Origin of the sequence: Oceanobacillus chungangensis, assembly GCF_003369565.1 — a bacterium.
Taxonomy (GTDB): Bacteria; Bacillota; Bacilli; order Bacillales; family Amphibacillaceae; genus Oceanobacillus; species Oceanobacillus chungangensis.
The window spans coordinates 1-230,686 of record NZ_PIOD01000005.1 but is presented as its reverse complement, the minus strand read 5'-3'; the positions used below and the strand labels follow the sequence as shown (position 1 = coordinate 230,686).

The 230,686-nt window shown below is 37.3% G+C and carries 209 protein-coding genes and 1 riboswitch (1 of these 210 cut by a window edge); of the genes, 38 read left to right on the top strand and 171 right to left on the bottom strand.

Annotated elements, in window-relative coordinates; all coding sequences use genetic code 11:
• Nucleotides 1-1,829: the 5' end (the start) of a choice-of-anchor I family protein gene (locus tag CWR45_RS04950; protein ID WP_115748694.1), read on the bottom strand. Its footprint begins 2,419 nt before the window's first position; 1,829 of the gene's 4,248 nt are visible here — the first part of the coding sequence; its start codon is at nt 1,827-1,829; its stop codon lies off the left edge, out of view.
• A gap of 165 nt (nt 1,830-1,994) precedes the next feature.
• Entirely contained in the window at nt 1,995-3,077 is a 1,083-nt protein-coding gene (locus tag CWR45_RS04945) for a glycosyltransferase family 4 protein (RefSeq protein WP_115748693.1), read from the bottom strand.
• Nucleotides 3,078-3,298: 221 nt separating this feature from the next.
• Here CWR45_RS04945 and CWR45_RS04940 point away from each other — a divergent pair, with 221 nt between their 5' ends.
• The 4 genes from CWR45_RS04940 (at nt 3,299) to zwf (ending at nt 6,700) form a co-directional block, all read left to right on the top strand.
• On the top strand, nt 3,299-3,703 hold the full coding sequence (locus tag CWR45_RS04940; RefSeq protein WP_115748692.1) for a hypothetical protein: 405 nt from the start codon (nt 3,299-3,301) through the stop codon (nt 3,701-3,703).
• Nucleotides 3,704-3,840: 137 nt separating this feature from the next.
• On the top strand, nt 3,841-4,584 hold the full coding sequence (locus CWR45_RS04935) for a threonine/serine exporter family protein (RefSeq protein WP_115748691.1): 744 nt from the start codon (nt 3,841-3,843) through the stop codon (nt 4,582-4,584).
• 15 nt (nt 4,585-4,599) lie between these two features.
• Nucleotides 4,600-5,040: a threonine/serine exporter family protein gene (locus CWR45_RS04930; protein ID WP_115748690.1), complete on the top strand. Its 441-nt coding sequence runs from the start codon at nt 4,600-4,602 to the stop codon at nt 5,038-5,040.
• A gap of 184 nt (nt 5,041-5,224) precedes the next feature.
• Complete coding sequence (gene zwf, locus CWR45_RS04925; RefSeq protein WP_115748689.1) at nt 5,225-6,700, top strand: glucose-6-phosphate dehydrogenase; 1,476 nt, start codon at nt 5,225-5,227, stop codon at nt 6,698-6,700.
• Nucleotides 6,701-7,244: 544 nt separating this feature from the next.
• Here zwf and CWR45_RS04920 read toward each other — a convergent pair.
• Entirely contained in the window at nt 7,245-7,547 is a 303-nt protein-coding gene (locus CWR45_RS04920; RefSeq protein WP_115748688.1) for a hypothetical protein, read from the bottom strand.
• 78 nt (nt 7,548-7,625) lie between these two features.
• A complete protein-coding gene (locus CWR45_RS04915) occupies nt 7,626-8,117 on the bottom strand; it encodes a competence protein ComK (protein WP_115748687.1) in 492 nt (163 codons plus the stop codon).
• Nucleotides 8,118-8,303: 186 nt separating this feature from the next.
• Between CWR45_RS04915 and CWR45_RS04910 the strand changes: the two genes are divergently transcribed.
• Nucleotides 8,304-8,492, top strand: a complete 189-nt coding sequence (locus tag CWR45_RS04910) for a YjfB family protein (RefSeq protein WP_115748686.1) — start codon at nt 8,304-8,306, stop codon at nt 8,490-8,492.
• Nucleotides 8,493-8,725: 233 nt separating this feature from the next.
• Here CWR45_RS04910 and CWR45_RS04905 read toward each other — a convergent pair whose 3' ends face one another.
• The 11 genes from CWR45_RS04905 to CWR45_RS04855 form a co-directional block, all read right to left on the bottom strand.
• Nucleotides 8,726-8,956, bottom strand: coding sequence for a hypothetical protein (locus CWR45_RS04905; protein ID WP_115748685.1), 231 nt, complete (start codon nt 8,954-8,956; stop codon nt 8,726-8,728).
• Between the two features lie 103 nt (nt 8,957-9,059).
• Nucleotides 9,060-9,482: a 3-hydroxyacyl-ACP dehydratase FabZ gene (gene fabZ, locus CWR45_RS04900; RefSeq protein WP_115748684.1), complete on the bottom strand. Its 423-nt coding sequence runs from the start codon at nt 9,480-9,482 to the stop codon at nt 9,060-9,062.
• 408 nt (nt 9,483-9,890) lie between these two features.
• Nucleotides 9,891-10,244, bottom strand: coding sequence for a DNA-directed RNA polymerase subunit beta (locus CWR45_RS04895; RefSeq protein WP_115748683.1), 354 nt, complete (start codon nt 10,242-10,244; stop codon nt 9,891-9,893).
• A gap of 205 nt (nt 10,245-10,449) precedes the next feature.
• Complete coding sequence (locus CWR45_RS04890; RefSeq protein WP_115748682.1) at nt 10,450-11,283, bottom strand: flagellar hook-basal body protein; 834 nt, start codon at nt 11,281-11,283, stop codon at nt 10,450-10,452.
• A 270-nt stretch (nt 11,284-11,553) separates the two neighbouring features.
• Complete coding sequence (locus tag CWR45_RS04885) at nt 11,554-12,357, bottom strand: flagellar hook-basal body protein (protein WP_115748681.1); 804 nt, start codon at nt 12,355-12,357, stop codon at nt 11,554-11,556.
• A gap of 40 nt (nt 12,358-12,397) precedes the next feature.
• Complete coding sequence (gene mreB / locus CWR45_RS04880) at nt 12,398-13,399, bottom strand: rod shape-determining protein (RefSeq protein WP_115748680.1); 1,002 nt, start codon at nt 13,397-13,399, stop codon at nt 12,398-12,400.
• A 342-nt stretch (nt 13,400-13,741) separates the two neighbouring features.
• Nucleotides 13,742-14,023 (bottom strand): sporulation transcriptional regulator SpoIIID, encoded by a 282-nt coding sequence (spoIIID, locus tag CWR45_RS04875; RefSeq protein ID WP_115748679.1) that lies wholly within the window; start codon nt 14,021-14,023, stop codon nt 13,742-13,744.
• A gap of 602 nt (nt 14,024-14,625) precedes the next feature.
• Entirely contained in the window at nt 14,626-15,642 is a 1,017-nt protein-coding gene (locus CWR45_RS04870) for an AimR family lysis-lysogeny pheromone receptor (RefSeq protein ID WP_147294823.1), read from the bottom strand.
• A 430-nt stretch (nt 15,643-16,072) separates the two neighbouring features.
• Nucleotides 16,073-16,999 carry a stage II sporulation protein SpoIIQ gene (gene spoIIQ / locus CWR45_RS04865; protein ID WP_115748677.1) on the bottom strand — a complete coding sequence of 309 codons (927 nt, stop codon included), beginning with the start codon at nt 16,997-16,999 and terminating at the stop codon, nt 16,073-16,075.
• 241 nt (nt 17,000-17,240) lie between these two features.
• Nucleotides 17,241-18,425 (bottom strand): stage II sporulation protein D, encoded by a 1,185-nt coding sequence (gene spoIID / locus CWR45_RS04860; protein ID WP_245975337.1) that lies wholly within the window; start codon nt 18,423-18,425, stop codon nt 17,241-17,243.
• A 661-nt stretch (nt 18,426-19,086) separates the two neighbouring features.
• Nucleotides 19,087-20,091, bottom strand: a complete 1,005-nt coding sequence (locus tag CWR45_RS04855) for an ABC transporter ATP-binding protein (RefSeq protein WP_115748676.1) — start codon at nt 20,089-20,091, stop codon at nt 19,087-19,089.
• A 388-nt stretch (nt 20,092-20,479) separates the two neighbouring features.
• On the opposite strand from CWR45_RS04855, the gene CWR45_RS20280 reads away from it, so the two are divergent.
• Nucleotides 20,480-20,611 (top strand): hypothetical protein, encoded by a 132-nt coding sequence (locus CWR45_RS20280; RefSeq protein ID WP_281271829.1) that lies wholly within the window; start codon nt 20,480-20,482, stop codon nt 20,609-20,611.
• Nucleotides 20,612-20,764: 153 nt separating this feature from the next.
• Here CWR45_RS20280 and CWR45_RS04845 read toward each other — a convergent pair whose 3' ends face one another.
• The 51 genes from CWR45_RS04845 to CWR45_RS04600 form a co-directional block, all read right to left on the bottom strand.
• On the bottom strand, nt 20,765-21,679 hold the full coding sequence (locus CWR45_RS04845) for a S66 peptidase family protein (protein WP_115748674.1): 915 nt from the start codon (nt 21,677-21,679) through the stop codon (nt 20,765-20,767).
• Nucleotides 21,680-21,763: 84 nt separating this feature from the next.
• Nucleotides 21,764-23,437 (bottom strand): peptide ABC transporter substrate-binding protein, encoded by a 1,674-nt coding sequence (locus CWR45_RS04840; protein ID WP_115748673.1) that lies wholly within the window; start codon nt 23,435-23,437, stop codon nt 21,764-21,766.
• A gap of 18 nt (nt 23,438-23,455) precedes the next feature.
• Nucleotides 23,456-24,448 (bottom strand): ABC transporter ATP-binding protein, encoded by a 993-nt coding sequence (locus CWR45_RS04835; RefSeq protein WP_115748672.1) that lies wholly within the window; start codon nt 24,446-24,448, stop codon nt 23,456-23,458.
• An 8-nt stretch (nt 24,449-24,456) separates the two neighbouring features.
• Entirely contained in the window at nt 24,457-25,395 is a 939-nt protein-coding gene (locus CWR45_RS04830) for an ABC transporter permease (RefSeq protein WP_170138801.1), read from the bottom strand.
• 18 nt (nt 25,396-25,413) lie between these two features.
• The gene (locus tag CWR45_RS04825; RefSeq protein WP_115748670.1) at nt 25,414-26,346 is read right to left on the bottom strand and encodes an ABC transporter permease; all 933 of its coding nucleotides are present in this window, start codon (nt 26,344-26,346) and stop codon (nt 25,414-25,416) included.
• Nucleotides 26,347-26,622: 276 nt separating this feature from the next.
• Complete coding sequence (locus tag CWR45_RS04820) at nt 26,623-27,426, bottom strand: serine hydrolase (protein ID WP_115748669.1); 804 nt, start codon at nt 27,424-27,426, stop codon at nt 26,623-26,625.
• Nucleotides 27,427-28,072: 646 nt separating this feature from the next.
• Nucleotides 28,073-29,404, bottom strand: coding sequence for a UDP-N-acetylglucosamine 1-carboxyvinyltransferase (gene murA / locus CWR45_RS04815; protein WP_115748668.1), 1,332 nt, complete (start codon nt 29,402-29,404; stop codon nt 28,073-28,075).
• A gap of 34 nt (nt 29,405-29,438) precedes the next feature.
• The gene (locus CWR45_RS04810; RefSeq protein WP_115748667.1) at nt 29,439-30,152 is read right to left on the bottom strand and encodes a YwmB family TATA-box binding protein; all 714 of its coding nucleotides are present in this window, start codon (nt 30,150-30,152) and stop codon (nt 29,439-29,441) included.
• Between the two features lie 113 nt (nt 30,153-30,265).
• Nucleotides 30,266-30,496 carry a DUF1146 family protein gene (locus CWR45_RS04805; protein ID WP_115748666.1) on the bottom strand — a complete coding sequence of 77 codons (231 nt, stop codon included), beginning with the start codon at nt 30,494-30,496 and terminating at the stop codon, nt 30,266-30,268.
• A 403-nt stretch (nt 30,497-30,899) separates the two neighbouring features.
• Nucleotides 30,900-31,301 carry a F0F1 ATP synthase subunit epsilon gene (locus tag CWR45_RS04800; protein ID WP_115748665.1) on the bottom strand — a complete coding sequence of 134 codons (402 nt, stop codon included), beginning with the start codon at nt 31,299-31,301 and terminating at the stop codon, nt 30,900-30,902.
• Nucleotides 31,302-31,381: 80 nt separating this feature from the next.
• On the bottom strand, nt 31,382-32,785 hold the full coding sequence (gene atpD, locus CWR45_RS04795; protein ID WP_115748664.1) for a F0F1 ATP synthase subunit beta: 1,404 nt from the start codon (nt 32,783-32,785) through the stop codon (nt 31,382-31,384).
• Between the two features lie 309 nt (nt 32,786-33,094).
• Nucleotides 33,095-33,955, bottom strand: coding sequence for an ATP synthase F1 subunit gamma (gene atpG / locus CWR45_RS04790; RefSeq protein WP_115748663.1), 861 nt, complete (start codon nt 33,953-33,955; stop codon nt 33,095-33,097).
• A gap of 377 nt (nt 33,956-34,332) precedes the next feature.
• Nucleotides 34,333-35,844, bottom strand: coding sequence for a F0F1 ATP synthase subunit alpha (gene atpA, locus CWR45_RS04785; RefSeq protein WP_115748662.1), 1,512 nt, complete (start codon nt 35,842-35,844; stop codon nt 34,333-34,335).
• 21 nt (nt 35,845-35,865) lie between these two features.
• On the bottom strand, nt 35,866-36,408 hold the full coding sequence (locus CWR45_RS04780; RefSeq protein WP_115748661.1) for a F0F1 ATP synthase subunit delta: 543 nt from the start codon (nt 36,406-36,408) through the stop codon (nt 35,866-35,868).
• Nucleotides 36,405-36,929: a F0F1 ATP synthase subunit B gene (atpF, locus tag CWR45_RS04775; protein WP_115748660.1), complete on the bottom strand. Its 525-nt coding sequence runs from the start codon at nt 36,927-36,929 to the stop codon at nt 36,405-36,407. The genes CWR45_RS04780 and atpF overlap by 4 nt, the downstream gene beginning before the upstream one ends.
• Before the next feature lie 158 nt (nt 36,930-37,087).
• Complete coding sequence (gene atpE, locus CWR45_RS04770; RefSeq protein ID WP_114917911.1) at nt 37,088-37,300, bottom strand: F0F1 ATP synthase subunit C; 213 nt, start codon at nt 37,298-37,300, stop codon at nt 37,088-37,090.
• 46 nt (nt 37,301-37,346) lie between these two features.
• Entirely contained in the window at nt 37,347-38,069 is a 723-nt protein-coding gene (gene atpB, locus CWR45_RS04765) for a F0F1 ATP synthase subunit A (RefSeq protein WP_115748659.1), read from the bottom strand.
• A gap of 60 nt (nt 38,070-38,129) precedes the next feature.
• The gene (locus CWR45_RS04760; RefSeq protein WP_425453594.1) at nt 38,130-38,525 is read right to left on the bottom strand and encodes an ATP synthase subunit I; all 396 of its coding nucleotides are present in this window, start codon (nt 38,523-38,525) and stop codon (nt 38,130-38,132) included.
• A 674-nt stretch (nt 38,526-39,199) separates the two neighbouring features.
• Complete coding sequence (locus tag CWR45_RS04755; RefSeq protein ID WP_115748658.1) at nt 39,200-41,383, bottom strand: S8 family serine peptidase; 2,184 nt, start codon at nt 41,381-41,383, stop codon at nt 39,200-39,202.
• A gap of 116 nt (nt 41,384-41,499) precedes the next feature.
• On the bottom strand, nt 41,500-41,655 hold the full coding sequence (locus CWR45_RS19725; RefSeq protein WP_170138791.1) for a hypothetical protein: 156 nt from the start codon (nt 41,653-41,655) through the stop codon (nt 41,500-41,502).
• Nucleotides 41,656-41,768: 113 nt separating this feature from the next.
• On the bottom strand, nt 41,769-42,884 hold the full coding sequence (wecB, locus tag CWR45_RS04750) for a non-hydrolyzing UDP-N-acetylglucosamine 2-epimerase (RefSeq protein WP_115748657.1): 1,116 nt from the start codon (nt 42,882-42,884) through the stop codon (nt 41,769-41,771).
• A gap of 98 nt (nt 42,885-42,982) precedes the next feature.
• A complete protein-coding gene (gene upp, locus CWR45_RS04745) occupies nt 42,983-43,612 on the bottom strand; it encodes a uracil phosphoribosyltransferase (protein WP_115748656.1) in 630 nt (209 codons plus the stop codon).
• Between the two features lie 253 nt (nt 43,613-43,865).
• Nucleotides 43,866-45,110 (bottom strand): serine hydroxymethyltransferase, encoded by a 1,245-nt coding sequence (locus CWR45_RS04740; protein ID WP_115748655.1) that lies wholly within the window; start codon nt 45,108-45,110, stop codon nt 43,866-43,868.
• Between the two features lie 121 nt (nt 45,111-45,231).
• On the bottom strand, nt 45,232-45,801 hold the full coding sequence (locus tag CWR45_RS04735; RefSeq protein WP_115748654.1) for a TIGR01440 family protein: 570 nt from the start codon (nt 45,799-45,801) through the stop codon (nt 45,232-45,234).
• Nucleotides 45,802-45,864: 63 nt separating this feature from the next.
• Nucleotides 45,865-46,302: a ribose 5-phosphate isomerase B gene (gene rpiB, locus CWR45_RS04730; RefSeq protein WP_115748653.1), complete on the bottom strand. Its 438-nt coding sequence runs from the start codon at nt 46,300-46,302 to the stop codon at nt 45,865-45,867.
• A 54-nt stretch (nt 46,303-46,356) separates the two neighbouring features.
• Nucleotides 46,357-47,649, bottom strand: a complete 1,293-nt coding sequence (locus CWR45_RS04725) for a methyl-accepting chemotaxis protein (RefSeq protein WP_115748652.1) — start codon at nt 47,647-47,649, stop codon at nt 46,357-46,359.
• Nucleotides 47,650-47,668: 19 nt separating this feature from the next.
• Nucleotides 47,669-48,268: a low molecular weight protein arginine phosphatase gene (locus tag CWR45_RS04720; protein ID WP_115748651.1), complete on the bottom strand. Its 600-nt coding sequence runs from the start codon at nt 48,266-48,268 to the stop codon at nt 47,669-47,671.
• A 128-nt stretch (nt 48,269-48,396) separates the two neighbouring features.
• Complete coding sequence (locus CWR45_RS04715) at nt 48,397-48,951, bottom strand: manganese efflux pump MntP (RefSeq protein WP_115748650.1); 555 nt, start codon at nt 48,949-48,951, stop codon at nt 48,397-48,399.
• Between the two features lie 114 nt (nt 48,952-49,065).
• Entirely contained in the window at nt 49,066-50,094 is a 1,029-nt protein-coding gene (locus tag CWR45_RS04710) for an L-threonylcarbamoyladenylate synthase (RefSeq protein WP_115748649.1), read from the bottom strand.
• A 524-nt stretch (nt 50,095-50,618) separates the two neighbouring features.
• Nucleotides 50,619-51,020: a GNAT family N-acetyltransferase gene (locus CWR45_RS04705; protein WP_115748648.1), complete on the bottom strand. Its 402-nt coding sequence runs from the start codon at nt 51,018-51,020 to the stop codon at nt 50,619-50,621.
• A 286-nt stretch (nt 51,021-51,306) separates the two neighbouring features.
• Nucleotides 51,307-51,927: a stage II sporulation protein R gene (spoIIR, locus tag CWR45_RS04700; protein WP_115748647.1), complete on the bottom strand. Its 621-nt coding sequence runs from the start codon at nt 51,925-51,927 to the stop codon at nt 51,307-51,309.
• Between the two features lie 504 nt (nt 51,928-52,431).
• The gene (gene prmC, locus CWR45_RS04695) at nt 52,432-53,283 is read right to left on the bottom strand and encodes a peptide chain release factor N(5)-glutamine methyltransferase (protein WP_115748646.1); all 852 of its coding nucleotides are present in this window, start codon (nt 53,281-53,283) and stop codon (nt 52,432-52,434) included.
• A gap of 1 nt (nt 53,284) precedes the next feature.
• Entirely contained in the window at nt 53,285-54,355 is a 1,071-nt protein-coding gene (gene prfA, locus CWR45_RS04690) for a peptide chain release factor 1 (protein ID WP_115748645.1), read from the bottom strand.
• A gap of 140 nt (nt 54,356-54,495) precedes the next feature.
• Nucleotides 54,496-55,116: a thymidine kinase gene (locus tag CWR45_RS04685; protein WP_115748644.1), complete on the bottom strand. Its 621-nt coding sequence runs from the start codon at nt 55,114-55,116 to the stop codon at nt 54,496-54,498.
• Between the two features lie 211 nt (nt 55,117-55,327).
• Nucleotides 55,328-55,573, bottom strand: a complete 246-nt coding sequence (locus tag CWR45_RS04680; RefSeq protein WP_114917929.1) for a type B 50S ribosomal protein L31 — start codon at nt 55,571-55,573, stop codon at nt 55,328-55,330.
• A 168-nt stretch (nt 55,574-55,741) separates the two neighbouring features.
• Complete coding sequence (rho, locus tag CWR45_RS04675; protein WP_115748643.1) at nt 55,742-57,022, bottom strand: transcription termination factor Rho; 1,281 nt, start codon at nt 57,020-57,022, stop codon at nt 55,742-55,744.
• A 1,071-nt stretch (nt 57,023-58,093) separates the two neighbouring features.
• Nucleotides 58,094-59,062, bottom strand: a complete 969-nt coding sequence (glpX, locus tag CWR45_RS04670; RefSeq protein ID WP_115748642.1) for a class II fructose-bisphosphatase — start codon at nt 59,060-59,062, stop codon at nt 58,094-58,096.
• A 106-nt stretch (nt 59,063-59,168) separates the two neighbouring features.
• Nucleotides 59,169-60,455 (bottom strand): UDP-N-acetylglucosamine 1-carboxyvinyltransferase, encoded by a 1,287-nt coding sequence (locus CWR45_RS04665; protein ID WP_115748641.1) that lies wholly within the window; start codon nt 60,453-60,455, stop codon nt 59,169-59,171.
• 437 nt (nt 60,456-60,892) lie between these two features.
• A complete protein-coding gene (gene fsa, locus CWR45_RS04660) occupies nt 60,893-61,537 on the bottom strand; it encodes a fructose-6-phosphate aldolase (protein WP_115748640.1) in 645 nt (214 codons plus the stop codon).
• Between the two features lie 151 nt (nt 61,538-61,688).
• Nucleotides 61,689-62,543 carry a class II fructose-1,6-bisphosphate aldolase gene (gene fba, locus CWR45_RS04655; RefSeq protein WP_115748639.1) on the bottom strand — a complete coding sequence of 285 codons (855 nt, stop codon included), beginning with the start codon at nt 62,541-62,543 and terminating at the stop codon, nt 61,689-61,691.
• A 122-nt stretch (nt 62,544-62,665) separates the two neighbouring features.
• On the bottom strand, nt 62,666-63,016 hold the full coding sequence (locus CWR45_RS04650) for a response regulator (protein ID WP_281271835.1): 351 nt from the start codon (nt 63,014-63,016) through the stop codon (nt 62,666-62,668).
• A 683-nt stretch (nt 63,017-63,699) separates the two neighbouring features.
• Entirely contained in the window at nt 63,700-65,307 is a 1,608-nt protein-coding gene (locus CWR45_RS04645; RefSeq protein ID WP_115748637.1) for a CTP synthase, read from the bottom strand.
• Nucleotides 65,308-65,623: 316 nt separating this feature from the next.
• A complete protein-coding gene (gene rpoE, locus CWR45_RS04640; RefSeq protein ID WP_115748636.1) occupies nt 65,624-66,118 on the bottom strand; it encodes a DNA-directed RNA polymerase subunit delta in 495 nt (164 codons plus the stop codon).
• A gap of 481 nt (nt 66,119-66,599) precedes the next feature.
• Nucleotides 66,600-69,875 carry a fused isobutyryl-CoA mutase/GTPase IcmF gene (gene icmF / locus CWR45_RS04635; RefSeq protein WP_115748635.1) on the bottom strand — a complete coding sequence of 1,092 codons (3,276 nt, stop codon included), beginning with the start codon at nt 69,873-69,875 and terminating at the stop codon, nt 66,600-66,602.
• 353 nt (nt 69,876-70,228) lie between these two features.
• Nucleotides 70,229-71,368 (bottom strand): acyl-CoA dehydrogenase, encoded by a 1,140-nt coding sequence (locus tag CWR45_RS04630; RefSeq protein ID WP_115748634.1) that lies wholly within the window; start codon nt 71,366-71,368, stop codon nt 70,229-70,231.
• A 41-nt stretch (nt 71,369-71,409) separates the two neighbouring features.
• Nucleotides 71,410-72,552 carry an acyl-CoA dehydrogenase gene (locus tag CWR45_RS04625; RefSeq protein ID WP_115748633.1) on the bottom strand — a complete coding sequence of 381 codons (1,143 nt, stop codon included), beginning with the start codon at nt 72,550-72,552 and terminating at the stop codon, nt 71,410-71,412.
• A gap of 32 nt (nt 72,553-72,584) precedes the next feature.
• Entirely contained in the window at nt 72,585-73,436 is an 852-nt protein-coding gene (locus CWR45_RS04620) for a 3-hydroxybutyryl-CoA dehydrogenase (protein ID WP_115748632.1), read from the bottom strand.
• A 233-nt stretch (nt 73,437-73,669) separates the two neighbouring features.
• Nucleotides 73,670-74,857, bottom strand: a complete 1,188-nt coding sequence (locus CWR45_RS04615) for an acetyl-CoA C-acetyltransferase (RefSeq protein ID WP_115748631.1) — start codon at nt 74,855-74,857, stop codon at nt 73,670-73,672.
• A gap of 141 nt (nt 74,858-74,998) precedes the next feature.
• Nucleotides 74,999-77,101: a (Fe-S)-binding protein gene (locus CWR45_RS04610; RefSeq protein WP_115748630.1), complete on the bottom strand. Its 2,103-nt coding sequence runs from the start codon at nt 77,099-77,101 to the stop codon at nt 74,999-75,001.
• Nucleotides 77,102-77,746: 645 nt separating this feature from the next.
• Complete coding sequence (argS, locus tag CWR45_RS04605) at nt 77,747-79,417, bottom strand: arginine--tRNA ligase (RefSeq protein ID WP_115748629.1); 1,671 nt, start codon at nt 79,415-79,417, stop codon at nt 77,747-77,749.
• Nucleotides 79,414-79,854 (bottom strand): YwiB family protein, encoded by a 441-nt coding sequence (locus CWR45_RS04600; protein ID WP_115748628.1) that lies wholly within the window; start codon nt 79,852-79,854, stop codon nt 79,414-79,416. Before CWR45_RS04600 ends, argS begins: the two co-directional genes overlap by 4 nt.
• Before the next feature lie 360 nt (nt 79,855-80,214).
• On the opposite strand from CWR45_RS04600, the gene CWR45_RS04595 reads away from it, so the two are divergent.
• Complete coding sequence (locus CWR45_RS04595; protein WP_115748627.1) at nt 80,215-82,257, top strand: transglycosylase domain-containing protein; 2,043 nt, start codon at nt 80,215-80,217, stop codon at nt 82,255-82,257.
• Between the two features lie 946 nt (nt 82,258-83,203).
• Here CWR45_RS04595 and CWR45_RS04590 read toward each other — a convergent pair.
• From CWR45_RS04590 to CWR45_RS04580, 3 genes are all read right to left on the bottom strand, one after another.
• Nucleotides 83,204-83,725 (bottom strand): YwhD family protein, encoded by a 522-nt coding sequence (locus tag CWR45_RS04590; protein ID WP_115748626.1) that lies wholly within the window; start codon nt 83,723-83,725, stop codon nt 83,204-83,206.
• Nucleotides 83,726-83,808: 83 nt separating this feature from the next.
• Entirely contained in the window at nt 83,809-84,306 is a 498-nt protein-coding gene (locus tag CWR45_RS04585; protein ID WP_115748625.1) for a YwgA family protein, read from the bottom strand.
• A gap of 13 nt (nt 84,307-84,319) precedes the next feature.
• On the bottom strand, nt 84,320-85,615 hold the full coding sequence (locus tag CWR45_RS04580; RefSeq protein ID WP_115748624.1) for an HD domain-containing protein: 1,296 nt from the start codon (nt 85,613-85,615) through the stop codon (nt 84,320-84,322).
• A 234-nt stretch (nt 85,616-85,849) separates the two neighbouring features.
• On the opposite strand from CWR45_RS04580, the gene CWR45_RS04575 reads away from it, so the two are divergent.
• The gene (locus tag CWR45_RS04575) at nt 85,850-86,698 is read left to right on the top strand and encodes a lipoate--protein ligase family protein (protein WP_115748623.1); all 849 of its coding nucleotides are present in this window, start codon (nt 85,850-85,852) and stop codon (nt 86,696-86,698) included.
• Nucleotides 86,699-87,163: 465 nt separating this feature from the next.
• On the opposite strand, the gene pta is transcribed toward CWR45_RS04575, so the two are convergent.
• Entirely contained in the window at nt 87,164-88,144 is a 981-nt protein-coding gene (gene pta, locus CWR45_RS04570; RefSeq protein WP_115748622.1) for a phosphate acetyltransferase, read from the bottom strand.
• A gap of 224 nt (nt 88,145-88,368) precedes the next feature.
• Between pta and hemQ the strand changes: the two genes are divergently transcribed.
• Nucleotides 88,369-89,118: a hydrogen peroxide-dependent heme synthase gene (hemQ, locus tag CWR45_RS04565; protein WP_115748621.1), complete on the top strand. Its 750-nt coding sequence runs from the start codon at nt 88,369-88,371 to the stop codon at nt 89,116-89,118.
• Nucleotides 89,119-89,265: 147 nt separating this feature from the next.
• The gene (gerQ, locus tag CWR45_RS04560) at nt 89,266-89,742 is read left to right on the top strand and encodes a spore coat protein GerQ (RefSeq protein WP_115748620.1); all 477 of its coding nucleotides are present in this window, start codon (nt 89,266-89,268) and stop codon (nt 89,740-89,742) included.
• Nucleotides 89,743-90,078: 336 nt separating this feature from the next.
• On the opposite strand, the gene CWR45_RS04550 is transcribed toward gerQ, so the two are convergent.
• From CWR45_RS04550 to CWR45_RS04495, 12 genes are all read right to left on the bottom strand, one after another.
• Nucleotides 90,079-90,447, bottom strand: a complete 369-nt coding sequence (locus tag CWR45_RS04550) for a DUF423 domain-containing protein (protein WP_115748618.1) — start codon at nt 90,445-90,447, stop codon at nt 90,079-90,081.
• Between the two features lie 19 nt (nt 90,448-90,466).
• A complete protein-coding gene (locus CWR45_RS04545; protein WP_115748617.1) occupies nt 90,467-90,757 on the bottom strand; it encodes a YwdI family protein in 291 nt (96 codons plus the stop codon).
• A gap of 273 nt (nt 90,758-91,030) precedes the next feature.
• Complete coding sequence (locus CWR45_RS04540) at nt 91,031-91,462, bottom strand: GNAT family N-acetyltransferase (protein WP_245975335.1); 432 nt, start codon at nt 91,460-91,462, stop codon at nt 91,031-91,033.
• A gap of 46 nt (nt 91,463-91,508) precedes the next feature.
• Nucleotides 91,509-92,738, bottom strand: coding sequence for an erythromycin esterase family protein (locus CWR45_RS04535; protein WP_115748616.1), 1,230 nt, complete (start codon nt 92,736-92,738; stop codon nt 91,509-91,511).
• Nucleotides 92,739-92,868: 130 nt separating this feature from the next.
• Entirely contained in the window at nt 92,869-93,354 is a 486-nt protein-coding gene (locus CWR45_RS04530; protein WP_115748615.1) for a tetratricopeptide repeat protein, read from the bottom strand.
• Between the two features lie 82 nt (nt 93,355-93,436).
• On the bottom strand, nt 93,437-93,655 hold the full coding sequence (locus CWR45_RS04525) for a helix-turn-helix domain-containing protein (RefSeq protein ID WP_115748614.1): 219 nt from the start codon (nt 93,653-93,655) through the stop codon (nt 93,437-93,439).
• A 9-nt stretch (nt 93,656-93,664) separates the two neighbouring features.
• Complete coding sequence (locus tag CWR45_RS04520) at nt 93,665-94,141, bottom strand: DUF2975 domain-containing protein (RefSeq protein ID WP_115748613.1); 477 nt, start codon at nt 94,139-94,141, stop codon at nt 93,665-93,667.
• Between the two features lie 547 nt (nt 94,142-94,688).
• Nucleotides 94,689-95,192, bottom strand: a complete 504-nt coding sequence (locus tag CWR45_RS04510; RefSeq protein WP_342770082.1) for a GNAT family N-acetyltransferase — start codon at nt 95,190-95,192, stop codon at nt 94,689-94,691.
• Between the two features lie 56 nt (nt 95,193-95,248).
• Nucleotides 95,249-95,917 (bottom strand): phosphatase PAP2 family protein, encoded by a 669-nt coding sequence (locus CWR45_RS04505; RefSeq protein ID WP_115748612.1) that lies wholly within the window; start codon nt 95,915-95,917, stop codon nt 95,249-95,251.
• Between the two features lie 179 nt (nt 95,918-96,096).
• Nucleotides 96,097-96,243 carry a hypothetical protein gene (locus tag CWR45_RS19720; RefSeq protein WP_170138790.1) on the bottom strand — a complete coding sequence of 49 codons (147 nt, stop codon included), beginning with the start codon at nt 96,241-96,243 and terminating at the stop codon, nt 96,097-96,099.
• 229 nt (nt 96,244-96,472) lie between these two features.
• Nucleotides 96,473-96,781 carry a phasin family protein gene (locus tag CWR45_RS04500; protein WP_115748611.1) on the bottom strand — a complete coding sequence of 103 codons (309 nt, stop codon included), beginning with the start codon at nt 96,779-96,781 and terminating at the stop codon, nt 96,473-96,475.
• Nucleotides 96,782-96,795: 14 nt separating this feature from the next.
• On the bottom strand, nt 96,796-98,436 hold the full coding sequence (locus CWR45_RS04495; protein WP_115748610.1) for an ABC1 kinase family protein: 1,641 nt from the start codon (nt 98,434-98,436) through the stop codon (nt 96,796-96,798).
• Nucleotides 98,437-99,042: 606 nt separating this feature from the next.
• Here CWR45_RS04495 and CWR45_RS04490 point away from each other — a divergent pair.
• A complete protein-coding gene (locus CWR45_RS04490) occupies nt 99,043-100,386 on the top strand; it encodes a YjiH family protein (protein ID WP_115748966.1) in 1,344 nt (447 codons plus the stop codon).
• A gap of 34 nt (nt 100,387-100,420) precedes the next feature.
• Here CWR45_RS04490 and CWR45_RS04485 read toward each other — a convergent pair whose 3' ends face one another.
• A complete protein-coding gene (locus CWR45_RS04485) occupies nt 100,421-101,413 on the bottom strand; it encodes an acyltransferase family protein (RefSeq protein WP_115748609.1) in 993 nt (330 codons plus the stop codon).
• A 412-nt stretch (nt 101,414-101,825) separates the two neighbouring features.
• Here CWR45_RS04485 and CWR45_RS04480 point away from each other — a divergent pair, with 412 nt between their 5' ends.
• The 3 genes from CWR45_RS04480 (at nt 101,826) to CWR45_RS04470 (ending at nt 104,057) form a co-directional block, all read left to right on the top strand.
• Nucleotides 101,826-102,695, top strand: coding sequence for a protein-glutamine gamma-glutamyltransferase (locus CWR45_RS04480; RefSeq protein WP_115748608.1), 870 nt, complete (start codon nt 101,826-101,828; stop codon nt 102,693-102,695).
• A gap of 330 nt (nt 102,696-103,025) precedes the next feature.
• The gene (locus tag CWR45_RS04475; protein ID WP_115748607.1) at nt 103,026-103,262 is read left to right on the top strand and encodes a hypothetical protein; all 237 of its coding nucleotides are present in this window, start codon (nt 103,026-103,028) and stop codon (nt 103,260-103,262) included.
• Between the two features lie 507 nt (nt 103,263-103,769).
• Nucleotides 103,770-104,057, top strand: coding sequence for a hypothetical protein (locus CWR45_RS04470; RefSeq protein WP_115748606.1), 288 nt, complete (start codon nt 103,770-103,772; stop codon nt 104,055-104,057).
• A gap of 407 nt (nt 104,058-104,464) precedes the next feature.
• On the opposite strand, the gene CWR45_RS04465 is transcribed toward CWR45_RS04470, so the two are convergent.
• The 6 genes from CWR45_RS04465 to CWR45_RS04440 form a co-directional block, all read right to left on the bottom strand.
• Nucleotides 104,465-105,859, bottom strand: a complete 1,395-nt coding sequence (locus tag CWR45_RS04465) for an L-cystine transporter (protein WP_115748605.1) — start codon at nt 105,857-105,859, stop codon at nt 104,465-104,467.
• A gap of 246 nt (nt 105,860-106,105) precedes the next feature.
• Nucleotides 106,106-106,546, bottom strand: coding sequence for an OsmC family protein (locus CWR45_RS04460; protein ID WP_115748604.1), 441 nt, complete (start codon nt 106,544-106,546; stop codon nt 106,106-106,108).
• Nucleotides 106,547-106,583: 37 nt separating this feature from the next.
• Nucleotides 106,584-107,762: a chromate efflux transporter gene (chrA, locus tag CWR45_RS04455; protein ID WP_115748603.1), complete on the bottom strand. Its 1,179-nt coding sequence runs from the start codon at nt 107,760-107,762 to the stop codon at nt 106,584-106,586.
• 330 nt (nt 107,763-108,092) lie between these two features.
• Nucleotides 108,093-108,881 (bottom strand): TerC family protein, encoded by a 789-nt coding sequence (locus CWR45_RS04450; RefSeq protein WP_115748602.1) that lies wholly within the window; start codon nt 108,879-108,881, stop codon nt 108,093-108,095.
• Nucleotides 108,882-109,266: 385 nt separating this feature from the next.
• Nucleotides 109,267-110,055, bottom strand: a complete 789-nt coding sequence (locus tag CWR45_RS04445; protein WP_115748601.1) for a TerC family protein — start codon at nt 110,053-110,055, stop codon at nt 109,267-109,269.
• Nucleotides 110,056-110,362: 307 nt separating this feature from the next.
• A complete protein-coding gene (locus tag CWR45_RS04440; protein WP_115748600.1) occupies nt 110,363-112,099 on the bottom strand; it encodes a phospho-sugar mutase in 1,737 nt (578 codons plus the stop codon).
• A 188-nt stretch (nt 112,100-112,287) separates the two neighbouring features.
• Between CWR45_RS04440 and CWR45_RS04435 the strand changes: the two genes are divergently transcribed.
• Nucleotides 112,288-113,382 (top strand): AI-2E family transporter, encoded by a 1,095-nt coding sequence (locus CWR45_RS04435; RefSeq protein ID WP_115748599.1) that lies wholly within the window; start codon nt 112,288-112,290, stop codon nt 113,380-113,382.
• 49 nt (nt 113,383-113,431) lie between these two features.
• Here CWR45_RS04435 and CWR45_RS04430 read toward each other — a convergent pair whose 3' ends face one another.
• Nucleotides 113,432-114,277, bottom strand: coding sequence for a GNAT family N-acetyltransferase (locus CWR45_RS04430; RefSeq protein WP_115748598.1), 846 nt, complete (start codon nt 114,275-114,277; stop codon nt 113,432-113,434).
• Between the two features lie 95 nt (nt 114,278-114,372).
• Here CWR45_RS04430 and CWR45_RS04425 point away from each other — a divergent pair, with 95 nt between their 5' ends.
• On the top strand, nt 114,373-114,552 hold the full coding sequence (locus CWR45_RS04425; protein ID WP_115748965.1) for an SE1832 family protein: 180 nt from the start codon (nt 114,373-114,375) through the stop codon (nt 114,550-114,552).
• Between the two features lie 334 nt (nt 114,553-114,886).
• Here the strand turns inward: CWR45_RS04425 and CWR45_RS04420 are convergent, their stop codons facing one another.
• Nucleotides 114,887-116,749, bottom strand: coding sequence for a cation:proton antiporter (locus CWR45_RS04420; protein WP_115748597.1), 1,863 nt, complete (start codon nt 116,747-116,749; stop codon nt 114,887-114,889).
• Nucleotides 116,750-116,996: 247 nt separating this feature from the next.
• On the bottom strand, nt 116,997-118,013 hold the full coding sequence (locus CWR45_RS04415; RefSeq protein WP_115748596.1) for a DUF1646 family protein: 1,017 nt from the start codon (nt 118,011-118,013) through the stop codon (nt 116,997-116,999).
• A 521-nt stretch (nt 118,014-118,534) separates the two neighbouring features.
• Between CWR45_RS04415 and recQ the strand changes: the two genes are divergently transcribed.
• The gene (gene recQ, locus CWR45_RS04410) at nt 118,535-120,679 is read left to right on the top strand and encodes a DNA helicase RecQ (protein ID WP_115748595.1); all 2,145 of its coding nucleotides are present in this window, start codon (nt 118,535-118,537) and stop codon (nt 120,677-120,679) included.
• 169 nt (nt 120,680-120,848) lie between these two features.
• Here recQ and CWR45_RS04405 read toward each other — a convergent pair whose 3' ends face one another.
• From CWR45_RS04405 to CWR45_RS04390, 4 genes are all read right to left on the bottom strand, one after another.
• Nucleotides 120,849-122,084 carry an erythromycin esterase family protein gene (locus CWR45_RS04405; RefSeq protein WP_115748594.1) on the bottom strand — a complete coding sequence of 412 codons (1,236 nt, stop codon included), beginning with the start codon at nt 122,082-122,084 and terminating at the stop codon, nt 120,849-120,851.
• Between the two features lie 51 nt (nt 122,085-122,135).
• Nucleotides 122,136-123,173, bottom strand: a complete 1,038-nt coding sequence (locus CWR45_RS04400; protein ID WP_115748593.1) for a beta-carotene 15,15'-monooxygenase — start codon at nt 123,171-123,173, stop codon at nt 122,136-122,138.
• Nucleotides 123,170-123,613, bottom strand: a complete 444-nt coding sequence (locus tag CWR45_RS04395; RefSeq protein WP_115748592.1) for a MarR family winged helix-turn-helix transcriptional regulator — start codon at nt 123,611-123,613, stop codon at nt 123,170-123,172. Before CWR45_RS04395 ends, CWR45_RS04400 begins: the two co-directional genes overlap by 4 nt.
• A 314-nt stretch (nt 123,614-123,927) precedes the next feature.
• Nucleotides 123,928-125,169: an aminopeptidase gene (locus CWR45_RS04390; protein WP_115748591.1), complete on the bottom strand. Its 1,242-nt coding sequence runs from the start codon at nt 125,167-125,169 to the stop codon at nt 123,928-123,930.
• 222 nt (nt 125,170-125,391) lie between these two features.
• Between CWR45_RS04390 and CWR45_RS04385 the strand changes: the two genes are divergently transcribed.
• Nucleotides 125,392-125,727 carry a winged helix-turn-helix transcriptional regulator gene (locus tag CWR45_RS04385; protein WP_115748590.1) on the top strand — a complete coding sequence of 112 codons (336 nt, stop codon included), beginning with the start codon at nt 125,392-125,394 and terminating at the stop codon, nt 125,725-125,727.
• Nucleotides 125,728-125,844: 117 nt separating this feature from the next.
• Here the strand turns inward: CWR45_RS04385 and CWR45_RS04380 are convergent, their stop codons facing one another.
• A complete protein-coding gene (locus CWR45_RS04380) occupies nt 125,845-126,369 on the bottom strand; it encodes an acyl-CoA thioesterase (RefSeq protein ID WP_115748589.1) in 525 nt (174 codons plus the stop codon).
• A 426-nt stretch (nt 126,370-126,795) separates the two neighbouring features.
• Nucleotides 126,796-128,238, bottom strand: a complete 1,443-nt coding sequence (gene cls / locus CWR45_RS04375) for a cardiolipin synthase (protein ID WP_115748588.1) — start codon at nt 128,236-128,238, stop codon at nt 126,796-126,798.
• 224 nt (nt 128,239-128,462) lie between these two features.
• Here cls and rarD point away from each other — a divergent pair, with 224 nt between their 5' ends.
• The 4 genes from rarD (at nt 128,463) to CWR45_RS04355 (ending at nt 133,338) form a co-directional block, all read left to right on the top strand.
• Nucleotides 128,463-129,359 (top strand): EamA family transporter RarD, encoded by an 897-nt coding sequence (gene rarD / locus CWR45_RS04370; RefSeq protein ID WP_115748587.1) that lies wholly within the window; start codon nt 128,463-128,465, stop codon nt 129,357-129,359.
• A 75-nt stretch (nt 129,360-129,434) separates the two neighbouring features.
• Nucleotides 129,435-129,553, top strand: a riboswitch (SAM riboswitch).
• A gap of 103 nt (nt 129,554-129,656) precedes the next feature.
• Complete coding sequence (locus tag CWR45_RS04365) at nt 129,657-131,372, top strand: PLP-dependent aspartate aminotransferase family protein (RefSeq protein ID WP_115748586.1); 1,716 nt, start codon at nt 129,657-129,659, stop codon at nt 131,370-131,372.
• Nucleotides 131,373-131,828: 456 nt separating this feature from the next.
• Nucleotides 131,829-132,752 (top strand): SGNH/GDSL hydrolase family protein, encoded by a 924-nt coding sequence (locus CWR45_RS04360; protein WP_115748585.1) that lies wholly within the window; start codon nt 131,829-131,831, stop codon nt 132,750-132,752.
• Nucleotides 132,715-133,338 (top strand): YpmS family protein, encoded by a 624-nt coding sequence (locus tag CWR45_RS04355; RefSeq protein WP_115748584.1) that lies wholly within the window; start codon nt 132,715-132,717, stop codon nt 133,336-133,338. The genes CWR45_RS04360 and CWR45_RS04355 overlap by 38 nt, the downstream gene beginning before the upstream one ends.
• Before the next feature lie 560 nt (nt 133,339-133,898).
• Here CWR45_RS04355 and CWR45_RS04350 read toward each other — a convergent pair.
• On the bottom strand, nt 133,899-134,528 hold the full coding sequence (locus CWR45_RS04350) for a hypothetical protein (protein ID WP_115748583.1): 630 nt from the start codon (nt 134,526-134,528) through the stop codon (nt 133,899-133,901).
• A 230-nt stretch (nt 134,529-134,758) separates the two neighbouring features.
• Here CWR45_RS04350 and CWR45_RS04345 point away from each other — a divergent pair, with 230 nt between their 5' ends.
• Complete coding sequence (locus CWR45_RS04345) at nt 134,759-136,384, top strand: ABC-F family ATP-binding cassette domain-containing protein (protein WP_115748582.1); 1,626 nt, start codon at nt 134,759-134,761, stop codon at nt 136,382-136,384.
• 279 nt (nt 136,385-136,663) lie between these two features.
• Here CWR45_RS04345 and CWR45_RS04340 read toward each other — a convergent pair whose 3' ends face one another.
• Together CWR45_RS04340 and CWR45_RS04335 are read right to left on the bottom strand one after the other, a co-directional pair.
• Nucleotides 136,664-137,620: an L-threonine 3-dehydrogenase gene (locus tag CWR45_RS04340; protein ID WP_115748581.1), complete on the bottom strand. Its 957-nt coding sequence runs from the start codon at nt 137,618-137,620 to the stop codon at nt 136,664-136,666.
• Nucleotides 137,621-137,651: 31 nt separating this feature from the next.
• A complete protein-coding gene (locus CWR45_RS04335) occupies nt 137,652-138,842 on the bottom strand; it encodes a glycine C-acetyltransferase (protein WP_115748580.1) in 1,191 nt (396 codons plus the stop codon).
• Nucleotides 138,843-139,091: 249 nt separating this feature from the next.
• On the opposite strand from CWR45_RS04335, the gene CWR45_RS19715 reads away from it, so the two are divergent.
• Nucleotides 139,092-139,238 (top strand): hypothetical protein, encoded by a 147-nt coding sequence (locus tag CWR45_RS19715; RefSeq protein WP_170138789.1) that lies wholly within the window; start codon nt 139,092-139,094, stop codon nt 139,236-139,238.
• A gap of 67 nt (nt 139,239-139,305) precedes the next feature.
• Here the strand turns inward: CWR45_RS19715 and CWR45_RS04330 are convergent, their stop codons facing one another.
• The 8 genes from CWR45_RS04330 to CWR45_RS19710 all read right to left on the bottom strand — a co-directional run bounded on the left by CWR45_RS04330 (nt 139,306) and on the right by CWR45_RS19710 (nt 148,249).
• Nucleotides 139,306-140,094 (bottom strand): LysM peptidoglycan-binding and 3D domain-containing protein, encoded by a 789-nt coding sequence (locus CWR45_RS04330; RefSeq protein ID WP_115748579.1) that lies wholly within the window; start codon nt 140,092-140,094, stop codon nt 139,306-139,308.
• A gap of 219 nt (nt 140,095-140,313) precedes the next feature.
• Entirely contained in the window at nt 140,314-141,345 is a 1,032-nt protein-coding gene (locus CWR45_RS04325) for an ABC transporter ATP-binding protein (protein WP_170138788.1), read from the bottom strand.
• A complete protein-coding gene (locus CWR45_RS04320) occupies nt 141,335-142,366 on the bottom strand; it encodes an ABC transporter ATP-binding protein (RefSeq protein WP_115748577.1) in 1,032 nt (343 codons plus the stop codon). The genes CWR45_RS04325 and CWR45_RS04320 overlap by 11 nt, the downstream gene beginning before the upstream one ends.
• Before the next feature lie 19 nt (nt 142,367-142,385).
• On the bottom strand, nt 142,386-143,306 hold the full coding sequence (locus tag CWR45_RS04315) for an ABC transporter permease (protein WP_115748576.1): 921 nt from the start codon (nt 143,304-143,306) through the stop codon (nt 142,386-142,388).
• Nucleotides 143,306-144,241: an ABC transporter permease gene (locus tag CWR45_RS04310; RefSeq protein WP_115748575.1), complete on the bottom strand. Its 936-nt coding sequence runs from the start codon at nt 144,239-144,241 to the stop codon at nt 143,306-143,308. The genes CWR45_RS04315 and CWR45_RS04310 overlap by 1 nt, the downstream gene beginning before the upstream one ends.
• Nucleotides 144,242-144,396: 155 nt before the next feature.
• A complete protein-coding gene (locus tag CWR45_RS04305) occupies nt 144,397-146,115 on the bottom strand; it encodes a peptide ABC transporter substrate-binding protein (protein WP_115748574.1) in 1,719 nt (572 codons plus the stop codon).
• Between the two features lie 879 nt (nt 146,116-146,994).
• Nucleotides 146,995-147,921, bottom strand: a complete 927-nt coding sequence (locus CWR45_RS04300) for a DUF1002 domain-containing protein (RefSeq protein ID WP_115748964.1) — start codon at nt 147,919-147,921, stop codon at nt 146,995-146,997.
• A 145-nt stretch (nt 147,922-148,066) separates the two neighbouring features.
• Nucleotides 148,067-148,249, bottom strand: coding sequence for a hypothetical protein (locus tag CWR45_RS19710; protein WP_170138783.1), 183 nt, complete (start codon nt 148,247-148,249; stop codon nt 148,067-148,069).
• On the opposite strand from CWR45_RS19710, the gene CWR45_RS04295 reads away from it, so the two are divergent.
• A complete protein-coding gene (locus tag CWR45_RS04295; protein WP_115748573.1) occupies nt 148,203-149,444 on the top strand; it encodes an MFS transporter in 1,242 nt (413 codons plus the stop codon). The genes CWR45_RS19710 and CWR45_RS04295 overlap by 47 nt on opposite strands.
• Before the next feature lie 60 nt (nt 149,445-149,504).
• Here CWR45_RS04295 and CWR45_RS04290 read toward each other — a convergent pair whose 3' ends face one another.
• The 11 genes from CWR45_RS04290 to CWR45_RS04240 form a co-directional block, all read right to left on the bottom strand.
• A complete protein-coding gene (locus tag CWR45_RS04290) occupies nt 149,505-150,677 on the bottom strand; it encodes an iron-containing alcohol dehydrogenase (protein ID WP_115748572.1) in 1,173 nt (390 codons plus the stop codon).
• Nucleotides 150,678-150,690: 13 nt separating this feature from the next.
• On the bottom strand, nt 150,691-151,068 hold the full coding sequence (locus CWR45_RS04285; protein WP_115748571.1) for a RidA family protein: 378 nt from the start codon (nt 151,066-151,068) through the stop codon (nt 150,691-150,693).
• A 41-nt stretch (nt 151,069-151,109) separates the two neighbouring features.
• Nucleotides 151,110-151,742, bottom strand: a complete 633-nt coding sequence (locus CWR45_RS04280) for a lysozyme family protein (protein WP_115748570.1) — start codon at nt 151,740-151,742, stop codon at nt 151,110-151,112.
• Nucleotides 151,743-152,144: 402 nt separating this feature from the next.
• Nucleotides 152,145-154,151, bottom strand: coding sequence for a TRAP transporter permease (locus CWR45_RS04275; RefSeq protein WP_115748569.1), 2,007 nt, complete (start codon nt 154,149-154,151; stop codon nt 152,145-152,147).
• The gene (locus CWR45_RS04270) at nt 154,144-154,671 is read right to left on the bottom strand and encodes a DUF1850 domain-containing protein (protein WP_115748568.1); all 528 of its coding nucleotides are present in this window, start codon (nt 154,669-154,671) and stop codon (nt 154,144-154,146) included. The genes CWR45_RS04275 and CWR45_RS04270 overlap by 8 nt, the downstream gene beginning before the upstream one ends.
• 179 nt (nt 154,672-154,850) lie before the next feature.
• Nucleotides 154,851-155,837 (bottom strand): TAXI family TRAP transporter solute-binding subunit, encoded by a 987-nt coding sequence (locus tag CWR45_RS04265; RefSeq protein ID WP_115748567.1) that lies wholly within the window; start codon nt 155,835-155,837, stop codon nt 154,851-154,853.
• Between the two features lie 172 nt (nt 155,838-156,009).
• Nucleotides 156,010-156,945 (bottom strand): ABC transporter ATP-binding protein, encoded by a 936-nt coding sequence (locus CWR45_RS04260; protein ID WP_115748566.1) that lies wholly within the window; start codon nt 156,943-156,945, stop codon nt 156,010-156,012.
• Nucleotides 156,945-157,988, bottom strand: a complete 1,044-nt coding sequence (locus CWR45_RS04255) for an ABC transporter ATP-binding protein (RefSeq protein ID WP_115748565.1) — start codon at nt 157,986-157,988, stop codon at nt 156,945-156,947. The genes CWR45_RS04260 and CWR45_RS04255 overlap by 1 nt, the downstream gene beginning before the upstream one ends.
• An 18-nt stretch (nt 157,989-158,006) precedes the next feature.
• Nucleotides 158,007-159,161 (bottom strand): oligopeptide ABC transporter permease, encoded by a 1,155-nt coding sequence (gene opp3C, locus CWR45_RS04250; protein WP_115748564.1) that lies wholly within the window; start codon nt 159,159-159,161, stop codon nt 158,007-158,009.
• Between the two features lies 1 nt (nt 159,162).
• Entirely contained in the window at nt 159,163-160,092 is a 930-nt protein-coding gene (gene opp3b, locus CWR45_RS04245; RefSeq protein ID WP_115748563.1) for an oligopeptide ABC transporter permease, read from the bottom strand.
• A gap of 162 nt (nt 160,093-160,254) precedes the next feature.
• Nucleotides 160,255-161,952, bottom strand: coding sequence for a peptide ABC transporter substrate-binding protein (locus tag CWR45_RS04240; protein ID WP_115748562.1), 1,698 nt, complete (start codon nt 161,950-161,952; stop codon nt 160,255-160,257).
• A 309-nt stretch (nt 161,953-162,261) separates the two neighbouring features.
• Here CWR45_RS04240 and CWR45_RS04235 point away from each other — a divergent pair, with 309 nt between their 5' ends.
• Both CWR45_RS04235 and CWR45_RS04230 read left to right on the top strand, forming a co-directional pair.
• The gene (locus CWR45_RS04235) at nt 162,262-162,633 is read left to right on the top strand and encodes a DUF3899 domain-containing protein (RefSeq protein WP_115748561.1); all 372 of its coding nucleotides are present in this window, start codon (nt 162,262-162,264) and stop codon (nt 162,631-162,633) included.
• A gap of 512 nt (nt 162,634-163,145) precedes the next feature.
• Nucleotides 163,146-164,429 (top strand): hypothetical protein, encoded by a 1,284-nt coding sequence (locus CWR45_RS04230; RefSeq protein WP_115748560.1) that lies wholly within the window; start codon nt 163,146-163,148, stop codon nt 164,427-164,429.
• Here CWR45_RS04230 and CWR45_RS19705 read toward each other — a convergent pair.
• The 6 genes from CWR45_RS19705 to CWR45_RS04210 form a co-directional block, all read right to left on the bottom strand.
• Nucleotides 164,423-164,572 carry a hypothetical protein gene (locus tag CWR45_RS19705; protein ID WP_170138787.1) on the bottom strand — a complete coding sequence of 50 codons (150 nt, stop codon included), beginning with the start codon at nt 164,570-164,572 and terminating at the stop codon, nt 164,423-164,425. The genes CWR45_RS04230 and CWR45_RS19705 overlap by 7 nt on opposite strands.
• Before the next feature lie 325 nt (nt 164,573-164,897).
• Nucleotides 164,898-168,074 carry a DEAD/DEAH box helicase gene (locus CWR45_RS04225; RefSeq protein ID WP_115748559.1) on the bottom strand — a complete coding sequence of 1,059 codons (3,177 nt, stop codon included), beginning with the start codon at nt 168,072-168,074 and terminating at the stop codon, nt 164,898-164,900.
• Between the two features lie 847 nt (nt 168,075-168,921).
• A complete protein-coding gene (locus tag CWR45_RS04220; protein WP_115748558.1) occupies nt 168,922-170,109 on the bottom strand; it encodes an MFS transporter in 1,188 nt (395 codons plus the stop codon).
• Nucleotides 170,110-170,416: 307 nt separating this feature from the next.
• Nucleotides 170,417-170,503, bottom strand: coding sequence for a putative holin-like toxin (locus CWR45_RS20050; protein WP_245975351.1), 87 nt, complete (start codon nt 170,501-170,503; stop codon nt 170,417-170,419).
• A 127-nt stretch (nt 170,504-170,630) separates the two neighbouring features.
• Nucleotides 170,631-171,245: a superoxide dismutase family protein gene (locus CWR45_RS04215; protein WP_115748557.1), complete on the bottom strand. Its 615-nt coding sequence runs from the start codon at nt 171,243-171,245 to the stop codon at nt 170,631-170,633.
• A 207-nt stretch (nt 171,246-171,452) separates the two neighbouring features.
• A complete protein-coding gene (locus CWR45_RS04210; RefSeq protein ID WP_115748556.1) occupies nt 171,453-171,968 on the bottom strand; it encodes a DoxX family protein in 516 nt (171 codons plus the stop codon).
• Between the two features lie 423 nt (nt 171,969-172,391).
• On the opposite strand from CWR45_RS04210, the gene CWR45_RS04205 reads away from it, so the two are divergent.
• The 6 genes from CWR45_RS04205 to CWR45_RS04180 all read left to right on the top strand — a co-directional run bounded on the left by CWR45_RS04205 (nt 172,392) and on the right by CWR45_RS04180 (nt 178,036).
• A complete protein-coding gene (locus CWR45_RS04205; protein ID WP_115748555.1) occupies nt 172,392-173,114 on the top strand; it encodes a hypothetical protein in 723 nt (240 codons plus the stop codon).
• Nucleotides 173,115-173,144: 30 nt separating this feature from the next.
• Nucleotides 173,145-173,537 carry a GntR family transcriptional regulator gene (locus tag CWR45_RS04200; RefSeq protein WP_115748554.1) on the top strand — a complete coding sequence of 131 codons (393 nt, stop codon included), beginning with the start codon at nt 173,145-173,147 and terminating at the stop codon, nt 173,535-173,537.
• A 3-nt stretch (nt 173,538-173,540) separates the two neighbouring features.
• Complete coding sequence (locus tag CWR45_RS04195; RefSeq protein ID WP_115748553.1) at nt 173,541-174,392, top strand: ATP-binding cassette domain-containing protein; 852 nt, start codon at nt 173,541-173,543, stop codon at nt 174,390-174,392.
• A gap of 45 nt (nt 174,393-174,437) precedes the next feature.
• Nucleotides 174,438-175,370 (top strand): ABC transporter ATP-binding protein, encoded by a 933-nt coding sequence (locus CWR45_RS04190; protein WP_115748552.1) that lies wholly within the window; start codon nt 174,438-174,440, stop codon nt 175,368-175,370.
• Nucleotides 175,363-176,604, top strand: a complete 1,242-nt coding sequence (locus CWR45_RS04185) for an ABC transporter permease (protein ID WP_115748551.1) — start codon at nt 175,363-175,365, stop codon at nt 176,602-176,604. Before CWR45_RS04190 ends, CWR45_RS04185 begins: the two co-directional genes overlap by 8 nt.
• Before the next feature lie 541 nt (nt 176,605-177,145).
• Nucleotides 177,146-178,036: a DMT family transporter gene (locus CWR45_RS04180; RefSeq protein ID WP_425453597.1), complete on the top strand. Its 891-nt coding sequence runs from the start codon at nt 177,146-177,148 to the stop codon at nt 178,034-178,036.
• Between the two features lie 159 nt (nt 178,037-178,195).
• Here CWR45_RS04180 and CWR45_RS04175 read toward each other — a convergent pair whose 3' ends face one another.
• Entirely contained in the window at nt 178,196-179,017 is an 822-nt protein-coding gene (locus CWR45_RS04175) for a multinuclear nonheme iron-dependent oxidase (RefSeq protein ID WP_115748549.1), read from the bottom strand.
• A gap of 635 nt (nt 179,018-179,652) precedes the next feature.
• Here CWR45_RS04175 and CWR45_RS04170 point away from each other — a divergent pair.
• On the top strand, nt 179,653-180,192 hold the full coding sequence (locus CWR45_RS04170) for a flavodoxin family protein (RefSeq protein ID WP_115748548.1): 540 nt from the start codon (nt 179,653-179,655) through the stop codon (nt 180,190-180,192).
• Nucleotides 180,193-180,384: 192 nt separating this feature from the next.
• Nucleotides 180,385-181,509, top strand: a complete 1,125-nt coding sequence (locus tag CWR45_RS04165) for an N-acetylmuramoyl-L-alanine amidase family protein (protein WP_115748547.1) — start codon at nt 180,385-180,387, stop codon at nt 181,507-181,509.
• Nucleotides 181,510-181,581: 72 nt separating this feature from the next.
• Here the strand turns inward: CWR45_RS04165 and CWR45_RS19700 are convergent, their stop codons facing one another.
• The 6 genes from CWR45_RS19700 to gltC form a co-directional block, all read right to left on the bottom strand.
• Nucleotides 181,582-181,758 carry a hypothetical protein gene (locus CWR45_RS19700; protein ID WP_170138786.1) on the bottom strand — a complete coding sequence of 59 codons (177 nt, stop codon included), beginning with the start codon at nt 181,756-181,758 and terminating at the stop codon, nt 181,582-181,584.
• Between the two features lie 52 nt (nt 181,759-181,810).
• Complete coding sequence (locus CWR45_RS04160; protein ID WP_115748546.1) at nt 181,811-182,854, bottom strand: MerR family transcriptional regulator; 1,044 nt, start codon at nt 182,852-182,854, stop codon at nt 181,811-181,813.
• Nucleotides 182,855-183,357: 503 nt separating this feature from the next.
• Nucleotides 183,358-184,401 carry a ribonucleotide-diphosphate reductase subunit beta gene (locus CWR45_RS04155; protein ID WP_115748545.1) on the bottom strand — a complete coding sequence of 348 codons (1,044 nt, stop codon included), beginning with the start codon at nt 184,399-184,401 and terminating at the stop codon, nt 183,358-183,360.
• Entirely contained in the window at nt 184,382-184,816 is a 435-nt protein-coding gene (locus CWR45_RS04150) for a flavodoxin (protein ID WP_245975333.1), read from the bottom strand. Before CWR45_RS04150 ends, CWR45_RS04155 begins: the two co-directional genes overlap by 20 nt.
• Entirely contained in the window at nt 184,813-187,044 is a 2,232-nt protein-coding gene (locus tag CWR45_RS04145; protein WP_115748544.1) for a ribonucleoside-diphosphate reductase subunit alpha, read from the bottom strand. Before CWR45_RS04145 ends, CWR45_RS04150 begins: the two co-directional genes overlap by 4 nt.
• 206 nt (nt 187,045-187,250) lie before the next feature.
• Nucleotides 187,251-188,156 (bottom strand): glutamate biosynthesis transcriptional regulator GltC, encoded by a 906-nt coding sequence (gene gltC, locus CWR45_RS04140; protein WP_115748543.1) that lies wholly within the window; start codon nt 188,154-188,156, stop codon nt 187,251-187,253.
• Between the two features lie 137 nt (nt 188,157-188,293).
• Between gltC and gdhA the strand changes: the two genes are divergently transcribed.
• On the top strand, nt 188,294-189,679 hold the full coding sequence (gene gdhA, locus CWR45_RS04135; protein ID WP_211315931.1) for an NADP-specific glutamate dehydrogenase: 1,386 nt from the start codon (nt 188,294-188,296) through the stop codon (nt 189,677-189,679).
• Nucleotides 189,680-190,106: 427 nt separating this feature from the next.
• Here the strand turns inward: gdhA and CWR45_RS04130 are convergent, their stop codons facing one another.
• From CWR45_RS04130 to CWR45_RS03955, 37 genes are all read right to left on the bottom strand, one after another.
• Complete coding sequence (locus tag CWR45_RS04130) at nt 190,107-190,901, bottom strand: ABC transporter ATP-binding protein (RefSeq protein ID WP_115748542.1); 795 nt, start codon at nt 190,899-190,901, stop codon at nt 190,107-190,109.
• Nucleotides 190,894-191,886 (bottom strand): ABC transporter permease, encoded by a 993-nt coding sequence (locus CWR45_RS04125; protein WP_115748541.1) that lies wholly within the window; start codon nt 191,884-191,886, stop codon nt 190,894-190,896. The genes CWR45_RS04130 and CWR45_RS04125 overlap by 8 nt, the downstream gene beginning before the upstream one ends.
• Before the next feature lie 72 nt (nt 191,887-191,958).
• The gene (locus tag CWR45_RS04120) at nt 191,959-192,957 is read right to left on the bottom strand and encodes an ABC transporter substrate-binding protein (protein ID WP_115748540.1); all 999 of its coding nucleotides are present in this window, start codon (nt 192,955-192,957) and stop codon (nt 191,959-191,961) included.
• Between the two features lie 377 nt (nt 192,958-193,334).
• The gene (locus CWR45_RS04115; RefSeq protein ID WP_115748539.1) at nt 193,335-193,859 is read right to left on the bottom strand and encodes a hypothetical protein; all 525 of its coding nucleotides are present in this window, start codon (nt 193,857-193,859) and stop codon (nt 193,335-193,337) included.
• Nucleotides 193,860-193,871: 12 nt separating this feature from the next.
• Complete coding sequence (locus CWR45_RS04110) at nt 193,872-195,050, bottom strand: ParM/StbA family protein (RefSeq protein WP_115748538.1); 1,179 nt, start codon at nt 195,048-195,050, stop codon at nt 193,872-193,874.
• A gap of 393 nt (nt 195,051-195,443) precedes the next feature.
• Nucleotides 195,444-196,511, bottom strand: coding sequence for a dual-specificity RNA methyltransferase RlmN (rlmN, locus tag CWR45_RS04105; RefSeq protein WP_115748537.1), 1,068 nt, complete (start codon nt 196,509-196,511; stop codon nt 195,444-195,446).
• A gap of 847 nt (nt 196,512-197,358) precedes the next feature.
• On the bottom strand, nt 197,359-197,484 hold the full coding sequence (locus CWR45_RS20275; RefSeq protein WP_281271828.1) for a hypothetical protein: 126 nt from the start codon (nt 197,482-197,484) through the stop codon (nt 197,359-197,361).
• A 32-nt stretch (nt 197,485-197,516) separates the two neighbouring features.
• Nucleotides 197,517-198,533, bottom strand: coding sequence for a metallophosphoesterase (locus CWR45_RS04100; RefSeq protein WP_115748536.1), 1,017 nt, complete (start codon nt 198,531-198,533; stop codon nt 197,517-197,519).
• Nucleotides 198,490-199,206 carry a hypothetical protein gene (locus tag CWR45_RS04095; protein ID WP_115748535.1) on the bottom strand — a complete coding sequence of 239 codons (717 nt, stop codon included), beginning with the start codon at nt 199,204-199,206 and terminating at the stop codon, nt 198,490-198,492. Before CWR45_RS04095 ends, CWR45_RS04100 begins: the two co-directional genes overlap by 44 nt.
• A gap of 107 nt (nt 199,207-199,313) precedes the next feature.
• The gene (locus tag CWR45_RS04090; protein ID WP_115748534.1) at nt 199,314-201,110 is read right to left on the bottom strand and encodes an ABC transporter ATP-binding protein; all 1,797 of its coding nucleotides are present in this window, start codon (nt 201,108-201,110) and stop codon (nt 199,314-199,316) included.
• Nucleotides 201,111-201,122: 12 nt separating this feature from the next.
• Nucleotides 201,123-202,304 carry a nucleotidyltransferase domain-containing protein gene (locus tag CWR45_RS04085; protein ID WP_115748533.1) on the bottom strand — a complete coding sequence of 394 codons (1,182 nt, stop codon included), beginning with the start codon at nt 202,302-202,304 and terminating at the stop codon, nt 201,123-201,125.
• A gap of 26 nt (nt 202,305-202,330) precedes the next feature.
• Complete coding sequence (locus CWR45_RS04080; RefSeq protein WP_115748532.1) at nt 202,331-202,783, bottom strand: lasso peptide biosynthesis B2 protein; 453 nt, start codon at nt 202,781-202,783, stop codon at nt 202,331-202,333.
• Nucleotides 202,784-202,789: 6 nt separating this feature from the next.
• A complete protein-coding gene (locus CWR45_RS04075) occupies nt 202,790-203,089 on the bottom strand; it encodes a lasso peptide biosynthesis PqqD family chaperone (protein ID WP_115748531.1) in 300 nt (99 codons plus the stop codon).
• Nucleotides 203,086-204,021, bottom strand: a complete 936-nt coding sequence (locus tag CWR45_RS04070; RefSeq protein WP_115748530.1) for a phosphoenolpyruvate carboxykinase (ATP) — start codon at nt 204,019-204,021, stop codon at nt 203,086-203,088. Before CWR45_RS04070 ends, CWR45_RS04075 begins: the two co-directional genes overlap by 4 nt.
• A gap of 277 nt (nt 204,022-204,298) precedes the next feature.
• Entirely contained in the window at nt 204,299-204,430 is a 132-nt protein-coding gene (locus CWR45_RS04065; protein ID WP_115748529.1) for a paeninodin family lasso peptide, read from the bottom strand.
• Between the two features lie 14 nt (nt 204,431-204,444).
• Entirely contained in the window at nt 204,445-206,373 is a 1,929-nt protein-coding gene (locus tag CWR45_RS04060; protein WP_115748528.1) for a lasso peptide isopeptide bond-forming cyclase, read from the bottom strand.
• A gap of 469 nt (nt 206,374-206,842) precedes the next feature.
• A complete protein-coding gene (locus CWR45_RS04055) occupies nt 206,843-208,369 on the bottom strand; it encodes a lipopolysaccharide biosynthesis protein (RefSeq protein WP_115748527.1) in 1,527 nt (508 codons plus the stop codon).
• Between the two features lie 15 nt (nt 208,370-208,384).
• Nucleotides 208,385-209,650: a peptidase gene (locus tag CWR45_RS04050; protein WP_115748526.1), complete on the bottom strand. Its 1,266-nt coding sequence runs from the start codon at nt 209,648-209,650 to the stop codon at nt 208,385-208,387.
• Entirely contained in the window at nt 209,647-210,657 is a 1,011-nt protein-coding gene (locus tag CWR45_RS04045; protein WP_115748525.1) for a polysaccharide pyruvyl transferase family protein, read from the bottom strand. Before CWR45_RS04045 ends, CWR45_RS04050 begins: the two co-directional genes overlap by 4 nt.
• A gap of 226 nt (nt 210,658-210,883) precedes the next feature.
• Nucleotides 210,884-212,074, bottom strand: coding sequence for a glycosyltransferase (locus CWR45_RS04040; protein WP_115748524.1), 1,191 nt, complete (start codon nt 212,072-212,074; stop codon nt 210,884-210,886).
• Between the two features lie 21 nt (nt 212,075-212,095).
• A complete protein-coding gene (locus CWR45_RS04035; RefSeq protein WP_115748523.1) occupies nt 212,096-212,836 on the bottom strand; it encodes a glycosyltransferase family 32 protein in 741 nt (246 codons plus the stop codon).
• A gap of 45 nt (nt 212,837-212,881) precedes the next feature.
• On the bottom strand, nt 212,882-213,229 hold the full coding sequence (locus CWR45_RS04030) for a helix-turn-helix domain-containing protein (protein WP_115748522.1): 348 nt from the start codon (nt 213,227-213,229) through the stop codon (nt 212,882-212,884).
• Nucleotides 213,230-213,232: 3 nt separating this feature from the next.
• Complete coding sequence (locus tag CWR45_RS04025) at nt 213,233-214,387, bottom strand: DegT/DnrJ/EryC1/StrS family aminotransferase (protein WP_115748961.1); 1,155 nt, start codon at nt 214,385-214,387, stop codon at nt 213,233-213,235.
• A gap of 41 nt (nt 214,388-214,428) precedes the next feature.
• On the bottom strand, nt 214,429-215,142 hold the full coding sequence (locus CWR45_RS04020) for an HAD family hydrolase (RefSeq protein ID WP_115748521.1): 714 nt from the start codon (nt 215,140-215,142) through the stop codon (nt 214,429-214,431).
• Nucleotides 215,139-216,119 carry an ATP-grasp domain-containing protein gene (locus tag CWR45_RS04015; RefSeq protein ID WP_245975332.1) on the bottom strand — a complete coding sequence of 327 codons (981 nt, stop codon included), beginning with the start codon at nt 216,117-216,119 and terminating at the stop codon, nt 215,139-215,141. The genes CWR45_RS04020 and CWR45_RS04015 overlap by 4 nt, the downstream gene beginning before the upstream one ends.
• Nucleotides 216,109-216,711, bottom strand: coding sequence for a sugar transferase (locus CWR45_RS04010; protein WP_115748519.1), 603 nt, complete (start codon nt 216,709-216,711; stop codon nt 216,109-216,111). The genes CWR45_RS04015 and CWR45_RS04010 overlap by 11 nt, the downstream gene beginning before the upstream one ends.
• 18 nt (nt 216,712-216,729) lie before the next feature.
• The gene (gene galE, locus CWR45_RS04005; protein ID WP_115748518.1) at nt 216,730-217,806 is read right to left on the bottom strand and encodes a UDP-glucose 4-epimerase GalE; all 1,077 of its coding nucleotides are present in this window, start codon (nt 217,804-217,806) and stop codon (nt 216,730-216,732) included.
• A gap of 21 nt (nt 217,807-217,827) precedes the next feature.
• Nucleotides 217,828-218,904, bottom strand: coding sequence for an EpsG family protein (locus CWR45_RS04000; protein ID WP_115748517.1), 1,077 nt, complete (start codon nt 218,902-218,904; stop codon nt 217,828-217,830).
• 72 nt (nt 218,905-218,976) lie between these two features.
• The gene (locus tag CWR45_RS03995; RefSeq protein ID WP_115748516.1) at nt 218,977-219,867 is read right to left on the bottom strand and encodes a glycosyltransferase family 2 protein; all 891 of its coding nucleotides are present in this window, start codon (nt 219,865-219,867) and stop codon (nt 218,977-218,979) included.
• Nucleotides 219,864-220,982 carry a glycosyltransferase family 1 protein gene (locus CWR45_RS03990; protein WP_115748515.1) on the bottom strand — a complete coding sequence of 373 codons (1,119 nt, stop codon included), beginning with the start codon at nt 220,980-220,982 and terminating at the stop codon, nt 219,864-219,866. The genes CWR45_RS03995 and CWR45_RS03990 overlap by 4 nt, the downstream gene beginning before the upstream one ends.
• Nucleotides 220,967-222,121, bottom strand: coding sequence for a glycosyltransferase family 4 protein (locus tag CWR45_RS03985; RefSeq protein ID WP_115748514.1), 1,155 nt, complete (start codon nt 222,119-222,121; stop codon nt 220,967-220,969). Before CWR45_RS03985 ends, CWR45_RS03990 begins: the two co-directional genes overlap by 16 nt.
• A 27-nt stretch (nt 222,122-222,148) precedes the next feature.
• A complete protein-coding gene (gene galU / locus CWR45_RS03980; RefSeq protein WP_115748513.1) occupies nt 222,149-223,027 on the bottom strand; it encodes a UTP--glucose-1-phosphate uridylyltransferase GalU in 879 nt (292 codons plus the stop codon).
• Between the two features lie 17 nt (nt 223,028-223,044).
• Complete coding sequence (locus tag CWR45_RS03975) at nt 223,045-224,871, bottom strand: polysaccharide biosynthesis protein (protein WP_115748512.1); 1,827 nt, start codon at nt 224,869-224,871, stop codon at nt 223,045-223,047.
• 353 nt (nt 224,872-225,224) lie between these two features.
• Entirely contained in the window at nt 225,225-225,881 is a 657-nt protein-coding gene (locus CWR45_RS03970; RefSeq protein ID WP_115748511.1) for a CpsD/CapB family tyrosine-protein kinase, read from the bottom strand.
• Nucleotides 225,871-226,599: a YveK family protein gene (locus CWR45_RS03965; RefSeq protein WP_115748510.1), complete on the bottom strand. Its 729-nt coding sequence runs from the start codon at nt 226,597-226,599 to the stop codon at nt 225,871-225,873. The genes CWR45_RS03970 and CWR45_RS03965 overlap by 11 nt, the downstream gene beginning before the upstream one ends.
• Nucleotides 226,600-226,763: 164 nt before the next feature.
• Nucleotides 226,764-227,330, bottom strand: coding sequence for a GNAT family N-acetyltransferase (locus tag CWR45_RS03960; RefSeq protein WP_170138785.1), 567 nt, complete (start codon nt 227,328-227,330; stop codon nt 226,764-226,766).
• A gap of 93 nt (nt 227,331-227,423) precedes the next feature.
• A complete protein-coding gene (locus CWR45_RS03955) occupies nt 227,424-227,561 on the bottom strand; it encodes a paeninodin family lasso peptide (RefSeq protein WP_115748508.1) in 138 nt (45 codons plus the stop codon).
• A 303-nt stretch (nt 227,562-227,864) separates the two neighbouring features.
• Here CWR45_RS03955 and CWR45_RS03950 point away from each other — a divergent pair, with 303 nt between their 5' ends.
• Nucleotides 227,865-228,881 carry an LLM class flavin-dependent oxidoreductase gene (locus CWR45_RS03950; protein WP_115748507.1) on the top strand — a complete coding sequence of 339 codons (1,017 nt, stop codon included), beginning with the start codon at nt 227,865-227,867 and terminating at the stop codon, nt 228,879-228,881.
• Nucleotides 228,882-229,112: 231 nt separating this feature from the next.
• The gene (locus CWR45_RS20445; RefSeq protein WP_170138784.1) at nt 229,113-229,583 is read left to right on the top strand and encodes a nuclease-related domain-containing protein; all 471 of its coding nucleotides are present in this window, start codon (nt 229,113-229,115) and stop codon (nt 229,581-229,583) included.
• A 749-nt stretch (nt 229,584-230,332) separates the two neighbouring features.
• On the opposite strand, the gene CWR45_RS03935 is transcribed toward CWR45_RS20445, so the two are convergent.
• On the bottom strand, nt 230,333-230,686 hold a 354-nt coding region (locus CWR45_RS03935; protein ID WP_211315928.1), incomplete at its 5' end, for a hypothetical protein.

The following is a 230,686-nucleotide window of genomic DNA, read 5'->3' as shown; positions in this document are numbered from 1 at the left end:
ACTTCAATCGCTGTATCGTATCGGCTATATCCTTGGATACGTTCTATTTCATCAGCAACATCAGGTTTTGGTGATTCTACTGGGTCTTGCTCTGGAGTTGGAGCTGGTTCAAATGTTTCAGGTATTTGCTCTAGTTCATAAACAGCAACTGTCCCTGAAACTTCATGTGTTGCAGCAAGCAACGCTTTACCTGTCGGGCTATCTTCAGCCGGAATAAACTGTAAGCCTTCTGGTGATACGTCACCTTTTATGTCTTCACTAAAATCACGGCTTGAAATTAAATCAACAAATTGCGGTTCTTCTGGATTTGATACATCATAAATCATAATTCCACTGAATCGTTCTAATGCAATAAATGCATACGTATTGTCACCAATCACTCCAGTTACCGCTGTTTCTGGTTCTACACCCTTCGCATTGCTGCGTCCATCAAATTTAAGCTCATCATTGTTTGTATTGAAGTGCTTTGGTGCTGCTTTTGCAATAATTTGTTCAAATTCACTGCCACTGTCATAAACTTGTTCCATTGATTCTGCATCAAAGATTGAAAAGCTGCGTCCGCCATACCCGTAAATAGCTTCATATTTACCAGTCTTTTCATTTAATCCATTTTCAATAGTAAGTTTATAATCAGCTAAACTATTAAGATCAAATTTATTTAATTCTGCTTGTGTATAGTTAGCATAATTCGATGCTTTTAAACTGACTTTGTCTTTTTCAAGTAATTTCTTTAATTTTTTCTCTTCCGTATATCCTTCGCCATCATCATTGTACTCACCATAAGAGAAGTTACCATCTTCGTATGCACGTGCATCGCCTTCATTTGGTGTGATGATGTATGTTTTACCGCCTACAGTGAAAGTGTCAATTGCATCAGGCATATGGAATGTAAGAATTGGTTGTTTTTCGATTTCAATCTTTCCATTTGGAATTGCATCCATTTCATTTCCAGGTTCTGAATGATCGATTACACCAAGACCTTTAACACTAACAATCTTATTAGCTGTTAAATCGATTGTCGCAATTGCATTGTTTTCCTGTAAAGAAACATATGCTGTTTTGCCGTCATCCGAAACTGTAATATATTCAGGTTCTAATTGCTGCAATGGTGTACCATTAGAATTTAAGCGTATATCGTCACCTAACTCAAGACCTTCAAATGTCAATGTTTGCGCCGTCAGATTAGCAGCATCAATAACTGAAATTGAACCATCTGAATCAAGTGTTGTCACTTCTTTAGTGTCTTCATTAATCGTTGCACGCGGCTCACCTTCATTTGCAACAAGTACCTTTTTACCGTCTGGTGTAAATGTCACCATGTCAGGTAATGAACCTACTTCTACACTTTTAACGAATGATCCATCTTTTTTAGCAAATATGATATGACCAGGGTCTGATTCTAATTTACTTGAAGCTGAAATTGCAATTAGGTCGTCCGTTGGGCTTACTGCGATACTTGTAATACTTGCATAATCATCAGGATTCAGACCTAAATCTTTAAGTAAAAATCGCTTCGATTTAATTTGTTGAAACTCACCAGATTTCAAATCGGCAAATGAAATAATATCAAAACCAGTTACTGCTCCATTAGTGACAAATGCTGTTTTTGTTTTTGCATCAAATGCCAATATTTCCGTACCTGCTTCTCCCACTCCACTATCATATTGCGCAATTTGAGAAATCTTAAGTTGTTCCTGTAAGTATTGGTGAAGCGGTGGTTGTTCTGCCTGCCCTTTTGCTTCATCGGCAAATACATTGTAAGGCACAACGCTTGTTAACAATAACGATGCAGCTGCTGCTCCAGTTATTAGTTTCTTCTTAAATCCCATTATGTAATACCCTCCCTAATTTATCTAGCTATAGGTAATTTTACATATCTTATATTAATTAAGTACAAAGTTAATGTAAATTTTAGATTAATTTTGTTACTTTTTGACGATATTTCTAAATCTTTTACATAAAAAAAGACTTCCATTTATTAATTGAAAGTCTTTTTATCTATTCCGTATCTTTCGCATCCTTCGAAGCATCTTCCGCAAATAGTCAACAATCGGCCTTTTCCCTCCCATTACAACCCCTGCTAATTCTGCCAGGATCTGAATTAGAAATAGGACAATGATTGTAATGATTAATGAGGTTGTTGTACTTGCTTCAGAAAATAGGATTGCCATCATACCAAACAAAGCGCTGAATGCATAAAGAATTAATACGGTTTTCCTGTGACTATAACCCGATTCAATCAGTTGATAATGAACATGCTTATTATCAGCTCTCATAATATTTTCCTTATTAAATGCCCTGCGAACAATAGCATAAAGTGTATCAAAGATCGGGACTGCAAGCACAATGATTGGAATAATAAAGCTAAAGAAAGCGACATTTTTAAATAATCCAAGCATCGAAACAACTGCAATCATATAACCTAAGAAATTAGACCCAGTATCGCCCATATATATTTTCGCCGGATAAAAATTATGATAGAGGAAACCAAGATTTGCTCCAACCAGTACAATCGTTAAAAAAGCAACCAATATTTGCGAATCTATAATAGCCATCACGAATATGCTTATCAGGGCAATCGTAGAAACACCAGTTGCAAGACCATCTAAGCCATCAATGAGATTAATCGCATTCGTAATCCCTATTATCCAAATGATCGTAATAAAGACACTAAAAAAGCCTAGATCAAAGATACCGATAATCGGTAAGGTTATCCTTTCGATTATTATTCCCGAAAAAACAAGTAATGAAGCTGCAATTATTTGTCCAGTTAGTTTAACTATTGGTGAAAGAGAAAATCGATCATCAAGAATACCTGTAATAATGATGACAGTCGCACCCATAAAGATTGCTGGGAGGTGCTCACTAGTAGGACTTAGATAAAGGATACCTAGCAACGAACCAAGGAATATTGAAATTCCACCTAACCTCGGTGTCACTTTCTTATGAATTTTTCTATGATTTGGGTGATCAACCGCTCCAATATTGACGGCAAACTTTTTCACTGGATAAGTTAATAGGAAGGAGGAAATAAGCGAAATTAGAAATGCAATAATTAAATCGAGCGCGTTAATCATAATATTCTCCTTGTTGTTCATGTTGAATGATAGATATGAAACAAAACCATCATGAATTAAATTATAGCGAATGATACATTCAGTTAGCAAATCTAATCTCGAACAAGAAGCAATAGATACTTATTAGAACTTGCAGCTGAAAAACGTGATTTTCCTCCTAACCATAGTATGTTATTCTATTTACAATACTATTCTAATAATCAGAAAGAAAGGAGATTTCTATGGGCATTTATATTTTTGCCGTGGCAGCAGTTTTAGCAGCTATTTCAATTTCAGTGCTTTTTAAGATAAATATTGGAAAAATCAAAGAGCAGCCGGAGCAAGCAAGTAAAGTACAGACAAACTTTTTTATCGGTGTTGCCATCAGTGAAGCAATTCCACTAATATTATTAATTATCGGAATAATGAATGTAGAAGCTGTTTCATCAATTGAGCTTATATACATACCTGCAATTATTATTATTTTAACCATTGTATGCGCTAGTTTCTTTCTATTCTTACAGAGTAAAGTAGATGTTGTTGAAGATAATAAGTCTAGTGTGACAAGCTTTACTGCAATCGGCATTGCGATGGTAAATGCGATACCGATTATTGCACTCGTCTTTTTATTTACACTCACACCATAATCCAAACCAGTGGGAAAGTGGGAATTACTTTATACAATTATTAATTCAATTCACACTTTTTCCCTTTCCCTTTCTTTCAATTACATCAACCTTTATAATGTAACATACATAGAGTTATGAGAGTGGCAGGTGGTATTATGGAAAAAAAGGTTTCCATTGAGCAGGTATGCGTATTAGCTGGGAAAATTATGCTTCAAAGTGGTGCAGAAACATATCGAGTAGAGGATACAATGAACCGAATTGCTACTGCATTTGGTGTAAAAAATCCGCAGAGTTATGCTACCCCTACCGGAATTAATTTTGCTGTTGATGTCGCGGAGGAAACATACTTTTTAAGAATTACTACGCGGTCAACGGATCTACATAAAGTAGCCGAAGTCAATACGATTTCCCGAAGCATTACTGCAGGAGAACTCAATTTGAGAGAAGCGTTCTCCTCATTAATTGAGGTTGATAATGATGGACTTTTATATCACGCATGGATTCGAATTATTGTCGCTGCATTTGTAAGTGGCTGTTTTACCATTATGTTTGGCGGCGTATGGAATGACTTTATTCCTGCACTCGTGGCTGGAGGTTTTGGTTATGCCGGAATGCTTGGTGTTGACCGTCTACTTGAAATCCGCTTCGTCTCTGAATTTCTCGGTGCAGTCATTATTGGTTTCATTACGGTTATCTGTATTTATACTGGTATTGGGAAAGAGATGGATAAGATTATCATCGGAGGCGTCATGCCCTTAGTTCCAGGTTTACTTATCACAAATGCAGTTCGTGATTTGATATCTGGACACTTGGTTTCTGGTCTATCAAAAGGAATAGAAGCATCAATTACTGCATTTGCGATTGGTGCTGGGATTGCAGCTATTATTGCTTTTGCTTAAATGGAGGAATGCTACATGGATATTACTGCTCAACTAGTCACAAGTTTTATTGCAGCTGCAGGATTTGGCATCCTTTTTAATGCACCAAAAAATGCTCTCATTCAATGCGGACTTATCGGCATGATTGGTTGGATTCTATATTATCTGCTTTCTGCAAATGGATTAGATGTAGTTCCATCCACCATACTTGCTGCGATGCTCGTCGCAATCTTAAGTTATGTTTGTTCAAAAATTTATCGTATGCCAATTATTATTTTTCATGTATCTGGAATCATCCCTCTTGTCCCAGGAGGAAGCGCATATGACGCAATGCGTCATTTCGTTATCAACGATTACTATACGGCAGTCCAATTGTCGTCAAAAGTGATGCTTCTCTCAGGAGGAATCGCGATTGGATTAATGTTTTCTGAGGTAATCAGCCAGATTGTACGGAAGTTTGCTGCTACAAAGCGGTAGAGAATATTTTAAAACATGATATCTAAGCGTTCACGCCATGTGCAAGAGCGCTAAATTCGTTTATATTATTTTTTACAATATTATGAATAATCTTTTAATATTTTGTCAATATGCATTATTTGATTAATTTTCTTTTTCCTATAATATAAATTATATATTTCCACATAAAGTGAGGGAGCTTATTATGGATCAACCATTACAACCAAAAGTAGTTATCGTAATATTCGGCGCAACAGGAGATTTGGCTAAACGCAAATTGTTCCCTTCTATATATCGTCTTTATCAGCACGGGAAAATCAGTAAGAACTTTGCTGTCATCGGGCTTGCTCGTCGGGAATGGACAGATGAGGTTCTGCGTGAAAATGTTGTAGAGTCGATTGAGGAAGCAGTTTCTCCAAATGAGAATTTAGAAGAATTTATCTCTCATTTCTATTATCATCCATTTGACGTTACAGACGATTCCTCTTACCAGGGATTGCATAGTCTAATAAAGAATCTAGAAGGGGAATACGACACAGAAGGAAATCGAATCTTTTATCTAGCAATGGCCCCTAATTTCTTCGGAACTATTGCAAACAAGTTAAAAGCTTACGGATTAGAAAACTCTGAGGGATGGTCACGTCTTGTGATTGAAAAGCCTTTCGGACATAACTTGGAATCTGCAAAGGGATTAAATAATCAGATTCGTTCTGCTTTTAATGAAGATCAAATTTATCGGATTGATCATTATTTAGGCAAACAGATGGTACAAAATATTGAGGTTATTCGTTTTGCCAATGGAATATTTGAGCATCTTTGGAATAACCGTTTTATCTCTAATATTCAAATTACCTCGAGTGAGGTGCTCGGTGTAGAAGAACGTGCTCGGTACTATGATCATTCTGGGGCAACCCGTGATATGGTGCAAAACCATATTCTTCAAATGGTTGCACTACTCTTAATGGAGCCACCGATTAAATTGACGACAGATGAAATTCGGTCAGAAAAAATAAAAGTACTACGCGCTCTTCGGCCACTTGATAAAAACGAAATTAGCGAATCGTTTGTACGTGGTCAGTATGGATCAGGGGAAATAAATGGTGAAGCTGTTCCTAGCTATCGCGAGGAGGACGAGGAATTAACAGAATCGAATACTGAAACCTTCGTTGCCGGTAAGCTTTTAATTGATAATTATCGCTGGGCAGGTGTTCCGATTTACATTCGTACCGGGAAAAGAATGACAGAAAAGTCAACTAAAATTATCATTGAATTCAAGGATATCCCGATGAATTTATATTATAAAAAGGATAATGACCGCAACCCCAATTTACTTAGCATCAATATCCAACCAAACGAAGGGATTACACTTGGTCTAAATGCTAGAAAATCAAGTGAAGGAGCACTAGCTGAACCAATTCAGCTTGCTTATAATTTAGATGAATCTTCTGGAATCAATACACCAGAAGCATACGAAAAATTACTTTATGATTGCATGATTGGCGATGCAACTAACTTTACACACTGGGATGAAGTAGCACTATCTTGGAAATTCGTTGATACTATTTTAGATGTTTGGTCTAAAGAAAAGGCTGATTTTCCGAATTATAAATCAGGATCAATGGGACCTAAAACAGCGGATGAACTTTTAGCAAGAGATGGATTCCACTGGTGGGAAGTATAACAGCTCATAATTTAAAAGGATCATGCTCCAGTCTAAATGAAGCATGATCCTTTTTTCTTTTCTGTAATTATTAAATGGCGGCTATACAGCCAACTAGTAAGTGATAAATTAATATGATGTTTGCGTCCTTGGCCGTCGCTCCAGAAATACACTACGCTTTCCGCGGGGAGCTGTTGAGCCTTCTTGCGCTTCGCACTTCGGAGTCTCACCTAGGCTCTTCTTCCCGCTGGACAAGGAAAGCTTCGGCAGCGTTACATCGCACGAAGAAAATAACTCTTTATTTTCGAGGAGTCTTCGTGTATTTCTTCCGCTGAAGATAGAGAAAATCTAGAGAATAAACAGAATGACAAACCCACTATCTATCAAAGTTTATTGTAGCAATATTCACGAGAATCATGTGTATATCGCTAAGACTTTCTAAGTTCAAAGACACAATTATCACTTTTTCACAGTTTATATCGATAAACATTAATATTATTTCTGTGAAGATTAGAAAACAGCCTAAGTTGGTCCGCACTTTATCTAAACAGTGATACATTGAGAATTAATAATACTCTTTACGGTCTGGAATAAGAGCAGTAATTGCTAGCACTATTGCAGTAAGTATATGCATGATCATTCCAAGCACTGGTATAACCCCGATAATAGAAGTAATAATTCCTAAAATACTACCCGCAGAAGCCCCTCTGTCCCTATTAGTTATTATTAATGTAATAATATGGAGAATTAGCATTACAAAAAGCGGTGTCCATCCATTTGCAATAATAAAAGCTCCTCCGACAAAAGGGATTCCTAATAGACCTTCAAAGATTGCTGTTATCCATTTTAATATCTTTGACCCTGACAAAATATCACCTCCGAATCACGTATTGAATATTTTCCAACCTATCGTATCATATTATTCCAGCTTAATAATAGTTCGACACTAATCTTCACCTTGCCACAATCGAATTTGCCCATTACCAAACAGGATCGACCGATTTAGTTGGACAATGACCTGACTCGTCCGTTTATATTGACTATCAATCGTGCTGAGCGATACATTCACATAAATTCCCGTTCCATCATGAAAAGCTATGTAGGTTCTATTATCATGTAGAAAATATTCTTTAATATGACTAAAGGCTAACCAAACACAATCTTTATTCTTTGTTGAAGCAGTAGGAAACATGTAAATTCCTTTCATAGGTGCTATTGGAACCGGCAGTTTACTCATTGACTTTAATATCTCCTTCACAGCACCACGCCTGCCTTCCAATGTCGATCCATGGATAAGGCAACTATTATCAATGATTTGCTCCGGTTTATACTTCGAATATTGTTCACTATTCCCTTCAATCACCACCGTTCGATAATAAGAAGAATCATCTGTCAAAAATGCTTTTGTTTTCTGCGATATGAGATAGACATTCTGCATGATAAGCCCCCATAACATTTATTACTTTAATTACTGCTAGTATACCGTTTTATTCAGACTATTTCTACAATAATTGACCTTATCTTTCATTATAAATTGATTATTCAGTAGGGAGAAGAAGATAATGGTAGCATTTTATCAATTTATGATATACTTTTTGTAGATATTGAGAAGGAGGGATTTCAGATGGATATTGCAGCCCTTTCAGTCGCAATGACTCAAAGTCAGTTACAAACAGAAGCAGGGTTCGCTTTAATGGATAAGGTAATGAATTTGTCCGAGCAACAGAGCGTCCAACTAAACGACATGTTAGGTCAATCAGTAATACATTTAACTCATCCTTCATTAGGTACTCAGTTGGACTTGAGAATTTAATTAAGACGAAGAAGCAGCACCTAAGAACTTCAAGGCGCTGCTTCTCGATTAAGTATCTTTTATAAAACTAAGGTTTGACCAATCCTTAGGGGAAGTTCGGTTAAAAACTAGGGCGTCCTGGGACTTACTCGTCCCATCGAAAACCTTAGTCACTACAACGAACTGACTATATTCTGTAGGCCTCACCTATGCAGTAAGAAAGGAATTATATTTTCTTACTACCAAACCATTACTTATCGTTTCTCGTCTTCTTTGTGCTGTCGGTTCATTTCATCCTGTGGAATATTTCCATCGTTTAGATTATCTTCAACCGGAGCATTATTGTTTCTTTCTTCATTTAACGGTGCTTCGTTTCTTGGCGCTTCTTCCTTCACTGGGGCTTTATTCGTTCCCATTCCACATGCAGTTATCATTGATAATGCAATAATCGATGCGCCAAGCTTAAACAATAGTTTGTCTTTCACATTAGGTTCCTCCTTTTGATGTAAGTTATCGTCATTAGGATAACCATATCTACAAAAGTAATACCCATATTTAGACATTTTTTTTAAGCTAGCATATAAAAAGCTACTTTATCGCAAATGTAATCTCCGCTTCACAGGCTAACTCACCGTTTACAGTCGCAATTCCTTTCCCTTTGCCAATTGGCCCCTTCACTCTTGTGATCTCTACTTCTAATTGTAATTGATCACCAGGTCTCACTTGGCGCTTAAATCGGCATTTATCAACACCTGCTAAAAAGCCTAGTTTCCCTTTGTTTTCTTCTTTTCCTAATACAGCAATTGCCCCAACCTGTGCCAACGCCTCAATAATTAGTACACCAGGCATTACAGCGTACTCAGGAAAATGCCCTTGGAAAAATGGCTCATTAATCGTTACGTTTTTTATACCTGCAACACGTTTCCCCTCTTCCATTTCCGTTACTCTATCTACTAATAGGAATGGATAGCGATGTGGTATAATCTCTTTTATTTGCTCTATATCTAACATATTTATAGCTCCTTTATAAAATATATATTTCCGCTATTATATCAAAAATTAAGGGATTTAGTAGAAAAACGAAGCGAAGACAACAAAAGCGCAAGTCCCAGTTTAGAGAAGAACGAACGCGGCTCACACGCCCTGGGGCAGTACAACGTTGCAACTTGAGATTGCGACTTTAGTTAAACTTCTTCATAGCCTCTTTAGATAAAAGAAACTCTTTGGGAGCAATCACCAATCATAATTAATTTATCATTCGGAGTTGAGCGAACTCTTACTTGGAGTATGAGTGCTGAAGTTAGACGTAGCTTATCCTGCTACGAAATCTATTATTTTTCTATTTAGATATTATAAAACAGCATGTCATCTTTTTAATAGGTAACATGCTTTTTGAAAAATATTTTACTGCTTCGTAAACTATTCTACTTTCGTTACAATATCAATAATATGCTGCCATGTTTCTTTTTTCAATACATCCGTTGGAACTCCATCACCGAGAATACCATAACCAATCATTAAGCCAAGAACTAGTGCGGCTGCAGCTAGAGTTAGAACAATAATAATCCGAAGCCAAATTGGGAACATCCGTAATCTTGGCCGTTTATTATTTCCATTTTCTCTCTTCTTTACCTGCTTTTGCTGTTTCCTCGATTGTTTTTCCGTCATCTGTGAACTCGGCTCTTTCTTTTTTGACGAGTCATTTTTCTTCGTTTGTTTATATTCTTTTCTTGACTGTTTATTAGCAACGGTTCGGTCAGATTGATTAGACATAGATAGTAACTCCTTAATCCCTGGCTATTGAAATAATGCTTGTATATTATTAATTCAAAGTTAATCAGCTTGCTTGATGATTCAAGGTTCCAACGACTAACGAAATATCGATAACCTTCGTATTTTCGTTAAATAAGTTTTCTCTTTTAACTAAGTTTATCATAGAAATTCAGTTAATATCTATAGCTCAATTATCCTTCTACCTCTATGAACGAAGCTGATTCACTAATCCCATCATTTGGTCACCCATCGAAATTGTTCTTGCATTGAACTGGTAAGAACGCTGCGCCATTATAAGATCTGACATTTGCTCTGCAACATCAACATTTGACTGTTCGAGTGTTCCGCTTTGCAAAACATTTTCGTTCGGGGCAGTGTCTTGAATTATCTCATCAAAATTAAGCCCGAGTTCCGCGACATTTGGCAGTCGAAACAAATTCTGGCCTGTTGATTCTAGTAATCTTGGACGAACCACTTCAACTACTGCAATCGAACCTGCAATCTCTTCTTGACCCCCGCGCTGAACGACAATTTGTCCATTCTCACGGATCGTTATTGCATCAAATCCTTCAGGAATAATAATCGGTCCATTGTTGCCAAGTACAGGATTACCGTCGCTCGACACAAGCATGACATCTTGATTATTATTAATTGGATTTAAATAAAATGAGCCATCTCTTGTGTAACGTGTTTCCGTATTCCCATTTTCTGTTACTTGAATTTGAAAGAACTGATTCTCTCCAACTAATGCCGTATCTAGCTCACGATTTGTTGTAACTAATGATCCGTGATCTAGGTTAATATTCGTCGCACCAAGTCTAGCACCAGAACCAATTCGGATACCATCCGGTGTTAATCGCCCGTCCGCATTTTGCGGGCTATTTAAATTATTGATTTGCTGGAATAATAACGACGAAAACTCTGCTTGACGTGCTTTATATCCTGTTGTTTGACTGTTTGCCATATTATTACCAATCAAATCGAGCTTGTTTTGTAATTGGTTCATCGTTACTGCTGCTTGAATCATCATCCGTGACAATGTATTTCCTCCAATCTTTTTAGAACATAGCACAAGCCCCGTTCAGTGACGTACGGACTGCCCTTGCAGTAAGGGACGGTTCGACATGTCAAATATTCCTTATTAATAGATAAAGGAAACGCTTTGGGAACTTAGCGAATGGATGTTGTTTTCATTAAGTGAGGGAAGTCTCGCAAGGAGCACGAGCGCTGGAGCTGTACGTGGGCAACACTGGCAATGAAATAATGTAAAGTATTTTTTTAGTTTCTAAAACTATATAGCCATTAGTTTCTAGCCAATTCTACCTATTTCACTTACAGCCTTACCCATACTTTCATCGTACGCTCGCAGTACCCGCTGATTCGTTTCAAACAAGCGATAAGATTCCATCATCTGTGTCATCGTTTGTAATGAATCAACGTTTGATTGCTCTAATGCTCCCTGTTGAACTTGATATGTAGCCGCCCCAGGAACAGCCACTGCTTCTCCAGAGAATAGATTATCTCCTTCTTTTACGAGCTGGTTCACATCTACTACATAGGAGAGTCCAAGCCGAGTATTCTGATCCATCGTTTGCAGCATTCCATCTTGTGTTACGGTAAATTCAATTCCACCAGTTTGTATTGGATTTCCTGCTTCATCTAAAACATAATAACCTTGATTTGTCACAAGGTTTCCCGCTCCATCCACGGTGAAATTACCATTCGTCGTATAACGTACTTCACCTGCAGCATTTTGTACGGTGAAGAATATGCTTCCCGCTTCATCAGGAACTTGTCCATTAATTAATGCCAAATCAGTAGAAATTCCGGTCTGACGAATATCACCTTGCGTAAAATTTGGAACAGTTTCTTGTAAATATACACCGGTATTAATTGAACCGATAGGATTTTGTATCGGCAAATGAACATTATGCGTTACCGGAATCTGCTTTGACCCCATTTCCTGAATCAACATTTCTGGAAACGCACGAATCGCTGTATGATCCGCTTTATATCCAGGTGTATTTATGTTTGCAATATTATTTGCTAAGGCTTCCTGCTGACGTTGCTGCGAAATCATTCCAGAAGCTGCTGTATAGAACCCTCTTAACAAGTCACTCTCCTCCTTCGTTTAGGGATATCGAATCAACTAATTAGATAACTTTATTACGTTCTACTTTATCGATATTTTCAAGCATAATACCTGTTCCTTTTGCAACACAGCTCATTGGATCCTCTGCGATAAATACAGGAACCTTTAATTCTTCTGCAAGTAATTCATCTATTCCATGAATTAATGCTCCTCCGCCTGTTAAGATAACGCCACGATCGATAATATCCGCTGATAATTCAGGTGGTGTGTGTTCAAGTACAGACTTCGCTGCTTGTACAATTAAATATGCTGATTCTCGAAGCGCTTCTTCAATTTCTGCAGAACGAATTGTTATCGTTTCTGGCAACCCACTTACCATATCACGCCCACGAATTTCCATTTCTTCATTTCGTGAATCTTTAAACACAGTTGCAACATTGATCTTAATATCCTCAGCTGTACGCTCTCCAATTAGAAGCTTATACGTTTTCTTTATGTATTGAAGAATTTCAACATCAAAGTTATCACCGGCCATCTTGATTGATTCTGAAGTAACAATCCCGCCCATTGATAAGACTGCAACATCCGTTGTACCCCCGCCGATGTCAACAACCATATTTCCACTTGGTTGATAAATTTCCATCCCAGCACCAATTGCAGCAACTTTCGGCTCTTCTTCAAGATAGATTTTCTTTCCACCAGATTTCTCAGCTGCTTCTTTTATTGCCTTTTGTTCAACCTTTGTTATATTTGTAGGACAGCAAATAAGCATTCTTGGCTTAGATAGAAATCCCTTTACATTTATTTTATTAATAAAATGTTTTAACATTGCTTCTGTAACGTCAAAATCAGCAATTACACCATTCTTCAATGGGCGAATTGCTTCAATATTTCCTGGTGTACGTCCAACCATACGTCTTGCGGCTTCACCGACTTCAAGCACTTTACCAGTATTCTTATCCATCGCAACTACGGAAGGCTCATTTAGGACAATTCCTTTACCTTTCACATGAATTAAAACATTGGCAGTTCCAAGGTCAATTCCAATATCTCTAGAAAACATGAATCCAGATCCTCCTAGTATTTCTTATCTTGCACTGTCCGAAAACACAATGCTACTCATTATTATATTTTACCACAAACTTCAACAATTAACTGTACATTGTGAAATAATTTTCGAGGTTTTTTCTTTACAATTATTTTTCTCTATATTTATTGATTTAAGTGGTAATCATAATGCGCCCAATTGAGGGTTTTGAGGAACAAAAGCTGCCACCTTGCAGAATATTTTCCGACAAGGTGGCATTTCTTTGCTAGTATTCTCCGTGTTTAACAAATGAGGACTTAATGGAGAATGAGATATCTAAAATATTGTCACGAAAATTAACTAACCTTCATCTAAATCTTACACAACAGGATTTACTTCCTCTTCCTTGCTTGAGTCAAGTTTATACTTTTTCCTTGTAGCTTCGCCTCCACGAAGGTGACGGATTGCTTTATGATATTCCAAGATGTCTTTCACCTGGTTTGCTAAGTCAGGGTTTATCTCTGGTAATCTTTCAGTTAAATCTTTATGAACCGTGCTTTTAGATACACCGAATTCCTTTGCAATCGTTCGAACAGTTTTTCTCGTTTCAACCACATGGTTTCCAATTTTGATTGCTCTATCTTTGATGTAATCGTGCACACCATTCGCCTCCCTAAGTTGATTACTTCCGAGGTGTGAATCGAGACAAGGTGTTCATGGTGCTCAGGCGGCTTATTCATATACGGAAAAGAGATCGTAATGGATATGTAAGGTTGGGTTTGGATATGATACAATAACAATAATTGGTGGAATTTTCTGTATTTAATTTACAAAAAAATAAAAAGAGAGCATCCTATTGATCTAATCATCGTATCCACACAAGCTCTCACCTCAGATGATACTGAATGCTTGGTTTCTAACATTTTATTACGTGCCTGCAATCTTTATGATTAAAATTGTATATTTACCAAAGGAGGACAAGTAGTATTTTTTAAAACAAAAGGTAAAGTGAATATTTAGGATCATAAGTCAGACAGAATGAACGGACTACCCCTATAAATATTCAATCTAGAGAGAACACTTCAAGTAGTTTGGTTGGAGTAGTAATTGATATACCTGAAATCTTATTCGTAACTGAGGAGCTAGGGCTTGGAATATGATTGTAGTTTAGTGTTGGAGAATGTTGGAGAAACTTTTCCCTTCTTATCTATCAAAAGGGGGAAATGGCTTTCACACCACATTACGCCCCTTTCATTTTCCTTTTAAGAATTTAATTGTTTTAATTCATAAAGTGGCAGCTTAGAGAAAAAGTGATCGCCTTGCTTTTCAATGAAATACAAATAAGATTTAATTAGTAATTGTTTATCCTGCTTTGCTTTACCAAGGTAATAAATTTGAAATGGCGTGTTAAGTGGCAATTCGTTAAGTATTTCAATCGCCTTTCCGTTATTTCCTTTAGCAATTTCGATATGTGCTTGTTCACTTTTATCTTGAGTTGATATATTTTCCACTTGGTTGAAATGAGCCAATAGAAATGGAATATTTCGTTGTTCTATAAGATTAACTGCTTTATCAAACTGATACTCTTTGGAAATACGCAATGCTTCCGAAAGATGATACATTCCTTGTTCCAAAGATTCAAATGTATAAGATAATCCTAATTTTATATGGATATCCGCATGGATAAAAGGATTTAACATTTCATTAAGAATCTGGTATCCAAACTTTCTAGCAGTAATCATTTCATTTCTCTTCAAAAAGTATATAATTGATATCTGCCGAATTCGAGTTCTAAAATAAGATACTAATAATCTGTCATCAATAGCTGAAAATAATTGTTGATAGGTTGCTAATATATACCCTAATTTGTCCACTCGATTCATGTAATAATAACAAGAGGCTTTTGCCAATTCTATCAAGCATACCAATTCTGGATCACTGGTTTTCAACTGATTTAATCTTGGTAGGATTGTAAATGCAAGCTCTCTATTTTTCTTCAAGTCCATCATTATTTGGTAAATGTCTGCCCATTGGTTATTAGAGAAATGCTCTGACTCCTTGTTTTTCTTAATCAATACCTTTAAATCATCAAAATAACCATGAATATATAAAAATTCCATCCCTTTTTTCTGGATATCCTGAGAAGATGACTGAAGGCAAAATCTCCTCGTTAATTCTGTAATCGATTCCGAACTATCCTCCAGTAAAAAAAATTCCTGCAGTTGTTCCAAGGTTAATACGTATTTCGTTGATAATATACTGCCATAAACCTCCAACAATATCCTCTCCCCATTGAAAACTAGCATTCCGCCAAGCCTTTACATTATTATTTACAATGATTGGATTTGAGTTTTTGTATTCCCTTTACAAAGTAATCCATTCATATGAATGATCAATCACTCAATTAATCTTAATTAAAATAAATTTAATTAATCAACTATTTCCACAATATATTTTAACATGATTCTAAAAGAGAAATCGTATTTTCGTTCGACACTTTTCGCATTGATTGATTCCAAGTATTATTCGAATCTAGTATGGGTTTTGCTGATTTTTCACTTGATAATATTGATATTCCTTTTAAAAAAACAAATGCAATTGTAATAGGCTTTTTCTCATCTATTATGATCAAATCTTATTAGCGATAATGTTTAACTTACTACATAAAAAATACTCTAGCAGTATTGCTAGAGTATTTCATAAACTAAATTATGCACCAGATGTATTTGCTGAATCGTCTGATTCTTCATCCGTATTTTCATCTTCTACGTCGTCATCTGCTGCTGGATCTTCAGCTGAATCCTCTTCAGGTTTTTCTTCTGAGTCAATTGGTTCATCTGTTTCATCAGTAGCTTCTTGGTCCTCATCTGCTTCCGGGCTTTCAGTAGCTTCAGGATCTTCAACCGCTTCCGGGCTTTCAGCTGCCTCTTCCGTTACCGGATCATTTAGGCTGCTTACCGATTGATTGAAAAAGCTTTCAGGATTCACTTCTTTACCATCTTTTCTTAACTCAAAATGGACATGTGTTCCATTGTCTTTTCCAAAAATATTCTTCCCTGCAGTACCAATTTCGTCACCTTGCTTCACTTCATCGCCAGCTGTAACAACTACATTTTCTAGGCTTGCATAGTATGTCGTAACATCATTTTCATGTGACATGATTACTACATTACCTAGAAGTGGGTCCTCTTTCACCTCTGTTACCGTACCACTTAATGATGCTACGACATTAAAGGTTTCTGCGTCAGCAGATGCAATATCGACACCTGTACTTTGATAGAACCGATTATTATGGAGAATCAAAGCATTTTCTCTATCTTCCTGTTCTGCATTGTAATCAAAAAATTTAGTTACGATTTCTGCTTGTTCTTGATCAGCTACAGGCATTTTAATTACTTCTTGTTGTTCTAAAACAGGCTCTGCCTCATCTTCATTCGGTGTTGGCTGGTAGTTATCCGAATCTTGCTCATTTTGGATGTCTGTCGCATCTGGTACTTGATTTTCCAGATTTTGATACCATACCACAGCAGATAGAAGTAGTGCGGCAATTGTTAAATACAAAGCTGGGAAAAACCATTTCTTACGGAAAATACGACTCCATTTATTTTTTGGAGTACCTTTGTTTTCTTCATTCATTAGATCATCACCTCAACAACCATTCTGTTCAGAAAATGAAAAATATATACATACTAGTAAAAAAATTATCTGATTTTATGAATATTATTGTTGAATTAGGAGAAATTAAACTTTTCTATGCTGGTAAAGCTGGTTGGCGATACGATATTTAGTAGTTTAATTGAGAGGTTAAATCTATAGTAGAAGGATATTTAGTCTGAATCTCTATAAATGCAGTATGGAACCAAATAAATACCCTCGTTTATTTTGAAACGAGGGTTGGTGCTGTATCTGTAACGGTATTTATTTCAACACCTTGATAGTAATATTTAATTATCTCTTGATATGTCTTACCTTCCTTTGCCATTCCATTTGCACCATATTGACTCATGCCAACTCCATGCCCATTTCCCTTTGTTGTGAAAACTAGATGATCATTATTTTGGTCTATTTTGAAGTCATTTGATCGTAATTTAAGTTTATCGCGAATTTCCCTGCCTGAAAATGTATGTCCTTCAATCGCTAGTTCTTTGACACGCCCACTTTTCGTACGCGTTATTTCTAGATTCAATGCAGCATCTTTTGGAAGTTCAATTTGCAGTGCGGCCGCGACCTCACCAATTGAAAACGTTCCTTGATCGAGGAATTTCGGTGATTCCTTATCCCAAGGGCTCTCTACACTGCGTAAATACGGGAGCTCATTTTCCCAATAATCCTCTGAATTCTCCGTAAAACCATTACTTGTAGAGAAGAATTGCGCAGTTATTGGTGCATCTTGATACGTAATAATTTCACCTTTCGTTGCATTTACCGCTTCTTTAATTTTATTCATGTTCGCTGAAAAACTGCTTCCCCATTGTTTTTGCAAATCAAGCTCATTTTTATAAACCTGATGTGTGACAGTGTCTGTAAGATCGTATTCCGATTCCTTATTTCCGTGCAGCAAGTGATTCACCGTAAAAGTTCTTGCTGCAAGGGCCTGCGCTTTCAATGCCTCGAGTTCAAATTCGACTGGCATCTCTGCTGCTATCACACCAGCAACATAGGTTTCTAATGGCAAATCTTCTATTGTTTCCGTTGCATGTCGCATTACTTCAACAGATAAAGACGACTGCTCATCTATTTCGAGTTCCTTATTTTGCTCCATATCGATACTGCTTGCCTCCTGCTTATTCTCATTTGCAAATGGTGTTACAACCAATGTTGGTATTACGAGAATTATCATCATTAAGCTGGCAAGAATGATGATTGTAGGCGCTCTCCATACCTTACTTCCCCTGTTAAAATGGATTGTGCTTCGATGCGTAAAGGGAATTATTTGCCGTTTAACCGGTTTGGCTTTATTCCGATTTATACTTGAATCCTGTTTACGTTTTTTGTGTAATTCCATGATGCGAGCGACATTTTTCTGATTTGATTTATAAGGTTTATTACTACTATTTTTCAAATTCTCCCCCCTTTACATTTGTGTAATGGTCTAATTTGCTCTACCATCCACACTATTAATCTATACAAAAAAGAGTAGAATTAGACCAAAAAAATTATATCAACATGTCCTTATTGCTTTTTATTAGGAAAGCCAAGGAGATTAATTATTTAGTTGATATAAACTGCGAACTATGAGCTACGTTGATCTCCGTTGCGGACAGTCGTGCATCCGGAGGGCAACGCGGTCTGCTCCTTCCCGAAGAAGACCACTTCCGATGGATCTTCAGCTGTTGCTATTCCTGCAGGAGAATCCTATCCTCTGCTACAATCAACGGCCATGAGAGAGGAATTGCTCTCTCGTCTTATACCATAGATAGAAAGATGAACACAATTGCACAATCCCAGCGGAGGAAATACACGAAGACTCCTCGAAAATAAAGTTCGATTTGTCTGATTGCGATGTAACGCTGCCGAAGCCTTCCTTGTCCTGCGGGAGGGAAGGCCTCGGTGAGACTCCGAAGTGCGACAGCACAAGGAGGTTCACCAGCCGCCCAAGGTGCGCGAAGTGTATTTCCGGAGCGACTGGCCAGAGAGTAATTGCTCACCTACGTTAGTTCGCAGTTTATTTAAATAGCGACAGACATTCCTGTATAAGTCTTTGATGATCGATTTAATCATGCTTATGAAATCGTCAGCTTAATCGTCGAATCTTTTCCATTGGCGGATTCTTTATATAAATGACAAGCAACAAAGTGGCTTGGTTCGGCCTCTTGCCATTTGGGCTTTTCTAGTGCACAGACATCCATCGCCATTGGACATCGAGTTCGAAATACACAGCCACTTGGAGGGTTGATTGGGCTCGGTAAGTCTCCCTTAAGAATAATACGTTCCCTGCTTTCTTCAATATCAGGGTCTGGGATTGGGATTGCAGATAGCAATGCTTTAGTATAAGGATGCAAAGCATTACCATAAAGCTGATCACTACTTGTAAGCTCTACCATATTCCCTAAATACATGACACCAATTCGATCTGAAAATTGCCTCACCATCGCTAAATCATGAGCAATAAATAAAAAGGTTAAACCTTTTTCAGCTTGGAGCCTTTTGAGCAGGTTAACAACTTGAGCCTGCACCGACACGTCTAATGCAGAAATAGGCTCATCGGCAATAATAAATTCTGGACCTAAGGCCAGTGCACGAGCGATACCAATCCGCTGCCGCTGGCCGCCACTAAATTCATGTGGATAACGATTGATATGATCTCGACTTAACCCTACTTCTTCTAAAAGCTCATAAACACGTTCTAGTTGTTCCCGCTTATTTTTAAAGACCTCATGGATTTCCATCGGTTCAGAAATAACCTCACGAATGGTCGAACGGGGATTTAACGATGCATATGGATCTTGAAAAATCATCTGCATTTTTCGATGAAAAGCAAACTTATTTCGCTCTTTTAATTCATGTACATTCTCACCTGCAAATATTACATCCCCAGCTGTTTTGTCGTACAGTCCCATAATAGTTCTGCCAATAGTTGATTTCCCACATCCGGATTCACCAACTAGTCCGAATGTTTCTCCTTTATTAATGGAGAAACTAACATCATCGACGGCTTGTAAGATTTGCCCCTTGCCAACTGAAAAGTGTTTCTTTAAGTTCTTCACTTCCAGTACCTTTTCTCCCATCTCTCTTCCCCCTCTGTCTTTTGTAGCACAGTCTTTTATTATTTTAGTGCGTATCATTTATATAAATTGTAAAGTAGGCGTAAAGTTGATTTCCGCTACGGACAGTCGCGCATCCGGAGGGCAACGCGGTCTGCTCCTTCGGAAGAAGACCATTTCCGATGGATCTTCAGCCGTTGCTTTTCCCGCAGGACAAGGAAAACTTCGGCAGCTTTACATCGCAATCAGACAAATCGTTCTTTATTTTCGAGGAGTCTTCTGTCCTCCGCTCCAATCAACAGCCATGAGAGAGGAAAATGCGGTTCTAACTAATATAGAGATATAATTTTTTTTACTAGCACATCCCCAGCGGAGAAAATACACGAAGACTCCTGCGGGAGGAAGGGCCTAGGTGAGACTTCGAAATACGCTAGCACAAGAAGGCTCACCAGCCCCCCGTAGAAAGCTTAGTGTATTTTCGGAGCGACTGGCCCAAGAGCATTTTGACATTTATGTTAGTTCACAGTTTTATATCAGTTGTTAATTATCATCCATCACTGATAAAAGAAATAATACCTAAACTTCGTAAGATAACCATATAACCGTTGATAATTCCTAGTATTATTGGGCTTAAAGATTAGGTCAAACGTTTGTTTGAACTCAATTAATCTGTTGTTCTACTCTTACTATCGATTTATTACGCTACACCAGGTTGAATAACCAGTGTCTTATCAATAGTTGATAGCTTTGCTATTGCCCCTAGTGGAACAGAGAAATGGGGCAGGCAATGCCCTATCTTGAATCCACTTATAACTGGAATTGTTAGTTCTGCAAAGTAATGAAGTAAAACCTGTCCAAGTGTCAACGAATTTGGCAATTTTGATTCTGCATCTGCAAAATCTCCGACAATGATTCCTGCTGCATCATCTAGTTTTCCTGCTAGCTTCAACTGATTGAGCATCCCGTCTATCTTATACGGTTCCTCAGCGATATCTTCTATTAATAGTAGTTTATCTTTTACATCCAGTTCAAATGGTGTGCCAATCGAACTTGAGATTAATGATAGGTTACCACCTACTAGCGGGCCTTCTGCTTCCCCGTCTGTGATAACTTGCAGGGGAGAAATTGTTTCTGAATAGGTCAAGATAGTTGGTTCAAATAACTGTTTGAATAACGTTCCTGATAATGAATCGAAATTATTTCTACTAATATCAGACAACATTGGTCCATGGAAGGTAATTAATCCTGTTTCTTGGCGAATAGCGGTATGTAAATACGTAATGTCACTATAGCCCCAAATAATTTTAGGGTTCTGCTTAATTAACTCAAAATTAAGATATGGCGTGATTCTTGCTGTTCCATAACCGCCACGCGCGCAAAATACCGCTTTGATACTCCGATCAGCAATCATTTCATGAAAGTCTATTAAGCGTTCCTCATCCGTTCCAGCTAAATAGCCATGTGTCCTGTTAAGATGCTTACCAAACTTAACTTGCAGTCCCATTGCCTCAAAAAATGAGATGGATTTGCTCGTTTTTTCTAAATCTGGTGGACCTGCTGGTGCAATCACACCAATTCTATCTCCTTTTTCTAAATGCATTGGATAGAGCATAACTAAAACCTCCACTACGAAACATTTTATAGGATGACCCATCGATTAGATGGACCACCCTATCCTAATTTTACCACTTCTCATTTATTGTTTATCAGCATATTTTAAATCAAAGTAGCCAACTGGATGACGGAGTATCCCAGATATATTATCCGCTTCCAGTACTACCGTATTATAATAACGAATCGGCATAATAATCATTTCTTCTGCAAGCAATTTTTCCGCTTCATACAAATGCTCCCAGCGCTTTTCTTCATCTTTCTCTGTTTTCCCTTTTTCAATCAATTCATCATACGCTGCATTAGACCAGCCAGTACGGTTCATATAAGAATCGGTAATGAAGCTTTCAAGAAAATTCACTGGATCATTATAGTCATTTAGAAATGAACTGCGTGAAAATTGAAGCTCAAGATTTTTCTGTGCTTCCGAGAATACATTCCATTCTTGGTTTTCTAAAGTTACATCTACTCCTAAGTTTTCACTGAACATGTTTTGCAATGTTTCTGCTATAGCTTTATTCGTGTCTGTTGTATTATATGACAGGACAATCGATGGTAATTTTTCGTATCCTTCTTCTGCCATCCCTTCCTCCAGAAGCTGCTTCGCCTGTTCAGGGTCATATGGTACAAGTTCGCCATTTACATCACGGAAATCCTCTCCTGATGGAGTAGTGAAACCTGGAGATACAAAAGCGAATGCAGGCTCTACCCCATTTTTTACTACAAATTCCGCAATGTCCTGTCGATTAGCAGCTAAGGCAAATGCCTGTCTAATTTTTTTATTTTGAAATGGCTCTTCATTAACATTAAAGCGATAGAATTCAAGTCCACCAGTATTGCCAATATAAACATTGTCTCCATCAATCAGCTGATCTGACAGTTCTGCAGGTATGGTCGCCGTATCAAGCTCACCACTTTGAAACATTTGATACTGGGTATTATTATCATTGACCATTGCGAAATGGACCTTATCCAGTTTCACTGTATTTGCATCCCAATATTCCGGGTTTTTAGCAAAGACCATTTCACTATTATGTTCCCATGATTCCAGCTTGAAAGGACCATTTGCTACGAATGACTCTGCCTCCGCATGCCATGTTGGATTTTCTTCCGCTACCTTATGGTTAATCGGAAAAAATGCTGGATTCGTCAGCAAATCCAGGAAAAATCCTGTTGGTGCTGCAAGGACAACCTCCAATGTTTTTTCGTCTACAGCGGTAATCGCAACATCATCTGCTGTTCCTTCTCCATTATTGAAGCTTTCCGCACCTTCAATGAAATAAGCTAAGAATGCTGCTGGAGATGGAGGGATTGTCGCCGGATCAAGCATAAGTTTCCATGCATAGACAAAATCTTCAGCAACAACTGGATCCCCATTTGACCAATTAGCATCTTCACGTAGATGGAAAGTATAAGTTAATCCATCCTCGGAGATATCCCAATCCTCAGCTGCCCCGGCTGCCGCTTTTGAGTCTTGATCCAAACGGGTCAATCCTTCCATCAAATTATTTAAAGGATCCCAAGAAACTGCATCAAACCCGATAGATGGGTTTAATGAAGTCGGTTCGATGGTATTATTAATGTGGAGTACCTTCTCCCCTGCTTCATCATCTGCATCTGGTCCTTCTTCCGTTTCTGTCCCTTCATCGGTTGCTGGTTCTTCTTCTTCTGGGTCTTCTCCTGCATTCTCATTTGCTGTACATGCTGCTAGTACAAGTACTGCAAAAGCCATAAGTAAAAACACGAGAAACTTTTTCATCTTTCTGCCCCCTTACTATTATTTAGCAGCAATAAGCCGCTTCGCCCGTTCATCCTGTAACCAACAATCCACCTTATGTGTGCCGGTCAACTCGGATTCTTGGGGATAAACTTTATCACACACCTCCATGGCGAATGGACATCTTGCAGTGAATGCACAGCCCTCTGGAGGCGAGAATAAATCTGGTGGGGTTCCATTTATCGGGATTAACTCACCTTTTACATCCAATCGTGGCACTGAGTGCAATAATCCCTTTGTATATGGGTGCTCTGGGCGATAAAAAATATCCCGTTTCGTACCGGTCTCTACTATTTTTCCTGCATACATGACTGCAATTCGATCGGCAATTTTTGCAACTACACCTAAATCATGGGTAATTAATATGATAGAAATCCCTGTCACCACTTGGATTTTTCCAAATAACTCCAATATTTGCGCCTGGATTGTCACATCAAGTGCTGTCGTTGGTTCGTCGGCAATCAGTAATTCCGGCTCACATATGAGGGCAATCGCAATTACTATTCGTTGACGCATCCCACCACTAAATTGATGCGGATATTGCTTCAATCTCTCTTCTGGATTCGGTATACCAACTAAGTTCATCATCTCTAGTGCCTTCTTTTTTGCCTCTTGTGCAGATATTTTGTGATGATCACGTAATCCTTCCATTAATTGGGTGCCTATTGTTAATGTTGGGTTTAATGCAGTCATCGGATCTTGGAATATCATTGAAATATCTACTCCACGAATCGAACGCATCTTTTTCTCACTGAATTTGGTTAAATCCTTCCCTTTAAAATGGATTTTTCCTTTCGTAATTTTTCCAGGTGGGTCGGGAATCAAACGCATAATCGCATTTGATGTGACACTTTTCCCACAGCCAGATTCACCAACAATTGCCAAGGTTTCTCCTTTATTTAAATAAAAGTCTACTCCCCTTACAGCTTTTACCGTTCCACCATAGGTAGAAAATGTAACGTGTAAGTTTTCTACTTCGAGAATTTTTTCCAATTTGACACCTACTTCCTAAGCTTGGGATCAAGTGCATCTTGAAGTCCATCACCTAATACGTTAAATGCAAACATTGTAAACGAAATAAAAAATGCCGGGAAAAATAATGTCCACCAATACCCCGATGTAATGGCACCCAATGCATCGTTTGCCATTACACCCCAGCTTGCAAATGGAGCCTGAATTCCCAGACCAATAAAGCTTAAGAAAGCTTCCGCAAAGATTGCTGTTGGTACAGATAATGTCATTTGCACGATTATCGGTCCCATCGTATTGGGCAATAAGTTTTTCCGAATAATTCGTGAATCCTTTGCACCAAATGATTTCGAGGCAAGTACATATTCATAATTCTTAATTTGCATTACTTGCCCCCTGACAATTCTGGCCATCCCAACCCAGCCGGTAATGGTGAGTGCGATAATAATCGTGAGCAGGCTTGGACCAAGAACGACAAGCAATAGAATCGTAACAAGTAAGCTTGGGATTCCGTATAAGATTTCAATAACCCGCATCATTACCGTATCGGTTCGCCCACCTTTATATCCGGAAATCCCACCCCAAATAATGCCAATCGTTACATCAATTAGTGCTGCAACTAAACCGACAAATAATGAAATTCTTGCGCCATACCATGTTCTTGTGAAAACATCTCTTCCAGCATTATCCGTTCCAAACCAATGCTCTATGGACGGTGACTGATACTGTTCTGGTAAGTTCTGTACATTCACTGCATATGGAGAAACAATTGGTCCAATAGTAGCCATAATTGCGAGCAAAATGAGAAAGACTAATCCCAACATTGCCATCTTATTCTTTACAAGCCTTCTCCATGCATCTTGCCAGTAAGAAAGGGACGGCCGTGAAACACTCTCAGCTGTATCGGTATCTTTTATTTTATTTGTAAACCATTCATCTGGTATTTCAGTTGGAGAGTGAGTAGAATTCATTTCCTCTGCAGTTTTCAATTACTCCCCTCCTCGTTTATGGACTTTTATCCTTGGATCGAGAATCCCATAAGCAATATCAACGAGAAATAGCATAAAAATGAGAAAGGCACTATAGAAAACGGTCGTCCCCATTATCACGGGATAATCCCGTTGATTTATACTTTCAACAAAATATTTTCCCATTCCTGGAATCGCAAAAATCTTCTCAATTACAAAAGTTCCAGTTAATATACCTGCAAGAAGAGTTCCCATAATCGTTACAATTGGCATTAACGCATTCCTGAGTGCATGCTTAATAATAATTTTCCATGGCGATAATCCCTTGGCCCTTGCCATTTTTATGTAGTCCTGTGTCAAAACTTCAAGCATGGTCGATCTCGTAAGCCTCGCAATGATTGCCATAGGCCCTGTAGCTAACGCTAAAATGGGTAAAATCATATGTGCTGGGCTTGACCATGTCGCAACAGGCAATAAATCCCAGTCTACAGCTACTTTCTGAATAAGTAATGTTGCCAAAATAAAGTTTGGAACAGAAATGCCTAAAACTGCTAGTCCCATTGCTACATAATCAATAACGCCATTATGTCGTAATGCAGCAAAGATACCGAGAGTTATCCCAGAAATGACTGCTACAGCTATGGTAAGAATCCCAAGTTCGAATGAAATAGGAAATCCCCTTCCTAACAAATCATTTACCGTCTGATCGGGTTGTTTAATCGAGGGACCCAGTTCGAGGGTGACGATTGATTTTAAATAGAGTAAGTACTGAATATAGTATGGCTCATCAAGGTGATAATGCTTTTCTAAATTCGCTTGTACGGTTGCATTGGAAGATCCCTCACTATTAAATGGTGAGCCAGGAATACTAATCATTAAAACGAAAGTAACAGTAATGATAATCCATAAAGTTGCAATCATAATGAGTAATCTCTTTAAAATGTAGCGAAGCAAAACACCCACCCCCACAGCATTTTATGATAACGTTTTCATATTTCAGGAATATAAATCTAACTTACAGTCTATTACTATAATTATTAATTTTCTTTTAATTTTAGCATATAATTGACAAATTGCAATATTTTTATAATTTTCTGGTATGATAGGTAATGGGTGGTTTGTTAGCGAATATATATGCTGAAGCGAGGGCTTAGGCATCGTTCAATGGGCAGTTTAAAGCTCTCAAACGGCACATATCAAATATATTAATATAGCGACACTCCTGTGCATTTATCTCTTCAAATAATGATAAATCTCTAATCCTACTTTTGCAATTGCATCTTTTGAGTGATTATCATCAAGACCCTTTGATAGAACAGTAGTGACCATTACTCGATCTCCTACATAAAAAATGCCGATATCATGGCGCATACCCGAAACGAATCCTGTTTTATTTGCTAGCTGCCATTCTGGTATATTTCCAATAATAGTAGAATCCGCTTGTCGTAATTTAGCTGGTAAGCAGTCTGTAAGCTGCTGTTTTTTCATAATTGCTAACATCCGTTCACAAGCATGCCTGGATATGATTTTACCGGTTGCAATTTTCTTTAACATCATCGTTACTTCTTGTGCTGTGATTTCATTATAACCTTGTAGTGTTGCTGGTACGGTCATAAGTTTATTATAAAATTTACTCTTCTGCATGCCAATATCCTTCATTGTCTGTTGAATATTTTTCTTTTCTATTAGATTAATTAACATATTGGTTGCAGTATTATCACTTTGTATAATCATTAATGTGATAAGGTCATTTATCGTTAGTTTTATTCCTGGCGACAAATGCTGGAGTACTCCTGATCCACCGACCATTTCCTCTACTTTAAGCTCAAGTGTATCGCTCAAGTAAAGCTTTTCTTTTTCATAAGCAGTAAACACAGCAATCATAATTGGTATTTTAATAATACTTACTGCATAGAATAATTCTTCTTCATTTAAACTCCAGCTATTATTCGTGTCTAATTCTTCAATTGAAATGCCCCATTTCCCCCCTGCTTGTTCAATAATTCGTTCTATACTTTGACTAAGTTGTTCCATAAAATCTCCCACTTTTTTAGTTACTAATTAGATTAAATACAGTCTCAAGTGGTCTCTATTTAACTTTCTCACTAATGTAGCATAGTTCATCACTAATTGAAAAGTGAGACTATAATTTAGAACGTTATGCTTCCTTATTTTAAAGACTGTTCTCTTTGTTTTTTAGTGATAAACAGTTGATATAAAGTGCGACGTAATGATAATTTTGATTTCAGATCTAGACAGTAGTCGCTGTTCATACCTGAGTTTCCATTCTTTCACCTCAATCAACGTCGACTGTCAGTAGTAAGTTTTTCTTTTATTTGTGTTACATAAAACCCCAGCGGAAGAAATACACGGAGACTCCTCGAAAATAAAGAACCATTTTCTTCGTGCGATGTAACGCTGTCGAAGCTTTCCTTGTCCTGCGGGAAGAAGAGCCTGGGTGAGACTTCGAAGTGCACAAGCACAAGATGGCTCACCAGCTCCCCTTAGGTGCGCGTAGTGTATTTCTGGAGCGATTGGCCCGACAGCCCATAGCACATTAAACTAGTCCGTAGTTTATATAACAAGCAGCTAACTGTTGAAAGAGCCATTATTAAAGACAACAAAAAAACAGATAACTATCGCCATCTGCCTTTTTGTTTCATATTATATGTTGGTAAATTTAAAATAATTTCGATGCTAGTTCTTCTTTATCCTGTGCAACTGGTTCAGTAATATCGTCTGTTTCATTTACACGTTCGATATCTGCGCCCAGAGCGGCAAGCTTGCCAGCTAAATTAACATAGCCGCGATCAAGATGCTTCAACTCTGTAACACGTGTCACTCCATCAGCGGCTAAACCTGCCAAGATAAGTGCTGCTGCTGCACGTAAATCCGTTGCTGCAACTTCTGCTCCTTGTAAATCAGAAGCTCCTTCGATGATGACGCTACGGCCTTCAATTTTCATTTGAGCATTCATTCTTCTAAATTCTTCTACATGCATGAATCTGTTCTCGAACACTGTCTCTGTAAGCACACTTGTGCCCTCGGCCCGCAACATTAATGCCATTAATTGTGATTGCATATCTGTAGGGAATCCAGGGTATGGCAATGTCTTAATGTCTGTAGATTTTAACTCTCCTGATTCTGGTCCAATAACACGAACTCCATTACCTTCTTCTTTTACCGTTACATTCATCTCTTCTAATTTTGAAATAACTGAACGAAGATGCTCAGTAACAGCATTCTCAATCAAGACATTACCGCCTGTAATTGCCGCTGCAACCATAAATGTTCCAGCCTCTACACGATCTGGAATGATACTATGCTCTGCACCACGAAGTTTATCTACACCTTCTATACGAATTGTTTCCGTACCAGCACCAATAATATTCGCTCCCATTTGGTTTAAATAGTTTGCAAGATCAACGATTTCAGGCTCTTTTGCTCCATTTTCGATAATCGTTTTTCCTTCTGCTAATGCTGCAGCCATCATAATATTTTCCGTTGCACCTACGCTTGGCATATCAAGATAAATTTTTGCACCTTTAAGGCGCCCGTTTACTTTTGCTTCCACGAAGCCATTTCCAACGTGGATTTCAGCTCCCATTGCTTCAAAGCCTTTTAAGTGCAAATCAATTGGACGTGATCCAATTGCACATCCACCTGGCATTGCAACATTTGCATGTCCATACCGGGCCAAAAGTGGTCCCATAACCAACACGGATGCACGCATTTTACGTACAAATTCGAATGGAGCTTCTGTTTTTAATTCATTACTTGCATCAATTACTACTGTATTGTTTTCAGCGTTAAACACAACTTCGGCATTCATATTTCTAATTACTTCGTTAATTGTGTAGACGTCTGCTAGGACAGGGACATCTGTGATTACGCTCTTCCCTTCACTTGCGAGCAAGCTTGCAGCTAATACTGGTAACACTGCATTCTTTGCACCCTCTACCTTAACGGTGCCATTTAATTGGTGTCCGCCTCTTACGATGATTTTTTCCATGTTTCAAATCTCCTTCAGATCCAATTTCACTATATTAATATTCATGTATTAGGATAGGTGTTCCGATTATATACTCAGTATTCCCTTTTTCGTCTTCTGTAATAGCGACTTGTACATTTTGTGCAATATTATTTATGATAATTCTATTACCCCATAATGGTGTATACCCATATATGAATTTTTTAATGACATTGTTTTTATTTTCTATATTATCGAATTGTGTTTCTACTTCTTGAAGATTAAAATAGTTGATAATTTCTTCTTCAAATGTACCATCTTCTATTATATCATCTTGATTGATTTTGAGCCATGAGAACATACTTTCATTTTCAGAAAAATAGTGTCTTTTTAATGAATCTATTGTTTCCTGATATATTCCCTCTACAAACTCATCCCAAAAATAGCCATCAAGGATTACGACCAATTCTGGGTGGCTTAGGTTATCTTTAGGTAAGAGAACTCGGTAGGATACAATAAATGTATTCTCTATTCGAGTGGCCTCAGTTTGATATTGTATAATATTTTCATCTTCGCTCATAGTGACTTTATAACTATTTTCGAGTTCACGAACGATATTCATTGCAGTATGCTTTTCTAGCTGCTCTTTTATAATGACTTGCCATTCATCAATAGTCAACTTATTATTTGTGGCAAAATTTGTTAGATCGATTAATTCATCTGTTGCAGGTTTTGCCATCGTATTGGCTGGAAACAATAAAATTAGAACAATAAAAAGTATTCTCCACATGATTAGTTCCCCCTATTTACTATGTATTTATAGTATGAACAGAGAAAACTATTAATATACTAAACAACTCTCAATAAGAATTCAGGCCACTTGAGAGATTAATAGAACATTGTTTAAAACAGAAATACTAATTGTCCTGACCATTGTAAAATATCTAGGAAAAATTTACTTACACCCGTTCCAATTACAATTGAAAGAAACAACAAAAAGATTCTCCCCTCTGTTGTATGTCCTTTTCTAATAATTGGATCGAAATTCATGACGATTACTAAACGCCAAGTAATATAGATAAATATTAGGTGTGAGAATATGCTCATCAATGCTGTTTGCCCAATAGAAAACATGCGTACCACCCTAAAATAATTATTTAATATAATATTTGTCATGCACTGACACACAAGTTAATTCTGCCAAGTTTTCTAAAGAAAAATGTAGATTGTATAACTCATTTCCCGGGGAATATCGACATTGTCATTGGGGAATGTTGGATGATGTAATTTGTTAAGAGTGAATCCAATCACAAAGTTCTACTTTGTACTTTATTGTCATGATACGTTTTTCTTAACAAATATGCTTGATGTTTTTTACTTAACAAAAGCGTTACAACTAGCTGTTGCAACGCTTTTGTTTCTGTAAAATCAGTTGTTTAGAAAACTTGGAAATCACCAAGTCGTAGATGCACTTTTTGTTAAGGAAGTGATTTAGTCTTTCTTAACTAAAAATCAATCCTTTTGAATAACGGTAGCTCTACTTGTCTCCGCTAACTTCTAATCGATTAATTGCTCGTTTGAGTGCTAGTTCAGCCCGTACGTAGTCAACATTGTCCTGTTTAGACTGTAAACGGCGTTCTGCACGTGCTTTTGCTTCCTGTGCACGCGCGACATCTATTGAAGCTGGTTTTTCCGCAGATTGTGCAAGGATTGTTACCTTATTCGCACTAACCTCCATTATTCCACCACTAACTGCAATGTGTCTTTCTTCACCATTGCGCTTCAAACGAACCGCAGAGATAGAAAGTGGAGCGACTAAGGGAATATGATCAGGTAAAATACCAATTTCGCCATTTTCTGCTTTACAGACTACCATTTCAAAATCGTCTTCCAAAACTGGACCACTAGGAGTAACAACACTCACTGTTAGAGTTTTCAGGTGTAACCCCTCCTATGAGACTCCCGAAAAAACGAGGCATGATCTTTTTAATCGATGCACTCATTTCCTCGATATGCCTTTTATTCCATACCTTTTGCTTTTTCGATTACTTCTTCAATGCGTCCTACTAAACGGAATGCGTCCTCTGGAAGGTCATCATACTTACCTTCTAGAATTTCTTTAAATCCTTGTACAGTTTCTTGTACCGGTACATATGAACCCTTTTGTCCAGTAAACTGTTCAGCAACGTGGAAGTTTTGTGATAGGAAGAATTGAATTCGGCGAGCACGAGCTACAACAAGCTTGTCTTCATCTCCTAATTCATCCATACCTAAGATAGCGATAATATCTTGTAATTCACGGTAACGTTGAAGTGTTTGTTGTACTTCTGTAGCTACACGATAATGTTCCTCACCAACAATTTCCGGATCAAGTGCACGTGAAGTAGATGCTAGTGGATCCACGGCAGGATAAATACCTTGCTCTGAAAGCTTACGATCCAAGTTTGTTGTTGCATCTAAGTGTGCGAAAGTTGTCGCTGGTGCCGGGTCAGTATAGTCATCTGCAGGTACATAAATTGCTTGAATAGATGTTACTGAACCTTTGTCAGTTGATGTAATTCGCTCTTGTAATTGTCCCATTTCCGTAGCAAGTGTTGGCTGGTAACCAACCGCAGATGGCATACGACCTAGTAATGCGGACACCTCTGAACCTGCTTGTGTAAAGCGGAAGATGTTATCGATAAAGAGTAGTACGTCTTGTCCTTGTTCATCACGGAAGTATTCTGCCATTGTAAGACCTGTTAATGCAACACGCATACGTGCGCCAGGTGGCTCATTCATCTGACCGAATACCATCGCTGTTTTTGTAATTACTCCAGAGTCCTTCATTTCATAATAAAGGTCATTTCCCTCACGTGTTCGCTCACCTACACCAGCAAACACCGAGATACCACCATGCTCTTGAGCAATATTATTAATTAATTCTTGGATTAGTACGGTTTTACCAACACCTGCACCACCAAATAAACCGATTTTACCACCTTTAATATATGGTGCTAATAAATCAACAACTTTAATCCCTGTTTCAAGAATTTCCGTATTTGTTGATAGATTTTCGAATTTTGGTGCTTCACGGTGAATTGGATCTAGACGTACTCCTTCAGGAAGTGGTGCATCTAGGTCAATTTTTTCACCTAAAACGTTAAATACTCGCCCTAATGTCACGTCCCCAACTGGAACGGAGATTGGTCTGCCTAAGTTCTCTACAACTGCACCACGCTTTAGACCATCCGTAGATGACATGGCGATTGTACGAACATTTCCATCGCCTAAATGTAATGCTACTTCTAAAGTAAGTTGTGAACTTGCTGTTTCTGTTTCAATTTGTACGGTTAGCGCATTATAAATTTCTGGCAAAAAGTTATCGTCAAATCGAACGTCAACTACAGGTCCCATTACTTGTGTTACATGTCCCTTACTCATCGATTTCCCTCCTAGCTCTAATCTTTATGAAGATAAGAAAGTGTAAAAAACGCCTATACTCTTCCTAATGATAGGAAAACCACGTCCAGCTCCAGCTTTAACGCTGTAGCAAGACTCCCCTCACCTCCGAATGATAAATTAACATTGATTGGCTTTTGCTCCCAAAAAGTTTTCTTTATCTAAAGGGTCTAAGAAGAAGTTCGACTAATGTCATAACCTCGTGTTGCAATGTCGGCCACTACATCGTGTACGATGTAAGTCCATACGTCGCTAAACAGGCGCTTACACTATTGTTCTTGGCGGTAGATGCTATTCAAGCGCAGCTACTCCACCACTTATTTCTGTTATTTCCTGTGTAATTGCAGCTTGACGTGCACGGTTATAGGTCAATGATAAGTCGTCGATAAGTTCTCCCGCATTATCAGTTGCACTACGCATCGCCGTCATACTTGCTGCATGTTCACTTGCCTTACCATCCAATAATGCACCGAAGATTAGACTTTCTGCATACTGTGGTAATAATACTTGCAAAATTTCATCACGACTTGGTTCAAATTCATAATCACTTGTCATACTACCATGTTCATGCAAGTTCTCAATTGGCAACAATTTCTTCATTGTTGGTAGTTGGGAAATCGCACTTATGTAATGATTATAGACAATGTTAAGCTCATCGATTTCTTCATCGATAAACATTTGTACCGTTTCTTGTGCAATGTCTTTAATATCAGCAAATACTGGTTGATCAGCTATACCTAAAATACTTTTAGATACAGGTAACTCCCGCTTTTTACAGTACTCAAATCCTTTTCGGCCCATCACTATGATCGTATATTCATCCTTAGACTGATGGCGTTCCAAAATCGCTTGATTCAATTTCTTTAAAATATGGCTATTATATCCGCCGACTAATCCTTTATCAGAAGTGATAACAAGATATCCTGTCTTTTTAACTTCGCGCTTTCTCAACATAGGGTGAGATACGTCAGTACTAGAATTAGCAATATTCGCGACAACTTCCTGGATTTTTTCACTATATGGCACATAGCCTTTAGCATTCCGTTCGGCCTTACTCATTTTTGATGCAGATACAAGTTCCATTGCCCCCGTAATTTGCTTCGTTTTTTTCGTTGAGTCGATTCGCGTTTTAATATCTCTTAGTGATGCCAAGCTTTTTCACCACACTTTCTATTAGTATAGGAAAGTATATAATTTTCTCCATTTAATTCCTATGACAGGATAGGCCACGTCCAGCTCCAGCGCCCAGCGACTAGCGAGACTTCCCTCACCTTCGTACGATAAGTCAACATCGACTTCCTACGGTCGCCGTGTTTCCTTTATCTCCTACGGCTCAGTCCAGTCCGTACGTCGCAAAACGTGCGCTTGCGCTATTGTTCTAGGTTAGAGGTCAGAAATGGGGAATTTCCGCAATGATCAAATCACTTACGTTCCATTATTCTACCCTTTTCTGATTTCCTCTTTGTCCTTTATGTCCATCTATTTACTGAAGGCAACTCCCCAGAATTTCGGGTGCCTACAATTTTGAATTAATTGCTTGTTGGTAAAAATGTATGTTTAAATGATTCGATTGCATCCTTCATATCGCTATCCTCAGGTAATTTCCCTGTATCGCGGATAGATGCCAATAATTCTGGGCGATTTGAATCTAACCATGTATTCATTTCGCTTTCGAAACGTAGGATATCTTCTACAGCAATATCGTCTAGGAATCCTTTTGTTAATGCGTAAATGATCATAACTTGTTTTTCAACAACTAATGGTTTATGCAATCCTTGTTTTAAAACTTCTACCGTACGTTCACCACGGTTTAACTTTGCTTGCGTTGCTTTATCAAGGTCAGAACCAAATTGTGAGAATGACTCTAGTTCACGATAAGAAGCTAGGTCAAGACGTAATGTACCTGCAACCTTCTTCATCGCTTTAATTTGTGCCGATCCACCTACACGTGAAACGGAAAGTCCTGCGTTAATTGCTGGACGTACACCTGAGAAGAATAAATCAGATTGCAAGAAAATTTGTCCATCTGTAATTGAAATTACGTTCGTTGGAATATATGCTGCAATGTCGCCTGCTTGTGTTTCAACGAATGGCAATGCAGTTAATGAACCACCGCCCAATGCATCACTCAATTTAGCTGCACGTTCCAATAAACGTGAATGTAAGTAGAATACATCCCCTGGGAATGCTTCACGACCTGGAGGACGACGTAATAGTAAAGAAAGTTCGCGGTATGCAGTTGCTTGTTTTGATAAGTCATCATATACAACAAGAACATGCTTGCCGTTATACATGAATTCCTCACCCATCGCCACACCTGCGTATGGAGCAAGGTATAATAATGGTGCAGGATCTGAAGCACCAGCAGTTACAACGATTGTATAATCCAATGCGCCGTATCTACGTAATGTCTCAACTGTTCCTCTTACTGTTGATTCCTTTTGACCGATTGCTACATAAATACAAATCATGTCCTGATCTTTTTGGTTAATGATTGTATCCACAGCAACCGTTGTTTTACCTGTTTGACGGTCACCAATGATAAGCTCACGTTGCCCTCTACCAATTGGTACTAGAGCGTCAATTGCTTTAATCCCTGTTTGTAATGGCTCATCAACAGATTTACGGTCCATTACACCAGGTGCTTGTGCTTCGATTGGGCGTGATTTTGTAGTTTCAATTGGTCCTCTGCCATCGATTGGTTGTCCAAGTGGGTTTACAACACGTCCTAGAAGCTCCTCACCAACAGGTACTTGCATGATTCGTCCAGTACGACGAACTTCATCGCCTTCTCTAATTTCAGTGTATGGTCCTAAAATTACGATACCAACGTTATTTTCTTCAAGGTTTTGTGCAAGACCCATTACACCATTGGAGAATTCTAATAGTTCACCAGCCATTGCATTATCAAGGCCATGTGCACGTGCAATACCATCCCCAACAGTTATAACTGTCCCAACATCACTTACTTCTATATCTGAATCATAGGATTCAATTTGCTTTTTTATAAGTGTACTGATTTCTTCAGCATTAATGCTCATACCATTTCACCCCTTACATCATTAGTTCGCAGTCATTAGCTTTCGTTCGATGTTTTTTAATTTCCCACTAATGGTTCCATCATAAATCGTATTACCCACACGAATTTTAATGCCGCCTATTAATGATGAATCAATTTTATTATCAAACGTAACTGCTGTTTTATTTAGTCGTTTTGCGAAAGATAACTCTAATTCACGCTTTTCATTTTCGGATAATGCTCTTGTCGAGTACACCGTTGCTTCAACTATTCCTTTTGCATTGTTTACCAATTGTATAAATTGATCAATTATAGCTGGAATAATCACTGTACGATGACGATCTATAAGTAATTTCAATGTATTAACGACATCTTTCTGCAGGTTCGTAAAAGATCCAGCAATAAGCTCTTTCTTCTTCTCACTGCTAACTGCAGGATGCAACAGAAATAAATTCAATTCCTTATTATCTTGAAATACGTCACGAACCGTTGTGAATTCTGTTACAAGCTCGTCCAAGTTATTCTTTTCGATACCAAGTTGAAAAAGTGCTTCTGCATAACGTTTTGCAACAACAGTTTCACTCATCGCTCTTCTCCTACCTCTTTAATATACTCATTGATTAAGTTTTCTTGATCCTCAGCAGTAATTTCTTTTTCAATTACTTTACTTGCAATCAATACAGATAATGAGGCAACCTGAGCTTGTAGTGCTTGAATTGCTTGCTCTTTTTCGTTTTGAATATCTTTTTGTGCTTGTTCCTTGATACGTCCAGCTTCAAGACGTGCAGCTTCAATAATATCTTGTTCCTGCTTAAGGCCTGCGTTTTTCGCATCTTCAATCATTTTTTGCGCTTCTTGTCTTACTTGATTTAACTGTTCTGCTGCTTGTTTTGAAGCGGCTTCAGCTTCCAAACGGCTCTTCTCAGCAGATTCTATTTCACTTGCGACATATTCCTCACGTTTTTGCATCGTGTTCATGAGGGGACCCCAAGCGAATTTCTTTAACAACGCTAGTAATATAAGGAAGAAGAATAATTGAGCTGCCATATCTCCAAATCTAAATCCTCCAACTGCGCCAAGTGTTAAAAAGTCAACGTATGAATGCACAGACTCCACTCCTTTCATAGGTACTCATGTTCAACTGTTATGTCATGTCAGTCATTAATTACAAGATGTAGTTCTACACGCATTACATGTTTACATAAAGCAATGGCGAAGATTCGCCTAAGATGAACCTCGCCACTTTATTTTTTACTGTTCTTGTTTTATTGGAATACAACCATAAATGCGATAACTGCTGCGATAATTGGAATCGCCTCTACTAGTGCTACCCCAATAAACATTGTTGTTTGAAGTGAACCTTTCAATTCTGGTTGACGTGCTATACCTTCCACTGTTTTACTAACGATCATCCCGTTACCTAGACCTGCACCTAATGCTGCTAGTCCAATTGCGATTGCTGCTGCTAAAGCTCCCATTTAATAATTCCTCCTTTTATTGTTAAAACCTTTATATATGTTTTTATTAATGGTCTTTGCTCACTTTATGAGACATGTACACCATTGTTAACATCGTAAATACAAATGCCTGAATCCCACCGATAAACAAGCTGAATCCTTGCCATGCCAGCATTGGAAGTGCTGCGCCAAAGAATCCAAATATACTAGATGTTGCAAGACCTACGAGGAGACTCAAAAGAATTTCCCCCGCATAAATATTCCCAAATAATCGAAGACCCAATGTTAATGTGTTGGTAAATTCTTCAATTATTTTGAAAGGTAACATCAATGGAACTGGACTGACAAATGTTTTAAAATAGTTCTTTGCTCCATTGACCTTAATACCGTAAAAATGTGTTAACATGACAACCATCGCTGATAAAGTTAATGTAAGTGTTGCATCAGCGGTTGGTGATTTCCACCATAAATCATGGCCAACGACTCCGACTGTGATAACTCCTACAATGTTACTAACAAATATGTAGAACATCAATGTTAATCCAAGAGGCAAGAATACTTTCCCCGTCTTCCAATCCATCGTATCGCCGATGATTCCTTTTACGAATTCAACTATCCATTCCATAAAATTCTGCATTCCTGTTGGCTTCATTTGTAACTTTCTGCTTGCCCATGTACATAAAACAAAAATAATTAAAGAAACAATAGCCATCATGAATACGTTGGATAGGTTGAAATCAAGCCATGAAATTCCTAGCACATCTTCAACTATTGGAGATGTATGATCCAATTTTTCTCACCCCTTTACACAAGTATTCTTTAGAACTCACTCCCACTTTTCTTGTCAGCACTAGTTACCTGATTGATTGCTTCTGCCCATAGTCATGCGCAACAGAATATCTAGTCCCATTATTATGTAGGAAGAGACAATCCCGATAACTACTGCAATGAAATGAAAGTTCTCTTCAAAGCGAAGGGCAATTAGAACAGTTAGTGCAACTGCAGCAAGCCTGGAGAAGGTGCCTAGACCTCCACGTACTGACCTGTTTTCTGCAACTGCTTCCCCTAACGCTTTCGTTTTGTGCTGCAATAACCATAAATTATAAAAACTTACGATACTACCCAATAGCAGACCTTGGAAAATGCGAGAATAGGGTGTAAAAGCAGCACCAAGAACTAGAATTGCAAGAAGATAGAGCATCCACTTTCGTTGCCTTGTTACGATACTTCTATATTCGTACATCATTCACTCTACTCTCCTATATTCAGAACTTAGACGGTGGTTCTAAGTTCATTGGAAAACTTGGTTGTTACAAGTCATTATGTAACAGCCATCATTACTTATGCAATGAGAAGTTTTTATACTTTCTCATATGCTGATAAAATCTGCTGTTTCTCGTTTTGATTAGTAAGCATTCTTTTTTATCACTAGTAAAAATAGCACTATAGATATATCCACTTCAAGAGCAAGAGAATAATACAACGTATGGAGATGAAAAAATTGTAAAACTGACCCCTAAACTTATGTATAATAACTACTTTCTTATTATTACAATCGTCTGAAATTTCATATGAAAACCTTATCATCTCACACTAAATTAGTTTACATTAGCATACCCTTATTGTCAATGGATAATGGGGGTTAAATCCTATTAATTTAACTTCCAATTTTCGTTAATTACCCATTTTTCTTTTTATACAATTGTACATATTTAATTGGGAGTCTCTCTATGATTTTTTTACTATCTTCTTACATTTTCCCTTGGTTTGATAGCCATCACTGCCTTATCGTTTTTAAACACAATAATCAGTCAGTAAATAGTGCTCGCGTCGTTATTTACTGACTGATTAGCTTTTCAATCAATCTCAACGAGTATTTTTTGTCTAAAATGTGACATTTTATAGACTTACCTTTTTGTGTTATTCAATAGTTAATGGTACTTCATGACTTTCATAACTACCATCTTCTAATACCGTAGTAATGATTGCCACATAATGGCCAGGTTTCCCGATGTCGCCCTTCTTGATTTCTCCCGTATTCATCCCTATTTGTAAGTTATCCACTTCTAACAAACTTCGATTAAATAGCAGGGTATCTGGCGTGTATAAATCAACCTCTATGCGCTCAACCTGTTCTGTTAGGTACAAATTGTATTGATAAGAATCCTCAGAAAATGGTTTTAATGAAAACTCGAAGCCCATTGCTTTCGGATTGTCGGCAGTTTGATTAATGAATAAATAAGGCAGCAAGTACACATCATCGTCTTGATTTAATGTTAACCACCCTTGATGAATCCCTTCAGCCAATTGAGGGGTTGTGATTTTCAACTCAATTGGAATGGTTTTTGATTCATGTTTATTTACCGTAAAACGCTGCGGTAATTTCCATGTTAATCCTTTGCCCTTTTTCGGGATATCAAAGGTATATGCTTGTTGTTCATTTGTCGTATTTTCAATTTCAATCTCGAGTGTTTTTGATTCGTAATAGCCCTCGATTTTTCCAAAAGCTAATTGCGAATGATGAATGATTAGTGGTGTGTTTATTGCGTCAAGTGGTCTTATGCTGCCCATCCCTTGTTCAATTGGATCAAGTAACTTTCCTTCTTTAGTAATAGGTATGGCGGTCGTTCGGATTGCGTCAAATATTTGCCCGACGGTCCAGTTTGGGTGCGCTTCTTTTATTAATGCAATTACCCCAGTAACATGTGGCGCTGCCATACTTGTCCCTTGAAGTGCTTGGTAGCCTCCTGGAACTGTACTCAATATGTTAGTGCCTGGTGCAAGTATATCTGGTTTAATATCCCAGTTAATCGTAACGGGTCCACGAGAGCTGAAAGGGGCAATCGTGCTTTCTGTTTCTTTATATACGGTCTCATAGTAGTGATTCTTTCCTTCTAACTGCTGCATCAACCATTCACCGTCTCTTTTCGATATTGCAGCAACCGGAATAGTAATCGCTCCCTCTCTACTTTCAATTGAACCTTGAAAGACCTCATCTTTATTATTATAAATTATTGCCGCAACAGCTCCCTTTTCTTCTGCACTCTTTGCGATTTGAAAAAAGGGTATTTTTCCCCGCTTAAAGACTGCGATTTTACCACGTATTTCCGCAGTCTCCAGCTGACCATCGACAATTGGATATGACTTCTCAAGATTCCAGGGTTTGGATTCGATCATTTCTGTTAGGGGAATTTCCTTATTTGAAATTGTTTCAAAAAGAAAGGGTAACTGCTGCGGGTTTGCTAATGCACCGACAGATAGAGCTCTCTCGGCAGTGGCTGGCGCACCAACTGTCCAGTTATTTGGCCCACTATTACCATTGGCAATGACGACCGGTATCCCGAGCTCAACTGCTCTATTTACAGCAGTACTCGTTGGATAATCTGGACCATTAACAGAATTACCGAGCGATAGGTTAATAACGTCCACCCCATCCTTAACCGCCTGTTCCATTGCCGCAATAACTTGGACAGAGGTACCTGCACCACCTGGACCTAATGCACGGTACGCATAAATCTCTGCCTCTGGCGCTACTCCCTTAAGACTCCCGTTAGCAGCAATAATCCCTGCAACGTGAGAGCCGTGCAGTGTTGGGATGCCTTCGCTCGGATTTGTTTCCATTGGATCGGTATCAAGGTCAACTAAATCGTATCCTGATTGATAATTGTTTCGTAAGTCAGCGTGATTATAGTCGATGCCTGTATCAATAACACCAACCTTTACTCCCTTCCCTGTATACGCTGTCGTATTTAAATCGGAAGGGCGAACAAGGTTTTTTAACGATTCATTAGGACTTCGGAGTATTTCAGGCTCCTGCGTTGTATAAGTTTGCACTGGATGGATTTCTTTAATAAAGGTCAAAGATTCCATTCTAGCTAATTTATCTGCTGTTCCTTTTAATGCAAGTCCTTGAAATAATTTTTCATACGTTGCAATCACTTGTACATATGGATGATACTGTTCGATGTAATCCTTATGTTCTTCCGGGTCACCTTCTACTTCGATGATTATCGACTCTAGGGGCCTGGATGCCAGAGATGAAACAGGAAAATAAATGAAGATTATTGCAAGACATACTGTGAGTAAAAAGATGAGTTTGCGCATAATGCATTTGCCCCTTTTTACTGCTTAGTTTTCGGTAGTGCGGAGAAAATATACACCTTATTTTAGTAGAATAATCGAGTCGGTTTATCGATAGAGCCCGGGAAGAAAAACACTCTTCAATTTTCTGTTTTGACATTTGAATCTTGTTGCTGCATTTCGTAATAATGATAATGGGCAGAAACTCCTAGACCTCCTTCATTTATCATGTTAGCTATTCTTTCATCGTATTCAATCGAATCATAATCGATTTCTTTCACTTGATTTGTTGACATCATATCTCCCCCTCTTGCTTTTACTATTACCATATTCAACTGCTAGATGGATGATGTGTAAGTAAAAGAATGCAAAAGAGCTGTTACCCCTCGGATAACAGCTTCTCCTGCAATTATTTATTAAAATACTCGGTAATCGCATCCGCAATTCTTCGCGATGCTTCACCATCACCGTATGGATTCGACGCTTTTGCCATTTTATCATGTGCCGCTTTGTCTGAAAGTAGTTCATTTGCAACATTGAAGATTGTTTCCTCGTCAGTTCCAACTAATTTCAGTGTTCCAGCTTCAATTCCTTCTGGTCGTTCCGTAGTATCACGAAGTACAAGCACCGGAACTCCTAGGGATGGAGCTTCTTCTTGAACACCACCAGAATCCGTTAAAATTAAGTACGCATGTGCAGCAAAATTATGGAAATCAACCACATCTAATGGATCGATTAATTGAATACGATCATCATTTCCTAAAATTTCATTTGCTGTTTCTTGGACAACTGGATTTAAGTGGACAGGATAGACAACTTGAATGTCATCATGTGTTTCCACCAGTCGTTTAATCGCACGAAACATTTGCTGCATATTGCTGCCGAGATTTTCACGGCGATGTGCAGTCATTAATACGAGTCGCTTATCACCAAGCTCATCAATTATTGGGCTTGAATAATCTTTATTAACCGTCGTTTTCAGCGCATCAATTGCCGTATTACCAGTAACATAAATGCGGTCTGCTGGTTTATTTTCATCTAACAGATTTTGTTTTGATTTCTCTGTTGGCGAAAAGTGTAAGTCAGCCATAACACCTGTAAGCTGGCGATTCATTTCTTCAGGAAACGGAGAGTATTTATTCCACGTCCTAAGCCCTGCCTCAACATGACCAACTGCGATTTGATTATAATACGCTGCCAGTGAGCCTGCGAAAGTTGTACTCGTATCACCATGCACAAGCACGATATCTGGTTGAACCTTTTTCATTACTTCATCAAGACCCTCTAAAGCGCGAGTCGTTATTTGAGCTAATGTTTGTTGCTTCTTCATAATATTTAAGTCATAATCGGGTGTGATACCAAAGATATCAAGTACTTGGTCAAGCATTTCCCGATGCTGTGCTGTTACCGTAACAATTGACTCAAATTCATCTGATCGTTTGTTTAATTCTAAAACAAGTGGCGCCATTTTAATCGCTTCTGGTCTTGTTCCAAAGATAGTCATTACCTTAATACGTTTCGCCATTATAATTTCTCACTCCAAGTTCCTCATTAGTGGAGCCCTTCGCAAAAATACTCCTCAAGCTTTCGATAAAATTTGAGAAGTAACAGGCACCCTATAGCTTATTTTGTTCCGAACAAACGGTCTCCAGCGTCTCCTAGTCCTGGAACGATATAACCTTCTTCATTAAGTTTCTCGTCCATTGCTGCTAAATAGATATCAACATCTGGATGTTCTTTCTTAATTACTTCCACACCTTCTGGAGCAGCAACTAGACACATGAGACGAATATGTTGTGCACCGCGCTTCTTAAGTGAATGGATTGCATCATTTGCAGAACCACCAGTAGCGAGCATAGGATCGATAACAATTAATTCACGTTCAGAAATATCAGATGGTAATTTAATATAATACTCCACTGGTTTTAAAGTTTCTGGATCACGATACAGACCAACATGTCCAACTTTTGCAGCTGGAATTAGCTTACGTACGCCATCAACCATGCCAAGCCCTGCACGTAAAATTGGAACTAAGCCAATCTTCTTACCTGCTAAAACCTTTGTATTTGTACTTGTTACTGGAGTATCGATTACTGCCTCTTTTACTGGTAAATCTCTCGTAATCTCAAATGCCATTAACATCGCTACTTCGTCTACTAGTTCACGAAATTCTTTGGTTCCTGTGTTTTTATCTCTAATAAACGTTAATTTATGCTGAATTAACGGATGATCTAATACAAAAACGTTTCCCATTCACCGTTCACTCCTTTAAATTATTATATCCTTAAAAGTGTACTGAAAAAAAGAGTAGCTTTCAAGTAGTATGGGAAAAATGTCGAAAAGAATTTTTATAAGGGACATCCCAGTGGAAATGTCCCTTAGTTTTTTAAGCTACGAAGGATAAAATTCCTCTTACCAATTCTCTCACCGAAAGGGCACCCCAGCTCCAGCGCCCGCACTGCCAGTGAGACTTCCATAACTTCCTTACGCGCTTGAGTCTTTGATCTTATGCTAATTGTCCGTATAAAACAAATTTACTTGTCAATGCTCGTACACGTTTCTTAGCTTCACTTTGGATTGTCTCATCTTCAGTGTTTTTCAGTGAAAGGGCAATAATAGATGCAATCTCCTTCATCTCTTCCTCGCCAAATCCTCGTGTTGTTACAGCCGCTGTTCCAATTCGAATGCCACTTGTAATAAACGGACTTTCCGTGTCGAATGGGATTGTATTTTTATTTGTTGTAATGCCGATATCATCCAATACCTTCTCTGCTACCTTACCTGTTAATCCTAATGTTGTTACGTCAACAAGCAATAGGTGATTATCCGTTCCACCCGAAACAATTCTTAATCCCTCTTCAGTTAAAGCATCACTTAGCATCTTCGCATTATCTATAATATTTTTTGCGTATGTCTTGAATTCCGGTGATAACACTTCTTTAAACGCTACTGCCTTTGCTGCAATGATATGCATCAATGGACCACCTTGTATTCCCGGGAATACAGATTTATCAATTTGCTTTGCGTATTTTTCTTTACATAGAATGATTCCACCACGAGGGCCTCTTAATGTTTTATGTGTAGTCGTTGTAACAAAATCTGCATACTCCACTGGGTTTTGATGGTAGCCAGCCGCTACTAGTCCAGCGATATGTGCCATGTCTACCATGAAGAGCGCATCAACCTCATCTGCAATTTCCTTTAATTTAGCAAAATCAATTGCCCGAGAGTATGCAGATGCACCTGCAACAATTAGTTTTGGCTTCACTTCTTTTGCCTTTTCTAATACAACATTATAATCAATCTGTTCTGTTTCTTTATCTACACCATAATCTACAAAGTTATATTGTTTTCCACTGAAGTTTACTGGACTTCCATGAGTCAAGTGTCCACCGTGATTTAGGTTCATACCTAAAACCGTATCGCCTTGCTCTAAAACCGTAAAATAAACCGCCATATTTGCTTGTGCACCTGAATGTGGTTGGACGTTTACATGTTCTGCACCAAATATTTGCTTCGCACGGTCCCTAGCTAAGTTCTCTACAATATCGACATGATCACAACCGCCATAATATCTTCTTCCAGGATACCCTTCCGCATACTTATTCGTCAGTACAGATCCCATCGCTTCCATAACAGCTTCAGAAACAAAGTTTTCCGACGCGATTAATTCAATGTTATCCTGTTGACGTTTTTTTTCTGCTTGGATTGCTTCAAATATTTCTGGATCTGAGTGCTTGACATATTCCATTTGAATTCCCCCTTGTAGATAATAGAATAACTATAGATTCATTGTAGCGTTTTCCACTTTAAATTGAAACTCAAATGACAGATTATTCAAAGAAATACTTATAAACAATGAAAACACATTATTATTTGCAGTCTTCTCTCGTATTATCGTAGTTCGCTCGTTTTCCACCTATTAATTTCGGTCTACTATATGCCCCGGTAATTCTCGCTTCCCCAATAGTCCTCTGCGCAAAGCGTAATGGTACTGCAACATGCTTTATATGCATTCCAATCATTGTTTCCCCGATATCAATTCCAGCATTAGCTTGAATATGTTCAACAACAACAGGATCCTTCATTTGTTTATATGCGAAAGATGCCATAGAGCCACCTGCTGATGGTACTGGAACGGCGGATACTTCCTCAAGGCGATAGTGCTGCATTGTTTCTCTCTCTACGACGAGAGCACGATTTAAATGTTCACAACATTGGAATGCAAGCTGAACATTTGTTGTCTGTTTAAGCTTTTGCATCGCAGCAAAGATACGAATTGCCACTTCTTCACTACCTGAGGTCCCAATATGCTTACCTATAACTTCACTTGTTGAACAGCCAATAACAAACACTTCACCATCATGCAGATAGTTGCTCTCTAGCCATTCATTAATTACTTCTTCAAGATCTTGCTGTACTTTTTGATTTAAATCATCCATTATTTACACCCCACCATGTTTAAATGACCAAGTCACAATTACAGACTTGGTCATTCATTCTTATTATCCTTCGTAGTTCGTAATTTTTTCAAGTCGATTTGCATGGCGACCAGCTTCGAATTCCGTTTCTAGCCATGTTTTTGCAATTTCTCTTGCTAATCCGGGTCCAATTACACGCTCACCCATCGTAATGATATTTGTATTATTGTGCTGCCGAGTTAACTTTGCACTATAGATATCATGTACAACCGTTGCTCGGATTCCATTCACTTTATTGGCAGCGATTGACATGCCGATACCAGTTCCACAAATAAAAATGCCACGATCAAATTCACCCTTCGCCACACGTTCCGCAGCTGGCAGAGCGTAATCAGGATAATCGACAGAGGTTTCACAGCTACAGCCAGTATCCTCATATTCAATGCCCATTTCTTCCAATAAATCCCTTAATTCATTTCTTAATGTCATCCCTGCATGGTCTCCAGTAAGAATTACTTTCATGTTTCTTCCTCCTCTTTTGCTGTAAATTAAATACTGTACATTTCCAAAGTCACATTAACTCATGGTAAATTTATTGATTTGTTGATTTAGTTTCTCTGCTTGTTTTTCAATTTCTAATGCTAATTCATCAACTTGTTCAATTGTTGAAATTTGCTCCTGAATCGAGGCATTTACTTCTTCCGCACCTGCAGAAGTTTCTTCAGCAATCGCTGCAACTTCTTGAGACTGCCTTACTGTATCTTGGATTGATTCTATTTGCTGATTCACTAACATCGTAATACTGTCGATTTCTGTTGCAACATCGATTACAGATCCTGACATTTTTTCAAAGGCAAGATTTGTTTCCTTACCATTTTCAGATTCATTCCTTGCGTATACAACGTTTTCGTTAATTTTCACAACGACACGTTTGACATCTTCTTGAATCGATTTTATTAAATCACCAATTCGTTGCACAGCCTGTGCACTCTGATCCGCTAATTTACGAATTTCTTCAGCTACAACAGCGAATCCTCTACCATGCTCACCAGCTCTTGCAGCTTCAATTGACGCATTTAATGCAAGCAGATTCGTTTGCTCTGCAATCTCTCCGACCATCGTAATAATGGATTCGACCTGCAATGTATTTTGTTTCAAGTGTTCCACATCTTGTAGGGAATGCTCTTGTTCTTCAGCTAATTTCTGAATGCCCTCGACTAATTGACTAACTACTTGTCTACTTGTGTTTAATGTATCTAGCATTTGTGTGGACTTATCCTTTGATTGTCCAGCTTTCTCTTGAACTTTGATTGCAAGTCCAGTTGCCACTTCCACCGCTTCTGCAGTATGTTGGATAGCTTCTGATGAACTTTCTGCACCACGGGAAATTTCATCAATGGACGTACCAATAACATGAGAATGTTGTGTTGCTTTATGTGAAGCCGCCTTCATCTTAATCGCAGCTTCATTTGTACTGGAAAAATGATTATCAATATTATGTACTATCGTATTCAGATTTTTTAACATCATATCAAAAGCAATTGTCAACGCTCTAATTTCATCTTCAGACTTCGGTATATCCACAACTTGATTCAAATTACCCTTCGCTGCATCTGATGCCACTTTTTCTAGCTTCGTTAGCGGCTTTGTAATTACACTTGAAGCAAAATAAGAAAGTATTCCCGACCAAATAATACCTAAAACTAAGACAATGACTGTATACCACTCAAAAGGGATATTCACAAATTCCTGGATATACTCAAAAATTAAGTAAAGAAAAAGTGCGCTTGTACCATATGTAATAATCGCTAATATTGTAGTAAAACAAACTAGCTTTAACCGTAAACTAAAACGATAGCCATCCTTCATCTTTAAACCTCCATACTACTTATATTTTCTTTATAAGCAACTCAATATACGCATCCAACTCCTTGAAAGTTTCTTCATAAGTTACTAGATTTCCACCAAAGGGGTCCGGTATATCATAATTAATAAGAGTAGATTCAAGCCTGCGAATATGCCCAATATCTTCTCCCAAATGGTCCTCAAGTAAATCGTCCAACTGAACATAATTGTATTTCAATTGATTCTCTTGAATAAATAAAGAACGTTTTTCCTCTAAGTCGGCATAGGATTTTTTCAGCTCCTGCCACACTCTCTTATCCGCTTCAGAAATGAATTCTTTTAGCGTATAATATTTTTCTTGAAAATTGGGGAAATCGATAATCAATGATTGTTTATGCCGTGTTGTCATCGTTAAGACAACATCCGCCCAGTCTAACAACCGTTCTGTCACAGGCTGTGATTGATGACTAATTTCGATCCCGTGTCGCTCTAATATCTGGATTGTATTGGGATTCGCTTGTTGATTTTCACCTGCAAAAATCCCAGCAGATTGTACTTCAGCTCCGGGCATTCTATCCTTCAGAATCGCCTCTGCCATTGGGCTTCGACATGTATTTCCCGTGCAAACAAATAGTATTTTCATAACGAGCCTCCAAAGGAAATTTATACATTAAATATACCATATTACCTAGATGAAAGACAGATATAATTGCGCGAGATGAGGAGTGATGAGAGGCGTTAAAGCGTTGTTAATAGGGGTATCAAAGGTATTTAACCAAACAGTAGCATTAGACCGAAGCCGAATAAAATACTGCCACCTAAGATTTCGCTATATCTTCCTAAAAAACCATGGACCTTTCTTCCTAGAATCATGCCTATCCAGCAGAGAATCGTACTCGATGCGCCAAATAAAATTAGGACTAAAAACGTTTTTGCTCCTGATAAACCAAGACTTAGCCCAATTGAAAAACTATCCAAACTAACCGTAAAAGCAACAATAATAAGCCCAAACCCATATGGCTGGATTAGTTTCTTCGCTTGGTGATTAAAGGCAGAAAAAATCATCTGTGCACCAATAGCCACTAATAAAAGGCTTGCCGCTATAGTGGTCATATCCCCAATTTGTCCCGAGATTACTTTTCCTAATAGGATGCCGATAAAGGGCATCAAAATATGAAAAATACCAATAGTAAAACCAATAAGCGCAACTCTTTTTAGGCGCAATTCTTGCATCCCCATAGCTAGACTCAAAGAAAATGCATCCATCCCCAATGCAATGGCCATAAATATCAATGCGATAAGTTCTCGAATAAAATACTCTGACATAGATTTTCCCCCTAGGACATGCTTATTTACTATATGCATGTCCTAGGGGAAATATGAAAGATAGGTTATTGCCAGTTATTTCGTTTTTAACAGTATTCGTCACTCGTTTAAAGATTAGTTCACTAAATACTTAGATGCAGCTTTCTTCAAACGATTCATTACCGCTTGGCCGATTCCAAACTCTTGGAATGCTTCGCAGACGATTAGATCGACATCACTTGATTTGTATTTGCGTAATGCATCATATAAGTGTGTTGCAATATCATTGATATTATCCCCAAGGATAAAAATTTCTTCCGTGTGCAATAGTTTCGCAGTACCAGCGCTTGCTAAAACGGCTATACGAGCTCCATTCCTCTGCTCCCTTTCAATCACTTGCTGTATTTCTAGTGCTGTTCCTTGAACAAGCCATAATGGAACTTCTGGCGAATAATGCCTGTATTTCATTCCAGGTGCTTTCGGACGTTCCGTAGAACTGACTAAAGCGGGATCGACATTAACGTCGCCAACTACTGCCTGAAGCTGCTCCACGGTAATACCACCTGGTCTGAGGATTGTCGGAATTGCTTCAGTGCAATCAATAACCGTTGATTCGACACCAACACCTGTTGCTCCACCATCAAGAATTCCTGCTATTTTTCCTTGCAAGTCTTCAAAAACATGGTAAGCTGTTGTTGGACTCGGTTTTCCTGAAATATTCGCGCTAGGCGCAGCAATCGGGATATCACATTTTCTTAGTAAAGCTTGTGCAACGGGATGATCAGGAATTCGTACTCCAATTGTTGGTAAGCCTGCTGTAACATTTGCCGCACATGTTCCATTGCTCGGTAATACGTAGGTGATCGGTCCAGGTGAAAATGTATCAATTAATGTTTTTACGTAAGGCGGGATGTTATCCACAAGCTTTATTAACTGTTCCATTGTCGCAACATGGGCAATTAGTGGATTATCCTGTGGACGACCTTTAGCCTCAAAGATTTTTGAAACTGCCTCTGGATTAGTCGCATCTGCACCAAGTCCATATACTGTTTCTGTAGGAAATGCTACTGTCTGCCCTTGTTTCAATAATGCTGCAGCTTGATTTATTGCTTGACTATTATATTTTCCATCATCTTGTATGTTCCATTTTAATGTGTCTACCATCTTCGTTCCCTCTTTTCTCATTACTATTTTAGAGGATAACAGTGATTTACGCAAAATGTGGATAACTAGAACAATAAGGAAGCACCCGCTTAGCACTGTGTGGAAGTTCAGCGTGCGACATGATGTAGCATTTAATATGAACTTTCTTTCGAATCGATAATGGCTTTTCACCACAAGAATACGTGCGCTAAGCCCCATATATAACCAATCGGTAAGTCTTATTTCATACTGAAGTGAGGAAAATTTGCTTGCAGTACGGGTGTTGGAACTCGACGCAGTATCTTCAGGTACAGAAATCGAAAAAGCAGATATTTTATCCTTTCCCATTCCATGAAATGAAAAAAATCCTCTGAATGGTTATCCACAGGATTTTTCCTATCATAAAAGGGAATTTTTAAAGAAGATGATTATTATGCACAAAATCAGTGACATACTCACAGTTTTTTCACAAGTTATCAACATGCACCTGTTGATAATGTGCATAAGTTAACGTTTTCAGTAGTTCAACATTTCAGTGTTCTTTATTAAGAAACGTGATACGACCACCAATTCCCCTTGGTAATTGGGTGGTTATCCACAAATGACGTATTGTTTTGTCGATTGAATTGCAGTGCATCTAACAAAATATCCACTACTGGTTGATGACTGTGTACATAAACACTTTTCGCACGTTTTTCTTTTGCCATTACTAAGATTGCTTCAAGAAGGAATGGTAATTTATTCGCTGCTGATTTTGTAATATAAAGCTGTTTTAACCAATAAACATCAGGCTCCACTAAATCTAACGCAAAGCAGCCTTCAATCTCAGAATCACCTTCAACAACATAACCTGATTTTAATAATGTCTCACTATCTAAGCTATCGTTCTGCTCGAAAAACATCACCAACTTCGTTTCATCTGCTTGAAGTGCCGGAATAATATTCATCTTACACACCTCTCTTCATATTGTTATTAGAATGATAGATACTTCCTTTTTTCTTTGGCTCTAATAAATAGTTGCTTATCAAGTGATAAGCATAAAATAAGTAGTTGAGATAAACTATAGACTAAGGATCTTCAGCCGTTGCAGTTGCTATTCCCACAGGACAAGGAAAGCTTCGGCAGCATTACATCTTCGTTAGAAAATCGCACTTTCGCACTTTATATAAATAACCGCAAACAATAAGAATTTTGCTTCACCTTTCTACCATCTTATGCAAATACTAGAGAAACTATGACCAACCAAACCATTCAAATAGGAAGAATTTCACTTCTGGCTCCTCTTCTTCCGTTACTTCTTCAATTTCCTCTTCTTGCTCTAAACTCTCTGCATCTGCTGCTGATGCGACATTAGCGCCAAATGAGAAATCAAGAAAGCACAGTGGCGGGAATAATACACACCACCAATTGGCACCATTTCCCTCACCTATTGTGATTAATATTGCCTCATATTCACCTGCAGGATATAAATAAGTTCCATATAATTTCGTTGGAAAGGCTACGTTTTCACCGTATTCAACTGTAAATTCATTTTCGGTTCCTTCTTCTTTAATTACATTTGCGACAATTTCATTTATTTCCGGTAGCTTGAATTCGATTAAAGCTCGGGCCTTATCAATGTCTGTCATATCCTTTACCCAATCGCTAATTTCCCGATTCACTCGGTCTCGCACATGTCGTTTGACCTCTTGATCACGCTCATTATCACTATTTGCTAAGATTCGAAGTCGAATTGCTTCGTCTGGAATCTGTTGATATTCATATTCTAAAGTTGTATCTTGACTCACACCTTTTGTAGGAAACATTGTAAATATTAAGATAAAAATAAATGCAAAAAATACTAGTTTCTTCATCGTTTATTCCCCTTTCCTCTGATAGTTTCAGTATGGACAGTGAAAATCGATTCTAAACTAGTATTCTAGTAATTTTATTTTTTGCTTATTTTCACGATATAAGTGCAATGTTGATTTCCGCTGCAGACAGTCGCTTTTCGCGGACAAGTCTGAAACTCCAGCGAAAGAAAAACCACTTCCAATGGAATCTCAGCCTTTGTTTTCGCAGGAGTCTTCTGGCATACACTACAATCAACGGCCATATGGTGGATGATAAGATTCTTTCTCATTTATAGTTAGAAAATTAATTACGCCCGCACAATCCCAGCGGAGGAAAAACACGGAGACTCCTGCGGGAGGAAAGGCCTCGGTGAGCCTCCGAAGTGCGACAGCACAAGGAGGCTCACCAGCCGCCCGCGGAAAGCGTAGTGTATTTCCGCAGCGGAAGCCTATAATTCAGTCATCATCCCAGCTCATTTTATTGTGATTTCGTGAAAAAGGTAATAGACAACAAATGTAAGCTACCTACAATCTTGCTGCAATAATTCTATCCTTCCCGTTGATATCCTGGATTGTTTGAACTTCACTCGTTGGAAAGGTATGTTCAATTATTGAGCTTACTGCATCTGCTTGTGTATAGCCGATTTCGAATGCTAGTGCTGTATTCTGCTTTGCGACTTTTTGTGCTTGATTAATAATCTGTTTATATGCGGCTAATCCATCTTCATCGGCAAATAATGCTAGTGCTGGGTCAAAATCTTTTACAGTATCTGCAAGCATTTCTGTTTTTGCGATATAAGGGGGATTCGAAACGATGATATCTGCTTGAATGCCCCCATCAATAAATGGCTCCAAAAAGTTACCTTCTAGAAAATGAATCTTCGCCTGCAATCGAGCTGCATTCTCCTTTGCAACATGGAGTGCATCTGTTGATATATCTGTTGCATACACAGTAGCATTTGGGAGCTCTAAGGCGAGTGAAATCGCAATCGCCCCGCTACCTGTACCTACATCAACAATCGTAAGGGCTTGTCCATCATAATCTTGCGCTGCGTCATTTATCACATATTGGACAAGCTCCTCCGTTTCCGGTCTTGGGATGAGCACATTCTGATTGACTAGAAACTCTCTACCATAAAAACTCTCTACGCCTGTAAGATGTTGGACGGGTATACCAGTTTCAGCATGTTTCATAATGTCTTCTTTAAACTTTTCAATAATAGGGGCAGCAACCGGATCCTGCATCTTCATATAAAACGTTGATCTCGTAACATTTAAATAATGCTGGAGCAGAATTTCTGCAACTCTCGGTTCACGATTATGCTTCTCTAAAAAAAGAGAAGCCCATTTTAGGACTTCATATTGTTTATTTCCCATATTATTCACCAATGTGCTCTAGCTTTTCCATTTGTTCTGCAGATTGCAATGCTTCGATAAATTCATCTAACTTACCTTGAAGAATTTGGTCAAGCTTCTGAATTGTTAAGCCAATTCGGTGATCGGTAACCCGATTTTGCGGGAAATTATACGTACGAATTCGTTCCGAGCGATCTCCAGTACCAACTGCAGATTTACGAGTTTCATCTAATTCCGCTTGTGCTTCTTGTTGGAATTTATCATAAATTCTTGCACGAAGAACTTTCATTGCTTTTTCTTTATTTTTGATTTGGGATTTTTCGTCTTGAATCGAGACTACAATTCCCGTTGGTTCATGTGTTAAACGGACAGCAGACATAGTCGTGTTAACACTTTGCCCACCAGGTCCACTAGATGCAAAGGTATCGACACGAATGTCCTTTTCATGCACTTCCACTTCTACATCCTCTGCTTCAGGTAAAACAGCTACTGTTGCCGTAGAAGTATGAATACGACCGCCAGATTCTGTTTCTGGTACACGTTGTACTCGATGTGCTCCATTTTCATATTTCAGCTTCGAGTATGCACCATTTCCGTTGATCATAAAGATTATTTCTTTATAGCCACCAACACCAGTTGTATGAGCCTCCATTATTTCCGTTTTCCAGCCCTGATTCTCTGCATAACGAGAATACATTCTGTAGAGATCCCCAGCAAATAATGCAGCTTCATCTCCACCTGCTGCGCCACGAATTTCCATAAATACGTTTTTATCGTCATTTGGATCTTTTGGCAGAAGTAAGATCTTCATCTTTTCTTCTAAATCCGTTTTTGACTGGGTTAACTCAGCTATTTCTGCTTTTACCATTTCTTGCATATCAGCATCTTGCTCATCCTCAAGCATTTCCTTTGCATCCGTTAACTGGGAACCAACATCTTTATATTCACGAAAGGCTTGAACAGCATCTGCCAATCCTGATTGTTCCTTTGAATATTCACGTAGTTTATTTGTATTACTTATTACTTCTGGATCACTTAATAATTCATTTAATTTATTATAACGATCTTCTAATGATTGTAAACGGTCTAACATCACGAACACCTCTTTCTGATTAACAGTATCATTATATTATACTCAATGGATACGGTCAAAATTTATTCTTTCAATATACGCATGAACTGCAGATTAAAAAAGCAATAGCGACATACCAAAAAGAGCACCAATCAGGCACTCTAATCAGATACTTTGGATAGCTTTTGTAAAAGTTGAATTCTCGGTTTGTTAGGTACTTCGTGGTGATGGCGACATCTCGGCTCGTAGGATTCCGATGCACCTACCAGAATAACCGAATCATCATAGGATGCTGGCTTTCCGTTAATTAACCGCTGAGTTCGATTAGCTGGAGCGCCGCAAACCGGGCAAATCGCACTTAGTTTTGTTACAGATTCGCTGATTGCCATTAGCTTCGGTACTGGTCCAAATGGCTCGCCACGGAAATCCATATCAAGGCCTGCGACAACAACGCGAATACCTCGATTCGCTAGTTCATCGGCTATGTCAACAATATTCTCGTCAAAAAACTGCACTTCATCTATCGCGACGAAATCCACTGTTTTATCAATATGCTTCAGTACTTCTTCCGAGCTGTTTATCGGAATCGCTATCGTTGATGTTCCATTATGAGAAACGACAGCCTTTTCTTCATAACGATTGTCAATTGCTGGTTTAAATACACGCATCGTTAGATTTGCATAAGCAGCACGGCGAACTCGACGAATCAATTCCTCTGATTTCCCAGAAAACATACTACCACAAATCACTTCAACCCAGCCGCTTTGCTTCATTACATACATTTACAAGAATCCCTCACTTTGGCATTGTATAAAAAAAGTTATGTATGTTGTCTAGTTTACCACTAAATTCAACATAATAACTCATAATTCGTCAGATTTTAAAGTAAAAAAACAGGCAAAATATAGACATTTTGCCTGTTCTCTTAGTAAAATATGTCGGATACTTTACTTTTATTATGCAGCTACAACTATTAAAAGTTGTTTCAGCTTTTTATTTAAGATTATATTTCTTCTTGAATCGGTCAACACGGCCGCCGACTTTATCAGCTTTTTGTTTACCAGTGTAGAACGGATGAGAATCAGAGCTAATTTCAACTCGGATTAATGGGTATGTGTTACCATCTTCCCACTCAATTGTTTCACTAGATCCTCTAGTTGATCCACTCAAAAATTTGAAGTCTGAACTAGTATCAAGAAATACTACTTTTTGGTATTCTGGATGAATATCCTTTTTCATCATCTTCCACTCCTCTTTGCCCTGAGTCCTTTGGAAACAGAGTTATTCTAAGAGCCGTCATAGGTTTAAAACCTTATCAAAACTCACATAAAATGATTATACCAGTGTCGAAGGGTGATTGCAATAGCTAGTAAAAAATTAATATAGCGTTATATGGTATAAAACTTACTATTTCTTAATTCCTTTTCGTTTCATTTCCTCGTCCATTTGTTCAAAAAATTCCTCATTGTTCTTCGAAGATTTTAACTTTCTCAGGAATCGTTCTAAGAAGTTTTGTGAATCCTGCATCGTCTTACGGATTGCCCACATCTTATCAAGCTGCCCCTTAGAAACGAGCAATTCTTCTTTACGCGTTCCAGAACGTAGAATATCAATAGCAGGGAAAATTCTACGATCCGATAAATTACGGTCTAAGTGCAACTCCATGTTTCCTGTACCTTTAAATTCTTCATAAATGACGTCATCCATACGCGAACCAGTATCAACTAAAGCTGTTGCTAATATCGTAAAACTTCCGCCCTCTTCAATGTTTCTCGCAGCACCAAAGAATCGTTTCGGACGGTGGAATGCTGCCGGGTCAATCCCCCCTGAAAGAGTACGACCACTTGGTGGAATAACCAGGTTATAGGCACGTGCAAGTCTTGTAATACTATCCATCAAAATAATGACATCACGTTTATGCTCTACTAATCGCATCGCACGTTCTAACACGAGCTCAGACACTTTAATATGATTTTCTGGAACCTCATCAAAGGTAGAACTAACAACATCTACATCCTTTGCAACTGAACGTTCGATATCGGTTACCTCTTCAGGACGCTCATCAACAAGTAAAATAATCAATTTTGCTTCTGGGTGATTTACACTAATACTGTTAGCAATTTCTTTAATTAGTGTTGTTTTCCCAGCTTTCGGCGGTGCAACAATTAAACCACGTTGCCCAAATCCAACCGGTGTCATTAAATCAATAATTCGTGTTGAAATCTTGCTCGTCTCGGTTTCTAATTTCATAAAACGATTTGGATATAACGCTGTTAATCCAGGGAAATGGACGCGCTCTTTCGATGTCTCTGGGTCTTCACTATTTACTGCATCCACATGCAACAAACCAAAGTAACGCTCGTTTTCTTTTGGTGGGCGCACTTTTCCAGATACCTTATCACCGTTTCTTAGATCAAAGCGGCGAATTTGTGAAGCAGAAATATAAATATCCTCGGCGCTTGGGGAGTAATTAATTGGTCTTAAGAAACCAAATCCTTCTGAAGGGATAATTTCTAATACACCATCCATAAATAAGAAGCCGTCTTTTTCTGCCTGTGCTTTTAAAATCGCAAATATAAGTTCTTTCTTCGTAAGTTTTGCGTAATAAGAGACTTTATATTCTTTCGCAAGCGTATAAAGCTCTTTTAATGTTAATACCTCTAATTGAGAGATTGTTAATGCGGACATTCTATCACCACGCCTATTCATATTAATATCTTAACATTTAATATTGGAAAGATTTTACTCTTGCTCAAGATGTGCCTGTTCTTCATGTATTAAAGCCTATTATTGTGATTGAAACTTCCTTGTGTGGAGTGTTCTCTTCCCCGCTGAGGTTGGATTGCTTTTCGGAATGAGTTTTGGAATCGGTCTTTCACTATATCATTTGCAGTACTCATTTTTCGAGGGGGATACCTTAATATAAAAAACTAGGGTTAGCCATACTTACTCATTAAGTAAGTAGTGATACTTTCTTATCTAGATAGGAAAGTTTCATATTAACTGAAGTAATTCTTATGCCGGAACAGCCATGTCCAGCTCCAACGCTTAAGCTTTAGCGGGACTTCCCTCACCTCATGACAATCTAAGGGACTTGCCGATTGGTTACACATGAGACTTAGTCGCACTTATACCCTTTGTGGTGAAAGTCAATATTGAAACACCCCACGTCCTTGAAAAAGAAAACACATTTTCTGTGCGATGTTTCTCAAGGAAGCCTTCCTTATCCTTTAGGGCGCAGTCCGTACTTCGCTAAACTAGCTATAAGCTTTTGTACTCTGCTAAAATAATAGCATTATCATTAAATTAAATTAATCGTTCTACTTCTTTTATGGAAGATGTCCTTTGAGAGATGTAGAATTTATGCAGAAGCTTAAGTCAGAAGTATTAAAAATAACTTAGCTGAATTATTCTCTAAGCGTAAATATGGTAGCGGTTTTATTCAAGTATAAATATACTTACCAAGAAGGCTCTATCTTAAACATTTATTATAATACGCTTTTCATCAGTATTATTCAATACTATTTATAGAAATTCTACTAATTGTGTAAAATTTCCTTTGTAATTTATTAGAAAGAGTAAGAAACTTTTTTCTTCCAAGATAATAACTTCTCATTCGCCGCAATCTGTACATTAGTTATACGTATGCTCTATCTATCTAGCCCTTGCTAGATAAATAGAGTTGAAAAACAATCGCATGGATGAAAGGAAAGGAAGCCTCTCTTATTTGGCTTCCTTTCATTATTTGTGCAAGTCTTTTTATGGCTGCATAACAAGATTAGGTTTTTTCTGCAAGCTATGTTTTCCATCAATAAAGCGAACTGTTCCACTTTTTGCTCGCATAACAACGGTCGATGTTGTTGCATTAGAGCCTTTAAATTGTACACCCTTCAGCAATTCACCATCTGTAACTCCCGTTGCAGCAAAAATTACATCATCACCACTACAGAAATCATCCATGTAAAATACTTTATCAAGATCGGTAATGCCCATTTCATGACAACGAGCTATTTCCTCGTTATTAGAAGGAAGAAGCTTGCCTTGAATTTCTCCACCTAAGCACTTTAATGCTGCTGCCGCAAGTACCCCTTCAGGAGCTCCACCACTTCCTAATAAAATATCAACACCGGTATCGTCAAAGGCTGTATTAATTGCTGCAGCAACATCGCCTGCTGGAATTAGTTTTATTCTAGCTCCAGAATTACGAATATCTTCAATCAATTGTGCATGTCGCGGACGATCTAATACAGTTGCAACAATATCCTCTATATCTTTATTCTTTGCTTTTGCAACTGCTTTTAAATTATCAATGACGGGTGCATTAATATCAATCTTCCCAACTGCTTCTGGTCCGACAGCAATCTTATCCATATACATATCTGGTGCATGTAACAACGAACCTTTATCAGCTATCGCGATAACAGATAGAGCATTCCAAGATCCCTGGGAAACAATGTCGGTTCCTTCTAATGGATCAACAGCAACGTCAACCCCAGGACCTTCTCCTGTTCCAAGCTTCTCACCAATGTACAACATTGGCGCTTCATCCATTTCTCCTTCGCCAATCACAACCGTTCCTTGCATCGGAATTGTATCAAAGACAGAGCGCATTGCAGTTGTCGCGGCATCATCTGCTTCATCTTTTACGCCTCTTCCCATCCAACGTGCGGATGATAATGCAGCAGCCTCTGTAACACGAACAATCTCCATTGATAAACTTCTTTCCATAGTATACCTCTCCCTTTTTAATAAAATATTCTCATCCCAAAAGAATTACTTTATTAAATAAGGTTTACAAAGGGATATTCCCCAAGGATAATAATGAAGCTTCACATCATGAGTTCTGGAATTGAATAACTTCCTTTTCCGTCATCTCTTCTCTCCATACTCTTGCACCGAGACCAGTAAGTTTCTCTGTAATATTCTCATAGCCTCTATCAATATGTTCTAAGCCTGTTATCTCTGTGATACCATTCGCCATAAGTCCTGCTACGATTAATGATGCCCCTGCACGTAAATCACTTGCCTTTACTTTTGCACCTTCCAATTGAACAGGACCTGCGACAATTACCGATCCACCCTCAACTTTTATCATTGCATTCATTCTTCTTAATTCATCTATATGCTTTAATCGGGCAGAGTAAATAGTGTCTGTCACGACTCCAGTACCAGTTGATCTCGTCAGCAACGAAGTAAAAGGTTGCTGAAGATCTGTAGGAAACCCCGGATAAACCAAAGTTTTGATATCCACGCTTTTCAATATTCTTTGTGGTCTGATTAGCAATTGTTCATCGCTTTCTTCAATCGAAACACCCATTTCTCTAAGCTTTGCAAGTAAGGGTTCGATATGCCTTGTAATTACATTATCGATAATTACTTCTTTACCTTGAGCCGCTGCTGCAATAGCAAATGTTCCAGCTTCAATTCGATCTGGAATAATCGTATGCTTACAACCATGCAGTGTTGGTACACCCTCGATTCGTATAACATCTGTACCTACACCTTTAATTTTCGCACCCATATTCGTTAACAATGTAGCGACATCAATAATCTCTGGTTCCTTTGCAGCATTTTCAATAATTGTTTTTCCCTTAGCTTTAACTGCTGCAAGCATTATATTAATTGTTGCTCCAACGCTAACAACATCTAAATAAATTCTTGCACCTCTTAGTTCCTTCGCTCGCAAATAAATTGCACCTTGTTCATTCGTAACTTCAGCACCAAGAGCTTCGAAACCTTTAATATGTTGATCAATCGGACGTGGTCCTAAATAACAACCTCCAGGAAGGCCAATTACTGCCTTGTTAAATTTTCCAAGCATTGCTCCCATGAAATAGTAAGAGGCACGGAGCTTCTTTACTTTTCCATTGGGCAATGGCATTGCAACCATATTCTCTGGATTAATCGTCATTGCTTGTCCATTCCAAGATACTTGACCACCAATTTCCTCAAGCAAATCTCCTAATGTGTGAACATCGGAAATTTCTGGAAGTCCCTCCAGGGTAACTGGTGAATCCGCTAATATGGATGCAGGCAACAAAGCAACTGCACTATTCTTGGCTCCACTTATCCGGACCATACCATTTAATGAATGGCCACCTTCAATTAACATCTTTTGCATATAAATAACCCCGCTTTTAGAGGTTGTTCAAATCAGATTTGAACACACGTCATTTCTTTTTTTTGCTTATTTTGGAAAATATAGACTTAGCCAATCGTTATACAAATACTACTTGTATAAAATGAAATTGATTTCATCTGTATGATTGATGAAATCGCACGAACGTCTGTAAATAGTTGAGGAGAAAATTAGGATGATTAGTTGGAGATATAAACAACGAGTTGAAAGCACAGAAAATACCCTGCCCGATTTTCTCGTTTATGTAATTCTTATGATGTATGATCCATCTAACATCCTTAGCACTTTTTTGCATTATGAAATTCCAAAATTTGTCTTATCTTCGTGATAAGTAATCTCCCTATTCAGCAAAGTAATAAGTTGCTAAATTGGGAATCTCCGCTTAGTTCTAGTTTTTACAAATTAGAGATATTCATACCTTAATTTTGTTTATTCCAGTCTGCTAAAAATTTCTCAATTCCTTGGTCTGTTAATGGATGTTTAATAAGTTGACTTAATACATTGTAAGGAATTGTTGCAATATGTGCGCCATTTAATGCAGCATCGATAACATGTAATGGATGACGAATCGAAGCAGCGATGATCTCTGTCTTAATATCATGACGATCAAAAATTTCCGCAATCGTAGCAATTAAGTCCATTCCATTATGTCCAATATCATCTAGACGACCTAGAAATGGAGATACATAGCTGGCCCCTGCACGTGCAGCTAGAAGTGCTTGGTTAGCATTGAAGATTAATGTTACGTTTGTTTTAATATTAAGATCGTGGAAAGCTTTTACCGCTTTAAGTCCTTCTAAAGTCATGGGAACTTTTACTGTAATATTAGGTGCAATTGCCGCTAATTCTTTCCCCTCGCTAATCATACCTTCTGCGTCTTCAGAAATAACTTCTGCACTGACAGATCCAGATACTTCTTCTGTAATTTCACTTAGACGATCATGGAATGATACGCCTGCCTCTTTTGCAACAAGACTTGGATTCGTAGTTACACCTGCAAGTACTCCTAATGCATTTGCTGAACGGATTTCATCAATATTTGCTGTGTCAATAAAGAATTTCATTTGTATTCCCCCATTATAATTTAATATGAAAAACAAAATGATAATAATCTTCACGGAATATTTTGAAATATATATGTAACAAGACACCAGCTGGAGTGAAATCTCACTCCGTTGCTGATGTTAAATTTAATAAAACTGTGAATATCCTTTATTAAGCTTGTTGTGATGAACCGAATTCGCGCATCTTACCTTTAACTGTTTCTTTAATTGCTTCTGTGCCTGGTCCTAAGTATTTACGTGGATCGTAAATGTCAGGTTTAGCTGCAAGTGTTTCACGAACAGCATTTGTTTGTGCAATTTGGTTTTCAGTGTTTACGTTAATTTTTGCAGTACCTAAAGAAACTGCTTTTTGGATATCTTTTGTAGGGATTCCAGTTCCGCCGTGTAGTACCAATGGAACGTTAACAAGATTTAAAATTTCTTCCATTTCTTTAAATCCTAGATTTGGTTCACCTTGGTATGGTCCATGTACAGAACCTAGTGCCGGAGCTAAGCAATCAACGCCTGCTTCTGATACTAGACGTTCACATTCCGCTGGATCTGCATATTGAATTCCGCCGATTATGCCGTCTTCTTCTCCACCAACAGTACCTACTTCTGCCTCAACAGAAACACCATGGATATGAGCTAACTCAACAACTTGTTTAGTTATTGCAATGTTTTCTTCGATTGGTGAATGTGATGCATCAATCATTACAGATGTGAATCCAGCATGAATTGCTTGTGCAACTTTTTCAAAGCTTGTTCCATGATCTAAATGAATTGCAACTGGAACAGTTGTACCATATGATTCCATTAAAGATTTTACCATTGCTACTACTACATTGAAACCGCCCATATATTTTCCAGCACCTTCAGAAACACCAAGAATTACTGGTGACTTCTCTTCTTCGGCTGCTTGCAAAATAGCTTGGATATACTCCAAGTTATTGATATTGAACTGTCCTACTGCATAGCCATTTTCTTTCCCTTTTTCTAGCATTTCTTTCATTGATACTAATGGCATTACATTTCCTCCTTTAGATAAGTACGCTTCATCTACCTAAATTTTTATACACTCTAAGAATACCAAGTACTAGAGACAGGTGCAACAATTTAGCTATAACTTAAAGATTCTGAAAAACAATTTTAATCAGTTTCTGTTAAAACTGAATGGACTTGCAAACGAAAATCACTGATATTAAAAGGTTTTGCAATTACCTTCCTTACTAGTTTACTTTGCTCTACTTTATCCATAATTTTCTCAACTAGACCACTTATAACAATAGTTGCGACTTCTTTATTCTCTTTTTCTAGTGTCTCTAATAGCTTTTCTCCATCAATAATAGGTATATTATAATCTAAAATGATGAGGTCAAATGTGTTCGAGTAAATTTTATCTAGCGCCTCTTTTCCTGTTGCCGCAGTCATTATTTGATATCCTTCGCTGCTTAGGATGTCTGTCAACAATAATCTGATACCTGGTTGATCGTCTACTATTAAAATCTTTTTGATATGAATTCTAATCGCCCCCTACAGCATAGATTCATCCTCTTACACTATGGTTCGATATTTTACCCTATTATTCCTGCAAAAATGGTAATAATTGTATTGCCATTTTTTTACAATTACAGAAAAGTGCACTATTAGTTGCTGCTACGTAAACAACTTCCTATCGTATAGCTACTTGCGACTATAGGCTTCCGTAAACTATAATTTAAGGTTAAATTTATATAAACTGCGGACTAACTTTGGATGATATTTGCTTCCTTGGATGTCGCTCCAGAAATACACTTCGCTTTCCGCGGGCGGCTGGTGAGCCTCTTTGTGCTGACGCACTTCTGAGTCTCACCTAGACCATTCCTCCCGCAGGAGTCTTCGTGTATTTCTTCCGCTGGGGATAGTACAGAATTTAACGACAAAAGATTGGCAAGCCCGCTAACTATCGAAGTTGTTCTAGTAGATTCTGGCGACTCGTATATAAATAGCAACTGCTAACCAGATCTAAAATTACAAATGTAATTAGTTCTCTTATTATCAACTACTCATTTATGCTCCATTACTTGTAAATAGCAACAGATTTATTTGTTGGGACGTGGAGTCGCAGTCCAATTCTATTATAGTATTGTTATCAATAAAAAAACCTCAAGTAAGGGGTAATATCCCTTACTCGAGGTTTAGCTTTAGTTGCTATTGTATTGTACTGATGCTTCAATAAAGCCTTTGAATAGGCCTTGTGCTCTGGTTGGTCGTGATGTGAATTCTGGATGGAATTGACATGCAACGAACCATGGATGGTCTTGTATCTCAATAGTTTCCACTAGTCTACCATCTGGGCTTGTTCCCGAGAAGATAAATCCTTTTTCTTCCATTTGTTCACGATAAACATTATTAAATTCATAACGATGGCGATGGCGTTCTTCGACAGAATCTGCTCCATCATATGCTGCTTTCGTCTTTGTACCATCCTTCAATTTACATTCATACGCACCAAGTCGTAACGTTCCGCCAAGGTCAGAGATATCTTTTTGCTCTGGTAATAAATCAATAACTGGATGTGGTGTACTTGGATTGATTTCCGCAGAATGCGCTCCTTCTAAGCCAACAACATTACGTGCAAACTCAACAGACGCTAACTGCATGCCAAGGCAAATTCCAAAGAAAGGAATTTGATTCTCACGAGCATAACGAATCGCTTCTATTTTGCCGTCGATACCTCTATTTCCAAATCCGCCTGGTACGATAATTCCATCAACATTCGCTAATTCCTTTTCAATTGCTTGCTTATCTAATTGCTCCGAATTAATCCAATGAATGTTAATATCAGCATCATATACATAACCTGCGTGCTTCAATGATTCTACAACAGATAGGTATGCATCTGGTAATTCTACATACTTACCAACTAAACCAATATCAATGGTTTTCGATAGATTTCTAACTTTATTAACAAGTTCAGTCCACTCTGTCATCTCAGCAGGCCCACAATCTAAACCAAAATGATCACAAACTAATTGATCAAGCTGTTGATCTTGTAGAGTTAAAGGAATTTGATAAAGTGTGTCTGCATCTGGCATTTCGATTACAGCATTTACATCAATATCACAGAATAAAGAGATCTTTTCCTTCATTTCCTTGCTTACTTCATATTCCGTACGTAAAACAACGACATTTGGTTGAATTCCTAATGATCGTAATTCTTTTACACTATGTTGAGTTGGTTTTGTTTTCATTTCACCAGCAGCTTTAATGTACGGGATAAGAGTACAATGCACGTACATTACACTGTCACGACCAACTTCTTTCTTAACTTGACGAATTGCTTCAAGAAATGGCAATGATTCGATATCACCAACGGTTCCACCAATTTCCGTAATTACGACATCAGCGTTTGTAGCTTCTCCAGCACGATAGACCTGGTCTTTTATTTCATTTGTAATATGCGGAATTACTTGGACAGTACCGCCAAGATAGTCTCCGCGTCGTTCTTTGCGAATAACATTGGAATATACTTTCCCTGTTGTAATATTGCTATATTTATTTAAATTATTATCAATAAATCGTTCATAATGTCCTAAATCAAGATCTGTTTCCGCACCATCTTGTGTTACAAATACTTCCCCATGCTGATATGGACTCATTGTTCCTGGGTCAACATTTATATATGGATCAAATTTTTGGAGCGTTACCTTTAACCCTCGATTTTTCAATAAACGTCCTAATGATGCAGCGGTTATTCCTTTTCCCAAGGAAGAAACTACGCCACCTGTAACAAAAATATACTTCGTCACGATGAATCCCTCTTTCCTCACTATGATATTGAATTTTATTCGTTTATAATTCGCAAACCTGGATGTCACTAACTCTTAGTAACAACCATAGCTGCCTTTTAGTTTAAGAAGCTGGTACTTCATTAATTACCTAAAAAGATACAATTATAAGTCCCTAAAATCACTAGGAAGCTATACTAACACGATACGTATTCCCTTAAATTAAAAAACAAAAGCGCCCCCCCGTCCTTCGGGGAAACGCATTAAAATTTAAATTATAGAGCCCAAGTAAAATTTTACTCATTGAGCTATAAAAAGTCAAGCAGCCATGGAAAAATTAATCTTCTTCGTCTACTTCCATCTCTTCATCATCGAAATCTTCAATGAAATTATCTAGATCTTCATCTTCAACATCTAAATCCTCATCATCTATAACTTCGTCTAAATCTAAATCGTCCTCATCATCCAATTCTCCAAGCTCGTCATCGAATGCAGCATCTTTCTCAATTGGTGTTTTCTTTTTCTTCGCAACTGTCTTCTTCTTTTTCACTGGAGCATGTACTTCTTCATCTTGTTGTTCTACAGGATACCAGCTTCTTAATCCCCACATATTTGAACCCGTTGTCGTAAAACGACCATCAATATTCATATCTGTGTAGAATTGAGCAATTTTCTTTTCCTTCTCTTTATTCGTGAATTCTCTAAACTCGGAAATTCTATCGAAAATTTCATTAAAATGGAGGGCTTTTTTTTCTTCTTTTAAAATCATCCCGGTTAATTCTATTAATGACATTCCTTTTATTTCCTCGTGGCTAAGATCTTTTAAGCTCACGGTCATGCACTCCCTTTACTTATATATTGCTAGCTTTATCACATAGTTATTTAACAATGAATTCAATTTTATCCATACTATACTATAACATTTTTCATATAAAATAAACATACATACATTATAATCATATTTATTATGATTATGCTATAATTCGAGAACAAAAAAGTTGGAAGCTTGCATTGCTTCTCAACTTTTGAAGATAAACACAATTAGAAGTGGCAGTCGCCTTCACCTTTCTTTTGCTAGTATCGCGTGGGGCTAGCGACTATGGTCATAGTCAATGGACACTCCGAGTGGGTAAACCACCACTCTACGGCCCCTTGTCTCTGTCCTCCGTCGCTGGTCAAGCCCGCTATACTTTTCTTTGGCCAGTTCAGGCTCCTAAAAGCTACCGACATAAGCAATTGACACTACAAGACCGCGTGCTTTTCGGTCCCTTGCTTATGCGTCCGCTTTAGGACAGTCGCCTTCACCTTTCTTATTACATATTCCTTCTATACTGTCCTCCTACTTCATATAGTGCGTTAGTAATTTGGCCGAGACTTGCTACTTTGACTGTCTCCATTAATGCTTTGAAAATATTTCCCCCATCAGCTGCAACTGCTTTTAATTGGTTCAGCGCTTCGTCAACGTATTCTTTATTTTTTTGCTTAAATTTATTTAACTCCGTTATTTGGTGTTCCTTTTCCTCTTTCGATGAACGTGCAAGCTCCATCGAATCTATTTCCTCTGCTGAAGGTGGATTTGGATTTAGGTATGTGTTTACACCGATAATTGGTAATTCACCGGAATGCTTTTTCCTCTCATAATAAAAGGATTCTTCTTGAATTTTCCCACGTTGATACTGACGTTCCATCGCACCCAGTACACCACCACGATCATTCATTTTCTCAAATTCCTGGAGCACCGCTTCCTCAACGAGGTCTGTTAGTTCATCAATAATGAAGGAACCTTGTAATGCATTTTCATTTTTTCCGAGCCCATATTCTTTGTTAATAATCATTTGAATCGCCATTGCCCGTCTAACTGATTCCTCAGTCGGGGTTGTAATTGCTTCATCATAAGCATTCGTATGCAGGGAATTTGTATTATCCTGAATTGCAAGTAATGCTTGGAGTGTCGTCCGAATATCATTGAAATTAATTTCCTGTGCATGCAAGGATCTTCCAGATGTTTGCACATGATATTTTAATTTTTGACTACGTTCATTTGCACCGTATTTGTCACGCATCGTAATTGCCCAAATTCTGCGTGCCACTCTTCCAATCACCGTATATTCTGGATCCAATCCATTAGAGAAAAAGAACGAGAGGTTATGTGCAAATTTATTAATATCCATTCCTCTGCTTAAATAATATTCAACGTACGTAAAGCCATTCGCCAGGGTAAATGCAAGCTGTGTGATTGGGTTTGCACCAGCTTCAGCAATGTGATATCCAGAAATAGATACTGAATAATAATTTCGGACTTGATGATCAATAAAATACTGTTGAATGTCTCCCATCATCCGCAGGGCAAATTCTGTTGAGAAAATACATGTATTCTGGCCTTGATCTTCTTTTAAAATATCTGCCTGGACTGTGCCCCGAACGACTCGAATAGTGTCCTTCTTTATTGTCTCATATTCATCCTTGTTAGGCTCACGTCCTTTTTCCGCTTTAAAAATCAAAACTTGTTGATCAATTGCTGTATTGAAATACATCGCTAAAATGATTGGTGCAGGACCATTAATCGTCATCGAAACTGAAGTTAATGGATCGGTCAGGTCAAAACCAGCATAGAGCTTTTTCATATCATCCAAGGTTGCCATATTCACTCCACTCTCGCCGATCTTCCCAAAAATGTCTGGACGATGTGCAGGATCTTCTCCGTATAATGTCACCGAATCAAATGCAGTTGACAGCCGTTTTGCTTCATCATTTTTCGATAAATAATGAAAACGCCGATTCGTTCTTTCTGGTATTCCTTCACCAGCAAACTGTCGTGTCGGATCTTCCCCTTGCCGTTTGAATGGAAATACACCAGCTGTAAATGGAAAAGCACCTGGAACATTTTCTTTCATTAGCCATGTTAACCTTTCTCCCCATTCATTAAACTTCGGAAAGGCTACCTTGGGGATTTTCAATCCTGATAATGATTCTGTGACAATATCCATTGAAATTTCTTTATTACGAACAGTGAAGGTCATTGTTTCTTGATTATAACTTTCTTGAAGGTCACCCCAAGTGCCAAGCAGCGTTTTCACTTCTGGGTCAAGGGTTTTATGAAATCGTTCAAACGTTTGTTTGACTTTTTGAATATCTAGATCAAACGTTTGTTTGAATTCTTCTTCCCCGTATTCCTCCCCAATAACTTTCATGGTTCCTTCAAGCTGGTAAAGCTTACTGGCAATCTCACTTTGCTTTCTTACATTATCATGGTACACCCGAATGTGGTTGGCAATTTCCCTAAGATAGTGCCGACGATCATTTGTGATAATCATGTTTTGCTTTTCTGCAATAGTATGCCGATCAAAATCTACCGTTGCATTCCACTGATATTTTTCATTCAATGTATCAATCAGGGAGGCAAACAGTGCGTTCGTTCCTGAATCGTTAAACTGGCTTGCAATTGTACCATACACAGGAAATTTTACTTTGTCCTGCTGAAACAGCATGTGACTCCGTTCATATTGTTTTCTCACTTGGTTAAGTGCATCTTCAGAACCATTTTGCTCATACTTATTAATGACGATGAAGTCAGCATAATCAATCATATCAATCTTCTCTAATTGTGTCGGTGCACCGAATTCTGCTGTCATGACGTACATCGAAAGATCCGTAACTTCTGTAATTGCTGCATCTCCCTGACCAATTCCACTAGTTTCAATGATGATAAAATCAATGCCAGCTGCACGAAGTACATCGATTACATCATGAATAGCTGTAGACAGCTCGGTTTTTGAATTACGTGTTGCGAGGGAACGCATGTATACCCGATCAGTGAAAATTGCATTCATCCGAATACGATCACCAAGCAAGGCGCCTCCTGTTTTTCGTTTTGTTGGATCAATCGAAATAATCGCGACCTTTTTATCGGGAATCTCATTCATAAACCGTCGAATCAGTTCATCTGTTAACGAGCTTTTTCCCGAACCACCTGTACCAGTAATTCCAAGAACAGGGATATTTTCATTGCCTTTTTCCTTTAACATTTTCAAGACACGTTGCTTCTCATCTGAATCACCAGCTTCACTCTCGACAAATGTAATAAATTTTGCGATGGCCCGTCGTTCACCTTTCCCTAAGGCATCGAGATCCTTTTCTACTTCAATCGGCGGTAAAAAATCACTTTCCTCGAGCATGCGATTTATCATCCCCTGCAGGCCCATCTTCCTCCCATCTTCAGGAGAAAAAATCCAATTAACACCGTAAGCATGAAGTTCCTTAATTTCACGCGGGATGATGACACCCCCTCCACCCCCGTAAATTTTAATATGATTTGCCCCAAGTTCCTTTAATAAATCAACCATATATTTGAAGTATTCAACATGGCCGCCTTGATAAGAGGATATAGCAATTCCTTGAACATCCTCCTGGATTGCAGCATGAACGATTTCCTCTACTGAACGATTATGCCCCAAATGAATAACTTCCGCCCCACTAGATTGCAAGATCCTCCGCATAATATTAATAGAAGCATCATGCCCATCAAATAAACTCGATGAAGTGATGAACCGAACAGGATTTGCAGGTCGATAAATCTTGACTTGCTCCATTCTTGCTCCCCCCCTTATTTTCAATGTTGATATAAAGTGCGAACCAGTGATAATTTTGATTTCAGATCTTTAGAGAAGTTAAAATCCTCGAAAGGTTACATTGCTTTACTTCAATTAAGATCGTTTATGAGTGGTAAGCCACTCTTTTATATGTGATTTTTTACTACCTTAGCGGAAGAAATACACGGAGACTTCTGCGGGAAGAAGAGCCTAGGTGAGACTACGAAACGTTACAGCGTGAGTAGGCTCACCAGCTCCCCGCGAAAAGCGTAGTGTATTTCTGGAGCGAACGGCCTGAGAGCCCTTGGCTCCATACTAGTCCGCAATTTATCTAATCTCCACCAATCTACATCCTATTTCGTCAACATCCGTCCGATAACAAGGCGCTGTATTTCATTCGTACCTTCGTAAATTTGTGTAATTTTTGCATCGCGCATGTAGCGTTCAACAGGATAATCCTTTGTGTAGCCATAGCCCCCAAATATTTGAACAGCCTCTACCGTCGTTCGCATCGCTACATCTCCAGCAAAAAGCTTAGACATGGCGGATGCCTTCCCATATGGATGTCCAGCAGACTCTAACCATGCTGCTTTGTATGTTAATAATCTTGCGGCTTCAATTTCTGTAGCCATATCCGCAAGCTTAAAAGAGATTCCTTGATTATTTGCAATCGGCTTACCGAATTGTTCGCGTTCTTTTGCATATTTTACCGCGGCGTCTAATGCGCCTTGCGCAATTCCAAGAGCCTGTGCGGCAATTCCATTCCGTCCACCATCAAGCGTTGTCATTGCAATTTTAAATCCTTCGCCTTCCGCGCCAAGTATATTTTCTTTTGGTACATGGCAATTTTCGAAAATTAATTCTGTTGTCGGTGAAGACCGAATACCTAATTTCTTCTCCTTTTTTCCGAAAGTAAATCCTTCTGTTCCTTTCTCAATGATAAATGCGCTAATCCCTCTATGCTTGACATCTTCATCAGTTTTGGCAAATACAATGTATATGTCTGCTACTCCGCCATTCGTAATCCAAACCTTATTGCCGTTTAGTATATAATGTTCGCCGTCAGCTTTTGCTGTTGTTTTCATTGCAGCAACATCACTACCAGCACCAGGTTCAGATAGTGCGTATGCACCGAGTGCTTCACCTGTAGCAAGTCGGGATAAGAAGTTCTTTTTTTGTTCTTCAGTTCCATATTTATAAATCGGCCAGCTTGCAAGCGATAAATGCGCAGACAAAGTAACTCCTGTAGATGCACAAACCTTTGAAAGCTCCTCTACTGCTATACAATAGCTGACATAATCTGCATCTATCCCGCCATATTCTTCTGGCCATGGTATCCCTGTTAAACCAAGCGCTGCCATTTTGTCAAAAATCTCTCTGTCAAAACGCTCTTCCTCATCTCGTTCAGCTGCAGTAGGTTCAACTTCTTTCTTAGCAAAGTCTCGCACCATTTTTCTTAGCATTTCCTGTTCTTCTGTGAGCTGGAAATCCATATAGGTCGTTCCCCTTTCACTAGCTTTCTAACTCAAGCTGTTTACGATTGTAGTAAATGTTTTGCAATCACGATATGCTGAATTTCATTAGTTCCTTCATAAATCTGTGTCACTTTTGCATCTCTGAAAAATCTCTCGACTGGGTAATCCTTCGTGTATCCATAACCACCTAGAACTTGCACTGCTTCAATAGCTGTTTTCATCGCGGTTTTCGATGCATACATTTTTGCCATTGATGCCTCTTTACCACAATCAATATTCTGCTCTACTAATGATGTGACATGATAAACTAATAATTTTGCCGCTTCAACTTCTAACGCCATATCAGCTAATTTAAAGGATATTCCTTGATTGGCCGCAATCGATTTTCCAAATTGCTCTCGTTCTTTCGAATAATTCACGGCATATTCCAGTGCCGCCTCGGCAATACCTAGTGCCTGCGCTGCGATGCCAATTCGTCCAACATTCAAATTCGCCATCGCGATTTTGAATCCTTCACCTGCAGCACCTAACAGCTGACTTTTCGGTACAATACAGTTATCAAAGTTTAGCTGTACCGTACTTGAACCTTGAAGTCCCATCTTTTTTTCTTTTTTTCCGATAATCAGTCCAGGTGTATCTTTTTCTATAATAAATGCACTGATCTCATTTGCTGATTGATCATTATTTGTTCTTGCAAACACGATAAATGTATCAGCCACACCGCCATTTGTTATGAACACCTTGGAACCATTTAATACATAGTGATTGTTTTCTTCCCTTGCTGTTGTTTTCATACTTTTCACATCTGATCCTGCTCCAGGCTCCGTTAAAGCGAATGCACCAAGATATTGTCCCGAGGCGAGCTTTGGTATATAATGCTCCTTCTGCTCTTCTGTCCCAAAATGTAATATCGGGATAGTACCAACTGAGGTGTGAACAGATAATACCACCCCTATGGTAGCGCTTACTTTCGAAAGTTCATGAATTGCTATAATGTAGGATGTATAGTCCATTCCGCTCCCACCATATTTTTCAGGAATAGGAATACCCATTAATCCCACTGCCCCCATTTTCTCGATGACCTCTTTTGGAAATCTATCTTCTGCTTCCATTCGCTCAATTTCTGGTGAAATCTCTTTTGTTGCAAATTCCTGAGAAAGCTTTTTAATCATCTCTTGTTCCGCTGAAAAATTAAGATCCATATCTTGGTGTCCTCCAGTATTTGGTCTTTCATTTAACTATATTCGTAAAAGCCTTTACCTGTTTTCTTACCAAGCCAACCAGCTTTAACATATTTTCTAAGCAGTGGACAAGGGCGGTATTTACTGTCATTAAATCCATCATAAAGCACTTCCATAATTGATAAACAAGTATCAAGGCCAATAAAATCAGCTAATGTGAGTGGACCCATTGGGTGATTCATTCCAAGCTTCATGACTGTATCAATATCTGCCGGTGAGGCAACACCTTCGTAAACCGTATAAATCGCTTCATTAATCATCGGCATAAGAATGCGATTCGAAACAAATCCGGGAAAGTCATTTACTTCAACAGATACTTTTTGCAGCTTTTTACTTACTGCTTCAATCGCCAAATATGTCTCATCACTCGTTTGCAAGCCACGAATAATTTCCACTAGATTCATCACGGGAACTGGATTCATAAAATGCATGCCAATAACTTGATCTGGACGATTAGTCTCCGCAGCAATCTCCGTAATCGGCAGTGAGGATGTATTTGATGCTAATATGGCATGCTTTGGCGCAATTTCATCTAGTTGGCGAAATATCTTAGCCTTAACTTCCATATTCTCAAGTACTGCTTCAATCACAAGATCACAAGATGCTACATCGTTTAGTTGCATCGTTGGAATTAATCGATTTAACGTTTGCTCTCTCTCTGCCTCATTCATTCGCTCTTTTTCAACAGATCGAGCCAGCAACTCTTTAATTTTGTTAAATCCTTTATTGAGTGCTTCTTCACTCATGTCATGTAGCAATACCTCGTATCCTGCTTGCGCACAGACTTGAGCAATTCCTGCTCCCATTTGTCCAGCCCCAATTACCATTACCTTATTAATCGGCATCCACTATTTGCTCCTTTCTATCTTTTACTGGAATTCGAACCATGCAGGTAAAGTTTTCACCTTTTTTTCATGTGCTTAGGAAAGGCATTCGGTTGGAGCTCTTACCATTCTCGAATTCTTGAGAGCTTCGTTCATACTCTTGAGAGCTCCAGCTATGTCCACGAAAGCCCCATCTAAAATATAAAAACTCCAACCATACCTACTAGCGCTTCTGATCAGCCCCTCGAGCTTCTTTATTCACCTGCTACTTCAATCAGAATAGCGTCTCCCTGTCCACCACCGCTGCAGATTGCTGCGATTCCTAAGCCGCCGCCTCGACGTTTTAATTCATGAATTAATGTTAAGATGATTCTCGCACCACTCGCTCCAATAGGATGACCGAGTGCAACTGCACCACCATTTACATTGATTTTCTCATGGTCTATCCCTGCAATATGACTGCTTGCAAGCGATACTGCAGCAAATGCTTCATTAATTTCAAATAAATTAATATCATCAATTGAGTGCCCTGTTTTCTCTAATAGTTTATTAATCACCAGTCCTGGTGTTTGTGGGAATTTCTCCGCTTCTACCGCTACCTCTGCATGTCCTAAAATGGTTGCCAGTGGCGTTTTTCCAAGTTCTTCTGCTTTTTCATCTGACATGACGACAAATGCGCATGCACCATCATTTACTCCTGGCGCGTTTCCAGCTGTAATTGTTCCATCTTTATCAAAAGCTGGTCGTAATGCCGCCAATCTTTCAATAGTCGTATCTTTACGTGGTGCTTCATCCGTATCTACAACAACTGGCTCACCTTTTCGTTGTGGAACTTCAATTGGCACAATTTCCTCTGCAAACTTTCCCTCTTCGATTGCTTTATTTGCTAGCTTATGACTACGGTAAGACCATTCATCCTGCGCTTCTCTTGTTAATCCAAATTCTTCTGCAGTTGAATTTCCGTAATTCCCCATGTGTACACCTGTGAAAGTACAAGTCAATCCATCACTGATCATCATGTCTTTTATAGTTTTATCGCCCATGCGATTCCCCCAGCGAGCATCTGGCAGATAATACGGTGCATTGCTCATGCTTTCCATTCCACCAGCAACAATTACGTCTTCTTCGCCTAATCGAATCAGTTGATCTGCAAGGGTAACACTACGCATACCAGAAGCACATACTTTATTAATCGTTTCTGTTTTCACTTCCCATGGCAACCCCGCCTCTCTTGCTGCTTGACGTGAAGGAATTTGCCCTTGCCCACCTTGTAAAACTGTTCCCATAATAACTTCATCAATTTCTGAACCTTGTAATCCAGCACGATTTACTGCTTCTTGAATCGTTTTTCCACCTAATTGTACTGCAGTTAATGACTTTAAAGTCCCTCCAAATTTACCAAATGGTGTTCTAGCACCGGAAACAATAACAGACTTTTTCATAATTGAATCATCCTTTTCTATTAATTTTAATTATATCGTTATATTAATACTATAAATCTATCAATTTGCTTGAACTTACTCAATATTTTTCCATAAAAGTAGTGGAACCTTCTTTACTCTATTTTACAGAACAATCTGTTTCTACGCTATCTTCTCTCCCGTTTCGGTAAAAACAGATAAAGCTAGAATTTCTGCAACATCCATTGTACTTATATCTTCATCTACTTCTTTTGCCTTCGTCCCATCTGTTATCATCGTTAAACAGAATGGGCAAGCAGTGGAAATCATTGTTGGCTCAACGGAAAGTGCTTGCTCTGTCCGAGCAACATTGATGCGGTTTCCTGTCGTTTCTTCTGACCACATTAATCCACCACCAGCACCACAGCACATTCCATTTTCACGGCTGCGGTTCATTTCGACTACTTCCAAACCAGGAATTGATTGCAAAATTTCTCTTGGTGGATCATAAACGCCATTATATCTTCCTAAATAACAAGAATCATGATATGTCAATCTTTCGTTGATTGCCCGTTTCGGTCGTAGTTTATTAGATTTCACTAAATCGTATAATAATTGGGTATGATGATATACCTCTGCCTCAAATCCAAAATCTGGATATTCATTTTTAAAAAGATTAAATGCGTGTGGATCAATCGTTACTATTTTCTTCACGTCATACTTCTTAAAGGTTTTAATATTTTTCTCAGCAATTTCCTGAAATAGGAATTCATTACCAATTCGACGTGCAGTATCTCCAGAGTTTGTTTCCGTATTTCCAAGGATTGCGAAGCTAATATTCGCCTGATTCATTAGTTTTGCAAAGGCTAGTGCAATTTTTTGACTACGACTATCATAAGATCCCATCGAGCTAACCCAGAAAAGATATTCAAAATCCTTTCCTTCCTTTTGCAGCTCTTTTACCGTCGGAATAGATACAGTTTCATCTTCCTCACGCCATTTAATACGGTTTTTCTTCGATAGGCCCCATGGATTTCCTTGGCGTTCAATGTTCATAACTGCACGCTGGGCATCTGGATCCATCTTTCCTTCTGTCATGACAAGGTAACGACGCATATCAAGGATTGTACCAACATGCTCATTATTTACAGGACATGCATCTTGACAGTTACCACAGGTCGTACAGCCAGAGAGCTCCTCTTCTGTGATGACATCACCAATAAGATTCGCATGCTGAATCGTTGCAGCCGCTTCCCCTCCAGCACTTGCCTGATTGCCTGTTGAATTTGCGAAGGCATAGGAGGGTACCCAGGCGGTTTTACCTGTAATTGCCGCTCCCTTTTCCGTCAAGTGGTCCCGAAGCTTGATCATAATATCCATCGGTGACAACATTTTACCTGTACCAGAGGCTGGGCATACATCGGTACATCTGCCACATTCAACACATGCATAAAAATCAACCATTTGGTGCTGCTCGAAATCCTCTATTTTTCCAACACCAAAAGCGATTTCTTCCTCCTCTTCTTCACCATCCAAGTCAAAATCAATCTTTTCTAATTTTAGTGGTTTCTTTTTGCTTAAGAAAACATTTACAGGTGCTGCAATTAAATGGGCATGCTTTGATTGCGGGACATAGACTAAAAAGGTTAATAGTGTTACTGTATGTACCCACCAGGCGATATAAAACAGCACCAGCGCTGCAGTTGGTGTTAGAAAGCTAAATCCAGTAGCTATCACACTTGCAACTGGCTCTGTCCATGTCCGCTCAGTCCCAAGCCATATTTGTGTCATTCCATTTCCAAATAAAACGGAAATCATCAATGTACCAATAAATAATAGGACAAGTCCTGCTTTAAACCCACGTTTTAACCGGACAATCTTTTCCATATAACGACGATAAAAAGCACCAGCAACTGCTACTAGAATCATCAAGGTAACCAATTCCTGAAAAAACACAAATCCAGGATAAAATGCGCCAAATGGCAAATGGTTTCCCGGAGATAATCCTTTAATAAACATATCAATCGCACCAAATTGAACTAGGATAAATCCATAAAACATCATCACATGGATTGTCCCCGATTTCTTATCTTTCAGTAATTTAGATTGACCAAATACGTTGTTGACGATTCGTTGCAGACGAAGTTTGATTTCACTATCAAACTCTGATTTTTTCCCAAGTTTTATATAAGCAATACGAGTGGTCACGACTTTAATAAATAGATAAACTGCATAAATTGTAATTGCTAAAAATGCAATCCAGTTGATTATAAGAAACGTCTCCATTTATTCGTTCCCCTTTCTCCTATCCAATGTTAGCGATTACATTTATTTGAAATGTTTAACTTATTAAATTCTATTTCTACTTTAACAATGAATGACCATTCAGTCAATCAGTTTTTAACTTTTCAATTTATTCTTTTCTTTAGGTTTATTGAAATGTTGGGTAGTAGCGAATTAACGGGTCTCCACTAACGTTTAGATAAAGTGCGAACTAGTTTATTGCACTAAGGGATCTCGGGTTATTCTCCAGGAATACACTTCGTTTTCCGTAGGGAGCTGGCGAGCCTACTCGAGCTATGGCACTTTATTTTCGAGGAGTCTACGTGTATTTCTTCCGCTGGAATGGTAATCAAATTTATTATTTTACTAACTTTCCATACCTCTCTCAAAGCCGTCGATTGCACAAAAAACTGTATATTCTTCAAAATTAAAGAACGATCTTTCAAATTTCAAATTAATGTTGGAAAGTTGGAAACTTATTCTATAAAAAATAGCTTTTATTGAAAAACTATTTCGGGGATTTTCATTGAAGAATCCAACCGGATTGCTCTCAGTTATAACGTGTACTAGTTGTACTTTACAACTAATTCGCATTTTATATAAAAAACACGACCACCCTTTCACTTAGAAAAGGAGTCGTGTTTTTCATTACATTTTCTCTGGTGCGGTTACGCCAATTAATCTTAATGCATTTTCTATCGTAATGCGAACTGCTTTCATTAGCGCTATTCTTGCACTTGTTTGTTCTAGATTATCTTGATCAAGCACCTTCTCTGCATTATAGAAGCTATGCAAGAGGGTTGCTAAATTATAGACATATTGTGTTACCTTATGTGGTGTTTCCATTTCTGCTGCATCTGCAATCATTTGTGGGAATTCACCGAGTTTCTTTAATAAATCTACTTCTTTTTCAGCGGTGAGTCGTGATACATCATATTCACCGTCAATATCAAATCCTTTGTTTTTAGCCTGTTCTAGCATCGTACAAATTCTAGCATGTGCATACTGAACATAATAAACAGGATTTTCATTTGTTTGTGATCTCGCCAAATCCATATCGAAATCAAGTTGTGAATCATTGGAACGTGTGATGAAGGTATACCGTGTTGCATCAACACCAACTTCCTCCATTAAATCTTTTAAGGAAACTGCTTTCCCTGTACGCTTACTCATCCGAACCTTTTCTCCACCTTCAAACAGGTTCACCATTTGGATAATTTTTACTTCCATTTTCTCCGCTGGATAACCTAGTGCCTGAATTGCAGCACGCATTCTTGGAATATAGCCGTGGTGATCTGCGCCCCAAACGTTGATGATTTTATCAAAGCCACGATCCAATTTATCTTTATGGTATGCAATGTCTGGTGTAAAGTAAGTGAAACTGCCATCATTTTTAATTAAAACACGGTCTTTATCATCGCCTAAATCTGTCGTTTTAAACCATGTAGCACCATCCTGCTCATAAATATGGCTGCCTTTTTTCAATGTTTCTAGTGCATCTGAAATTTTATCATCTTTATATAACGATCTTTCAGAGAACCAGTTGTCAAAATGAACGCCAAATTCTTCAAGATCCTCTTCAATATTAGCAAGCGATGCTTTTAATCCGTATTCCTTGAAAAATTCCATCCGCTCTGCTTTTTCCTTTGCTGCCCATTCATCGCCATATTCTGCTACCAATGCTTTTGCAATATCAATGATTGCTTGTCCATGATAACCGTCTTCAGGCATTTCAGCATTCTGGCCGATTTCTTGAAGATAACGTGCTTCAACAGATAAACCTAGATTATCGATTTGATTCCCAGCATCATTAATATAATATTCACGTTCAACCTTATAACCGGCAGCATCAAGTACATTACATAATACATCACCAAATGCTGCTCCACGTGCATGCCCTAAATGAAGGTCTCCTGTTGGATTAACAGAAACAAATTCTACTTGCACCCGTTTCCCTTTTCCTGCATCTGTTTTTCCGTATGTATCATTCGCTTTTAAAATCGTTGGAATGATTTCTCCCAGAAAATCATTTTTCATGAAGAAGTTAATGAAACCTGGTCCAGCAATCTCAACCTTTTCAATCGATGCTTTCGATTGATCTAAGTTTGCTACAATCTCATCAGCAATTTGGCGAGGAGCTTTCTTGGCAATTCTTGCAAGTTGCATCGCAATATTGGATGCGAAATCCCCATGTGATTTATCTTTTGGTTTATCTAATACAATTGTTGGCAGCTCCTCTTCTGTCGCAAGCTTTGCCCCAAGAACAGCGGCCTTAATTTCTTGTTTTAATGTTTCTTCCGTTTGTTCTAAAACGTTCATTGTGAATCCTCCTCTTTATAATGTAACACCAATTCATGAGCACGTTCTTCTTGCCCATTCAGCTTCACTTTATAGGAAATGCTTAAATGTCCACCATCATTCTCATCCAATTGCTGATGGGTAATTGCATCTGTAAAAGTTTCCATATGTAGTGTTCCATGTGGATGCTTGTATATATTTTCCGTAATTTGATTCTCCCGGAACTTCTGGGTCATTGATACAACACCAGTACGCTTGATGCTTACTTTATCTGCTTGAATCGTAATGAAATTATTAATCGCAGCAGTGTCTTCAATATTCTCTTCATACGTGAGAACATCCATATTGCCTTTTCGATAATAGTTACCAATATGTGTTGATGTATTATCTTCCAGCTGCCCTTGATCATTAATCCTTACGCTCAAGGTTATTCTAACCTTCTTTTGGACGGTATCCATAAAATCGCCTCATAACTTTATTCAAAATAGGAAAGTATTATATTCCTTTTGCAATTCCGTGACAAGAAAGACCACGTCCAGCTAGAGTTCCTCATATCTCCTATGAAGGAATGTTCGAAACGTCGAACCACTCCAAACTGCGGGGGCAGTCAGTACGTCGAAAACGGGTACTTTCACCTTTGTTCAAAAATCCATATAGTGTTCTTATTATATCTGTAAGTATGGGGTGTTTTCAATATCTATCTAATATCTTCTAAATTCGGTGCATTTAATTTTTATTTTCGCTAAGGCGTTTATTTCCTTCTATCCTTTCCCATAATGGAAATAAAACAGTCATTTAAACAGATGGGGATAATATCAATGAAGCGTCAATTACCTTTTAAAAATAGAAAATGGATTATTTTAAAACTATTTATCGGCATGTTTATTTCTGCATGCTTGTTTTTAATAGGAATCTATTTTATTAGTTTTCTAATGGGTCCTCCAGCACTGACAAGTGAAGAAAATACGATTTATTATAGCAATAATGGTGAAGTTATTGGTGAGGATAGTGGGCTTGAAAACAGATATTGGCTTGATTTGGATGAGATACCTCCTGCAATTGTCGATGCAACCATACTGATTGAAGACCAACATTTCTTTGAACATAACGGCTTTGACCTAAAACGGATTGCTGGGGCAATCTTAAAGAACATCCAATCGCTTTCCCTAAAAGAGGGCGCAAGTACGCTGACACAGCAATATGCAAGAAATGTATTTTTATCCCATGAAAAAACATGGACAAGAAAGCTCAAAGAAGCATTTTATACCATTCGTTTAGAAATGTACTATTCAAAAGAAGAGATTCTCGAAGGCTATTTAAATACGGTTTATTATGGACATGGGACGTATGGGGTAGAGGCCGCGAGTAAATACTTTTTTGATAAATCCGCGGAAGAACTGGATTTGGCTGAAGCGGCTATGCTAGCAGGTGTTCCAAAGGGGCCAACATATTATTCCCCTTTTAATAACGCAGAAAATGCTATAAACAGACAAGCAATCATTTTACAGTTAATGCTGAATAATAACGCTATAACAATGCAAGAATACGAACACGCAAAAAAAGAGGTGCTTGCTTACTCGCAAACTAGGAAAATAGATAAAAAAAAGAAGATTGGACCTTATTTCCAAGATCTAGCTTTAAAAGAGGCAGCAAAATTATTAGATTTAGAAATGAAAGCAGTTCGTACTGGAGGGTTTAATATTTATACTACCTTGGATGTCGACGAACAATCCAAGCTCGAAACTACGACTAGTGCAACAATTAGCGGACAAAGTAACATCGAAATCGGTGCAATGGCCATGGATCCAGAATCAGGGGCAATCCGTGCACTAATTGGGGGAAGAGATTACCAAAAGAGTCCCTTTAATCGTGCCGTAGATGCACTGCGAATGCCTGGGTCGACCTTTAAGCCCTTCTTATATTATGCAGCATTAAATAACGGCTATACGGCAAGTACGCTTCTAGAAAGTAAACCGACAACTTTTACGCTAGAAGATGGCGAAGTATACTCACCAAGTAATTATAACGATTATTATGCAGAAGAACCAATCACATTGGCACAAGCACTATCACTTTCCGATAATATTTATGCAGTGAAAACGAATTTATATTTAGGGACCGATAATTTAGTTAAGACTGCAAGACAATTCGGGATTACAAGTGATTTACCAGCAGTCCCTTCCCTTGCACTCGGAACCGCTACTGTATCACTGAAAGAGATGGTAACAGCATATGGTATGCTGGCAAATGGCGGTAAGCAAATTGATGGACATACGATTGAAAAAATTACGGACCGAAATGGAAATATTATTTTTGAGCGGGATAATGACCCTGGGCGGCAAGTGCTTGAACCGAAGCAAGCTTTCATTTTAACTAATTTAATGACTGGCATGTTTGATCACAATCTCGATGGTTATACAACTGTAACAGGAGCTAGCATTGCCGATAGTCTTACTCGACCATATGCAGGAAAATCAGGAACAACGAAATCAGATAATTGGATGATTGGCTATAGCCCAAGCTTAGTAACAGGAATCTGGACTGGGTATGATGATAATCGCGCAATGGAAATAGTTGCAGAAAATGCTTATGCGAAACAAATTTGGGCGAATTTCATGGAAGATGCACATAAAGAATTACCTCAGGAAAATTTCACTGTTCCGGTTGGTGTCGTTGGCATTCCAATCGATCCAACTACCGGTGCACTCGCTACCCCATATTGTGACACTAGTGTGATCATGTATTTTGAAATGGGAACCGAGCCAAGACGTTATTGTATGGAGCATTTTCATAAGGAAGATAAAGTTGGACCGAATCAAAATAAAGGAATCGTAGAACGGTGGTTTGATTTGTTGTTTTAGCTTGAAATAGTTAGCTCTAAGTTAAATAAATTCACTACAGGGACAGTTGTGACGAGCAGCTGCTCATTTTTTGATTGTTTACCAGCAGCTTTTGCTTTTAGAAAACCGGGCTACTGGCACCCTGTATTTAAGTGATAGCCTTCATTGCACTTATACAGTGTGAGATTTTATGCTTTCTCATCGAGAAATGATAATTCGTGGTTGATATAAGGTGTGCGAACTATGAGCTACGTTGATTTCCGCTGCGGACAGTCGCGCATCCGGAGGGCACCGCGGTCTGCTCCTCTCGGAAGAAGAACACTTCCGATGGATCTTCAGCCGTTGCTATTCCCGCAGGAGTCTCCTGTCCTCCACTTCAATCAACGGCTATGATGAGGAATTGCCCGCTCGTCTTATGTATGACAGCAATTGCAAAATCCCAGCGGAAGAAATACACGAAGACTCCTCGAAAATAAAGTTCAATTTGTCTGATTGCGATGGAACGCTGCCGAAGCCTTCCTTGTCCTGCGGGAAGAAGAGCCTAGGTGAGACTACGAAGTGCGACAGCACGAGTAGGCTCACCAGCTCCCCTAAGGTGCGCGTAGTGTATTTCTAGAGCGACAGCCAAGGCAGCAAGTGTTACCCTAGTTAGTTCGTAGTTTATGGGTTTGTTGAGTTTCTAAACAAGAATAGAATGGAATTAAATCAATGCAACTTCTCAAGAAAAGAATTTGCACAAGTTATATTTCTAAACAATCCTCCCCTACAAAAAAAGAAGCCAACAATGTCGTGGTTCCGTACCACTTGATTGTTGACCTCTTTTTTGTCCTAGCAATACATGAGTGAACCCATGTATTTATATTTTACAAATTATATGAACAAAGTACAAATTTTTCAGCTTTTTACCACTATTCATTCACAAATTGTTCATATTTATATTTTCGATTTAGCATTTGTATTCGCATTATTATTCTGGAAGTGCGTTTTTCAACTCATCTGTTGAATTATCCCACATCGCCTGGTTAAATTCGACTAAGAAATCCTTTAGTAACTTTTTCGATGACTCGTCCATATGATCAACGACAATTTTCCCCTTTAAAGATTTTTCCATATGTGTAACATGCTGAGGCATCGATTTATAGGCACGTTTAATCGAACGATCGATAATAATTTCACTGCCGGCTACACCACCGTAGTACGGTCCATTTTCATTACGATCAACATTCACCCAAACTATCCAGTAGAGCAGCCCATTTGGTACTTCTTCACGATTCGGAATAATCTTCACGCGTCGCTCGATTTCGCTTCTTGCGTGCATAGCACCCATATCGACATATGCCTTATTTTCATTCGGGTCGACGATTACAGGTGACATATTTTCCAAGCTAATCACACCTGATCCGTATCCACCATGTCCATCGGTCGAATCGTCTTTAATGATTGTAAAAGCATTACTTTTCTTTTTGTTGGCGTTTTGTTCTGAACTCATATCATTTATCCCCCTCTTCCATCCAAGCTATTTATTTACCTAGATTGTAACACATACATCCATAACGGATTGTTTCCGCTAAATTATGGTTGCTTAATATCCTTAATAAATTGTATTGCTTCCTCAATTTCATTCTCGCTGAATTTCTGCTTCGGCTTCACTGTATGCACTTTTTCAATCGTTTCCTCGATTGGTAGGTCATCGAAGTAAAGCATCGTGGAAACAAGCTCTAAGAAACGCGAGCTCCTCTCTTTCAGCATATCCACTTTATTTTGATAACTTGGCATATCCAAATTAAATTGCTGTAAAAATGCTGCACCGTCAGTTGTAATCGTGTAATTGTACTGGAAATAATTACTTTTATCTTCCTTCGTTTCATCTAAAAAACCAAAGTTGCAAAGTTCCTCGACACGTAACGTGAGTTCCTCTGAATATGGGCCATATACATGAAAATGGTACTTCTCTTCAAATGGAATATTGCATTTCTGCAAAATATAAATCATCTTTTGCAGCTTTTTCCGGCCTGTCACACCATCAGCCATCGAAAAAAACTGCATGATTTTTGCATGGTTGGTTAACAAATCTTTCCTCTCCTTAATTATATAAAATCTCTTTCATCCGTTGTTTAATCCGTTCATCTGTGAGCGCCTCAATCCGATCTTTTGGAAAATAGAGCTTGTGATCTGTCCGTCTTTTTCCAGAGATGGCCTCTACGATATCGGATTGCCGTGAAAGTTCTTTTATCTCACCATCTGGCATTAATAAATTAATCGGTAGACGTTCCCCTTCTTCACCAGGTCGATAAAAGTCATAAGGTAAATCGGAAGAAGAATCGAGTACAAGATAATATTCTGGATCTATCCCAGCTTCAACAAATAATCTTGATAACTCCATCCACTTATCTATCGGTTGGTTTGGTGCATACTCGACATATTTGAATAAATGACGATTCATAAAACGTGCACATAAATCACGTAATATCTCGTCTTTTTCATCTTGCCATTGCTGGAAATAATAAAAAACGATTGTATCATCCAGCTTAAGATAATCCTCTAGCTTTACATCTTCATTAAAAAATGAAAGGAAATGCTTCGGTTCGAGTTTGAATGTGAAGTCTTCCGCTTCAAACAACACTTTTGCCCGTTGCAAAATTTTTGACAAAATAACTTCCGCACTTCTCGTCACCGGATGGAAGTAAACTTGCCAGTACATCTGATAACGACTCATAATATAATCTTCCACTGCATGCATCCCTGTTGACTTGATGACCACTTGATCCTCTATCGGACGCATTACGCGTAGAATTCGCTCCATATCAAAATGACCGTAGCTGACCCCTGTAAAATAGGCATCGCGCTGCAGGTAATCCATCCGGTCCGCATCAATTTGGCTGGAAATTAAACTAACAACTAATTTATCCTTATAGGTCTTCGCAATAACATCTGCAACATCTCTAGAAAAACCTGGGCTTACCTGCTCTAATACTTTATTAATGTTTGTGTCACCAACAATAATCTGCTGAGTAAAATATTCATGATCGAGCTTGAACACTTTTTCAAATGAATGTGAGAATGGTCCATGCCCTAAATCATGTAATAATGCTGCACATAAACAGAGTAAACGCTCCTCCTTATTCCAATGTGAGCGATCCTGGAAATTATTAATAATTCTTCTAACGATTTCGTATACACCAAGTGAATGATTAAACCTGCTATGCTCGGCGCCATGGAACGTTAAATTCGTTGTTCCTAATTGTTTGATTCGTCGTAACCGCTGAAATTCTGGAGTTGCAATTAAATCCCAAACAACCCTGTCCCTCACGTGAACATAACGGTGGACAGGATCTTTGAAAACTTTCTCCTCGGATAATTGTTCATCTCTATATGCCATTATTCCCCATCCGTTCTTTTTAGGTAGTTTAGAAAGTATAAAATATCTCTTACTGCATAAGTGTAGCTAATGGTTCACCGAAAGGCTTGGTTAAACCTTAGTTTTCTAAACGATTTTATTATATGATGTAATTATATTATAGTTATAGAGAAACTTCCATGAACGACACTAATTTGTAATACTTCATTTATGAGAGTCAGCAATGCTGAAATATTTGAAAAAAAGAGGGAAATTATGAAAAAATGGCACGAAATCATCACTCATGAAACCTTTCGATATATGGATCATTCAGATGAAAAACAAATAAATTCAAAACCAAATACTGCCTTAACATCATTCGCTGTGGATGATGCACTTGCAACATCCGTAAGTAATGGTGCATCTGCCCCCGTTATTCGATTATGGGTTCATCCTAAAACTGTCGTACTTGGGATACCAGATGCAAAGCTCCCATACATCGAAGAAGGGGTGCCATTTTTAACGCAGCACGGCTATCATACTGTCATAAGAAATTCTGGTGGACTTGCGGTTGTATTGGATAATGGGGTGCTCAATCTTTCTCTCGTCATTCCTGGTGTACATGATCTTTCCATTCACGATTGCTATGAAGCAATGGTTAGCTTCGTGCAATATATGCTCCGTGATTTAACCGATAAAATTGAAGCATATGAAATAGTCGGTTCCTATTGTCCAGGTGATTACGATTTAAGTATTAATGGCAAGAAGTTTGCAGGGATCTCACAACGGCGAATTAAAGATGGCGCAGCAATTCAAATTTATTTAGATGTAGAAGGAAATAGTAAAGAGCGGGCAGCACTCATTCGTGATTTTTACAGTATCAGTAAAAAAGACGCCGAAACGAAATTTGTCTACCCTACTGTAGCGCCGAATGTAATGGCATCCCTGTCAGAGTTGCTTGGACTTGAATTAACTGTAGAAGAAATGAAAGAGCGAGTGTATGCTGCTTTAAGGAATTTCAGTAAAGAGATTGTTGTTGAGGATTTTTCCGAAAACGAACTTGAAGTATTTGAAAAAAGATATGGTCAAATGGTGAAACGGAATGAAAAGATAACTAAGATGTAGGCAGGCTAAAGGCTGGGACGTTGGCTTGATATGTCGAGCTGTTGGGTATGTAGTTATAGTTCTCAGCTTGGTTAGTAGAGCTTTCAGATATTGAGTTGGAGCTCTTAGCTTGGCGAGCGGAGCTGTTAGATATTTGGTTGGAGCGCTTCGATAGGCAGGTGGAGCTGTTAGATATTGAGTTGGAGCTCTTAGTTTGAGAGTAGTATTATTTTATTGAAAGAAATTTAATTCAGTTACAGAACAAGTACAATCAGCTAAATCAGCAGATGTATTAGAAAACTAAAGTTTAACCTATCTTTTTGGTGACAGCCCTTAGGGGAAGTTCGGTTAAAAACGCGACCTCCAGTTGCAGCACCGAACTGACCTACATCCTGTAGGTCCCACTTATGTAGTAAGAAACTTAACTATCAACAAAAAAGCCTGTACTAAATATCACTCTAGTACAGGCCCTCTTAATTTAGATTATTATTCAGCAGCTACTGCTTGGGATGCAGTAATGATTGCTAAATTATAAACATCTTCAGCGTTACAGCCACGTGATAGGTCGTTAACTGGTTTGTTTAATCCTTGTAAAATAGGACCAACAGCTTCAAATCCACCTAGTCGTTGTGCAATTTTATAACCTATGTTTCCTGCTTCAAGACTTGGGAAGACAAATACGTTTGCATCCCCTTTGATAACAGAATCTGGAGCTTTTTTCTCTGCAACACTTGGTACGAATGCAGCGTCAAACTGGAATTCACCATCAATTACAAGTGAGGCATCTTTTTCTTTTGCAAGCTTCAATGCCTCTGCAACTTTTTCTGTTTCCTCAGATTTAGCTGAACCCTTAGTTGAGAAGCTAAGCATTGCAACGCGTGGATCAATATCAAATAGTTTAGCTGTTACAGCACTTTCTGCTGCAATCTCTGCTAAATCTTGGCTGTCAGGCGCAATATTGATTGCACAATCTGCAAACACATATTTCTCATCATCACGAACCATGATGAATACTCCTGAGGTTTTCTTAAGGCCTTCTTTTGTTTTAATGATTTGTAATGCAGGGCGAACTGTATCTGAAGTTGAATGTGCAGCACCACTTACTAAACCATCTGCTTTATTTAGATAAACAAGCATTGTTCCAAAATAATTTTCATCAAGAAGGATTTTACGTGCATCCTCTTCTGTTGCTTTACCTTTACGACGCTCAACAAATGCAGCAACCATTGCATCGAATTCAGCGTATTCTGCTGGATCGATTATTGTAAGTGAAGATACGTCTGCACCAACCGCTTCCGCTTTCTTACTAACTTCTTCTTTATTACCAATTAAAATTGGTTCAACAATTCCTTCTGCACTAAGTTTACTTGCAGCAGTAAGAATTCTTTCATCTAATCCTTCTGGAAATACAATTTTTTTATTTTTCGATGATACTTTAGATGTTAATTGATCAAATAGCTGGCTCATCTTTTACCCTCCAAATTAAAATTGCTAAATCTAGCACACACTAATGATATAGGATTTAGACTGTAATTTAAAGCAAATACCTTTTTTTAGATTTTTGACAAAGAATCGACAACTGACTAAAATAGCTGAAATGGTGAATGCTTACCTATGATTAGAGTGCCCTGATTATGCTATAGTAAAAATACGGTTAAAATAAGTTTTATTACATATAAGGAGTGATTATCTTGGCTGAAGCAGTAATTACCATGGATGGTTGGTGTACACTACATGATACACGTACATTTGACTGGTCATCGTGGAAAATGACCTCGGAACAAGAAAGATCCGAAGCAATAGCAGAATTTGAACAACTTATGACGAAATGGGAGCAGACCGAGGAAGAGAAAAAAGGAAGTCAATCCATTTATAAAGTAGTCGGCAATAAAGCAGATTTACTATTTATTTTCCTGCGACCATCAATGGACGAGCTTGAAGAAATTAAAAGAGAAATAAATAAATCAAAAATTGGTGATTATTTAATCCCAGGATATTCTTATGTATCAATCGTTGAAATGACAATGCATAACCCAATGGATGAAGGAAAAGATCGTGTGCTTGACCCAAGAGTTGAAGCTCGCTTAAAACCAATTCTGCCAAGATGGGAGCATGCTTGCTTCTACCCAATGGCACGCCGCCGCAATGAAGAAGCAAATTGGTTCGAAATCGATAAAGCAGAAAGAACAAGATTACTTTATGATCATGGTATGACAGGTCGTAAGTATGCAGGTAAGGTGAAAGAAATCATTACAGGGTCGATTGGACTTGATGAATGGGAATGGGGAGTAACCTTATTTGCCCATGACCCGCTACAATTCAAGAAAATCGTTTATGAAATGCGTTTTGATGAAGTAACAACGAAATATGCCGAGTTTGGTGATTTTATAATCGGAAATTATTTAGCAAAAGAAGCAGTTGCAACATACTTTGCATTGTAGATTGATTGATAATAGCCGTGCTGATTAAAAAACAGCATGGCTTTTTTTTAGTTATTATTTCCTTTAACCTCACATACATATAATTATTGAGTGAAGCAATGTAAAAGGTAATGCTTAAATGAAACACAATAATTAGGAGGTTTTTATATGAGCGAGAATCAAGAAGGTTCAAATCAGAATTCAAATCAAAGCAGAAGCCAGCAACAGTATACAGGACAAAATCCATATCAACCAAATCCATATTACTATTACCCACAGACGTCACAAGCATATTATCCAGCATATCCAACGAGACAATTCCCAACACCAGTACAACAGCAACCAAGTCAAACTCCAGGGGGACAAGGGCAACTCCCTTTACAGCAATCCTACATTGAAAACATTTTACGATTGAATCGCGGGAAGCTTGCAACAGTTCACATGACCTTTCCTGGTGACGATCATAAAACGTTTAAAGGAATTATTGAAGCTGCAGGTCGAGATCATATAATCTTAAGCGAACCTTCAACAGGAAGACGCGTTCTACTGCTGATGGTTTACCTAGATTACGTTACATTTGACGAGGAAATTAATTATGCATACCCATTTAATAGCCAGCAACTATCGACCCAACCACCTAGATAAATTGAGGTAGTGGAACAGAAAAAGGATGACACAGCAACGCTATTTTGTCATCCTTTTCATCCATTTTTTACTATACTAAGGAGCGATAACATGCGAAACCCTTATGAAAAATTTATCCGCATCGAACTTATTTTACTTGTTATTGTCATCCTAATTAGCTTAATCGCACTATTTCAGGGACTCTTTATCCTTGTCTTTCTATGCTTCTATCTTATCAGCTTGAGCTTAGTTTGTGACGCGCTTCTACATCTGTACTCCCACAACTCTCAGCAAGCTGGCAAACAAATTCTCCGTGCCGTAATGCTATTTATCTTAGCAACCTATCTCCTGTTTGCTTTATAAATTTCTCATAACTGCAGTTCCCAGCAAGATCCAACCAATTAAAAATGCTACCCCACCGATTGGTGTAATCATCCCAAAGGTTTTAACGGATGTAACGGAATAAAGGTAAAGACTTCCAGAAAATATAATAATACCTACTAAGAACATCCATCCAGCCCACTGAAGTCCACCACTTTGGAACTTAGCTAAAAGCAGACCTGTAACAAATAATGCCATCGTATGGAACATTTGATAATCTACTGCAGTATTCCATGTACCGATTTGTTTTTCAGATACCTTTCCTTCTAGTCCGTGCGCACCAAATGCCCCAAGCGCAACTGCGATAAATCCGTTAATTGCTCCTAAAATTAAAAATAATTTCATCCCAATTACTCCCCTCTAATTAAAAATCAAAAATAGAACCACCGTTTGCTTCCTCTTCATCATCAATGACAACCTTCTTTATTTGTCCTTGATTACCAATCATTGCCCTTAATTCTTCCTCAGAAATCTCATTGGAATCCTTACTCCTAGTTATTACTGCAGGCGTTGACTCCTCTTCTATAAATAAATCACATAACACCTTCACATTCGAAATGTGACGCACCATTGTATCCTGATTATGCTGATTTTCCTTTGCCAAATTCAATTCATTAATCATCTTTTTTATTATCGTATTATTTTCTACTGCCAATCAAACCACTCCTCAGATTAGAAAACTTGGTTGTACTTATTATAGTTAGAAAGCTTCTATACTTGCTTAACTACCAAAATACTCTAAAGCTCGTTCTATTATAGCATGATTGATTTTCGATTTAATATGAAAAGGACTTGATGGGATTTTAGTGAGGACAACACACTCTCAATACTTAAACGACCACCAGAATATACTGGTGGTCGTTTAAGTAATATTTCATTGAAAAAATTCCCTTTGATAAGATTCTGTTTCCTGCACTTATTGCAAAAGTTATCTTCCTAATAATTTATAAAACCCTGTCGCTTTTCGTTCAAATCCTCTGTTTGTATAAAATTTATGGGCATCGTTTCGCTCGCTTCGATTTCCACTATTCAACACAATTCTGTTTGCACCTTGTTCCTTCGCCCATTCTTCAGCCTTTAACATTAACATTTCACCAATTCCTTGTTTCCTATACTTGGAATCGACCACCAATGCAACAATTCTTACATAGTTTTCATTCTTTTCATAATGAAACCCTAGCATCATTCCAATCATACCGACAATAGCACCATCAATTTCAGCTACTTGAGTGTTATATAAAGCATTAGAATTAATCTTTGAAAAACGCTGTTCCATTTCATCTGTCGTTGTTGGATAGCCCAATTCTCCCATCAGAACTGCCAATTGACTTATATCGTTATCAGTTGCTATTCTAAGCAAAATTTCCCCTCCTAATAAGAGCAATCGATTTATCATTATCCCTCTTTTATATATGACGCGATGGTGATACCTCTTTTACAAAAAATATACCATCAAGCTGTTTCTTAGGAATAATAAAGGTGTGTATCATACCAGAATCCAAAATCACTGTATTTCGCGATATCCATTTATTTACTCGATTCAATGACGCTTTAGAAAAATCAAGAAAAGATACAGGGCTTGGATTATGATTCATATAATCCTCTATACTATTCTTTGGCGGCTTTTCTAGCTTTTGAGTGGTTTTCTTATCAAACGTAACTTCTCCTTGATACATAAATAGACCAAGATAATAGGATTGTCTTTCGAACTTCGGACTCATTAAGGACCCCATCGGTTTATAGCTGCTTGTTATATTTTTATAAATATGGTTATTATGAGCCCAAATAATTATTTTTTCGTTTGGGTAAAGTTCGTTACAAATCCATTCTAAATTATCCGCCATCACTCTATCACGAATCTTTAGAAAATCTCTTTTTCTAGAAGCTAAATGATTCAAAAAGAGTTGTCTGTTCTCTAAAGCTTTTTGAATAACGGCATATTCCTTGCTCAATCCATTCCGCTCAAACTCCCTTTTTAAATACTTTAGCATCGTTTGTAAATGGATAATTAGCTTATCTTGCTCTTTTTTGGTTTTAAAATAATTGTTTAATATTTCTTTCGGAACCTTTTTTCGTGTAGCCTTATATATGCCAATTTGTTCATAGAAGGATATCGCAGTATTTTCGACCTTTTGTATACTTCGAATAAATTCTGATGGAAAGTTAATATTTAGTTGATTGATAAACGCTACAATCGAGCTTTTTTTCACAGATGGCTGCAAATCAAATCCAATCAGATTCAAATCACTATTTTCTTTAATTAATTCGAATAGTGGATAGGTTTCTTCTGTTTTCCACAAAGAGAAGATTGATTTATCCATTAATTCATTAACTGAAAGAGCCTCTTTCATATAATTTGAGCTATACCCTTCAACGAAACCACTTTCAAATGCAATTACTTTAAATCCCATTTTCTGATACAAGAAATGAATAAGTTTTGTCTTTAATAGACTGTGTTCAGCAATACCGTGGCCATTTTCACCGAGCCAAACAACCCGCTTATCCTTTAACACCTTTTCCAAAAATTTAAAGTCTTCTCCATTGCATTCAGTTAAGGATTCGATACGAAAGGAATGTTCCCTTACCCACTCCGTAGCCTTGTTATATTTTTTATTCCCTAATTGAAAGAGTGACAAATTTTACCCCCCTAGAAAAGCGAAATAGCGCTATATAATAAAATTACGTATTTACATAATAGCTTGTATTCTTACATACGATAGAAACCGCTAAAAGTTTCATAACTTCTTTCATTCCTAATTTATATTACTACTCCCATGTTTCATCTAATTTATCTTTATAAAAATTAATTGCCTTTTTATAGCTTTGAATGTTATCGTCCTTTGTTGTTTCAATTAGGCATGTTAATAGCAGCTCCATCGCTTTATGATGCTCGTTCAAATTATATAAAGTTATGGAATAGAACGTTTGTAATGCTCGGTTATTCGGGAAAGATTCAATTCCTTTTATAAATATACTTTTCGACTTTTCATATTCTCCCAATGTTCGATAAGTACTTCCTAGCCCTAAAAAAGCACCTTCCAATTCTCCTGAAGACAACCCCAGGTTGATTGCTTTTTCATAATAAGGCACAGCCTTCTTTTCTTCACCTAATAGATCAAAACTCCAGGCACATTGATAATTTACTCGCCCATTTTCAGGGTATTGCTTTACTAGTTCGATAAGCAATTTATTAGATTCGTTATGCTTTCCGTCTTTGCGTAAAGAAATGGCCTTGATCAATTCGTTTTCCATGTTTTTCAACTCCAGGTTATCTTGATTATTATGAACCTTATATTAATTAATAGATTAACCTTCGCACACATTAGATATTCTATTATTGACGCTCGTGATCATCCTGATATTCAAGAATATCCCCTGGTTGACAGTTCAACGCCTTACAAATTCCCTCTAATGTTGAAAATCGTACGGCCTTCGCCTTTCCATTTTTCAAAATAGAGAGGTTAGCCATCGTGATTCCAACCTTCTCTGAAAGCTCTGTAACACTCATTTTTCGTTTCGCTAACATCACATCTACATTAATAACAATTGCCATATTATCACCTCAAACTGTTAAATCATTTTCAGATTTCATATCAATCGCATTTTTAATTAGTTTCTTTAGTGTCGATGCAAAAACGGCAATAATAGTGGATGCAAATGTAATGGTAAGACCCATAATTGCGATTCCAGGATGCAGGGCGTTTTGTATGAATAGAAACAATCCACCGATTATATAAAAAACACTTATTGTAATCGCGCAATATACAATATTTTTTAATGATTTTACAGAAAAACATGAGAAAGCATTATGATTATCAATGTATGTTAAAATCTTTAATGCTTGATATAATGCAAAGAAGAATGGGATTGTTGTTACGTATAAACCGATTAAAACAAGATATTTTAAATAGGCCAAATCTGGTGCTATTTCTGCCGCCTCATTTGCTAGCCTTGGCAACAAGAATATGGACAAGGTAATGACAATAATTCCAATTAGAAAAACAGATATCCTTAAAAAAGTTGTTGATCCACGGTTCATAAAAAAAAGCACCTCGCAAATTAATTGATAATTCCATTTTAATACATTGTTTATCGCTTATCAATAAATAATTATTATCTTTTGATATATAAGGAATGGATTAGAATATAATATACGCATTGCAAAGAAGTTAAGGTGATGTGAAACTAGTGCAGAAAGCCGATTCCAGGATAAGGAATCGACCTCGGTAATTATATATTCAATTATTACATCATAATCTTTATTACGAAAGTTCCTTCAATGGAAACCCCTGGTCTTTTGCATATCGATTTACTAAACGAATGAATTGCTGCCTATTTATCGAATATGCATTATGAATCTCCCTTTCCCGTCATTTCGATAATCATATTCTTCATAAATAATAAAGTTTAAATGGTCCAACTTTTTGATAATAAACCGGTTACATTCATATTCGCCACATCTAATGTTATAAAAATAAATAAAATCAATGACTCAATCATACAATTCTTGACCAGAAATCTCGTCCTCTAAAAATGACTGCATTTTCTTTTGCAATATTATTCTCCCCCTCATTAATGAGACTGAGCTAGATCTCCCGTTTATATCTTAAGGATATTGCATTATCTTCAAGATTACTTTCATACGATTGCGTCTCCTTTTGAAAGATAAAACCTCTTGCTTCATAGAAGGGAATCCCTAGGGCGTTATCTTTTTGAACAGATACCCACTGCTCCTTTGCACCAAGACCCTTTTGCTGCTCAGTGATTGCTTGCAATATTTTGGAACCAATGCCTTCATTACGTCTATCCGGTTCAATGTACAGTACAAATAATTCCCCTGTTTCTTGTCCCGTCATACCTCCACCACCAGTACCGATAACACATGCGCCTTCCAAAGCAACAAAGTATCCGCCCCAATAAGGACTATGCTCTGTTACTTCCTTATGTACTCGTTTTTCGTTAAAGAATTCTTCACATCTTCTATCAATATATTCTTTTGTCAAAAAATCTTGGGAGGTTATTCGATATGCCCTTGTACATACATCAACAATCCCTTGAACATGCCTCTCGTTAGCCATTTGAACAATCACAATCTTTTTCCCCCTGTTCAATTTAAATTCACATTATTTAATAATAAAAACTCATACTATTTTCCCCTTCTACCCGATTGCTTCTTTGTACCCAGTCTATCTCTATACTTCTGAAAGGACCAAATTACGATTGTTAACCAAAAACCGCTAACACAATATCCAGCAATAATATCACTCGGATAGTGTACCCCGAGGTAAATTCTGCTTATGCCAATCATCATAATAAATAGGCCATTAAATACAATTAATATCGTACGTCCAGCGGGATTTGGAATATGACGCCATAATAGAAACGTTAGGATTCCATAGAAAGCAAATGCATTCATTGCGTGGCCACTAGGAAAACTATAGCCCCCTATATCAATTAGTCGGTGAAATTCTGGACGTGCTCGCTGAAAAGATTGCTTTAATAATCCATTCAGGATTGGTGTAGTTATAACTACTGTCAAAAGTAAAATAATTTCCAATCGATGCTTCAATACAATATATAGAAAAATAACGATGATCAAAATAATAACAATCATTGAATGATACGAACCGATATATGTGAAAAATTTCATAATTGATGTTAAGCTCGGTCCTTCAAATCCTTGAATAAAACTAATAACGTTATGATCAAACAAAATTACATTCTGGTTCGCTATTAATAGCACCATTATACTAAAGCCTATGAGTGAAACAAGAGAAATAATGAGGGCAATAGTCGAATGCTTTTTTAATCTCATGATGAAAAACTCCTTAGATGATATTCAAAGCTTAGTATGTACTAAGAAGCCAATAAATTCTCTCTCGAAATAAGCTGTACTATCTTTTATGAAATCAAATAAAAAGCCCTGGATATTTCCAAGACTTGAATTTACAATCTTATCCCCAAAAAAATCACAGTCGGGTGGATATATAAAATTTAAATAGTATAATACTCCAGTTTTGTCTCCTGCTGCTCCTCAATATAGCGTTTATACATCCATTGCAAAAATTTTACTTCATCTTCCTGCAACTGCCTACCAAGCTTCTTTCTTGTATCCTCACATACTGTTAAAAAGCTCTTCATCCGCCGACTCCCCCTATACTGATGATCCTCAGGTAAATTATTAGTACAATTGTAACCTATAAAAAGAACAAAATCAAGACAGATTTTAGAATTGGGTGAATGTACAGATAATATTTCCCGAATTAAACATCGCTATATTAAGCTTGCAGCATTAATTCAGTTAAACATAAAAAGGCTAATTTAAAAAGTGAAGAGAACCGATTTTAACAGGTTCCCCTCAGTTAATAAATTAGCTTTCGCTCTCATCATTCAATTTCGCTTCTAATTGCACGATACGGACTTTCAGTTCCATAATATCTTCCTTTGTTGCTATACCAAGGTCATCAATCATTTTCTGTGTCTGTTCTTTTTGCTTAGAGCTCCACTCATTTTTCTTCATATCGCCTTTTTCAATGAAGTTATTCATCACCGTTTTTGCTTGTTCCTGTGATAGCTCATTCTTATCAACGAGTTCTTTTAACTTCTGCTCTAATTTCTCTTTCCCACTAACTGCAGCACCAAGTCCTAATAAGAAACCTTTTCTTAGAAAATCGCTCATCTAATCCATCCTCCCTATTTTCTAGATCGAATCATTCGGTAATGCATAACCAATATAATATTAATGATGATCATAAATACCCCAATTAACGATAATCCTATTATTCCTATACTTATTAGGTCTGTACTTAATCCGTAAACAGCACCTACAATTCCTATTACTACCATAATAAATGAAATACTCTCTATAAGTAAATAAAAATGATGCCGCAGTCGATAATATTCCTTCTCCTTATCCCATGTTCTATTCTTTTCCCCACTTTCCAGGAAACTTAACAGTGCTCTCGGATAGGATAAGAATGGTTCACTAGCATCCTTTGCGTATTGCTTTGTAATTGATTTGATGATTTGTCCTGTACCGAACCAATCTTTAATTTTTGGTTTAGCCCACTTAATAATGTCAGTTTCCGGGTTAATCGCAAATAATATTCCAACAACAATAGCAATCGCACGGATTAAATACGCATAATCAGCAGGCAGTTGAATCGGCTGATCCTTTATGATTACTCTAATTTCTTCCATTAGTTTTTCCATTGCTTTAGCGTTAAAATTTTTTAAGGAACCATTCTGGTACAATTCGACCGTTTCTTTGATTACTTTCTTCAATTTCTTTTTATCTGCATTCGGTAAAATGAAATTCATTTTATCTAGTGCGTCAACAACTATGTCATAATTGTCGATGATAAACCCTTGAACAAGTATTTTGAATTGCTCTGTATCTTGCTTTTTAATCTCGCCAACCATGCCGAAGTCAATAATCGCTATCGTTCCGTCTTTTTGCATCAAAATATTTCCTGCATGTGGATCTGCGTGAAACTTCCCTGGGTTCATGAATTGGTCCATGTAAAAATCAAATAATACCTTAGTCGTTTGCTCAACATTTATATGATGAGACTTCAAATAATGAATATCTGTTATCTTAGCCCCTTCTATCCATTCCATTACAAGTATTTTTTCTGTGCTTAATGATTCGATATAAAATGGAATATGGATGGATGGATTATCCTGATATCGTTCCTTAAAGTATTTCCCGTATTCCAATTCTTGTTTTAAATCCAGCTCACGATCCATCACATAAACTAATTCGCTATAAAGTGCTTTTAAATCTGCTTTTTTCCCGAAATTCGTAAATACTTTTAAAATCCAAAAAACAATTCGTAATGCAATAAAATCTTTATGAAAAATTTCTTCTATTCGTTTACGACGGACTTTAATTGCTACTGCCGTACCATCCTTTAATACTGCCCGATATACTTCACCTATCGAAGCGGAAGCAATAGATGATTTAGTAATGCTCTTTAAATATGTATCAATTGAAGTTCCCCACTCTTGCTTCAGCATTTTATCAGCGTAATCAAAGGGCATTGGTGGTACATGATCAACCAATTTCGTTAATTCCCGAATAAATACATCAGGCATGAAGTCCGTCCTTGTGCTTAAAAACTGACCAACTTTAATTAAAACACCGCCAAGTCTCTCTGCCTTCACACGGTATTCCTTCGCCATTTTTGCTAAAAGACGATTCCACTTATACATTGTCTCATTATCCCAAATACTATGTCTGAAATAAAAAAAGTATATTTTGAAGATAAATTTAATTGCCATCCAAACAATGACAATACAACGGTAAATTAGATTGTACTTTAATGTCTTCATTACGAAACACCTCGTCCTACTTTACCCAATATTTAACATTCCTATTACTATTCCTATTACTAACATAACGCAATGATTTTATATTGTACAATCTTACAAAGGCGATGGCTGTTTCTAAAGGGATGTCACAGTAGGAACACCTCGTTTTTAAACTGATTATTGATAATTGATAGTTGATGGAAATTGCGAATTAAACCTAAACTGAATGTAGCTAGCAGACGGTGGTGTCATAGAGAAAACTAGGGGAGTTCCTTCAGAAGAACATCGTATAGAATAGTTCTTTACACGGCTATTTCCATAGAACAAGGAAGGCTAGGGCAAATTGCTTTTTCGGAGAGCCCTTCTGTTCACTGTTACGATCAATGAGGAAAAATACTATGATATTTTATAGAAGTTAGTAAAATAATATGTTTGATTACCAGCCCAGCGAAGTGTATTTCCGGAGCGACCGCATGAGAACTATTATCGCATTAAGTAGTTGGGACTTTATATAAATAGGAACAAACAAACTAACAACATGAACCAAGAAAAAATAAACTTGAATACTATTTCGTTTTTATGTATAATTATACACTGTGTTTATGGAGATAGAATATGGAGGACATTATGAAAAACTATCGTTTAATCGATCATATAAAATTTATTATTCCTTCTTTAATAGGAATTTTCTTATTTATCATACCCGTTAAAACGAGCACTGGCTTTACCATTCCAATTGCTGTTTTGTCCAATTGGGTACAGGAACTGCTTGCAGATCAATTGTCAGCAATTATGATGGCAATCATCGTTATTACGGCCATCATGACTGTTATTATAAAAATTACTGGCCGTGATGCATTTCAAAAGACACCTTTCTTCCAGCAATTATTTGATGTTAATATTTTCTGGTCTATCACTAGAGTTGTTGGAGCGATATTCGCTGTAATGGTTTATTTCCAAATTGGACCTGAGGCGATAACAGGGGGAGACACTGGTCAAACCTTATTAAATAGCCTACTGCATGTGCTATTCGCTGTATTCTTATTTGCAGGGTTATTCTTACCATTATTAATGAACTTTGGGCTACTGGAATTATTTGGGACACTAATGCGAGATGTAATGCGCCCTTTATTTAAATTACCCGGACGCTCTTCCATTGATGCATTAGCATCTTGGATTGGTGATGGGACCATTGGAGTATTACTGACTAGTAAGCAATACGAAGAAGGCTTCTATACAAAACGAGAAGCTGCTGTTGTTGGAACAACCTTTTCAGTTGTTTCAATTACGTTTTCCTTAGTCGTTCTAGCACAAGTAAAACTTGCACATCTATTTCTTCCTTTCTATATCACAGTTCTTATATCAGGAATTATTGCTGCACTCATTATGCCACGAATTCCGCCGTTATCTAGAAAAGCGGATACGTACGTTAATGAATCGGTGGATGAGATGGATGAATCGATACCTAATGGATACAATCCAGTGACATATGGTTATACAAAAGCATTGGAACGTGCAAAAAAGGAAACAAGTTTTTATAAGTTTTTTAAAGAAGGCGGGCAAAACATTTTAGATATGTGGATGGGTGTTGCACCGATTGTGATGGCATTTGGTTTAATCGCACTAATAATTGCAACGTATACACCAGTCTTTCAATGGCTTGGAGTACCATTTATCCCTGTGCTCGAATTAATGCAAGTTCCATATGCAGCGGAAGCCTCCGAAACGATTTTAATTGGATTTGCAGATATGTTCCTGCCAGCAATTATCGGCTCTGGAATTGAAGCAGATATTACTCGCTTTATCATCGCTGCATTATCAGTTACACAGCTAATCTACATGTCTGAGGTCGGTGGGCTGATTCTCGGCTCGAAAATACCTGTCTCCTTCCTTGATTTAGTCGTTATCTTCTTGTTAAGGACGATTATTACATTACCAGTGATCACGTTGATTGCACATTTTATATTCTAATGCATGAAAAAAGTGGGGAATCATCCCCACTTTTTTATATTTCTCTTAATTTATTTTTAATAATCGTAGCCTTCCCTTCAATGAGCGGCTGCCATATTCCGAGAATTGGTCTACTCGAGAGCACAATCACAATGATTGCAGATAACCCTGCAATTCCTAATAGATCTACAACATTGTTAACTTCAAATAAATCGGCTTGTCGGAAGAACTGAATGAAAAATCCATGTAGCAAATAGACATACAGTGTCCGTCCTCCAAGACTCGTTACCCATCCTATATTTTTCGTCGGAACCCATGATAATATACTCGTAACCATTACTGCCGCAATGATATAAACAAAGAATCTTGCTAATCCACCATAATCCTCCATCCCTAAATCAATATACGACTTAGATGCTAAGAGCCAGCCTGAGTTAAAGTCTGGAGCATAGTATAATGCCGCCGCTAACCCAGCCATTATTACAAGAGATGTCGCCTTGACAATCTTTCGTTTCACTTGCAGAATTTGCTTTTCTGTTAACCAAAAACCAATTAAGAAAAACGGGAAAAATACAAACGTTCGTGACAGGCTAAAGGTATGCCCAATATCACCAATATAACCAACGATTAACCCAATACCAATCGAAAATACTATTCCTAGACCAATTGGTATTTTTTTAAATAAGATTAACAGCATATGCCAGCTAAATAAACTAAATAAGAACCACAATGACCATTGTGGATCAAATATCCCTGTCTGCCAGCTTTCCTTCCCAATCAGGAAATAAAACAGCGTATATAAAATCTGGAAAATTAGATATGGTAGTAATAATTTTTTCACAAGTTTCATAATGTAGCCCTTATCCCCTGAACCCTTCGCAAAGAATCCTGAAAGCAAGATGAAGGCCGGCATATGAAACGTGTAAATCCACATATATAATGTATGAAGTCCTCTTGATTCATCTATAAAAGGTTGAAGCATATGACCAAATACAACCAGAAAAATCAACAGCACTCTTGCATTATCAAAAAATGCATTTCTTTTCATTATCTCTCATCCCTTTATATCAAATCATAGTTATATACTATTTACTTTACCCCTTTTTATTAATAATTACATAAGAAATTACGGAACTTAATTGGAATGTAACTAAACTGTTAGTGGGATGAAACGATGATATTTGGTTGTAATGAGATTTTAAGATATTTCTCCATGCTCCACATTTGAATTAAGCGCTCCCATTTTTCCCTGAATTCTATGTGAACACAACCAGTAAAATTAACAGGGCAGTAATAGCATTATTTCTACCCCGTCCATTTGTATGGACGGGGTAATGCTTATTCGTGGATTTAGAATTAAACAACTTTAATATTGTATAGTGTAATTCAACAACACTTTCAAAAAAGAGTTGAATATGCTGGTAATACTACAAATGACATTTAAAATGGAGTGAAGGATTGTGATACAACTAGCAGGGATGCAGTTTCAACAAAGTGGTATGTGGACATCTGATAGTATAGAAAATGTAATCATTCAACGAATGCAGGAAGATCCAATCGTACATTCGTATCAATCCATGGATGAATTATCGTTTGAACTCAAGTTGCGAAAAAACATTATAGAAAGTTCAAGATCCATGTATCAAGGCAATTCACAGTTTGCGAGCTTAGAAAATTCTCGTTGTAACCCCCAATATTGGCTATTGACAGATGCCGGCGGATTCCGATTAAGGGATGATGTAAAACCATCTGATGCCATTCGAGACATTTACAAAAATAGTTCACTATATGAGTTTGAATGTGCTACTGCAATAATAATTATCTATTACCATGCTGTTCTAAAGAGTATTGATGAACATTTATTTAATCAATTATTTCAAAATCTCTATTTATATAGCTGGCATTCTGAATCTGATCTAGGAATACACGACATTAAAACGAGTCATTTCTTACCTGGGGATGTCGTCTACTTTAATAATCCAGATTTTAATCTAGAAACCCCTTGGTGGAGAGGAGAAAATGCCGTACTTCTGGAAGATGGCACATATTTTGGGCATGGAATAGGAATAGGGAACGCTAAACAAATGATTCAAGCTCTAAATAAGACAAGAATGCCAGGGAGTAATCAATCAGCCTATCTGGAAAATTCAGTTACAAGACTATCGTTTAAACATTTGGCGAAATATTCGATGCTGCCAAGAGGTTATATAAATCATAAAATTCAACCTATCTTATTTCACCATAACGAAAGTTCAATTTCATATGATCGATACCTATACTATTTAAATATGATTTATAATCAGATAAACGATATAAACTTATTCCCATGAAAGATAATATCAAGTAACAATAAAGTTGTTTAATTTACTATAAAAATATCAAACGTCTAATGGCTAAGAATTAATGAGATATTTATGTTAAATTGGCGGAACCAAGTCCCACGGGTTTTCCATCTTAGCCCAACTACCGTTATAATAAGAATTTATAGAAAAATATCCACCAGTAAATTCATGCTAACCTAATATTACGAACTGGTGCTTTAGCATAAATGGAGATCGTCAATATGGCGATCTTTTTAACTAGAGGGGTTTGTTTAAGAAAGGTAAAATATGAAACCTCGTTTATAATTGTTTCGTAGATAAGTATAAGGAGTGAGAAGGTTGAAAAAATATCTCATATTTATATTCTGTTTTGTTTTGTTGTACATAGTATTTCAAATTTTATCAGGTTGGCTTCTGACAGCTCTTTATACTCCAGATATTTCTTCAATTAGCAATATTGCGAGTCAAGAAGTAGTGTCCGGGCAGGCTTCAATAATTTCATTTTTTGCAACTTTATTAGTCGCAACTTTGGCTTATTTTTTGTCTCAAAAAATATTTACAACCAGTAAAAAATAGTTTCACTAACTGGTGCGTTAAGTCTAGAAGGATTAAAGCTATTTTATGTAGAGGTGTATTAACAGTCCAGGTAAGAGCGGGTATAATGAGAGAGAACTATTATGAAAAAATGGAAATTGATATTATTGATTCTCATTATTTCAGTAATTTCATCGGGATGTTCAGAGGATGAAGTGATTTCGAGTAGGCATTCCTTTAAATTATAAGGGTAGCGAAGGAGTAGAGTTTCACAATGAAATTACAGATTCAGAATCAATCACTTTTTCACTAGACAGACCCAAGGACGGTATTTCTGAAATACGACCTTATATCTGGTATGAAGATGGTGGTAGTCCAATTCTATATAATGATGGTTCAACTTTACTCTTACTGAAAGTCTAACCAATGAGCTCAGAGGCATTATAGAGAATCAATGTTTCTTTTTAATCTACCTGGTGCGATAGTTCAATAAAAGCAGTCGTCTTTTGCGCAAACATTGCAGGTATAAATATTTATGGGGGAATCGTATTGAAAAAAATCTATATTATTTTAGGTGTATTCATAATAGGGACTGTCATATGGGGTGGATATTATCAACTAAATGGAATGACAACAGAAGGATACTTTAATATCGAAGAAAACACCATGTTAGCAGAGAACGGAAAGTATTACCTCTTTTTAGAAGAACAAAAAATTGAAGTAACAGAAGATTTATTCAAACAAATAAGAGTAAATCATCAATACCACATTAAATATAGCTGGAATAAACTTGGAAATAATAAAGGGAAAATAGAAGATATTGACTTAGATTCTTAAAAACAGTTAATGTGTTAGTGAAGAATAGAAGTCCAAAGTATATCTAAAAGGTCAACATAGATAAATCTGCTTGGCCTTATATTACGAACTGGTGTTTAATCAGGATCTCTTAACTGAGGTCCCCTTTATGTGTGTAAAATAAATAACGGTACTTTCTCTAAAATAACTGTGCAATTGACAGCCAAATTAACAACAATTTTGACATATCAATTGAATTGTTTTTTGATATACAATTTATATTTTCATATAAAAGAGAAATGAGACATTCGGATGCCCAGATAGCCTAATGTAATATTAGAAAATGGAGAGGACTTAATTCAAATGTGGAGCGCTCTTCAACAAATAAACGTCTAAGCAAAAAAACAGCCACACTATAAAATATAGAGTGGCTGTTTTCCTCATTATGATTAAACTGTAGTAGCGTCTACTACTGCTGATTTATCATTGAATTTCTTAATATTTAATTTACCTAGAATGCGGGATGTTAATGTTCCAGAAAGCATGCTGCCACTTACGTTCAGTGCTGTACGTCCCATGTCGATTAACGGCTCAACAGAGATAAGTAATCCTGCTAGACCTACTGGAAGCCCCATTGATGAAAGAACAATAATCGCTGCGAAGGTTGCTCCACCGCCAACACCTGCAACACCAAATGAACTAACTCCAACGATAAGAACGAGTTGAATAATAAATTCAAATGACAATGGGTTGATTCCTATAGTTGGTGCGATCATTACTGCTAACATCGCCGGATATACTCCTGCACATCCATTTTGCCCCATCGTTGCGCCAAATGATGCTGAAATATTCGCTACACTATCATCAACACCAAGTGCATCTTTTTGCCCTTTAATATTTAATGGTATAGTACCTGCACTCGAACGGGATGTGAATGCAAACCCTAGAACTGGAAAAGCTTTCTTTAAAAAAGTAAACGGTTTGAGACCAAACAATCCGACAATAATTAAGTGCAGGATGAACATGACAATAAGTGCTAGATAATTGGCGATAACAAATTTACCAAGTTCAATTATTCCAGTAAAGCTTGTACCTGCTACCATATTCGTCATCAATGCCAATACACCAAATGGAGTTAGGCGTAGAATAAGTGTTACGATTCGCATGACGACTGTATAAATCGAGTTTACGATTTTTACAAACATATCTGCTTGTTCTGGATTCTTTCTTCGTACACCAAGTACTGCAATACCAACGATGACGGAGAATATAACGACAGAAATAACCGAAGTTGGACGTCCACCTGACATATCCATGAAAATATTATTCGGGATAAATTCTAATATTCTTTGTGGTGTTGATTGATCCTCTATTTCTGCGTAGCGTGATTCTAATGAAGCTGCGCGTTCTGTTTCTGCATCGCCTACTTTAATTTGATCTGCATTTAGATCAAATACCAACGCAGAACCAATTCCGACTAGTGCTGCAACCATCGTAGTTGTGATAAGAATTCCGATTATCCAGCCCGCCATTTTTCCAAGCTCTTGCGTCTTTTCCAAATTAATGATTGAGCGGATAATCGAAACCATTACTAGCGGCACAACGATTACCATTAGCAGACGAACATATCCACTACCAACAATACTAAACCAATCTGATGTAATTGTTAGAATATTCGATCCTTCTCCGTAAATTGCTTGTAAAATAATACCAAACAAGATTCCAAGCCCCATACCTGTAAATACACGTTTCGAAAAAGAAACATGTTTCTTTTGCATATAAATTAATAAGCCGATGATTGCAAGCAATACGACAATATTGATAATAATAAATAATGCTTCCATCCTCTTTACCCTCCTGTTATTTCGGAAACGAAGGTTTAGGTCACTTCCATTCGTAACGTCTACCCTAGGTTCACTTATGCTGTGAGAACGTTTGAAACCTTCTTATCAGCCCAATAAATATTATTCCTATGATTTTAATACGAATTAAACTATACCCCGGAATATAAATATATTCAAGTATTAATTATTAATTTTATATTTCTTTATATCAAAAAAAAACAAATACAGTATTAAGTGTATTTGTTTTTAACTAATGGTTGGTTCTAATTCAAGCTCTACATTCCCTTGAATTGCCCGCGATATCATACAGCTCTTCTCAGCCTTTTCTACAAGTTTAATTAACTTGCGCCGCTCTTCTTCACTTGCATCCGCCTTTAAAGATACAGCTGGTCGATGGATGATCTTCTTATATGTAAAAACACCATTCGTTACATCGACAATTCCTACTGATTCAAGTGACATTTCTTTTAGCGGTAATCTCGCCCGTTCTATCATCGCCGCCAAAGTAATAATATAGCAAGTTGCCGCAGCACCTAATAACATTTCATCAGGATTTGTTCCAATTCCAGGTCCATCCATTTCCGATGGTATCGAAATCTTTGTTTGTAAATTACCTGCTTCAATGTATCCTTCACTATTGCGTCCACCTGGCCAGTCTGCCTTTAAATGAAAATGATGCTCTGCCATGTAATCACCTCATCAATTATTGTACTGGATTCCTCCATTAAACAAAAATAAAATGGATTACTTCGCCAAGAATAACTCCGATAATTACAACCATCCACGCAGGTCTTTTCCAGAAATGCAAAAGAGAAAACAAGATGACAGCTAAGGCGAAATCTGCTCCATTAGCAATTGCACTAATGAACACAGGATCATAAAATGCCGCTAATAGAATTCCGATAACACTCGCATTCACACCAGTTAACACACCTTGGAAGCTCGGTCGTTTTCTTAATGCATTTAAAAATGGCAACGCACCAATAATTAATAAAAAGGATGGCAAAAACATTGCAATCGTTGCGATAATTCCACCAACGGTTCCGCTTATCATTGCCCCCAAATAACTTGCAAGTGTAAACATTGGCCCCGGAACAGCTTGAGCCATCGCATATCCTGCAAGGAACTCCCCACTTGTCACCAGGCCGCTTGGTACAACTTCTTGCTCGAGTAACGGAAGGACAACATGCCCACCACCGAATACGATTGTACCAATCCTGAAGAAAATATCAAAGATTGTAATATAACTATTGGATACTACGTTTGCAAGAATCGGCAAACCAATTAATAAAAGCCCTAAAATAGTTAATGCAATTATCCCCTGCATTTTCGTAATTGCCAAAGAAAATGGGCGCACATTGGTCTCAGCTTGCTTTGAAAACAGAAAGAATCCGATCATTGCAGCACCAATAATAACGAGTATTTGTACTAATGCAGACGGGAATAGCAGCATAATTAGTGCTGCACCAAGCGCTATAGCAATCCTCGGTTTGTCTGGTGTTAGACTTTTCCCCATACCTAGGATTGCGTGAGCGACGACTGCAACCGCAACAATTTTCAAGCTTGCAATCCAGGTCGCATCACCTAGGGTAAGAGACTGAAACGCAAGCGCGAATAAGATAAGTACAATAACGGACGGTAATGTGAAACCTAGCCAGGAAACTCCCCCACCTAATAATCCCCTTCGCAACATACCTATTGCAATACCTACCTGACTACTCGCAGGTCCTGGCAAAAATTGGCATAGCGCTATAATATCCGCATACATCTTGTCATCGAGCCACTTTCGTTTATCTACATATTCATCTTTAAAATAGCCCAAGTGTGCAGTTGGACCTCCGAATGATGTTAATCCTAGTTTTAGTGAAGCACTTAGAACCTCTAATAATGAATGCTTTTTCATCGTTTCCTCCATTAATATCTTTTAAAAATGAGATTTTATCCTTAGATAAAACATTTCAACTATTATTAACTTAACATATCTGTATATAGAGAAACTTGAATTTTACACAAATTTTACACTACTGCTAATCCATATATTAACTATCAAAAATAACTAGGTTGGGTATTGCAGATTAAATTTAAAAACTTGGCTATCGTCAAGCTTTTCCCAGAAGAGTGCTACTTTAAATTACAAAAATAAAAGTACGACAAACTTCAGGCAAAACCTGAGAAGTGACAGGCACAAAAAAAAGATGCCTGATTCTCCATAGAGATCAAGCATCTTTTTTCATTATCCTTTTAGATTATCCTCTTTTTTAGGACCGGATGAGAACCAGCCGACAAGTGCAATTAATACTAATACACCATAGAAGATTAACTGCCAAACTGTTGAGTGTGGGAAGTCATGTGGAATCCAAGCGATTGCTGGATGTGCCATTACCATAACAGCAAGCTTCACACCAACCCATCCTACAATAACGAACGCAGCAATTTCCAAGTTTGGTCGTTTATGAAGTATATCAACAAAGATATTCGCTGCAAATCGCATGATGATGATTCCAATCATACCGCCGGCAAAAACAACAGCAAATTGCGCTACATCAAGACTACCAACTGTACCTAAACCACTTGGTGTAAGTGCTAATGCCAAGGCAACTGCAGCTAAAATTGAATCTACCGCAAAAGCTAAATCCGCAAATTCTACTTTGGCAACAGTCCACCAGAATTCCCTTGGTGTCGCTTCCTTTATATCTTCTTCCCTGATTACTGGCTCTTCTTCATTCCCGTTTTTCGATTTGAATCGGTCGTACAAGTTCTTAATCGACATGAATAATAAGTATGCCGCTCCCAATGCCTGAACCTGCCATACATCAACAAGGAAGGAAATAACGAATAAGGAACCGAATCGTAAAATAAATGCCCCCGCAAGGCCATAAAACAACGCTCTTTTTCTTTGTTTTTCCGGAAGATGTCTTACCATAATTGCTAATACTAAAGCATTATCTGCTGCTAGTAACCCTTCAAGACCAACTAGTACAACTAATACCCATAAATACTCTAAAATCAGTTCTGCTCCCATGTTTTCTCTCCTTAGTTAGTAAACTTGACTCCCATGAGCCTCTTTTTCACAACCTTAGTTGTACTTCTATAGTTAGATTCCCTAACTACAAACAAAATAGTCTTACCCACATTACAGGTAAGACCACAAAAAGAGACCTTTACCTATAATGGTAAAGGTCTCGCTAACAACGCACGTTGCCAATTAAGCCGGAGATATTATCTCGTAATGACGACATTAATTGTACAGCTACTCCCCTTTAGGAAATATTATGTTACTTTTATTTAAACAGGATTAGCTATAGATGTCAACTAGATACTTACCAAAATATTTTTTAGTATCCCCTGTTTGATAAAAATAAACAATCACCCTTCAATAAAGTGATTGTCTTATTAAGTTGTTAATCTTAATTTACATCCGTTTTTGGCTTTGATGAAAACCAACCGATCAGTGCAATTAATACTAATACACCGTAGAAAATAATTTGCCAAATTGTGGAGTGTGGAAATGCCTCAGGGATCCAGCCGATTGCCGGATGCGCAATAACCATGACAGCAAGTTTAACACCAACCCAGCCAACGATAACGAAGGCTGCGATTTCTAGGTTTGGTCGTTTTTGAAGAAGACCAACAAACAGGTTTGCTGCAAAACGCATAATGACTACACCAATCATACCGCCGGCAAATACAACGAAAAATTGCCCTGTATCAAGGCTTCCAATTGTACCAAGGTTTGTTACCGGAAGTGTAATTGCTAATGCAACTGCAGCTAAGATTGAATCTACTGCAAAAGCTAAATCAGCAAACTCAACCTTCACTACAGTCCACCAAAATTGCTTTTTCGAAACCTCTGGTACATTTTTCTCTCTAATCGCCGATTTTACTTCTTCCTTTTCAATCTCTGGTTTCGTTCTAAGCCGCTCTATCAAGTTTCTAATTGACATAAAGAGTAGATATAGCGCTCCTAGTGCCTGCACTTGCCACACATCCACGAGGAAGGAAATAATAAATAATGAACCAAACCTTAAGACTAATGCCCCTGCTAGTCCATAGAATAAAGCCTTTTTACGTTGACTTTCCGGAAGATGCTTGACCATGATTGCTAGAACAACAGCATTATCTGCGGCAAGCAATCCCTCTAGGCAAATTAAAACAACTAATACTCCTAAATATGCAATGATTAATTCTGATCCCATGTTCTCTCTCCTTAATTATGTTGATATTAGGTTAGGATCAAATAGAAAGAACCCCCACCTTTTTCTGGTAAAGGTCTTGCAAACAACGTTTGTTGCCACTCTAAACCGGAGATAATCTCTCGTGCTGACGATTTAAAATGTATAGCTACTCCCCTTTTTTAAAGATTATACGCTTATTATTTATAGAAGTTAAGTAGATTATCCATTACCGGGATCTAATTCATTCTATTCCTCTTTTGTCTAAATTTAAACAAGCAACCATCCCTTGGCAAAGAATGGTTGCTTCTATTTTCTCTCATATAATTGTCTACTGATTGATGATTCCGGCGATAATTCCGTCCATTTTTTCTTGTAAAGCTACTAATTTTTGTTTGCTCGCTTCACTACTATTTCCACAAACACCGAAATAGCATTTAATTTTAGGCTCTGTACCAGATGGACGCAGACAAACCCAAGCGTTTTGTTCGAGCATGAATTTCATCATGTTTTCTCTTGGTAAATTAATTTTCTCTTTCCTATCTTCCTTCATAACAATTCGTTCACCTGATAAGTAGTTTTCTACCTTTTCAACCTTTAATCCTGCAATTTCCTTAAATGGTTGTTCGCGAATGGCTTGCATAATGTTCGTTATTTGCTGCCCGCCTTCTTTTCCTTTTAGAGTCAATGATGACAAGCCCTCCAAATAATAACCATGCTTTCCGTATAGTTCATCTAATGCATCGAATAATGTTTTCCCTTGCTTCTGCCAATAACTCGCCATTTCTGCAGCCATTACTGCCGCTTGAATGGCATCTTTTTCACGGACAAAGCTGCTAATTAAATAACCATAGCTTTCTTCATAGCCAAAGACGAAGGTTTCTCCTGTTGAGGTGAATTGATTAATCTTCTCACCAATATATTTAAATCCGGTTAAGGTATCAATGGTTTCCACTTTGTAGGAATTAGCAATCGCTCTGCCTAATTCTGTTGTAACAACGGTCTTAATCATTCTTGCATTCTGATAGACGACGGGATCATTACGTTTTAGAATATAGTCTAAAAGTAGAGAACCTAATTGATTTCCAGTTAATACTTGATATTCCCCACCTTTTGTCTTTACGGCAACACCTAACCTGTCTGCATCTGGATCGGTACCAAGTAAGATATCTGCGTTCACTTGTTTCCCTAATGCAATTGCTCGACTAAATGCTTGATGTTCTTCTGGGTTTGGTGACTCGACAGTGGAAAAGGCTGGATCTGGTATCGCTTGATCCTCCACCACATGAACATTTGGAAAATGAAGCTGTGCTAATCCTCTCGTGACAAGTTCAAGTCCTGTTCCGTGTAAAGGCGTATAAACAATTTTTAGCTCTTTTTCCTGATTTAATGCCACTGAATCCAGGCGACTAATTTGCGCTAATCGCTCTAGATAAGCATTGTCAACTTCTTTTCCTACCCACGTTATTAATCGTTTTGCGGTTAATTGCTCTAACTCCAAGTATGGCACTGATAATTCATCATCCGTTTCTTTAATAGATGCGATAATTTTCTCTGCCTCTTCAGGAACAATCTGACCACCAGTTTCATTGTATACCTTGAAGCCGTTATATTCCGGCGGATTATGGCTCGCAGTAATCATCACCCCTGCCACACTTCCTAAATATCGTACTGCAAATGATAGAATTGGAGTTGGTCTTAACGATTCAAATACATGAGTACGGATCCCATAATAACCTAATACTTTTGCCACTTCGACTGCAAACTCTTTTGACATATAGCGTGAATCATAAGCAATTACTACGCCACGGTCCTTCACATTTACACGATTAGCTAGCAAATAGTTCGCTAATCCGTTTACCGCTTTTCTTACTGTATATATATTCATCCGATTAACGCCCGGACCTAATATGCCTCGCATTCCACCAGTTCCAAATGTTAATTCTTTATAGAAAGCATCCTCTAATGCTTGATTATTTGTTTCTATTTCATCCAATTTCGCTTTAAGTGATACATCAAGATTTTGAAACGTACTCCACTTTTGAAAGACCTGTTGCCAACTTTTCATCTAATTCTATTCCCCCATGATTTATGTATGTTCAAATAGTAGCATATTCCGATTGAATATTCTATCCTATATGTTTACTGTCTTCTCCATATGGCAAGAATAATAGTTATATAGGAAACCATACTTCCTATTATTGGGTTTTAAGAGTAAAATAGTATTAAATATTATTATCGGAAAGTGGTGATGTAGTGGTTAACAAACGATGGTTTAGCGTATTACTCTTCTTAATTATGTTCTTTCTATTAATTCTGCTAATGAATTCTACTAAGTTCGTATTTGTACCATTTATACAATATTTGGGAGCTGTTGCATTTCCAATTATAGGTGCAGGTATTCTTTATTATTTAACAAAGCCATTAATGCATTTTTTAGAAAAACGGAAAGTTCATCGCATCGCTTCTATTATTATTATATTCATTACAATAATCGTAGTTGTAGCGTTATTCTTGCTATTCATTTGGCCAATCGCTCGTGATCAATCAATCAACCTATTTGAAAGCATTCCAACGATGATTGTTGCTGTAGAGAATTTCATTGATTATTGGCAGGAACATTACACACTTATTCCAGATGCAGTGCTTGATCCAATCATAAGCTTCACTGACGAATTGCCAACCCATATTGAAACGGTAGTAAACTATCTGTTCGGATTTATTGGTGGATTTATCGGTCAAGTAATCAGTATTGCTGCAGGGTTAGTATTGATCCCATTCTTCCTATTCTTTATGTTAAAGGATGGTGATAAATTGGTACCGTTTATTACACATATCTTTAAAAAGAAAAAAGCAAATAATATCCGAAGTTTATTAGGTAAATTGGATGCGGTATTAGGTTCTTTTATCCAGGGACAGCTTATTGTTAGTTTTGTTGTTGGTGTCCTATTATTAATCGGCTACCTCATTATTGGCCTTGATTATGCAGTAGCACTTGCTTTGTTCGGAATGGTAACAAATGTCATTCCATATTTAGGACCATTTCTTGCCGTTACACCAGCACTGATTGTTGGAGGAATTCAAGATCCATATAATCTTATCTGGGTATCGATTATTATGATTGTTGCTCAGCAATTTGAAAGTAATATCGTTTCACCAAACGTAATGGGGCAAGCATTAAACTTACATCCATTAACCATCATTACGGTAATTTTGGCTGCGGGAAGTATTGCCGGTTTCTTAGGAATTGTCTTCGCAGTACCGGCATATGCTGTTATACGAACAATCATTGTTCACTTCTATGAAACCTATGTGGACTCGAAGAAAAATAAAGAAGAAGCTTTACTTTAAATTTTCAAAAAAGCAAGGGAATAGTAGCGCACTATTCCCTTGCTTTTTGTTAATCTATTTTTTCAAAATGATAGACAATCGATGTACCGACTTCTTTGTAGCCGATTTTCTTATAAATGCTATTTGAAGTTGGGTTGCTTCGATCCGTGTACAAACTACAGAACTTCAGACCTTCATCTAAAAGCTTTTGGCTTAGTGCAGCTACAACATTAGTTGCATAACCATTTCGTTTAAACTCGTCTGGTGTGAAAACAGCATTAACGGTCGCGCCATGCTTCGTCTGTCTAGACTTATTAACCATCGATACCGCTCGATTCTTTAATTTCCAAAGATAAACCGATCCATTTTCTAAATACGTCCGCGCGAGAATGGATGCCCTTTGTTCAGTAATTGGCACCCTGGCCTCAATGCCAAATTGAATTAACCAGCTTTTTATTAGTGAGTAGTCTTCATTACTTGCTTGAACTAGCTGACCGTTTCCGTCGATTTCTACCTGCACCAAATCGAGTTGATAAATCAATTCATTCATATGCAAGTTAGCGTTTCTTTTACTCAAATTCTCATATTTGCTGACAAATCTTTCAACATATAGATCTGGTCCAAGGACGCCTGGAACATGTAAATCCTTATCATATATGAAGCTAGCAATCTCTTCCAAGACCGCTTTTTCTACACTTTCGACATCTGCCAATATCCAGTTATGCGGAGGTGTTTGCATGAATGCATAGATAACTTCTCCATCGCGTTCTACGTACCCTAGATAGCAATCTGGTTCGTCCTCTTGAAAGTTCCCTAACAAGCCCAATATTAAATTATTGCAGCATTCTTTTTTCAATAATAATGAATCCACCTTGTTCCTATAGTCTGAAACAGAAGTTGCTAATGAAAGCTTCATACTATTCCTCCCCCTTTTTTTCTAATATTAACGAATTTTCTTGTTATGTAAAGCCATTTTCACTAAACTAAGAGTAGAGGGGTGGTTTATCGATGATGGAGAAAAGAGAACTGCAAGCAAAGCTTGATGAATTAAAGTCAGATTATGTTCGAATTCAAAGTGATATGGATAAATTAGAATATGTGCGTGGAAGGGTTTCCTCCGCTGAGCAGCAATTAATTCGTTTAGAGGACGAAATTGCGGAAGTAAATCGCCAATTAGATAAAATAGAGTGACGCTAATATAAGCGTCACTCCTTCTATATTTTTTGCTTTTTTTGTTAAGCGAGTTTCATTTACAAGTGGCTCGATTCTTTTAGCTAAATCAATTAAGTTTGCCGTTTCTAGTTACTGCACAATACCAGCGGAAGAAATACACGAAGACTCCTACGGGAAGAAGAGCCTAGGTGAGACTACGAAGTGCGTCAGCACAAGAAGGCTCACCAGCTCCCTTAGGATGCGCGAAGTGTATTTCTGGAGCGACTGGTCCGAGAGCCCTTGGTACATTAAACTACCTCGCAGTTTATCTAAAATTAGCTATGAATGATACGAATCAAGTTTTTTTGAATCGTTATTTTTGATTTTCATTTTCATCTTCACGAATGCTTTCTATTTTCGCTTGAATCTTCTCTTTTTCCTTTGTTGGCGGTGTCAAGCTGATAATCTTATCCCCTGTTGACGGTACAGTACGCATTTCTTCTGAATAAAATTTCAGTTGGCCAGATGGTTTTATTAAATATAAGAAAACAGTCTCGTCATCCTTTTCAGCGACGTATTGTTCATGACTAAATTGCTCTGTCAGTGTGGTCTGTCTAAATACATAGCCCTCTTCAAGCTTTTGGAGCAAATCCTCTAAATAAAATTTCTTATCAAACAGGATTCGCCCGCCAACTTTGGAAACAATACCTGTTGAATAACCATTTCCATATTCTGTATATGGGCTAATTTTAAAGACATTGGTTCTTCCATACTCTGGTACAAATGTTGTACAAGCCAATGAATTATAAGCATGGTCATCTGTAACCGCTAGTAGATAATCATATGGAATCGTATCTAATATATGCTCCGTTTGTTCAGAAAGCATATCACCATAATAAAAGGAAACTCCGGCTTTACGAGCGAGACTTAGATTTTCCCAATTCGAATCAACGATAATAACAGGAATATCTGCCTTTGATAATGACTTTGACAATTCAACGGTAAATTTATTACTACCAATTAACAACGCTCCAGGGTGCCCTTCTGATGATAGGCCAAGCTTCTTTGCTAGCCAGCCAATGGAAAACCCATGAGCAACAACGGTAAAGATGACGAGTGCAAAGGTTAAAGCTGTTAGAATTTCCGCATCCTGATATCCAGCATCAAGCAGGATCGTCGCAAAATAGCTAGAAACCGTTAAAGCAACAATCCCTCGTGGGGCAATCCAGCCTACTAATGTTTTCTCATTAAGTGATAATCCTGTCCCGATGGTTGATAAGAATATCGATAATGGTCTGACTGCAAACATCATTAATAGAACATAGCCAATAATATTCGGGCTAAATATTTGCAGTAATGTCTCCCTTTCGAGCGAAGCAGTCAGCATAATAAAAATGCTCGACGTTAATAAAACGGTAATATTTTCCTTGAAATGTCGCATATCGGAAATTGAACTTATCCCTAGGTTTGCAAGTGTCAGTCCCATTGCAGTGACAGAAAGAAGTCCCGTTTCATGCATAACAATATCTGCTAAGGTAAAGCAGAAGATAACAACAACTACAACTACAGGCGATTTTAGAAACTCTGGAACATGCCCCTCTTCGAACAACCAACCTAGTCCTCTACCCAAGACCCAACCTAATAGTACTGCAAAAATAGAAGCAGCAAAGAACAATAGGAGATGTGTTATATCTGGAATAACTCCCGTTAAAAATTCAATAACCTTGAAAGCAAAGACAGCAAGTAATGCACCAAATGGGTCAACAATTATTCCTTCCCATTTAAGAACTTTTGCTGGTCTAGGATTTAACTTTGCTTGACGAAGTAGTGGCATGATAACGGTCGGACCCGTTACGATAAACAATCCACCGATCACAAACGCTACGGCCCATGATAATCCCGCAACATAATGAGCTGTTAATGAACCTAAAATCCAAGCAATAAATGCACCAAGTGTCGAGATCCTGAAAACAGGCTTACCGATATCACGAAGCTCCTTAAAGTTTAAGTTCAAGCTGCCTTCAAATAGAATAATTGCTACAGCAACTGAAATAATTGGGCTATATAAATCGCCGAATCCTTCTTCAGGGTTTATTATTCCAAAGATTGGCCCGACTAATAATCCCGTTATCGACATAACGACTATTGCTGGCATACGGTAGCGCCATGCAATCCATTGTGAGCCAATACCTAATATACCAATTAGCATGATTTCAAATAATTCTAAAGGGAACATCTTACACCTCCAACCAAAAATAATATATTGACAGTTTATAGGTGAATGGAGGAAATGTAAATTATTAAGTGGAAATAAAAAACGTTGAGCTCCAATTAAAATTTATCAAATTGGAACCAACGCTTTCTTTAATAAGATAAGCGAGTATATTATTCTTTTTCTATTTGATAAGCCTTCTCCAGCATTTGTGTAAAGCTGCGGGGAGGCTATCTTTACTTTACGAATCTAACAACTGCCTTCCTAATCGTTAACTAGCTAAAATTAGGTAAATATAGAAGATAACCATTCCCACTAGACCAATTGGAACACCATATTTAGCCCATTCTTTACTCGTAATTCCTAACTTATTTGCTGAAATAATATTTGGGATGTTTCCTGGGATTAACATTCCCCCACTAATAATTAAACCAAGTAAAAGGAAGCGAATGGTTTCTGGATCCATTGCTGGGCTTATTTCCGCAGCAGCTAATGTTGCATTATCTAGAACAGCTGAAATCATATTTATCCAATATAGTACAGATGGACTTAAGTCAAGTAAGTAAAGGTTCACCAAAGTCTCATAACCTGCACCAAGTAGAGTAAGGCCCATTACGAATAGATAAATATTGATCGAGCGAATAATAATTTCCTTATAACTTTCTTCACTATTATCTCCAGTCGCTATTTCAGTATTTTCCTTTGGTTTTAAGAAGAAGAATGAAAATACACCTATAATCACAACAGCGACAATTACTTCTATACCAATTAAATCAAATAGGTAGAAGAAATCCTCATTTAGTTTACTCGTTGTAATTGTTGACAAAGGTTCCCCAAGCGGTGTTAAGACAGCACCTAAGCCGATTGAGAAACATGCTAGTATTACTGCTTGTATTTGCGTCTTTCGATCAAGCTGTAAAATACTAATGATTGCTACTAAAACAATTGCAGCGACAATCGCTGTGATAACACTAGAAATAAGTCCTAAAATAACGATGATAATCGCTAAAAATAAACGAATACTCATTGCTTGGCTTACTTTCAAAATCCCTTTTTCAATTGGTGTTTTTAACCACTTAAATAATAAACCAGCAATTAATACTGCGAGTGTAATATTAACTGGATCCTTTAAGGCATGAGTAAATAATTCCCAATTTAGAACACCAGCAACAATCGCTGATAATAGACCCATCACAAATAAAAATACTTCTAGATTTTGTTCAACCGGCTTAACAAAGAACGGTAAAAACAGTACAAGTAATAATATAATTATCAGACCAACAGTCATAAACTTAACCTCCAACCTTTTATGTACATAATTTTATAACTTATTATAGTTTCAAGAAAATAGAATAATAAGTCGATTCATTTCTAACTTTACCATTTTTTATAGAAAAAGGAAAATTCCACAAATTTCAATTATTTGTTGAGTTTGAAATACGGATGATTAATTGAAACCTGTAATCTCCTAAGGTGACTAATATAGACTAGCGAAAATAACTTTTGATTAATAGCTAATCCTATCCGACCTATCTCCTCATTTATCTGAATAGTCCCTATCCTATAGTAAATAAAAAAGAGCCTGTTAACAAAGAAAATAATCATCCCTTGTTGACAGACTCCACCTAAATCAAACCGTATTTTATTATAAACACACTATAACATATCCTCGTTTAAATTTCTAATTGTTTCATATTTTTTTATCTGAATCGTTATCTGCCAAGGTAATCTTGATATATTTCAATTCAAATTAACCTTTCCAATTATAAATATGATAGGATGAAATTAGAAAAAGGAGGAACAGCTGTAATGTTAGTAAAAGAAGAAAAAATTCTGCAAACGTATTTTGGTTATGAGACCTTTCGTCCTGGGCAAGTTGCTACAATTGAACATATATTACAGTTGAAAAACACACTTGCTGTCATGCCAACAGGAGGAGGTAAATCTTTATGCTACCAGATCCCTGGTTTATCAATGGACGGAACTGCAATTATTATTTCCCCATTAATCTCATTGATGAAAGATCAAGTCGATGCACTAAACTCCTATGGTATTGCCGCTACTTATATCAATAGCTCCCTTACAGCAGGTGAACAACAAACAAGGTTACGCGATATTTCTTCCGGTCGTTATAAATTTGTTTATGTTGCACCAGAGCGATTTGAATCGGGATCATTTGTAAATTTAGTAAGAAAAATTCGAATTGCTCTAGTCGCATTCGATGAGGCACACTGTATTTCTCAATGGGGACACGACTTTAGACCAAGCTACCGTTCAATTGTTCCCAATTTGAAGAAGCTAAATAATATTCCAGTGTTCGTCGCTCTTACAGCGACAGCTACAGAGGAAGTAATTAACGATATTAAGGAATTATTGCATATTGAACATGTTGTTAATACAGGATTCGAACGTGATAATCTATCTTTCCACATTGTTAAAGGGAAAGATAAGACGAGCTATATTCGGTCCTTTCTCCAGGAACATCCAAATGAATCTGGCATCATTTACACAGCAACCCGTAAACAGGCGGATACATTGCATGAACAGCTAACTAGAAGAGGGACAAACGTCGCTAAATACCATGCTGGCATGTCGGAAATCGAGCGTAAACAAGCACAAGCAGCCTTTATACATGATGAGAGCTCAATCATGATTGCCACCAATGCATTTGGAATGGGAATCGATAAATCCAATGTAAGGTTTGTCATTCATTATGCCATGCCAATGAATATTGAGTCCTACTATCAAGAAGCTGGAAGAGCTGGAAGAGATGGAGAACACAGTGACTGTATTTTACTTTTCTCGCAGCAGGACGTACAGCTACAGAAATTCTTAATCGAGCAATCGTTAATGGATGATGCTGCTAAGCAAAATGAGTACCATAAGCTTCAAGAAATGATTAATTATTGTCATACACATAGTTGCTTATCATCTTTTATCTTAGAATACTTCGATGACAAAGTTACAAAAATGACTTGCGGTCGCTGCAGTAACTGTGTGGAACTTAAGGAAAAAGATGACATCACAGAAGAAGCACAAATGATATTATCCTGTGTGAAACGAATGGGCGAACGTTTCGGAGTCGGGATGACAGCAAAAGTATTAAAAGGTTCTCGTGATAAAAAACTAAAGGAATTCCGATTAGACCAGCTCACAACCTATGGAATTATGTCCGCTTATACAGAGAAAGAACTTACAGAACGAATCCACTTCCTTATTGCCGAACGATTGCTTGCAACCGAGGAGGGTAAGTTCCCAACATTAAAATTGAACCAAAACTCTGTTGACGTGCTCAAAGGAAAGCGTCCAGTTGAAATGTTTACTCTTACCATTCCAACAAGTGATGAAGCAGACTATCAAGAAGATTTATTCTCTCAATTACGCACATTAAGAAAACAAATTGCCGATGATAAAGGTGTCCCACCATATGTACTATTCTCCGATGTCACCTTAAAGGAATTGAGTCGATATTTCCCAGTTACAAAAGAAGACATGCTGGAAATCAAAGGTATTGGTGAAAAGAAATATGAGCAATATGGTGAAGAATTCCTTACAATCATTCAAAATTGGCGTAAAGAGAACCCGAATATAAAAGAAAAAATCCGAATTACTGGAGACTCTTCTGCTCCGAGAACAAAGTCCAAAACGGCTGATGATGATCGCCCGAGCCATATTATTTCGTATCAAATGTTCCAATCTGGTAAACAAATCAAAGACATAGCTACCATTCGTGAAATGAAAAAGCAGACAGTTGAAAACCATATTTTCAAAGCATTTGAAGAGGGTCATCCAATTGCATGGGGAATCTTTTTTAATGATGAAGAAGAAGCCGCAGTACTAGCAGCACGCGAACAAATCGAAGAGCCCCAACTAAAGCCTTTGAAGGAAGCATTACCTGAGGGCTATGATTATACGAAAATAAAAGCTGTTTTAGTGAAGAACGGGTTGATGTAGAGTATTAGGATCCGCCTTAAGGAGTGTAAGTGGCCTCATGGCGGGTTTTTTATTGTGATTGTGGGTAGGTTTAGAGCCATTTTCGCTTCGATATTCAAAAGCCAAGTTAAAATAGATGAAGGAAAATAAGTCAGATAGCATTAAATTATTTCCTCCATTCTTAGAAATTCTATATATAATGAGGTGGCGAAACCTCTTTCACAAAAAATATCCCATCAAATTGCTCTGCTGGTGTTATCAATTTTTGCATCGTACCATGCTCTAATATTAACGTTTTTTCAAATATCCACTTATTGAATGATCGTGGATTGACATTTGAGAAATCCAGAAACGAAATCACTGAATCGGTATGATTCATATAATCCTCTAAACTCTTTTTCGGAGGTTTGCCAATTTTATAGACTGTTCGATTAATCAAAGCTGCCTCTCCTTCATACATAAAAAGTCCAATGTAATAAGAGTCATCCATCAATGCTTTGCTTATTAATGACCCCATTGGTCTGTACTTCGTAATTGATTGATAATTTTTATAAATATGAGCATTGTGGGCCCAAATGATAATCTTTTCATTGGGATATAATTCATTACAAATCCATTCTAAGTTAGCTGCCATTACTTGATCTCGGAATTTGGAATAAACTCTGTCGTTATCAGTAAAATGATTTAAAAATAGGCGTTTATTGTCCAATGCCTTCTTAATGAATTTATAGGGCATGTCCAAAGCAATATTAATAAAATACTTTTTAATATCGTTCAGTATATGATGTAAACGATCTATCCGCTCATTTTGTTCTTTTTGAAATAATTTATATTCCTGCAAAATATCTTTGGGCACTCTCTTTCTTCTTGCTTTATATTTGCCCATACGGTCATACCAATCGGCTGTTTTTTCTTCCACATTTTGTATATTGATTATAAATTCCTGTGGGAAGTCAATATTTATCTTATCCAAAAAGTCCGTCAACAAACTCTGTTTCATAGAGGGCTGAAAATCAAAACCTATAAGTTTCAACTCCCTGTTATCTTTTATTAACCCAAATAATGGATATGTTTCTTCTGTTTTCCACAATGAAAAAATGGATTTATCCAATAATTGTTTCGCTGAAAGTTCATCTTTAACATAGTTAGAGGTATAACATTCCGTTAACCCGCTTTCGAATGCTATCACTTTAAATCCCATTTTATGATAGAGATAGTGAACGACTTTATTCTTAAGCAGGTTATGCTCTCTAATTCCATGCCCATTTTCGCCTAACCAAACAATTCTTTTCTCACTAATCACTTCCTCTAAGAATGAGAAATCTTCAAACTTACTTGTTGCCAAATCATTGATTCCATAAGAATGATCTTTGACCCAATTGGTATAATCGTTATACTTTCTATTAATAAATGGAAAGTTTAACATAGTAACCTCCTATTAATACGATTAGATGATGCTTCATGACTTTCCTGCAAATTAGCTATTTCTTTTTATTCCTTCCAACAGGATCTGTTTCAGCTCAGCAGGACTATCAGAACGAATGGCTATTTTTGAGTAAGCTTTCTTTATTCCCATTAAATAGGTCACTTTCACTGGATTATTCATATGTAATATAAAATCAGGATATACTTTTTCAAAATCACTAACCAGAAAATCAATCGTATCCTTGGCTAATTTCCTCTCCAATATAGCCGAGTCTTCTACTATATTTTCAATATTATCAAATTCTATTTTCATACGTTTGAATAACCCCATAGAAATATACATTGCTCGGTTATCTGCGTAGATTGGGTTTAATCGAAGGGCTTGAATGTTTCCTATTATTAATATGAACGTGTAGATATTCATAATTAACAGAATTACTGAAAGGATAACCGATACGTTATGAAGCCACCAATGGACAGCTAAAGTCTCTATAACCAATGCATGGAGTAACATCCCTTGAACCGCTATGTAGCTTGTATTTTTATAAAGGGTTACTCCCGAAGCCGGTTTCTCCTTCCAGCTAAAAAATGCGTAATAATATATTAATCCTTCTGAACAAATCACATGGATGATCGGATTGTTCTTAACATACCGGTCCACTGCCTGCTGAAATGAAAAGATAACAGGTAGTGAACTCCCTTTAACATCATTTATTACTTTTGGCATATAACGAACAAACGCGATAATCAGAACAATTTCATAGAAGATGATGACCGCTTCAATAGCTATTCCAGTCCAAATGACGGGTTCAAAAGGCAGCAGCATGCTAGAGGGAATTACTACTCTTGCTAAAATGCAACCTGCCGCAACTAGCGCAATTGCTAGTTTAATAGAAAATTTCTTCCTATACAGCATGAAAAAAACAGGCACAAATATGATTAGATCAAATAATGATCCAAAAACAACTAAAGCAGTATCTGTTGGTAATATAATATTTCCTAGATTCGTATTGTATAATACAATATTACTACCTAAAATCAAACCAAGTAATAATAACCAGATATACTTGCCTCTTTCTACAAGAATCATTGCCTCTTCTCCTCTAGAATCGCATTTAGTTTGTTAAAAATCTTTGCTAACTGTTCCAAATCCTCTAAGGGCAACTGACCAAAAACATCTCTATAAATTTCTTCATCCAGCTTTCTTGATTCTCCGATGTACTGATTTCCTTTCGCCGCTAAATGTAAAATTATTTCCCGGCGATTATTTTTATTAATTACTCGCTCAATATATCCTTTATCCTCCAGTTTATTTAACAGCTGACTTATTGCGCTTGTTGATACATTTAATTGTTCTGCTAAATCCTTAGTTGAAGTAATACCATGTTTAATATATTCCAATACCAAGACTTGCTTTACGGTTAATTCATTATTAATCCTATTATCATATTTCTTTGCTAGTTGGATGCTTAGATTATTTAGTAAATAATTTATCTGATGTATGATGTCCTTCTTTTTCAATAATTTCATTACCTTCCTTAACAGTTAAGTTTTCTTAATTATATAGTTATTTAAATTATTTGTAAATAATAAATCAGAAAATTCGAGTTTTTATTATCTCTTCTGTTCCCGCAAGATATAGCAGTTGAATGCTTATGGTATGACTAGTTATTTTTTCTTATAATCAGCAGAAAATAATATTAAAAAAGAAGCACAAGAAGTTATCATTAACGATAATTTCCTCTGCTTCTTTTATTATTCTGTTTGCTTTAATTCTATAGTCATTTTAGTCACATTACTTACTTTATAATTGGTAAATTCCTGATCTAATAGATCTCCACCACTTACCCCTTCACATCAAGTGCCCAAGTTCCGCTTCGGAATACGGCTTCCGTCGTCCCATCCTGTTTCACACCGTCGATATCCAACTGATTTGAACCAATCATGAAGTCTACATGGATTAAGCTATCATTAACCCCATGCTCGTCCAGCTCTTCTGCGGTCATTGCTGCTCCACCTTCTAGATTTGTTGGGTATGCTTTTCCTAAGGCAATGTGGCAGGACGCATTTTCATCAAATAACGTATTATAGAAAATTAACCCGGATTGCGATACTGGAGATTCATCTGGTACAAGTGCAATTTCACCAATTCGACGTGCGCCTTCATCAGCATCTAATAGATGACTTAATACTTCCTCTCCTTGTTCCGCTTTAAAATCAACCACTTTTCCATCCTTAAAGGTAAGACTGAAATTATCAATGATGCTGCCGCCATAATTTAATGGCTTTGTACTTGCAACCGTTCCATTCACATGATATTTATGTGGCATTGTAAATACTTCTTCTGTTGGCATATTTGGATTAAACATGACACCGGTTTCTGCTTTTGCAGAACCACCCTTCCAAATATGCCCTTCTGGAAGCTCGATTTCCAAATCAGTACCTGGTGATTTGAACACTAGCTTTTTGTAGTTTCGGTCATTTAATACTTCACGTGCAGTTTTCAATGTTGCATTATGTGCATCCCATGCAGCGATTGGATCCTCTTGATCAACACGAACAATTTTTAGAATAGCATCCCATAAGCTTGCTATAGCATCTTCACGAGTTTTATCAGGGAAAATTTTCTGTGCCCAATCACCTGAAGGAATCGAAATAATTGACCAAGGAATCCGGTCATTCATCGTATAAGAGCGGAAGTTTTTCATTTTTTCTGCGCTAGCTTTATTTGCTTTCGCAACTCGAGCTGGATCAATATTTTGCAATAAATCTGGATTGGTAGAGCGAATGCTTAGCACTGCTGCTCCTGCTTCTGCATATGTATCATGTAACGCAACTTTCCAGTCAGGATAATCTGCAATTACCCCATCTGGAGCATTTTCATATTTCAGTAATGTCAGCTCGTCATCTGCCCAATTAATATGGACGTCACTTGCACCTAATTCATATGCTTTACGTACTACTATTTTGGCAAAATCAGCACCTTCAATTGTTGCATTAATCATTAATGGCTGTCCTTTTTGCAAATTAACACCAGTTTGCAATGCTAGTGCTGCATATTTCTCAAGTAATTGTTGCTCTATCATCTTTATACCTCCAATATAAAATTTACATAGCCTTATTCTGTCACAACTAAATGAAAATTACCAAAGATTTATTTCGTATTTCTCATTAGCCATACATTGGGTTTATTTACGTAAGATAAACTTTATGTTAAAATGATATTAAGTTACTAATTGTAATTAATTATTACGGGCATTCTATTATATATACACGAATTCAATTTTAAGTAGAGTGAGGTGAAAATGATGAAGGAATTTAACTTATGTCCGCGTTTTGAAAAAGCGATGGGTCTGCTTAGTACACGCTGGGTTGGACTAATCTTGTTTGACTTGCTAAATGGTACAAAGCGTTTTTCAGAGATGGAAGCGGACTTGCCAATCAGTGGCAGACTACTCTCCGATCGCTTAAAAATGCTTGAAAAAGAAGGGATTGTTGAGCGGAATATCTATTCTGAATTTCCAGTTCGGATTGAGTACTCTCTATCGAAAAAAGGTAAAGAACTAGAGCCGGTAATAAAAGAAATTCAATCCTGGGCGGACCAACACGTAACACATGAAGAAGTAGCAGAGAAAGACGCATAATAAGGTTAAGGACTGCTTTTATTGCAGCCCTTTTTTTTGTTTAGAGAGGAATACGAAATAGCTGTTCAGCATATGTTACTACTTTCCAAAACCACAATGGGTAAAGATATCCATAATCTACTTATCTTTGTCCCACAAAAAGTCTGCTCCTAATTCATTCGCAAGCTCTTTTGATCTATTTTTCCTATCTTTTCGTTGCTGCGCTCGAATTGACCCACTTTCAAAGAGTTGTTTTTCTAGCTCTGTTTCTGGGTAAACTGGCGGGACAGGAACCGGCTTTCCACTTTCGTCGATTGCAACAAAAGTCAGGAATGCTGTATTACAAACCCTTTTTTCTTCAGTCAGAAGGTTTTCTGTAATTACTTTTACGAATACTTCCATTGACGTCCGATGGGTCCAAGTAACAAATGCTTCAATCGTAATCGAATGCCCAACCCTTACAGGCGCTAGAAAATCGACCGAATCCGTTGAAGCTGTTACAACGGGCTGTCTAGCATGCTTGATCGCGGCAATCGATGCAACATCATCAATATGTGCAAGTAGTCTTCCACCAAATAGTGTGCCGTGAATATTCGTGTCTGGCGGAAAAACCTGCGTAGTTTTTACTGCTAATGAATCCGCACAAGATTTTGCCTCTAACATAACATTTCTCCTCATTTATTATTTCTTTTATATATGCTCTATTTCGTTAGTTTGTTGCTGTTTAGATAAACTGTGAATTAACTGTGGATGATATTTGCTTCTTTGGCTGTCGCTCCAGAAATACACTTCGCTTTCCGCGGGCGGCTGGTGAGCCTCTTTGTGCTGACGCACTTCAGAGTCTCACCTAGGCCGTTTTTCCCGCAGGAGTCTTCGTGTATTTCTTCCGCTGGGGATAGTGCAGTATTTAGCGACAAAAGAATGGCAAAAAAACTATCTATCGAAGCTGAATATTTTAGATACTGGCGACTCGTGTATAAATAGCAACTGCTAGCCCGATTTGTGTAATTACAATTGTCATTAGTCCACACTTTATATCAACTGTGAATTTTCATCCATCACATGAAAGCCAATGCTTCTAATACGTCCTCATAGAACTGGTGAAATTAATCGTGATACTGATTCTTTAAAGCGAATACCAACCGATCGCTTTTCGTATAGCTTTCTGGTCATTTGCGTTGATAGCTTAATATCATCATAAAAAGCATGAAGCAACCGAGTCGTTGTTTCCTCATCATAGATAAAAGCATTTACTTCAAAGTTTAGGCGAAAGCTGCGGACATCGATATTTGCCGTACCTACAGATGATATTTTCCCGTCTACTACAATGGTCTTCGCGTGGAGGAATCCATTTTGGTAGATATACACTTCTGCACCGGCATTCAGTAAATCACCACAATTCGACAATGTTGCCCAATAAACAAATGGGTGATCTGGTTTATTTGGGATCATAATTTTTACATCTACACCTGATAATGCCGCAATTCTTAATGCATCCCGGAGACTTTCATCGGGGATAAAGTAAGGTGTTTGAATGTAGATATATTTTTTTGCGGATAAAATCATTTTGATATAACCATTCTTAATTTGTTCCCATTCCGTGTCAGGACCACTCGACACAATCTGGAGGCCGACATCCCCTGCAGACTCAGCAGCATAATAACGATCTTCAGGTAATATATCATCTCTTGATGCTTGATTCCAATCCAAGACAAACCTTGCTTGCATATTTTGGACCGAATGTCCTATTACGCGTAAATGTGTGTCACGCCAATATCCAAACTTTTTGTACTTACCTAGATACTCATCACCAATATTAAAACCACCGATATAGCCTATTCTTCCATCAATTATTGCTAGCTTACGATGGTTTCGGTAATTAATTTTGAAATTGATCTTTGCAATTTTGGACGGGAAGAAGGCCTCAACCTGAACTCCATTTTGCCTTAACCGTTTAACATAGCTCCGTTTCATCGTCCTTGATCCCAAATCATCATATAATAGTCGAACCTGAACACCTTCATTTACTTTCTTAATTAAGACGTCTGCGATTCGTTGCCCTAGCTCATCATGTCTAATTGTATAATATAACAGGTGAATATGATCCTTCGCCTTTTCCATATCCTGTATCAATGCTTTGAATTTCACTTTACCATCTGTGTATATATCCACTTGATTATCTTGTGTAAAAATAGCATCATCATTTCGAAGATGCAAGTAAACTAAGTCTGAGAAATGATTGATTTCCTCATCTTTAAATTCAAACCGTTTCTCTTCCAGTGCCCGAAGCTGCGATTGCACTGTTGTTTTTACTTCAATCCTTGTTTTCTTATCCCATGTGAAAATACGACTTCCACTTATTGGCTTTCCGAAAATCAAATAGAGAATAAAGCCTAAAATTGGGATGAACATAAGAACCATTAACCATGCCCAAGTAGAAGTTGCGTCTTTCCGTTCTAAAAATACAATAGAAATACCAAGTGCAATATTTAGTAATATGATTGATGCTAATAAATAAGTAAGTATTCCCATCGTAAACCCCCTTCTACCTGTATAGACTATAGAAAATTATACTACTACAAATATAGCATATAACTATGTCTTTCGTTAATTTTTTATTATTCCTCCTAACTTCACCTAAGAAAGTAAAGGAGGTTATTAAAGCATATTAGTTATTATCCAGAATAGAATTCTTTTCTTTGCCTAATTTCCGAATTCGATCTAGAATAAACTTACTATTAGTGAGGAAGTGAAATATGAAATCAGAATCATTGAAACTTGGAATTTTTTATACAATCAGCGCATATATACTCTGGGGATTCTTGCCAATTTACTGGAAGCTAGTCGATGATGTACCTGCCGGTGAGATTTTAGCACATCGAATTATTTGGTCATTTGTCTTCATGGTTGTCCTCGTCTTGCTGACCCATAATTGGTCAAGCTTTATTCAAGCTTCTAAGCAAATGTTTCATAATCGGAAGCAATTAATTGGCATCACACTTGCCTCCATACTTATCAGCATTAATTGGTTAACATTCATTTGGGCGGTAAATAGTGAACACGTAATCCAAGCGAGCCTCGGTTATTACATCAATCCGTTAATCAGCATTTTACTAGGTGTTATTGTTATGAGGGAAAGGTTGACAAGAAGACAGATTTTGTCCTTTATCCTTGCAGCATTTGGCGTCCTTTATTTAACCTTTAGCTTCGGTGTCTTTCCATGGATATCATTACTCTTAGCAATTTCATTTGCATTTTATGGCCTGCTGAAAAAGATGGTAAATGTAAGTGCAATGTTCAGTTTAACGATTGAAACGATGATAGTCACACCAATTGCTTTTATCTATTTATTACTATTGCCGGAAAATATCTTTAGCTTTACGAGTCCTACCTCCTTGACGAATGTTGTCCTAATAGGTGGTGGTGCCGTAACTGCCATTCCTTTATTACTGTTTGCAGTTGGAGCTAAACATATTCCTCTCACGATGATTGGGTTTTTACAATACATCAACCCTACCATAATGCTAGTCTTGGGAGTGTTTCTTTATGATGAAACCTTTACAAGTGCACATTTGATTGCCTTTTTATTTATTTGGTCGGCCCTAATTATCTATATGCTGGCAGCATATAGGCGACCAGTTCGTAATCGATAATTTGAATTATCAAAAAATATGATTGACATTATTAATGAATAAGTTTATACTAATTTATAATTTAGATAATTTAATCTCTTATCAAGAGTGGTGGAGGGAATAGGCCCTTTGAAGCCCGGCAACCTTTAAGTTAGATTTTCTAATTTATTACGGTGCCAAATCCTACAGGTCTCTCGTGATCTGGTAGATAAGAGGAGGACCGGTTTGCGCATACGCCCTCTTCTTAGGAAGAGGGTTTTTTTCTACTCCTCTTCCTCCAGATGCAAATTTTTTAAAACATTAAGGAGGAATTTATGTATGACTCAATTTCATTTGCAAAATCCAGAAACAATCTTACTTCATGGTGGCCAGTCTCCTGATCCTAGTACAGGAGCACGTGCAGTACCAATCTATCAAACTACTTCCTATGTATTTCGTGACACCGAACACGCACAAAATCTTTTTGGATTAGCCGAATCTGGTAATATTTATTCACGAATTATGAATCCAACTGTTGATGCTTTTGAACAACGCGTCGCACTATTGGAAGATGGGATTGGCGCAGTTGCAACCTCATCCGGAATGGCTGCAATCACGCTAGCAATTTTAAACATTGCAGGAACTGGTGATGAAATTATTGCAGACAGTAATTTATACGGTGGAACGTATAATCTTTTTGCAACTACATTACCCCGCTATGGAATCACGGTAAAATTCGTTGATGGCACAGATCCAGAAGCATTTCGAGCAGCAATCACAGATAAGACGAAGGCGATTTTTGGTGAGATCATTACAAATCCTAGCCTTTACGTATTTGATGTAGAAACAATAGCTGAAATTGCACATGAAAATGGCATTCCGCTAATTATTGATAATACGTTTGCACCTTATATTGCAAAGCCAATTGCTTGGGGTGCTGATATTGTTGTCCACTCTGCAACGAAATGGATTGGGGGACATGGGACAACGATTGGTGGCGTTGTAGTTGATGGTGGACGTTTCAATTGGGATAACGAACGTTTCCCTGGTTTCACCGAGCCTGATGCAAGCTATAATGGAATTCGTTACGTTGATGTCGGTGCAGCTGCATTTGCAACAAAATTACGTGTACAGCTTCTTCGCGATATTGGTGCGTCTTTAAGTCCGCAAAACGCATTCTTATTGCTTCAAGGCTTAGAAACATTGCATTTACGAATTCAAAGACATAGCGAAAATGCAGTAGAGGTTGCAAATTACTTGGAAAACCACCCAGCAGTTGAATGGGTTAAATTCCCTGGCTTAGAAAACCATCCTTCCCACAGCCTTGCAAAAAAATACTTTACAAATGGATTTGGCTCAATCATTACATTCGGTATTAAAGGCGGTCGAGACGCAGGTAGAAAGTTAATCGACAATATTAAGCTTTGGTCTCATGTAGCCAATGTCGGCGATGCAAAATCGCTAATTATTCACCCTGCTTCAACTACGCATCAACAATTGAATGCAGAGGATTTGCAGAAAAGTGGCGTAACCGAGGAGCTCGTTCGTTTATCAATCGGTCTCGAATCAACGAAAGATACACTTGCTGATTTGGACCAGGCCATTGCTATTGCTGTTGGAGAAGCTAAGACTTTAAAAACAACCGATGAAGATGCTATTAAATGGTTGCTCACTTCTCCATTTAATCGAGATGAAGCTGGTATTCGTAAGAAAGTAATTGCAACTTCAGGGCAAACAAATCATGCGATCAAAAAATTAGCATCGTCTGGATACCAAATTATTTCTTTCGGGGAAAACACCAGCTATCAAACTTTAGAAGACATTCCAGTTGAAGTTGATGCAGTATGGACTGCTGATGGCACCCTACCAATTTCGTCTATCGAACAAATCATTAATAAACAAGGTAAAATCCTTTGGGTGGAGCATCTTGCGAAGGCAGATAACACAGTTGAGCATGCGAAGGCAGCCGGGATTACAGTTATCAGTAACAAGGATATTTATACAGAATTTATAAAAGCGAGAGGACAATCGACGAATGTAGTGACTGTCGTATGATTAGGATAGATTTTTCATCGAATGAAACCTACTATATTCAGCCCTGGTACTTGTCTGAAGATTTCAATCAAACGTTTGATTGAAATCTTCTAAGTCACTAATTTTAGCTTTTTATAAGATGTCACCTATCTTTTGGAGACATCTTATTTTTTATTTTCTATAAGCTTCAAATTTAAACGATAACAATTAGTCAGCGAAATTGTTAATATGCCACTTATCGCCTACCATATCTGTGCAAAATCAATTCGTGGAGTAGAAATTAACATCACTATTACGTCTTAATTAATTACGATAACAATAACGGAGGTAAATTAACCTATTTTTATTGGACAGTGTTTAACTTTCATTAATATTGCTTACAATATTAGGGTATACATTATGAAGATGTACTTTTTAATGAAGTCATCTAGCAATTTTTTATCATAATATATACTAGCTATGTATAGGTGTGATTAGATGAAAAAATTGTTTTTATTTTTTATAATTTTTATTTTTACAATTAGTACTTGTATGATATATTTTTTAAATCGTACTGAACCCGAACAGCAAGACTCCTTTTTATCCCCACAGAAGGAACAGCAAGTAGTTTATAAGAAACCTGTTGAAAGAGAAACCCCAGTAGACGACATGAATCTGAAAGAAGTTGCCCTTCCAGATAAAATTATTGAGGCTGTTCATTGGACAATTGAGGCAATTCCTGTTCATGGCACACAAATTGTTGCAATTGGCGATTCACTTACAGAAGGGTTTGGTGATACTACTAAACGTGGTGGATATGTCGGCATTCTTGATCGTACCCTTAATGATGGACGTCAAATCGCGAAATTTAATAATTTTGGCAAACGCGGAATTAGTTCAGCACAACTATTGCAGCAATTAAATAAAGAGGAAGTCTTTACCGCAATGAAAGATTCGAATATCGTATTAATTACAATTGGCGCAAATGATATACTACAAGTAGTGAGAGAGAATATTACAGATTTGCAGATAGAAGACTTTGCACCAAAACAAATGGAATTCGGAAAAAATGTAATCCGCATTATCGAACAGATACGAGAATTGAACCCAAGTTCGAAAATCTATTTAATTGGTTTTTATAATCCCTTTGAACGATATTTTTCAGATATTAAGGAACTGAATATGATAGTTGAATCTTGGAATAATACGACAAGGCTTATTACTGAACGCTATAGCAACCTTACGTTTATCCCTACAGATGATTTATTCCAGGAAAGGAATATTAATCTTTTGGCAGAGGATAACTTTCATCCAAATTACATTGGCTATCACCGAATTGCAACTCGTGTATTAGCGTATATTACAAAAGAGAAGGATGAAGAACATGTCCACTCGAAACCAGCGTTTGAAAGAGAAAAATAAATGGAAAACTCTCTTTTATAGCTTACTTGCTCTAAATATTGCCTTTATCATCTTGATTGCAGCTCTTGTTTTTTGGCCTGGATCACGTGGAGATATCACTTTAAATGAAGAGAATGAGAAAAACGTAAGCTCCGAATTTTTCGTGCGAACAACGAAGAAAAACTTAAATGATTTAATCAATACTTACCTTGCTCAGCTCCAGAAGGGTTCCGAGCATCAATATCAAGTTTCTCTTGATGATGATGTGCAATTAATTGGGGAATTACCCGTTTTCTCAACTACTGTACCGCTCGCCGTTCATCTTGAACCACTTGTACAGGAAAATGGGGATATTATTTTAAAGCTCCGCTCGATTTCCGTTGGCTTACTAGAATTGCCTAATAAAATCATCATGGAATTCATGAAGGAATATTTATCGATGCCCGAATGGGTAACAATAGTTCCAAATGAGGAGGCAATCTATCTTGCCGTGACGGAAATAAAAATGAAAAGTAATTTCCATGTCGCGGTAGAACATATCGACCTGGAAGCAAATAACTTAGTGTTTAAAATTAATGTACCCTATCAATCATTTGGGATTGATTGAGATGCTTGAAGTAGGTTCTTCCATTCACCATACAACTTGCTTTTTCTAGACTGTTCGCTAAGAATTTGGACTGCTGTGAATCGTCCCCCTGAAAAGATTCGTTATTTTTCTGAATAAAGGATGGTAATATAGAGGTTGATTATTCTGCCACATAGCAGCAATGTTGATATCCACTACGGACAATAGCAAACCTTATAGCAACTCTTCATTTTTCAAGGAGCCACCTGTTCACAACGACGATCAACGCACGAAAATGATTAAAAAAATCATCTGTTCAATAATTGATAACGCACATACCCAGTGAGGAAGTACACGAGGACTCCTCGAAAATAAAGTTTAAATTGTCTGATTGCGATGTAACGTTGAAGCTTTTCTTGTCCGGTGGGAACAGCGAAGACGGTAAAGACCTTAGCGCTTTTTAGGGCTTGACGCCCACGGAAAGCGTAGTGTATTTCTGCAGCGGTCGGCCATGAGCAATCGTTATCATAAGTTTTGTCGCAATTTAATAATAAACATTGCAAAGAAGTTAAAAAAAGAACTCTACGATCGTAAAGTTCTTCTTACTTCATCACGAAGCGTTTAACTGTATTAGATAAGAAAAATGTAAATGATTGCTTAGGTGAAATTTGATCACCAATGACTAACTTTCTTTCTTCAATCGCATGCTCAGGCTGGTAATCCTCTAATATTCCTTGGTAAATTAATTGCATCCCTTCGTACATGCGAAGATCAGCAGGAGTAGTTAGACTAGGAGGCTTGCCAAATTCAAATCTCTCGGAATCTTTCAAAACGGTTGCAACGAATTGCGAACAGAAGAAAGCGTTCTTACGTTTAATCTCAATTTGCAATAATATCCCAAACAGACCAATGAAATTATATTTATAATCATGTTTTCTTGCTTCTATTTCTTCAATGTTACGGATAACAGATTGATATTCCGCTTCACTTAGTTGATATCGATAAATGGCGCACTCAGATTTTTTAAAGAAGTCACTATGAATATCTTCTTTTACAAACCCGCCAATAAATGGGTTATTTGGATTTTTACGCCCAAAACTATAAACATCCTTCAATGTATGATCATAGCTTATGGAAACATGATTATAGGATGTCCTCGTATAATAATGGATTGTCCTCGATAATACGGTCCCTGTATCAGTAAACAGGAAATAGATTGTTCTTTTTCCCATCCAATTCACTCCTTCCCCAATCTATTGGATAGGAATTCATTTTCTCACATCTTCACTTAAAAATATAGCTTTATTTTCCATTAGTCACTAAAAATTGGAAATTTTATAATACCTTCAATAAAAAAATCACTTCCTATTATAATAGATAACAGTTTTACATTGACGAAGACCCTTAAATGACGTAAGCTAACCTTGATTACTATTTATTTAATTGGAGGAAACAATTAATTATGATAACTGTAAATAATGTTAGTTTACGATATGGTGACAAGAAACTTTTTGAAGATGTTAACTTAAAATTCACTCCTGGTAACTGTTATGGTGTCATTGGCGCAAATGGTGCTGGAAAGTCGACTTTTCTAAAAGTGTTATCTGGTGAAGTTGAACCACAAACAGGAAATGTTTCCATGTCTCCTGGTGAGCGACTAACGATGTTGAAACAGGACCACTTTGCCTTTGAAGATCACGAAGTATTAGATACCGTATTAATCGGCTTTGAGAAATTATATAAAGTGAAGCAGGAGAAAGACGCAATTTACATGAAAGCCGACTTCTCAGAGGAAGATGGAATGCGTGCAGCTGAGCTTGAAGGTGAATTCGCAGAAATGAATGGTTGGGAAGCTGAATCAGATGCAGCCATTTTATTAAAAGGCCTTGGCATTGATGAGTCCCTTCATACGAAGAAAATGAGCGAATTACCAGAAGACCAAAAAGTAAAAGTATTGCTAGCACAAAGTTTATTCGGTAATCCGGATATTCTGCTGCTCGATGAGCCGACAAACGGTCTTGATCTACAGGCAATTCAATGGCTAGAAGAATTCCTAATCAATTTCGAGAATACTGTTATTGTCGTTTCCCATGACCGTCACTTCCTAAATAAGGTATGTACACATATTGCGGATGTTGACTTTGGTAAAATTCAAATCTACGTTGGTAACTATGATTTCTGGTATGAATCTAGTCAGCTAGCAACGCAAATGGCGCAAGATGCTAACAAGAAGAAGGAAGAAAAGATTAAAGAACTTCAAGCCTTCGTTGCTCGTTTTAGTGCAAATGCATCGAAATCAAAACAAGCAACTTCTCGTAAGAAGATGCTTGAAAATATTACACTTGATGATATTCGACCATCATCACGTAAATATCCATATATCGCCTTTACTCCTGAACGTGAAATTGGTAATGATTTATTACGTGTCGAAGGACTTACGAAAACTATCGGCGGCAAGAAAGTATTGGATAATATTAGCTTCACTATAAATAAAGACGACAAAGTCGCATTCCTTGGACAGGATGATATTGCAAAAACGACTTTATTCAAAATCCTAACTGGCGAGCTTGAGCCTGATTCTGGTTCATATAAATGGGGTGTGACAACCTCTCAATCTTATTTTCCAAAAGACAATAGTGAGTTCTTCGAAAATAATGAGCTTTCACTAGTTGATTGGTTACGTCAATATTCATCACCAGATGAACAAACAGAAACTTTCTTACGTGGATTCCTAGGTAGAATGTTATTCTCTGGCGAAGAAGCTTTGAAGAAGGCAAATGTATTATCTGGTGGAGAGAAAGTTCGTTGCATGCTTTCGAAAATGATGCTTTCAAGTGCAAATGTATTAATCCTTGATGAGCCAACAAACCATTTAGATCTTGAATCAATCACATCATTAAATAATGGTTTAATTAAATTTAAAGGGTCTATCCTGTTTACATCACATGACCATCAATTTGTTAATAGTATTGCAAATCGCCTGATTGAAATCACACCAAGCGGAATCTTAGATAAAGAAATCAGCTACGATGAATATGTTCAAGATAAAGACATTCAAAAGAGAATTCGTGAGATGTATGCTGTTTAATAATGAATGATGCGTTCTTCCATTGGGAGGACGTATTTTTTACTTATGATTGTTTTCTTGCTGCACTCCTGACGATATCTGTGCGCTCCTGCTGATTTATTTTTTCTCCTGACGATATCCGCCCGCTCCTGCTGATTTATTTCTTCTCCTGACGATATCTGCGCGCTCCTGCTGATTTATTTGTCCTCCTGACGATATCCGCGCTCTCCTGCTGATTTATTTTTTCTCCTGACGATATCTACGCACTCCTGCTGATTTATTTCTCCTCCTGATGATATCTTACTCCATTCCTAACTTCCCAGTAATTTTCTCTAGCATATCCTTCGTCAGCTTTTCTAAATCATATTCCACCCGAAATCCCCATTCATTTACTGCTGCAGAGGAGTCGATGGCGTTTGGCCAGCTATCCGCAATAACTTGCCTTGTAGGATCTACTTGATAATCTAATTTAAACGTCGGTATATACTTCCGAATTATAGCAGCAAAATCCTCTGGGGCTGCAGAGAATGCTGACACATTGTAGGCATTACGATGCAGCAGTTTTTCGGGATTCTCCTCCATCAGGGTAATAATTGCATTAATTGCATCGGGCATATACATCATATCTAGTGTTGTTCCTTCTTTAATATAAGACGTATATGCTTTATTTTTCACTGCATGATAATATATTTCCACTGCATAATCAGTCGTTCCTCCTCCTGGTGGTGCAATATATGAAATTAACCCTGGAAAACGCAGGCCACGTGTATCGACTCCAAATCGCTTAAAATAATAATCACATAATAATTCTCCAGCAACCTTACTGAGGCCGTACATTGTCGTTGGACGTTGGAACGTATTTTGTGGTGTAAGATTTTTCGGTGTGGAAGGTCCAAAAGCACCTATCGAGCTTGGTGTAAAAAATTTTAAATTAAGCTCTCTAGCAACTTCTAATGTATTTATCAATCCTCCCATATTAATATTCCACGCAAGCCTTGGATTCCTCTCCGCATTAGCAGACAATAAGGATGCTAAATGGATTATTGTGTCTACTTGATATTTTGCAGCAACGTAGTAGATCCCTGCCTCCTCTGTTACATCAACTACTTCAAATGGACCCTTCTTTTCAATAACATTAGCATCGCAGGCACGTATATCTGTTGCAATAACATTCATTGTTCCATAAGTTTCACGCAGCTTAGCAACAAGCTCTGTTCCTATTTGACCAAGCGCACCAGTTACTAGAATTCGTTTCATTTCCAGTACCCCTTTGTTACAAAATGATTAATTAAATGATGCCTAGCTCTTTCCCAACCTGCTCGTAAACTGAAATGGCTTCATCTAACATTTCTTTTGTATGTGCAGATGTTGGCATATTGCGAACACGCCCGGTTCCTCTTGGCACTGTTGGAAAAACAATTGCCTTCGCATAGACCCCTTCTTCATTTAATCGCTTACTAAACATTTGAGCCTTCTTCTCATCCCCAATAATACAAGGGGTAATCGGTGTTTCACTATGTCCAATGTTAAACCCTAATTTCATTAATCCATTCTTTAAATAATTACCATTTTCCCATAGTTGAACATTTAACTCCTTACTATCCATTAATATTTCAAGCGCCTTTGCGCTCGCAATCGTATCAGCTGGAGATAGTGCAGTTGAGAATAAAAAGGGACGTGAGCGCACTTTTAACCAGTTGATTAGATTTTCTTTTCCAGCGACATATCCACCAACAACACCAATTGCCTTCGAGAGAGTCCCCATTTGAAAATCTATTTGCTTCTCAAGTCCAAAGTGTTTAACTGTTCCGGCTCCATTTCCCGTTACCCCAGAACCATGTGCATCATCAACATAAGTAATCAGGTCAAATTCTTTGGCAATTTCAACGATCCCCGGGAGATTTGCAATATCTCCATCCATCGAAAATACCCCATCGGAAATAACCATAACTTTTTTATATGCTCCAGATTGGACCGCTTTCCTAGCCTTTTGGCGAAGGTCCTTCATGTCAGAATGCTCAAACTGAATTATTTTTGCCTTTGATAGACGACATCCATCGATAATCGATGCATGGTTTAGTGAATCAGAAAGGATTGCATCATTTTTATCCATCACTGCAGAAATTGCCGCCATATTGCAATTAAACCCAGATTGATAGGAAATAGCCGCTTCTGTCCCCTTGAATTGCGCTAGTTTTTCCTCTAGCTGAATATGTAAATCAAGCGTTCCATTTATCGTTCGAACAGCTCCAGCCCCTACACCATAGGTATCAACCGCTTGCTTTGCTGCTACCATTAATCGATTATCTGTGGCTAGACCTAAATAATTATTTGATGAAAGATTAATTTTTTCTTGTCCATTGATCGTAATGATTGGTCCATTTGCCCCCTGTACGACATCAATCTCATTATATAGACCATGCTCTTTCAAATTAGCAATACTTTCATCTAGAAACTGATTCAATGCCTTACTTGTCATTTTTCACTTCCCCCTTACAATGGTTGCGCTTACTTCATTTGCAATTTATCATAATTAACAGTAAACGTCACTGCATGTATACTGCGAGAAAGTCTTTAATATTTTCGTAGCCACCAATAAATGATATCTACTCTCTTTCTATGATTATAATTTGATGGTTATTCCTAATTATTGAAAGAATTCCCAATGGTTAATTACAATGTTTTTTATTATAATGGGAATAGAAACAACTTTTGGAGGCATTATTTGATGAGAAAAGTATTAGTTACCCTGTTTGCAGCCATTATTATCGGCATTGGCCTGGTAGGATTTAAGCAATTAACCGATGAACCTACCGAAGTAATCCAGGACAATAATCATTCTAAGAAAATCAATGTATCGCTTAATATAAGATAGATATATAGGTTTAGAGCTCAAAAAAAAGGAAAGCATTATTATATAGATGCTTTCCTTTTTGCTGGCATTATTTAACAATTGTTACGTCAACTGTACGAACGCCCCAATTCATTGCTTCATTTGTTGTTGGGACATGAATGTCAATCTTGTTACCTTTAATAGCGCCGCCGATATCAGCCGCTGTTGCATATCCGTAACCTTCCACGTAAACTTCTGAACCTAGTGGAATAACGTTAGGATCAACAGCAATTACTTTTGCATTAGGATTTGCATTAAGGTCAACACCTGTATACGTTAGACCAGAACAACCCTCACATTTTGCAGTATATGCTGTTGCTTTCACTGAAATTGTTTTACCTTGTGGAGCTTGCTTTTCTTGTGTTTCACTCTTTGGTGCTTCTGTTTGTGCTGATGCAGTATTCTGTGTATTTTTTTCACTAGATGTTGCATCTGTAGTTGCTGGCTTACTAGATTCCTTCGTTACTGCTATGTCATCTTGCTTTACATTACCATTCTTAATTGATAATTCTTGACCAATAACGATTAGGTCTGTTCTTAAATCATTCCACTCTCTTAAATCTTTCAACGTAACATTTTGCTCGTTAGCGATACTTGATAATGTATCACCTGGGCGCACTGAATATTTATCTTTAATAATAATTAATTGTTTTGGGTGAATTACTGAGTCTTTAAGTTCGTTTATATCTATCAATTCATCTACAGTCGTATTAGTTTCATTTGCAATATCCCAAAGGCTATCACCTTTTTGTACTTCGTATTCCTCTGCGGAAACATTCGTTACAGCTGCGCCAGCAATGATAATCCCAGTAGCAATTGCCGCTACAAATTTCTTCATTTGGGTTCCTCCTTAAATTTCTGACAAACCCAATACTAACACAGGATAATATCGAATACAGTTACAAGGCGTTTAAGAGTCTATTACAAGAATGACTGATTTGGGCAATAATATTACAAATGTAATAATTTTGATATAAAAGTCTCATATTTTACAAGATACATTACAAAAGTCATAGAATAATAGATTTTGCAACAAAAATCCTTTACATTCTCAACATTATACTTGTAAATTTTCTATCTTTTTATTAACTCTATTTTTATATTCCTCGTTATAATTATCATCATACACATGACATGCCACCCAATGTTCTTGCTTATATTCCTGCCATGTTGGTTCTACTTTTGCACAAACATCCATTGCTAGTGGGCACCTCGTTCGGAATCTGCAACCACTTGGTGGATTAACAGGGCTTGGAACATCGCCTTCTAATATGATTCGTTCACGTGATCGCTCGACCCTTGGATTCGCAATTGGAATAGCGCTTATTAATGCTTTTGTATAGGGATGCAATGGTTCACGATATAGTTCATCACTTTTTGCGATTTCCGCTATTTTTCCTAAGTACATTACTCCAACACGATCACTAATATGTTTCACCATTGATAAATCATGGGCAATGAAAAGATAAGTTAAGCCATGCTCCCTTTGCAGTCGTTTCAGCAAATTTACAACCTGGGCCTGTATCGAAACATCTAATGCTGAGATCGGCTCATCAGCAACAATGAATTCCGGGCTAACTGCTAATGCACGGGCAATTCCAATCCGTTGGCGTTGTCCACCACTAAATTCATGCGGATAGCGATTACCATGGTCTTTGTTCAGGCCAACAATTTCTAGTAATTCATTGACGCGAATAGTTCTTTCTTTTGACGATTTAATCAATCCATGAATGTCGATACCTTCTGCAATAATATCTTTTACCGTCATCCTTGGGTTCAGAGATGCATAAGGATCCTGGAAAATCATTTGCATTGAGCGATTAAATGCCTTTAATTGCTTTTTCGATTTAGCCTGATGAACATCCTCTCCATCAAATGTCACTTTCCCTTCCGTTGCTCCATATAGTCTCATGATTGCCCTACCCGCAGTAGATTTCCCACAACCAGATTCCCCAACGAGTCCGAATGCTTCTCCTTTATATATATCAAATGTAATTCCATCTACAGCCTTTAATACACTGTTTCTGTCTAGTTTAAAGTGTTTTTTTAAATCTTTTATTTCCAGCAGCTTTTCTTTTTCATATGACATAGATATCCTTCCCTTCTACTATTGCAGATTCAGGGATATCTACTTTAGGTGCTCGCGCATCTATCAACCAGCAAGCTGCTTCATGGGTGGAAGAAACAGACGTATACGCTGGCATATAGTCACTGCAAACATTCATAGCGTATGGACAACGTGCTACAAATGGACATCCTTTTGGTGGTTCGGCTAAATCTGGCGGGGAACCTGGAATAACCTGTAGTTCCTCCTGTTCCGTGTCGAGCTTCGGCATGGAACCTAGTAATCCCCAAGTATAAGGGTGCTTTGGTTCATAAAATATCTCATCCACTGTACCTGTTTCCACAATCTTACCACCATACATGACAGCTACTCGACTAGCTGTATTTGCAACTACACCTAAATCATGCGTAATTAATATGATTGCTGTACCTGTTTCCTCCTGTATTTGACGCATTAGTTCAAGGATTTGCGCTTGAATAGTTACATCTAATGCGGTTGTCGGTTCATCGGCAATCAGGATTTTAGGATTACATGACAGCGCAATGGCAATCATCGCACGTTGTCGCATTCCACCCGAATATTGATGTGGATATTGTTTAATTCGTACCTCTGGAGTTGGAATGCCAACTAATTTTAATAACTGAATACCCCGAAGATGTGCTTCCTTCTTCGACATATTTTGGTGTTTTATTAATCCTTCCGCAATTTGCTTACCAATTGTCATCGTCGGATTTAAAGAAGTCATTGGGTCTTGGAAGATCATACTTATTTCCTTCCCACGAATACTTTCCATCTGCTTTTCAGTTTTTTGCAGCAGATTTTCCTCATTATATCGAATTTCGCCACCGACGAATTTCCCCGGTGGTGTTGGGACAAGCCGCATCACCGATTGGGCTGTCACACTTTTACCAGAACCAGACTCACCTACAATTGCAAGCGTTTCCTTTTTGTTTAATTGAAAACTAACATCCCGTACCGCTTTTACTTCTGCTCCATATGTATCAAACGATACTGAAAGATTCTTTACTTCTAAGAGTTTGCTCATCTTTTACGTCCTCCCTTTATTAGCGTTCATTCGGATCCAATGCATCTCTCATTCCATCACCAACAACATTAAATGCTAGCATCGTTATACAAATAAATACTGCTGGAAAGAATAGTTGATTTGGGTAGTATTGTAATGCGGGTAGAGCATCAGACGACATCGTTCCCCAACTTGCTAGTGGAGCTTGAACACCAATACCTAGAAAACTCAAGAATGATTCTGTAAAAATAGCACTCGGAATTGTTAGCGTTAACGTAACCAAAATGGGGCCCAGAGTATTAGGAATGAGGTGTCTTACTAATAATCTACCATTACTAGCTCCCAACGATCTTGATGCCATAACAAATTCTTCTGATCGAAGCTGTATAACTTGTCCACGGACAATTCTTGCCATATTGATCCACCCTGTTATCGTCATCGCAATAATTAACGTCCATAAATTCTGCGGCAATACGACCAATAGCAAAATAACAACTAATAAATATGGTACACCATATAAGACATCTGCAATTCGCATTAGAATCTCATCGACTTTTCCACCGAAGAAACCTGCAACTGCCCCCCAAATAACACCGATTACTAAATCAATCAGGGCTGCCATTAAACCTATAAATAAGGAGATTTGTGCACCATACCATGTTCTTGCAAATACATCTCTCCCTAAATTATCCGTACCAAACCAATGCTCAGCAGATGGTGGCTGGTTTGCTTCCAATAATCGGTTTTCATAATAGTTCTGCCCAGAGATAGGACCACCAATGATTGCCATTATTCCTAATAATAGAATGATAACAATTCCTAAAAATGCTAGTTTATTCTTTCTAAATCGACGCCAAGCATCCTTCCAATAAGAGGTACTTTCGCCAACGATTTTCTCCGCCTCTGATTGTTTTAATTGTAATGGTTCAAAATCGATTTTCTTTAATTGTCGATGCTCCATTACTTATCCCCCTCTTTCGATGTTACTTTAATGCGTGGATCAATTAATCCATATAGAAGATCGACGATTAAAATCGAAAACAAAAGAAGAACGCTGAAGAAGACGGTAGTCCCCATAATTACCGTATAATCCCGATTGGTAACACTCACAACAAACTCACTACCTAAACCAGGAATCCCAAAAATCTTCTCAATCACAAAACTACCCGTAAGTATTGTTACAACTAGTGGACCTAAGTAAGAGACAACTGGTAATATTGCATTGCGCAATGCATGCTTATAGGTTACAACTCGTTCACTGAGCCCTTTCGATTTTGCCGTTTTAATATAATCTCGATTTAAAACATCTATCATACTCGATCGCATCAGCCTCGCAATAAAGGCTAATGGCGTTGTCGCTAAGGCAATTGCTGGTAAAATTGTGTGTGCAAACGACTCGAATCTAGCAATCGGTAAAACTTGAAGATAAATTGCGAAGATATATTGTAAGACTGCAGCCATAATGAAGCTTGGAACAGAAATTCCTAAGACAGCAATGACCATTGCCATATAATCGCCAAATTTATTATGCTGTACAGCTGCAAGAACCCCTAGTAAAACTCCAAACGATATTGCGATAAAGATAGCTTCTAATCCAAGTATTAATGAATAAGGGAAGCTCCTGCCAATAATTTCTGTAACTTCTTGTCCAACATATTTAAAAGACGGACCAAAGTCGAATGTGAATGCATTAATAAGATATGTGAAATATTGTTCATGAATTGGATCATTAAATCCATATGCTTCATTCATCTGTGCTTCAATTGCTGGTGTTAATGCTCGTTCCGATGCAAAAGGCCCACCTGGTGCAGCCTTCATTAAGATAAAAGTAACTGTAACGATTAAAAATAAGGAAAGAATGATATAGCCAATTCTTTTGAGTAAGTATTTAACCAAGAACGTTCACCTCCATAATAATTTGAGGAAGCATACATTATGTGGATAATGATTGCCTTATGTAATTTGAAATTATTAATGGGAATCAACATAAGGCATACAGATACATCTATACGCCTTACGTTGAAATACACCATTTTAATTACAAATTAGATTTATTCCTCGGCAAGATATGCCCACTTAAACTGTACCCCACCAAGCGGCGATACTTCTAAATCTTTTACAAAGTCCTTGCTTAGCCATGCATTCGTGTAGAAGTAAATTGGAGCGATTGGTAGATCCTCCATAAATATTGCTTCCGCTTCACGTAAAATTTCTTTACGCGCATCTGGATCTGTTTCTGTTCTTGATTGTTCAATCAGATTTGAATATTCTTCGCTTTCCCAGTTCGTATAGTTGTTACCACCGACAGATTGGAAAAGCTCGATAAAATTAATTGCGTCGTTAAAATCTGCAAGCCAGCCCATACGACCTGTTTGGAAATTACCTGCGCTCATACTATCAAGGTAAACATTCCACTCTTCATTATTAAGTGTTACCTCAACCCCTAAATTCTGTCTCCACATATCTTGTACAGCTTGTGCAATTGCCGCATGTGCTTCACTCGTATTATAGGAGAGACTAATTGCCGGTAGCTCTTCTAATCCTAGTTCCTCTAGTCCAGTTGCTAAATACTCTTTCGCCGTCTCCACATCATTATCTTTAAAGTAGCCTTCCTCACTTTCCTCCCAAATCGATGGAGGTACAAGTGCCATTGCTGGGATTTCCTCACGTTGTGTAACACTTTGGACAATACCTTCACGATTTATTGCAAGAGCAAAAGCCTTCCTGATATTAACATTATTAAATGGTTCTACTTCTGTATTAAATGCATAGTAATACACCCCTGCTAATGGTGAAATGTTTAATGAACCGTCCGCTTTTAATGACGGAATCGCTGATAATGGCAATGCGTCTGTTGGATCTCCAGCCCAGTCCAATTCCCCACTATTAAACATCTCTAAAGAAGTATTTTCATCATCAATCATATACATATTAATTGTTTCTAATTTTACAGTATCTGCATCCCAATATTCAGGATTCTTCTTCAGTACGATTTGATCTTTATGTGCCCATGATTCGATTAAGAACGGTCCATTGGTAACATACGTATCCGTTACATTAAGTGCCCAGTCAGTTGCGCCCTCAACTACCTTTTGGTTGACTGGATAGTAGGTATAGAAAGCAGTAAGATCTAAGAAATACGGTGTTGGTTGTTCAAGTATGACTTCTAACGTCTTTTCATCTATGGCGGTGACACCAATATCATCGCTTGAAGCACCTTCTTCTTTCGCAGCTTGTGCTCCTTTAATAACATATAATTGGTAGGCATAGTCAGTGTCTGCATTATCCGGATTTAATACCCATTTCCAAGCGTATTCAAAATCTCCCGCCGTTACTGGATCACCATTTGACCATACAGCGTCTTCACGAATATGGAATGTATACGTTAACAAATCGTCAGACACATCATAGGATTCAGCCATCGCTTCCTCCACTTCACCATCTTGATTTATTCGCATTAATCCTTCAAATATCTGATAGAGTACAGCCCCAGAAGTAGTATCTGAAGCAAGACCAGGATGTAATGATGGAGGCTCCGTTCTAATATTTATATCAAATGTTTGATCGGCAGCAAGACCATCTCCACTTGCCGAAGCTTCTGTATCTTCCTCTGTGCCTTCTGTATCTTCTGATTCTGCGGGTTCTTCCGTATTACCTTCCTCAGTTCCATCGTCCTCACTTTCTGCGGGCTCATCTCCACTACAAGCAGCTAGCAAGACTCCTAATGCGAGTAATAACGTTAAAAGCAATGACCAACTCTTCCACTTCATTCTTTTGACCCCTCTCTTATCATATCTATTTTATTTAACAGACAATTCAAAATTACCTGTGATAGATATTATACTATTATATTGAGATATATCAACACAATTTTTATAAAAGTCACAAAATATAATATTATAGTTATATACTATATATTGTAAAAATTGAATAAATATAAGTTTAATTGAATAATAGATTAGGAACTTCCTGAAGGTTGCCTTGCATTAGAAAACTAGAGTACCACCATATTTCAAAGTGGCATCATACGTTATAGTTATACAGGGAGGAAGTTTTTAAATACTATCTGCGCGGTGATGAATGATAATCCGAGATTGATATAAAGTGCAAGCTAGGCTCAATATTGATATCCCTCTGAGGACAGTCGCATTCCATAGACAACCCGGTCTGCTTCTATGGAAGAAAAGCACTTCCGATGCATCTTCAGCCTTTGTCATTACCACAGGACAAGGAATACTCCGACAATGTTATACTTCGTTAGAAAACCGTTCTATTTTTGAGGATTTTCATTGTCCGCAGCGAAAGATTCATTCACGGCGTTATTTAGCGTTCGACAATTTCCCATATATAGATTTCGCTCATACCAGCGAAGGAAATACACGAAGACTCCTGCGGGAGGAACGGCCTCGGTGAGACTACGAAGTGCGATAGCACAAGTAGGCTCACCAGCCGCCCGCGGAAAGCGTAGTGTATTTCCGGAGCGACTGGTCTGTGAGCATTTGCTAACCTAAGCTACCTCGCACTTTAAATGAAAGAGTCACAGGTATAATTGTAAGTACGCTAAGAGGTGATACATGCTCTAAATTGGAACGGATATTGCCATAATAAAAAGGACTCCACTACTAGAGTCCCTTTATCAATCTCTTATTTTATTTGAACAATCCACCAAAGAAATTACTTATCCCTTGGAACATTTCACTAAAGAAGTTTGCTACCTTCTCCCAGAAACTAGCATCTAATCCTAATTCATTTGCTTTATCTGAAATCGAAGAAGCAATATCTTCAAGTTGAGTTTTAACTGCCCCAAAATCTATATCAATATTACGCATCTTATCAAATAGATCAATCAACATTTGTCGATCCGCTTCATTTAACATGATTTCTAGATTTTGTAATTGTTCACTAACAATTTGTTCGACATCTTCCCTTGTTGCGGGGTTTTGGTCAGCAATCATTTGTTTAATTTCTGTCAATAATTGACTTACCTTCTCTTGTGACATACCTTCATTATCAGCCAGATCTGTTGCTACACCGAGCTCTTCATTTGCAATTTCCATTCGCTCTTTGTCTAGCTCTATGCCTTCTGCATCATACGCCTTGTAAATTCCAGTTAATGCAGAATGTCCTGATACCTTAACTGGAGAAACGACATCAACCGTTGCATCGGATACACCAGCTGTTAGTAATGCATTAGCGTACATGTCACTCGACACTTCTGTAATATTTTCGGGCGTAACAATATTAATCGTCAACCCATTTCCTTCTTCCTGGCGCACAATTTTTGCTGATGAAAACAATCTAGCATTTGCATCACCATTAATATAATTTACAACATCCTGTCCAGTAACATCGTATTCCACAACTGCTTCTGGGTCGCTTACTTCTAATTTTTCGCGTACTTCATTTCGCTGATCCTCTGACAATGTGCCACCATAGACAACAATCGGCGGTCCTAATTTCTCATTAATAGATTCTGTATCCGTCGGTCCAGTGGCTGCATATACAGGTATCGATAATCCGAGGAGGATACTAACGATAATAACTAGTGAAATAATCTTTTTCAAATGTAACTTCATCATATTTTAATCTCCTTATAAATCGACATTATTAATCTTACTTTAGTCAACATGTGGATTCCTATCTATTATAACCTTTTCATAACTTTATGGATATTTTTTTCTCCATTTCTTGCATTTCTCGAATCTGGTAATTTGTAAATCTTCATCCATCTATTCTTGAGCATATTATTTCCAATATTAATTCGGGTACAGTATATTTAGGGTATCGAAGTATTTTCGGAAAGGAGTCCAATCCAATTACTGATTCATCACAAGCTGTAAAACGTAATTTAGCAATCATGTGGTTTGCTAACTTTTTTGTTTCTGGAAGTATGACAATGGTCATCCCATTCATCTCCTTATACATTAGCTCCTTTGGTAACTTCTCCGCTTCATATGTCCAAACATGGTCAGGACTGACTTTTGCTGTGACATTCGTTACCGCGTTTATCTTTGCACCAATCTGGGGAAGGATTGGCGACAAATTTGGTCGAAAGAACATTTTGATTATATCGGCCGCTGGTATTGGTATTTCTGTGTTCTTAATGGGGTTTGCCACATCTGTATGGCAGCTTTTTTTATTGCGTCTCCTTATGGGAATTGTAACGGGATTTATCCCTATGTCACAAGCGTTTATCTCGACACAAACACCAAAAGAAGTTGCAGGTAAAGTACTTGGAACACTGCAAACTGGTGGTGTTACAGGTGCATTAATTGGACCAATGCTAGGCGGAGTACTTGCAGACACATTTGGGTATGCAAATTCATTTAAATGGGTCTCTATAACAATATTCTTATCTGCATTGCTTGTTTTATTTGGTGTAAAAGAAATTCAAGTTAAACTTTCTACGGATAAGAGAGATTATAAGACTTATTCTAGCAAAGATGTTGTACGCCATATTTTCGGGAAGCCAACATTACTTGTCGTATTGCTGTTATCTGCACTTGTACAAATAGCAAACTTTAGTATTCAGCCAATCCTATCTTTATTTGTCGAAGAGATTCATGGTCCAGTAAATATAGCCTTTTTTGCTGGTGTAGCATTTTCTGCTGCTGGTTTAGGTAATCTATTTATGGCAAGAAGCTGGGGCAAGCTCGGAGATAGAATTGGGCATATCAAAATTTTAACCCTTCTCTTGCTATTATCAGGAATCGTTTATCTCCCAGGCGCATTAGTTACGAGTCTTTGGCAATTAGTACTGCTACGATTTTTATTAGGAGTAACAATGGGTGGGATTATCCCTGCACGCATTGCATATATTAGAGAAGCTGCACCACTTTCCATGCAAGGTGAAGTTCTCGGGTACAACACGAGCTTACGATTTTTAGGAAATGTGATTGGTCCAGCAATGGGTGGAATTATTGCGGCAGCATTTGGTTTCTCAGCAGTATTCTTCGTGACAAGCATACTGCTGATCTTATGTGGGGTTATTATGTTATTCACTTGGTATCGATTTGATCATACCGCTAAGCGTTCACATTCATTTCACTCTCGTCACCATGCAAGACAAGTAATATTAAAGGAAGCACGCGAGAAATAAGACCTTGTGCTTCCTTTTTTTATCTTTATTCTACAATATTCCCCAGGAAATATCAGTTAATTACAAGCTCGCTTGAAAGATGGCAAGAGAATCCTCTTTATTAAGTTTTTTAAATCCACCGTATTCTGCACTCATCGTAACTGTCTTTTCCGCCATAGATTCTACTGAGTTTTCATTAATATCATAATCAGCTAATGTTGCTGGTGCTCCAATACTTGTCCAAAACGCTCGTAATCGATTAATGCCTTCAAGGGCTACTTCTCTGTCTGACTTCCCAGTTGGATCCACATTGAATACACGAACAGCCAGTTGCTTAAAGCGTGGTGCATTCTCATCGCCAAGTACATGCTTCATCCAGTTTGGAAAGATAATCGCTAGCCCGCCACCATGTGGAATGTCATGGACTGCGGAAACTGCATGCTCTAGATTATGTGAAGCCCAATCACCAGAGAAGCCAATGTTTAGCATATTATTTAATGCTAGCGTTCCACTGAGCATAATCGTCTCCCGATACTCATAACTCTCTAAATTGTCGAGTAGTTTTGGCGCTGTTTCTATTACGGTCGTCAAAATACCCTCACAAAAACGATCTTGAACTTTCGTATTGGTTGCCTGATGGAAGTAATGTTCTAGTACATGTGACATCATGTCGACTATCCCATAGATTGTTTGGTCACGTGGAACGGAAACCGTATGCATCGGATCAAGGATAGAAAATTTCGGAAAGGTATACGGCGCAATTCCCCATCCATACTTTTCTTTTGTCTCCCAATTTGTTATAACGGAACCACTATTCATTTCCGATCCGGTCGCGGCTAACGTCAGTACTGTACCAAATGGCAGGGCATCTTTAGCACGCGCTTTTCTAGTAATAATATCCCACATGTCTATATCAGTTTTAGCACCAACCGCGATTGCTTTGGTACAATCTATTGTGCTTCCACCACCAACAGCTAAGATAAAATCGATTGCTTCATTTTTACAAATCTCGACACCTTTGCGGACTGTCGAAATTCTTGGGTTAGGCTCTACACCTGCTAACTCAAATACTACTGCATTTATTTCCGCTAATTTATTAATAATATTATCGTAAATACCATTGCGCTTGATACTTCCTCCGCCATAAACGACGAGCACCCTCTTGCCATACTGCTCAATTTCATTTGGCAAAGCATCTAATTGGCCTTTTCCAAATATTAATCTTGTCGGATTGTAATACGTAAAATTATCCATATGAGCTTTCCCCCTATTTAGTATATGCTACAACATCCATCTCAACTAGGACATCCTTCGGTAAACGGCTTACCTCAACTGTTGCACGGGCCGGATATGGTTCTGCTAAGAATTCCCCGTATATTTCATTAACTGTTGTAAAATGTTCCATTGAAGCTAAATAAATAGTGAATTTAACAACGCTAGAAAAATCAGTACCTGCTTCAGCTAAAATAGCTTGTAGGTTTTTCAATACTTGCTCTGTTTGCTTTTCAATTCCTTCTACAACTTCAGATGTATCCGGATTAATTGGAATTTGGCCTGAAACATAAACGAAATCTCCTGCTACGATTGCTTGCGAATATGGTCCAATTGCTGCTGGTGCTTTGTCTGTTTGAATTGCTTTTACCATTAGAATTCCTCCTTAAATTTCCTTTAATCATATCATTATGTTTATAATTCTACAGCTAATACCTCTCGATAAGCCATAACTGATTGAACATAATAAATATCTCCATAACATGCATCATACTGTTTCGCTTCTTCACGTAAACAACTATAAATACTCTTATCTGGTGCATTCTGATACATTTCCTGTGAAAAATCGATTGCAATCTCTTGTGTATAACTTCCTGATTGCTCTAACACGTAATTAATAAAGCCTTTGCCAAAGTTATACGATTGAATTGCTAATTCCAAGTCGCCATTAGCATCCTCCATTACTTTAGAGAAATAGTAGACTCCTTGTTTAATAGAAAGCTCGGGGTCATCAATACACCCAACTTTCCCACAATAGCTTTCTGATGATTGCATTGGATCATTTCCCCTGCCACCAGATTCCTGCATCATAATTGCTAACAAGACATCCACATAATCAGAAATCCCATGTTCGTCTGCATACTTATCCACAAGTGGACGATAATTATACACCTCATCCGATATTCGAGGACCTTTGTTAACCATTTCATAATTTGTATCATAATTAACAATCGATAAAATCGATATTACTAGAAACACACCGAAAAACAGCATCATAATTAGAAAGGATTGTAACAAAGCCTTCTTTATCGTTTTTTTGCGTTTCATAATCTTATCTGTCCTTTACTACTTCCGTTTATTCTAACTTCACTCGTAAAACACTTAGATGACAGCCAGCCTTAGTTCAAAGTGTAGAGAGAAGGTTTTTATTTACTTATCTAACGAGCAGTGAACTAGTAAACTACCATACATATACTATTTATTATACACGCATGAATTTGCTTTTTCTATTAGGCTGTTGATATATACCGAACTACGTCTAAAGTGCTATGTTGTTCTACAATGCTATAACAAATCATTCTTTTATTAACAATCATAAGAATATTCTACTTTTATCCACATATTTATGCACTTATCCCCAGAAAATGGGGGATAATCACAAGTTACAAACAAGTTATCCACCAAAAAAGGTGACGTGGAAGATTCCAGGCCACCTTTATGCACATATTTTCACTCTCCACCAGCCTTCAGTAACTTATCATCATTTGATTTTCCTTTATTTATCATTAATTGGAATACAACCATACCAACAAATAGGACGAGACCAACTACATCCGTAACACCTTCTGGATAGATGAGTAAAAGCCCTGCTACTACAGCTATTATTCTCTCTAGCCAATTGATTTTCCTGTACCAAAATCCAATGAGACCTGCACCAATCGCAACCATTCCTGTTATGGCTGTAAATATTATCCACAATACTTCTAAAACAGTCGTATCAATCATTAACAGTTCAGGTTGGAAGACGAACATATATGGGATAATAAATGCTGCAATTGCTAACTTAGAAGCATTTATTCCTGTCTTAATTGGATCCCCACCAGATATCCCAGTCGCCGCAAATGCTGCTAATGCAACAGGTGGTGTTATATCGGCTACAATTCCAAAATAGAACACGAACATATGACCAGCCAGAACCGGTACGGCAACATCGAGCTGATTATTCAATGCAAGGATTGCTGGCAGAGCAATCGTCGATGTAATAATATAGTTTGCTGTTGTAGGTGAACCCATTCCTAATATAATCGAGGTAACCATCGTAAAGAATAATGTTAATAACAGGATTGTTTCCGGTGAATTCGCGATGGAAGTTGCTAAGCCAACAAGTCCATTCCCTAATTTTAAACCTAACCCGGTTTTCGTTACGACTCCAACAATAATTCCTGCACAGGCAGTCGCAGCCGCAACACCTAGCGCCGATCTTGCTCCCTCTGTTAATGCAAACACAAATTTCCCTGGAGTTATTCTCGTATCCTTTCTAAACAAACTTACAATAATCGTAAATAAGATACCATATAGTGCTGCCCTTTCAATACTAAATCCCATCGATAAAAAGATAATGATTGCTAGTATTGGTGACAGTAAATAGATTTTCTTAAAGACTTCCCTTTTAGAAGGAATATCTTCTTTTGGTAAACCTAGAAGTCCAAGCTTCTTTGCTTCGAAATGTGTCATGATCCATATACCTGAAAAATATAATATGGCTGGTATGACTGCTGCTTTTGCAATTTCCCAATACGGCACACCGGCAAACTCAACCATTAAGAATGCCGCGGCTCCCATTACTGGCGGCATAATCTGACCACCTGTCGATGCGGCAGCCTCAACCGCTCCGGCGAAGTTCTTATTATATCCAAGTCGTTTCATCATCGGAATTGTATACGAACCCGATTGTACCACATTAGCAACGGAGCTTCCTGAGATTGTTCCTTCTAGTGCGCTTGAAAATATTGCAACCTTAGCAGGTCCACCAATTCGCCGGCCTGCAATTGCAATCGCCAAGTCATTAAAGTAATTTCCAACCCCTGTTTGCACTAAAAAAGCGCCAAACAATAGGAATAAGAAAATATAGGTAGAAGAAACCTGTAATGGTGTTCCAAGTATTCCATCAGTTGTAAAGAACATTGTTTCAATTAATTGCGAAACACTTAGTCCCCGGTGTGCAAGCATTCCTGGCATGTATTGCCCAAACACGGCGTACGCCATAAAGACAACAGCAATAATTGCAATCGGCAGACCAACCACTCTTCTAGCAGCCTCCAGAACAAGCAATATTGCCAAGCCACCAATAATCACCTGCACCGTTTCAATACCACCAATTTGCTGGACTAGCGTATCATAAAATACTGGCCAGTAACCACAAACAACGAGTGCTAATAATGCGAGTGCATAATCATACCATACTATTTTTCGTTTACTTCCTTTTACTCTGCTAGGAAATAGCAGAAAAATAAGTACCAATGCGAAGCCTAAATGGATTGTTCTCTGGATTTGTGCTGTGAATTGTCCGAATGCTCCTGTATATATTTGAAAAGCAGAAAAGGCAATTAAGATAATAAAGATAGCAACTCCCATTGCACCCTTTATGCTTCTTGTTCGCGATTCAGCATCGAACTTCTGCATAATTTCCTCTTGTTCCTCAGCTGATAGTTCCTGATGATTTTTAGATTCAGTCATGGATTTTAACCCCCTCCATAAGCTCCCATAATGATAGTTTCGTTGCTTTCACCTTAAACCATGCACCCGGAACAAAATATTGATTGAACCAGACGATATGCTCTGCGTTTTCCCCCCAAACGAGCCGATGCTCGGATACGGTCTTTCCATTTCTAATATTCATGAAGGGAAAGATCGTGTCAACATCCTTAATATGATGCTTTCCATCCTCATATACGTATGTTTGTCCCTCTTCCGCGTTCGATGGCATGCCGATCCCAAATTCTTCGTAAATCATTTCATACTGCATAATTTCTAAATTATCCGTAACGATATACTTTTCAACCACATCTGTTAAGTGAATGGAGTGTGTGAAAATAATTTGGAACGTATCCTCTTTATCTAAAGGAAGATACGCAGCTATTTCACTTGTATTCTCTACATAAAATACAAGTGCAGTATGATAAGGAATAAATAGGATTCCCATTAGCATGAAAAGAATCACCGAACATAGAAATGTTCTCCTAATGGTTAATTTCATTGTAAAACCCCAATCACATCTAGTCGCTAATTATGTAAGCCGGCAATAATCACTAAAAATGATCGCCGGCCTAATTTTCTTTTTGGGATACTTGATTATTCTCAAGCTTTAGGCGGCAGATTGAGTCGACTTATTCTTTTAGTAAGCCTGCCTCGATAAACTCTTTTCTGCCTCAAAAACTACTCTAGGACCCCTTCTTCTTCATAATACTTCTCTGCACCAGGATGCAGATCGATGCCAATACCATCTACTGCATTTTCAAGCTTAATAAATTCAGCTTTAGCATGTGCCATATTCGGTGCCCCTTCATAGATTGCCTTTGTAATATCGTAAACGACATCCTCTGAAAGACTATCCTTTACTGCTAGCATCGCTAATACTGCAACAGTCTTTGTCTCATCTTCGAGACCATACGTACCAGCTGGAATAGTATCCGCAGCATAGTAAGGGTACTTTTCAATCAATGCATCGATTTTATCTTGTTCGATTGGCAGGACTATTATTTTATTTGTCGCTGCTAGCCCATCTACTGCCCCCGTAGGTGCACCTGCTGTGATAAAAGCCGCATCAATGTTGCCATCTTGAATTCCACCAGTGGATTCACCAAAATCTAAGTTCTGTTTATTAATATCATCCATTGTCATTCCGTGAACTTCCAGTAGCTGTTCAGCATTTACGTATGTTCCAGAACCTGGAGCACCTACGGATACTTTCTTCCCAGCTAAATCCTCAACTGAATTTATTCCTGAATCAGCTGATGTAACAATTTGAACAGTCTCAGGGTATAATGCACCGATTGCTACAACATTATCGACCGGGTTTCCATCAAATGCATTAATTCCTTCAACAGCAAAGGAAACTACGTCGGTTTGTACAAAAGCAATATCCGCCTCCCCCTCTTGTAAAGCGATTACATTATCTGCCGAGGCATTTGAGGATTGTGGATCTGTTTGAATATCCGTTGCATCAGTAATAAGCTTCGACATTTCACCACCGAGTGGATAGTATGTACCAGTTGTTCCACCAGTCAACATTGTTAAGAATTTTGGCTTCTCTTCTCCATCTGTTGATTGTCCGCCCTCGTCATTACTTTCTTCCCCACACGCTGCTAAAATTACTGCTACAAAGAGCATGAAGATAGCCAGTAATAAATACTTCTTTTTCACAGAAACTCCCCCTTCATGAAATCATATTTGTAGTTGTATTTTATACATAACTCTAAATAATTGTCAAACAATTCATAAATTAGTTTATTATGTAAATTTAATTGATAATGATATATATTTGCGGATAAAAAAAAGACATGGAGGCGAATAAGCTTCCATGTCCCGATATACTCTATTTCTTAGCAGCTTCTATCTTGTACTGCTCAAATTCTTTTGTTGTGCAACGTACCCAATGTCTTGGGCTCACTTCTCTAAATTCAGGCTCTTCACTTGAATCATGAACTGTAGGATCATATGTGATACGTTTGCGATTACGTTCATATTCTGGATCTGGTAGAGGAATCGCAGAAAGTAGTGATTTCGTGTATGGGTGAATTGGATTATTATACAATTCTTCACTATCTGCAAGCTCAACTAGATTTCCTAAATACATTACGCCAATTCGATCACTAATATATTTTACCATTGAAAGGTCATGCGCAATAAATAAATACGTTAGCCCACGATCCCTTTGCAATTTCTTCAGCAAGTTTACAACCTGTGCTTGAATCGATACGTCAAGTGCAGAGATTGGTTCATCAGCAATAATGAACTCGGGTTCTACTGCAAGTGCACGAGCAATCCCTATCCGTTGTCGTTGTCCACCACTGAACTCATGCGGAAATCTTGTAGCATGCTCACGGTTTAATCCAACGACTTCCAATAATTCTTCCACACGTTCTTTTCGTTCTTTATCGTTTTTAACTAGTTTATGAACATCTAATCCCTCTGCGACAATGTCCAGCACCGTCATTCTTGGGTTTAGTGAAGAAGATGGATCTTGGAAAATCATCTGCATTTTACGATTGAATTTTAATAATTCTTCTTTGGATTTTTTTCCATGAACATCTTCACCATTAAACTTAACTTCTCCACCTGTTGCATTGTAAAGACGAATAATAGTTCTTCCTGTCGTTGACTTTCCTGATCCAGATTCACCAACAAGCCCAAACGTTTCACCACGAAGAATATCAAAAGATACACCATCAACAGCCTTAACCGTTTTATTTCGTCCAACATCAAAATGCTTCTGCAAATTAATAACTTCTAATATTTTATCTTCTGCCATTATTGTTCACCTTCCATTTTCGAAAAACCTTGCATTCTACGCTTTACGGATTCTGGAGGCTCAATTTTCGGTGCATCTTCATGAAGCAACCATGTCGCTGCATAATGGGTGTCCGATACTTTAAACATCGGTGGCTCCATCACAGTATCAATTTCAAGAGCGAACTTATTCCTTGGTGCAAATGCATCTCCTTTTGGAGGATTAAGCAAATCTGGAGGACTTCCAGGAATAGCATAGAGTTCTTCATCTGTGCTATCTAGTGTTGGCATAGAGCCGAGTAATCCCCATGTATATGGATGCTTCGGATTATAGAAGATGTCGTCTACCGTTCCAACCTCTACTACTTTGCCCGCATACATTACTGCCACTCGGTCAGCAACATTCGCAACTACACCTAAGTCATGTGTAATAAAAATTAACGCACTATTTGTTTCCTCTTGGACTTTCTTCATTAATTCCAAAATTTGTGCTTGAATGGTTACATCAAGTGCTGTTGTTGGCTCGTCTGCAATCAATAATTTAGGGTTACATGCAAGTGCAATTGCAATAACAACACGTTGACGCATTCCACCAGAAAATTGATGTGGAAATTGGTTCATTCGAACATCTGGCTGGGGAATCCCAACCAATTCCAGTAACTCCGTTGCTTTTTTCTTTGCATCAGCACGATTCATGTTTTGATGTTTAATCAGACCTTCCATAATCTGATTGCCGACCTTCATTGTTGGATTAAGAGAAGACATCGGGTCTTGGAACACCATTGCAATATCATTTCCACGGATTTCCTGCATTTCCTTTGCTGATTTCTTAACGAGGTCTTCTCCCTCAAATAGGATTTGACCTGATTTAACAAATCCATGTGGTTTCGGAAGCAGTCCCATTAGCGTTGTTGATGTTACAGATTTACCTGAACCTGATTCACCAACAATTGCTAAAGTTTCTCCTTTATTTAAATCAAAACTTACACCACGAACAGCTTGTACCTCGCCATTGTAGGTGTTAAATGATACTTTTAAATCTTTGACTTCTAATAATTTACTCATTTAATAACACCTACCTTCCTATTTATGCATTTTCGGATCAAACGCATCACGTAATCCGTCACCAATTAGATTGAATGCAATCATAATTAACGAAATCAAGACTGCTGGGTACACTAATAGATATGGATATAATCTCAAATTATCAAAACCTGCATTAATCAATGAACCAAGCGACGCATCTGGTGGAACAATACCCATACCAATGAAGCTTAAGAAGGCTTCAAAGAAGATTGCATCTGGAATTGTAAACATTGTATTAATAATGATAATTCCACTGATATTCGGTAATAAATGTTTCATAATTACTTTCCCATCTGATTGACCCAAAGTTCGTGCAGCAAGGACAAATTCTTGGTTTTTAAGTTTTAAAACTTCCCCGCGCACAATTCGTGCCATCCCTGTCCATCCTGTAATCGAGAGGGCAATAACAATTGACGTTATACCTGGCTGAAGAACAAGCATCATTAATAGAACAACGACAAGGGTTGGTATTCCGGAAAGAATTTCGATAATCCGCATCATGACGTTATCGATTCTTCCACCATAGAATCCAGCTATTCCACCGTAAGCAACACCTACTACAAGTCCGATGACCGCTGCAACAAATGCAATGATCAATGAAACCCTAGTACCTTCCCATAGACGTGTCCATTGGTCACGTCCGAGTGTATCTGTTCCTAACCAGAAATACTCGCCGGACATATCTTTTGCATCATAAATATGATACGTTGCATCGACAACCGCAGAATTTCTGCTGCCATCACCTTCATCAACAACTTTAATGTCAATAAACTCTTCGTTATTATCATAACGTGCGACAGCATTTGCAGTCGCCGCTTCTACATTATCGCCGCGATACTTTCCGCTTAATGTCCCATCAAAACCAAGCCAAGAAATGTTTTCCAATACAGGTACATGTGGCGGCATTTTCGCTCTCATTAGATCCTGATCGTCAGAACCATGTTCATTCATACTAGGTCCAAAAATACTCATTAGAATAATAATGATAATTAAGAACACACTAACTACTGCTAATTTATTTTTGAAAAAAGTTCTTCTAGCATCCTGCCCAAAGGTTCTGCTTGGACCAGAGATCTTTTCACTCGTATCTTCTTTACGCACTAATGGAACAAGTAGTTCCTTTGGTATCTTATTTTGATTATTTGCAGCCATATTAATTATTACCTCCTGAAACTCTTATTCTAGGATCGATTAATCCGTAAAGGAGGTCAATGATTAAGATGATAACAACAAATAGAAATGCAAATAATAATGTTGTTCCCATAATTGTCGGATAATCATTTAAAGTAACAGATGTTACAAACTGCTCTCCAATTCCAGGTATAGCAAAGATTTGCTCAATAACCATGGAACCCGTTATCATACTCACTGCCATTGGGCCAAGTACTGTAATCAGCGGAATTAAACCGTTACGCAGTCCATGTCTGAATACTACTCCGGTTTCACTGATCCCTTTCGCACGAGCAGTAAGTATAAAATTAGAATTTAAAACCTCTACCATTTCTGTTCGAATAAACCGGGCAGCTGTAGCCATCGGGAAAATCATTAATGCGATGGTTGGCAGAATGGAATATTCGAATCCTCCCCATAATGCAACAGGGAACCAGTTTAATTGAACTGCAAATACATATTGCAGTAATCCAGCGAATACAAAGTTGGGGATGGATGATCCTAACACAGCGAAAATTGTTGAGGTATAATCGATAGCACCGTTACGAAATACCGCTGCAATTAATCCCAAGATTATTCCTAAAAATGACCCAATCAATAATGCTTGAAATCCTAATTGTAGTGAAGGGCCCATACGATCCATTAATATTTTTGTTACTGGCGTGTTATCAAAAGCAAAGGAAACTCCTAAATCACCTTTTACTAATCCACCAAGATACCTTAAATATTGAATTGGTACAGGGTCATTTAAGCCGTATTTTTCTAATACGATGGCTTTTTGTTCTTCACTTAGTTTATCTTCAGCGCTTAGCGGGCTACCAGGCAGCATTTTCATAAGGAAGAATGTAACAGTAGCGATAATGAATAGTGTAATTAACATATAGAATAACCGTCGTAGTATATAGCGGAACATACCAGCACCTCCTAAATTATAATTTTGTGAATATAAAGATAACAAAATTTTCATTATTATAAGTCTCTTGAATCAAAACGGAACAAGAGAGCATGACTCTTTTAGAGGCAAACTCTCTTGTCAATTATTAGCAATATTATTCGATTAGCAAATATTAATCAATTATTCTGCTGAACCAACACTAGCCCATTTGTATTCATAAGTTGCACCAAATGGATTTACAAGAACACCTTGTACTTTTGGTGAAACTAATTGTGCCACTGCTTTTTGATAAATTGGTGCAATTGCAGCATCTTCAAATAGAATTTTTTCAGCTGCTAGGAAGTTTTCATATCGTGCAACATTGTCAGTTGCAAGATCTGTTGTCGTTGCATTGACTAATTCATCATATTCAGGGTTTGAGTAGCCCATTCTATTGTTTTCACCATCTGTTAAGAAGAGGTTTAAGAAAGTATATGGATCAAGATAATCTGGACCCCAACCTGAAACTACAAGATCATAGTCCATGTTTGTGTCTAGATCAAGACGTTGTTTAAATGGAACGTTTTTTAATTTTACTGTCAAACCTGGAAGATTTGTCGATAATTGATTCGCTAAATACTCACTCATTACCTTAGCACTTTCACTATCATCACCAAGTAATTCAAGTTCAACTGTATCTGTTCCAAGTTCTTCTAAACCTTTTTCCCAGTATTCTTGTGCTTTTTCAAGATCATATGTTACAAGGTCACCGCTAACTTCGCGGAAATCCTTTCCAGCGTCTGATGAACCTTCTGGCAATCGAGCAAAGTCAGCTGGAATAATACCATTCGCAACAAGTGATCCATTGTTTAGAATTTCATTAACAATTGCTTCTTTATTAAATGCTTTGCTGATTGCTGCACGGATATTCGTGTTAGCAAGTGCTTCGTTTCTCGTTTGGTTCATTTTCAAATAGAAAATAGATGTTTGTGGTTCAACTGTATAGTCTGCATGTGTTGCATATTGATCCACAAGATCTGATGATAATGGCGCACGGTCTACTGTACCTGCCTCGTATAAATCGACACCAGTTTGTGGTTTCTTAACTACTTCATAAGTCATCTTGTCTAATTGAACTGTATCTGCATCCCAGTAATCGTCATTTTTCACAAGATTCCATGAGTTGCTTGTGCTTTCCCAGTCTTCTAATAGGAATGGACCGTTAGCAAGTAATGTATCAGAACTTGTAGCAAATTTATCGCCTTGTTCCTCAACAAATTTTTGATTTAATGGTAAGAATGTACCAAATGTTGTTAATGATTCAAAGTATGCTGTAGGGTTTTCTAATTCAACAACTAATGTGTAGTCGCCATCAGCTTTAACACCTAAGTCTTCAACTGGCGCTTCACCCGTGCTGATTGCTGTTGCATTTTTGATAACACCGTTCATCATGTATGGACCGTATTCTGAACCTGTGTCAGGATTTACTGCGCGCTGCCACGCATATACAAAGTCATGTGCAGTTACAGGGTCACCATTTGACCATTTTGCATCTTCACGCAAGTTAAATGTCCAAGTAAGACCATCTTTACTTACTTCATGGTCAATTGCAATACCTTCTTGAGGTTGTGCATTTTCACCTAGACGATATAAACCTTCCATTGTTGTTCCTAAGAACTGGAAGCCGAATTCATCAGTTGCTAGAGATGGGTCCATTGACGGAATCGTATCCCCATTAACAAAATTAAGTACCTTTTCTCCGTCTGTTGCTGTATTTTCTGTCCCTTGTGCTGCATTGTCAGATGAGTCTTTTGCGCTATCATCTCCGCTGCCACAAGCAACTAGTACACTTAATAATAAACCAAAGGCAAGTAATAATGCCCAATTTTTAAGCTTCATTTCTTTGTCCTCCTCATAGTTGTTTTTTTCTGAAAATTCAAGATATAGAAGCTATTCAATAACCTGTAATGAGAATTATATCGCTATTTAAACAAGAATGCAAAAGTTTTTTACAAAACATAGTAATTTCTGCAAACTTTTGTCGGATAATGTCGCTTTGCATATGACTTAAGTATCAATTAGAAATATTTTCAAAATCACTTCTATTCAACATTTTAAAGGAGATATGGTATACTAACGTTCATCATGAATAACTGCAATTATTTCAATATCATTAAGAAAAATCACAACAACAATAGGTGAATTAATATGAAAAATAATCAATATTTATACTTAGCCATTAATTTAGTTTTTGCCTCCATCGCTTTCCTCATTTTTTCAAAACAATATAATTTCACTGATTTTATTAATACCTTATTTTACATTTCATTTTTCTATATCGTTATCGGACTGTTTATGTATATTAAACGAGGAGCTTTCTTTGATGGAATTACGTTTGGATTTAGAAGATTTCGTAGTGTAATGTCAAGGAATCCTGATTATTTAGAGGAGTGGAAAGAGAAACCTTTACCCTCAGAGAAAAAGAATGAGAATTTCTACCGATTTATTAAATTCCAGGGGATTTCCTTATTAATCATTTTGATAATCCTGATGGTTATTTACTATCTATTAGAAAACTAAACTGTGTGAGATGCTTTCAAAATACCACAGCACCAAACTTCACTTAACTTAGCCTTTCTATTAAAGAAACCTCTCTATAACAAAAAAGAGGTTTCTTTAGCATTTAACGATAATTACATCTACTGCCACTTCCTTTGTAGTTACCCTAGCAGTTAATAATGTCTGTATTTCTGCGCTTGCAAATTCAATTCCAGCAATTCAGCCCTTTGTTGGATTGATTTTGAACTGAAATAGGAAAACTTTCACTTTATTTTCGTGAAAGAAATATGTTCCATAAAAACTGAAATTCCAATGAAAGATCTAGTAATGACACGTATTCCACCTCTTTCATTTCTCTGTATCAATTAAAATTTAGATGCCGAAAATATGTGAATTCAACATATTTTCATACATTTATAGTTAGCTTCTTGACAATATTAAGAAAATTCAATATGATAGTAGGAATTATTTAATTATTACAAAAGTGACCGTTGATTATATACACTATTTATCGGTAAAGGGGCAGAGCAGAGATGGGAATTAAAATCGCAATGTTTGGTAGAGCGGAGATAATTACAAGAGCAATAAAAATCATAGAGAACAAGCAAAATATCACAATCCTTCCCTTTCGCTATGAAGAAGAAATAGAAGTATTGGAATTGATTAAGAAAGCATTCATTTGTGATATTTACATATTTACTGACCCTATTTCCTATTTATATGTGAAGGAGAGGATGGAAAAGAAACGTTTACCAGTAGTACAGGTAGCATTGGATGAACATACGATTCTATCCTCTGTATATCACTTAATGCAGCATTATCCACATATTTCCAATCGACTTTCAATTGATACAAATGAAGAGGATAATATTCTTTCGATGCTACAAGAATTAAATATCAACAGTAAGCACACGTATCAATATAGCTATCAGAAAGAGACTATTGTCGATTTTGATGCCATTTTCGATCATCACGTAAGCCTATGGACAGAGGGGAAAATTAATCATGTCTTAACCTCAAGCATTATGGTTGAAAAAAAACTGCATTCATTAGGAATTCCAGTTAGCATGATGCAGATTCCATCGAAAAATATAGAACAAGCAATAATAAAAGCAGTATCGGTGATTACGTTTAATAAAACGACAAGTAACCAAATCATAATTGGCTACGCAGCACTTAAAGATTCAATACAGGCAATTCATGAGAAGGATATCGTTATAAGTGAAATGGGCAAAATAAGGGAAGCATTCGCTCGTTTTGCAAAGAAAACCAATGCAACTGTTTTTGATACAAACAATCATGTTGCAATTGTTGGCACAAAGAGCTTATTGGACAACTTAACCCGGCACTATCGAGATTTCCCGTTACTTCATGAATTGAATATTGAATTGCAGTTGCCCTTTAACATTGGCTTTGGTCTTGGATTATCACCTGAGCAAGCTGAAGAAAATGCACTGCTATCCTTAAAGGCCTGTAACTTAGAGGAGAAAAGCATTAGTTATATTATGAATGAAAGAGAGGAATTAATTGGACCAATTGGAGTTAAGAAGCATGTCGACACATCCAAGTTATATCAAGCGCTTATCCATAAAGCACGATTAAATAATGAATTATCCTATAACTTTATCGACTTTATAACAAAACGTAATAATGAGCCGTTTTCCTCAAATGATATAGCTGTTTATTATAACGTTACAAAGCGAAGTGCAGAACGAACGGTTAATAAACTTCTTTCAGGAGAGGTCATAAGAGTTTCAGGGGAAGAAAGACCATACGTAAAAGGACGACCAAGAAAGCTCTTTACGTTGAATCAGTAGCTTTTATGAAGGTCTGTCTCACATTGGCAGCTGTAATAGTTAGGAGTAATGATTGGCGGACTGTCCTGCCGCTGCAGAAATACACTACGCTTTCCGCGGGCGGCTGGTGAGCCTCCTTGTGCTATCGCACTTCGCAGTCTCACCGAGGCCTTTCCTCCCGCAGTAGTCTCCGTGTATTTCCTTCGCTGAGATTGTGAGATACACCATTATTACTTCTTTAATAAAATTGATAGTATATTCCATCTCAAATGGCTGTTGATTATAGCGGGAGACATGAGGTTCCAGTGGGAATAGCATCGCTGAGAGTTGACTTTCTTACAAAGGAGCTGAAACGCTGCTCTAAGTGCACAACCTCTGCTATGGAAATTACATTACTATTCCTTATATCGTAATCATCGATTATTTGGTATGTCAGTTAAACAGCTCAATGAAAAAAACGATACACGACTCGGGGCCGTGTATCGATTTTTAGATACTCAATAGTTCTCGTACATCCGCTTCACTTAAGGAAGACAACATCGTTTCTCCTGGTTGGATTACTTGGTCGATAAGCTCACGTTTCTTTTGCTGCAGTTCATAAATTTTTTCTTCAATTGTCCCTTCTGTTACGAGACGAATGACCTGCACAACGTTCTTTTGACCAAATCGATGGGCACGACCTGTTGCTTGATCCTCAACCGCGGGGTTCCACCATAAATCATAAAGAATAACGGTGTCCGCACCAGTGAGATTCAGTCCAGTCCCACCAGCCTTTAATGAAATAAGGAAAATATTCTTCTCCCCATTATTAAAGCGTTCACTCATGTCAACTCGATCCTTAGCCGGAGTTGACCCATTTAGATAGAAATAATCAATCCCCTCTTTCGCCAAGTGGTCAATAATTATTTCATGCATACTAGTAAACTGTGAGAAAATCAGCATTCGTTTGCCATTTTCAAGCGCGGTCTTTACAGTATCCATCAATTGTTCAAGCTTACTTGATCCGCCCTGATAATTCTCAATAAACAAAGATGGATGACAACATATTTGTCGCAAGCGTGTTAAGCCAGCTAATATTTTCATTCGGTTTCGATTAAAGCCACTTTCCTGCATCGATTGTGCCGCCTCTTGTTGCACTTGACGTAGGTAACCTACATACAAATCCTTTTGATCTTTCGTCAGCTCTGACACACTTACCGATTCTATCTTCTCTGGCAGTTCTTGTAATACATCCTTTTTCAAACGTCGCAAAATAAAAGGTCTCGTTAGCATCGCAATTTTTTCATTTGATAATTGTTTAAAATCCCGCTGATTCGGCATAAGCCCGGGTAATATAACCTGGAAAATGGCCCACAGCTCATCAATTGTATTCTCAATCGGTGTCCCACTAAGCGCGAAGCGACGAGTCGCTTTAATTTCCCGCATTGCCTTAGATGTTTTTGTTGCATAATTCTTGATAAATTGTGCTTCATCCAAAATAAACGATTGGAAGGTTAATTCACGATAAATATCAATATCCTGACGCAGTGTGGCATAGGAAGTAATCCACACATCCTTATCCATGCTTTCGGCTATTTTTTGATGGCGCTCAGCAGGCTGACCTGTTAAAATAGCCACCTTTAAATCAGGAACAAATTTCTCAAATTCATTTTTCCAATTGTAAACAACCGATGAAGGCGCCACAATAAGATGCGGCCAACCATTTCCACTTGGTTCCGAAGCGATATAGGCGATACTTTGTAACGTTTTACCTAATCCCATATCATCTGCAAGAATTCCTCCTAAGTGATAGTGACTTAATGATTTATACCACTGGAATCCCGTGATTTGATAATTCCGAAGTGATGCATTCAGATTATCTGGCAGTTCATAGACCTGTTCCTCAGGCGACCTTAGCTGATGTAGCAGCTTGCGGAAGGATGGGTCATAATTCTTTTTCGTATCGATTAGTTCATCTAACTGTGTACCTCGATAAACAGGAACTTGAACATTGCCATTCTGTAAATCCTGTTTCTTAATGTCCATATCTCGGAAAAGTTGCTGCATAGAAGCAAACTCTTCCCCTTCCAAAGACATGAGTGCCCCGCTTTGCAGGCGATAATAACGCTTTTTCTCAATTACGGCATCAAGAATTTTATTAATCTCTGAATCATCCACACCATCTATATTGAAACCAATTTCCAGCAAATTAGTAGTTGATTCCAATCGCACACTCGTACTTGGAGCTGGGTCATTTTCCACTATTAAATGATGAATTTCTGCCGTCATGAAAAGCTCCACATAATCATCAAGAAGTGGCATTACATAATAGAGAAAATCATACATTTCTTCTTCATCCGCTTCTATATAAAGGTCCTTGCCATTATAGTGGAAATTAGCATGCTCAATTAGCTGCATGATCTGTTGTTCCTTTTCCACATCCCGAATAATAATGACATCCCCTTGCTTACGGCCACTAAAGGGATCGATTAAATGACTGCCATAATGGTACTCCAGCTTGCCAATAATCCAGTCTTCCTTCACTTCTAAATATAGCTTCGCCTTTAGTGGAACCTGAACTATCTCTTCTGTTACCTTTTCCGATGCTTCGACTTTCCCGATCCTTCTTAAGGAAGGTATAACCTCAGACATAAAAGTGTCCGCTTGTTTTTTTGTAATTGGTAATCGCAGGTCATCCATGCCAAAACGGGAGACTTCCTCTACAATCGGGATTTGTTCTTTTTTCGGGAAATAGAAGATCCCTTGATGAAATAACATTTCATATTCCTTAAAATAAGTTGCATCCTTTACCTCATCCATCTGCAACATTAACTCATCATTCTCACTTTTCGTTAATAAAAACTGAAAAGGTAAGGTTTCTTTCTCAATGGCAATGTTGCGGTAAAGATGTCCGCTTGACTCCACAGTAAAATCCCGATTAATAAGCTTTTCGAGTAATGATTCAGCTATAAGTGGCGGCACAATAATCGTTCGTTTATCACTAACATTCCGATGAATGTGATAACTATCATAACCATTATATATTTTCTCATTGTTTCTAATTGAATAAAGCATCTCAAAGATTTCCATGTCCTGTTGCAGGATATAATAGGTTTCTGGATTAAAAGTGAATTTCTTCGTAAAGAAATGCTCATTTCCTTGTAAAATATTTTCTAAAAAGTCATAGGCATCCTTCACTACATAACAGTGCTTCTCCCCAGCCTTTAATTCAATCAATAAATTTCTGTCATAAGACCATTTGCAATAATATTCAACTTGCAATGGCACTTTCTCTGGTAGTATGTCGGTTGTCATATTTTGAGTACGTAGGGAACTGAGTGCTTGGATGAAACGATTCGTTTGTTGATAATCATAGTTTGCAAATCCAGGGGTTTTATTTGATTCCTTGTTCGCAATACCGATCAGTGTAGCGGCAATATGCTTACACGATCCAAATGTATCAAAAGCAGGACAGTCGCAAAATGTATCAATTGAACCGTTCGCGTAATCCTTCATGTCAATTTCTACAAAATAATTCTCAGATCCTTGAACAGTCGCCGTCCAGACCTGATTATTTATATCATATAAAAGATTATTCACCTTTTTTCGATTAAAATATTCTAAACCGCGCTTATATATAATAGATGGAAATAATTTCTGGATATTCATTTCACTAAGTCTTTTCAAAATACTAGCAACCTACCTTCTATTAGAGAGCGTTAAAAATTCCGGTAAAAATGACACATCGATGTTTCTAGTTGGCTTTCTTTTCCGTTCCTTGGAAAAGAAAAACGCTTTTCCTGTGTGCAGGATCTTTGCTCACGCTAAAACAGTCAAGGAACTTCTACTAAAGCCGTCCACATCCTTTGGACAACGTAGAAGTCACCACTTCCTGTGGAAGCCCGCTAGTCAAAGCTACGCCACCTCGAACTTTCGACGCCCAGGACAGGCTAGTGTCGGCGTTGCAACAAATCTTTCCGATGGGGCGAGTAATCGCAGTCCCAGGACGTTGCAAATCTAAGCCGACGCGGTCCTTTTTATCCTCCTACTTTTTGAACAGCACAATTACTTCTTATCTCTATTGTAAATGACATACTTTTGTTTTTGAAACGATTTATCTTATTCATACTTAACAGGATTGGTTTTCTAGTATTATATTATACATCATTTTGAAGAATGATTCTTCGGTATTGTAGTTCATTAGGGGAAACAAGTTTGTCACTAATCTCCAGTAATACACTTCGCGCATCCTAAGAGAGCTGGTGAGCTCGCGCTTTGTAGCCTCACCTAGGTTCTTCTTCCTGCTTCCCGTAGGACAAGGAAGACTTGGGCAGAGTTGCATCGCAATCAGACAAATTGTCCTTTATTTTCGAGGAGTCTTCGTGTATTACTTCCACTGGGTAAGTGCAGAAAGTAACGAAAAAGAGCTTAAACAATGACAACCGATGCCGATTGTAGCTGCTGATTATATCTGTTAAATTTATCCTCCAATTGCTAAATAAAATCCAAGCAACGATGTGATTGGATTTTATTTCTATTGCAGTTGTTTCTTAGCTCTCCAGACTAATCCCCCGTATAATAGTAGACATAAAAAGATAGAACCCGCAGAGGTTATATAAATAGAATGGTAGCCAAATACTGCAAGCTGACCAAAGAGCATCGCTCCAATTCCGATCCCTAAATCGAAGAAGGAGAAGAACGTTGCATTTGCCATGCCTTTTCGATTAATCGGCGCTTTTTCAACGGACCAAGCCTGTAATGCAGGCTGAACAATTCCGAATCCAAGTCCATATAGTGCAGCCGCTAGAATCAGAATCGGCGTATTCGGTAGCCAAGCTAATAATAACATTGCAATAAGAATCAATGCGGCACCAGGTGGAAATACGTACAGATGCCCTTTTTTATCGTAAATCTTCCCTGCAAAAGTTCGAGATATCATTAAAAATAACGCATAGATAAGAAAGTAATAATGAATACCTGCAACATCTTTTTCAATTGCATAGAGCGGAAGGAATGTTGCAATCCCACCAAAGGTAACTGTAATAAAAAATACAAGAATTGAAGGCTGAAGTGCCGTCTTTTCAAAAATATCGAACTTCACATGCGAAACTTTTGCATCTGATCCATTCACTTTTATATATTTTATTCTTGATGCTAAAAGAAATGAAATAAGTCCTAGCGCAGCACAAATTAAAAACAGCTGTTTAAATGTGATAATTCCCGTCAATGTTAATCCAAGTGAAGGTCCTAGTGCAAGTGCAATATTTCCAGATAATCCAAAATACCCTAGCCCTTCTCCGCGGCGACTAGCTGGAATAATATCGGTTGCAATTGTTCCTCCTGCTGTCGTAGATAATCCCCAGCCAATTCCTTGGATGATTCTTAAAATAAATAAAAAGGCAATACTAGCGGCAAAAGCAAATCCACCGACAGAAAGGACGAAAATAGACAGTCCTAGTAAATATACAAACCCTCTACCTTTCGATTCAAGCGCATGGCCAGCATATGGTCTAAATAATAATGCCGAAAAAGTAAAAATGCCGACCACAAAGCCAATTAATTGATCACTGCCACCCAGTTCCTTCACAAATAGAGGAATGGTCGGTAAGGTCATTTGAAAGCCTAAAAACACAAAGAAATTCGCCAAGCAAATAATCACAAAATCTCTTGACCAAATTTTCTCCTGTTGTACTTCTGTTTGTGCCCTTGATAGAGAATCCATAATTTCCTCCCTTTCCTTCACTACTAAAATTGTATTATACAGGAATGAAAAGCAATAGGAAAAGAAAGCGCACTTTATAGTCAATTAATTTAGGGTATTCTGATTTATACATCTCTTTATAAAGCAATTTACCTATTATATGTTACAAGCTGCAAAGAACATGGTATACTGGAACTAGATGAAGAATATAATAAAAAGGACTAGCTGCAACTAGTCCCTTAGAATAAGCGGTTCCCCTAGAGAGGGATCGGCTACTCTAGTGTGAATAGACGCTCCCTAAAGACTTCGGAAGGCTAATAGGGAGGGTCTATTTTTTGATCATCGAAACAATCAAAGCGAGTAACGCAATCAATAATGTACCGAAACTTCCAAGTACCATCATTACTTCATACATTCCCACAGGCATCACCCCCAAACTTTAAAAGGGTTAGCCGACCCGTCCCTAAAAGAACGTTATCCATTTTGATTATAGCATATCCAACTCAAAAATAGAACATACATTCTATTTTATATTCGCAATTCTATAATTTTTCACTGATAACCCCACAAGCTATTCTCTCTCCTGCATCTCCTGCGGGTTGAGAGATATAGTCATCGGCCTTCTCATGTATTATCAATGCCGTTCCCTGTTCAGTCAATAAAGTGTTTTTACCATTTGGATCTAGTGTAACCATATTTGCCACTACGTCTGCCTTGACCGTTCCGTCTTCAGTTACCTCTATATTTTTTAAATCTCCTGCATGTGGACCAAGCGGATCTTTGAATCCGTGATGAGCACCTGTTGGATTATAATGAGCACCAGCGGATTTAAAATCCGGCGCCTCACATAATCCCACTTCATGAATGTGGAAGCCATGTACACCTGGCGAAAGATTCTTTCCTTCAAGCGCAATCTTAACTCCCTCTTTATCTTCTGTTAACGTCGCGGTTGCTACAATTTCCCCATCTGCATTTTTAAGAGTTACGGGTACTTCTGTCGCCAAAGCGTTCGCATCTATTGCATCCTCAATATTATCAGAAGCATTTCTATCTTGATCACTTTCCACATTTTCTTGCTCTCTATCTTGATTACTAGTATATATAGTGAGCACAAATACGGTAATCAGCATAACGGAAATTATTAACCAACGATTCATTTTATTCATCACCTTTCATATTGAATAGTAATTATCCTTTACGAATAGCATGATGTTTAAACATAGTTTAGAAAATAGGAGAATTTACATTATCCATTTGCAGGGAGAATTATTTTGTCGAACATCAGTATTTATCAGTTCCCATACAATTTAAAAAGCTGACCCTTAGATTTCTCTAAAAGTCAGCTTTATTTAACCTATTTATCTTTACGCTACTACAACTTTTTCTTTTGCCTTTTCTTTTACGATATGTGTGTGGTTCTTTAAGAAAGGAAGTACCCATCTGTCTAATCCGTAACGTCCTGCATTATAACCTGCAATGATTAAGAATACTGTGATTAGTACCATTTGTGCATTTGTGCTCACTGTTCCACTGAATAGGAATGCGAAGTTCATTGTGATCCCCATTAGAGCTGCGAAGTTTGTAAAAATACCTAAGATAAGTGCTGCACCAACTAATATTTCTCCCCACATAACCATGAAGCTGAATAATCCAGCATTGGGTAAAGCGACTGTTTCTAAAAATGTTCCCCACCAAGCTTGAACTGTTGCACCTTCACCAGTTGAGTTAGCAATTGCTCCTTGAATAAATCCACTTGCGTCAAATCCTCCACTAGTTACTTTTCCTAGACCTCCCATTAACCACGTGTACCCAATGTAAATTCTTAAAATGGCTAATACTCCAGCGACAAATTTATTATTGCGAATAAAATCCATAATCATTCTTGCCATCTCCTTTAATTTTAGTTTTATTAGTTGCTCACTATTTCACAATATATTGTAAATGTGTTTCTTATTACATTTATAGAATACCATGTTTTTATAATATGGAAATATGATTGCTCATTAGTTCACAATTCGTTAACAAAGTTTTGTCTAAAATGTGAACCAACGTTGATTTATAAGGACCTGTAGTAATCTAGTCGCTTACTACATGCTCAATCACGATCATACCTCATGAAATCTCCATTAATAAATCGGTAAGTATTGGCCTACCTAATAACTTGACTGCAATAATATTCACCCTCATCTCTATAACCAAAAATATATATTTTTCAAAAAATTACTGTTTACTTTTACTACATCTGGTTATATACTGTTTATATAGATATACACAGTATAACACTTAAAAAGGAGGCTACTAAAATGCAAGACTTGAAGCAGGCTTATCAATTGGCGATGTATGAACTTCGGACAGCAAAGATAAGCTATTTCGGTTCGGTGATTTTATACTTACTGATTTCCCTTTTATTTTTAGTTGTTGATGGAAAAGGAAAAACAATCGGTTGGACTATCAATGATATATTGCTAATGGTAATCTTTTGTTTTGCCCCTTACTACATGAAGCCAAAAGAATTTCAATTGCAAAAGATTAGTGGTGATCTTTGGGCCTCACCCTCTGTCATCTTATTAAGACAATTGCCAATTAAAGAGAATGTACTGATTTGGAGCAGACTTATCGTTTATTCATTCTATTCTCTCCTGCCGCAGATAATCTTGTTAATTGCATTATATTTACTTTCATCAAATTACCGGGAAATAATGACACCAACCGAGTACATGATATTTTCCATCATCTGGTTAGCCATCGGTATTATAATCGGGTTTTCAATGGCAGCAAGTGATGTTGGTGAATTTATCAATCCAAAATCAATGATTATGGCATCTATAATCATTATTACGAGTTTGGCTATAATCTATTTCATTTTCTACCGGGTATTAGAAGATGGAATTGTCAGATGGACCATTTATATCGCAAGCGAATGGTCATTCCTATCTATTGTCATATCGATTATCGTAACAATACTCAGCGTTAAATATTGGATCCATTATATGAAGAAAAAAATGACTGAATTGGATTATCTATAATGGATGTTACAGCAGAAAGGAGTGCTTGTGATGGAGCTGCCGATACGTCTTGCAAAAGATTCACGTGAGCCAATTTATCATCAAATAGAAAACCAGTTAAAAGCTCTCATTGCAGGAAATCATCTGCCGGCGGGAACACCGCTCCCATCGATCCGAGTATTAGCAAAGGACCTGGAGGTGAGTGTCATCACTATTCGTCGTGCATATCAAGATCTGGAATACCAAGGATTTATTCAAACACTGCAGGGGAAAGGAACCTTTGTCGCAGAAATTGAAAAAAAATTAAAAAATAAAGTAAAGACGAACTCCGTTTATGAAACTTTTGAAAAGGCAGTAGAAACGGCAATGAATTATGACTATACGATTGAAGAAATTGAAGCGATTTTTCACGACGTATTAAATACACATAAGAAAGGAGATTAATGCATGGAGCCATATGTTGAAATATCCAATTTACAGAAAAAAATAGATGATTTTCAGCTTGGACCAATTGACTTGGCAATAGAACCAGAAACGATTACTGCACTTGTAGGCAATAACGGTTCGGGAAAGAGCACGCTTCTGAAGCTAATAATGAATCTTGCTTCCAGTGATTCCGGCAATATTAAGCTTTTTAATACCCCTGTTGGCAAGGAAGATGAAAGCTGGCAAAGGAATGTCGCCTACTTGCCACAAAGCACCATTGGCATGGATGCTTATACAGGAAATGCATTAAAAGCGTTAATAGAAAGCCTATACCCTAAATGGGATAATGCCCTATTTATGGAGTTGATAAATCTCTTTGACGTTCCATTAAATAAGCGATTTGGTAAGATGTCACAAGGTGTTCAGCAAAAATTAAATCTAGCCTTAACAGTTGCGCGTAATACACCGTTATTATTACTCGATGAACCAACAGCATTTATGGATATCCCTTCTAAAAAATTTTTCATGGATATATTGATTGATTGGATGGACAAAGGGGACCGTTCCATTATCATTACGAGTCATCAAGTAGAGGATATTAAGAAACTTTCCGATTATTTATTCGTACTACGTAATGGGAAAGTGATTGGAAACTTTGAAAAAGAAGCATTAACAGAAAGTTACAAGCGTTACTGGCTGAATAGTACGCTGCCAAATACAGCCATTCCCGGAGAAGTTTCCCGTGCCCATCCGCAGATTGTATCCAATCATCCAGAGGAAACAGAAATATTTTTACAAAAAAATAACATCGGTTGGATTGACAGAAAATCACTTGAACTGGAAGAAATCATTACGCTGCTATTAACAGTTTAACAGTAATAGAATTGTAGTTCACACCATAGACGAGGAGGAAATATATTGAACGTTATGCTATCAATTGACGGTTTAGAAAAATCATTCAAAGACAAGAAAGTTCTCCATAACATCTCTTTTGAAGTTCGTAAAGGAGAAATCATGGCAATTCTAGGGCCAAATGGTGCCGGTAAATCAACCACAATCCGAAATATTATGGGGATCATGTATCCAGATGCAGGATCAATCACTTTTCATAATTACGAGGGAAATGAAATACCCCGGCATAAAATTGGCTATCTGCCGGAAGAACGTGGCCTTTATAAAAATGTAAAAGTTATGGATATCTTATTATATCTTGCTGATTTGAAAGACTATCCATTAGATAAAGCAAAAGAGCGAATTCTTATGTACTTGAAGAAATTCGACTTAGAAGGAAAAGAAAAAGTATCGATCGAAGAACTATCAAAAGGTATGGGTCAGAAAGTACAGTTTATCGGCTCGATCCTGCATGAACCAGAATTGCTTATTTTAGATGAGCCATTTTCTGGACTAGATCCGGTTAGCCAGGAGCTATTTAAAGAAGAGATTCGCAGTTTAGCAGATCAGGGAACTGCAATCCTGCTCTCATCACATCAAATGAATCTAGTCGAGGAAATGTGTGACAGACTCTTTATGATTCAAAAAGGACATAAAGTCATTTATGGCACATTAGATGAAGTTAAAACGGAATATGCTAATTTCAAATGTACCATTAATGGAAGAAATCAGCTGCAGGATCTTGAAGCAATTGCTGACGTAGAGCGTGTCGAACAGCATGAAAATAGTGCTACTCTCTATTTAGCAAAGGATGTTAATCCATCACAATGGCTAAAATTATTACCCGAAACCCTCATAATAAATGAACTGAAAATTAATCGCGTTTCTCTTCACGAAATCTTTATTGATATCGCAACAGGGAAAAACTTACTACAGGAAGCAGGTGCAAGCGATGCGTAATTCAAGAAAAGTTGCCAAATGGGAAATAAAACGAAACCTGAAAAACAAATCATATATTATAGGATTATTTTTAACGCCGCTTTTAATGATTTTAGGGTTTACCTTACCCGGACTTTTCAGCAGTGACGAGGACAATTCAGAGTTAACACAAGTCTATATTCATGATGAATTAAATTTATATACAGATATCGAAAGTATCGCAGATGAGATTGGGTTAAATTGGCAGCTGAATCAGACCGATTTAAGTGAAGCAGAGGCGACCTCAGCGTTGGAAGACAGCGAAAATACAGCCTATCTATTTTTAACTGAGCAGGTGCTTACCGACGGAGTTGTCCCTGTTTATACAAGCGAAGAGATAGATAATGCTTTTATGAATGAAGTTCAATTATTGACAACTCCGCTTCAGACTTTGCAGTTAGAGCAGCTTGGCCTTTCCCCTGAGCAGTTAGCGGTTGTTTCAAATGGAGTGGTTTTTGAAGAAGTATCTACAGAGGAGTCAGAGGCTGAAACTGGTGAAGCAGGACTAGAAACAGCATCATCGGATGACTTTCTCGAGAAGATGGTACCTGGAGCCTTTGCAGGAATTATATTCATCTCTATTGTGTTTACAGGGATGGCCATTTTCCAAAGTGCCTCACAGGAAAAGAAAGATAAAATAGCCGAAATTATTTTATCATCGATTACGCCAACCGAATTAATGCAAGGGAAAATTATCGGTTATTTCATATTAGGACTTATTCAAGTTGCCGTTCTATTAGTCTTCCTTGTTCCACTTGTAATTTGGAAATTTGACATGCCAATTATGGAGTACCTGCTTGTTCCTGAAACACTGCTCTTGACGTTTATTGCCTTGCTTGGCTATTTGCTATTTGCAGCAGTCTTTGTTGGAATCGGTGCAACGATGTCAGACATGACAACAGCTGGAAACTTCCAAGGTTTCACCATGATGCTGCCATTCTTACCTTTTGCCTTTATTGGTCCTGTAATTGGAAATCCGAGCGGTATAATCGCACAAATTGGTACGTATATTCCATTCAGTTCCCCTGGAGTCATGATATTAAGAATATCATTGCTGGAAGAATGGCCATGGCTCGAAATTATTATTGGATTAGTAATCCTGCTTATAAGCATTTGGCTATGCATGAAATTAGCTGGAAAAATATTCAAAGTTGGTATTTTAATGTACGGTAAAAATGCCTCCCCTGCAGAAATATGGAAATGGATCCGCGCTTAATATTGATAAAGCAGTGAAATACCTTTATTACAGGTATTTTACTGCTTTTTCTTTACTCGAGATTTTCATAGTTTATATAAAGTAAGTACGATTTTGACTTCTGCTCTAGTCAGTCGCTTTTCACTGGCAACGCTCCAACCTTATCGGAAGAAATGATTCTTTATTGAGTCTCCTGTCCTTCGCCACAATCAACAGCTATATTGGGTGAGTATATCGATTCAATACCGGTAGATTAAGCACAACCCCAGCGGAAGAAATACACGAAGACTCCTGCGGGAAGAAGAGCCTAGGTGAGACTACGAAGTGCGACAGCACGAGTAGGCTCACCAGCTCCCCGCGGAAAGCGAAGTGTATTTCTGGAGCGACCGGTCCGAGAACTCTTATAGCATTAAGTAGTTCGCACTTTTTATAGATAACAACAACTCATATAAATGAACCTAAATTAAATAAGCTGCACTGAAGAAAAAACCAATTGTTAAGTTACCTAACCTAAGCTATAATTGGATAGCTGTAATTATGAATTTATCAATAAGGAGAGCGTATTATATTGAACCATCGTAACAATTCGAGAAATTTTGCCTTGCCATTAATTATCTCGATTATCGCTATTTCATTTTCTGCCATCTTCGTAAAATGGTCAGACGCACCACCAACGATTTCTAGTATGTACCGCATGTGGTTTGCCTCGCTATTTTTACTGCCGATGGTCTGGATTAATCGGAGTGAATTTCGAAAGATAACGAAAAAAGGCTGGTACTTATTATTCTTCTCTGGCTTATTCTTAGCCCTCCATTTCGCCCTTTGGTTCGGCTCATTACAATTAACAACCGTGGCAAGTTCAACGATTATCCTTGCATTACAACCGATTATTTCACTTATTGGCGGTTTTTTCTTATATAAAGAAAGGGCAACTGGTGCTGCAATGTTAACTATGGGAATTGCTGTAATCGGAGCTGTAATGGTTGGCTGGGGTGATTTCGGTTTAAGTCGTCAGGCAATTATTGGAGATATTCTCTCTTTCCTTTGTGTCATTGCTGTTGTTTGCTATTTACTAATTGGACAAAATGCAGTGAAGAAAGTTTCTCACTGGATATATAGTTTCTGTGTCTTTCTTTTTGCAGCAATTGTATTAACATTGTTTAATATTGTTGCAAGTGTTCCTTTGTTTCATTATGAGACTCGGGAATGGGGGATTTTCCTATTACTTGCAATCGTTCCGACTGTTTCCCACGTCATTAATAATTGGCTGTTAAACTATGTAAATGCTACATTCATTTCAATGAGCATTTTGGGTGAGCCGGTCGGTGCGACAGCTTTAGCAGTTGTCATATTAGGAGAACGTCTAAACGGTCTGCAAATCATCGGTGGAATTATTGTTTTAGTCGGTGTATTTTTATTCCTAATGCAGCAGAAGAAACGCATTCCAGCTTAATATCTATAGGAAAGGCTTTAAGAAAGATTCGATTCTTAAAGCCTTTTTTGATTACTATTATCTAACATTTATTTCCTTGTCCGAGTATCATATAACTACCTAATTATTTCCTTATATTCTCAATAATTAATTTGACCTAAGCCAGTATTTTACAGTAAATTACCTTACCGGCTGACTTTCCTTCATTAATGCATATAATCTCGGTACTTGCTCTTCCATCACCTTTGATTCAGAGCGCCATTCCAATTTTGGTCCAACGCCACCATATTCATAGGAAACTACCCATGGTTCCGGCCAGATTTCCTGCTTTATGTTTTCCATCGCCCATTCAACTAGCTGCCAATTAGCATCTGAAAGCGGCATATGTTCATAAAGCTTATTATCTACACGCTGAATTCCTGTCACATGCAATTCTCGCAACGCGTCGAGAGGTAGTTGATTGATATAATCATAAACCTCTACACCTAAAAATCTGCTCGTCATTTGTGCATGTGCTAAATCCAGTAATAATCCACAATTGGTTTCACGGATAATCCTCGTGATTAATTCTGGCTTTGTAATTGCTTGTTGCGTATTTCCATCTGGTCGATAAATTACATTTTCCAAAATGACGTTATCTGCTCCAAACCGATTCGTTACCAGTTCGATATCATGTACTACCGTTTCTAGCACTTGCTCCAAATGTTTTGGGTCATTGCTTGCAATCTCTATTCTAGGATAATCTTCACTGTATGCAACCATATGTAAATTTACAAAAGGTGTTGCTGTATTATTACGTAAATCATCGATGATTTTCCATTCTACTTGATTCAAATTATTTTTCCCGGCATATAATGCAAAATGAACATATGCGGGTCGTGCTTCCCGTGCATTGCAGATTACTTGTCGATCAAAATCTGGACACTTAAAGAGATCGATATCAATTATCCCCTCATCGACTAATTGCTTTGCTTCAACCGAATAATTCATTGCAAATTTCATCGTTACACCCCTATTGGAATTATTTACATGATATTTGGTTTCATTTCATATATATTCATAATAAAGGGAATCATCCGCAAGAACCAATCAAAGCCAATTAAAAATCCTAACTAATTTTATCTAAACAATAAATGCTGCTTTCCCAAGTGACGAATGATAATTTGAAGTTGATATAAAAAGCGAACAAGTGACGACTATGCCTTCGAACCTAGACATTCGTTGCAATTTACACATGAGTCTCTTGTATATTGCTACAATCAACGTTGATAGTTAGTGGGTGTGTCATTCTTTTGTTCCTAGATTCTACTCTATCTTCAGCGGAAGAAATACACGAAGACTCCTCGAAAATAAAGGACAATTTGTCTGATTGCGATGCAACGCTGCCGAAGCCTTCCTTGTCCTGCGGGAAGTAGAGCCTAGGTGAGACTACGAAGTGCGACAGCACAAGGAGGCTCACCAGCTCCCCGCGGAAAGCATAGTGTATTTCTGGAGCGACGGGCCAGGGACGCAAATATTATCCTAAGTTAGTTCTTAATTTTTATAATTAGAGAACAAGCAAGAAATAATACTATCTTAATTAACTAAAAATAGTCTTACGATAAATACGATTGTAAAATCACCAAGGAGGTCAAATAATGAAAATTGCAGTTATCCATGGTTCAACAAGAGAAAATGGCAACACGGAATATTTAACCTATCATGCAATACCAAAGGAAAAAGGAACGCATATTTATTTGCGCAATCATTTCGTTCAGCCAATTATTGATGAGCGCCATGATCCGCAAGGTTTTCACCATGTCGAGGATGATCATGAAAAGCTGATAACTCAAATGTTAGAGCATGATATTATCGTGTTTGCAACGCCAATTTATTGGTACAGCATGTCAGGACCAATGAAGCTATTTATTGATCGCTGGTCCCAAATTATGAAAACACCTAAATTCTCCCATTTTCGCGAGGAATTAAAACATAAACAAGCGTACTTAATTGCAGTTGGTGGTGATAATCCTCGTGTAAAAGGGCTTCCTCTAGTACAACAATTTAACTATATTTGCCAATTTTATGGTATGACCTTCTCAGGTTATGTCATCGGTAAAGCAAGCAGGCCAGGGGAAATGAAAAATGATCATGCAGCTTTAGAGGCTGCAACCTTATTGTTACCACCCTTACTATAAGAAATATTTGGGCTCCCTAGCTTTATACCTATTATTCTACTAACCAGATAAATACTTCCTAGTATATTCAGAATATTAATAGGATTAAATAACGAACTTCATGGTCCGTCTGAACGATTTTGGAAAAATTTACTTGTTATGACTAGGATTTCGTAATATTATTATCATGACAGTCATAATAAGGAGGTCCAAATGAATTTTTTACGCATCTTTAGTTTCAGTATAGGATTCTTACTACTTTTACTATTACTGATACCAAATGTAGGTCAGGCACAAGAAGGACAAACCTTTGAAGTTAGTTCAGCCATACTTAATGTTCGAAGCGAACCTAGTAATAATGCAGAAGTAATAGGCTTATTAAGTAAGGGAAACAATGTAATGGTCTTCCAAGAGAAATACGGATGGGTGCAAACCTATTACGGTGGACAAGTTGGATGGATTGCGAAGCACCATCTTATCCCATTAACGAACAATCTTACCGCTGATCGTAATGTTTCTGAAAATCTGTCTTCATCAGAAAACGTGACCGTCACTGCTAGCAGTGTAAATATCCGTTCTGGTCCAAGTACTAATTATTCGATTATTGGTTCTACATATTCTGGTGATACGTATCCGTTAGTAGCAACAGATGGTGATTGGCATCAAGTTTCATTAGCAAATGGATCTATAGGATGGATTGCATCTTGGCTAACAAATAAAGTCACAAGAACGGAAGAACCAACACACACAAGTTCAGTTGGTGCAGCGGATAATACAGCTGCAACCTCATCCACTAGCGGATCACTCGCGGGTTTTAATATTGTCATTGATCCTGGTCACGGCGGATACGATCCCGGAGCGATAGGGCTCGGAGGTATTTATGAGAAGGATCTAGTTTCAAATACTGCGAACATTGTTGTAAATCAATTACGTTCTGCTGGTGCAAATGTCATTGTTACTAGATTAGGTGATCATTACATTTCTCTCGACAGACGTGCGGAAATTAGTAATTCTTACGATACACACGCATTTATTAGCTTGCATTATAACGCATTCCCAATTCTTGGAGTACAAGGTGTAAATACCTATTACTCTAGCAATGCTGACTATCAGCTTGCACAGAATGTCCATTCTTCTCTTGTGAGAAATATTAATTTAACTAATCGCGGCGTAGTTCAAGAGAATTATAAAGTATTACGTTCAACCAATGCTCCGTCTATTTTAATGGAACTTGGATTTATCACAAACACAAATGACTTATCAGTAATCCAAACATCTGATTATCAATATGAAGTAGCAGAAGCGATAACAAATGGCTTAATCAATTATTTTTATTAAAAATTCCACAAAAACGCCGTTCCTATAATAGGAACGGCGTTTTTAAAGAAACAAGATATCAATTATACTTTTCTATTGCAACCACTTATCGGATTCCATTTTAATCACATTCTCAATCTTTTCCTCATTCAATTCATTTACACCACGTTGAAAACGAGTATGGATATAAATCTCCCTCAATATTTCTTCAAGGGATACATTGTCTGGCAGTGCTTGAATCATTTTAATAACTTCTTCTTTTTCACTCAAAGCATAACCCCCTTTATCATGTATATCTGATTATACAAATAATAGCACAAGATTATTTCTTTTTCGCGTATATCATACTAAGAATATTATTAAACTGATATGTCTCAACAATGTAATCATGTTGCATTAGCCAGTCTACTAGTTTAGACCGATCACCATAATATTCATCCTCAATTGAATAAATCGCTTCTGTATTTCCTTCGCGACGATAGGTTTCCATCATTTGCTGACGATGCTCCTTATTAACAAACATCAAATCGGCAATACAAATTTGCCCATTAGACTTTAGAACCCTAGTCATCTCTTCTAACGCAAGCAATTTCTCATTGTCTGTTAGATGATGTAGTGCATAACTAGAAATAATCCCATCTACTTGATTATCCATTAAAGGTAATGCAAGAAAATGACCTTTTCTTGTTTCAATTGCTGGATGCTTTTCTTTGCACACCATTAACATCTGTTCTGATTGATCGATTCCAATTACATGAACTCCTTTAGATAGAAGTTTTGCACCTAGATTTCCTGTTCCTGTCCCGATGTCTACACATGTTTCTCCTGATGCCAACTCAATAGTGTTAATTACTCTATTTAGTGCTTCATCATAATCTTGGTGAACATTAAAGGTATGGCCATCACGTTTTATATAGTGATCAAAATCAGCTGCCCAACTATCAAAATCCCATTTATCCTGCCAATTTTTACGAATCTTTTTCAAGTTCTTTAAATGCTGTGCTAACTCATAAATATTATTTATAGCATGTTTAACCTGATCCGTTTGCTCAACCTCTATCATCCGATCAATCGTCGTAATCATATCCTTCATCTCAATCCATTGTTCATACAGTGCCGACCGCTGAATATTCAAATAATCACTCATTGTCATATTTTTGTTTTCTAACCTTTTCTTTATTTCACGAATTGGGACACCAATTTCGCGAAGGGTTAAGATTGTACTCAAACGGCTAATTTCTTCATCTGTGAATAGACGATAATCATTTCCTTCATTTTTCTTAGGTGTAATTAATCCTTTTTCTTCATAAAAGCGGATTGTTCGCGGTGTCGTGTTCAACTTCCTTGCTACTTCCTTTATCTGCATGCTGCCCTCTCCCTTCCCCTTTACTATAAACGTTCACGTAACGGAAAAGTAAAGGGGTAATTGCAAAATAATGTTTCATAGTCAATTGCTAAGACCTATCTTAGATGATATTGCTTTTAGGTCAGTCGCTCCGGAAATACACTTCGCGCACCTTAGGGTGGCTGGTGAGCCTCCCGCATGAGTCTTCGTGTATTTCCTACGCTGGGATTGTGCGTTTATTAATTTTTATCCATCCCATCATAAAACAGTGGAGTATTCCAACCTTTTACAGCAGTTGATTATCGCTAAGTAAAAGAGATTACTAAGGACTAAGGGTATAGCAATCGATGAGGATCGGTCAGAAGTGCTTCTCTTAGAAGTAACTGATGCGATTCTCTTTACTGCAATCAACTATGCGATAAAATAGCAATTTACTAATGTGGATACTGGGGATAATATGTGTATATCTTTTGACTAATGATATACAAAAATAGGAACCAGCAAATTGCTGATTCCTATCAATCTTATAGATCGTCAAATCCGTTGAGATCGCTTGTTTTCGTATATTGTCTTGACTTTTGTTCAAAGAAGTCTGTTTTCGTACCGTCAAAGTTATCCACATATGCACGGATCCATTTCATAGGGTTATCCACATTTTCTGGATAAACCTCACTTAGGCCCATCATACGTAACATTTTATTTGCACGATATTTAATATAACCAGCCATTTCTTCTAAATCAATACCTTCAACATCTGCTAGGACGTATTTCGACCATTCGATTTCTAGTTCAACCGATTCTTTGAAATGTGCATAAACCCAATATGTTAACTCTGCTGTGTTTTGCTCTGGATTTTCTGCTAAAGTTGCCCGGAACAATTCAGCAATAAATCGACCATGCTCTAGCTCATCACGATTGATATAACTAATCATTGTTGATGTACCAACCATTTTATTGTTTCGTGCTAGGTTGTAGAAGAAAGCAAATCCCGAGTAAAAGAACATTCCCTCAAGCAACGATGTATAGACTAATGTTTTAAGGATATTCTCAATCGTTGGTTCCTCTACGAATTCATTGTATTGCTTCACTAAATTTTCATTCCGTTTAAGAAGTACCGGATCTTTTCGCCCGTGCTGGAAAGATTTATTTTGCTCATCTAGTGATACAACAGATGATAATACATAAGAGTAGCTCTCATTATGAACTGCTTCTTGCTGTGCGATTACAGCCATGATTGACTGAACAGAAGCATCTGTTGCATATAAGGATATTAATAAAGCCGTTCTTGTTTGCGGCGCATCCAATGTTGCAAGCAGACCAATAATCTTTAAATACGCCTCTTGCTCAGCCTTCGATAGGGATGGAAATTGCTTTACATCACTAGACATGTTAATTTCGTCTGCTTGCCAGTAATTTCCTACTAAACGCTTATACATTTTATACCAATGTGGATAAGCAATATCATTCCAATTTAAAATTCCACTAGATTTCCCACCAAATAGTGCTGTTGACTTATTAGGGAATAACGGTTCTAATGTCTTCGCTTTATCAAGCAATGCTCTTGGCATCATGTAACACTCCTTCAATCCATTCATCAATCATAGCTTCTTGACTTCCACGTGGTGACTGTTCGACCTTTAAAGGTTCCCACTTACTATTGTAAAATTTTGCAAGCTTAATTGCTGCTTTGCAGAACAAATCGTCTCCACCAAATTGGGTGTCACCAGAACCAAATATCGCAATATTATCTGGCTTATAACCAATTTCAAGAATAAGGTCCTTCACCTCTTCTGGCGTACTGCCTGTTGCCCATGTAAAGGTTCCGATAAATACATAATCATATTCCTCGGGATTAAATGGACGGTCAATCCCGATTCGATGCATTTCCACTGAAATATTCTCCTCTAACAATTTTGACTCGATTAATTCAGCAATTTCCTTTGTGTTTCCACTATAGGACAGGTATGCAATGATTATCCTCAACTTTCACACCACTCACATTCTTCAATATCGTTTGACGTTGATCGTACATAATACGTTGTTTTGAGTCCCTCTCTCCATGCTTGGATATGAAGGTCTAATAATACGGATGCTCGAATTGTATTCGGCACATAGAAATTAAAGGAAATGCTTTGGTCAATATGCTTTTGACGTGCTGCATTTTGCTTCACTGACCAGCGTTGATCGACAATATATGCAGAACGGCGGTAAACATCATATGTGTTATGGTCAAGATCTGGTGCTGTTACTGGAATGCGGAAATCCTTTTTCTCTTCACTGTAGAAGGCTTTGAATACAGGATCGATACTCGCAGTTGAACCAGCAATCATTGATGTAGAAGAGTTTGGCGCTACTGCCATTAGGTAACTATTTCTAATTCCATTCTCCTTTACTTCGGTTGCAAGTGATTGCCATTTCTCATTTGTATATCCTTTAGCATGGAAGTATTCACCAGAATTCCATTTACTTCCTTCAAAGTATGGATAGCTTCCTTTTTCTTTACTTAAATTCATGCTTGCTTCAATTGTAAGGTATGCAATCTTCTCATATAGCTCATCTGCATAGGTTACCGCTTCATCTGTTTCCCATTTGATATTTTTCAGCGCTAATAAATGATGCCATCCGAACGTACCAAGACCAATTGCACGATATTTATTATTCGTAATTGTTGCTTGTTTTACTGGCAAATTATTAATATCAATAACATTGTCTAGCATTCTCACTTGAATTGGAATCAGTTTTTCCAATACGCCTGCAGGAACAGCTCTACCTAGGTTAATGGAGCTTAAGTTACAAACAACAAAGTCTCCAGCTTTATATTTCTTGATGACAATATCTTCATCTTCAATATATTCTTCTAACAACTGTGTCGGAGACTGATTTTGTGTTATTTCCGTACATAAATTCGAACAATAAATCATCCCTTGGTGTGTGTTCACGTTTTGTCTATTTACTTCATCACGGTAATACATGAACGGTGTACCTGTTTCAAGCTGTGAAATCATGATCCGTTTCATAATGTCGATTGCTTTTACCGTTTTTCTAGACAATGCTTCGTTTGCTACACATGCTTGGTATTTTTCTCTGAAAGAACCTTTTCCCTTTTCTTCATCATAATAATCTTCCAGGGAGAAGCCCATCACTTGGCGTACTTCATGCGGATCGAATAAATGCCAGTCTTCTCTCGCTTCAAGGGCTTCCATGAAAATATCCGGAATCGTTACGCCAGTAAAAATATCATGCGCACGTTGACGGTCATCGCCATTATTTAATTTCAAATCGAGGAATGATTCAATATCTTGATGCCAAACATCTAAGTAAATCGCAATAGCACCTTTTCTTGTTCCAAGCTGGTCAACACTCACTGCTGTATTGTTTAACTGCTTAATCCAAGGCACGACACCACTTGACATGCCCTTGAACCCTTTAATTGAACTTCCTCGTGAACGGATTTTCCCCATATAAACGCCAAGTCCACCACCGTTTTTCGATAGATTTGCAACATCTGTATTACTATCATAGATTGCTTGCAAGTTATCATCTACCGTATCAATAAAGCAGCTGGAAAGCTGTCCATGTGTTTTTCCTGCATTGTTAAGGGTTGGCGTTGCAACTGTCATATAAAGGTTGGAAAGTGCCCAGTATGCCTCTTTTACTAGTGTTAAACGATTGCTTGCAGCTTCGTCCTGCATTAAGTACATCGCAATAACCATCCATCGTTCTTGTGGAAGCTCATAAGTATTTTTAAGATGATCCGTTGCTAAATAACGGGTAGAAAGTGTATACAGCCCTAAATAGTTAAATAGATTATCTTTCTCTTTATCGATTGATTTCGCTAGTTCACTAATTTCTGATTTCGTATATTTTTCAAGAAGGAGTGGAGAATAAATCCCAAATCCTGTAAGTTTTTCGATTAAACCATAGAAATTATCATATGGATTTTTCTCATTCTCCCTATTAATAGACGCTTGCTCATAAAGATTTGTTAAATATAGTCTGCTTGCTAGAAACGTCCAATCTGGCTCTGCTTCATCGATATTTTCCAGTGCCAATTTACTCAAGACATCCATTTTCTTTTCAAACGTCATTTCTTCTCTAATAGCATGTGCTGCTTTTTCTTTATATTGATCCGCACTGATATTCAGCCCTTCGGATAATTTATCAATTAGTTGATTGATTGCATTTTGATTTGCTGTAATAGTTGTAACCATTTATTACTTCCTCCCCTATGACAAATATGTATATAAATAAATAATAAAGCCGCTACACTCCGTAGAATGAGCGGCTGATTCATTTCTTGTTTTATTAATAAAAATGACAATAATACAATATATAGTATTGTCAACTAAATTATAACTCTACATGTTGTATAAATCGTATCATGTTCAATCAAAGAAAGCAAGCCTATATTCTGATTTTAATTCTGAAATTTTTCCAAACGTTGGAAAAACTCTTGTAAAAATTCATAGAATAATTTCTCTGTTGGAAGCAATTGACGGTCACTAGGAATTACAACACCTACCGAACGAGTAACATTTGGCTCTGTTACTGGAATTCTAACTGCAGCGTGTGGAACATTATCAACTAATGTGATTTCAGGAACGAGGGAAATTCCTAATCCTGCTGAGACGAGCCCCTTAATTGAATCAATATCTTCCCCTTCAAAGGAAACCATTGGTGCAAAACCCGTTCGTTTACATGCTTCAATAATAATATCGCGTAAAACGTAATTCTCAGGGAATAATACGAAGGACTCCTGACGTAATTGATTTAGATGAATAGACTGCTCATTTGCGAGAGGATGGCTCTTCGGTAATAGTGCAACAATATTTTCTATAAATAGTACTGTACCAACTAGTTTCGATTCGTTCATTGGAACTGGAGCTAAAAGTGCTAAATTGATTTCTCCTTTTTTTACAGCTTCCTTCAACTGATAATAGGAACCCTGAGTCAGCTTAAATTTCGCATTAGGGTATTGCTCACGAAAAGCAGATATTGCGGTTGGCAAAATATAAGATGCCAAGCTACTTGGAAAACCAACATGAATCGTTCCTTGTTCTGGATCGGTATATTCCTCAATCACTTGCAGCGCATCGTCGATTACATGTGTCGCCCGTTCCATATGCTCAAGAAAAACTCTGCCTATGGGAGTTAATCTAACATTTCGACCTTCCCTAATGAATAAATCAACACCTAATTCTTCTTCTAGTTTAAAGAGCTGCCTACTTACAGCAGATTGTGCAACATGCAAACTATCGGCTGCCTTCGTAACATGTTCACGCTTTGCGACCTCAATAAAATAGAGGATTTGCCTTAGCTCCATTCTCCTCACCTCTCGTTCATTATCTCATATCGGCATCAGTTATATCTATTTTTTATATTGTTTAGATGAATTAAATTGTATACAATAATAAGAACAATAATAATGATAAAAATTTTGAAGGAGGATTTTATGCTATTATGAACTTAATTACATCAAAGCAGTTGACCGACAATACAAAACGTGCGCATGATTATTTAGATGAAATCTATACAACCGTAGTAAAGCGAAATTACAGTGAGAAAGAATTCCATCAAGCTGTTGCATTATTCCTCAGATCACTTGAACCTCTTCTAGTTAAATATCCAATATACATGGAAAAAGGAATTTTAGAGCAAATCACTGAACCTGAACGCCTTATAACATTTCGTGTTCCATGGGTTGATGACAACGGTAAGACAAGAGTTAATCGCGGATTGCGCGTGCAATTCAACAGTGCGCTTGGCCCGTATAAAGGTGGATTAAGATTCCACCCATCCGTTGATTCAAGTATAATCAAATTCCTAGGATTCGAGCAAACATTCAAGAACTCCCTTACAGGTCAGCCAATCGGTGGTGGTAAGGGTGGTGCTGACTTTGATCCAAAAGGAAAATCCGACAATGAAATTATGCGTTTTTGTCAAAGTTTTATGACCGAACTTGCTAAGTATATCGGACCAGATGTCGACATTCCAGCTGGCGATATTGGTGTTGGCGCAAGAGAAATCGGTTATATGTTCGGCCAATACAAAAAGATTCGCGGCGCCTTCGAAGCGGGTGTTCTAACAGGAAAAGGCATCGGCTATGGCGGTAGTTTAGCGCGTAAAGAATCCACTGGTTTCGGAACAATATATTTCCTTCAAGAAATGCTAAAGGACAGAGGTTTATCATTAAAAGGTAGTACCATTACCGTATCAGGTTCAGGAAATGTCTCCATTTATGCTATGGAAAAAGCAACGGAGCTCGGCGCTAAGATCGTTGCATGCAGTGACTCAAATGGTTACATTTATGATGCAAACGGCATTAATCTCGATACAGTGAAACAGATTAAAGAAGTCGAATATGGCAGAATAAGCGAGTATGTTAACATACATCCCGAAGCATCTTATTCTGAAGGATGTGCTGGTATTTGGACGATTCCATGTGATGTTGCCCTTCCATGTGCAACGCAAAACGAACTGGATGAGCAATCAGCTTTAACTTTAGTTCGAAATAATGTTAAAGCAGTAGCCGAGGGCGCGAATATGCCTTCTACTCCAGAGGCAATTGATGTATTCCTTGAAAATAAGGTTTTATTCGGTCCAGCTAAGGCTGTAAACGCTGGTGGGGTTGCCGTTTCGTCATTAGAAATGTCGCAAAATAGTATGCGATTATCTTGGACGTTTGAAGAAGTTGACGCGAAGTTACATGAAATAATGAAAAATATATACCAAAGCTGTATTGATTCCGCTGAAGAGTTTGAATTAGATGGGAACCTTGAGGCAGCAGCAAATATTGCCGGATTCAGAAAAGTTGCCGACGCAATGATCGCGCAAGGTGTTGTATAAAGTTACATTTTTAGAAGGTGTCCTTATATCGGATGCCTTCTTTTTTGTTGAAATGTTTATCACTCTTATAAGGAGGCAGTGACTCTGCCTCTAATTCGAGCGAGCTCGTGCTTTATTCGAGCGAGCTTCAGCATTATTCGAGCGACACCCAACCAAATTCGAGCCTGCATCAGCATTATTCGAACGACCTCCAACCAAATACGAGCGAGGAACCGTCGTAAAAGTATCATTAGAAAACTAACGTTTAACCAAGCCTTTCTGTGGCAGCTTAGAGTTACGCTTATGTAGTAAGAAAGCTTTTATACTCTCTCTAGAAGATAAGGAAGCCAATAAAAGAAAAAATCCGAAATAATTCAAATTCTAACTAAAGAACTTTGAATCATAGTTCGGATTTTCCCCTGACAGAAACACTTTTTTCACTTTAATATTAACCTAAGACAACCCGATCATCTTCAAACTGGATGCCCCTAATTCGTTTAAACGCATGTAGTAAATCTTCAATTGTAAGTCTGCTTTTCTCCTCACCACGTACATCAAAAATAATCTGCCCTTTATCCATCATGATTAATCGATTTCCTAGATCAAGTGCTTGCTGCATATTATGAGTGACCATTAGCGTCGTTAATCCTGAGTTTCTTACCACTTCTTCAGTCAAACTGGTGATTAATGCCGCGCGCGCAGGATCGAGCGCCGCTGTATGTTCATCCAACAGTAGAATACTTGGTTCTGTAAAGGTAGTCATTAATAGTGAAAGTGCCTGTCGTTCTCCGCCGGACAATAAGCCAACCTTTGCTGTTAAACGGTTTTCTAGCCCTATGTTTAAGGTTTTAAGTTGTTCCTTGAACATTCCCTTTCGTTGTTTCGTAACGCCAAGCCTGAGCCTTCTCTTCTTATTTCGAGAATATGCAATTGCTAAATTTTCCTCAATCGTCATGGACGGCGATGTCCCTGCCATCGGGTCTTGAAAAACTCGCCCAACGAATGCAGACCGTTTATATTCTGGTAAATGCAGCATAGGTTCCCCATCAATAACAACATCGCCAAGATCTGGCATAAGATTACCGGAAATAACATTCATCAATGTCGACTTCCCTGCCCCGTTACTTCCTATAACGGTTATGAAATCACCCTGCTCAAGCTCGAGATTAATATTATCTAATGCCTTCTTCTCATCGGGAGTACCTTCATTAAAGGTAATCGATATATTATTTAATTTAAGCATCGCTACTCCCCCTCAGTTGTTGGTCAAGTTGCGCACGTTTTTGTTGTCTTCTCCTATTTTCTTTTCTAGCCTGCAGCACTCTCGGGATGACTAAAGCTGCAATCACTATAATCGCCGTTATCATTTTCATATCACCGGTCTCCATAAAGTCAATCCGTAATGCCAGCGTGACAATAATCCGGTAAATGATGGCGCCAAGAATTACTGCAAGCGTTGCTTTCGCGATAGTTTTTGTACTAAATAATGCTTCGCCAATAATAATCGATGCGAGCCCAATTACAATTAGCCCGAGACCCATATTTGCATCCGCAAAGCCACCTAGTTGACCTATTAATCCCCCAGCAGTAGCAACGAGTGCATTCGATATTCCCACACCAAAGATAATCAATAAATCTGTATTTGCTGATAAGCTTCGAACCATTTTCTTATTGTCCCCGATTGCTCGAAGCGCAAGACCAACCTCAGTCTTTAAGAAATAATCGGTTAAAAGCTTAATAATAATCGTTATCACAATCATAACGAGTAAAATCGCCCATGTTGTTGGTAACTGTTCTAAACCAATAGTGGACAAAATATTATTTAAGAAAGCGTCAATACCGGTTGCACTCCATAGAGACCCCAATTGATTAAATAGAGTTGTTTCCTGCAATAAGGATATGGTCGGTTGACCCATGATACGTAAGTTTATCGAGTATAATGCAGTCATCATTAGAATCCCTGCTAATAATGGATTAATTTTCCCCTTTGTATGGAGAACTCCTGTTAAGCATCCAGCAATGAAACCTGCAAATGCAGCGAGAATGGTTGCAGTAATAGGAGGAATCCCATTTACTATAGAGGATGCCGCTACTGCCGCTCCGGTAACAAAGCTCCCTTCCACAGTAAGGTCAGGAAAATCCAATATGCGGAACGTTAAATATACTCCTAAAGCCATTATCGCATAGATAATCCCCGATTCCATGGCACCGAATATTGATATAAACATGTGTTCATTCCTCTCTATCTATTCCTGAAGTTCTAAATGAGAGCTGGGTTCGAAAAGCCAGCTCTCACTCTATCATTTTGCTGTTTCGACGAATTTTGCTGTTTCATCCCATTCATCGTTCCATTCGACACCTTGCTCTTCTGCTGCCTCTTTATTGATAAATAATTGAATTTCTGGTGGATACTCTGCTGGAATGTCACTTACCGACTTCTCTCCCGTCAAAATATCGACAGCCATTTCACCAGCACGATGTCCAATCGTATAATAATCGATCCCAAATGTCGCAAAGCCACCTCTGCCTAAGGAATCAGGCTCACCAACAATAACTGGAATATCTTGTTCATTCGCTACACCAACAACACTTTCAAGCGCTGACACAACTGTATTATCTGTAATGATATAAAGTAAATCTACTTCACTAACTAAAGTCGTTGTCGCTTGCTGTACTTCAGCTGAATTAGCCACCGTTCGCTCAACAACTTGAATGCTCGTTCCTTCAGCAGCAGCCTTCACCGCATCAACCTGTGAAACTGAGTTTTGTTCACCGGCATTGTAAACCATACCAACTTTTGCATCTGGGAAATTAGCATCCATAAATTTAACCGTTTCTTTAATTGCATCTGGATGCAGGTCAACTACACCGGTAACATTTCCCCCCGCTTCTTCCATCGAAGGAACCAAACCAGCACCCACCGCATCTGTTACAGAAGTGAAAACAATTGGAATTTCTTTTGTAGCCTGTAATGCACCGAGCGCACTTGGAGTGGCATTAGCAAAAATCAAATCAACCTTATCTGCAACGAAGCCATCTGATATTGGCTTGACATTATTCTGATCATTTTGTGCACTTTGCAAATCATATTCAACATCTAATCCAGCCTCATCAAGTGCTGCTTGGAATCCCTTATAGGCATTATCAAGTGAAGGATGCTCAACATATTGGCTTGCACCTACTTTATATTTTTTTCCATCTCCTGCTGACTTTGCAGTACTCTCTGAATCCTCATTTGAACCACATGCAGCTAGGAATATAAGACCAATCATTGCAACTGCTAATATCAATTTCCGCAAAACACTTCCCCCTTTTACTAGACTAAAGTATCTGAATATTTATTCGTGATTATATCATATAAGTTTCCTAATCACGAGACATTTTTAACAATTTTCAAAAATAACTGTCCAAAAAGCAGGACAATATACTTATTATGCAAGTGAGCTATCAAAAAATTTCTTCGTTAAAGAAAGCTGATAATTGCTCAGTTCACAGTTGATGTAAAGTGTGAACTAGCTTGCTAAGAACTCTCAGGCGATTCACTCCAGAAATACACTACACTTTCTGCGGAGAGCTGGTGTGTCTACTTTATCTACATACCGAAGCAAATACGAACTGTGACTAAAGCAGCAAAAAAAAGCTACTGAATAATCATATTCAGCAGCTTCCTCTTTGTTTATTTATTCATACTTGAGAAGAAATCACCTAATGGGTTTTCTTCTTCCTTTTCAACCTCTTCATATTCTGGTAATTCAATCGCATTAAGATTTAGATCATCTAAATCCATTCCATTAGTTTCAATTACTTCATTCGTTTCCTCTGTTATGCCTGTCTCTTGAAGATACAGCGCCTCATCGATATTACTTGAATTACTATTGAGCGCTGCCAGCAATGTAGTTGATCGCATTGGATCACTTAATAATTGATATAAAATGCTGCCAATTAAAGCTTCCGAATGCTCATGCTTTAACCAGCTTCTCTGTTCCTTTGTCAACCTTTTTGGGAGAGGAATCGTTACAGTTTCTCTTTCTTTTGTCTGTGATTCGTTCAAAGCTTTTAGTACAAATTCAGCAATCGTACTAGAAAAGTTTCTTCGCTCTTTCTCCTTTAGCAGTGAAAGTTCCTTCAAAAGATAATCCGGCGTATCCGATGGTACACGAAACGTAATCGATTGTCCCCGCTCAATCCCTTTTTTCGTCATGCCCTCACCCTACTACTGTTCTTTAGTTGCCGCAGTTTCTTCCACCTTCACTTTATTATCCTGTGCTGATTGAAGTGTAAATTGCATAATTAATTTATAATATGCATTTGCCATCATCCAAATGCTTTCTTGCTCATCTTCAAAGAATTCTATATTAAAGCCATCAAGCTTGTTGTTTAATGCTTTAATATAATCCTTCAATACTGCCGAACCTCCACCAACGAAGTAGCAGATCTCTGATTGAGAGTTTTTCGACCAAACATTTCTTAAGTAACGGTATTCCTTTTTAGCAAGCTCTAATAAAATATGATCGGTAATATCATGGACATTTGTTCTGCTTCCTTTTACCATAATATGGTGACGATCATTCTTTCTTGTAATGATGTCCACAACATCACGACGGCTATCCAGCTCGACTCCATGTCTTGAGCGGATTTCTTCTCGAATTTCCTCTAATGACTCGGAAACACCTAAGTTAAATCCTTGTGCCTTATCATCATCCACATTACGATTTCTAATAACTGCAACATCTGTGGATAATCCACCAATATCTTGGATTAGAATTTGCTTATCAAGTAATTCCTTGTTAATAACTTTTAAATCGTTATCCATAATTAGGTTTACATATGCTGCAAAGCCTTCTGGATAAACTTTAACCTCATCAAATTTAATATTTACTTTTATCCCTTGATATTTTGGCGTTACTAGAAATTCCACCTGATGGACAGAACCTAATAATTGGGAACGATAGCCAACATCTTTTCCTTCTTTCACTTCTCTTAATGGCAAACCTGTTCCTAATGTATAATTTGCATCGATTACATCGTTTCTCGCTTTAAACGCATCACTCGATACTGCATCCAAAGCCAATGAAGCAAAGAGCATGATTAATGTTTGATCTTCTTCTGATTTACTACTACCTGGGTCAAGCTCCTGTGAATTTTGAGATTTCGTTGCTAGATTACCTACTCGATAGATAACACTGTTTTCTTCAAGTGCTGGTGAATGTACCCGAATATGAATATTATCCAATACATCTTTCTTATCTAGTTCCTCAATTCCGATTACCGGACGATCCTCTAAATCTGGCGCAATGATATTCGGGATATAAAATTGACCTTCAAGTTTACCGAACATTCCCTTTAGCGCGTCATTTCCTACATCGACTGCTGCAATTCTTGATTTTACCATTTAAACATTTCCCCTCTCCATATTATGAAACTTCAGTTGGTGAAGTTTTTCGGACTCTCTTGTATGTTTGATTTTCTATTGTTTTATATGTAATGAGTCTTTACTTCATTTAAATAGCAAATCCACTACTCTACTAGAATAAATGTTTAGACTAAAAATAGCAAACAGACTTTTTACGTATTCTTTATTGTTTACTTGTATACTTTTTGCACTCGTTATCATACCAACATGTGTGCATATTTGTATTCTTGTATACTTTAAAGAAAACAAATTTACTATTAAAGTATACTTGTAAACTTATTTGTATATATAAGTATTTATAGAGATTTGATAAAGGAAATTTATTCAAAGCAAAAAAAACAAGCCAAAATTCTACTTTGGCTTGTTATAGGATTATATTGCTTTCTTCTTATTAATTTGTTTACTTCTCAATTGTCCACAAGCAGCATCGATATCTGCTCCATTTTCCCAGCGAACACCACAGTTAATTCCACGTTCTTTTAATGTTTCATAAAACGCTTGAATCGACGTTGATTCACTACGTTGATAATCAATATGCTCATCGACCGTATTGTATGGTATCAAGTTAACATAGGCAAGATGACGATGATTATGAAGCAGTTTAGCGAGCTCGACTGCCTCTTCCTTATGATCATTAACATCCCTTAACATGATATATTCATACGTAATCCGACGATTTTTCTTTTCTAAATAGTATTCAATGGATTTCATAAGTTTCTCAATAGGGAATGCCTTATTAATCTTCATTATACTAGTTCGAAGCTCATTATTTGGCGCATGCAGCGAAACAGCTAAGTTAACTTGGATATCTGTATCGGCAAATTCGTAAATCTTATGCGCAAGACCACTAGTTGATACGGTAATATGTCTTGCACCAATGTTTAGCCCTTTATCATCGTTTACAACATATAAGAAGTCCATTAAGTTTGTAAAGTTATCTAATGGCTCCCCTATTCCCATAACAACGATATGGCTTACCCTCTCATCTTTCCCTTGTGCATCAAGGTGTTTTTGTACGTTCATAATCTGCTCAACAATTTCTGCACTTGTTAGATCTCGGTTTTTACGAAGCAGTCCACTTGCACAGAATGAACAACCAATATTACAACCAACCTGAGTCGTTACACAAACAGATAGCCCATAATGGAAGCGCATGAGTACTGTTTCGATTAGATTACCATCTGCCATCTTAAAGAGAAATTTAATCGTACCGTCTTTCGATTCTTGTCGAATATCCTCCTCAAGTGTGTGTAAAACAAAGTGTTCCTCTAACAAATCAATCGTTTCACTATTAACATTATTCATTTCGCTAAAGTTTGCAACACGTTTCTTATAAAGCCAATTCCAAACTTGATCTGCACGAAATCTCTTTTGCCCATGACTAGTAAGCCATTCTGTTAACTGGTCAAAGGTTAGTCCATAAATGGATTGTTTACTCATTTTGTACCCTCTTTCGATTCATTACATTTTTCTATCTTACATAATACTCCATATGAGGTTGAGTGGCAAATGGTTATTGATTTCGAGGATGAAAAATAATCCTTTTAGGAAAATAAATTCAATATAGCGGTACAAGGATGTTTAAGGAATTATATGGTGGGAATTTACTAAGAACATTGAGGAGAAGAAGCTACTCTTAACGCAGGTCGAAGGGGGATTTCTATTATTTACAAGTAATTTTATTTATGGAAGGCTAGAATTAAGACTTAGGACTAATATATGTGGGAGGGGAAAAATCAATAGTCTTGCCCATCCTACTAAGCTTCTACTTCGATACAAAATAGACATTAAACATCTCATTTTTGGACTACATCTGTGATGCTGAATGTCATTCTTGTGATGATATAACGGTCCCTCTGACGATATTCTGGTGCTCGTGCTGATTTATTATTTCTCCTGGCGATATCCACGGGCTCGTGCTGATTTATTCTTTCTCCTGGCGATATCCTAGAGCTCATGCTGATTTATTATTTCTCCTGCTGATATCCACGGCCTCATGCTGATTTATTATTTCTCCTGCTGATATCCACGGGCTCGTGCTGATTTATTCTTTCTCCTGCTGATATCCACAGGCTCATGCTGATTTATTATTTCTCCTGCTGATATCCACAGGCTCATGCTGATTTATTATTCCTCCTGGCGATATTCCCGGGTTCGTGCTGATTTATTCTTTCTCCTGACGATATCCACGGGCTCGTGCTGATTTATTATTTCTCCTGCTGATATCCTCGGGCTCGTGCTGATTTATTATTTCTCCTGCTGATATCCTCGGGCTCGTGCTGATTTATTATTTCTCCTGACGATATACTTGGGCTCGTGCTGATTTATTATTTCTCCTGCTGATATCCCTGGGCTCGTGCTGATTTAATGGTTCTCCTGCACCAATATCCCCAGCACACACCATTTTATTCAAAATCCTTCCCTCCCCCAACACAAGCTCAATATTCACCTTAAGCTTAGCACATTAATTTCAGGTGGATTTAAAAAGCGAAAGTTTAAAAATGAGATTGCATCACTACTACCAAGTCCAGAACTAACATATTGCTTCACTCCTTCATAACTCCAAAGCCCTTTCACCCGGTCCTTTGGTGGAAAGAAGCTATTTGGCTCATACCAAGGTTCAGGAATGAAGAATGCGCCAAGTATTGGTAATCGTATTTGTCCTCCATGGTAATGTCCAGCCATAATAAAATCGTAGTCCATCCATCCCATACCAGTGCTTTCCTGTATCGAATCAACTCTAACGTCTGGTATAGGATAATGATTCAGGGCAACGACTAGATCTTTGGATTTAATTTTATCTAGTACATTCATTTCGTCTAATAACTTCTCCTGATAATCAAGGTATAATTCAGATAAAAAATAATCAGGCTGCACAATGCCATTCGTTCTGCCTAAATACTCTGGTTCCTTGATTATTGAAAGCTCAAAATTGACAAAGTAAACCGTTGCACCACCGCCCACCGAGACTTTATTGACAGATTCGAGCAATTGGACACCCCTTGCTTCCATTCCATTAATAAAGGCACTCTTCTTCACATCTTGCTCTACCTCATAACTATCTGGATCAGTATTGCCTGGGACATACCAAGCATTTTTTTTATTTGTAATCCCATCAATTAAGTAATAAAAAGGATCGTAATTCTTACTTTCTGTGCTATCTAGCATATCCCCAGTAAAAACAATTGCATCATAATCAATCGCATTGATGGCTGCGATTAGTTTTGTTTGGTTTTCTCCAAACCACTTTTCATGCAGGTCACTAATTTGGAGGATTCGAAAGCCCTTAAGCTGTTCTGGCAGGTTATCGATAACTATCTCGTCTTCTACGACAATAAATCGGCGATTATCCCAAATCGTATAAACAGCAAGTATGATAGCAATAATAGCAATGGAAATCGATGTATATTTCAAATACCTAGACATATTCATCATATGAACTCGATCTTGTTCTACTACCAAAAGACTTCCTTTTACGATACAAGGAAATCTCCAATTGATTGTCACTTATCGTAAACATATAGCCTGGCGGGATTTGCATAATTTGCTCATATGGCGTGATAAACAGGCCTACTTCACTTTTCCTACCTTCATTATCATTCGTGAAAGTCGTAAACCATTTATCATTTAACACACCTTCTACATAAGGGAGTGTCAGCAAAGGGGCAATACTTGTGCAAAAAGCAAAGGTATTTTGATTATGATAATAGTATAGTGGCTCTTCACTCTTCTCACCTATTACCCCGTAAAGCATTTCCTCGATTCCATCCCAAATCACAAAGCTGAACTTACCAACTAAAAAATTTGGACAATCTCTTCCCCACTTTTGGTACGCTAGTAGAATCAATTGCCCATCCTGAACAGTCTCACGTTCTTCTTTTATTCCTAAACGATCAAATAACTCATCCCTGTTATCAAGATGCACATCAGCAGTTATCGCCATTTTCTTTTCAGCATCAACATATGGTAAGGTTTCTCCTAATTTAGGTACCACACTTCCGAGAAAAATCTGTCCCTGTTGCCAAAATATTGCTTCGTCTGAAGATCCGATTTTAATTGTTTTCATCAGCTTAAAACCATGATTACCAAGCATTGCTCCATTACTCATTTGATAAATACCAGCGATTGCAGGCATAATGACAGCCTCCTTTAATTTGTTTATAATGTTCTATAAAAAGAACGAAAACAACATAAAATAAACCCCATTTACTAATAGGGATTAAAGGTTAATTTAATTCACCGTTACTGAATTGCTTGCAATTGATTACGTAATAAATTGCTAAACATACTTGTCTTTTCATTCGATAGCTGGTCAAACCCGCCTTGCTGGATGATTTCCCCTTCTTCAAGCACAACTACTTGATCAGCATTTCTTATTGTCGATAAACGGTGTGCAATTACAATAATCGTCATCTTTCCTTTTAATCTTTCTAATGCTCGCTGTATTTTCTCCTCATTTTCCGTATCAAGCGCACTTGTCGCTTCATCCAATACTAGAATCGAAGGATTTCGTAAAATCGCACGTGCTAATACGAGACGTTGCCTTTCTCCACCAGATAACTTGATTCCACGATCTCCTATTAGTGAATCAAGCCCATCTGGGAGCTTATGAACAAATTCAGCAGCAGACGAGAACTCCAATGCTTCCCACATTTGCTTTTCACTTGCATCGGGTACTACTAACAAAAGATTTTCTCTGATACTAACATTAAACAAAAATGGATCCTGTGGTACATAACTAATTGCACTTCTTAAAGATAAAAGATTTTCTGTTGTTAATGCCTTTCCATCGATTAATACCTGGCCCGATTCAGGTTGATTTAATCCCATTAATAAATCGATTAGCGTGCTTTTACCTGCGCCAGAACGCCCAACAAAGGCTGTCATTTGATTACCTTGAATAACTAAATCAATCCCCTTTAATGCATAATGTGCGCCGTTTTGATTGTAACGGAAATAAACCCGATCACACTGAATGTGATGCTTAATATCAAGAGGGGCAATTTGTTTACCTTTTACCATTGCAAATTCTCTAGCGGATAAACACTCGTGTTGTAAGGCTTTAACAGCACGAAATGCTGGGATTGTTGTTGCTATTTGCTCCATCGACCCCTGGATTCCAGCAACTCTAGGCCACAGCCTAGAAAAAATGATAATCACCATCATCAGTTGAGCTGCCTGAGCACTAAACATACTGATTGCAATATAGATAAATAATGCAATAAATATTCCCGATGCAACTTTATAATATAATTGTGACGTTGTTTTTAATCTCATATATTCAATTTGTTCATTTTGCATCTTCTCAGTTATATCGTTGTACCATCTAATTCTCGAATCCTCTAATGAATTGCTCTTTATATCTTTGATGCCATTAACATGATCCGTTATCCCTGCTAGAAAACTTCTTCCTAATTCAAAATTCCTCCTCCCAAGCGCTAGTGATTGTTTAAGAAACTTTCGATTAAAGAAGATTAAGATTAGACCACAGAGCAAAACAAAAATAGTGATACTAGGTGAAAGCCAAAAGGCAAGACCAATCTGAATTAGCGTAAAAACAAGGGAAGCAACAAATTGTAAAACAGAATAGGTGCCAGTGCTTGTTCGGGAAATTTCTGACGTTAAGATATTAATCAAATCCGATTTTCGATGTTTAATAAAGAAATCCCAATTCGCATGGAGCAAAGAACGATATGTTTCCAGTCGCATATGTCTTAAGAACCCATGCTGAATCATTGCATTTTTAATCGTTAGATGTCGATTCAAGACATTTTGCCCGATAACGATGCCAATAAAGATGACCAAAATAAGTGGAAGCCCTAATGAACTAGGAATATTATCTAGAAAGCCAAACATATTTAATAGTGGCGAGCTCTCACCACCTAAATCGATTATTCCGCTCATGCTGATTAAAGGTACTAATAATAAGATACCGACCCCTTCTAAAAGCCCGATTGCAGTCATTGAAAATAAATTGATGTAAAGGATTTTTCCAGAATACTGATGAATTTGCTTTAAAAAATAAACGACATGTTTCATTCGTACATCCTCCTAGGTTAAAGCCTGCTTCCTTGTCTTTCTCCAAGCCCATAAAAATGGACGTAGCGGAAAATAGAGAAAATGCAAGGGCAGTGGTAAGGGCAATGTCTCTTTATCTTCAGGATATGGATACAGAAAGCTTAAGATGAAGATGCATTTCTGCCTAAATGACATTAATGCAAATAAATGCTGCTTATGATACTTTGCGGCACTTTCCGGAACTGGGTCCGTATGTAAATTGACCATTCTTTCAAGATAGAAGATCGCTCCCTGCGCTAGTTTCCAGGACCTCGCTCTAGTGCACAGTAGTTCCATTTTTGTGGACAGCTTCGTATTTAATAGCTCGGTGGCAAGGATTAAGCTCTGTCCCCCAAGATGAAGAGAATGGTAGTCTTGCAATAGTTTGTGAACTTCTTCTGCATTTAGCTCCTTTCCGACTAGCTGGTGAATATCAAGAAGCCACCGAATGCGCGACCAACCATGACGGGCACCATGTGCGATAAGAAATAAAAACAAATCTGACTTACCTAATAAATACATCGGTTGATTCGTTAATTTGCTTTGCCTTCTTCGTTCCCATAATTCCGCAAAGCCTGGTTCTTTAGCAGGTCCTGGACTTAATCGCCAATGGATTTCTACTTTAATTTTCTTTAGTGGATGGATAAAAGTGATATGATGGTGACGCCATTTCCAGTCATTCAAAACCGTTTTAATATAATCATCTTTTTGGTAACCCAGATCTAATAGTATTTCTTCCGCAGAATCAAGCTGTTCAATTGGTATTAGCACATCCAAATCACTCGATGTCCGAAGTGATATATCACCATATAAATCATGTGCAAGCGCAGGCCCTTTTAACAGCAGAACTGGGATATTATTCGCAGCAAACATTTTGCTTACCTCTTCCATTTCTGCTGTTAAAAAAAGCATTTGAAAGGTATTCTGCTTGTAATGTTTGTATATCTTATCAACCACGAATTCAGGGATAAGATTCCTATCTCCCATTCTTAATTTAGAGTAAAGTACTGGATATACACGGTGATGCATTGCTAAATCAATAAACATATCCCAATTAATAGCTTGGAACAAGTTCTTATTAATCTCTAGAATTTTGCTTGGGTTGTCATATTTCAATAATTCCAGGATTAAGCGCAATTCCTTTGGTATATTTTCAACATTCAGTTTTTCAACCAATACTTTCACCCACTTTATATTTCGAATTAGATTCTTTTTGCAAATTTATTAACAACCGTAAACCTCTCCATCACCTCTGAACCAGTTACATAAAAAGGACCGCTACGTAACCATGCATGGGCGATAAATTTTCCTTTTTCATCTTTCGCAGTACCCAAATAAAGCGTGCTCTCGATTTGACGCCTTTCCAACATTTTCATTGCAGCAATTGCCTTTACAAGACACTGACTCTCCCAAAAAGTATATCGACTCATAATATGAATGGCCTGCTTAATACGGGATAATGTTTCTCTATCTAAAGAATGAGAAGTATAGGCAGTTTCAGTCATTTGATCCCCTAAAGTGGGGGCAACTCTTGAAAATGGAAGACCCTTTAGAATACGTGCAAAACCAAGATAAATGTAAGATTCAAATAAGAGCATCTTTGTTTGCCTATTAAATGATAAAAAGGTTTTAAGCTTATTCAAGTGGTTCTCCATCCTTTCTTAGAATATTTTAGCCTCTATTAGCCCTTCTTTTAGTAATTTATCTAAAAAGGATAGGACCTGTTCCTCGCATTCTGCCTGACTAACATCATAGTGATCTATTAATCCAGCAACAAGTTTATCGACAGAAATGGGCTCAGTTATTCGTTCCCATATCGCGCCACCGATTTCACCCAAATTATAATACTTTCCATTTTGGATACTGAGCATCACTTTTTCCCCGTCCATATCACTGACAATGTTACCCTCTACTTGACTAACCCAATGCTGATTCGAAAGCGGCGTATGATCTTTAATCATTTGATTTTCTCTCCTTTGTTTATCTTACTTAAAATAAGATCTACTAGCTCATGCGCAGTAAAACGGCTTGTTGGACGACGCAATTGATATATTTCAAGCTGATGCATCATTTTCGCTGACATACCGAAGTGCCATTTCATTAGCCCCGCACGAGTAACGATAAAATTACGGTATGTATGGTTAAATAAAGTATAGAATCGTTCCATTTTTTGAATCGGAATAATTTCAATTTCTTCCTTGCCTGTTTTAGTTAGTTCAAATACGCCAGCAAGTGGCATCGGTTCTTTGGCGAACTGGGCGGATACTGGGACGGCAAATTTCGTTTCTCTTTCTATGATTGGTCGTAGCACTTTTGACTCCATCCCAAATTGATGCAAACTTTCCAACCATAATTTCTGCTGTGGATAGGCTGGTGTTACCATCGGAATATTATCTGCAGATAAGGTCACTGGGATGACATCATCACTTAGAAGCTGATAGCCTCGCTTTAAAAATGCTGAAGCTAGGGTCGATTTTCCTGCACCAGAATCACCCACGATTGCATAGGCATTGCCCTCAATCACAATCGCGCTACCATGTAATGGAAGGATTTCCCTTTGCATCAGTAGTACACCCATACAAGTTCCAAGGATATAAAGTCGAATTTGGTCTTCTCTAGATTCTACAATTGGTAAAACAGAAATAAGATTCCCATTTTCTATTTTAAAAATAGCAACACCTGGAACTTCGAACATGCATAAGCTTTCTTTTACATAGAAGTAGCTATCATTATTTTTCACTTTTGACCATTGATCGACTATATCCAATTTAATAATCTTTACATCTGGAATGTCTCCATTTAATTGTATATCGGGTAATTCTGGTAGTTCAAATTCACTAGAGATAATCAGGCCGAAAGATCTATAAGTTGTTTTCTTAGCTGATTTTAACATGTAAATATCACCTACTTTTTGTTATCATCGTAGTAAATCACTCAAATAATTAGTAAGATTTACTTCACAACATGTTCTTTATAATGAACAAATAACTTAAAAAAATACTGCCGTTAATCATTATATAGAGAACGGCTCGTCTTATAATTACTTTATCAATGATATTTATTATTTGAAATGGAGAATTCCTATACTTTTACTAAGGATAGGAATTCTCTAAGACTTACTAAGTTTTGTTAAATAATAATAAAATTCTAGATGAATTTAGATAGTTTTCTTAACTAAATGTAATAAGATCTTTATGCGTTTTGGGGTCAAATGCGGCATCAGTATAGTCCCCACCATTTCCTAACATTGTTCTATTTACGTCCAATACTTCCAACACTGGATTATTCCATTCCTTTTTCATATTAACACCTCCTTTCAATCAAACTTTTTTATGAATCGATAAACAATCAAACAACGCATTAGTATTTTATAATTTGGATTAGTAGCATATTCTGGCTTTGCGCCTTCTTCTAAAATTGAAATTGAATCATTAATTACTTTAGTATCTATATATTTTTGAAACTCTTTATCACTGCTCATCTGTCTTAATTCATTAGTAAATTCTTCCCAAAATGGAACCATTCGATGAACCCAATCAACTCCTTGAACTCCATGGATTCTTTGATTCAATCGAACGCTATCAGGTAAAATCTTTTCAGTAGCATTACGGATAAGAGCCCGATCCATCCCATTTTCAACATATTGATTCTCAGGAACAGAAAGACAGAATTTAACAACACGTAGGTCATTCGTTGGATCCCGTTTCCATACTCCATAGCGTAAAGATAACTTTGTTGCTAATGTATTTGTTGCATTCCAATTAAATACATCTTTAAAATGTTCCTTTCTATATTCATATATTGATTGTAATGGGATAGACTTTCGACTATCCTTAATTCTATTAAATACTCCGCTCTTCTCTGCAAATTCAGGATTTATGAATAATGGTAATTGATAAGGTTTATCTTTTGAAATGATTTGATTAATTGTTGGAAATCCTATTTTGGCAATTAGGGGCAAAGTACGTAACCTTGATCCCCCCATCTTATGACTAAAGCTATCCAGCTCTCTGAAAAGATAAATCCACTTTATCTTCTTCAAAAGTTGAGCGTAATAATCTAAAGCAGAGCCCCAAGAGATGGTAAAATTACCTCTATCACCATTAAGTAATACTCCTACCCCTTCACTACGTGCTTTTTCCACAACCCCATGTAACCAAAAGGAGTTTTCAAAGAACTTATAGGGCATCTCCATCATTTCAAGAAAACTATCAATTTCTGTAAAGGAATTTCTACCTTCAAAATCAAAATAGTGATCTTTAATCCCCCCAACATGTTGTACAGTTGAACGAATATATGGTCTCTCGTCTGCTTGTAAATATTTTGGTGTATAGTCTTTAAAATCACTAGGGGGGATATAACTAAAACTATCTAAAGTTTTTCCACTTTCCTGTAATTCCTTTGCAGCGAAACCTACAACCGCACCAGAATCTAAACCACCGCTAAGTTGCGCACCAACTTTTCGATATGTACGTAAACGCGAGGTGACTGCTTCTTGAAATACCTCTTGAAAGGCCTCTACATATTCATCAGTTGAGTTCAATTTCAGCTTTTCACCAGAAGTTATTGTACTGTACCTCGTAATTTTGACCTTATTTTCATTTACAGAAATACTATGTGAAGGAGGTATTTGCCTAATACTTTGATATGGAGTAATTGAGGCATTCTCTGTATCAATCATCCCTGAAACAGCTAAATACTCCGCTATCCATTTTTCATTTATCCTCTTTTTTATATATGGTAATGTTAATAAAGGCTCTATTGTTGTACAAAAGGCAAAACGTTCATGGTTCTCATAATAGTAAAGAGTTCTGGTACCAGAAAAATCACGTGCGCCAAAAAGTTTTTCCTCATTTCTGTCCCAAATCATGAAAGCAAAATCACCAATTAAATATTTTGGAACTTCTTCCCCCCATTTACAGTAAGCTAATAAAATCAACTGACTATCAGGCATTGTCGTTCTTTTTTCTCGATCCACTTGTAATCTATCAAATAATTCTCTACGATTATCGATAATGGCATCAGCAGTAATCGCTAATTGTCTCTCATGATCATTATAAGGTAGTTGCTCATCCACTGATTCTGGTGTGATCCATTGTGCATGACAACCTAAAAATATATTCTCCTGCTGCCAAATTTGCGCATCATCAGCAGGAAACTTCTGTAATACCTTCATGATTCCATGACCATGATTGACTGGTAACGGTTCTTTATTTAGATGATAAATGCCAGCTATTGCGCTCATTTTTCCTCTCCGATTCAAGGTATTTTATGTTGGATTTAAAAATGAAAATTTATTATTTTATTCTTTATTAAGAACAAAATAATCCTAGAGATTCCATGATGCTGTAATAAACAGATTATAACATCATCAGAAAATGATGGTTTTATTCGTAGTTAATCATGAAGATTGATTTTAGTGAATTATAAGGAAACTAGGTCAAACGTCACATTTGTGCTATATAATGAACGATACTATAATTCTATCAACAAAGCAATACTTTGATTTATTTTTTCTATAGACAATAATCGACATTGTATTAACTAACTATTATTCCTGCAAACTTATTACCCTTATTAATAAACCAAACCTAACTATTTTAATAACTACGATTTACAATTATCCATACACAAATCGAGATTAAGTAAAGCAATATAATTCCATTTAATAAAGGTTAAAAATTATACTGTTCATTTACTCAATAGGACCATCGTTAAATTGTTTGAGACTTGTTCGCCATATTTCTAACTATTTTCCAAAGATATAAAAATTCCTTTGATTTTCTAAACAAAATTAAGAAAATGATATTTGGCACAATTAGACATATTGCACTTCTAAAGACTATGTTAATAATCGCATTACTATTGAAAAAATTACTCCCAATAAAGTTGGTTAATACAATAGTAATAACAACCAGCAGCGTAAAGGATATATATCGAATAAAATGTGACTTTACTGATCTGTAAAATACAAACTTAAATATAACGAATGGATCGTACCAGAAATATACACATAGTCGACTGATAACCGTTCCTAAAAACACCCCCGCTATACCAATAAATTTTATGAGAACAATTGACACAATGATATTTAAACCTGCAGCAATTAAAGGTCTATATTTCCCTTTCTTAAATAGTCCAGTAGTTTCTCTAAAAGTTGTAGTTGCATTTTGCATTCCAGCAGTATAAAAACTTAATATTATCGCAAATACAATAAACATATCCAGAAGATATTGTTCACCCAACCACAATGATATAAATGGATTAATTAAATTCCAAAGACATATAGCACAAAATCCATAAATCCAAAAATTTGCAAAGTTAATTACACGAAAAATAAAATATTTCTTTTCTTTACTCTCTTTTACATTCAAATTTCCAACGCTTGCGGTAATTGAGTGAAATAAGTAACTTATCAGCGTAGAAATTGTACTTATAATCAATAAATAATTGGAATAAATACCCACCCAAGTAATCCCTGCAAATATTGAAATAATAATATTATCTGTACCGTTTATAATAACACCACTAATTTTGTATAAAAAAAGAGAATACAAATTCTCGTAAAATAGTTTTCTATCTTCTTTAGCTAGACTTGCATTATTACTCTCTTTTAAAAACGGGTATAACTTGTTTGCTTTATTTGCAATATAAGCATTTTCAATTATTCTAAATACAACCTGAGTTGAAAGCACTGCAATATAATTTCTTGTGGTTAACAACAAGATAATTAGGGGAATGTTAGAGATAATTGTAAAAATGCTATGTATTTTTGAAATCACATGATTCCGCTGATCAGCAATAATAATTGATTGCTTATATACAAAGTAATAAGAGGTAGCAGATTGTAATAAAAATAGTATATAGATTAGATTTATATTTTTTATATTCGTATCACCATTCATAAGGAAAGGAAGAAAAGGCAGCAATGATAATCCAATAGTTAATACTATTAAACCTATTATTCTATATGCCTTTTTATATAAATTCATTAAAGCCTGTATTTTGTAAGTATCATTTTCAGCCAAAGGCTTATATAAACTATAAATCATTGCAGTATCGAAGCCTAAGTTTGCTAGTGATAACATTAACAAAATACTTGTAAAAAGACCATCTACACCCAAGTATTCGATTCCTAGTGTGTAAATAAAAACAGTTCGGACGACAAACCCCATTACTAGACTGATTATTTGACCAGAAATACCAAAGATCATATTATTAAGTGAATTTTGGATTCTCATAAATACGCCTTCTATTTAAGTATTTTGTGCAAGCTTTCCATTTAGCCATGTTCTAATTCTCCTTTTTACAATAGGGAGGAACTTAGTGACTCTATATTTAATTAAGGATTTCTTGCGTTCAGTAACAAAATCATAATCCAAAAACCAATCTAATAGGTCGGGATAAAGGATATTGTCACGATTTTCTCTCATTCTATTTATAGATAGTTTCCACTGCATAATTTTTGATGGATTGAAATACTTGATATTTTCTTCTAAAAAATTATTTATATGCCTTGATAGATTATCAGGAATATTAAACCCGAAATTCTGTGGATTTTCCCCTTCAGCCACAATTCCTATTATTGTTCGAAGGCATTTTTCACAATTACAGCAGTTTCCCTTATTTAAGAAACATACTCTTATATCAACATACTTATTTTCATTTGAGTAATGATCAACTACAATTTTTACTTTTTGTTGTCTATTAATCTCATAACCGTCGTGAAATACTTTACCAGAAGCATATTTTATCTCATTATCTACAGTAGGATCTGATGCGCATTTAGCTTTATAACCTTTGAAGAAAGAACTTGCAATGTAAATACATTCTACTTTTAACTGATAGGCAATAGGAATAGCCGCGGATATTATCGCTAAGCTGTGATGCAATCCATGCCACCATGAATCTCCAAGCCTTTTTAAAAAATCACGATCAATCGATTGTGCATTCATAAACGTTCCATAATTAGAGTCAATAAGGATGTTGGTCAATCCATTATCCATTGCGAAACGAATCACATGTTTTTTATCTTGATTCCATACCTCACTTTTTTGAATATCATCATGGTGCCATGCATATTCTGTAATTAACAGTGGCTTTTTATCCTTTAATCTAATATATGTTGCAAGTGCATCAAGACCTCCACTGAATAATTGGGCTGCTTCTTGCTCTGGAACATAGGAATTATTAACAAGACTAGAAGTTAAGATTTGTCCCTTAAATGTAACCTCAGGATACATATTCTGATAAGCTTCCTTTATATTGCTTAGACAATCATGAAACGACTCGTCTAATTCAGATACACTTATCGACGAGTCTGTTATCCAAGCAAGCGGTGCTATATTTGCAACAAAAGGGATAGTTAATATACTTATAGGAATGTCATTTGCGTCAACATTATACTCCATAAACAAATGATTACTTTTTTTAAAATACTTCTGTACTTTACCATTAACAGTAAAAAAGTAATCCACCCTATTACCTTTAACTATTATTTCATCAAGGATTATATTTTTCATATTACACCCCTAGCGTTTAAAATTATTTCTGAGCTTTGTTGAGGTTCAAATTGGTTAAGCCATTTTTCTACGAGACCAAAATCTAATCTAATATCTGTTACAAAATCAGAATTAATCATATTATCCAAATTATGGATATCCTCCCTATCAACTAGGTTGAGATTATAAGTTTCCCCCATACCACGAGCCCTTTCGTCTATACTAATAATAATTGATCTCTTTCTATGCCGCATTGCAAATATGCCTCCATGTAGTCGGGTCCCTATATAATCAACGTCAGTGCTCAGCAATTTTTCATAATCCTCTATAGTGGGTGGTATTATTCGTATATTTTCTATATTTTTAAATCCTTTAAGATAACTTAAATCATCTATACCTTGAATCCAAAAATATATGTATTTATAATTTAAGTTAAGTATATCTAAAAATAATTGATCCTGTTTACTTCCATTAGTATTTGGTGTAAGTGTAAAGACAACAGATTCTGATTTTTTTGTTGGAATATCATTACACAATTCTGGAGTGAGTGACCACAAAGTAGCGCATCCTGTATTTATTGCTTCAAATCCCATTTCTTCTAACATTATCTTTGTTCTTTCATCTCTAACACTATGAATGAATTCATGTGATAGAACCTTTTTGTAAAGCATTTTTGTATATCTATTAATCTTATTGCCCTTACCAGCTCCAACACCAACCAAAATACTTCCAGTTAATGGTCCATAATTAAACATGTTAATATTCCATTGTGGGAAGTGAGTTAACATATCCATTGTTAATAAATTTGAGCCACCTACAAATTTATATTTTGCGTTACTATAAATATTTAATCTGCTAGATCTTCTAGCTACTTGATACCAATGAAAGGGAGAAACATGTGTTGGAAGTGTTAATACATAACTATTCTTAGTTATCTCTAATAGCTGACTTTTTATACATTTCATAATTATGTCATCGCCTTTATTAAGAGAACCTACTGACGTATCTAATATCAAAATGTTATCCACGTAACCAATCTCCTTCTATTTTTGTTATCAATTCCCAAGTTATAGCTGGCTATTTCCTTTAAATAGCCCTTTAGAATATTTTAGTTTAAATCAATGTTGAAGTAATTAATCTTACTTTTTTTCTCTTTTCTTACCTCTGTCTACTATTAATAAATACTGCTAATCTTTAGGACTTAAACTAATAAACTATGAATGCTAAGTAGCATTTCATTTTTCAAGCAGTTAATTAACTTTCTATTAGTTGAGTGAACTTTTTAATTGCCTGTTTATTCCTATCCTCTAAGAGAGTTAGTCTTTTAGATAGTTTTTGTCTCAATTCCTTAGAATAGTACAACTTTTTTATTCCCTCATAAATCCCCTCAACACTTAACGGAACAATAATTCCAGTCTCATCATTAGTAATTTGTTCGTTAAATGATGGAATATCAGTCACAATAATTGGTCTCCTTATAGCAATTGCTTCCTCTACAGCTATGCAATGTGCTTCGGTTTTTGATGGTTGAACATAAACATCGCAACCAGCAATATACGGATAAGGATTTGACTTTTCCCCTACTAAAATAAATTTATCCTCTAAACCAAGGTCTATAGCCCGTTTTTCCAATTCCGAGCGCAATGGTCCATTTCCAACCAGTATCCACTGAACATTATATCCTTGACTAACAAGCATATAACATGACTCAAGAGCGAGCCACACCCCTTTTTCTTCTACTAGACGAGAAATAGTACAAATCTTAAATCCAGTTGCGTATTCTTTATAAACATCCTGGGATTTAGCCATTTTTCGAATTATTTCTTGGGAGACTCTATTTTTGATTACATGCATTTTACTTTTGGACTCAGGGAAATATGATTCTAATGATTTTCTTGCTGACTCTGAAACGGAAATAATATAATCACTTTTTATAAAACTTTTTCTATCTAGTTTTATACATGGCCATCCGTCTTTCTGGGCATAAGCGTAATCCATATGGTTAAAAACTATTTTCTTATCAGCTTTTACCTTTTCAGTGATGTAATAATTACAAAAGAAATCTATATAACTTATTGCAATGTCATAATGTTTTTGCATGTTCCGTAAAGTGTGACGATAAACTGACCATCTTATCCCAGTTCCCATTCCTCTCGAAAATTTCCCTAAACCTGATGCAAGGACCTTTCCTATCAGTAAGCGTATACTGCCCTGTTTAATTAGTTTCGGAACAGCATTTGATAGAGGAGTAGAGTAAGTTTCAAACAATGGAGGTAGGATATTAACATTTTGGGGAATGTTAGTAAATAAAATTCCCGAATGATCAAAAAGTAACAGGTCGATTTCATACTTTTCGTAATTAATTTCATCTAGAAGTGTTAGTAAACTTTTTTCAACCCCACCTGTATGCATATATTGAGTAATAATTATTATTTTCTTTTTCATGAAGTACCCCCTCCCTATCTACTAGTTTTTCGATACTAATTTTCTCATGGTAGAAATTACATCCGGTCCCAAAATATTACTCATGTATCTTTTTATTTCGCCTCTTAATCTTACATGTAAAGGAAGCCAGGATTTTGCGAAATGGTGTATTGTATAACTTTCATTTGTTATAAAAGAAGCACCATTTATGTAATCATAAGGACAGAAGTATGTCCTTGGATATAATACCACTCCGTTTAATATTGTCTGGTACTGGCCATTTGGTACTAAACCATGCTCCACACAATTTTTAGTGATTATTGAGGTGTTTGTTGTCATATCATCCCTTCCATTTGGTAGATAAAAAGATTTTTTATCGTAATACGAGAGTAATTCCTTAATCCAGGAATGTTCTTTAGCAGCACCCATTAGACCTGTAGGAACATGTTTTTCATCTTCAAATCCAGAAAATGCTTCATGAATTAGAAAACGATCTAGGGATTTTAGAACTTCAACATCAGTATCCATGTAAATACCGCCGTAATTATAAAGTGCATACAGCCTTACATAGTCACTTACAAATGCATATTTTTTTGCTTCATATGCCTCTTTGACATATTGGTTAGAATTTATGTCAAAATTATCTTCGTTCCACTCTATGAATTTATATCCTTTTAGGTTTCTATGCCAACTCTTCATACACTTAATAATCTTATTAGATTTCTTGCCACGCCCAAACCAACAATAATGAATAACTTTAGGGATTTTTTCGATCTCATTCATTTTTTATGCTCTCCTTATAAAACTCTAATTAATATCTTTTATCTTCTATTTCCTTTCCTCTAATTTCCCCTTCTGCCATCTCACAAATTCAATCACAGCTCTAAACTCCTGTAATTGTTCCTTCTCAACTCCCGATTTCTTTAACTCATTCACAAACTCTATCCACTCACTTTCTGGCACTTGATCATTTATAGATTTCGCTGTACCAAGTAATGTTTTTAAATCAACATCTAGTACAACTGCTAGCTTCTCGATTATATGAATAGAAGGATTTTGATTTAAATTTCGTTCAATATTGCTTAAATAGGACTTGGAAATATTTGCACGTTCTGCACAATCCGATAGTGTAAGCCCCTTGCTTTTTCGGATTCTTTGGATATTTTCCCCTATCATAGGCTATACCTCTTGTTTTCCTGGATATAAATAACTCCTCTTACTAATGGATTGATTAAATACTTCTCTTATACACGTAATAACTCTCTGTTGCTCATCTTCCGTGAGATTTGATCCAGATGGAAGACATATCCCAGTTGTAAATAATCTTTCTGCTACATCATTGTTCTTTTCATGCGCATAATAAAGACAGCCTTGAAAGAGCGGCTGTAGATGTAGTGGCTTCCATACTGGTCTTGCTTCTATTTTTTCTTTATAAAGCGCAGCTAACAGCTGTTTTGTAGTTACACCAGCTTCATTCTCATTAATCGTTAATGTCGTGAGCCACCGATTTGTTCTAGTATCTTTTAACTCTGGCATAAAACTAATTCCCGGGAGATCAGCGAGATTCTTAAAATAGTTCTCAAATATCTCCCTTCTTGCTGATACGCGATGTTCTAAAACTTGTAATTGCGCCCTGCCAACCCCAGCTAAGAGATTACTTAAACGATAGTTATATCCCATCACACTATGTTGATAATGTGTAGCTTGGTCACGTGCCTGACTAGCTAAAAACCGTGCCCGTTTTATTTCCTCCCTATCGTTTGATACAAGCATTCCTCCTCCAGAAGTGGTAATAATTTTATTTCCATTAAAGGAATAAATGCCAAACTTTCCAAACGTACCGGATGCTTTGCCTTTGTATGTCGTTCCAAGTGACTCAGCCGCATCCTCAATAATCGGTACTCCAAATTGATTACATATTGTAACAATTTCATCCATTTTCGCACTTTGACCATATAAATTTACAACAATCACTGCTTTTGGAAGTTCCCCTTCTAGAGCAGCCTCCTCGAATGCTTTGATTAGCGCCTTTGGAGACATATTCCATGACTCTAGTTCTGAATCAATGAATACTGGCTCTGCACCTTGATACAATATTGGATTTGCACTTGCTACAAAGGTAAGTGCGGGACAAAATACCCTATCTCCCTTTTTTACATCTAATAATGAAAGCGCCAAATGGATCGCTGCAGTTCCTGAACTCACCGCTATTGCATCATTTGCCCCTACAAATTGTGCAATTTCCTGTTCAAAGGCATCGACATTTGGTCCTAATGGAGCAATCCAATTTGATGCAAACGCTTCATCAATATACAGCTTCTCGTGACCACTCATATGTGGTGGGGAGAGAAAGATTCTTGATCTATTATAGTTCACTATGTTATCCTCCTTTGTCTTTTATTTTTAGTAAACAACTGTTGTAATTCTGGTATATTGGAAAGTTCCTTTAAGTTCTCAATTTGAAAATGAGCTTCATAATCTGATGATAATTTGGTGTTTGGATAAATCCCCGAATTTCTTTGAATATGTACAGTCAACCAACCCAGTTTCTTAGCAGTAATAAAATCCTTTTGTAGATTATCTCCCACGTATACACACTCATTTGGATAACACTTTAACTCACTAGCTACTTTTTCATATGGGATATGACTAGGTTTCCAATTCTCTCTGCCGAATTCATCACTTAGTATTATGGAGTTAAATCTAGATGGGAGTTTTAAAGCATTTACTTTCCGTTTTTGGGAAGATAAATACCCGTCTGAAATGAGTCCAATTTTAACATTGTCATACAAGTTATTAAGAACCCATTCTGCATCCTCCAATAACTGAATATCAGGCTTATGGGATCTATATACATTTAACATTTCCATTATCATATTCTGATCATAATTTACCTCTAGTAGTTCTAATGCCCTATTAAAGATGAATTTATTTTCACCAGAGACAAATAATTGATATGCTTCTTCATAGAACCCTGTTCTATGACAATTTTCTTTTACCCATATATCTACATACTTTAGTCCGCTAAGTAGATAATCTTTCTCTTGATACAATGTATCGTCCATATCAAAAACAATTGCTTGAATCATTGTAATATCTTCTCCGTAAATATAGCCTCATCGTATCTAAGCATTGTGATATTATCCTTCCATCCAAAATACTGATCCGTAAATACCTTTCCTTGACTCATTTCAATTACCCATAAAGGAAAATTTGCTCCGGCCTCAATTGTTAACGGAATTCCTCCACCAAATCTTGGATTAATTTCTATGAATTTAATATCTCCATTTTCCTTTTTAATACATTGAATAGTGATACAGCCCACCGGATCGGGTAATGCTTTTACAACACCTTTTACTGCATTAATAATTGTAATGTCCTTCCTAGTTATTCCTTTACTTACCTCTCCCGCCCTCGTTTCCAGTCGCAATCTTGGTACAATAGTCTTCACATTACCACCAAAATCAACCATTACATCTACTGTGTATTCCTCACCTGTAATAAATTCCTGAACCATTGCATTCGGAATATAACTCTTAAAGAAATTTAACTCTTCTTCATTTGTTATTAAAGTAACGCCTTTACTCGAACTTCCATCATAGGGCTTTAGCAACAAAGGGAAGTTGTATTCGTTCCTTCTTAATTCTTCTTTACTATAAACCTTCGGTGTACTTATATTATTTGAAACAAAGAAGTTATAGGTTTTGTTCTTATCTCCAGCTATTTCATTTAGCTCCATTCCAGAGACCAACAACTTAACCCCGTATTCAGAAAAGATTTGTTTATTAAACGCAAAAAGCGGTAACTCTGTATCAATTAATGGGATAATTAAAGAAATATTTTCTCTTATACATAAACTCAAAAGCTCTGTTAAATAGTTTTCATGATTAATACTTGGAAGTATATAATGCTTATCACTAATAAATGCTGTTGGGGCGTTTTGTTTTACATCTGCAGTTATTATCTTTCCTTCAATGTTATATTCTTCATAAACATCCTTGAACTTATTAATTAATGAGACTCTTCTACCTGAACTAGTAAATAAAATATTTAAGCTATTCACCATAACGTTTTTCCCCCTTGAAAACTGGCATTGTTGTGTGGTTTTCATTATTAATTCCTTCAGACTTAAAGACTTTTGCAACAGTGGAGAGGATAATTTTCATATCAAGAGTGAAACTATAATTATTTACATAGTAAATATCTAACTTAAACTTTTCTTCCCATGTAATTGCATTTCTCCCATTGATCTGTGCCCAGCCTGTAATGCCCGGTCTTACATTATGACGTAATCGTTGTTCGTCCGTATACAATGGTATATATTCCATTAATAACGGCCTTGGTCCAACCAAACTCATTTCCCCTTTTAGAACATTAAATAGTTGTGGAAGCTCATCTAAGCTATATTTTCTAAGAAACATACCGAAAGCGGTTATTCTCTGTTTATCGGATAATAGTTTTCCACTTGAATCTGTTGCATTTGTCATCGTTCTAAATTTATAAAGGAAAAATGGCTGTCCATTCAATCCTGGACGCTGTTGCTTAAATAAAATAGGGGCACCTAATGCAAACCTTACAACGATTGAAATGACAAGAATGATTGGCAGGAATATGATAATTAATGTTAAAGAAATGAATACATCCAACGCTCGTTTCATCTTCACGTCAGTCCTTTATTACACATTAAAAAACCCCATCGCTTGTTGCGCTGGAGTCTTCTGATTTGTATTATTTCCAATTACCTTTTCATATCCATTCGGATTTTCCCCTTGCCAGCGCCATGTATCCTCGCACATTTTTTCAATTCCTCTTGTTGCCTGCCAGTGAAGTTCCTTTTTCGCTTTATTAACATCTGCATAGCAAATGCTGCTATCACCCGGGCGGCGCTCTACAAACTGATAGGGTATCAGTACCCCAGTGACCTTTTCAAATGCGGTCACCATTTCTAAAACACTATAACCTTTACCTGTACCTAAATTAAACGCATCGATTCCCGCTGAAGTTTGCACTTTTTCTAATGCCCGCAAATGACCAATAGCTAAATCGGCAACATGAATATAGTCCCTTATCCCTGTTCCATCCCTTGTCGGATAATCGTTTCCAAATATTTGGAGCCGCGATCGCCTGCCAACAGCAACCTGTGAAATGTACGGCAATAAATTATTCGGTATCCCATTTGGATCTTCTCCAATTCTGCCACTTTCATGCGCACCAATCGGATTAAAATATCGTAGTAAGGCGATGCTCCATGAAGGGTCTGCAAATGCTACATCACCTAAGATTTCTTCAATCATATGCTTTGTACGACCATATGGATTGATTGGCTGTAATGTCGTATCTTCTGCTATTGGCATTGTATTCGTTATGCCATATACCGTAGCAGAAGAACTAAATACTAGCTTTTTCACACCAAATTGCTGCATTACTTCACATAAAATAATGGTGCCTGTTATGTTATTTTGATAATAATGAAGTGGAATAGAAACCGATTCACCAACAGACTTGAGTCCAGCAAAATGCATCACCGCTTCAATCTTATTTTCCGTAAATATTTCTGTAAGTCCTTGCTTATCTAGTAAATCTGTTTCATATATTGGAAAGGATTCACCAGTAATCTCTGAAACTCTTCTTAAGCTTTGAGGATTGCTGTTGGAAAAGTTATCTACCACAACAATGTCATAACCTTCATTCAGTAGTTCAATACATGTATGCGTCCCAATATACCCGGCACCACCCGTTACTAGAATTGCCATTCATCTTCCTCCTTTACTGTTTTACCAAATTAAATAATCACTTTTATATAAGATATTGAGAGTAATTACATTCTCATAATAATAATAGGCAAAGTAACAAACGATAATTGCGAAGTAGATAAGCTTTTGATCCTTCTCCCTAAATAACTTCGGTAGCCATGATACAAGTATCAATCCATAAAGTTGAAAATAAATGGACATTCTAGCAAAAATCCACTCCTGTGTTGCAATGACCATAAAGACAAAACCAAGTAATGCCATATTGACAATATAATCACTATCGGGGAATAGTTTTTTTAACTTATCTCTCCCTAAATAAGCGATGAAGAGTGGTGCTGCTTCAACAGCGACCCTAATAAAATTCGCCCCACCTTCAGTAAAATCAACGTAACCACTATATTGGGTGTCATCTATTGCCTTAAACAATAATGCAGAAAATTGTTCATAGCCGATTACAACAATAACTGCAAAGATAATCAAAGCGAAGGTAGCCTTTGACCAAGCCTTAAATCGCACAATAAAATACATCGGAAGCAATATAAGAGCACTTTGATGGAAGAAGGATGCGAAAATGATAATAAGAAAATATCGCCGCCAATTCCCATTGATTAAATATTTTGTCGCAGCAAAAGTTATTGCCGCTGCAAGGACCTGTCTAATCCCATTCATTGATACTAAAAATAAACCGCCTGTTATAAAAACGTACAAACTAAGTTCAATCATTCTAGAGTAATTGTATAAGACGATAATAATTAGTAAATTTGTAATTAGAGCTGCTGTAAAGATCATGATTTGCGGATCTTCTGAGATATAATTTTTTAGGAGCATTTGAAATAGACCAAAACCGATATCTTTCTTGGATTGTATGTACTCCCAAGTAAAATCATTGTCCTTGTATATATTAATATAAGTAGATGTATCACCAATATTGTAGCGGAGACCCGAAATCACTACTAATGTAGCTAACGAAGCAAAAATTAATAGCTTATTTGGCCGAACAAAGTGATGCGATCCAGACTCTAATAAAGGCATTGCAAAATACCTTGAGAAGTATGCAAACATAAAAACGAAAGCAAGATTCATCCAAAGTAATGTCATTTAAAATATCCTTTCATTTGGAAGTTAAGAAAGTATATTATTTTTCTTAACGAATAAGTTTCCAAAAAAATATCACACATTAGCATTCCTTGTCTTAGAATTAATGTATAGACATAATAGAAATCCTATTGGCAGAGCGAGGATCGTAAGGAGCTTATTTGGTGTTTCCTTTATAAAAGCCGAATTTTTACTCAGTAGACTGCTAGATACATAATGAATTGCTTGCCTAAACTTAAAGGAATAACTGACATATGGAAGTTTCATCAGTTCTTGGCGATAGAAGGAAAACCCTCTTGGATTCTTGCGATATTGATTTAACATATTTCGTGAAGAGCCATCAGGCAAGTATTCAACAAAACAAAGGATCTCGTTCATTAATAACAGCTCATAACGCTTATCTAGCATGTAATACTTGTAAGCAAGCCCAACATATTTTTCATTGTCAAAAATCGGATAGGGATTTTCTTTCGTTAAGTCTGTGCGGTAAACAAGTTTTTTATCACCTGTCACTCCATGGCTATAATATAAATCAAATAGGGTAGAACGTTTTATCTCTTCAGGAAGTGTTGTACCGATAATGCTATTATCCTGATTAGCATCCAAACCAATCATTCCGCTAACTTCATTACTTCCATATTCGTTCCAGAATGTGATAATCTTTTCAACTGCGTTAACGGGCATGTAGTCATCAGAATCGATGCAAACATTTAATTCTGTCTCTATCATTTCATATGCAGTATTATGAGCCCCATGCATTCCCTGATTTTCTTGCCAATGATATTGTATTTCGATTTTATTTTCCTTTATCCATTCTTTTACAAGCTCTTTTGTATTATCTGTTGAACCATCATCAATAATCAGCCAGATAAATTCTTGAGATGTTTGTTCAACTAGGCTTTCATAACAATTGTGCAGACAGTAAGCACGATTATATGTCGGAGTAAATATGGTCAGTTTTTTCATATGACCTTTTCTCCAAATGATAAGTATGCTGTTTGTGTAATATCTGCAGTTTTTCTAATGTCAAAGCCCTTCTGTAACAACACATCTTCATTGCTTTCTCTTAACGGAAGATTTTTTGCCAGATTGCTAATTTTGTTTATCCACAATCCTTTATTTTGTAAAGAGATTGAATGAACTAGACCCATTCCAAGATCAACTTCCTTTGTAATATTATCTGAAATCACACATGGCAAGCCCGCACCCTGTGCCTCGATAAGCGTCACTGGCAAGCCTTCATGTATAGAAGGAAAAATAAACATATCAAATGCTTGAAGTAATGCGTCGATATCTTCCCTGATACCTAGAAACTTCACGTTTTTATCCAAATATAATTCCGATGATTTGGCCATTACTTTTTCTTTTAAAGGACCATCACCAGCTAATAATAAATATGCATTCGGTATTCGATGCTTTACTCCCTCAAAAATATTTAATAAATAGGAGTGATTTTTTTGATAAGCAAATCTCCCGACATGTCCTAGAATCAATGCATCCTTTTCAATACCTAGAGACTCTCGGATTGCATGACGATTTTCTTTTGAAAAGCGAAATTTATCTGCTTCTATCCCATTATTAAGGATGGTGGCCATTTTAGATTTATTTCTAAATAACCAGTTAGCTGCTGCTTCTGAACATGCATACAAGTGTGTGGCACTCGATGTAATATGGTTTCCTGCATACCATTTATATACTTTTGATGCGATTCCACCTTCACTACTCGTATTATGACTATGAGCAATTCTCACCGGAATATCGGCTTTTGCAGCAGCATTTAGTACCAATCCACTCATTTTATCCATATGGGAATGAACAATAGTATACTCTGGATGTTTCTTAAAAAATTCCTTTAACTCCCTTATGTAACCACTATGCCCTACTTCCGTAACATAGGATATTCGATGTACTTTCCCACCCATGTTAATTATCTCCTGATCAAAGACACCTTCTTTACAAGTCAAAAAATCAAATTGGACTTTTTCCAAATCCATGTTTCGGTATAGGTTCATAATTAATGTCTCCGCCCCACCGCGGTTCATATTTACAACGACATGCAATACTCTTACTGGACCGCCCAAATTGATTCCTCCTGATTTCCTGTAAAGGACTGATAGATTCTTTTGTTTTCTTGCAGTATTTTATCGACACTGTATTTCTCAATCACTATATTCCGACCGTTTACACCAAACTTATTTCCTATGTCTTCCCTTTTAGAAAGTTGCATTACTTTATACGCAAATTCAACTACATCTAAGTTGGGAATTATCCAGCCGTTACTGTTATTAGAAACCAACTCCCGATGCCCCCGATTATCCACCGCCACAACAGGCAGCCCACATGCCATTGCTTCCATGATATTGACTGGTAAGCCTTCTCGATGGCTTGAGCCAACTGCAACATCACACATAGGTAATAGTTGGTCAATATCCTTCCTAAAGCCAAGGAAGTCAACCATATGGCTAATACCAAGATCTCTTGTTAGCTTACGACAACTTTCTATTAAAGGACCTTCTCCTGCTAGTAATAACTTCGCATTTGGCATCTCATCCTTTATTAAAGCCATTACTCGAAGTAATAATTGTTGGTTTTTATTCTTATTAAACTCCGCTGCATAAAAAAGTAAAAAATCATCTGCTTGGTAGCCCAATGACTTTTTAATTTCTGCTTTATTAGTTTCATCAATAGGTTTAAACTTTTCTGTATCTACTCCAACTCCATGCACATGCTCAATCATTCCCGCTTTAAACCGGTGTTTCTTTGCTAATTGATAGTCTTCTTCGTTAATCGTTATTAAACTGTCCGTATAGCGTGATAGATATTTTTCAATTGGGTAATAAGTAAGCCAGTTAAGTAATGGTGCACCTTTACAAAAGTGAAAGCCATGTGCGGTATAGATGACCTTTGTTCCCTTTTTTCTTACCTGTCTTGCTGCAAGGCGGGCGAGTACTCCCCCTAATGGAGTATGACAATGGATGATAGAGTAATCATTCTGATCAATAATTCTCTTTAATTGTTTATACGCATGGATATTGGATTGATGGAAAGGTGAGCGCTGAATGTCAATATGATATTTATTATCTGTGAACGGTAAATCCATATTTCCTGATGCAGCAACATCCACTTCCCATCCCTGCTCCTTAAACCACTTCATATATGGCAAGTGAAACGCCTTGAAATGGTAATCAACGGTTGCACAAAATAGTATTTTATCAGGCATTCAGGTCACCCTTCCATTTTGATTTCATTATTTCATTAATTCTGTTTCAACGATAACCGATAGATAATCTAATAAATCCTTTCTTAAATCATCTCTTTGTAATGCGAGCTCAATTGTTGTTTGAATAAAGCCCATCTTCTCACCAACATCGTAGCGCTTCCCTTCAAACTCATATGCATAAACGGCTTCCTTTTTATTAAGTTCAGCAATTGCATCGGTTAGTTGAATTTCATCACCAGCTCCTGGCTTCTGTGTACTCAAAATCTCAAAGATACTTGGACTTAATATATATCTGCCTAGTATTGCTAGATTAGAAGGTGCATCTTCCTGTTTTGGCTTTTCTACCATATGACGAACATTATATAAGCGGTTCTCAATCATTGTTCCATCGACGATTCCATACCTTGATACCACATCATCTTCTACCTTCTGAACACCAAGGATTGAGCTACTATAGTGGTCATATTGATCAATCAATTGTTTTAAGCTAGGTGTTTCTGCTTGAACAATGTCATCCCCTAACAGCACGGCAAAAGGCTCATTGCCAATAAACTTTCGGGCGCACCAGATTGCATGACCTAATCCTTTTGGTTCCTTTTGACGGATGTAATGGATATCAACGAGTTTAGAGGGCCTTTGCACTTCACTTAATAAGTCGAACTTTCCTTTATCAATTAGATTTTGCTCTAATTCAAAGGAATGGTCGAAGTGATCCTCTATTGCCCTTTTTCCCTTCCCTGTTACGATAATAATATCCTCAATCCCCGCTGCTACTGCCTCTTCAATAATATATTGAATGGTTGGCTTATCTACAATCGGTAACATTTCCTTTGGCATTGCTTTTGTCGCTGGAAGGAATCTAGTCCCTAACCCTGCCGCTGGAATGATAGCTTTCTTCACCCTCATCACAATTCGCTCCTTTTTTATATGGATACTACCACTTTATGCTCGCGAACAATTTCATTATTAGCTAAATCTAATAAATATTTCCGCAGTGTGTCAGCATCAATCGCAAGATAATTCTTTATTATTTGGTTTATATCATCGATGTATAGTTCTGTCGTCTTTCCGACATATATTTTCGGATATACTTGGTCTTGATGGATCTCATTATCCTTTAATAATTCCTCGAACAGCTTTTCCCCTGGTCTTATCCCGGTATACTCGATGCCAATATCCTCTATGGAATTACCTGATAGTTTAATTAGATTCTTTGCAAGATCGTCAATTTTCACAGGCTCTCCCATATCGAGTACAAATATTTCCCCACCATTTGCAATGGACCCTGCTTGAAGAACTAGCCTGGATGCTTCAGGAATTGTCATGAAGTAACGGACCATTTCTGGATGTGTAACTGTCACTGGTCCACCTTTTTCAATCTGCTTTTTAAATAACGGGATAACACTTCCCCTGCTGCCCAAAACATTGCCAAAACGAACAGCAACAAACTTCGTATTGCTTTCTTTATCCATACTCTGAACAATCATCTCTGCTAGTCGCTTTGATGCCCCCATCACACTTGTCGGGTTCACCGCCTTATCTGTAGATATCATCACAAATATATCAACATTATTCTGACTTGCCGCCGTCGCAACATTTCTTGTCCCAATTATATTATTTTTTACTGCTTCTTCTGGATTACGCTCCATCAACGGTACATGCTTATGGGCCGCAGCATGATAAACAACATTAGGCTGGTACTTCCGCATTACGCTCAACATCTTTTCTTCATCTTGTATGTCTGCAATCTCTGTAATAAACTCGATTTGGCTGTCTTCGAATGTCTCATGCAATTCCATTTCAATGGAATAAATACTATTCTCCCCATGACCAAGTAAAATGACCTGTCTTGGAAGGAATGCTGAAATTTGCCTCGTTATTTCAGACCCGATTGAACCACCGGCTCCTGTAACGAGTACAACCTTATTATTGATATACTCAGAAATGCTTTTGATATCCATGTCGACAGGATCTCTGCCCAGTAAATCCTCCACTTGTACATCTCGGAATTGATTAATCGATACTTTCCCAGTTATTAAGTCTTCTAGAAAAGGAAGAATTTTCGTTTGTACATCGGTCTTAGCACATTCAAGAAAAATCTTATTTAGTTCCCTTTTACTTAGAGATGGAATGGAAATGATAATATGCTCTATTTCAAGTTTCTCCACACTGCTTACGATTGCATCCACCCCACCGACTACAGGGAGACCCAGCAACTCAAGCCCCTGTTTTCTCGGGTTATCATCGATAAAAGCAACTGGCAACAGATTGCTCTCATTATTTTTTAATAGCTGCCTAGCAACCATCGTGCCTGCTGAACCTGCACCGATAATTAATGTGCGAATTTTATTCTCCGAATGATTTAGAAATGAATCGCGATAAATTCTCCATATAAACCGTGACCCACCAATGAAGCACATATGTAGCAGCCATGTTACTATAAATAATTTAAACTGTACTTCTTGAAATAATAAAAGCTGAATAACCATAGCGGAGATAACTGAGAATGATACTACCTTTAAAATGATTAATAGCTCCTGTATGCTCGCATATTCCCAAACTTTTTTATACAGCTTATATTTTGTAGAAAATAGATGATGGCAAAATAAAATTGTTAACATGGCTACTAGAGAAGGATGGCTTCCTATTTGGAGATTAATACTAGCTAGGTACATGCTAATAAAAATAGCACTAAGTACAATACAGGAATCGACTATTATAAATAATGAAATACGCTGTCGATATGTCAATTTACCCCTCCTTCTTCCCATATTTTTGTTATAAATCAGTGTAGTGGTTATTTTTCCCTAGAACATAAGCGCAAGCGAGTATCCTATCCTATTAAAAAACTAGGGTTTAACAAACCCTTTCAGTGTCAGCCTTAGTTCACTTATGTAATAAGAATGTAAAAATTATGTATGGGCATCCAACCCGCCCTCACATCACACTATCGACAACGTACGCGTCTAAGGTATCTGCAATACCCACAGCATGACCGAGTGTCTACATAGATAAAGGTAAGTAGACATCACCAAAAGTATGTTATTACGTATGTATACAATTAAATAGTTCTTAATAAAGAACATCCACTTAAAAAAATTTCTTATTTATCGTTAATTATGACACCAAGTAGATTTGCATGGGCCAACTCTAATATTCGTTTCGATTCGATTGCGGTTTCTATCTCTGTTTTTCCATGCTCCAATACTAATACAACACCTTCACATTGATTGGCAATTACCCTTGTTTCGGTTGAGCTTAATATTGTTGGTGAATCAATTAACACGACATTATATTGAGCAGAAGCTTCATTTAATAAGTTCATCATGGCATCACCGCCGAGTATTTCTGTAGGATTTAATACGGATGAGCCACTCGTTAACACGTCGAGATTTTTTATATCTGTTCGACTGATTGCCTGTTTTAGTAATGTACTCCCTTCAAGTACATTCGTTAACCCAGTTTCATTGGATATTTTAAAAATATCTTGGATGATTGGTTCTCTTAAGTTAGCATCTATTAATAGCACCTTATCCTTTTGTTGTGCAATTGAGACCGCTAAATTTGCGGCTGTAGTGGATTTTCCCTCCCCAATTCCTGGTGAAGTAATAAGAAATACACTGTTTTTCTTTTCATCCATTAGAAACTTAATATTGGTCCTAATCGTTCGAAATTGATCAGAGATTAGCGAATCTGCATTTGAATACGTAATTAGATGTGCTTTCCGATTATCTACGGACTTTCTTTTACTAAATATCAACTATTTCACCCCGCAAATTTATATCCTTCTGTTTCCGCCTTCTAGCAGAACCTTTCACCTTATTCATATTTGATACGATACCCAATACTGGAACACCCAATATTCCCTCGATTTCTCGATCCTTTCTTACCTTTCCATCTAACGAATCTAATAAAAAAACCAACCCTATACTCACAACTAAACCAAATACGAGAGCAATAATTGTCGTACGGTTTTGTGTTTCATTAATTGCGAACGGATTCTCTTTTGCTTCCGATAGTAATTGAACTTCTGAAAATCCTAGGATAGATACAATTTCACTCTTGTATGATGCTGCAGTTGCATTCGCAATATCAGCAGCAGCTTCATAATTTGTATCCGTAACTGAAATATTAACGACTTGCGAATCATCAATCCTTGTAACTTCTATCTGGCTCGCTATTGCCTCAGCTGACTTATCGAGTTGCAGTTCTTGTCTTACCTTTTCCATAATAATTGGGTCCTTAATCATAACCATCAACGTATTCATATCCTGATCGCCTGAGCCTAAAATCATTCTGGTAGATGATTGATAAAGCGGTGTGTAATTATGGGAACTATAGAAATATCCTGCAAGTGTTGCAAGAATGGTAATAACCGCAATAATCCAAAACCGCTTCTTAATTACGTTAAAATACTCTTTAATATTGATATCGACAGGATTTCCATTTTCAATCATCCTATGATTTCTTTGCCCCATTAACATCACCTTTTCTATTGGATATCAAGATATTATGTTATTCTCTATAAAGAACGAATAAAATAAAAAAATAATGTATCTCTTAATTTATTATGTAAAATACACCTTTTGATTTATATATTAGTTCATTATAACGAACAAGTCAACACCCAATTTAAAAATAATTAGCTTATTTGCATTTTTGTGTTGTAGAACTTAATCAAGGATTCGACATCAGCGCAAGTTGGGACAAGTGAGGTTCCTGGTCCAATAAGTGCATCCCCTTTTTGTTCAAAGCATGATCCAAATGTAAATCGAAGCATACGATAAAATTTTTTCTCAACAAGGGCCAAATAATATTTAGGATGATGATTCATTGCGTGTTCATATAGAATATGTGAAAAGGTAGAAAAATATCCTTGACGCTGATAATCTTGATGAATACAAAGTTTATCTATCTCCCAAGTGCGGTCTTGATATCGGTCTATTTCGGGGAAATTAGAGAATGCAAAACGCCCTTCTACAGTGCTATTTGGGTTTGTGGGATTGTAAGGGATGAGTTCAATTGTCCCGATAACTTTTTTCCTTTTTAAAAATCCTTTTGTATCTAATAACAGATTATATCTAAAACCATCTTCTGAATACGGGTCATTTACCCATCCAAATTCGTCGCAGAAGTATTCCCAAGTCGCTGTAAATTGCCTCTGTTGTTTAGCTGTTTGAACTAGTTCATACATCTTTTCTATATTCACCTCTTTTTAATAATTCCTCATAGAGCCCTTCAAATATATTAGACAAGGGCACTATGGGGATGAGTTGGATTGCTAAAGTGGATGCGCGATCCACTAGCTATCAAATGGATCATTTGGATCATTTGGACCTTGTGGCTCTTCTTTGCCAGGTTTTCCGCCATGATGCCATCCCTTCATTGTCATGCTCACATTTAAAACTTCAAGAACTGGAGATTTCCATTCTTTCTTCATTTCTACACCACCTTTCTTAAAGAAGTAACATAAGAAATTGGTTACAAAGGTCTCTAAGCCTAATTAGGGGGAATACAACTACACTTTTCATTCCTTAATTAAGTAATATTGCAATTAATAGTGTTCTTTTTTAGAATCTATATATTCTTTATTAAGAACACAACTAAATAATATATCATTGAAATAGAATTATCAAGAGTTTTAATAATTTCTTAATATACACTCAAACTAATTATTAGACGTCCTCGATTAATATCGTTATCATTTCTTAATAAAGAAATTTTAAAAAAGGAGCGAAAAATATTGAATACAAATCGAGTTAGAAAATTTAATAGTATCCCATTATCGGTCCTGGACTTAGCCCCTATTACAGACAATGGCGATGCCGGCCAGTCCTTTAAAGAAAGCGTGGAATTGGCGCAGCATGTTGAAAGATGGGGCTTCAACCGTTACTGGCTTGCAGAGCATCATAATATGCCAGGGATTGCAAGTTCGGCAACCTCGGTACTGATTTCGCATATTGCTGGAAATACCAACCACATTCGTGTGGGCTCTGGAGGTGTCATGCTTCCAAACCATGCAACACTCGTAATTGCTGAGCAATTTGGTACATTGGAATCTCTTTTCCCAGGTCGGATAGACCTTGGACTAGGACGTGCTCCTGGAAGCGATCAGGCAACTGCATATGCATTACGTCGTACTTTAAACATGGGTCCGAACGATTTTCCGATGCAAGTGAATGAACTACAGGATTATTTTTCAAAAGACCCTGTTTCTCGTGTAAAAGCAGTTCCAGGACAAGGCTTAGATATTCCAATTTGGCTGCTTGGATCGAGTGACTTTAGTGCAAGGCTTGCAGCACAGAAAGGTCTCTATTTCTCATTTGCCAGCCACTTTGCCCCAGCCTATACGATACCAGCGCTGAAACTTTATCGAGATAATTTCCAAGCCTCTGAAACGTTACAGAAGCCCTATGCAATGGTAGGGGTTAATGTTATTGCCGCTGAAACGGATGAAAAGGCGCGATACTTAGCCAGCTCGCATCAATTGCAATTTCTAAACATCCGTAAAGGGCTAGCTACCAAGCTTCAGCCTCCTATTAATAACATCGATGAAATATGGTCACCAATGGAGAAAGCAGCTGTAGAAGAATCACTCGACCCAAGAACGACGATTATCGGCAGTCCAGAAACGGTGAAACGAGGACTAGCCGCTTTCCAAGAAGCAACGCAAGCTGATGAAATGATTATTAGCTCACAAATTTACCATCTCGAGGATCGACTTCGCTCTTATGAAATTGTCGCTGAATTGATGGATTAATGTAATGGGAGTCACGACTACGACTTATCAGCGTGACTCCTACTTGTTTTACTTGAAAAATCCATCGTTAAATCCAAACTGATTTTTTGGCTGTTGAATTTAATAAATTTGCAGCGATATGATCCTTCTTTTCTAATTCTTCTTTGATGATGTCTGTTTATATTATAGTTTAAACAATAAGAAGGATTTACTCATATTTTGTAGAATATAGTAATAAATACAAATATAAGGGTGAAGTTTATTGCTGAAGAAAATAGAACAAAGCCTTATGCAGTCTTATGTTATGAGGCACTATTTAGGAGACTCAAGGAAAATTACCGAAACAATAAAATTCTGAACCAGGAATACCTAAATAATATTGCGGGATACCGTGGGGAACAAACAGTTGATTATAAATTAAGCACTTATCCACATAAAAATTTCTTCATCTATCACGACCTTCGATTGAAAATCAATCAAAATTACTTCCAAATTGATACATTACTCCTCTCCAGCAAATTCATACTTATCCTCGAAATTAAAAATTGGAAAGGTGAACTCAACTATAATTCTGATTTAAATCATGTAACTCAAACTTTTAATAATGTAGAAAAAGGCTACCAAAGTCCAATTTCACAAGTCCTTTCGCATGAAATGCAACTAAATTCTTGGTTACAACAAGCCGTTTCCGTTTATGGAATACCTATCGAATCCCTCGTATGATTAGCAATCCAACAACTATATTAAAAAACAACCAAAACGATTTAGTCTTTTATAACAAAATGATTTATGCAGATAATTTGATCTCAAAAATTAATGAAATAAATAGTAAATACACAAAGAATGTGATAAACAAGCAAATGTTAAATCAGATAAATGAAGCATTGCTAAAAGGCAATACAGAATTCAGACCAAATTTTATCCAACAGTATAATTTGAATGAGAGCCACTTTATAAAAGGGATTGAATGTGGACATTGCGGAAGCTTTTCAATGATACGAGCATATAAAACTTGGAAATGTAATACATGTTTTCATTCAAATCCAACTGCACATGTAAGACCATTACTTGATTATTTTCTACTGTATAAACCGACGATAACAAATAGCGAATGCAGAAACTATCTACAACTAGATTCACTAAAGAACGCATATACTATCCTAAATTCCATTGGTCTCACTTACACTGGAAAAAATAAAGCTAGAAAATATCATGCACCAAAGTTAGTTGATTATCCGCAAAATTCCTTTGCTCCAAATAAGAAGAAGGTAATATTATAAAATAAAGAGTTTACATGGGTACACTAACAAGGGAGTTGTAAAATTATTTACCACTTCCTTGTTAGTCTTTTTATGATATAGGTCTAAGCAATCCCATATTTCCGTGTTTGTGCTGATTTAGGTTTTCTACTGCCAATATACCCGCGCTCCTGATGATTTAAGTTTTCTCCTGAAGATATTCCCGAGCTCCTGCTAATATACTTTTTCTCCTGCCAATATCCCCGGGCTCCTGATGATATAGGTTTTCTCCTGCCGATATTCCCGCGCTCCTGATGATTTATTTTTTCTCCTGCCAATATTCCCGCGCTCCTGATGATATAGGTTTTCTCCTGCCGATATTCCCGCGCTCCTGATGATATATTTTTTCTCCTGCCCATATTCCCGCGCTCCTGCTAATATACTTTTTCTCCTGCCGATATACCCGCGCTCATGATGATTTATTTTTTCTCCTGCCGATATTCCCGCGCTCCTGATGATATACTTTTTCTCCTGCCGATATTCCCGCGCTCCTGATGATTTAAGTTTTCTCATGCCAATATTCCCGCG

Coding starts and splice junctions, on each gene's coding strand:
- CWR45_RS04630 (WP_115748634.1), bottom strand. CDS start 71,368: ATGGATTTCCAGCTCACAGAAGAACAGGAAATGCTAAGAAAAATGGTG.
- CWR45_RS04075 (WP_115748531.1), bottom strand. CDS start 203,089: ATGATTAAAGATCATACGCCGCTTTCGAATCAGCATTGGGTTAGTCAA.
- CWR45_RS04300 (WP_115748964.1), bottom strand. CDS start 147,921: ATGAAGTTACATTTGAAAAAGATTATTTCACTAGTTATTATCGTTAGT.
- CWR45_RS04550 (WP_115748618.1), bottom strand. CDS start 90,447: ATGAAATTATTTTTAATTTTAGGAGCAATTAACGGATTTATCGCAGTT.
- CWR45_RS04230 (WP_115748560.1), top strand. CDS start 163,146: ATGGGAATTAAAATCGCAATGTTTGGTAGAGCGGAGATAATTACAAGA.
- CWR45_RS19710 (WP_170138783.1), bottom strand. CDS start 148,249: ATGACCATTGTCATACTTCCAGAAACAAAAAAGTTAGCAAACCACATG.
- CWR45_RS04160 (WP_115748546.1), bottom strand. CDS start 182,854: ATGCAGATAAAGGAAGTAGCAAGGAAGTTGAACACGACACCGCGAACA.
- CWR45_RS04665 (WP_115748641.1), bottom strand. CDS start 60,455: ATGCAAAAGATGTTAATTGAAGGTGGCCATTCATTAAATGGTATGGTC.
- galU (WP_115748513.1), bottom strand. CDS start 223,027: ATGAGGGTGAAGAAAGCTATCATTCCAGCGGCAGGGTTAGGGACTAGA.
- CWR45_RS04620 (WP_115748632.1), bottom strand. CDS start 73,436: ATGCCGATTAATAAGGTAATGGTAATTGGGGCTGGACAAATGGGAGCA.
- CWR45_RS04725 (WP_115748652.1), bottom strand. CDS start 47,649: ATGAAGGATGGCTATCGTTTTAGTTTACGGTTAAAGCTAGTTTGTTTT.
- CWR45_RS04380 (WP_115748589.1), bottom strand. CDS start 126,369: ATGTTAGAGGCAAAATCTTGTGCGGATTCATTAGCAGTAAAAACTACG.
- rpiB (WP_115748653.1), bottom strand. CDS start 46,302: ATGAAAGTAATTCTTACTGGAGACCATGCAGGGATGACATTAAGAAAT.
- CWR45_RS04820 (WP_115748669.1), bottom strand. CDS start 27,426: ATGGAACAACTTAGTCAAAGTATAGAACGAATTATTGAACAAGCAGGG.
- CWR45_RS04185 (WP_115748551.1), top strand. CDS start 175,363: ATGCGTAATTCAAGAAAAGTTGCCAAATGGGAAATAAAACGAAACCTG.
- CWR45_RS04155 (WP_115748545.1), bottom strand. CDS start 184,401: ATGCCAAGAGCATTGCTTGATAAAGCGAAGACATTAGAACCGTTATTC.
- CWR45_RS04735 (WP_115748654.1), bottom strand. CDS start 45,801: ATGGATGATTTAAATCAAAAAGTACAGCAAGATCTTGAAGAAGTAATT.
- CWR45_RS04710 (WP_115748649.1), bottom strand. CDS start 50,094: ATGGTAGACACATTAAAATGGAACATACAAGATGATGGAAAATATAAT.
- rarD (WP_115748587.1), top strand. CDS start 128,463: ATGAAATCAGAATCATTGAAACTTGGAATTTTTTATACAATCAGCGCA.
- CWR45_RS04845 (WP_115748674.1), bottom strand. CDS start 21,679: ATGCTCTATCCAATGCATTTAGAAAAAGGAGATAGAATTGGTGTGATT.
- CWR45_RS04030 (WP_115748522.1), bottom strand. CDS start 213,229: ATGATAGGGGAAAATATCCAAAGAATCCGAAAAAGCAAGGGGCTTACA.
- CWR45_RS04055 (WP_115748527.1), bottom strand. CDS start 208,369: ATGAGAATCCAAAATTCACTTAATAATATGATCTTTGGTATTTCTGGT.
- spoIIQ (WP_115748677.1), bottom strand. CDS start 16,999: ATGAATGAAGAAAACAAAGGTACTCCAAAAAATAAATGGAGTCGTATT.
- CWR45_RS03985 (WP_115748514.1), bottom strand. CDS start 222,121: ATGCCTGATAAAATACTATTTTGTGCAACCGTTGATTACCATTTCAAG.
- CWR45_RS04685 (WP_115748644.1), bottom strand. CDS start 55,116: ATGTATGTAATGAAGCAAAGCGGCTGGGTTGAAGTGATTTGTGGTAGT.
- rlmN (WP_115748537.1), bottom strand. CDS start 196,511: ATGAGTAAACAATCCATTTATGGACTAACCTTTGACCAGTTAACAGAA.
- atpD (WP_115748664.1), bottom strand. CDS start 32,785: ATGAGTAAGGGACATGTAACACAAGTAATGGGACCTGTAGTTGACGTT.
- icmF (WP_115748635.1), bottom strand. CDS start 69,875: ATGGAGCAAGTCAAGATTTATCGACCTGCAAATCCTGTTCGGTTCATC.
- CWR45_RS04050 (WP_115748526.1), bottom strand. CDS start 209,650: ATGAAAAATATAATCCTTGATGAAATAATAGTTAAAGGTAATAGGGTG.
- CWR45_RS03995 (WP_115748516.1), bottom strand. CDS start 219,867: ATGAAAAAACTGACCATATTTACTCCGACATATAATCGTGCTTACTGT.
- CWR45_RS04145 (WP_115748544.1), bottom strand. CDS start 187,044: ATGGTTACAACTATTACAGCAAATCAAAATGCAATCAATCAACTAATT.
- CWR45_RS04780 (WP_115748661.1), bottom strand. CDS start 36,408: ATGAGTGAAACTGTTGTTGCAAAACGTTATGCAGAAGCACTTTTTCAA.
- CWR45_RS20050 (WP_245975351.1), bottom strand. CDS start 170,503: ATGTATGAAGTAATGATGGTACTTGGAAGTTTCGGTACATTATTGATT.
- CWR45_RS04485 (WP_115748609.1), bottom strand. CDS start 101,413: ATGAAAAGAAATGCATTTTTTGATAATGCAAGAGTGCTGTTGATTTTT.
- CWR45_RS04165 (WP_115748547.1), top strand. CDS start 180,385: ATGAATTTTTTACGCATCTTTAGTTTCAGTATAGGATTCTTACTACTT.
- CWR45_RS04295 (WP_115748573.1), top strand. CDS start 148,203: ATGTGGTTTGCTAACTTTTTTGTTTCTGGAAGTATGACAATGGTCATC.
- CWR45_RS04040 (WP_115748524.1), bottom strand. CDS start 212,074: ATGAAAAAGAAAATAATAATTATTACTCAATATATGCATACAGGTGGG.
- CWR45_RS04130 (WP_115748542.1), bottom strand. CDS start 190,901: ATGCTTAAATTAAATAATATATCGATTACCTTTAATGAAGGTACTCCC.
- murA (WP_115748668.1), bottom strand. CDS start 29,404: ATGGAAAAAATCATCGTAAGAGGCGGACACCAATTAAATGGCACCGTT.
- CWR45_RS04390 (WP_115748591.1), bottom strand. CDS start 125,169: ATGATAGAGCAACAATTACTTGAGAAATATGCAGCACTAGCATTGCAA.
- pta (WP_115748622.1), bottom strand. CDS start 88,144: ATGAGCCAGCTATTTGATCAATTAACATCTAAAGTATCATCGAAAAAT.
- CWR45_RS04065 (WP_115748529.1), bottom strand. CDS start 204,430: ATGAAAAAGGAATGGAATAATCCAGTGTTGGAAGTATTGGACGTAAAT.
- prfA (WP_115748645.1), bottom strand. CDS start 54,355: ATGTTAGACCGTTTACAATCATTAGAAGATCGTTATAATAAATTAAAT.
- CWR45_RS04590 (WP_115748626.1), bottom strand. CDS start 83,725: ATGAGTTCAGAACAAAACGCCAACAAAAAGAAAAGTAATGCTTTTACA.
- CWR45_RS04060 (WP_115748528.1), bottom strand. CDS start 206,373: ATGAGCGCAATAGCTGGCATTTATCATCTAAATAAAGAACCGTTACCA.
- CWR45_RS04115 (WP_115748539.1), bottom strand. CDS start 193,859: ATGACGAAAAAAGGGATTGAGCGGGGACAATCGATTACGTTTCGTGTA.
- CWR45_RS04610 (WP_115748630.1), bottom strand. CDS start 77,101: ATGGAGACGTTTCTTATAATCAACTGGATTGCATTTTTAGCAATTACA.
- CWR45_RS04935 (WP_115748691.1), top strand. CDS start 3,841: ATGGAAAAAAAGGTTTCCATTGAGCAGGTATGCGTATTAGCTGGGAAA.
- CWR45_RS04595 (WP_115748627.1), top strand. CDS start 80,215: ATGAAGCGTCAATTACCTTTTAAAAATAGAAAATGGATTATTTTAAAA.
- CWR45_RS04290 (WP_115748572.1), bottom strand. CDS start 150,677: ATGGATAATTTTACGTATTACAATCCGACAAGATTAATATTTGGAAAA.
- CWR45_RS04915 (WP_115748687.1), bottom strand. CDS start 8,117: ATGCAGAATGTCTATCTCATATCGCAGAAAACAAAAGCATTTTTGACA.
- fba (WP_115748639.1), bottom strand. CDS start 62,543: ATGCCATTAGTATCAATGAAAGAAATGCTAGAAAAAGGGAAAGAAAAT.
- CWR45_RS04495 (WP_115748610.1), bottom strand. CDS start 98,436: ATGAAGACATTAAAGTACAATCTAATTTACCGTTGTATTGTCATTGTT.
- CWR45_RS04805 (WP_115748666.1), bottom strand. CDS start 30,496: ATGTTTTCTATTGGGCAAACAGCATTGATGAGCATATTCTCACACCTA.
- CWR45_RS04420 (WP_115748597.1), bottom strand. CDS start 116,749: ATGTTCCCTTTAGAATTATTTGAAATCATGCTAATTGGTATATTAGGT.
- galE (WP_115748518.1), bottom strand. CDS start 217,806: ATGGCAATTCTAGTAACGGGTGGTGCCGGGTATATTGGGACGCATACA.
- gltC (WP_115748543.1), bottom strand. CDS start 188,156: ATGGAGCTAAGGCAAATCCTCTATTTTATTGAGGTCGCAAAGCGTGAA.
- CWR45_RS04705 (WP_115748648.1), bottom strand. CDS start 51,020: ATGAATATTATTCCGGCACTTCAAGCAGATGAAACGAAGTTGGTGATG.
- CWR45_RS04940 (WP_115748692.1), top strand. CDS start 3,299: ATGGGCATTTATATTTTTGCCGTGGCAGCAGTTTTAGCAGCTATTTCA.
- CWR45_RS04680 (WP_114917929.1), bottom strand. CDS start 55,573: ATGAAAAAGGATATTCATCCAGAATACCAAAAAGTAGTATTTCTTGAT.
- CWR45_RS04625 (WP_115748633.1), bottom strand. CDS start 72,552: ATGGATCTTAATTTTTCAGCGGAACAAGAGATGATTAAAAAGCTTTCT.
- CWR45_RS04530 (WP_115748615.1), bottom strand. CDS start 93,354: ATGGAAAACGAATTGATCAAGGCCATTTCTTTACGCAAAGACGGAAAG.
- CWR45_RS19715 (WP_170138789.1), top strand. CDS start 139,092: ATGAGAAAAGTATTAGTTACCCTGTTTGCAGCCATTATTATCGGCATT.
- spoIIR (WP_115748647.1), bottom strand. CDS start 51,927: ATGAAGAAACTAGTATTTTTTGCATTTATTTTTATCTTAATATTTACA.
- CWR45_RS04760 (WP_425453594.1), bottom strand. CDS start 38,525: ATGATGTACGAATATAGAAGTATCGTAACAAGGCAACGAAAGTGGATG.
- CWR45_RS04355 (WP_115748584.1), top strand. CDS start 132,715: ATGTCCACTCGAAACCAGCGTTTGAAAGAGAAAAATAAATGGAAAACT.
- CWR45_RS04170 (WP_115748548.1), top strand. CDS start 179,653: ATGAAAATTGCAGTTATCCATGGTTCAACAAGAGAAAATGGCAACACG.
- CWR45_RS04270 (WP_115748568.1), bottom strand. CDS start 154,671: ATGAAATTAACCATTAGGAGAACATTTCTATGTTCGGTGATTCTTTTC.
- CWR45_RS04365 (WP_115748586.1), top strand. CDS start 129,657: ATGACTCAATTTCATTTGCAAAATCCAGAAACAATCTTACTTCATGGT.
- CWR45_RS04345 (WP_115748582.1), top strand. CDS start 134,759: ATGATAACTGTAAATAATGTTAGTTTACGATATGGTGACAAGAAACTT.
- prmC (WP_115748646.1), bottom strand. CDS start 53,283: ATGGGAAATAAACAATATGAAGTCCTAAAATGGGCTTCTCTTTTTTTA.
- gdhA (WP_211315931.1), top strand. CDS start 188,294: ATGAACTTAATTACATCAAAGCAGTTGACCGACAATACAAAACGTGCG.
- CWR45_RS04035 (WP_115748523.1), bottom strand. CDS start 212,836: ATGAATGAGATCGAAAAAATCCCTAAAGTTATTCATTATTGTTGGTTT.
- CWR45_RS04755 (WP_115748658.1), bottom strand. CDS start 41,383: ATGCGCAAACTCATCTTTTTACTCACAGTATGTCTTGCAATAATCTTC.
- CWR45_RS04400 (WP_115748593.1), bottom strand. CDS start 123,173: ATGATTCTTGTAGAAAGAGGCAAGTATATCTGGTTATTATTACTTGGT.
- CWR45_RS04740 (WP_115748655.1), bottom strand. CDS start 45,110: ATGGAATATGTCAAGCACTCAGATCCAGAAATATTTGAAGCAATCCAA.
- CWR45_RS04125 (WP_115748541.1), bottom strand. CDS start 191,886: ATGTTTATATCAATATTCGGTGCCATGGAATCGGGGATTATCTATGCG.
- opp3b (WP_115748563.1), bottom strand. CDS start 160,092: ATGTTCCGCTATATACTACGACGGTTATTCTATATGTTAATTACACTA.
- CWR45_RS04465 (WP_115748605.1), bottom strand. CDS start 105,859: ATGGAAGCATTATTTATTATTATCAATATTGTCGTATTGCTTGCAATC.
- CWR45_RS04340 (WP_115748581.1), bottom strand. CDS start 137,620: ATGAAACGAATTCTAGTAACTGGTGCGCTTGGTCAAATAGGAACAGAG.
- cls (WP_115748588.1), bottom strand. CDS start 128,238: ATGGGAATACTTACTTATTTATTAGCATCAATCATATTACTAAATATT.
- CWR45_RS04260 (WP_115748566.1), bottom strand. CDS start 156,945: ATGGCAGAAGATAAAATATTAGAAGTTATTAATTTGCAGAAGCATTTT.
- CWR45_RS04425 (WP_115748965.1), top strand. CDS start 114,373: ATGGAGAAAAGAGAACTGCAAGCAAAGCTTGATGAATTAAAGTCAGAT.
- mreB (WP_115748680.1), bottom strand. CDS start 13,399: ATGTTTTCTAGAGATATTGGAATTGACCTTGGAACTGCCAATGTTTTA.
- fabZ (WP_115748684.1), bottom strand. CDS start 9,482: ATGTTAGATATAGAGCAAATAAAAGAGATTATACCACATCGCTATCCA.
- CWR45_RS04285 (WP_115748571.1), bottom strand. CDS start 151,068: ATGGTAAAAGCAATTCAAACAGACAAAGCACCAGCAGCAATTGGACCA.
- CWR45_RS04615 (WP_115748631.1), bottom strand. CDS start 74,857: ATGAAAAAGTCTGTTATTGTTTCCGGTGCTAGAACACCATTTGGTAAA.
- CWR45_RS04025 (WP_115748961.1), bottom strand. CDS start 214,387: ATGAGTGGTCACGAGAAGCTGTATATTGATGAAGCGTTTGCATCAAAT.
- CWR45_RS04280 (WP_115748570.1), bottom strand. CDS start 151,742: ATGAAACGCAAAAAAACGATAAAGAAGGCTTTGTTACAATCCTTTCTA.
- CWR45_RS04010 (WP_115748519.1), bottom strand. CDS start 216,711: ATGAAACGAGCGTTGGATGTATTCATTTCTTTAACATTAATTATCATA.
- CWR45_RS04720 (WP_115748651.1), bottom strand. CDS start 48,268: ATGAAAATACTATTTGTTTGCACGGGAAATACATGTCGAAGCCCAATG.
- CWR45_RS04210 (WP_115748556.1), bottom strand. CDS start 171,968: ATGATTATGGATTTTATTCGCAATAATAAATTTGTCGCTGGAGTATTA.
- CWR45_RS04360 (WP_115748585.1), top strand. CDS start 131,829: ATGAAAAAATTGTTTTTATTTTTTATAATTTTTATTTTTACAATTAGT.
- CWR45_RS04415 (WP_115748596.1), bottom strand. CDS start 118,013: ATGACTGTTGGTCTGATAATTATATTATTACTTGTACTGTTTTTACCG.
- atpE (WP_114917911.1), bottom strand. CDS start 37,300: ATGGGAGCTTTAGCAGCAGCAATCGCAATTGGACTAGCAGCATTAGGT.
- rho (WP_115748643.1), bottom strand. CDS start 57,022: ATGTCCGCATTAACAATCTCTCAATTAGAGGTATTAACATTAAAAGAG.
- CWR45_RS04460 (WP_115748604.1), bottom strand. CDS start 106,546: ATGGCAGAGCATCATTTTCATTTAAAGGCAGACTGGCCAGGTGGACGC.
- CWR45_RS04405 (WP_115748594.1), bottom strand. CDS start 122,084: ATGTTAAACTTTCCATTTATTAATAGAAAGTATAACGATTATACCAAT.
- CWR45_RS04715 (WP_115748650.1), bottom strand. CDS start 48,951: ATGTCAGAGTATTTTATTCGAGAACTTATCGCATTGATATTTATGGCC.
- CWR45_RS04110 (WP_115748538.1), bottom strand. CDS start 195,050: ATGGTAAAATCAAGAATTGCAGCAGTCGATGTAGGAAATGACGCGCTA.
- CWR45_RS04910 (WP_115748686.1), top strand. CDS start 8,304: ATGGATATTGCAGCCCTTTCAGTCGCAATGACTCAAAGTCAGTTACAA.
- CWR45_RS04200 (WP_115748554.1), top strand. CDS start 173,145: ATGGAGCTGCCGATACGTCTTGCAAAAGATTCACGTGAGCCAATTTAT.
- CWR45_RS04000 (WP_115748517.1), bottom strand. CDS start 218,904: ATGACATTACTTTGGATGAATCTTGCTTTCGTTTTTATGTTTGCATAC.
- CWR45_RS04320 (WP_115748577.1), bottom strand. CDS start 142,366: ATGAGCAAACTCTTAGAAGTAAAGAATCTTTCAGTATCGTTTGATACA.
- CWR45_RS04020 (WP_115748521.1), bottom strand. CDS start 215,142: ATGATTCAAGCAATTGTTTTTGATATGGACGATACATTGTATCAAGAG.
- CWR45_RS04220 (WP_115748558.1), bottom strand. CDS start 170,109: ATGGATTCTCTATCAAGGGCACAAACAGAAGTACAACAGGAGAAAATT.
- CWR45_RS04205 (WP_115748555.1), top strand. CDS start 172,392: ATGCAAGACTTGAAGCAGGCTTATCAATTGGCGATGTATGAACTTCGG.
- opp3C (WP_115748564.1), bottom strand. CDS start 159,161: ATGGCTGCAAATAATCAAAATAAGATACCAAAGGAACTACTTGTTCCA.
- CWR45_RS03955 (WP_115748508.1), bottom strand. CDS start 227,561: ATGAAGAAAGAATGGAAATCTCCAGTTCTTGAAGTTTTAAATGTGAGC.
- CWR45_RS04600 (WP_115748628.1), bottom strand. CDS start 79,854: ATGGATACCGTCCAAAAGAAGGTTAGAATAACCTTGAGCGTAAGGATT.
- CWR45_RS04810 (WP_115748667.1), bottom strand. CDS start 30,152: ATGTGGAGAATACTTTTTATTGTTCTAATTTTATTGTTTCCAGCCAAT.
- CWR45_RS04440 (WP_115748600.1), bottom strand. CDS start 112,099: ATGAAAAGTTGGCAACAGGTCTTTCAAAAGTGGAGTACGTTTCAAAAT.
- CWR45_RS04830 (WP_170138801.1), bottom strand. CDS start 25,395: ATGAATTCTACTCACTCTCCAACTGAAATACCAGATGAATGGTTTACA.
- CWR45_RS19720 (WP_170138790.1), bottom strand. CDS start 96,243: ATGAAGAGCTTTTTAACAGTATGTGAGGATACAAGAAAGAAGCTTGGT.
- CWR45_RS04275 (WP_115748569.1), bottom strand. CDS start 154,151: ATGACTGAATCTAAAAATCATCAGGAACTATCAGCTGAGGAACAAGAG.
- CWR45_RS04855 (WP_115748676.1), bottom strand. CDS start 20,091: ATGGGAGAAAAGGTACTGGAAGTGAAGAACTTAAAGAAACACTTTTCA.
- CWR45_RS04895 (WP_115748683.1), bottom strand. CDS start 10,244: ATGTCTAATCAATCTGACCGAACCGTTGCTAATAAACAGTCAAGAAAA.
- CWR45_RS03965 (WP_115748510.1), bottom strand. CDS start 226,599: ATGGGGCAAAGAAATCATAGGATGATTGAAAATGGAAATCCTGTCGAT.
- CWR45_RS19725 (WP_170138791.1), bottom strand. CDS start 41,655: ATGTCAACAAATCAAGTGAAAGAAATCGATTATGATTCGATTGAATAC.
- fsa (WP_115748640.1), bottom strand. CDS start 61,537: ATGAAATTCTTTATTGACACAGCAAATATTGATGAAATCCGTTCAGCA.
- CWR45_RS04315 (WP_115748576.1), bottom strand. CDS start 143,306: ATGGAGCATCGACAATTAAAGAAAATCGATTTTGAACCATTACAATTA.
- CWR45_RS04015 (WP_245975332.1), bottom strand. CDS start 216,119: ATGGTGAATAGCTTAAATATTTTATTTACTAGTTCAGGTAGAAGAGTC.
- CWR45_RS04520 (WP_115748613.1), bottom strand. CDS start 94,141: ATGAACCGTGGATCAACAACTTTTTTAAGGATATCTGTTTTTCTAATT.
- zwf (WP_115748689.1), top strand. CDS start 5,225: ATGGATCAACCATTACAACCAAAAGTAGTTATCGTAATATTCGGCGCA.
- CWR45_RS04525 (WP_115748614.1), bottom strand. CDS start 93,655: ATGGCAATTGTTATTAATGTAGATGTGATGTTAGCGAAACGAAAAATG.
- CWR45_RS04395 (WP_115748592.1), bottom strand. CDS start 123,613: ATGAAATTATTGAAAAAGAAGGACATCATACATCAGATAAATTATTTA.
- CWR45_RS04490 (WP_115748966.1), top strand. CDS start 99,043: ATGAAAAACTATCGTTTAATCGATCATATAAAATTTATTATTCCTTCT.
- CWR45_RS04350 (WP_115748583.1), bottom strand. CDS start 134,528: ATGGGAAAAAGAACAATCTATTTCCTGTTTACTGATACAGGGACCGTA.
- gerQ (WP_115748620.1), top strand. CDS start 89,266: ATGAGCGAGAATCAAGAAGGTTCAAATCAGAATTCAAATCAAAGCAGA.
- CWR45_RS04330 (WP_115748579.1), bottom strand. CDS start 140,094: ATGAAGAAATTTGTAGCGGCAATTGCTACTGGGATTATCATTGCTGGC.
- CWR45_RS04840 (WP_115748673.1), bottom strand. CDS start 23,437: ATGAAAAAGTTTCTCGTGTTTTTACTTATGGCTTTTGCAGTACTTGTA.
- CWR45_RS04575 (WP_115748623.1), top strand. CDS start 85,850: ATGAAAAAATGGCACGAAATCATCACTCATGAAACCTTTCGATATATG.
- glpX (WP_115748642.1), bottom strand. CDS start 59,062: ATGGAAAGAAGTTTATCAATGGAGATTGTTCGTGTTACAGAGGCTGCT.
- CWR45_RS04175 (WP_115748549.1), bottom strand. CDS start 179,017: ATGAAATTTGCAATGAATTATTCGGTTGAAGCAAAGCAATTAGTCGAT.
- CWR45_RS04505 (WP_115748612.1), bottom strand. CDS start 95,917: ATGAGATTAAAAAAGCATTCGACTATTGCCCTCATTATTTCTCTTGTT.
- CWR45_RS04430 (WP_115748598.1), bottom strand. CDS start 114,277: ATGAAGCTTTCATTAGCAACTTCTGTTTCAGACTATAGGAACAAGGTG.
- CWR45_RS04500 (WP_115748611.1), bottom strand. CDS start 96,781: ATGAGCGATTTTCTAAGAAAAGGTTTCTTATTAGGACTTGGTGCTGCA.
- CWR45_RS04325 (WP_170138788.1), bottom strand. CDS start 141,345: ATGTCATATGAAAAAGAAAAGCTGCTGGAAATAAAAGATTTAAAAAAA.
- chrA (WP_115748603.1), bottom strand. CDS start 107,762: ATGAAAAAGCATTCATTATTAGAGGTTCTAAGTGCTTCACTAAAACTA.
- upp (WP_115748656.1), bottom strand. CDS start 43,612: ATGGGAAACGTTTTTGTATTAGATCATCCGTTAATTCAGCATAAATTA.
- CWR45_RS04090 (WP_115748534.1), bottom strand. CDS start 201,110: ATGAAACATGTCGTTTATTTTTTAAAGCAAATTCATCAGTATTCTGGA.
- CWR45_RS04255 (WP_115748565.1), bottom strand. CDS start 157,988: ATGAGTAAATTATTAGAAGTCAAAGATTTAAAAGTATCATTTAACACC.
- CWR45_RS04240 (WP_115748562.1), bottom strand. CDS start 161,952: ATGAAGCTTAAAAATTGGGCATTATTACTTGCCTTTGGTTTATTATTA.
- CWR45_RS04095 (WP_115748535.1), bottom strand. CDS start 199,206: ATGCCTGCAATCGCTGGTATTTATCAAATGAGTAATGGAGCAATGCTT.
- CWR45_RS04335 (WP_115748580.1), bottom strand. CDS start 138,842: ATGACAAGTAAGGCATTGAATCAGTTTCTAGATGAAAGTATTGCTAAT.
- CWR45_RS04445 (WP_115748601.1), bottom strand. CDS start 110,055: ATGGGATCAGAATTAATCATTGCATATTTAGGAGTATTAGTTGTTTTA.
- CWR45_RS04450 (WP_115748602.1), bottom strand. CDS start 108,881: ATGGGAGCAGAACTGATTTTAGAGTATTTATGGGTATTAGTTGTACTA.
- CWR45_RS04385 (WP_115748590.1), top strand. CDS start 125,392: ATGAAGGAATTTAACTTATGTCCGCGTTTTGAAAAAGCGATGGGTCTG.
- recQ (WP_115748595.1), top strand. CDS start 118,535: ATGTTAGTAAAAGAAGAAAAAATTCTGCAAACGTATTTTGGTTATGAG.
- CWR45_RS04930 (WP_115748690.1), top strand. CDS start 4,600: ATGGATATTACTGCTCAACTAGTCACAAGTTTTATTGCAGCTGCAGGA.
- CWR45_RS04305 (WP_115748574.1), bottom strand. CDS start 146,115: ATGAAGTGGAAGAGTTGGTCATTGCTTTTAACGTTATTACTCGCATTA.
- wecB (WP_115748657.1), bottom strand. CDS start 42,884: ATGGCGAAACGTATTAAGGTAATGACTATCTTTGGAACAAGACCAGAA.
- CWR45_RS04235 (WP_115748561.1), top strand. CDS start 162,262: ATGAAAAATAATCAATATTTATACTTAGCCATTAATTTAGTTTTTGCC.
- CWR45_RS04215 (WP_115748557.1), bottom strand. CDS start 171,245: ATGAATCGTTGGTTAATAATTTCCGTTATGCTGATTACCGTATTTGTG.
- CWR45_RS04070 (WP_115748530.1), bottom strand. CDS start 204,021: ATGTTAAAATCAGCTAAGAAAACAACTTATAGATCTTTCGGCCTGATT.
- CWR45_RS04195 (WP_115748553.1), top strand. CDS start 173,541: ATGGAGCCATATGTTGAAATATCCAATTTACAGAAAAAAATAGATGAT.
- argS (WP_115748629.1), bottom strand. CDS start 79,417: ATGAACGTTTTAGAACAAACGGAAGAAACATTAAAACAAGAAATTAAG.
- atpA (WP_115748662.1), bottom strand. CDS start 35,844: ATGAGCATTAATGCTGAAGAAATCAGTACACTTATAAAAAAGCAAATT.
- CWR45_RS04945 (WP_115748693.1), bottom strand. CDS start 3,077: ATGATTAACGCGCTCGATTTAATTATTGCATTTCTAATTTCGCTTATT.
- CWR45_RS04080 (WP_115748532.1), bottom strand. CDS start 202,783: ATGGAGAACCACTTGAATAAGCTTAAAACCTTTTTATCATTTAATAGG.
- CWR45_RS04580 (WP_115748624.1), bottom strand. CDS start 85,615: ATGGCATATAGAGATGAACAATTATCCGAGGAGAAAGTTTTCAAAGAT.